The sequence below is a fragment of the Clostridioides sp. ES-S-0001-03 genome (genome assembly GCF_020676075.1).
Lineage (GTDB): Bacteria > Bacillota > Clostridia > Peptostreptococcales > Peptostreptococcaceae > Clostridioides.
The window spans coordinates 1-230,686 of the sequence record NZ_JACVWJ010000004.1; the positions used below are offsets into that span (position 1 = coordinate 1).

The window sequence follows — 230,686 nt, forward strand, 5'->3', positions numbered from 1 at the left end:
TTATATCGTTGTGATTTCAATACTTTTAGCTTTATAACAACTCTAATCCATATAATATATTAATTATAAATCTAACTGATTCAACTTAATTATACCTTAATTGGATATATTTATCTATTTTATTTGTCTTGTATTAGTATTTCATTATAATTGTCTAATATTCTAAAATAAATAACTTACTAATCTTAATTATAATAAAATACTAATACAAAATTTTATTTAATCTTAACTAATAAATACTATCTATTGTAAATTTAGATTGTTACATATAACATATTTTGCTATAATTAAGTTATAAACAAAGTATTCCGAGTATCTAAGAAAAGAAGAGGAATACTTATTTTTATGTTTTATTTTTAATGGAGGCTTATATGAACTTAGAAAATTTAAAAAAATTCTTTGGATTCCCTCTAGATAAAAAATACAAAGAAAATGTTGAACGAGAACTTTGCAATTATCTTTATCATACAGGCAAAATTATTTGTATCATAATAATAATATCTCAACTAATTATGATGATATCAATATCAGCTAGAGATGGTGGTCCTTTTGCCACCCCAAGACGTCAATGGTATTTTTGTATGTATATAATACTATTTTGTATCTCTTTAATTTTTATGATTGTTTTTTCTTATCTTTGGAATAAAAAAAAGGAACATTGTACTTATTATATAAACTTGTGGGTGATTTATGTAACATTTTTCTGCTTATGGGGTTGTGTAATTACTTTGCTTGACCAGTTAGGCGGAAATGATTTGAGTGTATTCAGTTATATAATGTTAACAGCTGCTGCTTTTTCAGTATTAAAACTAGGTCAATCAATAATAGTTTTTGGAGGATGTTTTTTATTTCTTAATCTACTCTTACCAGGAATTCAAACTGTATCAGGTAATGAGTTCAGTAATATTGTAAACACATTTTTTATAACATCACTTGCTATTTTTATTTCTACAATGTTATATAGAAGTCGTGTATTTACTTATTATGATAAAATGCTAATCCATCAACAATATGAAGAAATCTCCTATATGAACAATTTATTAAATCTTAAGGTTATGACTGATGACCTAACTAAAATGAATAATCGTAGGTATTTAGAAGATGTTCTTCAAAAAAAATTAAAGACCCATACAAAGCAAGAACCTATAACAGGAATGATGATAGATATAGATTATTTTAAACAGTTTAATGACACTTACGGACATCAAAAGGGTGACTACTGTTTACAGAATATTGCTAAAGTAATTTTAGATTTTACAAATTCTGAAAATTCACATGCTATCCGTTATGGTGGTGAAGAATTTTTTATATGTCTTTTCAATTGTGATGAGGCGAATGCTAAACTTAAATCCGAATGTTTACGTAAGATTATAGAGTATTGTAATTTTGAACGTGATGACGTTCCTTCAAAATGTGTGACTGTTAGCATCGGAGTTCATACAAAGAAAGTTGAAGAATTAATAACTTTAAATGAATTTATAAGTTATTGTGATAAAGCTTTATATATTGCAAAAGAACAAGGTCGTAATCGTGTTGAGTTTTATTAGTAGTATAGAAACAAAGTATTAATCCTTATATTTATATTTTCTTAATAATAAATTTATTTTGTTCAAAATATTTGTATAATATTATGTAAACCTATAAATTAGCTTTTAGATTCATAATTATTAAATCTATAAATTATACTTAAGTCTAACTTATAGATTTAATAATTTTATATATAATTAATTCATGTTTAAAATTAATTCACATTTCAATTTTAATGTTTATAGACTATCTTATACTACATTTAGACATGTATTTTAAAATTTCTTATAACTTAGTTTTCCATTTCCTTAATCAATGATACATTTTGTTTCTCTACAGAATTTAAAACATCTGTATCCGCTCCTATACTATAATCTGGCTGATACCATGACTTATTGCTAAAATAGCTTTTATAAGGTTCTTCTTTAAATACATATCCATATCTTGCAAATATTTCATTTCTTATATATGCTAACTCCTCTTTACTATAAAGTTCAAGTTCATCTTTAGTTAATACTCTAGAATCACTATCATATATAATATAATCATCATCATAACTTACTTCTTTATTTTTCAAATTAGAACTTGAACCTGAATCACTTTTAGTACTCTTTTTATCAGTATTTTCACTATTTTCCTTGTTATTTATACTCTTGACAAATTTCTCCGCTTCTTCTTTGGAAATTTTATTAAGTGTACCACTTACATTATTAGCTTGTAATGAAATTTCATTACTATTAAACTTAGTTATAGTAAATTTTTCCTTTGATAAAGTATCTTTTCCTTTTAATACTATGCTATTACTATCTGAACTTTCTACTTCATATTTAACTGTATAATTGCTTTCTTCTTCACTTTTACTATAAAGTTTTATCTTATTTGGCTCTTCAAATTCAAATATATTATATTCATCAGCTTTCCAAAAACCATTTAAGTCTTTTGGTTCTAAATTTTTAGAGTAAATCAATTTATTTCCAAGATAAATCTCTAAATATTTTCCTACATTGTTTATTTCTATATTGTCTTTCTTAGTTTTTAAATTATAAAAATGTATTTCCTTATTTTTAGTGGAATATGCTATATTCTCTGAATTAAATGAATAGCCAACAACATCACTTGCTATCCTGTCTTTATCTAAAAATAACTCACCACTTGATTTAATATAAAGTAATTTCTCATCATTAATAATAGATACATTAGAATTTTCTTTCATATCATTGCCTATTTTTTCTTCTTCTTTATTATTTTTCTTAATATATACATCTCCATCAGAATTTGTAAATACAATTCCATCTTTAATAAAACTTACATAATTAATGTCTGATTTTATTTTATTAGACACCTCTTTACCTATTTCTTTCTCATATAATTCATCATCACTATTTATAAAATAAAATTTACTATCTCTATATTTATAAGACCTAACATCCGATGCTATTTTTTCACTAGCATTAGTTTTGTACAAATATAATTCACCTTTCAAATCCTTATAATTATACTCACTTATATACATAATTTCTTCATCATTAGATTTTACCCCCCATAAATTTGATACATCTGAACTAATTTTGACCTTATCATTTTTATCTGTACTTTTTAAATATAGATTATCATCATTATTTATAAATATTACATCACCTTTATTATTTACAATATCAAAACTCTGTATATCAGTAGATATTTTTTCTTTATTTCCATCTTCTTTATATAGATATAACTCTTCATCTGTATTCATATAATATATGAATTTTCCATCTGTAGACATCCTATACAATACAACATCATTGGCTATTTTTTCTTTATCTTTTCCATCGTATTTTACATACAAGGATTTTTCTGATGATATATATGCTATAGTATTTGAAGAAGGCATAAATTCATATGAATTAATTTCGTCAGAAGATAAATCTGATACTATTTTTTCCTTTTCTTTTTTTAGATTATACTTATATAAATTATTTTCTTTATCTTGGATTAATATTGATTGTTCTCCATTTATATAATCTTTTTTAGTATATGTAGGTACATCTGATGCTATTTTTTCTTCATCCTTACCTTCTGTCTTTATGTATACATCTGTCATATCACCTGAGTTATTCTCATCATTTTTTAATAGTATAAGAGAATTATCTTTGTTTGCTTGCTTACCTTTAGAATCATTTTGTGAACTGCAACCTGTACATATAAGTGCCAAACTTAAAACTATAAACAACCCTTTCTTTAACATTATTACTCCCCCTCATGATAATGATAAAACTTTTTGTGTAATAAATATACTATTCAATAATTTTTTAGATTTAAATCACCTTACATATTTTTATACTATTTACATAAAGATAATGCTTAAATATAATTTATATTTAAACTTCCAAAAAATTACTCTACTAGTTATAGTATAGCACAATAAACGTTATCCAAGCACACCCACTATCGTCACTCCAAAAGCTTTTAGTGCCTCTTGAAGCACTTCATTTCCACCATAAGGATATCCAATAGGGTTAAAATAAAGTTTAGCAGTTTGTTCACCAATCATTTCGCAACCTTCTATTGTATAATCGCCAAGTCCAATTTCAGAAAACGCAGTCTCAAAATCCCATGAAACAGACTTTATGTATTCCTGTCGATTCTCTTCATCCAGTAGTTTATAGTTCTCCCAAAACATTTTATTTTCTGCTTCTGTTGGCCACCAAAAATAATCCAATTCTTCTTTATTATAAAATTCATCTACTTTTTCTAAAATATAATATTCTAAATCCTCAATTTGTATACAATCATTTTTTATATCTGCTATATATGAAAATAAATTTTTTATTCGATTAAATATTTTTACATCATTCACATTAAATTTAATAAAACAAAAACTACACATTATTTATCCTCCTAGTATAAGTAACTTATAATTACATTGTATAATAAAATATGAACAAACAAACTACATATATTTGTAAACACAATAAAAATAACTTGTATGTATCTAAATCAGATAGCACACAAGCTATTTTATTATATCGAAAAATTATATAATCATATTATAGGTTATAATTATTAGAATTCAGCATTTTTAGGAGTTCTTGGGAAAGGTATAACGTCTCTTATGTTAGACATACCTGTCATATACATAATTATTCTTTCAAATCCAAGACCAAATCCAGAGTGAGTAGCAGTACCAAATTTTCTAAGTTCTAAATACCACCAGTAATCTTCTTCATTTAATCCCATTTCATGAATTCTATCTAATAGTACGTCTTCTCTTTCTTCTCTTTGAGAACCTCCAACTATCTCTCCAACACCAGGAACTAATAAATCCATTGCTCTAACAGTTTTCCCATCTTCATTCATTCTCATATAGAAAGCTTTTATATCTTTTGGATAATCTGTAACAAATACTGGAGAATTGTATATTTGTTCTGTTATATATCTTTCATGTTCAGTTTGAAGATCGCATCCCCATTCTACTGGATACTCAAACTCATGTCCTGATTCAAGTAATAGCTCTACTGCTTTAGTATATGTTATTCTAATAAATTCAGAGTTTACTATTTTATTTAGTCTTTCTAGCAATCCTTTATCTATAAAACTATTAAAGAATTCCATTTCTTCAGGAGCGTTTTCTAAAACATAGTTTATAACATATTTTATCATATCTTCTGCAAGTTCCATATTATCTTCAAGGTCTGCAAAAACTATTTCTGGCTCTATCATCCAAAATTCTGAAGCATGTCTTCCTGTATAAGAGTTTTCAGCTCTAAATGTAGGTCCAAAAGTATAGACATTTCTAAAAGAAAGTGCCATTATTTCGGCATTTAATTGCCCACTAACTGTCAAATTAGCTTCTTTCCCAAAGAAATCTTGTGTATAGTCTATTTTACCATCTTCTGTTTTTGGAATATCATTTAAATCCATAGTTGTTATTCTAAACATTTCTCCTGCACCTTCACAGTCACTACCTGTTATGATTGGAGAATGTGCATATACAAAGTTTCTTTCTTGAAAGAATTTGTGTATTGCATATGCAGCTATTGATCTTACTCTAAACACAGCTGAAAAAGTATTACTTCTTGGTCTTAAATGTGCGATTGTTCTTAAATACTCAAGTGTATGTCTTTTCTTTTGTAGTGGGTATGAACTATCTGATTCACCTTCTACAACTATATTTTTTGCATGTATTTCTACTGGTTGTTTAGCTCCTTCTGTAGATACCAACTCACCTTCTACAAGTATAGATGAACTTATTGCCAATTTACCTATCTCTTTAAAATTTTCAACTTTTTCATCAAATACTATTTGCATATTTTTAAAGAAACTTCCATCATTTAATTCTATAAATCCAAAGTTTTTAGATACTCTAGATGTTCTTATCCATCCAGCTACTTTTACAGTTTTTCCTATGTACTGTTCTTTATCTCTGTACAATTCTTTTACTGTTATAAATTCCTTTTGCATTTTAAAGCCTCCTAGTTTAATTTTTAGTAATTTTTTCTAAATATAATTCCATAAAAAAAGCCCTTCATCCCTGTATAAAGGGACGAAAGACTATTACTTTCGCGGTACCACCCTAGTTGTCATAAATGACCTCTTAGTTAAGCAATGCTTAAAGCCTATAACGGTGCCTTCCGTCTAAGTCTACTTACTAAATAAGCTTTCGATTAGAAACTCCAAGATGTTCTTCAATATAAAACTTGTATTGAGCTTTCACCATCCTCAACTCGCTAAAACTGCATTTTATATCTACTCTTCTCTTCACAGTATTTATCTTCTATTATTTCCGCTAATTAACAAAATTATACCAATTTATAAATTTTTAGTCAATAAATTTATACAATTGATATTTACTAGTCTTATATAATCTATAAATATTTATATGCAAAAATTTATATTTTCCTTTCAAATATTTGTAAATTACATTTTCCCTTCTGACACCTATAAAAAAAGTAAAGCAGTATACTGTTTATTAGCTTAAGTTTAACTTTAAGCTTTTTAAACTAATACCACTTTACTTAAATACAGTAAATTATTTATTTTTGTTATCAAGTATAGAAGTCTTACAGTTTACTTCCATTGTCAACCCAATCTTTTGCTTCTTCAACACTATTAAGTGAAGGTATTGAAACTTTACTATGAGGTTTTAATTTTTCAACATCTGCCCAAGCTGCTGTTGATTCATTTCCAACTAGAAGCGGACTTCTAAGTCTTTTGTTATCATTACCTTTTAATGCTCTTGCTTTTTTACTTTCCAAAACTATCACCTCTATATATTTATTTTGTAATAGTTTTAGCAATTTTTCAAATTAAATTCATGAGTAAAATTTATAACAGATAAAATACCATTATTTACATATTTTTTTATTTATAAAGTATTTGCCATCTGTTGAATTGTATTTTTTAAATTTAAAATACCATATCCCTGTGAAACATTTGGATACGTATATATATCGAGCTTCGTAGCTCCCAATATTAAATATGTTTTTAAAACTTGTGTAAACAACGATAACCTTGGGATATTATCTTGTTTTTCCAAATATTCCATTAATAAGGCTAAGACTCCACAAACTATTGAACTACTAACTCCTGTACCTGTTGCTGTATTGTAGGTTCCATTTTTATATGTAGATATTATATCTACTCCTGGCGCTACTATATCTGGCTTAATTCCCCTTCCTCTAATTGGCCCTTTTGATGAACCAATCCACATACTATCAGTCTTATTATTAAATGTACCAACTGTGATTACATCATCACCAGCAGCATACATAGTTATTGTAGCCACTGAGTCTGGGTCTAAAAATCTTGTATCTGGTGCTATCAAGTTTTTATTTGGTAAATATATATCATACTCTCCCCCTATTATAAGTTCTGGAGTTAGCCTCAAAGTCCACACACCAGGTTTTATATCTCTGAGTCTTATCTCTAGGCTTTCATTCCCAGAAGTAATATATGGATAGATGAATCTCATTGAATAAGTAGTATTTTCCAGATTAAACTTTCCTCTATATACATAAAAGTCTGGAGAATATCTTATATCATGACTAACCTCACCTGAAGGAGATATTATTTGTGCCCCTATCTTATCTGGACCATTTGTATTGAGTGTTATATCAAGTGCGTAATCGTCACCATCTTGTATTATTACATCTTGGACTTCATTTAAACTACTAAATCTTCCAGCATAATGAATATCTGTATTACCTTGATTACCTGCACCACTTACTACTACAACACCAGCACTACTTAATATATTAAATGTATCTAATATGGAAGTAGTTGCTACAGCACCTGACTTAACTCCAATAGTAAGATTTATTATTATAGGCTTATTTTCTGTTTTTGCTATATTAGTAACATATGTTATAGCTGCTAAAAAATCTGAAACACTATAATTTATCTTTCCAGCATAATAAGTATCTGTATATGATTTTAATTTAACCACTATCAAATCTGACTCTGTAGTTATACCTCTATATTGTGAATTTACTCTTCCATTTCCCACTAATATACCAGAAGCCAAAGTTCCAGTACCTATATTATCTTGACTTAAACTTCCATCATTTCTACTTATAGCTAGACTTAATTCACTTCTTGTAAATTCACTCCCAAAAATAAATCCTTCTGGTGGTGGATTTGTATTTTCTTCCTGATCCCATAATCGTAAAACCTTACTCGTTCCATCCGCATTTATAAAGTCAGGGTGTAAATAATCTATACCAGAATCTATAACTGCTAATAAAATCCCTCTTCCTGTTATATCATTATATGGATTCTCATAAATATACTCTGCTTCAGTAGCTGTTGTAATAGTTTCTCCATTATTCATATTATTAGTTATTTCAATTAAACTGCTCATTGGAGCAGATTCTTCCCACCAAGCAACCTGTAATATATTGTTTAAAATAGTTTCATCAAAATCCATAGGTACATATATTACTGCAAGCTGACTATTTAAAACCATATATTTATTTATTCCGTTTTCTTGAAGTGCAGTTTCTATATCACCTTGGTAAATTATACAATAAGATTTTTCCATAAATCCCTCCTATCTTAACACATCAAACATACCTCTAACATCCAAAGTTCCATATCCAGTACTCATATTTGGATACTCTGTAGTTTGGTTTTTTCTAGCTCCAGCCTGCATAAAAGTTTTTATTTTTTGAACATATGCTTGATTTGGATATCTTCTATCAACAAAAGTATATTGAAAATACATCGCAGCGGCTCCTGCAGCATGTGCACTAGCTGCTGCTGTCCCAGTTATAGTCGCATATGTATTTCCAGGATATGCAGCTATTATATTAACTCCTGGTGCTACTAAGTCTGGCTTTAATCTATCCTCAATAGTCGGCCCTCTTGATGAACTTTGCCACAAACTATTATTAATAGTATTATAAGCTCCTACAGTTATTAAATCATCTTGAACAGCTGGATAATTTATTGTATAAAAAGGGTCAACCTCTCTAAATCTAGTTCCACTTTTTAAAAGAGCCCTATTTGGAAGATACAAGTTATATATTCCATTTACAATATAAACTCCTACTAATCTAATCTTCCACACTCCTCTTTTAGCATTTTTCAGAGTAACATTGGTAAACTGCTGTCCTGAAAAAGTAGTTGGATATACATATGTTATAGAATACTCCGTTCCTTCTAAATCAAATAAACCTGTTATCCTATTATAACTTGATATTCCAACACTTTTACTTTCTTCCCCAGTGGGAGACACTATTATTACATCTGCCTTATCTGGTTTATTCAGCCAAAGTTCAACTGATAATTCTTCTTCTTCTTCATTTAATTCCAACTCGACTTCAACGGAACTTCCTACATTTGGTATTCTTCCAGATGTGTGTGTCTGAGTATTTCCCTCATTTCCAGCTCCTGCTGTTATACACAGCCCTCTAGTAAAAAATGCTTTTTCACTATTACTTCTATTGGTCAATCCAACTAAACTATTGCTACCCAAAGATATATTTATTACTAATGGTTTCCCAAGTTCTAAAGATTTTTTATATGCATACTGAGATGCAGCAAATAACATTGCACTATTATAAAATCCTTCTATCTTAGCAATTTTTATTATTATTAATTCAGCATCTTCAGCTATTCCTGCATATTCCTTATTTACATTACCAAGACCTGCACATATGCCACTTATCATAGTCCCTTGCCCAACTTCATCTTGAGATAGACTAGCATCATTTTCTGCAATTGCTCTATTAATATCTTCTCGTGTATATTCTGTCCCAATATAAAAACCTTCAGGTGGAGTTCCATTCTTTGTTTGGTCCCATAAAAAAGCTATTTTTGAGGTTCCATCTGCATATATAAAGTCTTTATGTAAATAGTCTATTCCTGTGTCAGCAATCGCTATAAGAGTACCTCTTCCTGTTATTGTTATATTGGGATTATTTTTAAAAAAATTTACACCTATTTCTTCGGTTGCAACTACACCACCAAAAGTACCTTGATTAATCTCTCCAAGCAGTGTCATCTTTATAGTTGATTCTGTCCTTATAACTGATGGAAGTTCCAAAACTCGTTGTATGCTATTATAGTCTGTAGTGTTTATAGATAATACACCAAATGAGTCACTTAGCTTAAGAAATTCTTGACTCATACCCAATGAAGCTAACTCATCTTCAAATTCAGGAGTATGAATTACATTTATTCCTGCCAATGTTCCTGATTGTCTATCCATATTTTCACTTATAAAATCCTCCAACTTTAAATCATCGTTTCTCTGAGAATTATAATTTTCTATAACTCTATAATTATTTTCTTCATCTTTAAACGACTTATTAGTGCTTCTATATCCAATGTCTTCTGTTTCTAAGTCTTGATTTATACTAGATAAAGTATATAAATCTATGTCTGATAAACTTAAAAAACCAAATCCCGATGAATTATTTGGATATGACTGATTGCTTGTTCTTCTTGCTCCCCTAAGAAGCAATGCTCTTAACTTTTGCGAATATAAAAACAAATCATTTCCATTTACAATTCCCCATTCCATAAACAACGAACAAACTCCTGTAACATGAGGAGTGGCCATGCTCGTTCCAGTTAATGCTCCACTGGTACCTCCTGGTAAAAAAGATATTATATCTTCGCCTGGAGCTAATAAATCTGGTTTAAATACACCCAATTGTGTATCTCCCTCGCCAGAAAATATAGATACTATATCTGTTCTTGAATTGAAACTTCCTACAGTTATAACTCTACTTGCTGTTCCAGGAACTGTAACAGTAAGTTCTTGAGTAGGAATCAAAAACCTCGTGTTTCTATTTAATCCCTCAGAAGTTGGTAGATATATGTTTACATTACCAGTTACAATATCTATAGGTTCAAATACAATTCTCCATAGACCAGGATTTATCTGTGTATTTGAACTTAATTGCAATGTAACTCTTCTAGTAAGAGAATATGGTGCTATAGGATAAAAATAACCAGTAATTCTTGTATCTCCTAGAGTATTTCTTATTTCACCTGAAGTTAGAGAAATTGATTGTGTCTGACTATTCGATGGACTTACTAAATGTACACTAAAGTCATCAATAAAATCTGGCCATATGTTTATATTTAATATACGCTCTCCTTCTCCAATTACAAACTCAACTTCTTCTGTAGTATTATTTTGAAGCCTAATCCTTTTATGTCCCCCCTTATCTGCATTATTACCAGCTGCTACCACTATATTATTTTTCCAAAATAAACACATATCATCTATATACTGCTCAAATAAAGAAGTCCCTCTATGTGAGCCTTCATTACTTCCATAACTTATATTTAATGTAACAGGCATTCTTAATTCTAATGCCCTATCTAAAATAAATTTAATCGCCCTCATAAACTCTGTACTTCTTGAAAAAACATCTGTCTGTATATTTCCAACCCTTACTACGATTATCCTAGCATCGCTTGCAATGGTTGAACAAATACCTGCAACATGTGTACCATGTAGACTAGTCGTTGAGATAGGTATATATGTATTACCAGCTATTGCATTATTTATATCTTCATTATTATATAATGTTCCTTCTTTAAAACCTGCTGGAGGATTTCCTTGTATAGACTGGTCCCAATAGTATAATATTTTGGACTTTCCTTCACTATCTCTAAATACAGGCAAAGTATAATCTATACCTGAATCAATTATACCAATTATAGTTCCTTTTCCAGTTAATCCTGTTCTATTTTTAAAACCTGTTATCCCTGTGCTTGAAAAACTTTGTATGTCTTGAGTTTGTAATATAAAAGGTTTTTCTATAAACTCTATTTCTGGATAAGTCAGTAATCTATTTATATCTTCTTCATCACTTGATGTTATTATCGCATAGGAAGCATTAAGTATTTCTACTGAAACACCTAATTCTTGCTCTAATCTTAATATATCTCCATTGTATTTTACGATTAATTCATAATTTATTATAATCACCTCAATTTCTAAAATTATTATTAATGTATATGTTTTTTGTAAGTCTAAAATGTATTAGACTACATAATTTTTAAATTTCAATTATACAATTTATAATATAAAAAATGATGGTACATTTTTTATATAATTTGTACCATCATTTTTTATATTATTTCGCGACCATTAAATTTTTCAATGATTTTTCCAATCCTTTTACAGTTAATGGATACATATTAAACTCACTTTGTATTAACCTTTGAGTCTGATACCAATAACTGATTGAATCCCACCCATCTCTCAGTTCCGGATTTAGCCACACAATTTTACTATACTTTCTTTTGAATCTTTTAAGCCACTCTATTCCAGGTGTATCGTTATATGGACCTCGATAATTACCACCAATATGAAGTAACTCAGAAGGTGCCATAGACGCATCACCCACGATTATAACTTTATAGTTTTTATCTATGTTTTGTAATATCCATTCAGTATCAATAGACTTACTTAACCAACATTCTGGTGTAGTAAATAATCTATCATAAAAACAGTTATGAAAATAGTATACTTTTACATCTTTAAAGTGATTTGATTTACTTACAGACTGAAATAATGTATTACATAAAGTACTATATCCTCTCATTGAACCCCCTGAATCTATAAGCAACAAAAGCTTCACTGTATTTTTTCTTGGTTTTTCGAAAAACAGTTTTAAATATCCTGCATTATTACAAGTCTCTTCAATGGTTTTATCTAAATCAAGTTCTGTTTTTGGAGCATCTATTCTAGTAGAAAATTGACGAAGCCTTTTTAATGCAACTTGAAATTGACGCATATTTAAAACTTCATCATCTCTAAAATCCCTATACTTTCTTTCTCCTGCAACTTCGAGAACAGCTCTTCCATAGGTGGAAGTTCCGCCTATGCGTATACCAGTTTGACCTTTGCCTGAATGACCTAATTCAGAAGTACCCCCTGTTCCTATCCAGTAATTCCCTCCATTATGTGGAGAATCTTGTTCTTTTATACGTTCCTCTAATTTAGCTCTCAATTCATCAAGGTTTATGTTGGGATTTTGCTCTAATCTTTCAAATCCTTCTAAATCTACATTTGGATTTTTAAGCCAGTTCATAATCTCTTCTGGAATTTCCTCTTTGTGTTCTATACCTTTAAAGTACTCCAAAAACACTGCATCAAATTTATCAAAATTACTTTCACTTTTTATTAAAATCATCCTACAAAGATAGTAAAAATTCGAAAAATTTGAATGACAAAGCCCTTTGTCTAGTGCTTCAATTAGAGTCATCCACTCATTTAAAGATATATCTAGGCCTCTTGCTCTCAATAAATAAAAAAATTTAATAAACATAATTATTCAGCTCCTATTGACTACAAACGTTTTTGCATAGATTCAATATCCTCGTTATTTTTAAGCAGTATCCCTGCAAAAGGAACTTCTTTTTCTATTTTTTCAATTGGAATTCCACTCAAAGTCAATGCTTGTATCCAGTCTATTAACTCTGATGTACTAGGCTTCTTTTGTATCTCTCTTAAACTTCTAATCCAATAAAAAGTAGTCATTACTTGTTCCAATAAATGTTCTTCAACTTTATCAAAATGTACTTTTACTATCTCCTCCATCATATCTCTATCAGGAAATTCTATATAATGAAATATACATCTTCTTAAAAAAGCATCTGGAAGCTCTTTTTCTGCATTCGAAGTTATAATCACTATAGGTCTTTGTTTTGCTGTTACAGTTTCTTTTGTTTCATTTATATAAAACTCCATTTTATCTAATTCCCAAAGTAAGTCGTTTGGAAACTCTAAGTCTGCCTTGTCTATTTCATCTATCAAAAGAATTACTTGTTGTTCTGAACTAAATGCTTCTCCTAATTTACCATATTTTATGTACTTACCAATATCATCTACTCCTTCACCTCCAAATTGGCTATCATAAAGTCTTTGAACAGTATCATATACATAAAGACCATCCTGTGCTTTTGTAGTTGATTTTATGTTCCAAATTACTAAATCTTTTTGCAGTTGATTTGAAATTGCTTGTGCAAGCATAGTTTTTCCTGTTCCAGGTTCTCCTTTAATTAAAAGTGGTTTTTCAAGTGCTATAGCAACATTAACTGATGCCATTAATTCTGGTGATACTACATAATCACTGCTTCCTTTAAAATTACCCATTTCTTTTTTTATCATAGGTTCTACTCCTTTTAAACAATAAATTTTCTAAATGTATATGACTATTATATTACTATTTTTGATATAAAGTGGTAATATAACACATTTGTATATCATTACTCTAAAATTCTATATCTAAATAAAATTACCTCTAAAATATTTAAATTTTATCTTTATTTGTCATAATTAAATGAAATATATATTTTTTAATAAGTACAAGATATATTATCTTATAAAAATATCAGTCATAAAAAGCGATGATTTAATTAAATCACCGCTTTTCATAAATTTGAGTTATAGCTAAATATAGAACAATTAACTTTTATATTTGGGGTATCAATATAAAGTTCTGTATATATTTACTATTTCTTCTTTATTAAGTTTAATATAACTTTGATTTAGCAACCTTTGTTGACTATCTAGTACACTGTCTGCAAAACTATTTATCTCATACTCTTTCATTCCATATTCTCTTAAACTTTTTCTTGTAATAATTTTATTAAGTAGTTCTTCCATTTTTTCATATACCTCTGATACTTTACAATTCATTATTTCACTCAAAAGCATATTTATTTTTGCTAATTTACCATCTGGTGATAATCTATTATATGCTTTAAATACTTCTATAAAAAATTGATAATTAGCTTCACCATGAGTAACATGATAAACTCCACTTAATGGGTATGAAAGTGCATGTACTGCTCCTGTACCAGCATTTCCAAAAGCAATACCAGCTAAATCACTTGCAATCAAAAAATCTTCTATAATATCAAATCTATAATCTTTTCCATTTAGTACAATTTGCTGAAATCCATTTAAAATCATCTCTATAGCTTTGGTACTAAAAATTTCTGTATAAATACTCGCCTTTGGAGATACAAAAGATTCTATAGCATGTATTAAAGCGTCGATTGCACTTGTAGCAAAAAATGAATATGGAAGCTCTAATAATAACTCTGGAATTAAAACCGCATAATCTGGAAATAATTCATCTACAGCTAATCCAAACTTCGTATTCATCTCTGTTATTTCTGCAATTGAAATATTTGACACCTCTGAACCTGCTCCACAAGTTGTAGGAACAGCTATTAATTCTCTTATTTTTTCTAAAGGAACCTTTTTTTGAAATAAATCACTTGATTTCTTTCCATCTTTCAGTACTAACAACTTTGCCATATCAATAACTGCTCCCCCACCAATAGCAATAATTCTTGTACAATTAGTTTTTGAAAAATCATCCAATAATTTATCCATCATTATATCATTAGGTTCACCAGTTCCATACTTACTTTTATATTCTACATGTGCATCCAAACCAAGGCTTTTAAAATATGTATCATATGCACTTTTACTTGTCAATATAAAATCTGATTTACAAATTTTGAATTCTTCTATAAATTCCTTTGAATTTTTAAATTTATGAACTTGTGTTTTTTGCTGAAATAACTTCATGACATCCTCTTTTCTTCAACTTATGACTTGATGTTTTATTTTATATAATCTGTAATATAATTATAAAATTTTTATTTTTTATATGCAAGTTTTACCATAAGTAATTTATATTTTAAAATATCTCAATATAGGTCCAATATTATATAAAATAAAATTAATTCATTATAAAAATAATCTAATTTTAAAATAATTGAACAAAATTAAAATCTAAAGTATAATAAAATAAAAATTTCACTAATCTTACTGAAAAATACTGTACAATTAACCTGTATTTCCTCAATAAGAAAAATGTTTGGAGGTAATTTTATTAATTATATAATTATGTCAAATAATCATATTTCTTCGTTTACAAATTCTATTCAATCAAATAAGCATAAACATTGGATGTTACAATTGTTTATAGGAATTGAAGACAGTTTAAATATAACTATAGATGGCAATGATATAGAAGGTAAATGTATTATTGTAGATAGTAATATAGAACATTGTTTTTCAACAGGAGAAAAAATATGTTTTACTATGTTAATTGAGCCAACATCATCACTTGCATTAAGCTTTAAGTCAAAATATATTGACAAAATTAAAGGTTATGGAATTATAGATATTCATAATAATAAACATACACAAAAAGAATATATTAATTTTTTCAAAAATCATGATGAAAAAAGTTATTTAAATTTTACAAATTCTATGTTCGAATATCTTAATGTTACTCAAGACAATTACACAGTAGTTGATAAAAGAATTCATAAAATAATGCAAAGACTTAATGAGTGTGACTGTCATGACCATTCTATAAAAAAGATTTCTAATATGGTCTTTCTTTCGCCAAGTAGAGTGTCCCATATATTCAAAGAACAAACAGGAATACCATTAAAAAGTTATATTCTCCTACATAAAATTCAAAAAGCATATTTTTTACTTTTATCTGGTAAATACTCTATAACCGATGCTGCTATGATGTCAGGTTTTGACAGCGCTTCACATCTAGCATATACCAATAAATGTATGACTGGTATGAATATTTCTGGTATATTAAAAAACAGCAAGTTTTTGAAAGTTTCAAATTACTCTAAGATATAAAATATAATTACACTAAATAAAGGAGATTTATATTTTATGAAAAGACATTTATCAGAAAGTACATTATTAGACTTTAATTCAAAAAATGTTCAAGAGCTTATTATCGAAAAAAAATGGAATCAATTAGATAATTTTAATAAAATCAAACAAATTTATAATTTTGTTAGAGATGACATCAAGTTTGGTTTTAATGAAAGTGACAATATATCTGCAAGTAAAATACTAAAAGATGGATATGGACAATGCAATACAAAGACTATACTTGCTATGGCACTTTTAAGAGGCGTTGGCATTCCATGTAGAATTCATGGTTTTACTCTAGATAAAAGAGTTCAATTAGAGTTCTTAGGAGTTCTTTACAAGATTACTCCTACAGAAATCATTCACACATGGATAGAAGTATACTATGAAAAACAATGGTATCAATTAGAAGGTCTTATTTTAGATAAAAATTATCTTACAAGTATTCAGCAAAAATACAATGACTGTCAAGGCTTATTTTTGGGATGGGGCATTGCCACTAAAGATTTGCAAAATCCTCAAATATCTTGGAATCTAAATAATACATTTATTCAAAAAGAGGGAATAATTGATGATTTGGGAACCTTTGATACTCCAGATGATTTTTTCAATCAATATAACCAAAAAATAGGATGGTGTAAAAATCTTTTATACAAATATATTGGAAGGCACTATATAAATAGAAATGTACAGAGAATTAGAAACAAATTATAACTGTTTCTATTTGCAATATGCAAATTTGAGAAGATAAAAACACTATTTAGAGAAAACTTGCAAAATATTGTACACTTGTCAAATTTAATATTAATCACACTATATTAATACTACTTTTTATTGTATAATAAGCTATAAATATTAACTTGATTTTAAATTTAAGTAAATATAAACTTAATAAATATAAGAAAGGTTGTGTTGTTTTGCAAGATAAAAAAATTCATTTAAATATTATACTTACTGTAGTTATTTCATATATTTTGATTAAAGTTATTGATAATTACAAATATTTTTTTGGAGTAATAAGTTTACTGATGTCACTACTAACTCCATTTATAATAGCCTTTGTATTAGCATATGTATTTAATCCATTAGTAAAGTTTTTAGAAAATAAACTTAATTTTAAAAGGATATATTCTTTGCTTCTTACTTATGGTGTATTAATAGTTATATTAATATCTTTTATACTATTTACAGTTCCATCCATAGTAAATAGTTTGGCTGATTTGGTAACTCAAGTTCCTATGTATATAGACAAGACAGAACAATTTTTATTTGATTTAGGAAAAAGCTTACAATCAGTAGACCCTAATACATTAAAAGAATATGGTGATAAAATTATGAGCGTAATGCCCAAGTTTAGTAACTTGCTTATTGGTTCACTTGGAGGAATCTTTAGTACTACCTTCTCTGTTGGAAAATTTATAGTACAACTTGTTTTAGGTTTTATAATTTGTTTCTATATATTATTAGAAAAAGAAAGATTCTTAGAATTTACAAAGAAAATTGTTTATATTTCTTTAGGTAAAAAATATGGAGACTTTATAATAGAATTGTGTCAAAGCTTAAATTTAAATATTGGTAAATACTTTACAGGCAAAATTTTAGATTCATTTGTAGTTGGAGTACTTTCTGGAATTGGTCTATACTTTTTAAAGTCTGAATATGCCCTATTGTTTGGTACATTAATGGGTATTATGAATATGGTTCCATATTTTGGCCCAGTAATAGGTATGGCACCAGTTGTAGTAATCAACTTATTCTACAATCCGACAACTGCATTAACTTGTTTAATTTACTTAATAATAATTCAACAAGTAGAAGTTGCATTTATAGAACCAAAAATTGTAGGTGGACAGCTAGGGCTTAGCCCATTCTTTACAATACTAGCAGTTACTGTTGGTGGAGGATTTTTTGGTATACCTGGTATGATTCTATCTGCTCCTGTTATGGGTGTAATAAAAATATACTTTTGTGAATTTGTTAATCGTAGACATGATAAAATACAAATGGAATAAAAATACAATTTAATTACGATTTTGTAATCAAAGGTTACAGCTGTGTAACTGTAATATTATCCTCTTTAATGGTAATATTTAATTATAGAAAACATATAATATTATTAAGAAATGAATCTTATATAATTAATTACGAAAGAGGGTTTTAGTATGAAAAAAGCACTTATATCTTTATTAGTTTTATCTTGTTTATTATTAACTGCACCAGTAAATGAATCTTCTTATGCTGATTCTCAAAAGAATGTTCCTGTAAGTCAAAGTACTAAATTGACTCAAGAGCAAGCCAAAGAACTTTTAGTAAAATACAACAATAAAGTTGATTACATATATCAAGGAAATGCTAGCGATTTTGAAGCATTAAAAGCTAAAAATCTTAATGGATATGTATTTTTACCAGATGCAGATGGTGACATTGGTTATTTTGTAAATGAAAATACTTCTGAGATATATTACTTCCATCCAAGTGGATACCTTGAATTGGTTAATCAACAACAAAATAATAAATAAAATAATTAACTAATATAAAAATGGATGCAAATTGATATAAATTTAGCATCCATTTTATTTTTATTTTAAAGTTGTTTCTTTTTATATATTTAAATATTTTATTAATCCTGTGCTTGCTCTTTTATAAGTTTCTTTATATCTACAGCTGGTTCATCTTCCATTTTTATAACTTTGCCTTCCCATGTTCTAAGCATAACATAATCTGTTCCTTTTGATACAAGGTATTGTGGAAGTAATGGAGTCTTACCGCCTCCTTTTGGAGCATTAACTATATATGTTGGTATTGCCATTCCTGATGTATATCCTCTTAGATATTCCATTATTTCAAGACCATCATCTACTGATGTATTAAAATGTTTTGTTCCTTTTACATGTTTGCTTTGGAATATATAGTATGGTTTTACTCTTATTTTAAGTAATTCTTGATTTAAACATCTCATTACAAATTTATCATTATTTATACCATTTAATAACACGGCTTGATTTCCTAATGGTATACCTGCATTTGCTAATTTTTCACAAGCCTCTTTAGATTCTTTAGTTATTTCCATCGGATGATTAAAATGTGTATTTATATATATAGGATGATATTTTTTTAGCATATTACAAAAATCATCTGTAACTCTTTGTGGCATGGTAACAAGAGTTCTAGTTCCTAATCTAACATAATCAACATGTGGTATTTCTTTAAGTTGGCTAAGAATCCATTCCAAATAATCATCTTTTAATGTAAGAGCATCTCCACCAGTTACTAATACATCTCTTATTTCTTCATTTTCTCTAATATAGTCTATAGATTCTTGTATAACAGCTTTCGACTTATGAGAATCTTGTTGACCAATATTTCTTCTTCTTTGGCAATGTCTACAATACATAGCACATTCATTTGTTACATTTATTATTAATCTATCTGGATATCTTCTAGTTATACATCCTGCTGGATTTGTATACTCTTCTCCCATTGGGTCTAAATCATCTTGTTCATCTTCCAATTCTATATGTGTCGGTATAGAAAGTAATTTTATAGGGTCACATATATCATTTGGGTCTATCAAGCTCAAATAATATGGAGATATTGCCCATCTAAATTGAGTACCAACTTCTTTTATATATTCTTTTTCTTTTTTAGTTAGATTGATAATCTTTGATAAAATATCTACATCTGTGATTCTATTTGATAATTGCCATTTGTAATTATTCCAGTCTTCTTCTGTTCCATTTAATATGCTTAATATGTTTTGTTTTCGTTTATTTATCTCTTCTTCTTTTTCAAGACCTCTGTTAATTGTTTTCCTAGCCTGAATATAATCATCAATTTTTGATTTTAGTTCAGCAGCTCTCTCTAAGGATATTCTAGTTTGTTCATTCATAATTTTTAGCTACCAAAATTAATTAATTTCCATTATTGATAGCATCCTCCTTTCTGATGTGTTTATATCATTCTGATAGGCAAATTTAATTTTGCCATATAGATTTTATAACATATGAAATTGATTTTATTTTTGCATTTTTTCTGTTATTTTATACATTTGTGAATATTTTCCCACTATAGTCAATAAATTACAATTTATTATGCATTTTTTTTAACAAATGATTAATTATTTCTATTTTTAAGAATTATTTTACCATAAAACGATTATATTTTCAAGATGATTAAAGTTAAAATTTTAATAGAAAGTAAAGTATTTCATTAAATAATAAAAGCGGAGGTTTATTATAATAAATTTCTCCGCATTTTTATTTATTTAATTAAATTATACTCAGATAAAATCTTATTAGTAGCTTCATTTCTTTTTATAATCTCATCTTTTCTTTCTTCAATAATTATGATATTATACTTTTTTGCTATCTCTGCTATTTTCTTACATGATAAGTTAGACATAGAATGCGTTGTTGGATTATGATAATCTGGTATGATATATATGCCTTTTATGTTTTCATTTTTACAATAATTTTCACACTAAAAATTTAACACCAGTATGTTTCAATAAAATAGAAAGGATAGTATGATTACTCCCATACTATCCTCTTCTTATAATGATTTGATTTATTAATAAATCATAAATCTAACACTTCTAAATTTTTGTATAAATTTATCTTACATTTATAACATCACTATTTTTAGAATTTTGTCCATTGTAATTTGCCACTACATATATATCTAAATTTAAATCTCCTTCAGGGATACTTATAGTATGTTCATTCCCTTTTATATCACTTTGATACAAAGTAAACTCACCATCTCCATTAGTATTATTTTTTATATATATACTATAGGTACATTCTTTATGAGATACACTGCTCCAGTTAACTCTAATAACATTGTTATCTCTGTCAACATTAGCGGATATATTTTCAACCTTCATGTTTTGTATGTTATCATTATTATCTGAGTTGCCATTACCATTCATATTAGTAATGTTTATTATATTACTTGGCTTGGTTGTATCTGAGTCTTTCTTACCTAGAACATAAATATCATAATCTATACTCTGATTATCTTTTACATCAATTTCTATAGTAGCATATACTTTTTGTGATTTTCCTAAATCACTTTCATTTACAGTTATAGATTTGATTTTCTTAAATGATTCTTCTGACAACTTGTCTTTAAGATATATATCATAGTCAAAAACATCTTTCATATAATCCCATTCAAGTTTAATAATAACTTTGTTATTTACTATTTTATGTGAACCTACTAAATTCTGTATATAATCATTAGTTATAGTTTCTTTGACTACTGTTACAGTTATTATTTTAGACTTATCTCCACAAGTTATCCTTACTCTTTCTTTACCTTCTCTAAGACCTACTACACTTCCATCACCGCTTAGACTTATAGCTCTTTCCACAGGTAATTTTGAATCGGCCAACTCATAGTGTATTTTTGGTGGTTCTAAACCTGGTGGAGAAGTTATTATATCTGGTTTTAATTTCTCATTTTGGTCAACTTCTATTTTTACATCATTCATATTTATTTCGGCAACTCTAGCTTGAATTCTAAAGGTTCTCTCTACTTCTTTATTTCCACACTTAGCATATATTGTGGCTTTTCCAACTCCAACTGCACTTACTGTATTTCCTTTAATTTTTAGCACATCATCATTACTACTCTTATAGATAGGTTTATATGACTTTTTAAATTTGTCATAATCAACCTCTATTGTACTTTCTATAGTAGCACTATCACCAACATGTTTTAAATCCCCATTAATCTCCATATCTAGTGATTCTACTTCTGGGTCTACTACCTTTATAGTAGCCTTTTTCAACACTCTTGAATTCTTCATAATACCCACAGAAGAATACCCAACCTTTAATGCTGTCATCTTATTTCCATCTATTTTTAAAGTCCCTGAATTATCCAACACATTAAACCAAATATTTGGGTCTTTAGCATATGAAGGAACCTTGATATATTCGCCAGTAGACAAAGTAACTGTTTCATTTAGTTTTACTACATATTTATCTAAATCTTTAACATATTCCCCATCTACAATTTCGATTTCCACTCCCTTTACCATTGGTCTAAGTATTCCAAATTTAAAAAGGTAGTACTGCGCAACAAGCAATATAGGAATAGATATAATTATGGCAATTTTTCTGTATTTCTTATTTTCTACAAATCTCATCTATCCACTTCCTTTAGCCTAATATATAATCATTTGTTTTGTAAGCAATCTACCTAAGTTAAATATTGGGATAAACTGGAAAAGTATTATATTTCAGAATATCCCTATACTAATTATAAACCATAAATTTAAAATTTAAAACTAAAATTAGTGTTAATTTCTTACTATTACAATAGTCTAATTTTAGTGAAATAACATTTGTCTTGTCAGCTAAAAAGTTATATAATTAATTCAAAAGAAATTATATTTGTATTATATGAGGAGGATTTTAAATTGGAAATCAATTGCAAAAAAAGAAATTTTAAATCGTTTGCTAAGAGCAAAAACATTGAAATTTCTGTTCAAAGGTATCTTATTGATGCATTAAGTTATATGGCACTAGGCCTTTTTTCTTCCCTTTTAATTGGAACAATTTTTAACACATTAGGAGACAACTTCAATATTTCTCTTTTTACTGAAGTTATAAGCCCACTTGCTAAGCAAGTTACAGGCCCAGCTATAGCAGTGGCTATTGCGTATGGACTTCAAGCGCCTCCACTTGTGCTATTTTCTTGTGCACTTGTTGGAGCTTGTGGTAATGAACTAGGGGGTCCTGTTGGGGCATTTGTCGCTACACTTTTTGCAGTAGAAATTGGAAAATTAGTTTCAAAGGAAACAAAGGTAGACATATTAGTTACACCTGCTGTAACAATACTAATAGGAGTACTTGTGGCAGAACTTATTGGACCAGCTGTTTCTGCATTTATGACTTCATTTGGAAACATAATAATGCAAGCTACAACTATGCAACCCATCATAATGGGAGCTCTAGTCTCTGCACTGGTTGGAATAGCTCTTACATTACCTATAAGTAGTGCAGCTATTTGTATGATGTTAAGTTTGGGAGGGCTTGCTGGTGGAGCAGCAACTGTTGGTTGTTGTTGCCAAATGATAGGTTTTGCTGTTATGAGTTTTAGAGAAAATGGAGTAGGAGGTCTTGTAGCTCAAGGACTTGGTACATCCATGCTCCAAGTTCCCAATATAATAAAAAACTGGAAAATTTGGATACCACCTACAATAGCTTCAATAATACTTGGCCCATTATCTACAACAATATTTAAAATGGAAAATATACCTATTGGCTCTGGTATGGGAACTTGTGGATTAGTTGGACAATTTGGAACAGTAACTGCCATGCAAAGTGCTGGAAAAGGTGGAATAACTATGTGGATTGGTATACTTTTACTTAACTTTGTACTTCCTGCTATTGTAACTCTAATAATATCAGAATTTATGAGAAAAAAAGGTATGATAAAACCAGGAGATTTAAAATTAGATGTATAAATAAAAAAACTACTCCTTACTTTTTTATAAGTAATAAGGAGTAGTTTTTTTTATGAAAATTCCAACATTTTTTTCAGTAACCAATCCATAGAACCTTTAACTTCATTCCAAAGTACTATATTTTCATCATAGTAATAGACAGCTTCTCCCTTTTCTTCCGCTGTAACAAACTCTCTACCAAAGGCATTTCGCCAATCTATTAAATATAATCCAATATATTTATTTTTATTTTTAGCACTTTTAATAGCATCACTTGCTAAAAACATATTTTTATTTTTAAAATAATAAAGAGCTTTGCTATACATCCATGTAGCAGACTTTTCTTCTTTATACATTTCAAATAAATTATTTATTGCTATTCTATCATTTAACCTAATTAATACATTGAGTAATTTATACCTTATTCCTTGCTCATCATCAGGATTGATTTCTATTAAATACTCTAATACCTTTCTAGCTTCCTTTAAATTATCAATACTCTCTAACTTCCTAGCAAGAGACTCAAGTGCTACCATATAAGCTCTAGTAGATACACCTTTCCAAAATCCAAGTTGTCTATCTTCCTTAGTAATCATGCTTTTTCCAATGTTTACAGCTTCTTCCATATACCTAATTGACTCAATATGATTTTTAGCTTCTTGTGATAGTTTAATATATCTTTTATAAAGTATTTTTTTCTTTTCTAACTCTAAATCTATGGCTTTGGATTTAGAGTTACTCTCTCTTACCCAAAACTCAATATTAGAGATAGCAATAGTATCTTGATTTAAGAAATCAATATTACAAACGTCTTTTATCAATGATGATTTATTGTTTATAGTGTTTAAAGAAACACCTATTTTTTTTGAAAATTCCTTTTTGGTTATATGTAATGGATGCTTCTTATTATATAAGAGATTTTGCTCCAAAACTATGTTTAGTATAGCTGAAGACCATATATCAGCTCTAGAAGAATGAATTATCTCTTTATTATTATCTAAAATGTCTTGCAAGATTTTAAAACTTATATCTTTATATTCTTGATTTAGATTGGAGTTGCAAAATCTATTTATCTTGTCTTTAATTTCTTCTATCTTGCTTGTCATGACTCCTCCTCCATATTTTACACATATAAGACTACTGCTACAAATTCAAGTTCTTCTTCTCCTATATTCTCTATAGAATGTTCTTCACCATCAGCAGTGTATATTACATCACCCTCATTTACTTCTACAAATTCCCCATTATCAAAAACTTTACCTTTTCCCTTTAATATATAATATACCTCAAAGTCAGTTGTATGGTCATGCACACCAATTGAACTTCCTACTGGTAAAGTTATTCTTTTAAATAATCTTCCTTTTCCTTTAAGCTCATCAATTTGTAATATATTTTCAAGCTTAACTTTTCCAACCCCACCAGTTAAATTTTCTTTTACTTCTACTTGTAATTCAGATTTCTTTCTTATCATAGCTCATCCCACCTGCCAAACAATCAATCTAACTACTAAATTGGCATATCCTTTCCATAATATGTTGTATTTTAATATAATAATAACATATATTCTTGTAAAAAAATATTACTGAATCTATAAAATAATACTATTTTTATAGATTATTAACACTTTGTTTTCTTATGCCATAAGTTGACGTCTTTATAAAAAAAACATATACTCATATAGTGTGGAAAATTTTTGTTAAATTATTGGTCTGGAGGTTCTCGACATATGTCAATTTTAAAAACTCAAGAAAAGCTTAAACAGCCTAAGGATTTATATTTTTGTTGTTCAATATTTACATTTGTAGGACTTGCATACTATGGTATGAAATTAGTGCTATTGTTATTTCTAGCTGAGCAAGTATCTAAAGGTGGTTTGGGATTAACACCAGCAGAATCTGCATCAATGCTTGCATCTTTTTTAGCATGGACTTATTTTTCTCCAGTTATTGGTGGATGGGTTAGTGATAGATTTTTAGGTCCGAAAAATTGTATTATGCTTGGAATGATAATGGTTTCAATTGGCTACTTTTTAGGATATCTGGCAAATAGCAAAATGGATGTAAACATCATGATATTCTTGTCTGGATTAGGAATAGGTTTTTATAAGGGAAACTTGCATACCTTAGTTGGAAACTTATATACTAATGATGACCCAAGAAAGGATGGCGCTTTTTCTATTACATATATGGCTACTAATCTGGGAACATTATTTGGTCCTTTAATCTGTGGTTTAGTCGCTAATGAATGGTTCGCTATGAAAAATGGTACTTCTATAAATATGTATGGTTACAGATATGTATTTTTATTTGCTTCAATTACTGTTTTAATAGGCTTATTATTCTTTATATTTGGTCACAAAAGATTTTATAAATCTTCAAGTAATGAATTTAGTAGTCAAAAAGAAACTATAAAGAAATCATTAGAATATAAAAAATTACTTGCTTCAAAACCATTAACTTCAGTTGAGAAAAAAAGAATAATAGTAATATTAATATTAGCTTTTTTTACAGTATTTTTTTGGATAGCGTATAATCAAGCTTCTATGTCTATAGCTTTGTATACAAAAGAACACATAAATCTGACTGTTGGTAATTTTCAAATACCAACCTCATGGATAGATTCATATAATGGTCTTCTATGTGTCATCCTTGGCCCTATATCTGCTCTAGTCTGGGTAAAATTATCTCAGACTAAAAAAGGCGATTTAAGTGTACCTTCAAAAATGAGTCTAGGGTTTATACTATTAGCTATAGCATTTTTATTCATGATAGTCGCAGTTATACAAACAGGAACTAACCCTAATTCAATTCAGAAAGCAAGTGTATTTTGGGTAATTGGATTTTTAACATTCCAAAGTATAGGAGAGATTTGTTTTTCTCCAGTTGGATATGGTATGGTAAATAAACTTTCACCAGAAAAATATATTTCATTCTTAATGGGTGTTTGGTTCTTAGGTAAATTTGCAGCAAATAAATTATCTGGTTATACACAGGCTATTATAGACCACCTTGGTATGTTACAAGTATTTATAGTAATCCCTTCATTTTTATTGATATTTGGAATTATATTACTTATAATGAATAAAAAACTTGTAGAATTATCAAAGTAAAAACTATGTTTAAGTTTAATAGATAATATATCAAAAATCGAGGCATTAAAATGCCTCGATTTATTTATAGTATTCAATTACAAAACTATATAGCTCTAGTATAAACTTTTAACCATTCTCTTTCTTCACCAGTTAGGAAAGGAGATATCTTATCATAAACTAATTTATGATACCAGTTTAAATAATCTTTTTCATCTTGATTCATTAATTCTGGAACTATACCATCTAAATCAATAGGAGCTAATGTAACAACTTCAAATTCCATAAATTGACCATAAAAATTCTTTTCAGCTTTTCTAACTACTATTTCATTTTCTGTTCTTATACCATGAGAACCTTCTATATATATACCTGGTTCATTAGTAGTTACCATTCCTTCTTCAAGAACTGCACTATCAAATCTTTCAGGAACTACTCTCCATCTAAATCCATTTGGAGCTTCATGAACATTTAATACAAATCCTATACCATGTCCAGTTCCACATTGATAATCTATTCCCATATTCCACATACAACTTCTAGATAATATATCTAGGTTGTATCCTCTACAACCATGTAAGAATTTAACCTTAGAAAGATTTATCATACCTCTTGCTACAGAAGTGAAATGTAATTTTAATTCATCACTTATAGGTCCTAATACTGTAGTTCTAGTTATATCAGTAGTTCCATCATAATATTGTCCACCTGAATCTACTAAGAATAAACCTTCAGCTTCCAACTTATAGTTTGATTCTGGAGTTGCACTATAGTGCATCATAGCAGCATGCTCTTTATATGCAGCAATTGTATTGAAACTTGGTTCAAAGAATCCTTCTTGTTCTCTTCTTAGTCCCTCTAATTTTTCAGTAGCACTTATTTCAGTTATTTCTATCTTACCTACATTATTCTTTAACCAGTACATAAATTTAGTGAAAGCTACACCATCTTTAACATGTGAATTTCTTATGTTCTCTAATTCTACCTCATTTTTTTGGGCCTTAAAGAACATTACTGGATTAAACTCATCAACTTTTTCAACTCCACAAGGTATATTATTGTAAATTGCATAGTTAATCTTAGTTCCATCAACTAAAACTTTTTCATCTTTATCTATATGTTTTACAAAATCATATACATCATTATATGGTTTTATTTTTACATTTTCTTTAGCCAATTCATTTAATATCTCTTCATTTAATTTACTTTCATCAACAAATAAATAAACTTCTTTTAAAGTTATCACTGCATAAGAAAGTACAACTGGATTGTATTTAACATCTCCACCTCTTATATTAAATAACCATGCTATGTCATCAAGAGTTGTTATTACATGAGTAGAAGTACCTTTTTCACTCATTTTTTCTCTCAATCTAGCTAACTTTGAACTAAAACTTTCTCCACAGTATTTAACATCTAATAAAAATGCTTTACTATCTGATAAAGCTGGTCTATCTGACCATATGCTATCTATTAAATCATATTGGTATTCTACTTTTATACCTTTTTTAGATAATTTTTCAGCTAATGTAGCTCCTTCTTTAGCACATATAACTTTACCATCAAAACCTAAAGTTCCACCTTCTGGAATATTTGTATATAAATATTCATCAGTAGTTGGGCAACCTTCTTGTCCCATTTTAAATAATTTTATTGTACTTCCTTCCAATTGAGATTCTGCTTGTATAAAGTATCTTCCATCTGTCCATAATCCAGCTTCATCTTTAGTCACAATAACTGTTCCAGCTGAACCATTGAATCCTGATATAAATTCTCTTGATTTGAAGTAATCTCCTACATATTCACTTTGATGATTGTCAGAAGACGGAATCATATAAGCATCAATATTTTTTTCTTCCATAAGTCTTCTTAATTCATTTACTCTGTCTTTTATATTCACAACAAGACCTCCTCAAAATAATAGTTTGAATAACTAAATATATAAGTATGTAAAGTTTATTACATAAATTTTCCTTTTATATAATTTATATAAATCTTATACACTCTAATTATCACAATTATAATTTTAATTACAATATCTATCTATGTAAAGCTTTTTTTCATAATTAAAGAGGAAATTACGTTTGATTTTATATTCAAATGTAATTTCCTTTATTTTCACTAATTAAGTGTGGATTATTTTGTTTCTGTTAACAAATCCATTGCCATTAATTTTGTCAATATATTTCTTAATCCAAGTAATATTAAACCAAAGATTATTAAGACTCCTGCTATTCCTCCAAAGATTTGCAAAAAACCTAATGTAGCTGTAAATCCAGCAATTTTTCCTGATAACAAACTAGCAAAAAAACTTGTCAGATACCATGCACCCATAGATAATGTAGCATATTTAGCTGGAGCTAATTTATTAAACATTGCAAGACCTATAGGAGACAAAAATAACTCCCCTACAGTTGTAAATATATAGGTTACTACTATAAAAAGTATGCTAGCCTTTATTGTCCCATCTGAACCATTGGCTAATGTGGCCAATACCATAACTATAAAACCAAGACCCATTATTATGATTCCTAATCCCATTTTAACTGGAATAGAAAAGTCGCCTCTTTTAGTGTTAGATAATTTAACCCACAAAGCAGCTAATACAGGGCATAACGCTACACATAATATAGCATTTAATGATGTAAGCCATGCCACTGGCATTTCAAATCCAAATAGAGTTCTATTTACATTGTCTCTTACATAAATCATAAATGAACTTTGTGTTTGATAGTATGCTGTCCAAAATAAAACTACAAATAAGAATAATACAACCATTGCTATGATTCTATTTTTCTCTAATTTAGTAAGTGGTCCATACTCAATTTTTTCACCTTTATTTCCCTTAGTAACTGGATGTTTTCCAACTTCTTTTAATAGTTTTGGCGCAAGAAGTGTAAATATAATCATACCAAGCATCATACCTATACCACAAACTAAGAATGACATCTTATATCCATAAGACACTATATCTCCGTTTACTCCTCTTACTGCAAATACATTATCAGAAAGCAGTCCACATATGATTGGAGCTATGAATGCACCTACATTTACTGCCATATAGAATAAACTATATGCTGCGTCTTTTCTTGATACCTCGGTTTTAGGATATATATCACCAACTATATTGGAACAACTTGATTTAAAAAAACCATTTCCTAAAATGATTATTGATAGACCTACCCAAACCATATTAATAGATGTAGATGATGCAAACAAAACAAAGTCACCTATTGCTATTAAAAGTGCACCTATAGATATACATTTTTGTTGACCTAAAACTTTATCTGCCAACCAGCCACCAATTAATGGTGTAAGATATATAAGACCTGTAAACAAACCAAACATTGAAGTTGCTTCTTGAGTAGAAAGTCCTAGTCCACCTTGAGTTACACTCGCTGTAAAAAATAATACCAACAAAGCTGTTAATCCATAATAACTAAATCTTTCCCATAAAATTGTCATACAAACAAGCCAAAAACTCTTCGGATGACTAGCTTTTTTAGATACGCTTTCAGTATTTGACATAAAAAAACGCCCCCTTATTATTTTTATAGTTAAATTCAGTACTAAGATTAGCTTAATCATTTTAACACATACTTATAATAGCATTTTTTTTTATATTACTCAATAGATTATTGTTAATATTTTCATTTTTTTATTATTATTTTTAAAATTATGAAAAATATTCTTTTTTAAGTATTTTTAAAGAATAACTTTAGTATATATATTTGAATAGTATTTTTTTAGCTTTTAAATTTTTTTATTTATTTTTTATATAGATTTTCAATGAAATAATTTAAATTCAAAATACGTTTTCATTGTTAATTTATGCATGTTATTTTTTTATAATTTCATTTTTAGGCGAATTAATTTTATGATAAAATAATAAAAGCTGTTTAAGTTCTCTATTTAAGAACAAAAACAGCTTTTAGATATATATATTAATATTTTCTTCTTTTAATAAATTGATTTAATCTATTGCTTTGCTTTCATTTGATATTTATCTGTAATTTTTACATTGTATTTTTCCTTTAAATCATTTATAAGTAAGTTTTGCTTTTCTGATGTTAAAGTACTTACTAAATCTGATTTTACTTCTTCAAATGGTTGATATTTTTCATCTGTTTTCTTAATTATATGGTATCCATAATCACTTTCTACAAGCTTACTAGATATTTCTCCTTTTTTCAAAGCAAATGCAGCTTTTTCAAAAGATTCTACCATTTGACCTTTTCCAAAAAATCCTAAATCTCCACCTGATTCTGCACTACTATCTTCAGAATACTTTTTAGCTAGAGTAGCAAAATCTTCTCCAGCTTCAGCTTTTTTAAGTATTTCTTCTGCTTGTTTTTTAAGTTCAGCTTTTTTACTATCACTGACTTGTTTACCTTTATCATCAACAGTTTTTATTAAAATATGTGAAGCTCTAACTTGTAAATAATTGCTCTTGTTTTTGTCATAATAACTTTGTGCATCTTTATCTGTTACTTTTGATGCTTCATTTAAGTATTTTGATGCTATTAGTTCTTTTTTCATATCGTCTTTTATATATTTCTCAGTCAAGTCAAATTGCTTTAGAAACTCTTCTTTTGTCATTCCCATCGCAGATTCTATGCTAGACATTAGATTATCATATTGAGAATTTAATTCGTCATTAGTTATGCTTATCTTTTCTTTTGCTGCTTCTGAAGATAATATATCTGATGTAATCATAGTCTCAATCATATTTGATTCATATGAACGTATTTCATCATCACTCATAGTATTTTTTGCATTTAAATAAAATAATGGCTCCATTCTTTTTCTTAACATTTCCCCTGTAATTTTTTTATCCCCAATAGTAGCTACTACTTCATTACTATTATAACGCTTTGAAGTGGCTGGTAATTTTCTTCCAGCTTCTTTTCCAGAGACATAGCCTCCACCCAAGCAAATTGCCCCTACTGCTACAATTGCTACAATTGCTTTAAGCTTTTTACTACTTAATTTTATTTCTCTTTTTTTGATTTTGTTATCAGTATTTTTTTCACCTGACACATCATCTTGTTTAGAACTTACATTTTCTGAATTTTTAATTTCATTCAATGTATTATCTTTTGAATTTTTTTCTTCAGACATTAATATCCTCCTTAAATTTAATTGTACAATACTTCACTTTTATTATTTTACATTAAAATAATATTAAATGTGTGAATCATAAATGAAACTCTCATGAATTTAAAATGAAATTAAATATTTCTTAAACTATATCTTATGAAATTTCTTCCTATTTTTGTATCTCCATACTTTAACATTTGTATAACTTCATTTTTTTCTTTTTGCAAATAAATAGAACATTCTTCTAAAGACTTAAATATCTCTAATACTTCGCCTTTTTTATTTACTAATTCAATCTTTTTCTTTCCACCTCTTTTGATTATAGACTTATATTTTTTAAAATATTCATCATATTCTTCATCAATACACTCAAACTTATAATTCATTTTTATTGTTTCAATCTTATCATTAGTTAAAATTTCATTTCTCTTTTTATCAGAAAGTCTTGTACTAAATATTTTGTCATTAAGAATATTAAATATCTCAGATGGAGATTTACTATTTTCTAGATAGCTCCACTCATTTTTACAGTATTCTTCTACATTTAACACTTTACTTAAATAATTTATAGCTTCTCCAAAGTAATCCATATATCCATATTTTAAATTTTCTCTTATGTAGCCAAGTGGTACCTTAAGATTTTTGCTACATTGAATATGAGTATCAAAAGTCTTCTCTTCTTTGGTATATAAGTTTATTGCTTTTATACTTCTTCCTCGTTTTATTTTTATTTCTTTTATGTAATTTAAATCTTCTTCTGTTAAATATTCATTTATACCAATTACTTGTTTTTCTTCAACTTCAGTAGTGTTTGTTACTAAAATATTATTTTCACTTCGGTCAATTTCTTCAAATTTTTTAGAATCTGTTTTTTTACTTTCAAGTGGTATTTCTTCTTTATTTAAGTTGATAGATTCATCAGCAATAAATACTTCTTTTTTATCTAATTCTATAGTATTTTTATTAATTAGTGTTTCTTCGCTATTTATACTTTTTTCTATTATTTCTATATCATCAATTATTAATTCTACTTTATTTAAAGTTGTATCATCATTATTAACTATTAATTCTTCTTTATCATTGTTGATTATCAATTCTTCTTCATATAAGACTTTATTTTTTTTATCACATACCACTTCTTCTTTGCGTAACACTTTATCTTCTTTATTAGACAAATATTCTTCTTGGTTTAAAGACTCATTTTCTTCACTTACAACTTCCTCTTTACAACATAATACCTTTTTTTCTTTATCAATTAAATTTTCTTCATACAAAATTTTTTCATTTTTTAATATTATTTCACCTTCTTCTTTTGCTGCCTCAACTTTTTGTCTCTTTTTCATAATACCAAACCACTTTTTTAACACTCAATGTTCCTCCTAATACTTTATCTACTCTTTATATTATCACATAAAATATTACTATTTTTAGCAATTCCTTAATTTTTAATTACTTGTCAAAAATTCATCAACATCTGTAACCATAAAACTTTTTTAAAACTTTCTTATCAGCCAAAAACATAGCCTTTATTTCATAGTAATTATATCATGTTTTTATAAAATATTATCTTTTTAAATTTTTTACTTTTTAATACTATTTAAGATACAATTTATAATATATTTTACCAAATAACAACAATACACTAACACAAGTGTGATAATACTAGATGTTGTAAACTATGGCCAGTAAAATAAGATACAATACTTTCTATTTATGGAGTAAAATTTATAAAAAATGTGAAACGTAAGCTTTACATACAATAAAGAATGGATTTAATTTATCACATAAGTTCTTAAAACTTCATATGACTAATTAAATCCATTGCAATCAACTTTAAACTATGCATTTGATTTTTTTATTATAAAAGGAATGGTTATAATTGTACCTACTAAAGCATCTACCATATCAATCATAGTATCTTCTAGTCCTCCAGCTTGTGTAGTAGTCCCAATAAAAGTATCCGTTAGAAATTCACCTATTTCCCACAAACTAGCCACTCCCATACTAAACATAAATACAAATATAACTAAAAATATTTTACTCATCTTACTTATATCTTTTTGTATATAAAAATATTTAATTGTAGAAAATGCTACAATACATGATATTATACCCGACCATAAATGTAAAAAATCATCATAATAATTTATGCCATAAAAATTAAAACAAGTACCTAATAATGATGCAAACATTATAAATAATACAAGCACAATATATAATTCATTGCTCAAAAGTCTTTTATTTTGCCTATTTAAAATACTTAATATAAAAGTACCAATTAAACTGATTGCTACTAAACCTACATTTCCAAAAGCTCTATTTGTAGCAAAAAATATGGCACATAAAACATATACTATATAAAGTAAAATGGTTATTGGCTTTAAAAGTTTATTCATAAATAATTTACCTTTCCAAAACATTCTATATTCTATAATAACTTAGGATTAACATCATTATCACCATAACCATAAAGTTTTAATGGCTTAAGTGCTGGGCCTTCAAGTATGTTTCCTTTATAGTCAAATCTTGAACCATGGCATGGACAATCCCATGTTTTTTCTTCACTATTAAAATTAAGTTCACATCCTAAATGAGTACATGTAGTATCTACAATATAAAAATCTCCTCTATCATCTTTATAAACACCATATCTTTTTCCATCTATATTAACAATCTTTCCTTCACCACTACTTTTAGGCATATCTCCACTACCTATTTTTAATTTTCCAGTTACATAATTCATCGCTACATTTGCATTTTCCTTTATAAAATCCATTGAAAAATAACTACCTAATCTCGATGGATTGAAAGTGTCCTTATAGTCAGAAGTTTTATTTATTATTAAATCTTTTATTATTATTCCTGCAGCAGTTCCATTAGTCATTCCCCATTTAGAAAATCCTGTAGCTACATAAATATTATTCTCCCTTTTATTGATATAACCTATATAAGGAACATTGTCAAAACTCATATTGTCTTGAGCAGACCATTTACATTTAAAGTCTTTTATCTTAAATACTTCTTTACCATAATGCTCTAAATCATCAAATATTTCTTCTTCAGTTCCACCTTGACCAACTTTGTGGTCTCCTCCTCCAAAGATTAATAGGTTATTATTTTCATCATTACATTGTCTAAAAGTTATTGATGGGTCATCTATACTTATAAATATACCCTCTGGCAATTCATTTTGTAGGACTGCAACCATTAAATAGGCACGTTCAGCATATTCCTTTGCAAAATAAAAATTCAACCCATCATACCATGGACTGTGAGATGAGATTATAACATTTTCAGCTTCTATTATATTATTATCTCCAGTCTTAACTCTACATATAGCTCCTTTTTCTAGGTCTACTATCGGCGTGTTTTCATATATTTTTAGCCCTAAATTTACTGCTACTTCTGCCAAACCATCAACATATTGTTTTGGATTAAATTGACCTTGATTAGAAAAATGAATAGCTCCTTTTACATCTAATGGAATATCATTTATAGTTTCATAATATTCGCAATCTATGCCTATTTTTTTACATGTACGGTATTCATCTTTAATATCCTTTATAGATTCTTCCTTTTCTGTAAAGACAAAAGATGGAATCCTTTGAAAATCACATTTTATATTATTTTCACTGATTATTTTCTCAATCAATTTTAAAGCTTCATTATTTGCATTATAATATGATTTAGCTTTATCTAATCCATATTTTTTCTCTATTTTAGAATATACTATATCATGTTGACAAGTTACTTTACCAGTATTTCTGCCTGAAGTTCCATATCCTACTTTATCAGCTTCAACAAGTGCTACTTTTTTACCTTCTTTTGCTAATAGATATGCAGTTGTTAAACCAGTTATTCCTCCTCCTACGACTAGACATTCTACTTTTATATTCTCGCCTAATTTTTCATATTCTTTGGGACTTGAATTTAAAATCCAATACGATTCATTCATTTTAAATACTCCTTTACATGTTAAATAAGAATAGTTTTTCCATCATAGGGTTTATTTATTATAAATAATATAAAAAAATAAATGCAAGACTATATATTATTTGTTTATCATTTTCTCAAAGATACTATAGTTAACCAATCTTATAGCATGCTTTAAAATTCTTTTGAGATTACTTTTAATTGATTTTTATTTAATGAACTTTATTTTTATCTCTATCAATTTATATGTCTATGAAATATATAGTTGATTTTTGTATAGTAATATATTACTATTGATATTACAGAGGGATTATGTAGTTAATGACACTAAAACAAATATTCAGAAAAAGTAAAATGGAGGTTTTATGAAAAACAAAATAATTATAGGCATTACTTGTTTATTTATATTGCTAATGTCTGGGTGTACTTCAAAACATACAACAGAAATAAATGTACTAGCCACTACCGATTTACATGGTAACATCCCTTATGAGTTAACTTCTTATGTAAGGGAACAAAGAGAAAAAGATAAAAATATAACTTTAGTAGATGCTGGAGACTTCTTTGACCGTGGAGTAGCTTTAGGAAGTAGTATGGATGATTATTCTAATGCTATGCTTAAAGATAACAACAACAAAACTGAAAGCTATATTGAAACTCCTATTTCAAAGGACATGAAAGAAGTCGGTTATGATGCTGTAGTTCTTGGTAATCATGAATTTATATCTCTTAATAAATTTCATTTAGACAATATGATATCTGATTTTGAAAAACAAAAAATAGATGTATTATCAGCTAATACTTATAAGAAAAATGGGGATAGCTATACAAAACCATACATAATAAAAAATATTGATACACCAGAAGGAAATGTAAAACTAGGAATTCTAGGACTTACTATAAAAGAAGTTGGTGAAGGAAAACAACTAAATGAAAATGGAGAACTTGTAGATTCTAAATCTTTAGAACTAAAAGACCAAGAAGGTTATAGTGGTGAACTATATATGAATGATTTAGTAGAAGATGCTAAAAAATGGGTAAAAATCATGGAAAAAGAAAGTCCAGATATAATAGTAGCTGTTGCGCACACAGGTGAAAGACCTAAAAATCCTAAAAATCCAGGCAATAGAATACAAGATTTAGCTCAACAAGTTGATGGTATTGATGCGATAGTTGCAGGGCATAATCATGTTCAAATTGAACAACACGATTATAAAAACACATTGGGAGAAAAGGTTATAGTTACTGAACCAGGAAAGCATGGAGAATGTATTTCTAAAATTAACTTTAAATTAGAAAAAAATAACGATAAATGGAGTGTAGTTGACAAATCCAGTGAGTTAGTTAAATTTGAGAAAAATAAAGAAGATGAGAAATTTGGACAATTTGTTTCTTCACTTATGAAAGCTAGTGAAAACAATAATGAAATAAGACTGGCAAAAGTAATGCCGCCTGAATGGGATAAAATATTTATCTTTAAGTCTAGAACATCAGCAAACGATATATATAAAGCTGTAGGATATAAATGGAGAAATATATCTTCTCCAAAAGATAGAGATATGCTACAAATTGTCGTTATGAAGAATAATAAACCTGTTACTTATCTATATGGAGAATCAGAGCTTATGCCATTTAATATAAAATGTGATGAATCAGAGTACAAAAACAATGTTGTGACTATTTATCCTAATAAAAATGATAAATTCAAAGTTATAAAAGGTGAAAGAAAATACAATATTAATTTAGAACATATAGAGTAGAGTTTTATTTATACAGTTTCTTAAATATTATAATCTCATAATAAACATATTTTTTAATTTTTTCTTATAATAATTACTATTTTTTTAACATCAATTGAATTGTAAAACATAATAGTTGAAAGTATTATACTATTAATGTAAAATTTATAAAACATGATGTATAACTAAGAAAAAGGAGCTTTTAATTATGGTTCTAAAAATAAGCTTTGGTGGAAATTATCATTTTGATTATATATATGTTCCCAGTGAAATTAATTTAAAAAAAGATAAAATTAGAGATGGTTTTTACAATTGGATTGACAATACAGAAGATGAGCACCCTTTTTGGGAGTACGAAAAAGGTGTAAGAATTGGATTAAACTATAGAGGGGATGCTATTGTATATTGGCTTAACAACTATATCCTAAAAGACACAAAATATAAGTCAAGGCTAATTGAAAGTTTTTCAAGTAAAAAGCTATACTATGACTTAGTTATAAAGCTATAAAGCATTACAAATAACTATAAAATAGATATTCTCATCTGATTTAAAAATTTGACAATGAAATACCCTATAGTTTAAGTAAATTTTTTTAAATAATAAAAACTGACTGTCAGTTAAATGTCAGTCAGTTATTTTATAATAATTTCATTTAAATATATCTAAAATTATCCCTTTTAATACTACTCTATCTATCATTTCCAGATAAAATAGTTCATTTAAATTAATTTTAATACACCCTACTAAGTCTATCTTCAAGATTAGTTTGAACAAGTCCTAATATAAGATTTACAATCCAATATACAACTATTACACAAGTAAAAGCTTCCAAATACTTATAACTTGCTGCTTCTGAAACTTTATGTTAGCAATTTGCTTAAAGGTTTTCATTTCTATAAATTTCCAAACAATACATTTATTAAAAAAAAGTGAGTAAACTCTGTATATTAGACTTAACTCACTTTTTTGTATAAACCCTTATCTTAGGATAATTCAGTAATCTATTAAATTTTATAAAACGACCTATTTTTAGCTATTAAATACTCTTTGGTTATTATGCGCTTTGATTTAGTGGTTTTTTAAGTAGTGCTAAAAGCATCATTCCAACTACAGCACCTACAATTATAGCCACTATATATCCAAGTGGATGAGTAACTACTGGTATAACAAATACTCCTCCATGAGGTGCACGAAGAGCTGCATTAAATAGCATACTAAGTGCTCCTGCTACTGCTGAACCTCCAATACAAGCTGGTATAACATGAAGTGGGTCTCCAGCTGCAAAAGGTATTGCTCCCTCTGTTACAAATGATAACCCCATTACATAGTTAACTTTACCAGACTCTCTTTCTTCTTTTGTAAATCTATTTTTGAAGAATGTAGTTGCAAGAGCTATAGCAAGTGGAGGAACCATACCACCAGCCATTACTGCTGCCATTATTTCAAATTGCCCTGATTCAAGAGATGCTACACCAAATACATAAGCTGCTTTATTCACAGGTCCACCCATATCTACAGCCATCATTCCACCCAACACTAATCCTAAAACTATTTTTGAAGTTCCACCTAAACTATTTAGGAATCCAACCATAGCATTATTAATTGCTGTAACTGGAGGTATTACTAGAAATGTCATTATAACGCCCATCAAAAGAGTTCCAAATAAAGGATATAATAATACTGGTTTTATTCCTTCTAATGAAGTTGGTAATTCATTAAATATTTTCTTAAGTCCTTCTACCAAATATCCTGCTATAAAACCTGCAAGTAATGCTCCTAGAAAACCTGAACCACCATCTCCTGCAAGAGCTCCTCCCACAAAACCAACAACAAATGCAGGTCTATCAGATATAGAATATGCTATATAACCTGCAAGTACAGGTAACATAAATCCAAATGCTTTATCTCCAATTCCCTTAAAAAATGCTGCTATTGGTGTATTTGAACCGAAATGTGAAGGGTCAATAGAGTAATCATCAAGTAAGAATGCCAAAGCTATAAGTATACCTCCACCAATAACAAATGGCAACATATTAGACACACCATTCATTAAATGCTTGTAGACTTTTCTAAATCCACTTTCGTTTTCTTCACTTGATTCGTTGTGACTTCCTTCTTCTCCATGATAAATTGGAGCATCTCCATTTACAGCTTTATCTATAAGTTCTTCCGCTTTGTGTATACCATCAGCAACCTTAGTTTTTATAACTTTTTTGCCATTAAATCTGGCCATTTCAACATTTTTATCTGCTGCTACTATTATACATGTAGCATTTTCTATCTCTTCTTTTGTAAGTCTATTCTTAACACCTGCTGAACCATTAGTTTCTACTTTTATAGAGATACCTTTACTTTCAGCCATTTTATTTAAACTTTCAGCTGCCATAAATGTATGTGCTATTCCTGTTGGACACGCTGTTACTGCTAAAACTTGAGGATACTTACTAATATTTTTATCTTTATTATTTAAAACATCCTCTTTACTAATTTCTTCATCCTGATATTCTTCACTGAATTTTTCTCTTTCTTTTTTATCTATTATTTCTTTGAATTCTCTTGCTGAATTTGAATTTATAAGTTTATTTCTAAAATCTTCATCCATAAGTATTGTAGATAATCTAGATAATACTTCAAGATGTGTATTATTAGCTCCATCTGGTGCAGCTATCATAAAAAATAAATTTGACAAACTTCCATCAAAAGATTCATAATCTATACCTTCCTTTGATACAGCTGCTGCTATACAAGCTTTAGTAACTGCTGTAGTCTTAGCATGAGGAATAGCTACACCTTCTCCAATTCCTGTTGTACTCATCTCTTCACGGGCTAAAATTGCTTTCTTATAATTTTCTTTATCATTTAAATTACCACTATTTTCAACTAAATCAACTAGTTCTTCTATTACTTCTGGTTTATTTTTTGACTTTAAATTTAATTTAATTGATTTTTCATCTAATAAATCTATAATTTTCATAAGTTCTCATTTCCTCTCTATATATTTTTTAGGTTATTTTTAAAATCTTTTAACAGATATTTCGTTTACTAATTTATCAATATATTTTCTTTCAGCTAAATCATATGAAAAAGCAGTTGCACTTCCTGAAGCTGCACCTAATTTAAGAGCATAATCATATTCACCAGTACTTAGATATCCAGATATAAACCCTGCTACCATAGAATCTCCTGCTCCTGCAGAATTTTTTACAGTTCCTTTTGGTACATCACTTATAAATACTTCATTATCTTCTGTAATCAGTAATGCACCATCTTTACCCATTGACACTAAAACATTTACAGCTCCCATTTCTTTTAACTTTTTAGCATACTTTACTATATCTTCATTTGAATTTAATTTAACACCAAACATTTCCTCTAGCTCATCATTATTAGGTTTAATTAGGAAAGGCTTATATTTTAATACATTAAGAAGAAGATTTTTTGTTGCATCTACAACAATTTTTATATTCTTTTCTTCTAGTCTAGACATTATATTTTCATATAATTTTTCATCTAAAGTAGATGGTATACTACCTGCCAATATTAAAATATCATCTTGATTTAATTTATCAAGTTTTTTATATAATAGGTTGATGTATTCATCACTTATATTGGGTCCTTGTCCATTAATTTCGGTTTCCTCTGACACTTTTATTTTTACATTTATTCTTGAAAAACCGTTTTTCAATTTTATAAAGTCTGTTTTTAATTTTTTTTCCTCCAATGTTTTTACTATATATTCACCAGTAAAACCACTTATAAAACCTAATGATGTATTGTCATGTCCAAGTTCTTTAAGTATACAAGACACATTTATACCTTTTCCTCCTGGATAAACGTATTCTTCATTTACACGATTTGTATTTCCTGTATTTAATTCATCTAATTTAACTATATAATCTATTGATGGATTTAATGTTACTGTATAAATCATTTTGCCACCTCTTTTTATTTATTTATCTTATGTTTATATCTTAACTCCATATTAATATCCCTGAAAGTCAAAAAATTTCTCTTAATTAAAAGAGAAATTTATCGTTTTTATCTTATTTAGTTTTATATTATCCAAATTTGCATGTGTATATACAACACTATGTTCTATATATATCTATTTAAACATGTTTACAAATTTTTCAAAATTGCTATTTTCACATATACTTATAACTTTCGCTATGGAGTCTACTCTTTTGTATATGTTTGAAAATATAACTTCATAATCTAATATTTTATCTTTATCAAGTGCCAACATTATTATTAAGCGCACATCTGATATTTCCCAAGCAATTGGTTTTTTTAGTATTCCAATTGCTATTTTATTATCATAAACCTTTCCAATAGCTCCATGTGGTATAGATACCATGTTGCCTATTTCTGTTGTTGCTATTTTTTCTCTCTCAAAGTAAGAGTTTTTCATGTCATCATCTATATAACCTTTTTGTACAAGTTCACTTGCCATAAAATCAATAACTTCTTCTTTATATTTAAAATCTAAGTCAGTAAAAAACAACGCACTATCAAATAAGTTTTTTATATCTAAATCCAAATATACATTTCCTGTTTCTATATATTTTTCAATTAATTTAATTTCCTTTTCACTCAACATTGGAGAGATGTTTATTACTGGTATATCACCTATTTCAATAGGTACAGTAGATATTACAAAATCAACATCTATAACCTTTACATATTCAACTAGATATGAAGGAATAACCTTTAATATTTCTAGCTTTTCTCTAAATATATTCTCTAATTTAGCTTTTATTAACATTGAGGTACCTATACCTGATGTACAAACTATTATCGCTTTGAAAACCTTATCTTTATTATTATAGGATGCCCTCTCAATAGCACCTCCTATATGTAGAGCTATATTTGCAACTTCATCTTCGTTGATTTCTATTTTTAAATCTTGTTCTATTGTTTTTTTAGCTATATTAGCTAACTCAAAGGCAAAAGGATACTTTATTTTAATATCTTGTGCTATTATAGGCGATTGATTCATGCCTAACTTTATTTTCTTACACAAGCTACTAATATGCTTATATAAATATTCTTCAAATATATCATCATGGCTTATATCTATTGACGTAGCTAGCTTTAAATTTTTACAAAACGTTCTTATCGAATTTATTATAATCTCTTTGTTCTGTTCATTTTCCAATATTGAACTTCTTTTGTTGCTATAAGTTTCTACATAGTCCTTTATAAACTCTCTTTCATCATACTTATGCCTGCTCAAAATAACTAATATATTATTTAATACATTCTTAAATTCTATATCAGTTAGTACTAATCCATTTTCATTTAATGCGTCTAATAGTATTTTTTTTATTATTAACTTTTTTTCTTTTATATCGTCATTTAAAAAATCATTTAGACTGAGTTGGTTGTCTCTCTTATTACTTAAATCAATTATACAATTTAATATCTTATCTTCATTTTCAGAGATACATATACCTTGTTTATGCTTAGATTTAACAGAAATTGAATACTTATCAAATATCCTCTTGACTTCTTTTAAGTCATTTTTTACTGTTGAAACACTTACATACATAGAATCTGCTAAATCTTCAAGCCTTATAGTATTTTTTTCTTCATTGCTTAAAGTTAGTATTTTTCTGATTATATATTCTACCCTATCTACATCATCATAAAGGTTACTATTTAAATTCACTTCATCAAAGCTTCCCTCTAACTTATAACCAACACCTCTTATTGATAAAATTTTACCATTTTTAAGCTGTTTGTTAATATCCTTTATTTCATTTTGTATAGTCTTTGAAGAACACCCTATTTCTTGGCTTAAGGCAAGTCCACTCATTGTATCTTTTGAATTTAACAGTATCTTTATTATATTTATCTGTCTAGCTGTTATATTTAAACTCATAAAATCACCTTTTACTCTAGATATTGATTTCTCAATTTTTTTATCTCTTCTTTATTTAAATTAAATTCTCCATATAGATACTCTTCTACACTATTGTATTCCTCATCAATTCTTCTAAAGGCTGTATTCATATATTCTTCATTTACACCAAATATATAATTTAATCTTTCTTTTGGAATATCTTTAAATTTAGGCTTACATTCTATAAACCTTTCTATTTCCTTATCTGCAAACTCATTGCTTTTTAGATAATCTTTCATTATATTTTCTCTTGATACACCCAAAATCATAAGAATTATAGCACTTCCTACACCAGTTCTATCCTTACCAGCTGTACAATGATTTAGTACTGGCAAATTAGAGTAATCTTTTATAAGTTCTACTAGCTTTTTATATGAAGGATTATTTACAGGTAGATTATAGTAGCTATTATTTAGCATATTAAACGCACCATCTTTTTCAAATAAACTCTCAATCATATCTTCGATAGAGCCAAAACGACCTCCTGATTCTTCTAATTCTCTCATTGCTGGAATTCTTATATTTTTTATATTTGATATTATTGTTGATGGATGTTTACGTGCCTCTTCATCACTCCTATAATCAAATACATATTTGATATTTAAGTCTTTTAAAATCTTTATATCATTCCTACTCAAATTTGACAACTTTGCAGACCTATAAAATAAACCATACTTTACAGTTCTACCATCCTCTGTTTTATTTCCACCTAAATCTCTAAAGTTTTTCATCTTACCACCTCTTAAAAATTCTCTATCATATGATAAGTTATCTACTATATTTAGCTCAAACATTATAAATTAATTTTATCACAATTTTATGCTATTTATTTAAAATATTTTTTCGTATTTGCTTAATAATTTTAAAATACAAAAGTATATCTTTATACAAAATTAACCTAAATTTTACATAATTTATTTACTACATAGAAGCTTTATAGTTTATAATCAATATACAGTAGTATATTTTATACAAATAAGACCATATTTAGAATAATATCAAATACATTGGAGGTTTTATATTATGGACATTCAAAAGCAAAAGAGCTTTATAATTAAATTTACATATGTAGTTTTAATAGCAAGTATTATATATGTTGTCTTAAAATTCTTATTTCCATTATTAATGCCTTTTGTGATTAGTTTTATCATTGCCTTTATTTTAAGACCTATTATAAAACTTATTACAGATAATACAAACTTAAACCGTACATTTATTTCTGCGGTAGTACTTTTAGCCTTTTATGGATTAGGAATATTTTTATTAGTTAGTTTTGGTGCAAAAATATTTGCAAGTATAAGCGACATATTTTTTAGACTTCCTGATATATATAAATCAGGTATACAGCCAACATTAAACACCTTATTTTCTAAGATAGATGCTAGTACACCTAATGTTAATCTAGCATTGATACTTGGTTGGGATAATATCAGTCAATCTATGATGTCTTTAGTTGCCTCTATTTCAACAAATGCACTTAATGCTATTGCAAGTATTGCAAGTAAAACACCTGCATTTATGTTGAAACTTATTATAACTTTAATTGCTTCTTTCTTCTTTACATTTGACTATCAAAAAATAGTGAACTTTATTTTAAGACAGTTTCCAGAAAAAAGTCAGACAATGATAATCAATATAAAAAATAGTAGTATCAATGCTATTTTAAAATTGTTAAAAGCATATGCCATACTACTATCAGTAACATTTGTAGAACTTCTTATTGGTCTTAATATCCTACAAGTTGAAAATGCATTTACTATATCTGTCATAGTTGCGCTTGTCGATATTTTACCAGTATTAGGCACAGGAAGTATCTTAACTCCTTGGATGATTATTTCATTAATCAATGGAAATATACATTTGGCAATAGGGCTTTTAATACTATACATCATCATAACTGTTGTTAGACAAATATTAGAACCAAAAGTAGTAGGACAACAAATTGGTCTGTATCCTTTAATAACACTAATGTGTATGTTTGTTGGTGCTCAACTATTTGGAATAGCTGGATTATTTGGCTTTCCTATTGCAGCTACAATCATTAAAAATCTACATGATAATGGGATTATTACTGCATTTAAATAACTTAAAATAGTGAGATATGTATTATACATCTCACTATTTTTCTACTTTGCACATATAGTATCAATCATTTCTTTATATTCATTTTCATTATTTAAAAAATCAATATTTTTAAATTTTTTTCGCATCTTTTCTTTAATTTCCAATGAATAAGATATCGTATATGGAAGAAATCTCTCTATTTTTTTTATATATTCTATAGAAAAAAATTCAGCATTATAAGCTATAGAAAACAAAATCAACATTAAACAATCATTTTTTATCATGTCTGTTATAGCTTCATTTCTACTGTTAATTTTAAAGTTTTCTATTAATTCAATAGTAAAGTTTATTAACTTATTTGCAATTTCATCCAATAAACCCTTTTTTGACATCTCTGTCATAATAGTCTTATGATTACACTTTAAATCTTCTTTTATATCCTGTAAATCATCAGATATTTGTAATAAAAATCCATAACCAATACAAAACTTTACCTCTTCATTTGTCATAAGCCCATTTATTAAATATCCATCTACTAAAACAGATGAACCTCCCTTTTCAATAGAAATAGATAATATTTCGTCTTTATGCAAATAAGTCTCCTTATCCTGCTGTTTTAAACTCTTTACTTGGCTTTCAAATATTAATAACAATGACTCATATATTTCTTTAAAATCTTCTCTAGGATAAACCTCTTCAATATAATCTATCATCTGAGATACTTTACTTTCATGACAGTTATTAGGTTTAATTTTTTCTCCTAAGAGTCTTTTTTCTAACCAACGATTGAATAAGGCTTTATCCATTTCATTTGTCTTTGTATTATCTAAATAATTGTCTGTATATGGATATAACATACTATATGCAAAACTTGCTTTTGAATAATAGACATCTTTTCCAAATAATAATTGCAGTGCATTTAAAATCCATACATTTCTCATGGCCTGCATAATATCTTCTATAGGTAAATCATCATCAAATCCTCTAGCATCTCTGATAAATTGTTTTGTTATTTCTAAGAATTTTTTTCTATCTTCTACATTCATTTTCTCTAATTTAAAAATATTCTCTTTTTCTAGTGTTTTTTGCAAAAAAGCTTCACCTTTTTTTATCCACATTTTTCTTAGAACAACATCACTTGGACACTTTTCTAAGTGAACTGATACTTTATCTATCAATTTATCTAATTCGCCTTCACACTTTTTTTGTGAATCTTCACTATATGTTTCTATTTCTTTACATAATTCGATACTTGAATTATTCCATAGATCTTTACATTTGTCACAATAGCATTTAAATATATAATTTAATCTCATTTGACATCCCTACTTTCATGTCTAAACTATACCCTATATTATATCAGTACATATAACTAATATATAGTTAAAGTTATGATTGTGTATAATATTGCCATGAAAACTATTTATTTTTTCAACTTAGCTAAGGCTTCTGCAAATGGATTATTAAATACTTCTTGATTTTTATTTTGATTTTTTAGATATTGATTAACATCTTTCTTTGATGCTTTCTTTTTTTCCTCTTGTTTTCTTTTATTAAAAGAGGATAATTTTTCCCTGTACCCACAACTACAAGTAAATATTCTTCCTTCACCTTCACCACGAAGTTCTAATTTTTTATGACAATTAGGGCATCTTGAATTAGTTGTTTGTGATATGGTTTTTCTAGTATTACACTCTCTATCTTCACAAATTAACATTTTACCTTTCTTACCATTTACCTCTAGCATAAATTTACCACATTCTGGGCATCTATTTTTAGTTAAATTATCATGTTTAAATTTGCTATCACTACTTTTTACTTCTAATACAATAGCTTTTGAATAATCCTTCATATCATTTATAAATGTATTTTTATTAAGCTTCCCTTTTGAAATATCTAATAATTTCTTTTCCCACGATGCTGTAAGTTCTGGTGTCTTTAAGTCCACAGGAACTAAATCTAACAGTTGTTTTCCTTTTGATGTTATATATATATCTTTATTTTTCTTTTCCATCAAAAATGAATTGAATAATTTTTCTATTATATCTGCTCTAGTAGCAACTGTACCAAGTCCACTTTTCTCCATAGATGTTAAAAGTGTAGCCTCATTTAAGTATGGTGGTGGATTTGTCCTTCCTGAAGTCATCTTCAAGCTTTTAACTTTAAGAATATCTTTTTCCAACACATTTGGAATGCTTTCATATTCATCTTCATCATCCATATCTTTATAGCTTTCTTTCCAACCTAGATTTATTACTTTATTGCCTTTGGCTTTAAATGTCTCGCCCTCTATAGTTGCACTTATAGTTGTCTGTTCATATTCAAAGGGAGGACTTAATACTGCCAAAAACCTTTTTACGACAAGATTATATATTTTTCTTTCTTTATCTGTAAAATCACTCATAAACACTTTTTGCTCTGTTGGTATTATGGCATGATGGTCTGTTACTTTTGAATTATCAACAAAAGACTTATTAGATACAATATTACTTTTTAATAACTTATTACAAACCTTCGAATAATCACTAACATTTACAGCTTTTATTCTATCTTTTAATGTCCCAACAATATCCGAAGTTAGATACCTAGAATCAGTTCTAGGATAAGTAAGTACCTTATGGTGTTCATATAGTTTTTGCATTATAGATAATGTTTCTTTTGCTGAAAATCCAAACATTTTATTTGCATCTCTTTGTAATTCTGTTAAATCATAAAGCGCAGGTGAATATTTTTTCTTATATGATTTATTTACTTCAGATATTTTAACATCTAAATCTTTTACTTTTTTTGATACACCTTCCATCTTTTCTTTACTAAAAGTTGAGGAATTATTATTTTTATCATTCCAAATAAACTTTATATCTGAGTTGCCCTTTGTTGCAATTATCTCCAATCCATAATATTCTTTAGGTTTAAAATTTCTTATTTCTTCTTCTCTTTTCAATATCATAGCAAGAGTAGGAGTCTGCACTCTTCCACAAGAAAGCTGTGCGTTATACTTTGTTGTTAAAGCTCTAGTTGCATTTATTCCAATAATCCAATCGGCTTCTGCTCGTGCTATTGCTGAATAGTACAAATTTTCATATTCTTTACCACTTTTTAGTTTTGCAAAACCTTCTTTTATTGCTTTATCTGTACTTGAAGAAATCCAAAGACGTTTTAAAGGTTTTTTTACTTGAGATTTCTCTATTATCCATCTTGCTACAAGTTCTCCTTCTCTCCCTGCATCTGTTGCTATAACTATTTCATCTATATCATTTCTGTTCATTTGAGCCTTCACTGTATTAAACTGCTTTCCACTTTTTTTTATTACAACAGTCTTTAGATACTTAGGAAGTATTGGTAAATCTTCTAAACTCCATGATTTGTATCTTTCTCCATAACTTTCAGGGTCAGCAAGTGTAACCAAATGACCTAGTGCCCAGGTAACAATATACTTTGGTCCCTCTATATATCCATTTTTTTCATTTTTTGAACCCAAAACTTTTGCTATATCTCTTCCCACAGAAGGTTTTTCTGCTAGTACTAATATTTTTCCCATTTTAAAATACTTCCTTTCTCTTTCTCCAATCTTACACTACACTTAAAAGCTAAATAAATATACTTTTTCTTAACATTGTAACTATAATATTACCATAATTAAATCAATTCTAATTAATTATTTAATATTTTCTTCTTTTTTTATCACAAACCTATATTTAATTTGATTTACACACCTACTATCCTATTTATTTTTACGTATATTATTTAAATTTGTAAGTTTATAATTCGTAATTAGACTTATATTTTTATATTTTTTTCCTGTTTTTAAATTTTTTAGTTGACAAAACACAAAACCTTATATTAATATTATTAATACAATAAGCTATGACAAATCAATATCCGGTTAAGATTTTATAGAAGAGTTGCCATATGGCACACCGAAGGAGTAACACTCTCAGGTACTTTTTTAAAGTAGGACTGTAAAATTTACGGAACTCTGGAGAGACCCATTATGGGCGCCGAAGGGGCAAGGCATTTGTGCTCAATCTCTCAGGCAAAAGGACAGGGATTATCTACCAAAACTAGTATTATTAATACTTTTATTTTGGTTGCTAATTAGTGTATATCCAGAGCTGAATCTATTTTAGATTTAGCTTTTTTTATTACACTAGAAATTATTAATAAATTATACTAATTTCCTGTCAATTACTTCATTAAAAATTCTATTGATTGTGTAAAGCAAAAAAATGAGGGAGTGTTTTTATGAATCTAATTGATATTTTAAACAAAGTTGATGCTTTTATTTGGGGACCGCCCCTGTTGGTACTACTAGTTGGTACTGGTATATTACTTACTGTTAAACTTGGCGTTGTGCAAATAACAAAACTTCCACGTGCTCTTAAGCTAATATTTGCTGCTGAAAATAAAGGTAGTGGTGATGTTTCAAGTTTTGCAGCTTTATGTACTGCATTGGCTGCTACAGTTGGTACTGGTAATATCGTTGGGGTTGCCACAGCAATTAAAGCTGGTGGACCTGGTGCACTTTTTTGGATGTGGATAGCTGCATTCTTTGGGATGGCTACTAAATACTCAGAAGGTGTCCTTGCAATAAAATACAGAACTAAAGATAAAAATGGTCAAGTATCTGGTGGACCTATGTACTACATAGTAAATGGTATGGGAGAAAAATGGAGACCTCTTGCAATATTCTTTGCTATAAGTGGTATATTAGTTGCACTTTTAGGAATAGGTACTTTTACTCAAGTAAATTCAATAACAGACGCTATCAATAGTAGCTTTGGAGTGGACCCTAGAATTACAGGTGTTGTACTAGCAGTATTTGTAGCTTTAGTTGTATTTGGAGGTCTTAAAAGTATATCTAATGTTGCTACTAAGATAGTACCTTTTATGGCAGTTATCTATATTGTAATCTGTGGAGTCATTTTAATATCTTATTGGAATAAAATACCTGAAACTTTTGTATTGATAATTAAAAGTGCATTTACACCTACTGCTGCAACTGGTGGTTTTCTAGGTGCAACTATGTCACTAGCAATTAGAAATGGTATCGCCCGTGGTGTATTTTCAAATGAATCTGGTTTAGGTAGTGCTCCAATAGCAGCTGCTGCTGCTAAAACTGAGTGGCCAGCAGAGCAAGGACTTATCTCTATGACAGGAACTTTTATAGATACTATTATAATCTGTACACTTACTGGATTTTCTCTTGTTATATCAGGTGTTTGGTGTTCAGACTTAAATGGTGCTGTTATGACTCAAGCAGCTTTTAATGGTGCTATTCCTACATTTGGACCAATATTACTTACAGTTAGCTTAACATTATTTGCATTCACTACAATTTTGGGGTGGAGTTATTATGGAGAAAGATGTTTTGAATTCCTATTTGGTGTAAAAGGTATGAATGGATATAGAACTGTATTTGTAGCTATGGTATTATTAGGTGCATTCTTAAAGTTAGAAGTAGTTTGGATAATTGCTGATATTGTAAATGGACTTATGGCAATACCTAACTTAATAGCTTTGCTTGCACTATCACCTATAATAGTATCTGAAACTAAAAAATACTTTGAATATATAAATTCTCCAGAAAATCAACTAAAAAGAAATGCATAAGTAGAAATATATAAATAAAAAATATAAAACCCTAAACCAATATAAGAATCGATTTAGGGTTTTATATTATTTTTGTTTTAAATGAATATATCAGATTAAATATATTTACTTAGGAAGTACTACACTATATAAAGAAGCTAATATCTATTATAGTTCATCTATTTAATTTAAATCATCCTAATTAAAATTTTATTTCATCTGGATATTTCCATGCTTTAAATTCATTAATATCTACTGCCTTAGGTTCTTTAAATTGATTTAATACTAAAGACCTATAGTATATTTCTGCTACTTCTTCTACATATCTCGATTTTAACAAAGCATCTTCAAGGTCATTACTTACAGTTGTCAATCCATGCCTTTCTAATAAACATGCATCCGTATCTAATAATAACTTTGAAACACTTTTGGCTAGTTCCAAAGTCCCTGGTCTTTCATATGGAGCTATGTCTACATAACCACCATAATTAACTGACTCATATACAATTGGTATAATTGGTTTATTTGCCACTGAAAATGCTGTTGCATAGAGAGAATGTGTATGCGATATAGCATTTACATTTGCTCTCACTTTGTATATTTCAATATGCATTAGTACCTCACTACTAGGTTTAATACCTTTCTCAGCTTCTATTACATTCCCATCCAAGTCTAATACACAAATGTGTTCTGTCTTCAATTCTTCTCTTCCTATACCTGAAGGTGTTATAAGTATATATCCAGTATCCTTATCTCTAATGCTAAAATTACCAGCTTTTTCCTTACACAAGCCATAATTCTCTGCTTTAATTGCTACTTCTACAATTTTAACTTTTAAAGATTCTAGCATAATTTACCTCCAGATAGTTATTTTTGACCATAGTATGCATTTTTACCATGTTTTCTTGAAAAATGCTTGTTCATAAGTAATCTATCCATAGTATTCTCAGGACTCATTAATTCTGTATAATATGCCATCTTTGCAACTTCTTCTAAAACCACTGCATTATGAACAGCCTCTTTTGCATTTTTACCCCAAGTAAAAGGACCATGGTCATTTACAATTACTCCTGGACAGTGTATTGGGTTTTTCCCCATAAATTCTTCAACAATTACATTACCAGTTTCTCTTTCATACTCACTACTTATTTCTTCTCGAGTCATTTTTCTAGTACATGGTATACTTCCATAAAAATAGTCTGCATGAGTAGTCCCACATGCTGGTATAGATTTACCTATTTGAGCCCAAGTTGTAGCCCAACTTGAATGTGTATGTACTATACCTCCTAATTCCTCAAACTCTTTATATAAAACTAGATGAGTTGGAGTGTCTGAAGAAGGTCTTAATCTACCATCTACTATATTCCCATCTAAATCAACTACTACCATATCTTCTACAGTCATCTTATCATACTCAACACCACTTGGTTTTATTACTACTAACCCTTTTTCTCTATCTATTCCACTTACATTTCCCCATGTATAAGTGATTAATCCTCTTTTAGGTAATTCCAAATTTGCTTTTAATACTTCTTCTTTTAGAGTCTCTAACATTCTGATTCCTCCTATATTTTTTTGATAAAATTTATTTTTAGTTTACTTTTATTATTGATTATATTTATTTAGAATGATTTTGCAGTACTAACTATATTTTCTACAGTCAATCCATAATAGTTTAATAGAGATTCTGGATTTCCTGATTGACCAAATTCATCATTTATACCTATCCTCTTTACTACAACAGGGTATTTCTCGCTTAAAACTTCTGTAACAGCAGAACCTAATCCACCTATTACACTGTGTTCCTCTACAGTTACCACCTTACCAGTATTTTTAGCTACCTCTACTATAAGTTCACTATCAATTGGTTTTATAGTTGATATATTAACTACCATAGCTTCAAGTCCCTCTTTACTTAATAATTCAGCAGATTTAATAGCTTTTGAAACCATTATTCCAGTTGCAATTATAGCTACATCTGAACCTTGTCTAAGAATCTCGCCCTTTCCAATTTTGAAATTATAATCATCATTATGTATATCTTCAGTAGTTGCTCTTCCAAGTCTTAGATATACAGGACCATTGTAATCTACAGCAGAAAATATAGCTTTCTTTGCTTCTATTCCATCAGCAGGATTTAATACAACCATATTTGGTATACCTCTCATTAAAGATATATCTTCTATAGCTTGATGGCTTCCTCCATCTTCTCCTACTGTTACTCCTGCATGAGTAGCTGCTATTTTAACATTTAAGTTTGGATATGCCACAGAGTTTCTTATTTGTTCATAAGCCCTTCCTGCTGCAAATATTGCAAAGGTACTTGCAAAAGGTATTTTTCCACAAGTAGCAAGACCTGCTGCTGTACCAATCATGTCACCTTCTGCTATCCCCATATCAAAAAATCTATCTGGAGCAACTTCTTTAAATGATATACTTTTTGTAGCTTTTCCTAAGTCTGCATCCAATACTACTATATCTTTATTTTCTGCAAGTTCTTTTAACACTTGTCCGTAAGCTTCTCTAGTTGCTATTCCCATTCCTATAGACCTCCTTCTAAATCTTTCAATGCTTGTTCTGCTTGTTCTGCATTTGGAGCTGTTCCATGCCATGCAGCATTATTTTCCATAAATGAAACACCCTTACCTTTTACAGTTTTAGCTATTATTACTGTTGGTTTTCCTGTAACTTTTTTAGCTTCATCTATTGCATTTCCTATTTCATCAAAACAATGTCCATTTATTAGTATTACATTCCATCCAAAAGATTTAAATTTGCCATCTACTGGACTAACATTCATTACTTCTTCATTAGAACCATCTATTTGTAATCCATTTAAGTCAACAAATGCAATTAAGTTGTCTAATTTATAATGTGATGCTGTCATTGCAGCTTCCCATATTTGTCCTTCTTGAATCTCGCCATCTCCTAAAATAGTGTATACTTTATAGCTTTTATTATCTAATTTACCAGCTAATGCCATACCATTTGCAGCAGATAAACCTTGTCCAAGAGAACCAGTAGACATATCTACTCCTGCTAACTTTTTCATGTCTGGATGTCCTTGTAACTTAGAAGTAAATTTTCTTAAACTTATTAAATCCTTTTTTTCAAAATAACCTCTTTCTGCCAAAGTTGCATATAATGCTGGTGCAGAATGCCCTTTTGATAATACAAATCTATCTCTATCTTCATCATTAAATTTTATAGGGTCTATATTCATTTTTTCAAAATACAATACAGTTAATATATCTACTATTGACAGCGAACCTCCTGGGTGTCCAGACTTAGCTTCTGTTATACTTTTTATAATACTTATTCTTATGTTTTTAGCTATTTGTTTTAGTTTTTTATTCATTTTTATACCTCTTAAATTTTTATATTTCTACTAGGATTTTATTAAAATTTATTTCTCTGTTTGCCATTTTACGCAGAAATTCTCCTACCTCATTAAGACCTATTTTATGTGAAATCATTGGTGTAAAAATAATATCTCCTTTTCCCATAAAATCTAATGTTGCGGTCCATGCTCTTCCAGGATAAGGACTTGTATATGAATTCCAAGAACCTTTCAAAGTAAGTTCTCCACGTAATATGCTCTCCGTAGCTTTTGCACTAAGTGGTAATTCTGTATGCGAAATACCTACAAATACTATAGTTCCTCTTTTTTTTGCTATAAGTAGAGATTGCTCTTGAGTAAACCTACTACCAGCAGTCTCTATGACAATATCAGCACCACCATTAGTTATTTTTTTTATTTCTTCAATTGCATCTACTTCTTTTGAATTTACTGTATAGTTCGCTCCTAGACCTTTAGAAAGTTCTAGCTTTTCATTGAAAATATCAACAGCTATAATTTTAGATGCTCCAAAAACCTTTGCCCATTGTAAAGCAAACTGACCTATTGGACCACACCCTAGTACAACTACACTATCTCCTACCTTAATATCTGCTTTTGCAATCCCATGATATGCTATAGTTGCTGGTTCAATTCCAGCAGCAGTTTCATAATCTAATGTATCTGGTAATTTTAAAACATGCTCTTCAGGAACTTTCACATACTCTGCTAAAGCTCCATTTACTCTTGTCCCAATTATATTGTAGTCATTACATAATCCGAAATTCCCCTCTTTACAATAACCACATTCTCCACAAGGAACTAATGGGGCAACAGCTACTCTATCTCCTACTTCAATACTCTTTACTTTTGACCCTACTTTAGCAACTTCACCAGAAAACTCATGTCCTAAGATTAATGGATATGCTGTACATCCACTCAATCCACTAACCATAGACCTAGGTAAATCCGAGCCACATATTCCAACATATTTAACATTTACAAGTACTTCTCCATCTGTTATTTCTGGTATATCAACCATTTCATATCTAACATCACCTATATCGTATAGTACTGATGCTCTCATCTTATTTGCCATATAAACCTCTCCCTTCATGCTATACACTTATATATAGCAATATTTATGCCATACAAAAAACAAATAATTCATATCTACAAATACCTTACATACAAAGCATTTTGACAGTGTATAATACATTTTATAAAATCAAATTACATTATTGTATAAATATAAAAAAATATGTTTTAAATAACAAAATAAAATTCATAAAATTAATAGTTGAGTACAATAAAACAGAATCCTAATATTTATCAAAATAAAAAGAAATCTACATTTCATTTATAGATTTTCAGATAATCTCTGATACTCCTATAAAATCAATTATAGATTTCTTGATTCATTGTATTCTTATATTTAATAAACTTAAGCTATGCTACTACAGGTTCTTCTGCAACATTTTTAAGTGCTTGTTTTTCTAAATATTCAAGTATACTTGTTTTATTCTTTCTAAATAATGCCCATAAGACAAAGTAAATTACAACTGCTAATCCTATATAAATTGGATTTGCACTTAAGAATGCAAAGAACACTAACCCCATCAAAGGTTTTCCTAGTATATTGAAACTTGTTATAAGCATAGCTCCAGCTGGTATAGCAACACCTACACTTGTAGCCATATCTGTAAATAATGGAGCTGTAGATGTACATATATATAATCCTAATCCAAACCATATTATACCTGAAACTATTACTTTTGGTATATTACCATTATGTACTGCAACTAAACCTTGTACCATATATGGAATTGCAAGTAAGTCTACAACTGGTAATACCTGATTACCTGGAAGTATCATAGCTACTACAAGCATTATTGGAATTAAGATAAGACCTGATATTAAAGTTGCAGGTTCACCATATCCCACAGCATCATTTACTGCTATATACCACTCGCGATTTCCAGCTTTTTGCATAATCTTTCTAGCAGCTTCTGTTATAGGTGCAAATGCTTGAGCAAACATACTTGCTACTTTTGGGAATATTGCCATAACAGCACTTGTAGATATACCAACTTTCATTATTTCTCCCCAAGCTTCCATAGTAGTTATTCTAGTCATATTACCTAGTATACCAATAAACATACCCAAGAAAAGACCTAGAGTAATCGGCTCACCTAAAAATCCTAATTTCTTTTCTAATTCTTTAGGGTTTAACTTTATTTTATTTAGTCCAAGTTTGTTATATATAGGGTCTGCAAATACTGCAAAGACAGAAGCTTCAACATTGTGCATAGCTATTATTGTACAATTAGGATATCTATAATAACTAGACCATCTCTTCGCAACTAATTCTGATATTAATAAACTGTATAAGTTTAACAAGACCATACACCCTATACCTAAAGGGAAATTGCCTGTCACTCCTATTACCATTGCTCCCCAAACCATATAAGAATAATTATTCCATAAATCTGATGGTTGGAATACATCTGTCCACTTTACTAAAAATAAAATAGTTTGCAATAATATTCCAAGACCTAAGTATATCATACCTGCACTTGTTGAAAATGCAACTAATGATGTAGCTTGCCAACCAACATCAAACACAGGTAAATTTACTCCTGTACTATCTACCATTCTATTAATTACTGGTGTTATTATTGGTGTAAATGAATTTAATATTAACGTAAAACCTTGCAAAGCAACACCTGCATATACAGCTGAAAGAAACGATTTCTTAGTAGTCACTTTAAATATTTTTGCTATTATGAATATTATAATTGGAACTATAATTGCAGAACCAAATGTATCGATTATAGATTTCATAAATGTTAACATCTTTTACCCTCCTATTTCTAAACATTTATCAAATTAATTAAATATGTCTAAATAAATATCTTTTTGTTGTCATTTTTATTCTAATAAATTCTTAAATGATGCCACTTTAATTAAATTTATTTTGATAGTAGTTATTTGAATAATAGTTTATTATAGTATCTAAATTATTAATTTAAATACTATAAACACTATTTATTTAAACTATCAATAACCTTTAAAACTTCTTCAAAGAATGCATCTTCTCCTATACCAGTAAGACAAGCAAATGCATTTATAGTTGGTATTCCGTAATCACCTGATTGAAGTGGGCTTGTAAATGTTATAAAATCAAATCTTCCTGATTGTGCCAAATTTAATGCTTCTGTTGGTCTAGCCTCTGTTGTTGTAATAGATATACCCTTATCTCCTAATACTTCTTTTAATTTACCTGCCACCATTGATGATGTAACTGTTCCTGAACCACATACTGATAATACGTTAAATTGTTTCATAATAATTTCCTCCTAATATTATATTTAAGTTTTATTTTATATAAATTAAATTGCTCAAAAGTTAATACTGCTTTTAAGTTTCTAATTTTCTATTATTTACTTCTAAAACATCTTTTCATTATATTTCTATAAAATTTAATAATTCAGCTACTTCTTCTTTTGTTGATGCATTTTTTATATCTCTCAACAGCTTTATATTCTGAAAAACTGACATTAAATCTTTTAATAATTTTACTTGAGAGTCTGGATTCTTTACTGCTAGTAAAAATACAAGCTCCACATCTAATTTATCTGTTGGGTCTATCATTGAATTAAATTTTACTGGATTTTTCAATATTCCTACAGCTACATTAGATTCATTTACATGTTGTGAGTCTGTATGTGGAATCGCAACACACATTTCTCCAATATTAAGCCCTGTAGGTAATGTTTTTTCTCTTTTCAAAACGGCATTTATATATGTATTTTTTACATATTTTTTTTGATACATTTTATTTCCTAATTCTCTGATAATACTTTCATAATCATTAGCTTCTAAGTCTAATGATATTAAATCTACATTCATTACTCTAACTCCTCTCAAATTGTTGCTATATCTATATATTTTTAAATTTATCAAATATAATCTTCTTAAAATCTTCTTTATCAAAACACTGTTTAGCACTATTCATAAACTTTTCATCTTTTAAAATTTCAAGAACATTCTTAACAATATCTTTATCATTAGTCTTAAAAACTGGCATAAATACAAAATTCACATTGCCTACACCCCAGTCAATAGGGTTTTTTAATTTAATAAAAACAAATCTTGTACTATTTACTGTAGAAGAATCTCCATGAGGTACACCTGTAGCCCCTTTAGAATAGGTTGGAAGCATTTCTTCTCTATGTAGAACTGAATCCAAATAATCTTTTTCTACATATCCTTTATTGATAAGAATTGAACATACATATTCTAGTAAATCCTTTTTAAAATATATATCTGGCTCAAATATTACTAAATCCTCATCAAGCATTCTTCCATATCCTTTAATTTGACTATCATCTTGCTTTTTTGAAAGATAGATATCTAGGTTTTTAAAAACATCTTTATTATATGGAATAAAATTTATACCTGGTATTTTGGGATTTATTGTACCAACAATGGCTAATATATTATTTTTTTCTCTTAATTTTTCAATTTTATAGGGAAGATTCTCATCCAAAGCACTCATTTGATAACATTTAGTATTGTTGTACTTTTCTTCTAATGTTTTGCTTATGTACTTAGCGGTTCCCTCTCCAGTAAGACATAGGGCTACAATTGCATTGGTTTTATCTATGTGCTTTTCCAGTTCATAATTATATCCCATCCTATCTTTTACAAGAGAAAAAAACATTTCATCAAGTTCTTCATCTCCCATAGAAACTTTCCTAGCTGCTTCTAATGCCATTAAAAGATCTACTCTATCAATAGTTTTAGTATTTATGTTAGTTCTCTTATTTACTATTTGTCCTATATTTGTAAGTGACCCAATATCAACTAAAAATAATATTCCTTTCCCTTGGTCTATTATTTTTGACAACTCCACCGCCTTGTTATATATATTCATTGGTTTTTCATCTAAAGGCATGTCTATGGCCACAGGAAATTTTACTCCCAAAAGCTCTTTAACAACATTTACAGTTTCTGTAGCTATACGACCATGAGAGATTATTATCAATCCAACTTTATCTTTTTTTACTTCATTCTTTAAGGCTGATTTTATATAAAGTGTTATAAATCCAATCTCATCTTCTGGAATCTTAATTTCATTTGTATCTTCAATTTTTATTGCAAAACGTTTTGCTATTTCATATTCTTTTGAAAAATCTATTTTTATTTTTTCTAAGTTTACATTTATTATCTTTTGATTTAGTTTAATCCTTTTTATTGCTTCTTCTAAATGTATTGCTAGATATTTAAATGCATTTTTATTTACTTCTAAATTAGTATTTTTTTCAATTATATTATTCATTAGCTCTTTTACCAGTTTTACTAGACTATCACTTACAAAGCTATTTAAATCACTCATTGAGAAGATTTCTTCATCGTTTTCTAGATTGAACTTTATGTCAGCAAATCTATTTAAAACAAAAGTCCATAAAATGTTTTCTATGTCAATATCTTCAATATCTAGAGACTTTAAATCATAATACTTCTTTTCAATTGTTTTATATATATCCTCTGGTAATATGTACTCATCATTCACAATATTTTCTTTTATTGAGGATTCCTCTACATTAAATGGTATAAATATAGCATTTTTTAAATACTTTCTTATTTCTGTGTATTCAACCTCTTGAAAAGCAGCATCTTTGAAAGAATCCTTAAGCTTTAAAACTTCATTTATATCTACTACTACTATTGATTCACAATCTTCATCTTTAGAATTTATAAACTTCATAAAAGCTCTTGCACAAAGAACCTGAATCATATTTTGTAATTGCCCTATATTTCCACTAAATTTTTTTAATGCAAGTATTTCAATCACATTTTTATCTACAAATATTTTTGCATTTATTCTGTTACACTCTTGTTGAAAGATATTGTATATAAGGTCTATTTTTTCTTTTAACAGTCTATCATGTAATGATGGTAATGTTATTAGCATTGGTATTCTTCTTCTAAATGTCAACAATAAATTAGTCTCTACGTTTTCAGTAGTTGCTCCAATCAGTATCATGCTTACCTTTCTTTCAGCATTAGTTTCACCTAATCTTCTAAATTTGCCTCTGTCTAAAATAGAAAATAGTATTTCTTGACCTTTTGGAGGTAATCTATGAATTTCATCTAAAAATAAAACTCCTCCATCAGCTTCTTCTACAAGACCTGGTGTATCATATTCAGCTCCTGTAAATGCACCTTTTTTATATCCAAATAATAAAGATAACAATAATTGTGGATTATCACTGTAATCAGCACAGTTAAATACAACAAAATTAGAATTTTCTTTTATTACCTTTTTTTTCTTTGCAAACTCATACATATGTTTAGAAAATAAACTCTTACCAACTCCACTTTCTCCTACAATTAAAGTGGGAAGACCTTTTGGAGGATACAATATAGCAGACTTTGCTTGTTCTACAGCATTTCTAAGACTTCCCTTATTTCCAATCAAAGTTTCAAACGGGTCGCTTGATTTTTCTTCAATTACCTCTACGATTTCCATTTCTAAACTTTCTTTAGGTAAAATTTCCTCTACAACTCTTCTTGATATATTGAATCCTTCTGTCATCAACTCTCTGGTAATTTCTGAAATAGAAATATCCTTGCTGTTTTGCAATATTGCTGAAATCGCTGACTTTAAATAAGGATATCTTCTTTGTCTCGAATTACTTATATTGAGTTCTTTCCTTAGATTAGTTATATTTTCTCTAGTTGTATTTAAAAACTTTGCTATTTGAACATCTGTTAGTGGGTCTTTTTTATTTTCTGTATTTATGATGTTTACAAGTTTATCTCTCAACTCCATGCTTGATAACTCCTTTCTTGATAAATATATAAGCAACTATCGTGCCATACTTATTTCAATACTTTTTTTCTTTGCAACGCTTGTAAATGACTACTTTTTCATAAGCATTCATACATTTTGATAAACATTTGCTTTTTGTACATTTAGTAATTTACTAAATGTATTAACTGTTTTTGATTGCTGATATTATAATTCATAATATAGATTATCATATAAATTAGTTATAAAATTAGGATTGAAAAGTTTATTTAATTAGATATAATATTATATATCTACTCAACAAAGAATTTATGAACCCTTATGCTTTTAACACTTTCTGTTTTTAAATTTTAATTCGATATAATAGTATTTTATTAAATGCTCATATACACAGTAATTTAATCATATCTCTAACTGAGGCATGACTTTATATGACATATTATACTATTTTATTTATAAAAATAATTTACAAGTATTAAAATTACACACAGAGAGGAAAATAATATGAAAACATTTAAATCTGAAGCTTTATTGAAATACTCTGCAAAAGATATATTTAATATATTTATAAAATCTGCAAGACTAAATTTCCCTAATTTTAGCGAGAAGAGGGCGGTAGGTACATTTGTACAACAAAAAAATAATAAAAGATTTAAGGTTGAAATAACTAATTTTGAGAAGAATAGAATATATGAGATAAAAACAAGCAATAACAGAGAAAGTTTTATTACTAGATATGAACTTATACATATTGATTTAGAAAATACAAAACTTATTTTCACTGAAAGTGAAAGTGATAGAAATATATTTGGAAAAATTAATTCACTTATTGTAAGAATCTTATTTGGAAAAAGACAACCAGATGAATTTAATAATTTTATAAAAAAATTAGAACTAGAACTAGCAAATAAAAAGATTAATTCATAAATATAAATTAAATACTATTGTACTTAAAAACAATTAAATATATTTATTATAGAAATTAAATAGTTAAATAATTTATACTATAAGATAAATAAGGAGTACTTTTAATTATCTTTATTCTATGCGATTACCTAATAATAAAAGCTGTAGATTTTACCTACAGCTTTTTTAGATACTACTTATTTACATTGTTAAGACCTTTTGAATCTTATTGAAATACTTTATTCGCCTTAATACTCATAGTAGATTACATCTTTATACTCATCAAAAATCTTCTTATTTAACTCATCTCCACCGTCTATATTTGCACTATAAAAAATTGGTGGATTCTTTAACCCTCTATTAACTAACTCTTGAGTAACTTGAGCTATAATAGAATTCATAACAGTGGTTGCAATTACAGTAGACGTTGGACTAACTTTTTGATTTAGTCCATCTATGTCTACACAGGCATCTCCCTTTTGACCATGATTATCTATTACTAAATCACACACCTCATAAAGATTTTTTCTTGAAGAATGTCTTGAAGATACGCTCTTTGAATAACTTAAATTAGTTATACATATTACTGTTGCCATCTTTTTTTTAGCTTCTATAGCAAACTCTATACTTACTGGATTTCTACCAGATACTGAGTGAACTATAACTACATCTCCTTCTTTAATTGGAGTCTTATCAGCTAGAGCTGCACCATATCCTTCTAGCCTTTCCATCTTACTAGTGTGAGTTATCGGTGCTGTATCTAGCATTAGAGATTTTGCAAATACTGGATTTATAAGAACACATCCACCTGCCCTGTAGAATAATTCTTCTGTTAGTATTCCTGCATGTGAAGCCCCAAAGGAAAATATAGCACTTTTGTTTTCTATTGCCTCAACAAGGATTTGTACTGCTTTTTCCATATTGACTTTTTCTTCATTTTCTATTATGTCAATTAATCTTTTTATCTCATCTATGTATTTAAATTTCATACTTATAAGACTCCTCCAAATAATGAACCTATAAACTTACTGATTATACCAAATAGTGAAAGGTCGTTACCACCAAATATTAGTATCCAGTTTTTAATAGTTCCTGAGTAAATTACAGCAGATATTCCTACTAAAGCTACCATAAGTATTGCAGCTACAGCTGTACCTATTATAGCTCCACGTATACCACCTTGCGATTCTCCTATTACTGCTGCTGCTCCGCACTCAAAGAATGAAGTTATAACAAGTGGTATAATTAACATGTTAAATATATTGAAGTAGTTACATATTAAAATCATAGCTGTAGATGTTAACATAGCAACTAAAAATCCTATTAATACAGCATTTGGCTTATAGTTAAATAGTATTGGACAGTCAAAAGCTGGTAGTGCGTTTGGTACAACTTTTTCTGATATACCTTGGAATGCTGGCATTATTTGATTTATTAACATTCTTACCCCATGAAGCATGATTATAAGACCTGCCCCAAAAGAAAGACCTTGCTTTATTGCATATGTTCCAATAAACTCATTAGCATCCTTAAACGCCTCTGGTATTACTATTCCAACAACTATAAACATTAAAAATACTGCCATTCCACCACTTATAGATATTTCTCTAAAGAATGATAAACTTTGAGGTATGTTTATATCTTCTGTAGACTTTTCTTTATTTCCTACTAACTTAGCTACAAACCCTGATACAAGTGCTAAACAACCTGCTGGATGCCCTAGTGTAAAAGATTCATCTCCAATAACGTCAAATACATACTTTCTTAATAACCATGGCATTATTGACCAGTAAAGTGCTGATAGTACTGCTGCAAAAGCTATTAATACTCCACCACCTAATCCAGCTTCAACTCCTGATGCTACAAATATAAACGGAAACCAGTAAAGCATGTGACCTGTTAAGAAGATTGTCTTAATAGGTGTAAATCTTGCTATCATTAAATGAAGAGCTAGACCTACAAACATAGCTAAACCTATAACTCCTCCATAACTTGCAGTAAAAGTAACATCACTTAAACCTTCTGTTACCGCACCACCACTTATACTTTGGAAAGCTCCATTAATTGGTGCTATCGAACTGACTAACATACCTGTTCCAGTTTCCATAATTATGATTCCAAAAGCTGCAAGTAATGCCCCCTTTATAACATCTGATGCTTTCTTTTTCTGTAATATAAGACCAAATGCTGCTATTAATCCAATTAGCATAGACGGATTACGTAAAATATTATTTGAAATAAAATCAAGCATTATATTTTTTTAGTGATAGGTTAACTATTTAAGTTTTCTACCACTAAAATCCCCCTCTCTTGCTTACTATTTTTAATTTCAGTAAGCTTTTATTTTATGTCGATTAACTTAAATTTACTTTTAAATTTACTTTTTTAAATTTATACTATTTCTTATCATTTAAAAAGGTTTGAATAACTTCTGTAACTTCTGCTAAGTCCATATACTTCTTAACTGGATATACTGGTACATTGCAAGTTCCTTTTAATTCATTTAATAATTCTTGGCTTGTAAATATACAGTCACAATCAGCTCCTCTAGCTGAGTTTATATCTGTATTTTCTACTTCACCTTCTATACTTAACTGCTTTAAAACCTTTTGTATCGTCATTTTTAATACCATTGATGAACCTACACCAAATCCACATACTGCTAATATTTTCATTTTAAATTCCTCCTAATTTTGTTTATTTATAAGTTCTAGTATTGAGGTTTTGTCTCCATTAATTATTAAATTTATATTTTCTTCTTCATACATCATTTCTGAAAGTGATGCTAATGCTCTGATGTGAGTAGTGTTATCTATAGCAGCTAGTACCATAAATATATTCACTGGCTTTCCTAATAAATCAACCTCATCTTTTACTATAAGTAAAGACATGGCAAGTTTGTTTACCCCTTCTTTAGAACTTGCATGTGGTAGAGCAAATCTATCAGCTAAAACAATATAAGGTCCATACTTTTCAACTGACTTTATCATATTTTCTATATACAAGTCTTCTATAGAGTTGTCTTCTAACAATGGTTTTGAGGCTATTTTTATTGCTTCTTTCCAATCTTTAACATTTTTTATTATATTGACCCTATCTTCATTAATTAATTCCTTTAACATTGGTTGATACATCTCTCCTTCATCTATCTTATGTGTTATGTTTAATAAGTCAGCTTTTAGTGATTCTTCGTTATTAATAACTCCATTTTTTCTTATCGCCTGTATTATCAGTTCAAGATTGAAATACTTCTCATTTTCTTTTACACTTATGAGTTTGTTCATCAGTAATTGAATGTCTGATGTTGTTAAAAGAGGATTCACAACTATTACATTACTTACATTTTGTATGTCTATGGTTGTAATTATGTAATCATAGTATATATTTACTTCTTTTAGTTGCTTAATAGATACTATACCTACTATTTCTATAGTTGGTATGTATTTGTATAGCTGTATTTCCAAACTCTTTGATACCATAAGACCATTAGGACAAACTAGTAAAACTTTATTCTTTCTTAGACCATTATCTCTAGAACCTCTTAAGTATCCTCCAAAATATGCTGCTATAAATCCTATTTCTTCTTCTCTTATACCTTCAAATACAGGAAACTCTTCTTCATTTTCTATAATTGACTTTATAATCTTATAAAGTGACTTATGTTTATACTTCGTTTCGTCTAGCATAGGGTTGCTAATAGGAAACTTAAATCTTATTCTGTTGTAAGAAGAATGCAAGTGCCTTAAAATATTTTTTTTAAACTCATGTTTACTTTCTAATTTTATTGCTGTATTTACTTCAAACTTGTCTATAAGTTTATCTACATATTCTTCAACAACATCTTCCTTAACTTCACTATTTAAACTAGGAAGTGAACTTACATAAGCACATACATAGGCTTGTTCATTTTCATTAGCTTCTTCACACAAAAGTTCTTTACAATTATTAAAGTAACTAATTTTTTTAGCTTCATTTAGATATTTATAAGAATACAAGGTTTTCCCATCTCTTATTCTTTTATTTAGAAACTTTGTAAACTTAGTTAAATTTAATAAAGAGTAATCTGTAAGGTTTATGCATCCCTTTGTATCAAAGTCAGTTACTTCCTTACTTATAGAATTAATTTCTAATACATTTTCTTGTGTAAGTAGCAAGAAAAGTTCTCTAATAACATATTCATCACCTATTACTTTGTACTTTCCCTTGTACTCTAATTTTAGTCCCATTGTTTGAAGGTGCTTTTTTATATCAGTTATTGTTTGTACTACTGTGTTTTTTGAAAGTAACATTTCATTTGTTAGTTTTTCTATTGATATTTTTTCATCATGTAATATCTTGTTTAATATAAAAGTTTTTCTATATTCACTATCTAGAAATTTATCTTCTTCAGCTGAAATTATTTTTCTTACATTACCTAAGTTACCTTCAAATATAAATTTGTGCTTTATATTTTTTATATTACCTCTTTTTCCTAGTTCTTCATTTATAGATAGGATATCGTAATAAACAGTTCTTTTTGATACATTAAACTTTTCTTGTAGCTCTTGTGATGTTACATTGTTATTTTTAATAATAAAATCTAATATTTTTTTAGCCCTTTCCTTCATACTGCCTCCTTAATTTTATTATCTATATTTTACATACATAGTGCCATACCAAATAATTGCACATGATTTTACCTTATTCTATAATTTTGCACAGTTTAACCCTAATCTAAAAGATAAATGATACTAAAAAGTATTTTTTAAAAAATATGGGAATGGCATAGATTATTTTTTCAAAAAAACAATCTATACTGAGTAAAAAATCCCTAAGTTGTGTCTACTTAAATAAATAGTACTGTAATGATTTAATACAATCAAATACAATTATTACCATACAGATTGAAATAAGTATCTTTGCTAAAATCAGAAAAACACAGAATTTAGTATGAAGGTATGATACGATATATTTAACAAATAAATTGAAAGATAACAAATCAACCATCAAATAAAATAATGTCTATTATATTTATTATCAAGAAATTTTTGAAAGTAAGGAGAATTCGTATGGAACTGTTTAGCAAAAATAAAAAAGAAACAAAAGTCGAAAAATCAGAAGTAAAGCAGTATATTACTGGGGCAGGTAGCTGTATTGTCAGCAAATCGATTCTCAATGGAACATCAAAACTGAGGTGGCTTTTTAGAGAGCATAGTGAGTTTGGAAATGGATGGATTGCTTTTGGTGATACAGATACACAAGAGTATGTAGACAATCCCAAGAATATGGCAATTGTAGATTTTAATACACTTATTAACGTTGAACCAACTACTTTGAATATTTTTTATATGCCCATAGGAACTGATTTAGAATTTCACTCTAATAAAAGTGGAAAATATTTTATTGATACAAATACAGGAAAAGAAATTAGAGAACAAGTTAAACATCCTGCTCAAATAGCATTTGAAAAAAACCTAAAATTTCTAAATCATGAAAACTATTCAATAGAATTCTTTCAAAGCTTGTTTCAAAGAAGTGAGAAACTTGAACCATTCATTATAGGAGAAACAGATTTCCCAAGTGGAGAAGTTGTCCTTGCAGACCCTCTTGCGTATTTAGGTAGTGAATATATGACTTATTTAGAAAGAAAAATACCTGTTGGAAGTTATTCGGTAGAAATTTCTATCTGCCATTCTAAAATTGCAGGACTTAGAATTGCAGCATCAAGATTGATTATCAATGACAAAAAACCTATCAAGTATGAAATTGCAATGCCAAAGGGAAAGAAATGCGAAGATTTTGGAAAGTCAGGAGCATGGACTTTCTTTGGTGTGGATACAGGATTAGCCTGTTTTTCAGACGCAAAAGTTGCAAAGGAGTATAGTAATTTTATAACAAAATGGCAAAATGAAAATCCAGGTAAAAACAAATATAATGATTATTTTGCAACACTTTTTCAAAAAAGTCATGAAATGCATCCAAATTTACAGAATAAAAATGGCAATTTCTTACTTTTAAAATTACCACAAACATCCTACAGATTAATTATGTTCACAAGCGGTATAGGTGATGGTATTTACAGCGGATATTGGGGGCTTGATGCAGATGGAGAGGTCGCAGAACTTGTAATCCCATTTATGAATCCAACATATTTTTAAGATATTAGGTTGATTATCAGTTTAAATTTATCATTAATATTAGTATTATACACAATATATGTTTGCCTCTATAAGAAAATATTTTGAAAAATACAATTTTCTTATAGAGTTTTTTTATAATTACTTTTTAATTACCTTTTTTCATTAGAAAGATATCATCTTTAGACATATTTTTGAATATAAATACTACAAACATTATTTCTTTTTATTTTTTGTTCTTGAAGCATGCTTAATAATCCATTGACATTCTTTTGTTATATTTTCTGTTTGCCAACTAGAAATAATTAATTCAAATTTATCTTGCTCTTCTTTGTATAAATCATTTAGATTATTTGCTACACTCTTTTGAATTGTTTTATCTGTATCATTTTTTAGATTAGACAATAATTCAAAATAAGTATCAAAGTATTCTAAGGCAACATACATTTTTTTTGCCCATGGCAACCGTATTCTGAGGCATTCACTGGCTAATCGACGAACTCTTTTATTACTATCTTTACTCCATTTTAAAAGCAATTCCATAGACTGTTCAGGAAAATTATTTATTATAGTACGCATACAATATTCACTAGTAAATCTTTTTGTCAACTCCTTACTGAAAGTTGTACTTACTTCAAAATTTTCTCCACCAAACTTCTCTACATACTTTCCAATGGGCCATAACCAATAACCCTCTGTAAACATGCCTAAACTGCCTTCTAACTCTGGACCTAATATATTCTCAAAAACATTAATAGTATCTGAATAGTTTAAATTGATAGACTTTTTTAAAGCATTTGCTAATAACTCTTGCCTTTCATTGAATTCTAACAATTCAATAGTTGGTTTTGTTAGTGAAAAAAACTCATTAATAATAAATTCTGGATATACTGATTTTATTTTTTCAGCTAAGAAGTTTACATATTCAATGTCATAGTAGTCTTTCACTTTCTTAGCCATCTTTTCTAAACCCTGTCAATAAATGAGAAATCGCTTTATAAACTTGATTTTTATCTAAAATATTGCTTTCTGCAAGAAAAATAGATAAATCATTTAATGCACCAGAAATCATATGTGAAATCATATGAATATCAAACTCTATTAATTTCCCATTTTTTTGTGCAACTAAGAGTTGTTCTTCCAAAAGTAAAACAGAATTCTCATTATCCATTTTTTTCCACTCTGTCCATTCTATAATATTGGGTGCTTCGATTAATAATATTCTTTTGTTAGATTCTAAAGTAGCTGATTGTACAAATCCAACACAACCTAAAATTAACTGTTCCCATATATCTTCGGATTTCATAGCTTCTTTTTCTACATTTAATCCAACTTCATACTGAACAAGATTTAAAACTGCTTTAAATAGATTTTTTTTATTTTTAAAATGGTGATATACTGCACCTCTAGTCATATTAGCTTCTTCTGCGATAGCTTCTAATGATGTCTTCTCATAGCCATAAGTAGAAAAATGATTACGTGCAATAGCAATCAAATTTTTTGTAGTATTTATAGATGCTAATTCTTTTTTATTTTTGTTCATTTTCTTTACCCGATTTCTTATAATTTTTAAGATACTCATTTGATGGCGGAATTATTTGAATAATATCAACCAAAATTTTACTTGGAGTTTCAATAATAAAATGTCTTTGTCCAAATTCTTCATTTTTTATATCTAATAAAAGTGATGATTTTTTTCTACTAATTACTTCTGAATATACAGTGTTTACGTCATTAACTTCAATATTAAGAATAAGGCCTTCACACTGTTTTCTATAAAGTTTAGGTATTGAATCATGTGAACTATCAATCAATGCCAACTCAAATTCATCATTGTCTTTTAAGCTAATATACCAATCATTATTAAAGGTTTCCTTGAAATCAAATAATTCTATAAAAAAATCTGCTTCTTTTCTTATATCATTGCACATTAGTACAGGATAAAAACTATTTTTCATAAAAATAATTTCCTTTATATTTGGTATCATCAATATAACATACGTACAGTATGTATGTCAAATATTTTTGAATAAAGGAGATTGAGAATTTATTTTAAAAGAAATATCTAAATTATCTTATAATCTTCCAGTTACTATCGTTTTTGAACAACAAGAGTGGGGCGAAACAATACATTTCAACTGATTTAATTTTTATTTCAAAATCTATTTTAGATTTTCATGACATAAAAATATACTCCCTTCATAGCATCAGTTGTTATTATTTCAACTGTATACTTATAAAGGGAGCATATCAAAATTTCCAGTAATATTGAATAAGAAAAATATATTTACACAAATCTATCTATATTCTCATAAAATTAATTAAAAGTATTCCTTTCTTTAAAAGTACCTATATAATTGTTTTGTAAGAAATCTTTCAATATCTTAATTTTTCTGTAAAAATTATATTATATCTTGAAATTTTATTTTAATCTATCTTTATTTCTTCTTCATATTTTTGAAATTCTAAATTTGCTTTAAACAAATCTCCATCTATCTCTATATAGAATTTTCCACCTTGTAAGTTTACTAAATCTCTTGCAATAGCAAGTCCTAACCCACTACCTTCAGTATTTCTTGATTCGTCAGCTCTTTTAAATCTTTCCATAATTTCACTTGGGTCAAAATTTAACTCATATGAAGATATGTTTTTCATAACCACCTTTACATTTTCACCATTTTCATAAACATCTATATAAACTCTAGTACTTTCTAAAGAATATTTAGCTATATTTGATAATAGATTTTCAAAAACTCTATACATTCTTCTTCCATCTGCCCATATATACACTTTTTCATTTGGAACATTTAGTCTTATACTTAAATTATTTGTAGATAACTTTTCTTCTAGTTCACCTATACTTTGCCTTAAGAGTTGCACCAAATCAATTTTACTAATTTGTAACTCTATATTTCCACTACTTACTCTACTTGCTTCAAATAAATCCTCTATCAATAATTTTAACCTCTTTGACTTTGATTCTAGTACATTTATATAATCGTTTATATATTCTGGTTGTATAGAATCTTCTTTTTTAATTAAATCTACATAATTTATTATAGAAGTAAGTGGAGTTTTTAAATCATGAGATACATTAGTTATAAGGTCAGATTTCATCCTTTCACTTTTTACCTGTTCTTCTATTGCTTTATCCAGACCTTCTCCAATATTATTTATATTTTCTGCTAAAGATGTAAAATTATCATTTCCACTAATTTTTATCTTATAGTCTAATTCACCATCTTTTATTTTTTCGGTACCTTCTATAACATAACTCAAATAAGAAAGCCTTTTGGTTATATAAAGTGCAAAACCCAAAAATATACATATAGAAAATAACAATCCTAGGCTCACACTTTGAACACTAATTACAATTGTTAAAACCAAAGATATTATTACTATACCAATAACTTTTCTTGCTAAAGATACTTTTTTTATAGCGTTAATGACCTCCCTTACAGTTTTTATTAACCATAAAATCACCCTTACTATAATACTTGACTTAAATATACATATTTTATTTTCTAAATGACTTAACTGAACAGTTATAAAAAATATATTATTTGAAATTAGTAATGATGCTATAGAAATTAGTAATATAATATAAATATCATAGGATGTATCAATAACATACAGAAATAGAAGTATTATTGAGGTAACTATTATTACTGCATTAAATTCCATAGGTATTTTATTGTATATTAATAAAAATACATTGTCTTTCTTTAATGCCTTGTATTTAATTCGTTTACATAATATAATGGACAATAAACATATAATAGCTAAAATTAAACTAGCTACAAAAAATAATTTCACTTTTTCTGTAGCTTGCTTAAACGTTTCAAAGTTATTGTATACAATTCCATCTTCAATACTTAACTCTTTAGGAAAAGATACATAGGCTTCAAAAGCTTTATCCATACCATTTAGTTTTAAATCGATATTATTTAATTCAGATTTTTTTCCATTTAGTTTTTTAGTATAGGAACTTTTTTCTACTCCTTCTATTATTTCTACATCACAATAACCCTTTATGTTTTGCTTAAATTCATCTAAATCATTATATATTGTGTTCGTATAATACTCTCCTGTATATGTATTTCTAATATACATTTTTACATTTTTTAAAGAGTCTAAGTATTCTATAGATGATAGTTTATCATTTACAAAGTTATCATAATCATTATTTAAAGCAACATTTTTTCCGTTTCCTTCTGATTTTGAATCCTCATAATTTAATTTAAGTTTTTCTTCTTTGGTGTATCCACTACTTACAGATAGTTTCAAATTATATAATAAATCTTGAATTGTACTTTCATCAAATATATTGCTGTCATAAAAATCATCAGATATTCGAAAAATTCCACTATTTGTAGAAGTTTTTTGTATATTGTGTTTAGGTTCAGCAAGTCCTATTGATGCAAATAGTATAGCTAATGGAAACGAAATAGATACTATTATTAATGCTACTAACTTTAATGCTCTATATTTTTCCAAGTTGTTCACCTCATCTACATCGTCAATATCTTATATAAAATAAAATTCAATACAAGCATAATTCCCATAGAGTACACTAAGCTACTTGAGAAGAAGTTAAAACATATAAGAATTCCTAATATTTGTGTAAAAGTAAAAACGACTAAAATCAAAATGCAATTAAATATTAAACTCTTTTCTTTCATAAGTTTTCCGCTAAAATTTTTCAATCTTATAACCAACTCCCCACACCACCTTTAAAAATCTTGGTTCTTTTGGATTTATTTCAATCTTTTCTCTTATTCGTCTAATGTGTACTGCTACTGTATTTTCTGAATTAAAACTTTCTTCATTCCATACTTTTTCGTATATCTCATCTATCGAGAAGACTCGTCCTTTATTTTCTAAAAGAAGTTCAATTATTTTATATTCAATTGGTGTCATTTTTATATTTTCGCCATCAATCTTAACTTCTTTTGTCAATGTATTTAGCTCTAGAGCCCCACTTTTTAAAATTTCTTTACATGTATCTTCATAGTTACCTAAGGTTACATATCGCCTTAAGTTTGATTTTACTCTAGCTACAAGTTCTAATAGATTAAATGGTTTTGTTATATAATCGTCAGCTCCAATGTTTAATCCCATTATTTTATCTGTATCTTCACTTTTTGCTGAGATTAAAATTATTGGTATATTTCTTTCTTCACGTATTTTTACAGTTGCCTTGATTCCATCTAATTTAGGCATCATTATGTCCATTAAGATTAGATGGATATCATTTTTTGTTATTACTTCTAATGCTTTCATTCCATCATATGCTTTATGTATTTTAAATCCTTCTGATTTAAGATATATCTCTATTGAATCAACAATCTCTTTATCATCATCTACTACTAATATATTGTACATATTTTCACTTCCTCTATTGTATAATAATCCTTATATTTATTATACAATATCTTTCACTCCCTTTCTCAATAATGACTAAATTGTTATATTGTATTATCTTACATTTTTATAATTTTTCTTTATATCTATATAATAGAATATAAATCTTAAGAAAATATTATCCTAAATCTTAAATATTTCTTAAGATTTAAGATAAATTGAGGTTTATTTGAATTAATTAATTTGAATTATGTTGTTTTCAGATTACTTTCATTTAAGTATTTTGATTGGATTCAGCTGAATTAATGTATATAAATTCTTATTGAGTAGTTTTTATTTTCTAGGAGAAAGAATGGTGGAAGAATCATATTTTACTAATTTTCTTCCACCATTCTTCCTCCCGAATATAATTAGAAGCATTTATTTCACTGCAATAATAGCTACTTATTTAAATTCAATTCTTATACATCCTATCTACTATATACTATACATATCCTATTAAAATTTATATAAACAGAAGATAAACTTATTTCATTTTTTTAACATGTTCAGAATAATAAACAAAATGAAGGTAGAAAAAGTTATAATTTCATACCTTCATTTTGTTTATTATGTATCTATTTGTCATTTTTTTATTTCAAATTCTTAAAATATTCTTCGAGTTCAATTAATTTATCTTCATCCACTATCACTAAAGTTTTTCAAATAAGAGAATTTAGCTGAATATATCCATCTAATTTTTACCATATAACCTATATGAATTGCATATACCTTAGTTGTATTTTTTATATAATCTAGTTATTTCAATATAATTACTAAATATGTTACTAATAAATTTATTTATTTTATTGGCATTTATTATATTGTTTATTAGAATGAATTTAATAAAATTTTTAAATAAAAGGATATTGATAAAATGAGAGTAGCTGAGTATTTGTCACATAAACCTATAGTAGCAGTAGATAATCATGATAGAATTGATGGAAAGTATGCAAACAATTCTGATGCAAAAGCTTTGTCTTTAGAAAAACCCCAAAACAAATTGAGCATTTCCAATACTTACACATATACAACTCTCTTAAATTTGCAGTGAGTGGCTAATAGTGCAATTGATAACACTTATCAAAGTCTCTCAACACCTTATATTCCAACTGTTAAACTATACTTTAGTAGAAAAATCGCACACTACAAAACTTCTATATTTTTATTATATCATAATAATATTATTTTTGAATATGTGTACCAATTTGTGGTATAATAAAAGCAAGAAGAACTACAATCTATTTAGACGTAGAGTGAAGTTCAAATACTAATGTTTATTCTTTTTGAACTTGATTTTTAGTTCAAAACTAAAGTCACTCCTGCCAGAGTGGCTTTTTACTTTTTTAAATAACTTACTAATATAAGTAAACTATTAAACTGGCAACTAAACTGGCTAGTATGCCCTGTAAAAAATTATCCATACATATTCACCTCCCTTCTATACCTTGGGAGGATAATCTTTTGTATGAACTCCACTCTATAAATTGTAGATTACATCTTCTTGCTAAAAAGATTATAACATATAACTTTTACATATTTTACCTATTATATATTTAACTAAGCAAATTTGAACAAAGCAAAAGCGCCTACCATTTAAGTAGGTGCTTCTTTATTCTTATATATCTTTACTCTAATCTCTATTAGTATTAATTACACCAAAAATATAATCACTAAGAATATTTTTTACTCTTTTAATCTTTTCTAACACTTTTATCAAACAGTATTCCTATTCCTCCTAGTAAAGCCAATATAGAACCAAAATTTCTATATTGTGAAATAGATTGTTCTAAATATACATTGTATTGGTTGGTATCCATTGTTCCACCATTTTGTCACATAATACAATCTATATTAAATTGCCCTAAGGCTATACAGCAAAATAACACTATTATTCCAATTACAAAAGCAAATATACATATTGTAAGTTTAATATCATTATTTTCTATAAATATACCTCTCATAATTTAGATTTCTTTGTTATTTTTTAATTAATGATATATTATCTACATTTTTTATCTTTAAAATATGTTCAGAATAATAAATAAAATAAAGGTACAAAAACTTATACTTTCATACCTTCATTGTTTTTATTATTTAATTATCTATCATTTTCATTTTTTAAATTATTGATTTATATATATATAAATTCTATCTCAATAAAGTTTTCTAAACAAGAGAATTTATATAAATATTTTTGCAATTTATTCCAAGTCATTCTTCAAAATTCCTATAATACTCTTCTAAATAATATAGTTTTTCTTTACTTATGGACTTATGTGTAGTCGTAAGAGAACGTATAATTTTTCTGTTTTTAGTAGATTTTAATACTTTTTTCTTGAAAGTATCATACTCTTCACTAGTTATTATTATTTTATAATGCGATTGAAATCTTATAATATCTCTAGCTAAAAAATCCTTACAAATTAATCCTTTTAATATTATTTTTATTGTACTCTTATGCCATCCATATATCTGCTTTATGTCTCTTATTATTTCTTTTTTAGATATCAAAGAATCTTTTTCCCATAGATAGCACATTACCACAAATTCTGCTCTTACTAACTGTTCTATTAATATTTCTTCTTCCACATTTTGTCACTCCCTCAAATTCTGTCTAGTTCAAATTAATAATAGAAGCTTCTAATCATAATTGATACAGGTAATTTTTACCATAAAATCTATATATTTAGTATGTTTTTTTTAAGTAAAATGACGTTCATATTTATAAATTTATCCAATTTTCAAACAATCATGTTGAATAATAACTAATTCTGTTGTATTATTGTAGTTGTAGAATAAAACTAAATCGGCAAAACTAGAGAAATTTAGTGACGCAAAGCTATAGGGACTAAGACTTGTAAAGTATATTATAAGTTATGTCAGCCAGTTGCCAAAAAGATATTTTTCTTTTTGTTTTTATGAAAGTTTTTTAGGGGGATAATAATATATGTTTAGAGATAAAATGGATAGATGTACACATATGTTAACTGCTTATATTGGTAGTTCATATGATTATTGTGATTTTATAGATACACAGTTAGATGATTTTGTACTAGAATACGGAGAAAATATAGTAGAATCTTGTTTGCATCAAGTGATGGTATTGGTAAGTAAGTATAATTAAATAGACCTTATTTTCTAGAAAACCCTTTTTAGTTTTATCTACTTTTAAATACTATTCTGTTAAAAAATTAATTAAAATATATTTCTATCATTCACAGTTTTATTTTTTATTAAAACATGATATAATTTTGAGATTTTATTTAAGTACGAAATCAAAGAACACATGGACTGCTGTTTGCCTTCATTTCGTACATAACTTTGTTTCTATTCAAGTCTGAAATAAGTTAGACTTTTAATATATTTATATTTGTATTTACCCTAATTTCTTTATTTTTAGAATCTAATACTTCTATAATATTAGTTAATGCCTTCTATGCATCATTTTCATTTACAACAAAATTATTATTTATCACCATTACAATTTATAAATTTATCTATATCTAAGGGATGCTTAAATTTAGTTATTATACCTCTATTGCATAAAAGTTCTTTCACATGTTTATTCATATATTTACACAAAATATAAAAAAATTATATAATTCAATTGGAAATAGCATTTTTATATATATTAATGTAAAATTTTGTTTTTATTTGTATCATAAAGGTACTCAAGTCATATATATATATTAGGATATTGAATTTATCCTAATATATATATAGGAGTGGTAAAGAGTGGATAATACAAAGAGTTTAGAATATTATAAAAATAATTTAGAATCATATTCTAGTGATTTAATGAAATTAGTAATTGGATTAACAGAGGAGAAATATTTAGATGCAAATACAAGAGTTTATTTAACACCTTGTCAAATATGGAGAATAATAAAATATTTTTTAGTTGGCGAAAGTTATGATTTATATGATGCAAAAGTTAAATTAGATTTTCAGAAAGATTTAAGTTTCAATTTAGATAATGGCATATTAAATGAACTTTCCGAAGAATTAGAATCTCTAATAGATTCTAATTATGTAAAAAACTGCAAACTTAGAGAAGAATTAAAAAGAGCTTTTAGATTGTCTGAGTGTTTAGCTGAAGCTATAAGACAAATAAGTTGTAATGATAACTGTGAATTTTTAGTAGGAAAATTATTTTGCTTATTGGTACAAATTATACTTTTAATAATATCTATTATAGCTAAAATAATTATACTGTTAATATTCTGTAGTGATTGCATTTCATGCAATGATGAAAAAGATGTAAGATCTTCTTTCTGCGATTGTCTAATTTGTGATTTAGAAAAAGAATTGGATGAAATAGAAGAGTTAATTGATGAACTAATTAAATTAGCCATTGCATTTATAAAATGTGGTTCAAAAAAATGTAAACATGATGAACATCACGGCTGTGACTATTGTAATATTTATCATGAAAACTCATCTTATATAAACAATTATGAAGATGATATACAAGAATGCTTTGATAAGTACAAAAAACAATGCTATACAAAAAAATGTAAATGTAATAGAAACTACTAAAAATCTTATTTTTATACAAAATAAAATCTTTCAAAAGCTCTATTAACTATAATAGAACTTGTTATTTTTATCTAATATATTTTGATAGCTAAATATATAGAATAATACAAATAATATGACTTTTTAGCTATTTGAAATATTTTATAATAATATACAAACTATAATACAGAAGAAGTTACTTCAATAGGTTTAAAAATCTAAAAGAGATAGCTTCTTTTGTATAAGTAAAAATCTATAATATTTTTACTTTTTTGAAATCTATAAAAAGACCTTATTTTTATATGTAATTGAGGTCTTTTTTTATTATCTTAAATTTACTGATATATAATTTTTTCCAATATTTTAACTCAAATATTAACAATTATAAGTTTAATAATACTATATTATATTAATTTATTATATATCTATTTATAGTAATTGTTAAATTTTCTCTTATATAAACTGACTTTAATTTAATAAAAAGACAATAAATATATGTAAATATACCTATTGCCTCTTATTTAAATATTTATTTGTATCTAATTTTACTATTATATTTATCACTAAGACTATATTTACATTGTGTAACATTATTACAACTATCTGAACAGTCATCATTATCATAATAGCATAAATTTGGATTGTGCATACAATAACTTCTACAGCATTTACAATTATTACAATTACGAAGTTGTGGACAAATTATAAATAATAGTGATAAATCAATCATTCTACAATCAAAGTGTTTTACACAAATATTCTCTATTCCAACAAAAATAGTTTCTATAATATTATCACACTTATCATACCTCAAATCTTTTAGCAAGATAAATTGACAAAATGGTATACTCCAATGTGCAGAATGAAGAGACTGCTGACAATTATCTCCTGTATATATAATCTTAATATTTTTAAATCCTTTTATAACTAATTTTGGCCCTAGTATAGTGTTAATAATCTCCTTATCTTCTATGCATATCTTTACACTTACTTCATTAATACATTCTATATCTGGTTTTTGTGTTGGAACACATAGTATATCATCTTCTATAAATTCTTTATAGTATTTCATACATTTGTTATCTGGATAGTCTTCTAAGGGCGTAATTCCAGTTTTTAAAATACTTTCATTCATATAAATATCTCCTTAATTTTATAATTATATAGAGATTAAAGTTTCTATATACATTTTATATATGATATAAAATCATATATTGTTATAAAAAAGCTAAAAAAATAAAAAATCTTAAAAACATGTAACAAAAAGTCGAAATTTAAATAAATTATATTGAGAGGTAAAAACTTTCAATAAATTATATAAGGAGAGATAAATATGAATAGTAATGCATGTGCTTGTAATATGGATTTAATTGATGTAAGCGGTTTATGTGACATAGACGATGTTACACAGGTTATAAGTCAATATCCTTATTGGTTTCAGATGTATATACCAGAAACATTAAGTATCCCAATACAAAAACCAGATATTGAACAGATAAATTCAGTTAATGTATCAGTGAATATATTGAGAACAAAAGTAGTAAAGACACCTGTATCACCTTTAGATGCTAATTGTGATTTTATACCAAACTTAGAAGGAAAAATCTCTACAGGAAGAAAAATTATTGTTGAGGGTGAATTGTGTCAAAAAATATCTTATACAGCTGATGAAAGATCTCAATCAGTTCATTCTGCACATTTTTATGTACCATTTTCAAGCTATATAGTTATACCACAGAAAATTACTTTTAATAAGGGCACAAAATCAATGAAATTAGACTCACTTGATGTAGACTATCAAGTAAATGCGTGTATAGAAGATTTGTCTGTAAGCCTATTAGATGCAAGAACTATCTCGAAATATACAACATTATTATTATATGCAATACCAAGAAATACATTATAAAATTATAAAAATAAGGAGTAGAGGAAATGTTAAATTCTAATTATACAAATGGCACATCTTATCAATTCCATGATAAATGCTGTTGCGATGATAAGATATTAAATATTGTTGGTGTCTATCCAGAATCAAAAATAGAAAAAGTTTTGCAATGCCCCTGTCCTGAAGATAAAAACAAATGGACAGAGTTTTTTGTATCAGAAACAGTAGATATACCATCACAAAAGCCAAATATAGAAGATATAGTTGAAGTACATTCTTGTGTAGATATAATATCTCAAAGAGTAATAAAAACACCTTTAGTAAACGGATACAGCTCATGTAATGGATACTATATCCCAGGAGAAACTATACCAAATGGAGAATGTACAAATTTGACAGGAAAAAAACTAATAATAGAGGGACTACTAAGACAAAAAATAATCTATACAGCAGCACTAGGTGAACAATCAGTTCATTCTGCAGATTTTAATATACCATTTTCAGTATTTATAATAATAGAGAAAAATACACCACTATACCAACAATTTAAAATAACAGCATATATAGAGGACATATATGCATGTGTATTATCAGAAAGAAGTGTCTTTAAAAATACAACTATTTTTATAAAGGCATCAAAAATATGTTAAGTAATTTAAATAAAATGAGGAGGAATAAAAATGGGATGTAATAAAAAAACTTGTGAATGTGACTTTAATATCAAAACTTTAGGTATATGTGATGTATCAAAATTAAATATGAATGGATGTAAAAAAGAAAACTTAAATTGGACAGAGATTTCAATTCCTGAGATACTTCCCATCCCAAGATTAAAACCTGATATAGAAAATATAGATCAAGTTTATGCAAGTGCAACAATTACTTCAGTAAAACTTATAGAAACTCCATTTGCATATAAATCATATAATTTATATATTAGCTTGGATATATTGAATAAAATAGAAGCTATATTAGATGCATTTCTAGCAACAAATATACAGACAACAATTAATACATTGATTGGTGGAATAAATGATTTAATATCAACAATTAAGGATGCTATACCTTTAATACCTGGATTAGGTGAGATTATAAATCCTTTATTAGCTAAGTTACAAAGATTACTAGATTTAGTTCAAGCATCTGTGAATTCTATTTTATTTGATATTGATAATTTGTTAAATACAATTCAAACTGATATAGCAAGAATAGTATGCGAATCTCTTAATTCTATAATATGCAGAACAGACGATTTAATAAGATTACTAAAATCTATACAAATTGTTATCAATGATATATTTGAAACAGTTAGTACACTTGAAGGACCATTAATAGAAATATTAATAACAACTTTACAAACAATAATTAATAATATCATTACACCTTCATTTGAGATATTAATTGGAGAAAATGGTATATTAATTATACTTGTTGAAAGTTTAAGTAGAATACCAATCGATTGTGACAAGACTAGTGCATTTGCAATACTACAAAATGCTGAAGGAACATGCTTAAATGGAAGAAAACTAATAGTAAATGGTTTATTAAAACAGAAAATAGTATATACTGCTCTAGTAGATGAACAATCAGTTCATTCTGCACATTATGAAGTACCATTTTTAGCATATATAATTCCATATGCCAAATTTGAATGCTTGACATATGAAGAAGGAATAGTTATTTCACCACCTGGAAGACCAGTAGTTACAATAAATGGTTACAGATATAATCCTAAGTTAGACATAGAAGTGGATTTATGTGAGGAATTTATTGTAGATTCATGTATTGAAGATATATATGTAAATGATCTTGATGAAAGAACTATATTTAAAAATATAACATTATTCTTAAAAGCACAATTAAAATCGTTGTGTAATTAAGGTTAATACTATTTTACTAGTATACTATATAAAGTAATATAAACAAACCAAATTAATAACAGTATCTAAATTTTCAAAGGCGTTAATAATACCAAATTTACGCCTTTGAATTTAGTTTAAATACTTAATACCTCACTAAATGAAAGCAATGAAAAAATAGTCTTTGTGCCACGTACGCTTAGATTCAATAATTCATAAAACGTCAAGTAGATATTTAGCTTATTTATAAGTTTATTCCAATAAACCACCCCTTCTTTTTTCTTACTTCTATATAAATTTTTTTAATTTTTAGTTTAGTTAACAAAAAATTTTATTCCATTAATCTACTCTATATTTTTTGATTTTTAAGAAATAATTTTTAATACTTTGATTGATAATATAAGTAAGACAGCTTTTCAGGAGATGATTAAATGACTCTTAAAAACAAGAAGTTTACTATAAATAAGTATGGAATTTTATCTATCATTTTAGTTTTATGCTTGATTTTAACAGGTTTTAATAGCTATGTTAATTATAGTAATAGAAAGTTTAAAGATTATGTTGTTTTCTATGTTCAACATCAAGATGATGAGGTATTGTGGGCTGGTAGTGCTATTGTAAATGCTGTAAAAGAAAGAGGACAAAATAATGTATTTGTGGTTTTAGTATCTACTGGATGTGGTATATCTGTTTTTGATAGATATAAAAAATATGAAACTCTTACAGATAGCCAAAAATCAGAATACAGAAATAGAGAGTTCTTAGCTTCTCTTAATAATCTAGGAGTAAAAAGAGAAAACATAATAATCTTACCAGAAAAAAATGTAAATGGTACTACTAATTTTAACTCTATGGAAGAAATTGCAATTACTTTTGAAAAAAAATTTAAAAGTGTAACCCATATAGCACATACTTACAAGTTAGATGACCATTTACAACACATAAAAAATGGCTCTGTTATTCAAGGTCTATATAACTCTGGTCAAATCAAAGATGCCAAATACTTTGTAAAACCTAAGTTTGCTCATGAAATAAGTTTTAACAACAAGATAGTTTATAAAGCTCATTCTATTGAGGACTATGAAAAAGTTAAAAATGCATGTGAACAATATAAACTTATTGATGAATCAGAATGTAGAGAGGGTATTGGTTATAAATCTGACCACAAATCTTTTGATAAATTATTAAGTGATAAAAATGTTCCTGCTATACTCCACACTCCTAATTTATAACAAATATTTATTTTAAAATAAATATTTGTTATAAATTCTTAATAATTATGAAATTCCTTTGTTATTTATATTTGTTAATATATTTTTAGAGCTAGTCAATTTATATACTTACTGTTTTCTGAAACCAATTTTTAGTATAAAATAAAAATTGATTAAAAATAAAATTTCGAGGGGGATTAATGAAGTGAATCAAAATATATTGGTTGTAGATGATGATAGGGAAATAGTAGATGCTATAGAATTCTATTTAAAACCTGATAATCTTAACGTTTTAAAAGCATATGATGGGTTAGAAGCTTTGGACATATTAATTGAAAATGATATTAAATTAATAATAATGGATGTAATGATGCCCAATTTAGATGGTCTTAAGACTACTCTCAAGATAAGAGAAAAAAAGAATATTCCTATAATACTTTTATCTGCAAAATCACAGGATATGGACAAAATTATAGGCCTTAATATGGGTGCTGATGATTACATAACTAAACCATTTAATCCACTCGAACTTACTGCACGAGTAAAATCTCAGCTTAGAAGATATATAAACTTAGGAGATTTTAGTAATACAAACAATTCAAATGATACTAATTATATTTTAAAAAGTGGAGGTCTTGAGCTAAATACAGATACAAAAATAGTTTCTTTAGATGGTGAAGAAGTTAAAATGACACCTCTTGAGTATAAAATACTTGTTCTTCTCCTATCACGAAAAGGAAAAATATTCTCTTCTCATGAGATTTATGAAAAAGTTTGGAACGAAGATGCTTATAGCTGCGAAAGAACTGTTGCTGTTCATATTAGAAGAATTAGAGAAAAGATTGAAGTAAATTCAAAAGAACCAAAATATTTAAAGGTGGTGTGGGGTATTGGTTACAAAATTGAAAAACTTAATTATTAATGATTCAAGAGCAAAATTTATTTTATTATTACTATTATTTCTATCGCTTTCTATATTATTTGAGACAATATACGATTTAAATAATAACTTTATTGATATTAATGAATTTAAATATTTATACAATGAGGTAGCTATACCTTGCTTTTACTACTTTGGGCCTCCTTTGTATTTATCAAAAACAAATTTGAAATTTATTTGTGAAGGTATTGCATTATTAAGTTGTATATTGGCTATATTATTTTTTATATTCTATAAAAAAAATAACCAAAATAAAGTTAAATTCTTAGAAAACATTATCACTTTCTTTTCCAATGTAAAGATTGAGTTTACACTTATATTAATTTTAATACTTTTAGCATTACGATTTTACATATTTACAAACACTAAAATGTTCTACAATACAAATTTAATTGTATTTAATTTTATTATTCTATCTGTAATTTATATAATATATGAAAACATAAAGCATGGTGGCTACAATCCAAAAGATATGTCTATAACATGTAGATTCTTTTCAGATCTTGTTAGCAGATATAATAGAAAAACTATAAATAAGAAACTAGCTATAGCATTTTTAATCTCTATAGTTATACAAGCAGTTATTCAGTACATAGCTTTAGTATTATTTATGCGTATATATTACGCTAATGCTATAGTTATAGAGGTTTTATTTACACTTGTAAGTATAATTGCTTGTTCTTATATATACAACTTTTTATCTACTAAGTTTAATTACATAAATAATATCTCAAAAAATATAAAAAACATTGAAAATGGAAATCTAAAATATAAGTTGGAAGTGATAGGAGATGATGAAATATCTGCTTTATCTAAAAGCATAAATAATATAACAGATGGTCTTGAAGCTGCTGTAGATGCTAATATAAAAAGTGAAAGAATGAAAACTGAGCTTATAACAAATGTATCTCATGACTTAAAGACTCCACTTACATCTATACTAAGTTATGTAGATATGTTAAAAAATAACGACCTTGATAAAGAAACTATAAACGACTATATAAATATTTTAGATAAAAAATCACAAAGATTAAAATTATTGATAGAAGATATATTCGAAGCTTCTAAACTTAGTAGTGGTGATGTTGAATTTAATATAACAAAGACTGATATAAAAGAACTCTTAATTCAAAGTATAGTAGAACTTGAAGATAAAATTCAAAACAGTAATTTAGATTTTATAATAGAAACACCAGAAGACTCTGTATTTACTATGATAGATGGAAAAAAGACTTGGAGGGTCTTTGAAAACCTAATTGGTAATATACTAAAATATTCTATGAAAAATACTAGAGTTTACATAGATATGTTTATAAAAGATGAAAATATAATAGTAACCTTTAAAAATATTTCAAATGATAAATTAAATCTAAAACCAGAAGAATTAATAGAAAGATTTAGAAGAGGTGATATATCCAGAAATACAGATGGCTCTGGTCTGGGCTTATCAATTTCTCAAAATATAATTGAATTACAAAATGCAACTATGGAAATAATTATAGATGCTGATTTATTTAAGGTAACCCTTGCTTTTAAAAAAATTAATTAATATTAAATATATAAGGTTGTAAATTGCAAAATAATTTTTATTTTAAATTACATGCTATAAATAGTTAACTTGTAATTTACAACCTTATTAAAATCATAAAACTATTTTTAATATACATATATACTTATTTTTATATACTTGCTCTAATATATAGTCTTATTTTTTCCTGATTTTTTAGCTTTATATAATTTTTTATCTGCCTCGCTTAAAAATGCTTCAAAGGAATCAAAGTCTATCCATTCAGAAATTCCAATGCTTACAGTTATTTTATATTGAAGTTCTTTAAAATTATATTTAAGTAGACTATTATGAACTTTAGATTCAATATGAATTGCTTTTTCTATATTTTCTGTCAAAACAATAAATTCATCTCCACCATATCTACCAGCAAATAGATAGTAATCTTTAAATGATTGAATGATGTAAGCCATCACTCTTATAACCTCATCTCCCACTAGATGCCCATAATTATCATTTACATGTTTAAAATTATCTATGTCGATTATCATTATTGCATAATTTTTAGAATTATCTTTAACAGTATATTTTATATTTCCCATAATGGCTCTTTGATTTAATAAACCAGTTAATTCATCCGTAATAGCCAGTTGCTGAAGTTTTCTGTTTGCCTCTAACAACATAACTCTTTGCTCTTCTATTTCTTTTGTTTTTTCATTAATAATGGCCTCTAGTCTATTATTTTCAGCTTCCATTAAACTTATCGGAAAATACTCACCTATTTTTTGTAAATCATTTGCGACAGAATTATGAACACTACTTATTAATATTTCTCCCTCACATTCAACACATAAGTATGTTATTCTTATTTCTACTTGAAAATTATAGCCTTTTTTAGTTTTCTTACAAACTAGATACTCTCCAAATACAGTATGTGAATTTTTTGAATATTCTTTACTATCTAGCCATAACTTTTCTAAAATAAAACTATCTGGTGATTGTTTTACATACTCTTCTAATAAATACTCTACCTCTTCAATACTATTCCCTACTTCAAACTTTCCAGTACCAATCCAACATATATTTTTGTGAAAAAAAGACATACATTTTTTCACATCCCTCTCTACAAAATATGCATTTATAAACTGCTCAACACGTTCAACATATTTGTTCTTAAACATAATATTATTATCCCCTTATCGTTCTAATAAAGTTATTATATCATGACATTGTGTATTTGTTTAAAGAAAAAAATTTATATCTATACATAATATATTTTTTATGCTTTTTTAGAAGTAAACAAGAAAAAAACCTCCTTGGAGGTCTCTTTCTAAATGTTGGGGTTTATATTTACATATTTATTTGATTATACCTTTTAGTGCGATATTAATACATTTTAAATTATATTTCTCTATAAATCATCATGTATTTCATCTCTCTGTATTTATAATATCACATAGAGTTTCCATAATCAGTTACATCTCTGTTACCTAAGATTACAATTTTGTAATATTTGTAATCTTAGGTATAAATTTACATCCATTCTTTAATATAGTATATGTTTTTTATTAACACTAAAGACCTTTTAAGTCATATTTTTCTAGGAAAAGTTTTAATTCAGAGTAAATTTCTTCTGCTCCACCAACTTTATTTGATTCAATATTTAAAGCTAACAATGGCTCATGTAATGATATTCTAAGTAAAAACCAACCATCTCCATTTGCTTCATTACAATTGACTCTTATACCTTCAAAGTTATTTGGTGCAACAGACCATCCATCAACATTATTAACATGAGAATCTAATTCTTTTAGTATACCTTCTGCATATGGTCTAAAATCTTCTTTATTGATTCCTATTCTAACTTCTTTTTCTTCCTTTGCTTCTTCAAGGTTTTCTATCAATTCTTCTATAGTCTTTCCCTCTAAAGACAGTTTTGCAACTTTTATTAAAATTTTAGCTATTAAATATGCTCCATCGTCTAAAAAATAATTTTCTTTTAGAGCAGCATGTCCAGATGTCTCTATAGCTAAATGGCACTCTTCACCTTCACTATTTAATCTTATAGCTTCATTTATTACATTTTTATATCCTCTTTTAAATCTATGATGTCTTCCTCCTAATTCGCTTATGAATTTAGCAAGACCTTCTGAGGTAATAGAATCAGTTACTATGGCTGTATTTGGATGTTCTTCTAATATTATTGATGATATAACAGCTATAAGAGAATTTTTATTTATTGGTTTCCCATTTTTACCTACAATAGCAGCTCTATCTACATCTGTATCAAATATTATTCCTAAATCACTCTTATTATCTAATACCGCTTTACAGATGCTTTCCATTGCTTCTTTATTCTCAGGATTTGGTATATGATTTGGAAACATACCGTCTGGGTTCAAAAACTGACTACCTGTTGTATCTGCTCCCAGTATGTGTAAAACTTTTTCAGCAAAGAACCCTCCAGCTCCATTTCCTGCATCAACTAGTATTTTAAGTCCAGAAAAAGGCTTTTCATAGTTTTTACTTGAGTTTACACCTATTCTAATTTTATCTATCAATAAATTAGAATAATCCTCTATTAAATTTTTTACTACAGCTGTTCCTTTTTTGTCTACTCCTTCAAACTGTACACTATCATTTTTAACAGCTATATCTAACATTTCTTTTATATCTGTTTTTTCTAGACCACCATTTTCTGTAAAAAACTTTAACCCATTATAGTAATAAGGTAAATGGCTAGCTGTAATCATAATTGAACCATCAGAGTGGTATCCATCCATGATAGTTGTCATAAACATTGCTGGTGTTGTAGCAATCTCACAATCAATTACATCACAATTATCATTAATCAAGGTTTCAATAACAGTATTTCTAAATTGACTCCCTGTTATTCTAGAATCAGTTCCTATTGCAACAGTTACTTTATCTTTTTTAGTTTTTTCTTTTAACCAAATATGAAATGCTTTAGCTATTTTTTTTACTTCTTCTACAGTTAAATTAACTTCCTTAGAATCATTTTTATATGCTATTCCTCTAATATCTGTTCCATTTTGCAGCTTGTATATATCACCCATAAACATTCTCCTTACTCAATTAAAATTTTTATTAAAGATTATAAAATTCCTAACTTATTTAAAATTTACATTATTTAAATATGCATATTTTATAATTTTATTATTAACTATTTTATACTTTCTTTTAATTCTTTTATCTTCTCTTTATATGAAATTGGAGGCTTGTCATTAAATAAAGCTGAAGTACCTACAACATATATATCGACTTTTTTGCCACTCATAAGTCTAATGGTCTCTTTATTTATATTTCCATCAACTTCTATAAATGGAGGATTATCATAATCTTTTAATATCTCCGTAAGCTTATCTAACTTATCCAAAACAGATAGATTAAATTTTTGACCTGCAAATCCTGGATTTACTGTCATTACTAAGATACCCTCAACTAAACCTATATATTCTTCTATTTTATCTACACTAGTTTGAGGACTTATCGCTAATACTGGCCCTATTCCATATTCTCTCAACTTTTGTATATCAGCTTTTACATCTGTGCTTGATTCCACATGAAAAGAAATATACTTTGGTTTTATATAAGACATCATATCAATATACTTATTTGGAGTTTCTGTAGCTAAATGAATATCTAAAGGGATAGTTGTATTTTCACTTATTGATTTTAATAGTTCTGGTCCCATAGCTAAGTTTTTGACAAATATTCCATCCATAACATCACAGTGAAGCAATTTTACATCAGCTTCTTCAAGAGCTTCTAGTTCTTTTTTTAAATTCATTTGGTCTGCACACATTATTGAAGCACAAATAATAGACATAATTCTCCTCCTTAGATATAAATTTTCATTATTTATAAGTTTTCATTTTCTATATCATCAATCATTTGTAATCTTCTTGCATGTCTTTCTCCATTATAACTTGAATTTAACCATTCTTCAACAATTCTCATTGCTAATCCTTTTCCAATAACTCTTTCCCCTAAACAAAGTACATTTGTATTATTGTGTTCTCTCGTGGCTTTAGCTGAAAAACAATCTGACACAACTGCTGCTCTAATTCCTTTAAATTTATTTGCAGCAATAGACATGCCTATTCCTGTACCACAACAAAGTATACCTAAATCTGATTTTTTACTTTGAACATTTTGACTTACTTTTTTTGCATATATTGGAAAATCTACACTTTCTTTTGAAGTTGTTCCTACATCTTCAACTTCTATACCTTTATTTATTAAGTTTTCTTTTATAAATTCCTTTAACTCGTAACCACCATGGTCACATCCAATAGATATTTTCATTAAAAAGCACCCCTCTTTATATAAAATTTTATAATTATCGTAAAAATAAAGCTGTCCCATTGTAGAAATTTCTTTCTATTTTTAAGACAGCTTTAATTGATTTATATCAAACCAATTTATTATTCAATGATATTTACATCTATAATAATTCTTTTATATTTTTTACTATATCTTCAGTAGTTAATCCATAATGTTTTAATAAGTCTGCTGGTGTACCTGATTGACCAAATACATCCTTAACACCAATTCTTCTAACTACTACATCTTTAGTTTCTGCTAAAGCTTCACATACAGCTGAACCTAAACCACCAATTATACTATGCTCTTCTGCTGTAACTACTTTTCCAGTTTTCTTAGCACTTTCTTTTATTAATGTTTCATCTAAAGGTTTTATTGTAGATATATTAACAACTTCTACATTTATACCTTCTTTAGCAAGTTCTTCTGCTGCTTCTAATGCTTTTGCTACCATTATTCCTGTAGCTATCACTGTTATATCAGAACCTTCTCTTAAAACAGTTCCTTTTCCTATTTCAAATTTATAGTTTTCACTGTTTACATCTGGAGTTGCAGCTCTACCTAATCTTATATATACAGGTCCATTATAATCAATAGATGCAAATATTGCTTGTCTTGCTTCTAAAGCATCTGCTGGATTTAACACAACCATATTTGGTATACCTCTCATTAAAGATATATCTTCTATAGCTTGATGGCTTCCTCCATCTTCTCCTACTGTTACTCCTGCATGAGTAGCTGCTATTTTAACATTTAAGTTTGGATATGCTACAGAGTTTCTTATTTGCTCATAGCCTCTACCTGCTGCAAATATTGCAAAAGTACTTGCAAAAGGTATTTTTCCACAAGTAGCAAGACCTGCTGCTGTACCAATCATGTCACCTTCTGCTATCCCCATATCAAAAAATCTATCTGGAGCAACTTCTTTAAATGATATACTTTTTGTAGCTTTTCCTAAGTCTGCATCCAATACTACTATATCTTTATTTTCTGCAAGTTCTTTTAACACTTGTCCGTAAGCTTCTCTAGTTGCTATTCCCATTCCTATAGACCTCCTTCTAAATCTTTCAATGCTTGTTCTGCTTGTTCTGCATTTGGAGCTGTTCCATGCCATGCAGCATTATTTTCCATAAATGAAACACCTTTACCTTTTACAGTTTTAGCTATTATTACTGTTGGTTTTCCTGTAACTTTTTTAGCTTCATCTATTGCATTTCCTATTTCATCAAAACAATGTCCATTTATTACTATTACATTCCATCCAAAAGATTTAAATTTGTCATCTACTGGACTAACATTCATTACCTCTTCATTAGAACCATCTATTTGTAATCCATTTAAGTCAACAAATGCAATTAAGTTGTCTAATTTATAATGTGATGCTGTCATTGCAGCTTCCCATATTTGACCTTCTTGGATTTCTCCATCACCTAATATAGTATACACTGTATAGTCTTTATTATCTAATTTACCAGCTAGTGCCATACCATTTGCAGCAGATAAACCTTGTCCAAGAGAACCAGTAGACATATCTACTCCTGCTACTTTTTTCATGTCTGGATGTCCTTGTAACTTAGAACCAAACTTTCTAAGTGTCAATAATTCTTCTTCTGGGAAAAATCCTTTTTCTGCTAATGTAGCATATAAAGCTGGTGCTGCATGACCTTTTGATAGAACAAATCTATCTCTATCATCCATTTTTGGATTTTCTACACATATGTTCATTTTATCAAAATATAACACTGTTAACATGTCAGCTATTGATAATGAACCACCTGGATGCCCGCTTTTAGCTTCTGCAACCATTTTTATTATGTTTTTTCTAATATTATTAGAATGATCTCTAAGAGTGCTCATACTTTTTTCCTCCTGTTATTTTTTAAGACCTTACATTTTCTTATCCTACAGTAGATTTTACAATTTTTTTTAAAATAATACAAATGTTTTTTTAAGATTTTACTGCAACTTTTATTTCTTCTCCGTTCATTAAAGCTGTAATACCCTCTTTAAATTCGTCTAAACCAACAGTTCTTGTAACTAATGCTTCTGTATTTACTTTTCCACTAGCCATTAAATCTAATGCTATAATCCAAGAACTTGGTTTTTGTGATCTACTTCCAATATATTGTAACTCTCTTTGAATTATTGCTTCTTGATCCATTTCATTTAGTTTTTTGGCAAATATCCCAACTTGTACGAAAGTTCCTTTCTTTCTAAGTAATCTTAAAGCTTCATTAACTGCTGGCATAAATCCAGAACAATCAAATCCTTTATTTACTCCATTTCCATCAGTCATTTCATTTACTACATCTGCTAGACTTTCTTCCATTACGTTTACAGTTCTATCTACTCCAAGATTTTTAGCTATTTCTAATCTTTCTTTATCTTTTGTAACACCAGACATTATAACTGTAGCACCTTGAGATTTAACAACTTGAGCTAATAGTAATCCTATTGGTCCTGGTCCTATTATTAATACTGTATCATCACTTTCTATAGTAGTTTTTTCAAGAGCTGCATGAACACAACAAGCTAGTGGCTCTGTAAGAGCTGCTGATAATAAAGATACATTTTCAGGAAGTACATGTATGCTTTCCTCTCTTGATAATACATATTCAGCAAAACTTCCATCTGCTTGAGTACCAATACCTTTTCTAGTTGGGCATAAATTGTAGTCTTTAGTTGCACAATATATACATTTTTCACAAGTTGCAAAAGTAGTTTCTGATGTAACTCTATCTCCTACTTTTATATTTTTAACATCTTCACCAATTTCTACAACAATTCCAGAAAATTCATGACCTAAAGTTACTGGAGCTTTTATATTTGCATATTCCCCTTTAAATGAATGTATATCTGAACCACATATACCACTGTACTCTACTTTTATTTTAACTTTATCTCCTGTAGCTTTTGGCTCTTCTACCTCTAATACTTCTACATTATCATAACCTGGTTTAGTTTTAACTACTGCCTTCATTTATTTTTCAACCCCTTGTGGTAAAATTAATATCTTATTAAATTCTTCTTTTCTATCTCTTATCATTTCAAATGCTTTATAAGTATCTTCAAGTGAAAATCTATGAGATACCATTTCTTTTAATTTTATTTTTCCTTCATTAACTAGAGTGATTCCTTTAGTCCACTCTTGTCCTGGGAATGGTGCAGAATAAGAATTCCAGAAACCTTTTAACTCTAGTTCTTTTCTAAATATATTTTCAAATGCTTCTTCAGATAAAGTTATATCTGAATATGCTATTCCTAAAAATCCTATTTTACTTTTCTTTTTAGTTATAAGTAAACATTGTTCTTGAGTTATTTTAGAGCCTGCACATTCAAGTGCTATATCAACACCTTTTCCACCAGTAAGTTCTTTTATTTTTTCTACTGGGTTTACATCTTTAGCATTAATTATTATATCAGCACCTAATTCTTTTGATTCTCTTAATTTATTATCAGATATATCAACTGCTATAATTGTTCCAGCTCCTGCTATCTTAAGTCCTTGTATTACTAGTTGACCCATTGTTCCACTACCCATTACAGCTACAGTATCTCCAACTTGGATACCTATATTAAGTACTCCATGCATAGCAACTGCAAGTGGTTCTATCATAGCGGCATCTTCAAAATCCATGTCTCCTATTGGTAAAACATTTGTAGCTTTTATGTTTGCATATTCTGCAAAAGCTCCAAAAGTTTTAGCTCCTAACATACCATGGTCATCACATAATGAAAATAACCCTCTCTTACAATATTCACACTCATTGCAAGGTATAAAAGGAATCGCAACTACTCTATCTCCAACTTTTACATTTTTTACATCCTTACCAACTTCTGCAATTACTCCAGAAAATTCATGTCCTGGTATAGCTGGAACTGGATATTTCCAATGTTTTAATACTCTTGGAGGATCTGACCCACATATTCCTGCTGCCATAACTTTTATTTTTACTTCATCACTTTCACATGGTTTTATTTCTATATCTTCAAATCTCATATCATTTGTGCCATGTAATACTGCTGCTTTCACGATAAATCTCCTCCTTTTGTATTTTGTATTTTTTAAAAATTTATAAAAAATATTACTCTTTTCTAGTAGCTGCTAAATGTTAAATTTTCGCATACTTTACTAAAAAAGAGTAATCTCTATTAACTAAATATTAGAATATTCCAAGTGAAGAAACTAATTGAGATAATTTCAATATTCCCCATTTTAGTAAGTTACCACCTGTATCTATACTTGTAACCATTGTTGTTCCTTCTGGCATCATATTTGCTTGTTGTAATAATTGCGTATGAACATCTGCAAAATTTGTAGCCATATAAAGTGATATAGCTATTACTATAGTTCCTGTTATAACTGATTGAACTATATTACCTTTTCTAAAACATACTATAAATGCCATATAGAATGGTATTGTTGCTAAGTCACCAAATGGTAAAACTTTATTTCCTGGTAATATAACTGCTAAGAATAGAGTTATAGGAACAAGTATAAGAGCTGTTGATATAACTGCTGGATGTCCAGTTGCTACTGCTGCATCTAGGCCTATATAAAGTTCTCTATCTCCATATTTTGCTTGTAAGAAATCTCTTATTGATTCTGAAATTGGAATTAAACCTTCCATTAATATTCTAACCATTCTAGGCATAAGTAACATTACTGCACCCATTGATATACCTACATTGAATATTCCTGCTACATCATATCCAGCAAGAGCTCCAAGTATTATCCCTAGTATAATACCCATCATCATTGGTTCACCAAATATACCGAATTTTTTTTGTATAGAATCTGGGTCTGCTTGTATTTTATTTATTCCTGGTATTTTTTCAACAAATTTACCTACTAAATATCCAAGTGGAGCAAATGAAGCTGTTGAACCAGTTGGTAATGCTATACCTTCTAAATCATAAAACTCCTGAACATTCTTGGCTGTTTTTTCTGCAATAAATAGTACTAATAATTCCATTAATATTGCACAGAATATAGCCCAGATATAACTTCCTGTTACTATATATCCAACTGCACCTGCTACTATAAAGTGCCAATAATTCCATATATCAACGTTTAATATCTTTGTTTTATTGAAGTATAATAATAGCAAGTTTACTAATAAACAAACTGGTATTAATATTGGTGCAACTGGTGAAGCCCATGTTGCTGATGCTGTTGTTGGCCAACCAACATCTATTACTGTTAAATTAAGTCCAAATCTCTCAACCATTCCTTGAGCTGCTGGCCCTAGTGTTGAAGTTAATAGGTTTACAACTAAGTTTATACCCACAAACCCTATACCAATTGTAAGACCTGATTTTAAAGCTTTTGTAAATTTAATTCTAAATATCATTCCTAAGACTACAATTGTTATTGGTAGTATTACTGTTGGTCCCATGTTTAAAATGTACTGTACTACTGCTAATAATTTATCCATTTATAAATCCTCCTTTTTCTGTTTTTTTAATATGATTTCAATTTATTCATGATAGGATTATTTTAAAGCATCTAATATTTTTTTATCTAATGCTGCTGTATTAACTCCAGTTATATATGCTGTTGCTTTTATTGCTGGTATATTATAAGTTGTTGGTAATATAGTTGTTGATACTATTAAATCTGCTCCATCTTGCTTTGTTGCACATTCAGCTATTTTGCATTGTATAACTTCTGCTTGTATATTATTTTCTTTAACTAATCTTTCTACCTTATCACAAACTACTGTTGATGTTGCTATTCCTGCTCCACATGCTACTAATATTTTTTTCATTTTTATTTCCTCCTAATAATTTTTATTTTCTTATTTTTATTGTTAGTATCTTTTATTTTTTATAAAGACTTTATTGTCTTTAAAACTTCTTCTTTGTCAGTAGAATCCATTAGCTTCTCAACTAATTCTTTATTTTGCATAATCCCCATCAATTCTGTTAATACAGACAATTGACTGTGTGGTTGATTAAGCCCCAAAACGAAAGCTAAATTTACAGGTACTTTTTCATTTTGGTCTTCCATAGAACTAAATACTACTGGTTCATTAAAAGTACAGACTGCTATAAATTGTTCTTTAATATATTCTGCATCTGTATGTGGTATAGCTACTCCATAATCACCTAAGTTTAAACCTGTTGGAAATACATTTTCTCTCCCTAGTATTTTTTCTCCAAATTCTTCTTTTACAAAGCCTAATTCAAAAACTTTATTATGTATTTCCTTAAAGAAATCTTCTTTTGTTTTACAATCCATTTTAAGGTTTATAACTTTATCACTTACAAAATTTATAAACTCCATATTTGCACCTCCTAATTGCTCTTATCTCATATCTTGTTTTTCTTGTCTTTATATAAAGCATATGCCGTGCCAAAAAGTGGCTTTTTTTGTGAAATAAAAGAAAATGTTTTCCTTGAAATAATGTTCAATCGCAGGATTTTAGCCGACTTTCATAGATAAATTTTTTTTAATTTTTATTTTAATTTTCACTTGTTAAGCACTTAACTATCCATATATTTTTATATTTTCGTGGTTTTTTTTGTTATAGAAATGGTTTTTTTATTTTTTATGGGTGGTTTTTTCTGTTTCTTAGCTATTTTATAAAATTATTCAATCTAAACAACATTAATTTTCGTATTTATTGTTTAATTATTTCAGTGTGAATGAATTTTCATATAATTGTCTATCAAAATTCACGTTACGCATAATTAAATTCATAGTATGTTTTTATTTATATAATAAAATCAATATGAAAATATATAAAACTTAATATGAAAAGGAGATAAGAATGAAAATAAAAAATTTATTAAAGATAGTATTTTTATGTAGTATTTTATTTGTTTCTGGTGTTTTCGCAAAGCAAGTCTTTGCATCTCAAAGTAAGTCGAAAAAAACACTTACTATAACTGTAAATGGTTATGATGTAACACTATCTAAAGAGGGAATTTTTAATAGTCAAAACGTAAAGCAACTTAATTCAACAAATCAAAATAGTATAACAATAAAAAACTCTAAAAGTGTAAACAGTGTCAAAATAGATGATAAAGAAATTAATGTAAATGATAAATCAACTTTTAAATTGAAAGAAATCAGTAGCTCTTCTAAAATAAAAATATCTGTAATGTATAGTGGTGAGAATTCATATAGAAATTATTACATAAATTCTCTTTCAAAAGATTTTCCAAAGTATACTGTTACTGCAAATAGCCCTTATGATGGTGATTATTATCTTACTACACACAATGAAGAATATAATTTTGTATTTAAATTAAATAACAAAGGAAATATAGTTTTTTACAAGGAAGTCGAATCAAATCCTTTTGATTTTAAAAAAATCACTACAGATGATGGTAAAGTTAGATATGGATATTTACTTCAAGATAAAGACTCAACAAAACGAATAAGTTCTGTTGGATACTCACCAACATATCTTGTTATATTAGATGAAAATTATAATGAAATAAATAAAATTACTATGGAAAAAAATAAAAACATAGAATCTGGTACTGAGTTAGAAAACCATGACTTTATATACATAAATGATAATCACTATATTGTTTCTAGTTATCAAAAATCTAAGGCAACAAACATTCCTTCAAACTTGAATAAAGGAAATTCATCTTATGTGGTAAATAGTGTACTACAAGAAATAAAAGATGGTAAAGTTGTATGGCAGTGGGAAAGTATTGACCATGAAAAACTATATAAAGAAAGTGTTGAACAAAATAATTTTAGCGAAAAAAGTGATACATCTTTAGACTATGTACATTTTAATTCTATGACTATTGACCCCAAGGACGGAAATCTAATCTGCTCATTTAGAAATTTAGATGAAGTTATTAAATTAGATAGAAAAACAGGAGAAATTATTTGGACCCTAGGAGGATTGGGTGATGAGTTCAATTTAACAGATAATCAAAAATTCTCAAGACAGCATAATGCTAGAATTACAGATGATGGATATATAACCTTATATGATAATGGTGTAAAAAATAAATCTACAAGAGTTATTAAAATAAAATTGGATGAAGAAAATAAAAAAGTTACTGAATATCGCTCATATGACATAAATGACTATTACAAATATATGGGTTCAGTTCAAGAAATAGATAGTGAAAAAGATGTATTCTTAGTTGGAACTGGTGGAAAGGCTGGAGAAAAGCAAGATTTAGTAGCTATGGAAAAAGATTTCTCTAATGATAAAGTTTATTTCAGATTCTCCTTTAAGAGTGGTGAAAGTATGTATAGATGCTATAAAATTCAATAAAAAACTTACCTTAAAATAAAATATCAATTTTAATTAATACAAATCTTGCAAGGAAAATAAATCTATTATTTTTACTTGCAGGGTTATTATTTTCCTTAATTTTAATATAAAAAGCAGGTGCCAACTTTTATGCTTCTATAACACCTGCTTTGATATTAGAAAATCCTATAACACCAACATATTTGATATTTTCCTGACTACTGTTTTTAATTTCTTATATTCTACTAGATATTTCTATTTATTTGGTATATGTATAAATTATTATAATACATATTCCATCTTTTATTACTGCTCTTTCTTAGTATCTGCATATACAAATCTTTATGATTCTAAAATTTCATAAATTAATATAAAAAAAGCCCTGTATTTTAGCAATATATTTGCTTTTTAATAATTTATAACAAGTCTATAAAAAATAAAATCATTAATTATTATTATTTTGTATGTTTGCTATCTACAAATAAAAAAGGCTAATACTATAAAATTAAATAAATCAATCTTATGGTATTAACCTTATATTAAACAATTAACTATCTATCAATTGAACTTACCTTAAAACTTGTGCTAAAATAAATTTTTCTATTTAATTTTTTATATTATTTTTCATGTTGAAAATTAACTTAATATCTTTTTTATTTCATTTTTATCTTCAGTATTTAATAAAATTTCCAAAGTATGCTGGTCATTAATCTTTGAAAATAAGCTTCGTATTTCTTTTTTATTATTCTCTTTAAGTGCTAATAAAACCACTAAATCTACCATAAATTTATTATCCCACACTATGGGCTTATTTAATCTTGCTATAGCTATTGCTGGTTTTATAACATTTTCTGGAAGCCCATGTGGTACAGCAACTTTTGAAGCCATTACAACACTTCCCATAGCTTCCCTTTTATACACACTTAATATATATTTTGAATCTACATACCCACCTTCTTCAAGCTTTGATACAAGAGTGTCGATTATATACTCCTTTGAGATTCCTTCAAAATCATATAAAATCAAATCTTCATGTATTAAATTATCCAATTGATTATCGCTACTCAAAGATGGTTGTTTATTATTTAAATGTTCTAATACCTTGTTAATTCCATTTTTTCCAAGTACCTCATTATAAGAAATAAAAGGTACATTTTTATAATCTATATCAATTGTGCCACAAATAGCAATAATATTATATTCAGCTTCAATGTCATTTAATTCATCTTCTAAATTATTATTTAAAAAAGCAATTGGCTTTACTTCAATTGAAGCATCATATTCCTCAATTTGCTTTTCTATATGTTCCTTTAAGTTTAAAGCTGTACCTACCCCACTTAAACATAATGTAATAATTACATTTTTCTTTCCATATTCATTTTTTCTATAACTAAATTTATTCGTATTTACCATAGCATAATTTTTATTTTTCTTTAAATCTGCTATTATACCATCTAAACTTTTTCCTTCAATTGTCGCCAATTTTCCTGCTTCCATTGCTAATAATGTATCCACCCTGTTTACAGTCTTACATCTAATACCAAGTCTTTTTTCAACCTCATCACCAAGGATTACTAGAGAACCCATATCAATTAGAACCAAAATTCCTTTCTGTGCTTCTATCTTTTTAAGTTCATCCAATACATGTTCTATTCCTTCTGCTGGTGAATCTGTAAGTGCTATCTCTATACCCAGTGTACATTCTATACCAAGAATGTGATTTACAACATTAGACATTTCAATTCCAACTTTACCATGCGTAACTATAACTACTTTTACTTTATCTTTTATACTTTCTTCATTGTAACAAAATTTATTTATATAATATGCTAAATATCCAAGTTCATCCTCTGGGAATGTAACTTGTGTTAAATCTTCCACTATTCCCATTACATATCTGGATAATTCATATTCCATTGGCATTGATGCTTTTATCTTATCCAAACTTGGATTTATTATAGTTTTTCCATCTCTTATTCTATCTATAGCATGCTCAATATGAATTGCTAAAGCTAAATACAGCCCCTGATTTACATGCTTAAACTGCTCTTTAATAAATACAATTACTTTGTCCATTATCTCTAGTGTGGATTCTTTTAACTGTCCACCCCAGTCTATTCGACTTCTTCTATCAGACAAGTTTTTATTGTTTTTAATAGCATTAAATTTATTGTCTAACTTTTCTATAAATGCATTTTTTAACTCTTCTTCTGAAAAACACTTACTTTCTAGAACTTTTAATTCTTTTTCTGCATAATTGTATATTTCACTTATCTCATTATCAGACAAAATTCTATTTTTCCCACTTACTAATTCACTAATATCTATATATATATCTTCAACTGAAAACTCAGAATACTTTTCATCTTCACAATTACAATCATAATATCCACTTTTTATATAATCTCTCAAGCTATCTAAATCTATAATTACCTTGTCACTAGAAAATATTGCCTTACTAAAAGCTCTAGCACAAGTTACTTGTATATCACTCTTTAACTGTCCTATATTCCCAGTACATTTATAATTCATAAGTGCACACATCACTTCTTTAGTTATTATAAAGTTTTTATTTACTCTTTTTGCTTCTCTTTCAAAGAATTTTATTATTATTTCATATCTTTCAGATTTTGGTCTTTCACTCATATTTGGTAAGTTTATTACCATTGGTATACGTCTTCTAAATGTTTGAAGTAAATTAGAATCTGGATTTTCTGTTGTAGCACTTATTATGAGAACATTTGCCTTTCTATTAGAACTACTCTCTCCTAACCTCCTAAATTCACCTCTATCTATTAAAGAAAATAATATTTCTTGACCAGCAGCAGGTAATCTATGAATTTCATCCAAAAACAAAATTCCATTATTGGCTTGCTCTACAAGACCCTCTCTATTTGCATCTGCACCTGTGTATGCACCTTTTACTACTCCAAATAGCTGAGCTATCAATAGATTAGGATTTTCTGCATAATCTGCACAGTTAAATACTATGAATGGACTATTTTCTTCTTTGATATTATTTTTCACAGCATATTTGTACATACATGTAGCTAACTCACTCTTACCTACACCTGTTTCTCCATATATTATAGTATGAAGACCATTAGGAGGATACATTATTGCTGATTTAGCTAGGTTTACTTTTTCTTTCAAACTGCCTTTTATACCTATTAATTCTTCAAACCCATCTTCTTCTACAGCTTTACTAACTTTTACATGTTTTCCAGATGATACTAGTTCTTTATCTTTTATTTCAGCTTTCGATTGACTTAAGTTTTCTTCTTTTAGTAATTTTGATACTGCACTTCTTGATATATTATAGCCATTTTCGGTTAAAATTTCAGTTATTTTTCTTTCAGACATTTGAGGATTCTCATTTACAATCTTAGATATATCCTTTATTAATATTTGTTTTCTTCTTTCTCTTGAATCTAAAATATTATGCTTTTTTCTAACCGCTATTACTTCAGACCTAGCTACATTTAATATTTCAGCAAGTTCTTGGTCAGTGTATGGATTTTTCTTGTCTTCTCTTTGTATCTCTCTTAATATTTTATCCATATTTCGCCTCCTTACTTTAAATTTTAGTTTATTTCAATATATTATACACCAAAATAAGACTAGGCAAAATAGCCTAGCCTTATTACTTAGAATTTCCATAAGAACTTCTATTAAAATTATAACCATAACTATATGATTATAATTTTAAAGAAGCACCTTCCCAATCCTTCATAAAGCTATCTATTCCTTTGTCTGTCAAAGGATGCTTAATCATTTGGTTTATAACTTTAAGAGGAACTGTTGCTATATCAGCTCCCATTCTAGCAGCTTGTAAAACATGTATTGGATTTCTAACACTAGCAACTATTATTTGAGACTCAATACTATTTACACTGAAGATGTCAACAATTTCTTCAATTAAATCAAGACCATTTTGTGATATATCGTCTAATCTTCCAACAAAAGGACTTACATATGTAGCTCCAGCTCTAGCAGCTAAAAGAGCTTGCCCAGCAGAGAATATAAGTGTAACATTAGTTTTTATACCTTTACTAGATAATACTTTTACTGCCTTTAAACCTTCTGCTGTCATAGGTATTTTTATAACTATATTTTTATGTATCTTAGATAATTTTTCTGCTTCTTCTATCATACCCTTGTGCTCTAAACTTATTACTTCTGCACTTATTGGTCCATCTACTATCTCACTGATTTCCTTAACTACTTCTATAAAATCTCTACCTTCTTTAGCTATTAGAGATGGATTTGTAGTAACTCCACATATTACACCTAAATCATTTGCTTCCTTTATTTCTTCAATATTAGCTGTGTCTATAAAAAATCTCATTTAAAAAATCCTCCATAATTAGAATATGTGCTAAACACAAGTATATAATATCATAAATTATCTAAATTTTACAGTTCCATTATCTATAGATTCAACTACTGCTAAAGATTCTAATCTTACATCATTGGCCTTTAAAAGTGCTCCTCCAGCTTGGAATCCTTTTTCAATAACAATCCCTACTCCAACTAAGTTTGCATTTGCTTGTTCAATTAAATCTTTAAGACCAAGAGCGGCTCTTCCATTAGCTAAAAAATCATCTACTACCAATATGTTTTCACCTTCGTTTATATACTTTTTAGAAACTTTTACTGCATATTCTTTTGCCTTAGTAAATGAATATACATTAGTTTCATACACATCAGTATCTAAGTTTTTAGATTCTGATTTTTTCGCAAAAACTACAGGTGCATTGTCAAAGTATTGTGAAACAATTGATGCTATAGCTATTCCTGAAGCCTCTATTGTAAATATTTTATCTACCTTTTCTCCACTAAATCTCTCTTTAAATTCTTTTCCTATTTCATTTAAAAAAGCTACATCAATTTGATGATTTAAAAAACTATCGACTTTTAGTATATCATTTCCTGAAACACTACCTTCTCTTAATATCTTTTCCTCTAAAGCCTTCATTGTACTCCCACCTAAACCTTTCTAAATTATATTAATCTTAATAAAAAAAATTATATTCTCTTTAATTTTACTCTCTACATTGCTTGTATTTTATCTTAGAATACTAAAAAAGCTCCTGTCTATATCATAGACAGGAGCTTAAAATTCAAAGTAACCAACTTAATATATAATTTAAAATAAGTATAAACTATATCATCTTCACTCCTGTAGTTAAGCTATTATTGGTAGCTTAGTAGAAACATTTGAACCATATTATCAAAAGTATACAGGTAAACATATTAATTTATTCTTTTTAATTATATATTATAATTCTCTATTATTCAACAAATAATTCAAACTGTGTAGAATAAAACATTCACTAGTTACTTGACAAAATTCAACCTTTTTAAGTAAACTTATAGATTTTCCATAAAGATATAACTTTTTTCTATATTATCTAGAAGTACTTCATCCTTGTTTATATTAGCTATTTTAGCAATAGCTTTTTTTACTCCATTAGACTTTATTAGTTCTTGTAATTCTACACTTTGAGCATCTTCACTATTGTTATAATGAAGTGCTGCACCTATTCCAAGAATTAAGTTATCAACTGTTAAGCCATATGATTTTGCAGTCATTAGAGGTTTAATCAATCTATCTTTATCACTTAATTTTCTAAGTGGCTCTCTTCCAACTCTGACTACATCATCATTAAGATATGGATTTTTAAATCTATTTAAAATCTTATCAATATATTTATAATGTGCTTCTGAATCAAAATTATATTTTTTAATTAATCCTTCTCCACTTTCTGTCATTGCATTTTTCACTATATTGCAAATATATTCATCATTTATACTTTCTTCTATTGTTTTGTATCCCTTTAAGTACCCTATATAAGCAGTTATAGCATGGCCTGTATTTAGTGTAAATAACTTACGTTCTATATAAGCCATAAGGTTATCAGCTAAATTCATTCCAACTATATTAGGTATTTCTCCTTTAAATCCTTGCTTTTCAACATTCCACTCATAAAAATTTTCAACAGTTACATCAAGAGGATTCTCATTTTTACCAGGAGGAACTATTCTGTCAACTGAACAGTTAGGGAAACCAATATAGTTCTCTAAATAGTCTTCTTCTTCTTTATTTAGACACTTAAGTATTTCCTCTTTTAAAGAAGAACTTGCATATATTGCATTTTCACAAGCTATTATATTTAAATTATTTGTTAATCCTTTTTCTTTTCTAGTTTTTATACCTCTAGCAATTGTAGGGGCTATTTTAGTTAAAACCAAAGGGCCAACTGCTGTAGTTATTATTTCAGCTTCTACAATCTCATCTATTATTTCTTCTTTTATAGATGAAACTGCACTTATATTGTCAATTATCTCATCTACACATTCTACATCTCTTATGTGTATAGTATATTTTTTATCTTTATTTATTGAATTTAATATTTCTTCATTAACATCAGCAAATACAACATGATAACCTGACTTAACTAACAAACCTCCAATAAATCCTCTTCCAATATTTCCTGCTCCAAATTGGATTGCCTTTTTCATTTTAAGTTCCTCCTAAGATTAGTTGGCAAAAGCTTCCATAAAAGCTTGTTTGTCATTTGAATTTTTTAGTCTCTCTGTTAAATCATCATCTAAAACTATTGCTATATTAGATAGTATCTCTAAATGCTCATCTCCAACACCAGCTATTCCTATTAATAAATATGCCTTTTCTCCATCAAAATCTATACCATTAGGGAATTGTAGTATAACTATTCCAGAAGATAATATTTCTTTTTTCGCTTCATTTACACCATGTGGAATAGCAACACCCATGCCCATGTATGTAGTCATTACCTTTTCTCTTTCCAACATTGCTGGTATATATTCTTCTTTTACATATCCATTTTCAAATAGTTTTCTTCCTGCTAAAGTTATAGCTTCTTCCTTTGAAACACTATCTAATCCTAAAAATATATTATTCTCATTTAATACTTTACTCATAATATCAACCTTCCTTTTTTTAATGTAAATTTTATTTATCTATTAATGTTTTTAATTTATTTGTATAAAAATTAAAAACTATATCTTTTATTTCTAATGTCATCTCTTGTATAGAAAATTTGTTTATTTTATTAGTAAAAACAAAATTATCTATTAATGAGCCACTTACTTCACTCATTATTTGTCTTTGATAATTTGGTGAATCTTTAGGAAGTAACATAAAAACCACATTCTCAATTTCTTCCTTAGAATTTAGCTTTATGTTATTTTCTAATCTTATTATTGCTAACTTCATAATATCTATTCTTTCACTCATACAGTGTAATAATAAAATCCTTGATTCTTCTATATATGGAATTGATATTTTTAATCTTTCTTCTAATGATTCTTTTATAGATATTACATCTTCACTAGATTTTACAAATATTTTTGATGAATCCATAATAAGTTCATCTAAGTTTTTACTTTTAAATTTTTTAAATTGAATTTCATCTAAAAACTGAAGAATATCTCTTCCTATGTTCATACTTTCTGTTATCTGTTCATATACTTTATTTTTATTTTTAGTATCATCTTTTACTTTTAAATCCATTAATTTGTTTTGAGCTATAGACTTTATTTTTTCTTTGATTATCAGCTCATCATCTGAACTCATAAATGGACCTACACATATATAATCTAAGTTTGTATTTAATTCTACTGTAGATACAATTAAATCGACTTCTTTTTCTTTTAAATATTCCTCATCTATGTTTATAGCTGAAATAGTTTCAAGTATATTTAGATTTGGAAATTTATTTTCAATTTTAGTCGATAAAAACCTTGAAGTTCCTATTCCAGTAGGACATGCTACAACAATATTTATATTAGCATGCATCATTAGATTTTTTTCTATGGCTGATGCAAAATGCATTGCAATATATCCTATTTCAGATTCAGGTATTGAATTTATATTTAGCTTATCTTTTATGACTTTAGAAACCTTTTCGACTCCATTATAAGCATATGAATACTTAGTTTTTATTTCATCTAAAAGGGGATTTCTTATTTCTAGTCCCATATTCAATCTGTTTATGGAAGGTCCCAGATGGTTTGCTAGGTCTTTAAATAATCTTTCATCATTTTTAAGACTTATCTTAAATTCATCTTCTGCCAAATCTATCATTTTATTTGTAATGTCCATTACTTCTATGTCATCTAAGTTTAACTCTTTATGACTTGAAGATGACCTTTGCTTTGCACCTCTAATGTGCATAGTTATATATCCAACTTCATCTAATGGTATATCCATACTAAAATCAACTGCCATACCTTTTACGATTTCCTGAGCTAATTTAAACTCTTCGGTTAAAGATAATTCCTTTAGAAAATCTTTCTCCATAGTTATATTTTCACCATTTTTTATCCTCTGTAAAGCTAATGAAATATGAACTACAAGCCCTATATATGCACTATCAGCTAAATTTACATCTAACTCTGAAAGCTTCTTTGTTAATGTACTTTCAACTTTTCTTATTATGCACTTGTCCATTAAATTTAAAAGTCTATTTTCACTTAAAATCTCTATTGCTTTATCAGTTTGTATATTCTCACTTATATTTCTGACCATATCCAATATTTCTTTTTCATTAAATGAGTCATATATAAGGTTTACATATGCTTCTCTAAAGTTTTTTTCCTGACCTTTGAGATACACACCAAGCCCTGGTTTTCTAATAAGCTCAATATCAAATCTTTCTAACCATTCACTTGCTAGTGCAAAATCATTATTTAGTACTCCTTCAGATACCTTTAATATTTTTGCAAAGTAGTAAGATTTTACTGGCTCATTAGAAACTAGTAGCTTTGATAATATAATTAAGTTTCTTTCTTCTTTGTTATATTCTTTTTCTATTTTTTCCTCTTCTAACAACTCAATTATAAAATTTTGATTTTCTGTATTCTCTTCTAAAATCAAACCTACACCTGGTTTTTTTACAAAATTAAAATCATTTTCATCAAACCATTTTTCAATTCCTGACATATCTCTAAGTACAGTTCTTGAACTTAACTCTAACTCTCCTGCAATTTCAGAAACAGTTATTGGAATATTTTTTTTAGAATTTTCTACTATCATGAGTATTATCTTTTTTTGTCTAGATGTAATCTTCTTTTTTTTCAAATTATCCACTCCTAATCAGTGGTACTTTTTATTTTTTATTTAGATTCTAATCTTTTAAACAGTATATCTAAATTGGGGTCATTTAAAAAGTTATTTATTGATACTATCTCAACATTTGAATTGTTTTTGGCAACTCTTTCAACTAATGTGTTGTGAGTTACTACTATTTGTGTATCATCTGGAAGATTATCAACAGATGAATTTGTAATTTCTATATCTAAATTCAAGTTTTTTATTCTATTTTTAAATCTAGAAGCTCCCATTGCACTAGAACCCATTCCTGCATCACATGCAAATACAATCTTCTTAATTTCATTTAATTCAAGTTGCTTTTCTTTAACTTTTTGTTCTGAACTTTTGCTTGCAGATTTCATATCACTCATCTTTGCTTTAGCTTCTTCTAAAGTACCATCTTCTTCACTTTGGTTTGCTGAAGCTCTCTTAACAAATGGTGCTGCCACTAAGAATGATACAACTGTCGCAACTGCAACCCCTGCTAATACTGGAAGTAATCCTCCTTTTGGTGCTAGTGCCATAAGTGCAAATATACTTCCTGGTGATGGTGCTGCTACAAGTCCAGCTCCTAATATTGAAAAAGTTAATATTCCTGCTGCTCCACCTGCCATTGTAGCTAATATTAAAACTGGATTCATTAATATATATGGGAAGTAAATTTCATGGATACCACCAAGGAAATGTATTATTACTGCTCCTGGTGCTGATTGTTTTACACTTCCTCTACTAAACATCCAATATGCTAATAGAACACCTAAACCTGGTCCAGGGTTACTTTCTAATAAGAACATTATAGATTTACCTGCTTCTTTTGCTTCAGCTATACCTATAGGACCTAATATACCATGATTTATTGCATTGTTTAAGAACAGTACCTTTCCAGGCTCTATAAATACCGAAACTAAAGGTAATAAACTTTTGCTAACTATAAATTGCACTCCTGATTCTATAAGAGCTGTACCTGCTACTATAGCTGGTCCAATTGCATAAAAACCTAATATTGCAAGAAGCATACCTATTATACCTATTGAAAAGTTATTTACTAACATCTCAAATCCTGTTGGTATTTTACCATCTACAAGTTTATCAAACTTCTTGATTACCCATCCTGCAAATGGTCCCATTATCATTGCTCCAATAAACATTGGTATATCAGCTCCAACGATTACTCCCATCGCTGCTGCTGCACCTATTACTCCGCCTCTTTGTCCTGCTATAGCTTTACCACCAGTATATGCTATCAATAGTGGTAAAAGATATTTTATCATCGGATCGCCTATAGTGCTTAATTTTTCATTTGGCATCCACCCTGTTGGTATAAATAATGCTGTTATAAGACCCCATGCTATAAAAGCTCCTATATTTGGCATTACCATCCCACTTAAAAACTTTCCTACTCGCTGTATAGATGTCTTTATTGTCGATTGATTAGAACTGCTCATAATTTTACCTCCATTTGAATTATATTCTATATCGATATGATTCCCTTTTGTTATACTTTTATTATAGAGTTTATATTTTATAGTAACAACTTTAAGAAATCGTTTCTATGTCACTTAAGATAATGACATTTGTCACTTTAGTTTTTGTTTAATTTTATTTATGTAGTATTTTAAATTAAGAATTTAATGAAATAAATTTTTTAGGGACACTTTTGGACATACTAATATAGATTTAATTGACTTATACTTTCAATAAAAAATACTATATACACAATATTAACAACAGGAGTATATAGACATAATGTAAGATCTTATATAATAAGAATTAACTTCAAATTAGCTACCACCTTAAATAAAACATTATTTAATATACAGTTTGATTGTATAAAGCAACATATATTAAACAGATTCAGTTAAAATAGTTTAAATTTTTCAAAAATCTCAATATCTGACAAAATACTTTAATAAAATTAAAGAATAAGTTATAATTAATACTATCAATTATAATAAAGTATAAAAATATAAGGAGTGATTAAAAAATGGCGTTTTATTTTGATACACCATCACATACTTTCAGTGAATACCTACTTGTACCAGGTTTCTCTTCTACTGACTGTATACCTGCTAATGTAAGTTTAAAAACACCTGTTACTAAATTTAAAAAGGGCGAGGAAGCAGATATTCATATGAATATACCTTTAACTTCTGCTATTATGCAATCTGTTTCTGATGACAAGATGGCTATTGCACTTGCTAAAGAAGGTGGCATCTCATTTATATATGGTTCTCAATCTATTGAAAGTGAAGCTGCTATGGTAGCACGTGTTAAATCTCATAAAGCTGGATTTGTTGTGAGTGATTCAAATATTAAACCTGACAATACATTAAAAGACATACTTGAACTAAAAGAGAGAACTGGTCATTCTACGGTTGCAGTTACTGAAGATGGTACTTCAACTGGTAAATTATTAGGTATTGTTGCAAGTCGTGATTATCGTATAAGTCGTATGGACTTAGACACTAAAGTTAGTGAGTTTATGACTCCTATGTCATCCATAGTTTATGCTAACAAAGATGTTACTTTAAAAGAAGCAAACAATATTATATGGGACCATAAGCTTAATTCTCTTCCTGTACTTGATGACAATGGTAATCTTGTATATATGGTATTCCGTAAAGATTACTCTTCTCATAAAGAAAATCCACTTGAACTTTTAGATTCTTCTAAAAGATATGTAGTTGGAGCTGGTATCAATACTAGAGACTTTGCTGAGCGTGTTCCTGCTTTAGTTGAAGCTGGTGCTGATGTTTTATGTATAGACTCTTCAGAAGGTTTTTCTGAGTGGCAAAAAATAACTCTTGATTTTATTCGTGAAAAATACGGTGATACAGTTAAGGTTGGAGCTGGGAATGTAGTTGACCGTGAAGGATTCCTTTACCTTGCTGAAGCTGGTGCTGACTTCGTTAAAGTTGGTATTGGTGGTGGTTCTATATGTATCACTCGTGAACAAAAAGGTATAGGACGTGGACAAGCTACTTCTATAATTGAAGTTGCTCAAGCTAGAGATGAATACTTTGAAAAAACAGGTATTTACATTCCAATTTGTTCTGATGGTGGTATTGTTTATGACCATCATATAACTTTAGCCTTAGCTATGGGTGCTGATTTTATAATGCTTGGTAGATATTTCTCTCGTTTTGATGAGAGTCCAACTAATAAGGTTAATATAAATGGTAGTTACATGAAAGAGTATTGGGGAGAAGGTTCTGCACGTGCTAGAAACTGGCAAAGATATGACCTTGGTGGAGATAGGAAACTTTCTTTTGAAGAAGGTGTTGACTCTTATGTTCCTTATGCTGGTTCTTTAAAAGACAATGTGACACTTTCTCTAAGTAAGGTTCGTTCTACTATGTGCAACTGTGGTGCTCTTAGTATTCCTGAACTTCAAAAAAATGCTAAGCTAACACTTGTATCTTCTACTAGTATCGTTGAAGGTGGAGCTCATGATGTTATACTAAAAGATAACAGAAACTTATAATATAAATAAAAGTGTAGTTAATTGTAAAATCAACTACACTTTTTATTTTAATATAAGCTATTATTTATGAGTTATTATTTAACTGTAAATTCAAGAAGCTTACTTTTAAGTTCATTTTCTATTTTTGATAATTCAACTTCTGCTTCCTGTCTCTTTATTCTACCATCATTCTGTATCTTAACTACTTCATCAATAGTTGATATTAAAGATTGATTAGTTTTCTTAATTGTATCTATATCTACAATTCCTCTTTCTGATTCTTTGGCTGTTTCTATTGTTCCCATTTTCAATGTCTCTGCATTCTTTAGTAGAAGTTCATTTGTCATATTACTAACTTCACGCTGTGCTTTCATAGCTTGATTCAAATGAGATATTCCAAGAGCAAGTACTATTTGATTTTTCCACAATGGAATAGTATTTACTATAGTAGATTGAATTTTTTCTGCCATTAGATTATTGCTATTTTGAACCAATCTTATCTGTGGAGCCATTTGAAGTGATACCATTCTAGTTAATTCTAAGTCATGAATCTTCTTTTCAAATCTGTCACAAAGTGAAACCATATCGTTTACAGATTGAGCATCTTCTGTTGAACCAGACAAACTTGCTCTTTCTCTTAATTTTGGCATCTCAAGCTCTTTCATATCTTTTAGCTTTTGTTTCCCTGCTATAATATACATTGTAAGCTCTTTTGAATAAGCTAAGTTTAATTCATACATTTTATCAAGCATTGCTATATCTTTCAATATTTTAACTTGATGCTTTTGAAGTTCTTTACTTACTTTGTCTACATTTACTTCTGCGCTATCATACTTAGTTTTTAAATTTGAAATTTTATTATTTGCCTTTTTAAAAATTCCTAAAAAACCACCTTGTTCTTTTTCGTCAGCTGAGAATGATTTTAAATCAGTAACTAGATTTGTAAGCATATCACCAACTTCGCCTAAATCTCTAGTTTTAACACTCTTTAAAGCGGTTTCCGAAAATCCCGCTACCTTTTTTTGAGCCCCAGCTCCATATTGCAAAATCATATTTGTATTTGTAATATCTATTTTTTCTGCAAACTCTTTTACCATTTTACGCTCAGCTTCTGATAGTTTTTCTTCTTCTGGGTCTTTTTCATTCTTTTTCATTAATAGGTCAGAATTATTTATATCATTTGTTTTTGTTTCTTCACCAAATGGGTCAAGTGTTAGTGTTGGCATAACTGGTATATCATCTAAATTATTCATTCTATAGTTCTCTCCTCTTCCTTCATAAAGTACTAATTATATACTTATATCTTACATATTTTTATCCTTCATAACTACTTAACTGTTCAAAAATAACAGAATATTTTTTATATTACAGTTAAAACTTTCCACCTGTTAATCCCTCTTGAACTAACATATTTTCTAAAACAGTAATATCTGTAGATATGTCAATAGCTTCATCCTCAAATAGAGAATCCAGTTGGTTTTCAAAAGCCACTACAATTGTACTCATTGTACTTTCAATGCTTTCCATAGTTGTTGTTATATTTTCTCTGTCTATTCCTTGTTCTTCCAATATATGATATGAATTTAAAAGCTTTAAAGTAGTTGGAATATAATAATCCATAAATTTTTGTATCTGAATAAGTTTTGATGGGTCATGTTTTACAACATCAAATATTTTACTTGTAACATCTTCTACTTGTATAATTTTCTTGCACATTGATTCTGATTTAATATTTTCATTAGCCTCTTTTATTTGTCTCAAATAGTCCATTCCCTTTTTAATAATCATATCAGCTTCATTGCTATTCTCAACTTCATCTTCTTCAACTTCATATACTACATCTTCATATGTTGGTGGAACTCCATCTTCATTTGTCAATACAATTTGATTATTTCTTTTATCAATATAAGTATTTATAAAGTAATTTTTATCTATCATCTTTTGCACATCTTTTATTATAAATTTTAGTGATTTAGATGTACTTTCTGCAATAAGTTCTACTGGAATAATATTTTTATTACTTATGATTGTACAGTATTTTTTATAACGAGAAATTTGGTCTCCTAATCTTTTACCTTTAAAAATACAAACTCCACCTATTATTAAGAATAAAGCACATACTTGAATAGGAAGTATAACTGCCCATCCAATTATAATTGAAATAGTTGACAATACTAAGGCTGATAGTGTAAATAAGCCTACTAGACCCCATCCAACGATCTTCAAAAACTTACTTAAAAACGAATTTATTAATACAGATTTTTTAGAAAAATTCTCTGGTTTATACATGATTTATATCCTTTCATTTTTACTAATATTATTATTATATTTCAGTTTGATTATACAATTACTTACTTATTACTGTCAAGGAATTTGAAATTCTACAAATTATTTCAAATAAAGTAATAGACTTAAATGTAAGTACATTTTCTAACTAAAAATGTACTTACATTTAATGCTATACAAAAATAAGAGAACTTAATTTTAAGTAAATTTAAGCCCTCTCATTTTTTATATTTATATAATTATCATTATTTATCTCATCTATACTTAATCCAAATAAAAAATTATATTAATAAAGATTTGCAAATATCTCTCTTATTTCTTCTCTACTAAGTTCTACATAATTATTGGCAAGTAATCTCTGTTGATTGGCTATCGTACTATCAGTAAATTCATCTATCTGACTTTCTACCATTCCATACTCTCTTAGAGCTTTCTTAGTTATTAATTTGTTTAAGAATTTCTCTAATTCTCCATAAACGTCACAATTAGAGTCACATTCAAGAGCATCTGCTAAAATTTTTGTACATTGCGTAATCTTTCCATTAGGATTTTTTCTAGAGTACATCTTAAATACTTCAGTAAAGAACTGATAATTTGCTTCCCCATGTGCAACATGGAAAGCTGCACCTATCGAATAAGATAAAGCATGCACTGCTGCACAACCAGCATTTCCAAAAGCAATTCCTGCATAGTTTGATGCAAGTACAAAGTCCTTAAGATGATTGAATCTCTCTTCTTCTCCTTTATCCACAATCTTTTTATATCCATCCATAATCATTTTTATAGCCTGTAAAGAATATATTTCTGTAAATGGACTTGCTTTTGGAGATAGATAAGACTCAATAGCATGTATAAGAGCGTCCACTGAACTTGTTACAAAAAATTTATAAGGCAATCCTTTTACTGACTCTGGAATTAATACTGCATAATCTGCATAAGTTTCTTCTACTGCAAGACCCTTTTTAGTATGCTTAGATTTTAACTCTGCAATGGCTACATTTGTTACTTCACTTCCTGTACCACATGTTGTAGGAACTACCACCAATTCTTTTACTTTTTTAGGTGCTACTTCTCCTTCAAATAAGTCAATAGACTTCTCTGGAACATCAAGTGCTAATATCTTGCATATATCAACTATTGTACCTCCTCCAAAAGCGATAATTCTATTGAAATTGTATTTCTTCATTTCTTTTGTCATAGAATCTATCATTTCATCAGATGGTTCACCTGTTCCAAATTTTTCTTGGAAAATTAAATTGGTATCTATTCCAAGAGGTTTCATATATGGTTCATATATAAATTCATTTGTAATTACTAAATCATTTTTTCCTATTTTAAATTCTTCATTGAATTCTTTAAATGTATCAAAATAAAATATTTTTGGAACTACTCTAAGTGCTTCCATACTTAACACCCCTCTACTATTAATATTTCTCCTTAAATCGTTTTTCAAACTCTAATGCTAGATTTTCTCTTACACTTGGATGAGCAATATTGATTAAATTTCTTGCCCTTTCTCTAAGAGATTTCCCTTTTAGTTCTGCTATACCATACTCAGTTACAACATAGTCAATATCATTTCTAGATGTTGTTATAGGAGCACCTTCATCCACAATAGAGACAATTTTTGAAATTACTGTCCCATCTTTTTTTGTAGTTATTGAAGGCATTGCTATAATTGCCTTTCCATCTTCTCCCATAGATACTCCACGTATGAAGTCAACTTGACCTCCAACTCCACTAAATTGTCTAAGACCCATTGCCTCTGCAACTACCTGTCCCATCAAATCAACTTGTATAGCAGAATTTATAGACACCATTTTATGTTGTTTCATTATAACTGCTGGATGATTTACATAGTCTACAGGTTTCACTTCAACTACTGGGTTATTATTAGCAAAATCATATAATTTTTTAGTTCCCATTAAAAATGTAACTGTCATTTTTTCTTTATCAAAATTTTTATATTTACCATTTATAACACCTTTTTCATAGAGAGCTAGGGTTCCATCTGAAATCATTTCTGAATGAATTCCTAAATCTTTTTTATCTGTTAAAAATAACATAACTGCATCTGGAATTCCACCAATTCCAAGTTGTAAAGTAGAACCATCTTCAATTAGAGAAGCACAGTTTTTACCTATTGCTTCTTCTACTTCTCCAATCTTAGCAGGTTGCAGTTCATATAAAGGTTGTGACTTTTCAACTATATAATCAAACTCTGATACATGAACTACTTCACCATAAGTTCTAGGAAATTGGTCATTTACTTGAACAATTACTGTTTTAGCAGTTTTAATAGCCTCATAAGTATAATCAACTGATGTTCCTAGGCTACAATACCCATGTTCATCTGGTGGAGTTACCTGAGCTAAAACAACATCACATTTTAATCTTTTCTCTCTAATTAATTTTGGTACTTCATGAAAGAATGCAGGAGTAAAATCTCCATCTCCATTTTCAATTGCCTTTCTTACATTTCCACTTACAAACATTGGATTTACTCTAAAGTGAGTTTCCATTCCCTCACCAGTATATCCACCACTGCCTAGACTTACCATATGCTTAATCTCAACATTTTTATACTGTTTTGCATTTTCAATCATTGCCTCTACTAGTGCAGGAGGCTCACCTACACAATGTGCAAATACTACTGTATCCCCATCTTTAATATGCTTTACAGCCTCTATAGCAGTACATAACTTACTTTGATACAATTCTCGCCAATTCAATGAAATCACCCCATCTAACTCTTATTTAAGCCTCACAAATCGCTGATTCTATTATATTTATAGCTCTTTCTATATGACTAAAATCCCAAATTTTAATATATGATTTCTTAACTTTATATTGTTGGTAGGATGCACATAAAGTTGTGCATCCTCCAATTATAAGTAATAAATCATATTCTACATCTTCTTCTGCTACGCTAAAATCTACTCTACCATTAAAGTGCTCTTTGATTATTGCTAGAGCCTTCCCTCTTTCGTATCTAGGGTTACAGCCCCCACAAAATCTAACTCCACAGGTCATGTGTAAATTCTCCTTCTAAAATCTCTTTTTATAACTCAAACTACTACTTTATAATCATTCTTATACGATATATTTTTTCATTAATTAGTATAAGTCAATATATTTTCCCATTTATATATCAACTTTTTTATATATTAACTTTTTATAAATTTAGAGCTTTTTCTTTTTTTATTCCTGCAATTGTCTTAGCTAATTCTTTCTTCTGATTTATATTTCCTTGTCTTGAAATCATTATTCTTTGTGCCTGTGGTGAACCTGCTCCATGCATTGACTCAGTTCTATAACCAACAGCAGATGAGCCAAGACATATATTTTCTAAGAATCTTAATATTCTCATTCTTTCTTCTGTTGAAGCTACTGAAGAAGCTTTAAAATATTTATTACATACTTCACCTATTGTCATTCCACTTGTTCCAACTTTTAAATCTGACTTGAAGTCTTTTTCTGAAGGCATAGTAACCATAAGCCCACCAGCTATATCTTCTGCAAGTCTCACTATTTCATAAGGGAATCTAGTTACATTTTGTTTACATACATTTGCAAGAAGTAAATCTATTTGATAGTTTCCAGCCTCTGTCTTATGTCCTTCTGATGAACATGCTATACCACAACAATATAAGCTTTCATTAAGGTGAGTCATTTCTATTAATTTATCTTTTATATGAGAAGCTTTGTTTGCTCCATTGTAATCAGCTGCTAAAGCTGCTGCTCCTATTATTACATCCCCTACTCCAACTTTACATCCACCATAACTTTGTCTATGATATCCAGCAAATCTTTCTACCAACATACCAGAGAAATCCCACTCTCCGCATAAGAAGATTCTATCATTTGGAACAAATACATTATCAAATACTACTAGAGCTTCTTGACCTCCAAACTCTTTATTTCCTAAGTCAACATCTGCTCCCTCTTCTAATTTTCTAGTATCACAAGATTGTCTTCCATAAATCATAAACACACCTTCAGCATCTGAAGGAACTGCAAATGATACAGCATAGTCTTTATCTGCTTCAGTCATGCTTATAGTAGGCATTATAAGATGTTCATGTGAATTTATTGAACCAGTTTGATGAGCTTTTGCTCCTCTTACCACTATTCCATCTTCTCTTCTTTCAACTATGTGAAGGAACATATCTGGGTCAGGTTGAGCACTAGGTGATAATGCTCTATCTCCCTTAGGGTCAGTCATAGCTCCATCAACTACTAAATCGTTTTCTTGTATATAAGTTAAGTATTTTACAAAATTATCATGATAATTAGTTCCATGCGCTTTGTCGCACTCAAATGTTGTTGAATATACCGCATTAAAAGCATCCATACCTACACATCTTTGGAAACAAGAAGCTGTTTTTTGACCACATAGTCTTTGCATTTTAACTTTTTTTATCAAATCATCAGTACTTTGATGAAGATGACCAAATCTATTTATTTTTTCTCCTGTAATATTTGAAGTAACTGTCATTAAATCTGCATATTCTGGGTCATGTGCCAAATCATAAGTAGCTGCTACACAATTTATAGATGGTCTAATCATTGGATGGTCAACCCAATTTTTAACCTCTTCACCAAACATATAAACTTTAGTATTTAATTTTCTCAAACTTTCAATATATTGAGCTCCTGTCATTAATGCCATAATAAAACCACTCCTTCTCTTTTATAATAATTTTTATTTATGTTAATTTATAATACTTCCTTCTTTTGTTCGTCTTTCAATCTTCTAAATTTACTTCAATATTTTAAATTAAATTCATTTTTAGTTTAGATTCATTCTAAATTAAAATATATTTCTATTTTAATTTAGAATGAATACTTTTTTATATTTGAATTTTATCCCCAAAGTTCTTCATCTGTAGGCACTTCATTTTCTGGCATATAATAAGCAATTCTAGAAATATTAATTAAATGTTTGTAGTCAAGATTTTCAGAAATACTATTATTTCCCCAAGAACCACAACCTAAGGTATTTGTAGGTGCAAGACCATTAAAGAAGCTTCCTCCAGCACTTGTAGCACAACATTGATTAATTACAAATCTTGATACTTCTATATTTTCTCCTGCATATTCTATGTTCTTAATTGTATTTGAATGTATAGATACACTATGTCCTTTTCCTTCTACATTTAGATTTGCTTTTGCAATAGCTACTCCTTCTTCAAAGTCTTTATACTTATATGCAGATATAACTGGACACATTTTTTCTTTTGCAAGTATGTCTTCTTCACCTGGTCCATCTGCTTCTATTACTATTATTTTTGTATCTTTTGGTATTTCAACTCCTGCAATGTTTGCGATTGCATGAACTGATTGTCCTACTGCATCTTTATTCATAGATTTATTCACAAACATGGCATTTCTAAAAGCTTCTTTTTGTGCATTATCTCTAACTATAAATCCTTTGTTACTTTCAAATTCATCCATTACTTTATCAAACATTTCTTCTGCCACTATCACTGATTGCTCACCTGAGCAAATTATACCATTATCAAATATTCTTCCAGCTATGATTTTAGGTACTGCTTCTTTAATATCTACATCTCTGTCTATAATACATTGGACATTTCCTGCTCCTACACCAAGAGCTGGTTTTCCACTTGAATATGCAGCTCTTACCATTCCCATTCCACCAGTAGCAATTACTACATCTGCTGATGAAATTAAATTTCTCGTATTTTCTCTTGATTGTTGGTCAAGTATTTGTATTAGATTTTCTGGTGCTCCTATTTTTTCTAATTCTTCATTAATCATATCAACAGTCTTAGTACTACATCCAATTGCTTTATGATGTGGTGTTATAATAATTGCATTTCTTCCCTTTAATGCAAACATAGCATTACTCATAGGTGTAACTATTGGATTTGTACAAGGAGTTATTGCTGCTACAACTCCAATTGGTTTAGCTACTTTTGTTATTCCTGTTTCTCTATCTATATCAATTATACCAACTGATTTCTTATCTTTTAAATTATTATATATAACTTTCGCTTTACTTTTATTTTTAGCTACTTTATCTTCATATACACCCATTCCAGTTTCTTCTACTGCAAGTTTAGCTAAATATTCGGCGTTATAGTATACTACCTTTCCAACTATCTTCACTATTTTATCCACTTGTTCTTGAGTATAACATTCAAACTCCCTTTGAGCTTTTCTAGCCCTCTCAATGTATCCATTAATATATTCTTTGCTTAAATCTTCAAAGTTTTCTACTGCTTTTTCCATTTTTAATATTCCTCCAATTTATTAAATATTTTTATAATGCACTTTCAAAAGTTTCTGACTTCTTCATTGTACCTGTACTCATAAATTTACTATGCCATGATAAAGCTTCGTCTAATATATGAGGAGTTTGTTTTGCTCCATTTTGACATGCTCTATTTAGGTAATCCATAAGTTGATCTTTATAATCTGGATGAACACAATTTTCTATTATCTTAATAGCTCTTTCTCTAGGTGCAAGACCTCTTAAATCAGCATATCCTTGTTCTGTTACAATTACCATTACATCATGTTCAGTGTGGTCTACATGAGATACCATAGGTACTATTGATGATATATCACCATTTTTTGCAATTGATTCAGTACTAAATATAGTTATGGCTCCATTTCTAGCAAAATCACCAGAACCACCGATTCCATTCATCATCTTTGAACCCATGATATGAGTTGAGTTTACATTTCCATAAATATCAACCTCAATTGCAGTATTCATTGCAATTACACCAATTCTTCTAGCTATTTCTGGGTTGTTACTAATCTCTTGAGGTCTCAATATAATCTTATCTTTAAAGAAATCTATATCATTTTCAAATTTTATTAATCCTTCTGGTGATGGGCTTACAGATGTAGTTGATGCCATTGTAACTTTACCCATTCTTATTAAGTCCAACATAGAGTCCTGCACAACCTCTGTATAACAAGTTAAATTCTCAAATTCAGATTCACATAGTCCATATAAAACTGCATTTGCTACACTTCCTACACCAGATTGAAGAGGAAGTAAATTTTTTGACAATCTACCTGATTTTACTTCTTCTCTAAGAAATGCAATAATATTATTTGATATTTTTTTTGAAGCTTCATCTACAACACCCAATGGACGTGTTTTATCTTGCATATTAGTGATTACTATTCCTGCAATCTTATCTAAACCACAAGGTATATATGTCGTTCCGATTCTATCTTTAGGATGATTTATTTCTATTGGTTTCCTGTTTGGCGGATTTTCTGTAATATATATATCTGCCATACCTTCCATCTCCATTGGTTTTGCCAGATTTATTTCAACAATTACTTTGTCTGCACTTTTTACAAAAGATGGTGAATTTCCTATCCCACTAGTTGGTACAATATCTCCATTTTCAGTTATGGCAAGTGCTTCTATTATCGCTACATCCACTTTAGGTATAGTTTTATAGTTTAAAAATTGAGTAGAATGACTTAGATGCATATCTATATAATTAACATCACCTTTATTAATACTGTTTCTAAGTATTGAATTAGTTTGATAAGGAAGTCTTCTTTCAATTATTCCTGCTTCTGCCCATGCTCCATCTACTTCTGGTCCTAAAGATGCTCCTGAATATACAGTCAATTTTATCTTCTCTCCACTTTTTACCCTTTCTGAAACCGCTAATGGTACTGCTTTTGGGTAACCTGAAGGTGTGAATCCACTAAGTCCAACAACCATCCCATTATTTATAAGTTTAGCAGCTTCATCTGCATTCATAATTAAATCACATAACTTTTTATTTCTTAATCTTTCGCTTAATTCTTCAAATACTCCTTCATTATTCATAAATATCCCCCCATATAAAATCTTATTTACATTGGAAGTTTGTGTAAAACTATAACCAATATAACTTTAGTTAACAGTGCAAATGGATAGGTAGCACCATACCCCGCTGCTGGGTCATCACTATCAAGAGCATCAACAGCAGCTCCAAGACCTGGTGTTGATGTCATACCACCACAGACAGCTCCAGATAACAAAATCCAATTTAGTTTGAATACATACTTACCAACTAAAAATCCAATCATCATAGCTGTAATTCCTACTACTATAGCTACTAAAGCTAGATGCATCCCAGATGTCATAATTGAATCAACAACTTTACCACCATATCTTAATCCAACTATTGCTAAGAAAAATACTAGACCTATTTGTTTTAGAATATTTAATACTTTTTCTTCCATTCTGAAATTTACTATACCTATCTTACCTATATATCCAAGTATTAGAGATACAATTAAAGAACCACCAGTTGCCCCTAATGTAAAGTATCCTAATGGTCCCATGAACACGTGTATTCCTCCAACTAAATATCCAGCAAGACATGTTAAGAAAAATGTTATTATATTAAATGGAACTTCTGGTATCGTTTTACCACCAACACTATCTCTAGCTTCTTTCATTTCTTTTTCATATTTTCTTCTTTCTTCTCTAAGGTCCATTCTAAATATTTTAGGAAGGAAATTTACTCCTAAAATCACTATTAATACTCCAAAAGGATAGGCAACTGCATGCCCTATACCAACACCTGCTTCAGCATATGCGATATACTTATCTATTTGCTCTTGAGTTAGTGATGTAGTTGTAGCTACATCCAATTTTCCCTCTGGATCAACTACTTTTAATATTTCTTTTTTATCTTTTATTGATGCTTTCTCAAACTCTTTTGATACATCTTCTGCATGTTTACCAGCTGTTTCTAGAGCAGCAGCTAGACCAGGAGAACTTGTTAGTGCTCCTGTATAAACACCAGAAACCTCATATGCACTACTTCCTTTATTACTTGATAGCAAAGTCATTGCATAAGTCATAGAGCCTCCTATAAAAGTTATAAGCACTCCTAAAACTACAAATCTAGCTCCATACTTCTTAAGTACAGCTTTCATATCCTTAGCAGCCAATAAACCAACTGCTGCAACAAATATAATTAGAAAAAAATCAAAGAAATCAGAAGAAATAATTCCATTGCCCATCATGATAGTTGCTGCCTTATACCCTGCTGCTGTCTCTCCTTTTGCTATTACTGAATTTCCTAAGCTATACACAAGCCATCCAATAAATAATCCTGTAAATAACGCTCCTGACACTCCAAAATTAAACTTCCCAAATTTAATTTTTCCAAATAATATTCCTGTAATTACAGCAGCGAACATAAGGACAAAAGGGTTCATTAAAAAATCCATTAACTCAAATTTCACCAAACCACTCCCTTTCATATTTTGTTATTAAATTAACGATATTTATTAAAAAATATATCTCTCCCCTCTTTGCAAACTTTGCAAAATTATATTTTGTTATTAAATTAACATTTCTAATTAAAAAAATTTCATCCCTCTAACATTAGTTTTTTATGTTACAATTTAGTTAACAGTTAAATTACATAAATACTAATTATTTTTAGATAGTTAAATTTTTAATATTCATTGATATAACTAGGTTTTAAATAGTTGTTACCTAAATTATGTCAGCTATTATCTTTTGTTAATTTAATAATAGCACTATTCTTAATAGATTGAAAATATCAAAAACTTATGATATGATAGTTTAAAACTATTCTATTTTTCTACAATAATATACAAAACTTATATTGTTGTTAATTATATACTTGTCACTAATTACATAAATGAAAGGAACTATTAACCAATGAACATAAATTATCTATATTATTTCCAAACTGTTTGTAAATATAAAAACATGACTAAAGCAGCAGAAAGTATTCATATTTCTCAACCATCTATAACCTTAGCTATTAAAGAATTAGAAAAGGAACTCGGTTTTGAACTTTTTTTTAGAATAGGTAATAAAATAGATTTAACTCCTGAAGGTAAGATTTTCTTAGATAAGGCAATAAATTTCACGAGACAATTTGAGGATTTTCAAAGTGATGCACTAGATTTAGGAAAAAAAAGAAAAGCATCTCTAAAAATAGGAATTCCTACAGTTTTAGGTACTTTTTTACTTTCAAAAATACTACCTAGATTTAATGTAATTTATCCAGATATTGAGCTTAAAATTTTTGAAGTCCCAACCTTTGTGGGTGCCAAAATGATTGAAGAATCTACACTTGATTTTTGCATTGGTATAATTGATAGTGATATTTATGATGATATAGATTCAAAAACAATATATAAAACAGAATTATATTTAGTTACAAATCCTAAAAATGAATTAGCAAAACAGTCCATTATTTCAAACTATATGTTGAAAAATATTCCTTTTGTCATACTATCTGAAGGTTCTTATCACTACAAAATTATTACAAAAAGACTTGAGAAGGTTAAACCAAATATAATTTTACACTCAAATCAACTTTCTACTATTCGTTATTTATTAGAAAATGATTTAGCTTCAACGATACTATATAAAGAAATATTCCAGAATACCGAAAATCTCTGTTCAATTCCTTTAGAACGTGCAATTACTGCCAATATTGGTGTTCTTTGGAGAAAACATCAATATATATCTCATAGTATGAAACTTTTTATTGAATATATGGCTTCTATTCATATAAATTAATATTTCTACATATTATGTAAATACAGCATTATATATATTTTGATAAATATTATAAATATTTTTGAGTATCAGTATAACAATAAAATATATTATCTCAAAAGAATTACAATGATATACATTCATAACTTAAATATTATTATACTGATACCTTTAATATTAATTTTACCTATTTTAATACTCATATTTTTAATTGGGTTTACTTGGACAACCTAGCAAGAAACCCACGCATCCAGAGACAAAATCTCTCATCTGTGAAATAGTTCCTAGAGATGCTGTTGCTGGTGTTGTAAAATTTCTTACAATAAAAAGTACTATTAATGCTACTATACAAATCACAGTAGCTATAACAATTTGCAATTCACTAGTTTCTCCTTTTTCAATCTCTTCATCATTATTAACAGTCACTTTTTTATCATTATTTTGATAATTGTCACTTTCTAACTCAAATCCAATAGTATTTTTCACATTCATTATATTATTTTGACTTGGTACTTGACCGTTATTAGAAGAATTATCATCTATAAAAATATTTGAATATGCATCAGTATTTGTAACTTTTCTTGAAGTTCTACTTATAAAATTAGCACTTAAAAAGTATCCAAATATTGCTGCTGAAGTAGTTCTTATCACTACATCAATAGTAGTAGTATCTTGTGAGTTAACTTCATTGACAAACAATGTGTATATAGATTCAAACATGAGTATTGCCATAACAATTATAAGACATCTATCTATCAATTTAATTTTGTACCAGGCTTTTTTTATGTTTTTCATAAACTTATGTTTTTTATTCATGGATATTATCACCTCACATAATAAAATTAAGCCCTCTTTACTAAGATATGTAGAGAGAGCTTAATGGTGAGATTACAATATTATTTTGTGTAAAAAATTATATAAAAATTAAATTATTTGTCTAAAATCATCAAATCTTTAGGGAATTTAGTTAATCTTTCAGGTCCATTTTTTGTAATTAAAACAGTATCTTCTATTCTAACTCCTCCCCATCCTGGGAAATAAATACCTGGTTCCATTGTTATTATACATCCTTCTTCTATTGTTTTATCACCATAATTACCAATAAAAGGTTCTTCATGAACATCTCTTCCAACCCCATGTCCTATCCCTTGATAATAGTAATCTTCATATTTCTTAACAACTTTTCTTATTTCTGCATCTGGAATTGTAGCATGTACACCAGCCTTCATGTTTTCAACTCCAACATCTTGTGCTTCTTTAACTAAATTATAAATCTCTAATTGTTTTTCAGATGCTTCTCCAACTATAAAAGTTCTAGTTGTATCAGAAATATATCCATTGTACATAGCTCCATAATCTACAAGTACAAAGTCACCATTTTCTATAACCTTGTCACTTGGTTTACCATGAAGCAATGAAGTTTTTGCTCCTGATATCAATATAGTTTCAAATCCTATATTTTGAGCTCCATTCATTTTCATAAAATATTCTAGTTTTGTAGCTAATTCTATTTCAGTAACTCCAGCTTTTATATGTGGAACTAACTCTTCTAATGCTTTATCAGCTATTTCACAAGCTTTTCTTGTATTTTTAATTTCTTCTTCATCCTTTACATATCTAAGAGTCTCTACAATATTTTCTGTAGGTATCAATTCCCCTCCATCTTGTTCAACTAAATTTTTAAGTTCTTCATATTTATCAAATATTATATTTGTGCTTTCAAATCCAAGCTTTTTTATACATACTTTATCACACACACTTTTTACAGCTTTTGCCACACTTCTATCAAAATTATGCCAGTTTATAATTTCAAAACCTTTACAAACATTTTCAGCAAGCTCCATATATCTACTATCAGTAACTAAAAAATTTCCATCTTTACAAATAACTGCATATGCTTCTTCATCAGGAAAGCCACTTATGTAATTTACATTTGTTTTTTTTGTTAAGTATAATGCATCAAGTCCTTTAGCTTCTAACAATTCTACTACTTTTTCTACTTTACTCATGATTTTGCCTCCAAAAAATAATTTTTGCTTTAGTTATATTATATCACTAATAATGTTATTTTTTATCTTATAGATGCTTTATTTCTAAAATTTTTTCATATGTTATTAATATTGTTTATACATTTCTACTAATTTTTTACTTAGTATAAGTAACAACAAATAAGTAAAAAAATATTACTATGATAAAAACCCTTCCTATTTCTGTTTTATCAGTTATAAATATTTAATTATCTTTATATACTTACTTTGATAATAAAAATAATATAAGTTGAGTAACAAAAATAACATATAGTTATAGCGTAGAAGGCTATAACTATATGTTATTCATTTACATGTATAATTTATATTTATTTTGCAGTGTATCCAGCCTTGATTAAAGTTTCAACAGCTAAATCACCTTTAGCATCATTTACAAGAACTATTGGCCCTGTACAACCCATACCACTTTCAGCATAGATTCCATTTTTCCATAATTCAGATACTGCATCTTCTAAGTCCATTATATCAACACCAGCTATTTGACGAGTAACAACCTCTTTATCTGGCATTTTAACTTCTACTTTTTCAGCTTTAACTTCTTTTTTAGTAAGAGAAGCTATAATATCATCAAATTTTGCACTTTTAACTTTTGTAAATTCACTTCTTGCAATATTATTTATTTCTCCTTTTACAACATCATAAGCATATTTTAATGCATTAGCTACTACTGGAGAACCTGATGCTCTTGATACTATGAGTACTCTTCTATCATAGTCTTCTCCTACTCCAGGACCATACCCAAAGCCTTGAGCTTCATAGTCTCCACCTGTAGTATATGAAGAAAATACTTTCATAAATATATTTCCAGATAATGTATCAGTAACCATAACATCAGGTGCACCTACAAGTAAATCATTACCTCTCATAACACATCCACCATCTGCTCTAATTGAATCTGCAAATTCTATATCATATCCATTATCTTTTAACTCTTTTAAACATTTTTCAACTTGTCTAGCTCCATCAACATTAAGTATTCCAACTTTTGGATGTTTATTTCCCATTGATTTAGCTGTAGCAATACCATAAATAGCATTTCTTACCATTGCTTCTATTCTATTAGTAGCACTTGTTCCTGTTGTTGTTGCAAGTATCATTTCTTTTCCTTTTGCTGGAGTTATTACTCTACCTACTGTAGATACTCCTATTGGAAAATTATAATGCATAGTAACACAAGCATCTATATATCCTGAATCTAATAATTCTTCCATTTTTCCATGCATTTCTTTTTCATCATTAACTTCAACTACTTCAAGGTCAGTTTCCACTTTTGGACCAATAAGTACTATATCAAATAAATTAGATTTTGCTAAGTGTGCACCATTAACTATGTTCTCTACACCATGTTCACTTCCAAGTGTAGTCACACCAATTCTTATTTTTTTGCCAAATTCGCCGCTTTCTATTGCATTAGCTACTTCTAAGAATACATCTGCGATTACTTTTTTTGACATATCCTCACCCCTATTCTTCTAACATATCTAATGCTAGTTTTTTCATAGATTCAGCTATTATCTTCTTAATTTCATCTTTAGATATTCCTGAAGTCTCTTCAGTAACACCTGTATTTCTTTCAGCTATAAAAGATACTCCATCAAATAAATTAGTCATTCTTCCTAAGAATAAACTACCTTTTCCAACTATCATAGCTCTATTTCTATCTCCTGTAGTTAAATCATCTATTAAAAATCCTATATAAGGAGCTCCTGATGGTATATGTCCTTGAGTTGGTGCCCATCCTGGTAATCCTTTATTAGTCACAAAATCTTTTAATTCTTTCTTCTCTAAGTCTCCACGCTTAACAGCAAGTGCACCTATCATTTTGTAGTTTGCTTCTGGAACATCTCCTGCTCCTGCTGGCTTAGTTATATCTGGATTTTGCATTTCAACTGAATATACATCAACATCTGTTATTTTTAAATTAGCTCTATCAAGACCTGAAGTTATAAGTGCTGTCATAACTGCTTGAGGTGAAGAACCAGTTCCCACTGTATGCTTACCTGTTAAATCAGTTCTTATAACTGGGTTTACACCATCATTTTCAGATACAAGTACTGCAAATCCTCCAACAACATCTTCAAGTACAGGAAGGCCTTTTTTAACATGGTCTTTAGCATTCATTCCAAGTTTAGCACTTGCTCCACCTGCTACTACCATTACATTTTTGTGTATCCCAGATTTTACTAAAGCTGCAGCTTGAATTAATGCATGTGTTGGTGCTGCACAAAATCCTCTTGTATCAGAACCAGTTGCGTTTTGAAGTCCAGCTATTTCAGCTATTGATTTAGCAAAGTTTCCTCCACCTCTTTGGTTTATATCTCCACAAGCTTCTTCTGAACACTCAATAACATAATCTATTTCAGCAGGGTCTATTTTACTATGTCTTAGCATTTGAATAGCAGATAAAACTCCAGATGCTTTTACTACTAAATTTTCAAACATTGTATGAGCATTTAAGTTAACATCTACGTCATGTGCTCTTTTTACATAGCCAACGAATTTTCCATCATGGTATAATCCTTCTGCTATGTGTGTTGCTACTAATTCCTTACCTTCTTCTATATCATCACCCTTTAATTTTCCTACAAATGGTGCAATTTCAGGGTAGTTATTTTCGATTTTTGGTTTTACTTCATCAATAAATTCTTGCGATAACTTTACTAAGTCAAATGCATCACTTATTTGCATTAAAGCTATAAACTCATCTTGAGGCATTATTTCACCAAATTTACCATTTCTAGTTCCCTCAACTTTTTGTTCACACCATGGCATTGGCAAATCTCTTAATTCTTCTGGTCTTCTGTTTCCTATGTAAACTTGATTTGGCATGTAGTTAACTACATCCTCATAACTTCTTATATGATTACCTACTTCTTGTAAAAATTCTGAATCTGGATTTGTTGCTCTTTCAACTGTACAAGTACTTCCATTTTGCACTATCATATCTGGAGTATGAATAAGTACATAGCCTGCCCCTTTTAAAACTGGATAAGTCATTTTGTGCACCTCCATAAATTTTATGAACACCTAATTTTAATTTCATTAAAGACTTCAATTATTATATTTTTATTTTATTGTATATTTTATTCTTTTTTTATGTATTTTGGTATTTTTTAAGATTTCATGAATGAATAACTCACATTTACCCATTCATGAAATCTATATTATTTTTTTGTGTATAGTTATTTTTTATTTTTAGTGTGTGTTTATATTTTTATCTATATAATATATGTGTGTGTTATTTTTATTTTTCAAATACTGTTTGACCATCTACTTCTGTAGTTAAAGCGTTTAATGCTTTTTCTACAAGGCCTCTTCTTAGGGCTTTTTCTTCTGTAGGGTCAAGTGCTGGATTTCCAAGTGGATGAGGTATTGCTATAGTTGGAACTATTCTGTTAGCCCCTACTGTTAACGAAATAGGTACTACTGTACACATATGAACTACTGGAAGTCCAGTTTTTTCTATTTCTTTTACCATCGTTGCACCGCAACGAGTACAAGTACCTCATGTAGAAGTTAAGATTACTGCATCTACACCATCAGCTACCAACGCTGCTCCAATTTCAGAAGCATATTTTTTAGAGTTTGCAACAGATGTACCATTACCTACAGTTGTGTAGAAAGTTTCATGTAATTTTCCTATTACACCTTCTTTTTCTAAGTCTCTAAGAACATCAACAGGTAATACTCTATCTGCATCTAAATTTGCATATACTGGGTCATATCCACCATGTGCAGTTTCATAAGTTTCTTCTGTTAAATCCATAACTCCTGCTATAGAATAAGTTCCATATTTAGAAGCTGAAGAAGATTCTATTCTATCTGGATTTCCTTTAGGAACTATACCACCAGAAGTAACTAAAGCTATTTTGCATTTTGATAAGTCTTTTACAGGATTACTTGGGTCAACTCTATCAAAATTTGGCATTGGATATTCAGTTTCAAATGACTCGCCTTTTATTTTCTTAATTAACATGTCAACAGCTCTCTTAGAACCTCTGTCTTCATGGAAGTAGTTAACTCTTATTCCTCTAGCTATGTATCCTTCTTCTTTAGGAGTTCCAATTTCTTCACCTTTAGCAAGTTTTATTGCAAGTTTAGCTATCTTAGGAAGTGCTTTTCTCATACCTGCTGCAGAATCAGAAGTTTCTACTACATAAACATCCTTTTTGAACATATCTGCACCTGGATTTTCAATGTACATACCTGTCAAAGCTGGTATACTTAAAGCATCTTTTACAACTTTAGTTATTGTTCCAGCAGCAACCCCATATCTACCAGCATTAAAGGCAGGCCCAGCTATAAAAAGTTGTGGTTCAAAACCTTTTATCATCGCTAAAACTTCTTCACTTGCGCTATCTATATTTTCATTGAAATAACTGTCTCCGCACACTACTGTACCAACTACTTCAATATCTTCACCTAATAATTTATCAAGTTGTAAACTTATTGGAGGTAAAGTTTCTGCCACATGTGGCTTAGTATCAGCTTTTTCTTCTCCACCTATACCAGCAAAGAACTGATTAATATAATGTACTACTCTTAGTTTTCCCATCTCTTAGTTTCACCCCTTTTGCTTTTAGGCATTAAAATTTGCAAAATTCTTCTCTTATACCAGACATTTCTTCTGCTATTTCTTCAACTTCTAAAACCATTTCCATCATACTTATTTGATCTTCATATACAGTTTCATCAAATAATTCTTTCATTTGTTCCTCTACAACATGGTAAACACTTAATCCTAAAGCAACTCCAGCAAGTGGTCCAGCGAAAGTTGGATCCCCCGCAGTTACTGTTTCGGCTGCAAGACCTGCAGCTTCGGCTTCAGCAGCACCTAGTAAAATCACAACATTTTCAGCTCCGAATTTATCAGCAGCTTCTTTAACTCTGTTTTGATTTTCTAAGTCCATAGCCCCAGCAGCTGTTCAGACAAAGCATTCTGTAGATGAGAAAACAACCTCTGCTCCTTCTACTGTTTTTACACATTCTTCTATTGCAGGTCCTGGTATACCATCACGGTCACCTATTATAAGAACCTTTTTATTACTAAGTAAACTCATAATAATCCTCCTCATTATATTTCTAATTATTTATATATCCATAACATTCATTATGTTTTGATAGATTTATTTACAATCTTTTTAATTGATATTACTCAATCATGATATTACTAAATCGTTTAATGAAATAACTCTTAATATCCTTTAGCAGTTAAATGACCAAATCCTGTTTCATTAGTTGCACCTGTTATAGCTTGTATTTCAACTTCAATAGTTCCATCAGCTTTTAAACTTCCATCAGAACCACCAGCTATTACATCTACTACTTCTAAGTGTCCAATTACCTTATCTAACTTAGGAAGTACTACAACTTGGTTAGCATTTCCACCTGTTACAACAGCATCTGCTCTTACATCTGCATCTGCAAGTGATTGAGAACCTCCATCACGTCCAGCATATTCATCTGTAACTATAACTGTTTTTACACCTTGCATTTCTATTTTTTTGCAGTTCATTATAAGGTCAGTATCTGGATTTCCAAAACCTTCTTGTGAAACTATAACTGCGTCTAATCCTAAGTATTTACATAACTTAGAAGTCCAGTTTGAAGATCTTTCTTTATCTGCTAGGTAAACATTTTCATTAGTTATAATTACACCTACAAAATTTATATCTTTACCATGTCTTGCATATAAGTCTTCAACAACTCCATTGTTTATATGAACATAACTTGGATTTTTATCACATGCAGAAACACAGTTACCACTTACAATTGCTCCGTCCATTAATTCTGTTGGATATAATAAAGTTGGTACTATTTGTTTTGCATCTACACCATATACATAAGTGTCATGTAATAATCCTTGAGTTTGAAGCATGTAAACATATCCTACTTTTGGAAGTTCTGGATACTCTTTTATTGACTCAAGAAGAGGTTTAGTTTCATACACTGAAACTTCGTCTGGAGTAAGATTTCTTGCTGCTTCTCCTAAATACATTGCTGCTTTGAATCCTATCATTCTAACAGCTTTCTCATGAGCGTATTGTTTTAAACCATCAATAGGTTCAGCTACTACTACTACATTATTTAATTTAGAAAATGGAGTGTATTTAGCCCCTTCTCCAGTCATATCTACTATACCTTCTTGGAAACCTACTATCTTTCCAGTAGTTACAACAGCTACACCTTTTAAAGCATGAGTTTTTCCTTCTCCTACAGTGTCAACCTTAGACATGATACCTGGGAATATTCCCCCATTACCTTCAACTTTTACTCTTGGCTCAATAACATCTTTTACAGGTGTTATTCTTATGCTTTCACCTGGACGAGCTAATTCTATATCTATAGACTTAATATGCTCATCTCCACCAATTTCTTGTAGCATCTCTTGCTTATTGATGAATAATACTCCATCTTTCACTTCTGTTACATCACCAAATTGAATATCTTTTATAAAGATTTTCCCTAATTCAAGACGCATACTTGCACCTCCTGTTATTTAATTTTGTATATATGCATTTGAGTTTTTCTCAAAGTTATATCAATATTTTCTAACTTATTTTAAAGATGTTTTCATATTGTGTTTTTATGTCTTGATATTTGTTTTATTACTAAAAATTCTTTATCGTAAAAAAAATATTTTATCCAAAATTATTTTTTTAACAAACTAAGACATAAAAATCCTTTTTATTTTACTTCTAGACTTAAATCGATTTTTTCTTTGTTTTTGTTAATATTGTATCAATATATTAAAGATATTTTTTAATCATATCTTCTATATTAGTAATTGTAGCATCATCCTTAGTAACTTCGTCTACTTTTTCTCCATCTTTGTATATAGCCATAGTTGGAAGTCCTAATACTTTTTGTTTTATCGCTAATCTTCTAGCTTTTGTTGTATCCATTTTACAGAATTTTATTTTATCCCCATAAGTTTCAGCTAATTTATGAACATCTGGCATTAAAGCTTTACAAGGTTCACAACCTTCACTCCAGAAATCAACAAATACAAAACCTTCTGCGTTTAAAACTTCTTCATCAAAAGTACTTTTATCTAAATCTAACATTTTCATGTTCCCCCTTGAAATTTTTATTTTATTTTAATATTTTAAATATTATTCATTAACTTTACTTTATAACTTTTTAGTTTTCAAACTTTTCATCAATATATTTTTCAGCTACTATAGATGCAATTGCTCCATCGTTAGTTGCAGTTACAACCTGTCTTAGAGTCTTAGATCTGCAATCACCTGCTGCAAATACACCTGGTATATTAGTTCTCATGTCTTCATCAGTTATTATGTAACCTTTTTCATCCATATCAACTTTGCCTTTGAATAAATCAGTTTGAGCATCTAATCCAACGAAAACAAATACTCCCATTGTTCCATCCTCTTCATCTGCAAAGTATTCATGAGTTTCTCCAGTAACTTTATTTTTAAATACAACTGATTCTAATATTCCATCACCTTTTATTTCTTCTATTACTGTATCTAGTAAAAACTCTATCTTTGGATTAGCCTTTGCTTTTTCTTCAACACTTTTAGCGCATCTAAATCCTTGTCTTCTATGTACAATTGTTACTTTTCTAGCAAACTTAGTTAAATACATTGCTTCCTCTAATGCACTGTCTCCTCCACCTACAACAAAGACTTCAAAGTCTTCAAAGAAATCTGCATCACAAGTTGCACAATATGAAACCCCTTTACCAGTAAGTTCTTTTTCTCCTGGGCAACCAATTTTTCTTGGTGTTGCTCCTGTTCCTATTATTACTGCTTTTGCTCTATATTCTGCCTTTTGTCCTTTTAAAACTTTTATATCTCCATCTAGTTCAGTATCTACAATGTTGTCTCTTAACATTTCTGCTCCGAACTCTTTACATTGCTCAACCATTCTAGCTATTAGACTTGGTCCTGTTGCATTTGGAACTGACCCTGGATAATTTGCAATTTCATGTGTTATTACAATTTGCCCACCAGTCTTATCTTTTTCTAGGATTAGAGTTTTCAACTTTGCTCTTGCTCCATAAAGACCTGCTGCAAGCCCTGCTGGTCCTGAACCAATTATTACTAAGTCATACACATTTTCCATTTTGACTTATCCTCCCCAATTAAATTTCTTAATTTTTATTTAATATTAAATCAGATTTAATATTTATGCTATTTTAATAACTTTTTAACAAATTCATTTATTCATACTGCATTCTTTGTATTGTATTATAAAATATGTCATAATCGATTACTCTAAAGTCATCTTGAACGCTTTCTGTCCATGCTGGAGTCTTTTTATTATTCTGAAATTTACTTGCAGTTATGATTGCTTCTTCAATTAAGGTTAAAGAGTTTATATCCAAACGATTTCCTTGTTTTAGTATAACTGTTCTATAAGGTGTCTCATTTGGTTTTACACTCCCATATAGTGGATGAGATAAAAGTTCATATCCTTCATGTATCAAATCTCTACTTGTTTCTAAGATTCCAATATAAGTTGTATCTTTAAATAAAACTTCTCTGTCTTGAACTTCTTCTTTTACTTTTGGATTATTTGTGATTATTATCATTTTTTTACTCTCTTTCAAATTTTTATTTATTGCTCGATAAATAAAAAACAGGAAAAACAAATCTCCCAATTTGTCTTCCCTGTTAAAATCATTTTCAGAGACCCGTCCAAGTACAGTCATCTTTACCTGAGAATTTCATTTAATCTTCTGGGTATGTAAGATTAAATTTGTCCCTTCGGTCGCTTTTTATAAAGCAGTCTCCCATACTCTTCCCCCGGATTATTATATTTTCAGAAAATTGAAAAGTTAGCAATTTATCTTTTTATTTTTATAAATAGCTTTTTTCTATCTCTGTTGACTTAAGTATATAAACATTCTATAAAATTTGCAATAGTTTTTTTATATGTATTTTGTATACATTTTTACTTTTTTTTCCAAATGTTGATATTACATATTTCCTGTATTTTCTTTTTTTTTTAAGTACAAATCTTTTTTGGTTTATTATTTCATATTGATTAAAAACATAATCATTTTTGTAAGAAAGATATATTTTTTTAATTCTTAATCTGGGAGAACAAATTTCTCATAATTTTTTACAAATTGATGTCATTTATTTCATCAAACCATGATTTCACATCACCTATAACAGATTTTATACAATCATTGTCAAATGGAGAATATAGATTTCCTATACTTACAATATCTAAAAATGACTTTGTTCCACCTACTTTACAGATGTTTATATAGTCATTCCATCCAGAGTCTTTGTCTTTAATCATTTTTTTCCAAAATTGTAATGCGCAAATTTGAGCTAATGCATAATCTATATAGTAAAAAGGATTTTTAAATATGTGACCTTGTTTAAACCACCAGCAACCTCGTTCTAAAAAAGAATTATCATCATACTTTCTATGTGGTAAGTATTTTTTCTCTAAAAACCTCCATATTTCTTTTCTTTTTGATTTGTCAATATTAGGATTTTTATAAATATAATGCTGAAATTCATCAACAACTACTCCATAAGGTATAAATTTAATTGCAGATGATAAATGAGTAAACTTGTATTTATCTGTGTCTTCCTTAAAAAATAACTCCATCCATGGCCATGTTATAAATTCCATACTCATTGAATGAATTTCGCAACTATCCAGTGTAGGAAAATTAATCTCTGGCATTTCAATCCATCTGGACATATACAATTGAAATGCATGACCTGCCTCATGTGTCAATACATCTATATCATCAGATGTTTGATTAAAGTTAGAAAAAATAAATGGCGACTTGTAGTCTGGTATATAAGTACAATACCCACCAGCCCCTTTTCCTTTCTTTGTTTCTAAATCCATAAGTTCGTTTTCTAACATAAAATAAAAAAATTCACCAGTTTCTTTAGATAATTCAGCATACATTCTTTTTCCATTTTCAATTATGTATTCTGCATTGCCCTTTAACGTTGGATTTCCTGTTAAAAATTCTAAGCCTTCATCTATGTAACTCAAAGATTCTAGACCTGTTCTCTTAGCTTGCTTTTCATAAAGTTCATCAGCCAGTGGTACAATATATTTTAATACTTGTTTTCTAAAATTTTCAATCCTATCTTCTCTGTAATTACTTCTCATCATTCTAATATATCCAAGCTCTACAAAGTTTTTAAAACCTAGTTTTTTTGCTATTTTATCTCTCAGTTTAACTAATTTATCAAATATATCATCAAATTTAGGTTCATTTTCTTCAAAGAAATTATAATATGCCTTATTCGCTAATTCCCTTGTTTTTCTAGACTTAGAACACATAAACATTCCCATTCCAGATAAATTTCTCTCTTCTCCTTCAAACATTATCTGTGCAGATGCTAAAAGTTTAGTATACTCTGAACACAATTTATTTTCTTCTTGTAATTCCTTTATTATCTCTTTAGAAAAACTTTTTAAAGAATAATCCACTATTGTAAAAAATTGTTCTCCAAATTCTTTTTTTAAATTAGATTTAAATTTAGAATTTACTATAACATTATAAAAATATGAATTTAATTCTTCATATAAAGGCATGTATTCGTCCCAATATTTTTTTTCCTCTTGATAGAGTTTATTAAGAGTATTTATACTGTATCTTATAGATGCTATGTTTGACAACGTTTCTATTTTATTTCTCAAAAAATTAATTTTATGTATATTTTCTTGTTGTTCATCATAACAACAAGAATTATCTATTTCCTCTACACACTTTAAAAACTCTTTTTTTATACTATCATAATTTGGTCTTTCATACTTAAACTCTGAAAACTTCATTTAAAACTCTCCTTTATAAATTTGTTCTTTATTTATAAATATAGTTTTATATGCATTACATGCTATTATTTACATATATTACATACTACTATGACTTTATAAATTATTATTTTGAGTAATATTTACATTATAATCATGTTGAATAATAACATATGATTATTGTAATTACAATATTTTATAGAATAAAACTAATTACTATACAAACTTTAATAAAGCTTTCATATAAAACTATTAACCTTTATAGTATAAGCTTATCTCTACATCAAAATGCAAACGATGCCATTTTTTATAGTTAACTTTTATACACTCATAAAAGATACAATTTTACATAAGTATGTTATATAAGTAATAATTTTATCAAAAAATTAATACTATTAAACTTTCTAAATTGCTTATCTCTTGGTATAATAATATACACATTAAATTTTCTACTGAAATTTTGTTCAACACTAGTTGTGTCAACGTTTTTATTAGGAAATTGAGGATATAAATTACTGGAGGTTGATATGTACAAATTAATCGCACTAGATATTGATGGAACAATATTAAATACAAAAAGAAAAGTTACTCCTGAAGTATTTGAATCTATTCAAGAAGCAAAGAAAGCTGGAGCTAAAGTAGTTATAACAACAGGTAGACCCCTTCCTGGTGTCAAAGGACTTTTAAATCAATTAAATCTAACAGATGAAGGTGATTATGTTATATGCTTCAATGGAGCTATGATTCAAGAGGTTAAAAATGAAAAAATAATACATAATGTAGAGATGACTTTAGACGACTTTGATTTTATATACAACAATGTTTGCAAAAAATATAATACCAAAATACACATAAATACCATGACAAATTTAGTTACTCCAAACGAAATTCCTGGTAAGTACACACTTCATGAAGCTAAATTGAATGATATAGAAGTTAAATATATACATAAAGATAAAATTGATAAATCTATTAAAATCTGTAAGGTTATGATAGTTGATGAACCAGAAAGATTAGAAGAAATTATAAAACAACTTCCTAAGAATTTATTCAATAGATATACTATAGTAAGGTCTGCTCCCTTTTATTTAGAATTTTTAGGTAAAACTACTAATAAGGGTACTGCACTTCAAACATTATGTAATAATCTAAATATACCTATAGAAAATGCTATTGCTGTTGGTGATGAAGAAAATGACCAACATATGATAAAATATGCAGGACTTGGTGTGGCTATGGGAAATGCACGTAGTAGCATAAAAGAAATTGCTGATTATGTTACTGATACCAACAATGAAAATGGAGTTGCAAAGGTTATAAACAAATATATACTTAATAAAGCTATCTAAATATCTATAAAAACTAAAAATATCCCTTTAGATTTAAATCCATCTCATATATATGTTAAATACTAATAGTGTATATTGTATGGATATTTTGTCTAAAGGATATTTTTAGTTTTTGATAGGTACATTTCTATACTAATACTTTTTGTTCAAGTTTAAATATTTTATACGACTCTACTATTGCTTCATTAATGTCCAAGCAATATATATCTTCATCATCTGATAATCCAGCTTCTTTTGTCCATGCATCAAAATCATTCTTCGTCCAGAAGAAATTCATTACATTTCAGCAACTTGCTGCCCAATTTGAATGCTTATCAAGGTTTATATGAAGCACTCTTAAATCTGGATTGTTTACATATTCAATTTTTTCATCTTTTATAAATATTTCTATTTCTTTACTTGTGGCACTACAAATAGAATTTATTCTTACATCTTGATTAAATGTGCAAGAAGTTCCTATTGCATCTATAGCACACATTGCACTGAAGCTTCTATTATCACTTAATGTAACTTTATGATTAGTAGGTAATGCTGATACTGGATATATAAAATTTATGCTATCTCCATCAACAACCATTATATTTTTATCAATAAAATGGTTTAGTGTAGTTTCTAGATATTCTTTTTCTAAGCTTAAATTTATACTTATATGTTCAATTACTTCTTTAAGTGTAACACTAGAACAATTATCTATTATCATATCCATAATAGATATTCTTATCTTTCGTTGTGTGTCATTTAAACTATTGTATTTTTCTATTTGACTCATTTCTACTCCTCTTTAAACATCATAACATTTTGACAAAATGTCAGTTAATTTATTCTTATATTCTTCATATTCTTGGCTCCCTCTAGCCCTAGGTCTTGGAATGTCTATATTTATATCGTCAAGAATTCTTCCCTTATCCCTTGACATTACTATAACTCTATCACTCATATATACAGCTTCATCAACATCATGAGTTACCATTAATGCAGTTATTTTCTTTTTTGTCCATATTCTTTCAAGTTCTTCTTGTAAGTTTTGTCTCATTTGAAAATCAACTGCTCCTAGTGGTTCATCCATTAATAATACTTCAGGATTACATGCTAAAGCTCTTATCATAGCAACTCTTTGTTTCATTCCTCCAGACAATTGATGAGGAAACAGATTTTCTTTCCCTTTTAAATCAGACATAACCAAAAGCTCTTCCAACATTTCTTCTCTCTTTTCTTTTGGTATTTTCTGCTGTTTCATAGGAAATAAAACATTGCCCCTTATAGTCTTCCAAGGAAATAGAGCGTAGTTTTGAAATATGAAAGCTCTATCTATACCTGGTTTTTTAACTATTTTATCATTTATAAAGACATCTCCACTTTCTGCCTTTTGAAATCCACCTATTATAGTAAGTAAAGTTGTTTTTCCACATCCTGATGGTCCTAAAAGACAAACAAATTGACCATTTTCTATATCTATACTTATATCTTCCAAAACCTTTGTATGTATTTTGCTATTTACAAATGTTTTATTTATATCTCTCACACTTAATTTCATTAATCTGCAAACCTCCATCTACAAAGGATTTTATTTATAAATTTTAGTACTCTATCTATTATAAATCCTATTAAAGCTGCAAATATCATAAACCCAATTAATACATCTGTATGCATCAATGTCTGAGCTTGTACCATGGAGTAACCGAGACCGGCACTCGTAGCTATGAACTCGGCTCAGATAACAGACATCCATCCTGTACTTATGGCAATTCTTGAACCAGTCAATATATCTGGAAGAGATGCTGGTACTATTACATTTGCAAATATTACAATTGGCGATGCCCCCATACTTCTAGCTGCATTATAATAATCCTTTGATATTGCTCTTACACCTTGAATAGTATTTAAAATTATAGGAAAAACTCCTGAAAAAGCTATTAAAAATATTGTTGGACCATCCCCTATGCCAAACCATACTATTGTAAGAGGAACCCACGCCATTATAGGAACTTGTCTTACAGAATCTACTACTGGAGATAAAAGCTTTTCAAAAGTCTTAGAAAATCCCATAATAAATCCTATTGGAAGTCCAAACAATAATGCATACATAAATCCTTTAAGCACTCTTTGCAATGTTATAAACAGATTAGTCACTGTCTCTACATCTGTCACACAGTAAAAGAAACCTTTTATTACATCTACTGGCATTGGGAGCAATAAAGAACTCCCTATATCTTTTGCTGCAAAATGCCAGACTAAAAATATACTAACTAAAAGTATTATTTTATATAAAATGTCCATACTACTTTTAGATTTTTTCTTAGCTATTGTATCTCCTCTATCTTTAGAAATTTTAATTTCCAACTTCTTATTTCCTCCATATCTATATTTCTTATATTCTTATACTCTTTTAATGCTTTTTTAAATATAGTTTCTTTCCTTAAATTATCAACACTTTTATTGTATAGTTTTATAAAATCACTATACGACTTGCTTTTCTCAAACTCCTTATTCACAACTAATACATAGGTATCATAGTCACCTAATTTAGCTGTAGATTTTTTTTCGCCTTCTAATCCAATTGCTTTTATACAGTCTATTACAACACCATCTACTAAATTACTTTCTAGCCCATATGCTAGTGCTGTCCCTAATAATGGAGAAACTTTTATATTTTCATAGTATTTTTTTACTAATTCAGATTGATAATTTCTATTTTGAATTATTCCTATTTTTTGAGGATTGTTCTTCTTTAATAAAAATATATCTGAATTTTGAACTACTGTACCAACAATTTCAAACTCACTAGTTGCATTTATATACTGTTTTGCTGCGTCTTTACATATGATTGCTATATCTATTTCCTCTGAACTCAGAGCCCATTGCATTGTACTTGCTCAGCAATCATTAATTGTAAAAGTCTCCATTACATCACTTACTTTTATGCTTTCAAAGTAATCTTTGTTTATCATATAATTTATTACAAAACCAGAGGTATCATCAGATACCCCTATTCTTAATTTTCCTTTTATTTCTTCTTTATCTTCAAAATTAAAAAATATTATAAATATACTTCCTAAAATAATGACAAAAAGTATTATTATATTTTTTATTCTCTCCATTTATTTATAATACCTTTGCTTTCCAATCTTCATAACTCATACCTTCTGGAAATTCGGGATTAACTTTTTCTTTTATAAACTTATCAAAGTCGTCTGCCCCACAAGAATCTAATAAGCTTGTATCAATTGTATCTTCATATTTAGGTATCTCATCTAATGCCTTTAAATCTTTATACATTTGTAAATTGTTTTTGTATTCTTCTCCTGTAACTTTCCAAGTAAGCGTTCTACCTTCTCCAACTGTCTTTTTATAAATAGTTCTAAGTGCAACTTCTTCTTCTACATTATAATATTTTGCAAATATTTTAGCTGCTTCTGCTGGATTTGTATATATATATTCTATTGCTTTAGTATGAGCTAAAACCAATTTTTTTGCTAAGTCTGGGTGCTCTTTTATAAAGTTTTTATTTAATGAGAATGAACAACAGTTATATTCTTTATTATTAGCTTTTTCTTTATATTGAGTTGATGCTATTATTTTTCCTACTCCATCATTTTCAGCTACAGAACCCCAAGGGTCACAAGATGTAAATGCTTGTATCTTTCCAGTTTTAAGAGCTAAATATTTATCTTTATCTGAATCCATATTTACAACTTCATATTTTGATGGGTCAGTTGGTAAACCTGTTTCTGGACCATAATCACTTATCCATAAGAAATCACTCATATCTGTTGCAATTTTTTTGCCCACTAAATCCTTAGGTTCTTTTATATCATTTGAAACTATTAAATATTCAGACCCACCAGTGTGATTATTTGCTGCTATTGTTATTGGTGAACCTTTAGGTATAGCTCCTACTAGACCCTTTGTTCCTATATAACCAGCATCCATCTTACCTGCTGCCATGGCTTCAGGAACTTTACCATTCCCAACAGTTTTTACATTAAGACCTAAATCTTTATATATTCCTGCTGCTTCTGCTACTGGTCCAGCTGTCATATGGTCACAATTATAATACCCTACTGTTATCGCATAATCATCTTTTCCAGCTTTTTTCCCCTCTTCCTTTGGTTTACTGCTACATCCAGTTAATATAAATGCCCCCACTGCACTAACTAAGATTAATGCTTGAATCTTTTTAGATACTTTCATTTCAATTTCCCCTCTTTTATGTATTATTTTTATTTTTAGCAACACTTGTCCATATCTTCTCCAAATAAATCGACAAGTTTTTTACCCTCTACTCTATAAATAGCGTATCCTACATTGCCATTTTTAGAACCTGACACTATTACTTCTATTGGTGGCTTCTCATCAATATTTTTAAAAGTTATAGTTTGATTCTCTATAGGTGCTGGTATTGGTTTTGTTATATAATGGCTCTCCTCATCAGAAACTACCACTGCCATTTCATTTGAATTATTACCTTTTTTATATATAACTACTAAATCTTTTTTTCCATCATTATTTAAGTCTTCTTCAGCACAGGTTATTATATCTTCCTTATGATTTTTCTTGAAATATGTTAATGTTTCTTGATTTACATTTGGAATAGAGTCATTTTGTTTAAGGTTATCATCTACTACCCTTGATAAGACTATTAATGCAATTACTACACATGATATTATAACTACCTTTTTAAGCATGATTTCCTATGACCTCTTTCATCTTTGGTATTACTGCTTTAAGTGCAAATAAAATAATCAAAATAGTGCATATATATTCAAAACTATCTGGTATATTTAACATTAGTTTATTTGCTAATTGTATTGAAGAATTTGTTGTCTCTAAATTCACAGTATTGTTGTTTGCCAAAAGTAAATTGGTTATATAACCTATTATTATTGAACAGAGTGTTAGTGTAACTGAGTATATAACAACTGTTCTTTTTCCAATAAGTTTACACATACTTATAAGTTCTGGTAAGTTTGTCGCTGCACCAGCTATCAAAAATGTTATCGCTATCCCAGGAGATGCTCCACTTGCAACAAGGGCTGCTATAAATGGAATATGTCCTACAGCACATACATACATAACACATGCAAGTATTGATATACTTCCAAGAGATAGTAAACCTGGATTTCCTAAGTATTTTTGAATTATACTATTTGGAAAAATTGTTGTTATAAATCCCGCAAAAAGCATTCCCATTATTACATATTTACTAATAGTAAGTGCTAACTCTCCAAAGGACCATTTAAGCCCATCAACCATATTTTCTATAAAGCTTCTCTTTTCTTCTTCTAATTCTATAGCTTCTTCATCTGAGTCATTTTGCAAAAATAATTCTTCTTTTCCAAAGGTATTCCCCAAAACTCCTACTAAAAATGGTACTAAAAATCCAGATATAAGATAAATGATTGTAATTTTAGGTCCCAAAAGACCTAAACAAAGAACTACAGCTATTGGATTTATTATTGGAGTTGATGTCATAAAGGCAAGTACTGGCCCTAAGTATGCTCCGGAATAGTACATACTTATGCCCAATGGTATTACGCCACAACTACAAATTGGTAAAAACATTCCTGAAATAGTGCTTTTAATCAGAGAAGAAAACTTCTTATTTCCAAGTTGCTTTTGAAACCTTTTTGGCGTTAAAACATTGTGAAGAACTCCTGCCAATATAAAACTTATCATAAGCCATCCTGATGCTCCATTTAGTGTAACTATAGAAGCTACCACAGTGTTTTTCACTCCACTTAAAACAATTTCTAATATATTCATTTTTACTGCTCCTAATTTTTAAACTTTTAACTATTATTTATAGCTTCTACTATTGCCTTTTCAATGGTATCTTTGTTTAATCTATCATACTTCTTTTTTTGGTTTATTATTAAGGTTCCTTTTGTTATGATTCCATACTTCTTGACATATGAGAAATCTTTACCTGCTTGGTAAAGTTTTACTTCTAACTTGTCAGTATACTTCTCAGAAATTTTTTTTATAAACACTCCATGCTCATCACAAGATGGTCAAGTATTTATGAATTCAACTAAAATTTTAGACATTTGTTCATCCCCTACTCTAAACAATTTATCTTTTACTTAAAATAATCCACAGAAAAATTTTTTCTATGGATTGTATTCCGCAAGATTTTATAATGTTATAACTTGGTCTACACCTGCACCACCTAAACAAGCATATAAATTTGGGAAACATCCAATTGTAGCTCCATCGACCAAATTATCCTCTATCCCTCTTTCTATAGCACACTGGTCACAAGCCATTATTATCATATCTGTCTTTTCATGTAATTTACTTAATCTTTCTCCCACTAGGTTACCTTTAGACAAAAATAAGGTATTATCCATAAAGAAAAACATACCTAGGACATCTACTCCATGAGTTCCTTGTTCTAATTGTGGTATTATCATTTTGTCTAGAATTTTATGTGCGTTAGTACTACTAAAAATATAAGCTACTTTCATTTTTATTCCCCCTATACTTTTTTATCTAAATTTTATACAAAATTTTACATATGTAATTATATTATAAGTTTATTCGTATTTATCTGTAAAATAGATAATAACAATATTATCCAATAGAAATATAGTGTTTTTCTATATTTATTCAATTATTTTTTGATTATTTCATCATTTTGGTTAACTTTAATAAATAAAAAATAGATTACTTAAATTTATCTAGCTTATTTAAGTAATCTATTTTAATTATTTATCACATTATTAAATTAAATCTGTTCAATACTTTTTTATTAAATTTATTTTAGTCCTGTCTTATATATTTCTTAAGTTTTTCATACTTATATCAAGTGCTTTCACTGAGTGTGTAAGCGCTCCCACAGAGACAACATCAACACCAATTTTTCCTATAGATTCTATTGTATCTAAATTTACATTTCCAGAAAACTCTACAACTGCTCTCCCATTTATCATTTCTATAGCCTTTTTTGCTGTCTCCAAATTCATATTATCTAACATTATTATATCTGCTTTAGCTTCTATAGCTTCTTTTACCATTTCTAGAGTTTCCACTTCTACCTCTATTTTTCTGACAAAAGATGTGTTTTTTCTAGCTAATTCAACTGCATTTTTAACACCACCTGCAGCTCCAATATGATTATCTTTAAGTAATATTCCATCAGATAAATTAAATCTATGATTGCATCCTCCACCTACTTTTACAGAATATTTGTCTAAAATTCTAAGATTAGGTATTGTTTTTCTACTATCCAATAGTTTAGTATTTGTACCTTCAAGTTTTTCCACAAACATACTTGTAGCAGTAGCTATTCCGCTCATTCTTTGTAAATAATTTAACGCTACACGTTCTCCCACAAGTAAGTTTCTAGTATTTCCAGTTAATACAGCTATCTTTTCTGCATTATTTACCCTATCGCCATCATTTTTATACAACTCTACCTCTACATCTCCAAGTATTTCAAAAACTCTTTTAAACACACCTAAACCCGATATTATACCATCTTGTTTACAAATTAAATCTACAGTAGACTTAGAATTTTCATCTACAATAGAATTAGTTGTTATATCCTCACTTGGAACATCTTCTATTAAAGCATCTTGTATCATTTTATCAATAATCAAATAATTCATCGCCAAAATCCTCACTTGTTCTTTCTATTTCTTTTATAACTAATATTTTATTCTCTTCCTTTATTTTTTCTACATCCACCTCTATATTTGGTACTTCTATAAACTTCACTTCTATACTACCTATAACTGAGTTTATATTTTTAGCTGCTCTTTTTGAAAATACAAGACCTTCAAGTAGTGAATTACTTGCTAGTCGATTAGCTCCATGAACACCTGTACAACTAATTTCACCCACTGCATATAGGTTCTCCATAGATGTTTTTGAATCTAAATCAACATGTATCCCTCCCATAAAATAATGTTGTGCAGGAGATACTTTTATATATTCTTTGGTTATATCTGTTCCTCTATTTAAACATTCATTGTATATAAAAGAAAATCTATTGATTAAATATTCACTATCTAAGTGTGTTGCATCTAAATATACATAAGGCAAATCATCTTTTTCCATTTGTTCAAAAATAGCTTTTGAAACTACATCTCTTGGAAGAAGTTCATCTACAAATCTTTTTTTGTTTTTGTTTAAAAGTTTAGCCCCTTCTCCTCTCAAAGATTCAGATATAAGCATCCTTCTACCTTCACTATTTTCTTCATAGAAAGCTGTTGGGTGTATTTGAATATATTCTAAATTTTCTATTTTAATATTATTTCTTAATGCTATAGCAATTCCATCTCCTGTAAGGTGTCTTTGATTCGTAGAATTTTTAAAAAGTCCACCAATTCCACCTGTAGCTAAAACTACTACCTTTGAAAAGATATGAATTTCTTTTTGAGACTTAAAAATTCTAGCTCCTATACACTTATTACCATCTTTTAATATATCTAAAAGATAAGCATCTTCTATAAGAGTTATATTTTCCCTAGTTTTAGCTTCTTTTAATAGAGTCTTAAAAACAACTTCTCCTGTATTATCTTTGCTATGAACTATTCTATTTACGCTATGAGCTCCCTCTCTTGTATAGTCTATCTCTCCATTTTCTTTGTCTAAAGGCATACCATAGTCTACTATTTGACCTACATTTTCTATAGATTCATCTGCAAGAACTTTGACTGCTTCAACCCTATTTTTATACTGACCAGCCTTCATTGTATCTTCTACAAAAGATTCTATATCATCAATATTTCTAGCAGTTGAAATTCCTCCTTGTGCAAGATATGTATTGTTGTTTTCAATTGTAGATTTTGATACTACTAACACATTTAAATTTTTATCCAAATTTAATGCACAATATAGTCCCGAAACACCACTTCCAATTATTAAAACATCCTGTTCTAAATTCATAAGTCTATCCCTCTATCCTTCTGCTAATCTGTGCATATTAAGCAGTGAATTTAAAGCCTTTTCCATAATTTCATCTTCTACAATAACTTCGTTTTCCATATTTTTAAGAGTACTATACAAATTCTCTAATGTTGTTTTTTTCATATCTGTACATAGTATTCTTCCACCAGGAATATAAAAATTTTTATTAGGGTTGTTTTTCTTTAATTCATGTAAGATACCCTCTTCAGTTGCTATTATAAAATCTGTATTTTTGCTGTCAGTAGCATATTTTATTATTCCTGATGTACTACCTACATAATCACCTAGGTCTCTTATTTCTTTTTTACATTCTGGATGTACCAATACTTCTGCATCTTTATACTTTTCTTTTAATTCAATTATTTCTGCAACTTTTATATTGTTGTGATATTTACAATATCCATCCCAAAATATAAATTCTTTATTAGGGAATTTTTCTGCAATATATCCTCCTAGGTTCCTGTCTGGGAGGAATATAATTTCTTTATTATCTATGTTTTCTAATATTTTAATTGCACTAGATGATGTAACTGAAACATCACAATGTGCTTTAACTTTAGCTGTAGAGTTTATATAACATACAACCAAAGCATTTGGATACTGTTGTTTTAGTTTTATCACGCCTTCTTCATCTACCATATCTGCCATAGCACATCCAGCGTTACTTACTGGCATCAATACAGTTTTTTCAGGTGATAATATCTTAGCACTTTCTCCCATAAATCTCACACCACAAAATACAACCACTTCTTCTTTACAATCTCTAGCAATTTCACTTAAGTAATACGAATCTCCAACTGCATCTGCTAATTCTTGTATTTCTGGTGGTTGATAAAAATGAGCAAGTATTATTGCATTTTTTTCTTTCTTTAGCTCTTTGATTTGATATGTTAAATCTTTATCCATAATTGCACCGCTTTCTATATGTACTAGTGTATATACACCTGTAAATTCATTATATCACTTGACTATTTTTTCTTCAAGAATTTTAGACCTCTTAATATTGTTAAGATATAGACACTTACACTATCAATTAATTTATCATTTTTTTACCTCTATTTAAATTATTTTTTTTGTATTTTTTAATTTTTTGTAGAATATTATCAGAATATTTTTTATATTCTTTCTTGTTATAATATTGAATTTTTTTCCAAATACCTGTATACTAAGTGCATGATTATGTATATGTATTTATTTCTGAAATTATATTAGTTTTAATACTTTATAGAATTTGTAAGTGTTTTAAGTATAAAATCTTATAAAAACTTACACATTCAGACAATATGTATACAGAATCCAAAAAATTTTATAAATGGGGTGATGTTATGACAACATTCTTAATTGGTTTGGCTATTTTACTAATAGGAGGTGCTTTATACGGCGCTTATTGTGAAAAAGTATTTGGCCCAGATGACAGAAAAACACCTGCACTTGCTCAGAGTGATGGAGTAGACTATGTTCCAATGAAAAAATGGAAAAATAGTCTTATTGAGTTGCTTAATATAGCTGGTACAGGACCGATTTTAGGACCTATACAAGGTATTTTATTTGGTCCAATTGCGTTTATACTAATTCCTATTGGTTGTGTATTAGGAGGAGCTTTACATGACTATATGAGTGGAATGATTAGTATAAGAGAAAAAGGAGCACAGATGCCTTCTCTTATCAGCAGATTTTTAGGTAATAAGGTCTTTCAAGTTTATAATATCTTCCTTTGCTTATTAATGCTTTTGGTTGGTGCAGTTTTTATTTATACACCTGGAGATTTGGTAGTTACTCAAATTCTAAATATGAAATCAACTATCAATAATCCAGTCGTTTGGATAGTTTATGGAATCATCTTTGTATATTATTTATGTGCAACACTATTTCCAATTGATAAAATAATAGGAAAAATATATCCAATATTTGGAGCCATTCTACTTTTATCTGCTGCTGGTGTTGGAATTGGAATATTTACACAGGGTTATGACTTAGCCAATTTAAGCCTAGCAAATTGGAAAGGTATCCATCCTAATGGAATTCCTCTTATCCCTACATTCTTTGTTACAGTTGCTTGTGGTATTGTTTCTGGATTCCACTCAACTCAAGCTACTCTTATAGCAAGATCAGTTTCAAATGAAAAAGAAGGTAGAAGCACTTTTTATAATATGATGATTTTGGAAGGTTTAATTGCCATGATTTGGGCGGCAGCTGCTATGGGTATTTACAATAAAGGAATACCTAGTGAATTAATAGGTTCTCCTGATGTAATAGGTTTAGTTGCTAGAGACTTACTTGGTTCTGTTGGTGGTATTATAGCTATAATAGGTGTTATTGTTTTACCAATAACTTCTGGAGATACAGCTTTAAGATCTTTAAGATTAATGCTTGCAGATTATTTCCATTATGACCAAAAAGAAAAGAAACATCGTGTTATATTATCAATCTGTATATTTATTCCTGTTATAGCCATCCTTATATTTGCAAAACTTAGCACTTCTGGATTTAATATATTATGGAGATATTTCTCTTGGAGTAACCAAACTATTGCTATATTCGCCTTTGCTATGATTACAGTTTATCTTATAATAAAAGAAAAAAATTATATCATAAGCTTAATCCCAGGTATGTTTTATTCTTTTGTAATTTCTAGTTATATATTCAATGCTCAAATTGGATTTAACTTAAGTATAAATATATCATATATTTTAGCTACCATTTTTACTGTTTTGTATGCTGTTTTAACTGTATACTATGGCAGAAAACTAAAAAGCAAAACGGATACAAATCTAGCTAGCTAGCTAAATATAAATATTATTAGATTTTTATTAAAACTTTTAATTTTAAATAACTCAATAAAAAGAGGCTGTCTCAAAATAGAGATTAGCCTCTTTCTTATTAAATACATTAATAAATAAACAGCCACCTTTTATTGGAATATTTATCCTATATATTTAATATAAATAAATAAAAGATTTAAAATAATCTACATTGTTTATATACTCAAAATAATTTTTTGGAGGAATACTTATGAATAATAAATTACATGAACTAGAAAAAAATTTACCAGAAACATCTTGTTCTTTTTGTACACACCTTTCATTGAAGGGGCCTAGCCTAGATTACAGATATGATATTAAATGTGTTATTTCAGATACCAAACCTGATTTTAGAGGATGTTGTGAATATTTTGAGCCAGAATATACAGACTTAAATACAGGAGATTTAGACAATCTATACATAAACTTTCTTGAGACATGCCTTAAGGTAAACTATAATGATTATATTAATTCTATGTACTGGAAGTTGTTTAAAGAAAGAACTTTACTAGAGAACAACTTTAAATGTTCTATATGTGGTTCAACTGAAAATATTGATGTGTATCATATTAATAAAAATTTAGGAAGAGAAACTTCTGAAGATATAATTGTTAAATGTAAGAAATGTAATTGTAAATAAGTGTATAAAATTCAAATAACTTCACATAATAAGTTTAAATAAAAAACTTAGGAGGTTATTTATGAAAAATAATAATTTAAATTGTGATGCTACTAACTGTGCTTATAATACTAGTGGATATTGTTATGCTGGTAGCATAAAAGTAGATGGAATGCAAGCAACTACTACAGGAAATACTTACTGTGCTTCTTTTGAAGACAAATATACATCTGGTATAACTAGTCGTTCTAATGACACTAACCAAGTTGATACAGATAATATTCATTGTGAAGCTGTAAAATGTAAATACAACAAGAATGAACTTTGCAAAGCTGAAAAAGTTCATATAAACTCAGGAAATGCAAGCTGTGAAACTTTTGAAATGAAATAATTTCATTGATACTTAACTATTTAGTATTTATAAAAAATAAAATGGAACCTATAAAACAGATACCTTTTAAAAGATATCTATTATAGGTTCTTTTTTACAATTAAAGCATTATGTATTAGGAAGTAAATGTAATTATAAGTTATCATCTTGAACTAAATTTTACACCAAATATATCCATAAGAAACATAAATATTGGAACTCCAATTAATAATCCCCATACACCTAAATAATGCTCTCCTACAAGTAAAATAATGAAAACAAAACAAACTGGAAGTTTTGTTCTATTTGACATCAACTTAGGATTTAATATATATGTTTCCACTGCATGCACTATACAAATCATGGCCAAAACGCCAAATACTTTTGCTATTCCTCCTATATTAAGAGCTATTACTGTTAATGGAATTAGAGACACTATAACTCCAGCTACTGGAATAAGACCCAAAACAAAAATCATAAGTCCTAAAGCCCATATTTGAGGAAAACCCATAAATCCTAAAAAAATCATAGAAACAATAGAATTTATAAATGCAATCATTACTTGTACTTTCATTACATCACCAAAATTTTTCACAAAACTTTTTCCAAAAAATACAAGAGAATTATAGATGAAAGAAATTTTACTTTCTGCAAGTTTATTTCCAAATTTTTTAATATCATTTTTTTCAAGTAAAAGCAGTAAACTAAGTAAAAAAGCTAGTAATATATTTATCCCAAAACTTCCAACTTTAGTTGCTGCTGATGCTATTAACAATCCTGCCTGTGAAATATATTTATTAAAATCCAACTTTGAAACAATAGGATAAATCTTTGGCCCTAAAGATTGAGCAAATTGATTTACATCAAAATTACTTAAAATCCTGCTTAACTCTGTAAGTTGAACTATAATTATTGGCACAACTGCATAACTAATTAGTACTAATAATATAGCAAATAACGAATATAATACTATAATTATTAATGAATCAGGAACATAGAAAGAAAATAATTTCCTAATTCTTTTTCTTATGGAAACTAATAAATTATAAAAAACAAAAGTCATTATAAATGTTAAAAGCACCATATTTAACATATACCAAAATGTAATTAAAATAATCACTACCACAGATATAGAAACAATCTTATATTTTGAACTATCGGGTGTCAATTCTTTATTATTTTCCACAGCGTAATCCTCCCCAGATTTTTACTACTTAACAATCAAACTTATTACTCTAATTCTAAAATCTAATTAGGAGAACATTAAAAATAATGCATTAATTCTTCCTAATACAACATTAAATTTTAGAGAAGATAATTTTAGATAATACATACTTATATCTAATTCTGCCTACATTATATATTTAAATCATTATTATCTATATCAGATAGTAAATCATATATCTCTGGATATTCAAAAAATAAGCCCTTTTTTAATAATTGTCTTATTTCACCTGTACTTACCCATTTTATATCACTTACTTCTTCTTTTTGTAAAATTGCATTTGATACATCATACTCTTTTTTAACTAAATATACATCCCATAAAGTATCTCCATGAATCATACTTCTAAAAATCTTTATCTCATCTTTGGATATATCAATTCCTATTTCTTCCTTAGCCTCACGAATTGCACCATCTAAACTTTCTTCTCCAGAAACAATACATCCAGTTGTCATCCCCCATATATTTGGCAGTGTCTTTTTATTTTCAGACCTTTTCTGAATTAAAACCTGAAAATTACTATTTACAATCCACACTTCAACTGCTAAATGATAATATCCTTCTTCAATAGAATTATCTCGCTCTATAACATTTCCTGTTTTAATTCCATCAGCATTATACAAATCCCATAATTCCACTTTCAAATCTCCTTACTTTCCTTATAAAGTTAACTAAAATATAGATACATTTTAGTATAATTAATTTTGTTCATTTTTTATTACAATGCTTGATTTACATTTATGTTCATCATTTTTCTTTTCTTTCCACGCTTTTATATCATCTATAATGAATCTATGTTTAAGAGATTTTGTATCAAATTTAAACATTCTAAACACTATTTGTAATACATACCCTAAACCTAAAGCACTTACAAGTGTACCAATTCCTACAGAACCACCTAATAACCAACCAGCAACGAGTGCTAATATTTCAAGAACTGTTCTAACAAGACGTACAGACCTATTAGTTTTTTTCTGAAGAGCAATCATAAGACCATCTCTTGGCCCACTTCCAAGGCAAACTCCTAAATACAAAAAACTAGCTATAGCAGCTAAGATGATTCCTATAACAACCATGAATACTCCTATATAAGTATTACTTGCATGAGGTATCACACCTGAAAATATTACTAAATCAATGAAAATTCCTATAAATGTCATATTTAGCAATGTACCCCATCCTATATTTTCACCAAAAACTGCATCCAATATAACGATTATAACACCTACCAATATGGACGCCTGACCTATAGTTATACCTAATTTTATAGATAAACCTTGATGAAGCACATCCCAAGGCATAAGACCAACATGTGCATTAACCATAAGCACAGAAGAAATTGCAAATATAAAAAAACCTGAAAACAACCTTATCATACTTTTTAAATTAATTTTTCCCATTAAAAATCACTCCTCATAATAATAATAACAATAAATACCAATAAAATATATATATAAGTACAAAGTTTTACAAAATTTTTCATCATTTTAATATAGAATTTCAATCATAAAAAAAGTGGCAATCCATATTTTACACGTCTTCACCTATATTCTAAGCTTTAGTGTAAAAATAGATATACCACTTTTCTAATATTTAAACATTTTTAGTTAATTTAATTAATTTTCACTATAAATTCTAGCTTCTTCTTCTCCATTTAGCACTCTAAGAGTTCCAAAAGCAAGTGATTCTAACTCATTTTCTCCTGCCATAATTTCTACTGGAGCTATAAATTCAACTCTCTTTTTAACCATTGAAGTAAACATTTCAGAATATGCAATTCCACCTGTTATAATTATAGCATCAACTTTTCCATCTACTACAGTTGCTAATTCTCCAATTCCTTTTGCCAATTGATATGCCATTGCCTCATAAATAATTTTGGCTTCTTCATTTCCTTCTGCTATCATCTTTTCAACTTCTCTAGCATCTACAGTATTTAAATATGAAACTATACCACCTTTACCTCTTATCTTTTTAGTCATTTCTCTTTCTGAGCATTGACCTGAATAACAAGCAGCTACTAATTTTGTAGCAGGAACTCTTCCTGATCTTTCTGGTGAAAATGGCCCTTCATCATCAGATAACATATCAACCATTCTTCCTTTTTCATGAAGATAAATACTTACTCCTCCACCAATATGAGCTACTATTAAGTTTAAACTCTTGTAATCTTTACCTCTATCTTTAGCATATTTTAAAGCCATTGCTCTAGTATTTAATGCATGCCCTGCACTTGCTCTATCAATTCCACAAAGCCCAGATACTCTTGCTATATCTATAAGTTCGTCTACTGCAACAGAATCATAGATATATGAATTTATTCCAAGTGGTTCTGATATTGCATGTGCAACAACTGCTCCTAAATTTGAAGCATGCTCAAGTACTGGTCTATGTTTAAGTACATCAATCATTTCTTCATTTACTAAATATGCCCCTGATTTTACTGGTGGTAAAACTCCACCTCTTCCAACTATTGCACTAAGAGATTTTAAATCTATATTGTTTTCTTCAAGAATACTTAAAACTGCCTCTTTACGCATTTCAAATTGGTCTTGAATTGTATTATATTTTGCAATCTCCTCTGCTGGGTGGTCTATCGTCTTCACAAGAATTTGTTCTTCTCCATCATATACTCCTATTTTTGTAGAAGTAGAACCTGGATTTATGGCTAATATTCTATAAGTCATACTTTTCTTCCTTTCGCATTAATTTCTATAGTTTATCTTATATATATTATAAACTATTTGCCAACCATTTCCATACCTTCATGGAAAGCTTTTATATTTAACTCGACAAATTTTGGTTTAACATTTTCACTTATAATTTTTTCCCAGTCAATAGACTCTAGTTCCATAGATTTAACTAGACATCCTAATAAAATAACATTCATTATCTTTGCATTTCCTAATTCTTCAGCTTTATCTGCTGCATTTATCACTTTTGCATTTAATCTATTTAATTCTGCATCTATATCATTTTCTTGATATTCAGCTCCTCCGATTAAAACAGTCATAGAGTCTATTCTATGATTATTTACTAAAGCTTTTCCTTCTGGCTTTAGATAATTAAACCATCTTAAAGCCTCCATCTTTTCAAAAGATACTAAAATGTCTGCTCCTCCAATTTCTATAACTGGAGAATGAACACAATCTCCATATCTAACTTGTGAAGAAACTGAACCTCCTCTTTGGCTCATACCATGTATCTCACTCATTTTTACATCATATCCAGCTTCCATCAATCCCATAGTTAATAATTTACTAGCAAGTATAGTTCCTTGACCTCCTACACCTACCAAAAGTATACTCTTAGTCATATTATTTTTCCTCCTTAACTATTGCTTGTTTTGGACAAACTTGTGAACATACTCCACATCCTACACACTGATTTCTATCTATATTTGATAATTTATTTTCTTTATCAAATGATAGTGCTGGACATCCAGTTTTTAAGCATAATTTACATCCTATACACTTATCATGGTCAACCTTACACTTAGTTTTAAATGGATTATTAAACTCTTCTATATCTTCTTTAGAGAATTTTTTAAGTACACATGGCCATCTTGTGATTATTACAGATGGTTCATCTTCTATAGCCAAAGCCCAATCTAATGCTTCATTTACTTCTTTTAGATTATTAGGGTCTATAACTCTTACATGTTCTATTCCACAAGCTTTGACTAATCCTTCTATGTCAACATCTTTAGTTTTATCACCTTGTAAAGTATATCCTGAACCTGGATTTTCTTGATGTCCTGTCATTCCAGTTATTCTATTGTCTAATATTACTGATATAGAATTACCTCTATTGTAAACTACATCTAAAAGACCATTTATTCCTGTATGGAAGAAAGTTGAATCTCCAAGTACACCTACTAATCTCTTTTCATTTCCTTCTTTCATGTTAAGAACTTTTTGAGCACCATGTGCAGTTCCAAAGGCAGAACCCATACAAACAACATAATCTATTCCATTATATGGAGGAGCAAATCCAAGAGTATAACATCCTATATCTCCACCAACTATTAAATTTTTTCTCTTTCCAAGTTCATAGAAGAATCCTCTATGTGGACATCCTGCACAGAAACTTGGTGGTCTTGGTGTTACTAATTCAGTTTTATATTCTATAGTGTCATTTGTTTTTCCAAATATAGCTTTTCTTAAAACATCTGGTGTCATTTCTCCATATGGAGGTATTACATCTTTTCCAATACAATCTATTCCATACGCTTTTATTTGTTCTTCTATAAATGGGTCGTTTTCTTCTATTACATATATTTTATCTACTTTGTCTGCAAATTCTTTTATTTTTTCATAAGGTAATGGATTTGTAAATCCTAACTTCATATATGATGCATTTTTTTCAAATACTTCTTTAGCAAAATTACAACACATACCTGAAGCTATAACACCTATTTTTGTATCATTTATTTCATAGTAGTTTAATTCAGTTTCATTTGAGAATTTTTTAAGAGTTTCCATTCTCTCTTCAACAACGCCTCTTCTTATTTGAGCATTTGCTGGAACAGTAACCATTTTTTTAGCATTTTTCACATACTCTTTAATTTCAACTTCTTCTCTATCATAACACTCTACTAAACCTTTTGAGTGACAGAGTCTTGTTGTAACTCTATATAAAACTGGTGTATCATATTTTTCACTTACTTCAAAAGCTTCTTTTATCATATCTTTAGCTTCTTGGCTAGTTGATGGTTCAAATAAAGGTATCTTTGCAAACTTTGCATACATTCTATTGTCTTGTTCATTTTGAGATGAATGCATTCCCGGTTCATCTGCAGTAATAAGTACCATACCACCATTTACGCCTGTATATGCATAAGTAAATATTGGATCCGCTGCAACATTTACACCAACATGTTTCATAGAAGCCATAGTTCTTGCTCCTGCAATTGAACCCCCTATAGCAGCCTCAAGTGCTACCTTTTCGTTTGGAGCCCATTCTGCAACTATTGCATCTTTATATGTTGCTAAATTTTCTAGTATTTCTGTACTTGGAGTACCTGGATATGCAGATGCATATTTAACACCAGCCTCATAGGCTCCACGTGCAATTGCCTCATTACCTGTCATCAATTGTTTCATATAAAATTCCCTCCATCTACAATTATTAAATTCATAGTCCACCCAATTTGTTCAATGAAATTAATTATTTATTTTTACTTCTAAACTTTCAAGTGCTTCTTTTATAATACTTGGTGCTTTCTTACATTTTTCTTCTGAAACTGCACAAACTGCAAATCTTAATCCCATCTTCAATGGAATTGCAAATACATTGTGTTTAGTTAATTCTTCACATACTTCTCTTGGATTATCACATGGTATACTTACAAAGAAACCTGCTATATATGGAAGAATTTCTAATCCTACTCTTTCAGCTTCTTTTACAAATACATCTGCTCTTCTAGTCAGCATTTTTTTGTATACTTCTTTTTCCTCCTCATATTCTTTGAATTTTTTAGGGTCATTTACAATATTAGATAGAACTGCCATAGCACTTCTATTGCAATTTGACCAGTTTGCTCTACATGAATGAACACATGAATAATGGAACTCTTCTGCTACATCTTCACTTGAAGATATACAAATTATAGCTCCCATTCTCATTCCATAAGCTGTAAATCCTTTTGACATACTAAAACCAACTAATATAAGAACGTTTTCAGGCAAGTTGGAAAATTTCTTAAAGAATTTTCTACATACATCATCATCACCTGCAAAGTCAATATATGCTGAATCTACGAAAAATATTATCTTTTTGTCTTTATCTTGTGCAACTTCTTTTGATAAGTCTAATATTTTATCCCACTCATCATCTGCAACACTATATCCTGTTGGATTGTGAGCTGGTGTATTTATAATTGTAAAAACTCTTCCTTGTTTTTCTGCTATATTCACAAAATTTTCTTTGAATGAATCAAAATTAAATTTTCTATTTTCATCAAACAATTGGTAGTTTACTACTTTTCTATTAGCTTCTTCAGCTATACTAACATATGGACTCCAAAACCAATCAGATGTTAAAACTTCGTCACCTTCATTTGTATAATTCCATACAGCTAGTTTTATTGCACCACTTCCTCCCGGTGAAGCTAATACTCTTATATGTCCTTCTGGTAAGTAATCTCTAAAAAATACTTTTTTAACTGCTTCTAAGTAGTCTGGCTGACCTTCAAGGGCTGCATATGCACCTATATCACAGTTATCTAATGCTTTATATTCATCATATACAGTTTTCATTGTTATTAATTTTCCTGAGTCATCCATTAGAGCGCCTATTGTTGCATTTATTACATTATCCATACCTAAAGCTTTTTCTGCTGCTTGAGCTCTTCCAGATAAGCTAAATATAACATCATTTTCTTTTGGCCACATTGCATGCTTACCAACCATACTTTGACTCATACCATCACCCCTAAAATTGTATTTACTCTCACATTTATATTAAGCAATTAGCATGCCAACAAATTTAACTTTATGTAAAACTACTTTTGTTTAGAATTCTGATTTTTTTCACTACTAAAATTAAGTGTTTAAGTTATTTTTCTTACAAATCTATGTGCTTGTCTGAAAAAATAAAATTCTACAAAAAAATAATGTTAATTTTTCTTAACATTCGTTTTGAAAAATTAACATCACCTCAAAATAATTTATATGTAATTATGTCAAATATTTTTATTATACTTTTTCCATAGAGATGTTCTACTTATTCCAAGAACTTGTGCAACTTCATTTTTGGAAAGCCCCTGAGCAAAAAGCATGCTTATTATTTTTTCTTCAACATACTTATTTACTTCTTTTATATCTATACTTACCTTACCATCATTTATCTTACTTATATCTATGACTTTATCTGTAGTTTCCATACTTGCTGTTGTTTCAACATTAAATTCTTCTACACTGGAACTAGGTACTGCTTCTTTAGCCTTAAAGTTTTGCTCTTTTCTTAATTTAATTTTCCCTGTCACAACATACTTTTGAGCTATTGTTTTTAGCTCTCTAACATTTCCAGGCCAACTATAATTATATAGCGCATTTATCTCATCCTTAGTTAGAGCAAAATTTTCATCTATACTGTTTATTCCATGTAAACCATCATCCTTTAAAACTTCATTTACAAAATTATTAAACAATGGTATTATATCTTCTCTTCTATCTCTTAAAGGAGGGATATTTATCTCTAAACTACTTAATCTATAAAATAAGTCAGCTCTAAATGTACCCATAACTATTTTTTCTGTTAAAGATTCATTGGTAGCTGCTATGATTCTAATATCCAAAGGTATTATGTAGTCAGAGCCAATTCTCATTATTTGTCGCTCCTCTATTACTCTTAATAGTTTTGTCTGAATATTAAATGAGACACTGTTTATTTCATCAAGAAAAAGAGTTCCTCCATGAGCAAGTTCAAATAACCCTCTTTTTCCACCTTTCCTAGCACCTGTAAATGCACCTTCTTCATATCCAAAAAGCTCACTTTCAAGTAAATTTTCTGCTATAGTAGCACAGTTTATAGCCACAAAAGGCCTGTCTTTTCTTTTGCTTATATTATGTATACTATGGGCTATAATTTCTTTACCAGACCCACTTTCTCCATAAAGTAGTGTTGTGTAATCACTTTTCCCAATTTTTTTAGCTTCTTCAATAAATTCCTTTGTTAATTTATCTTTAAATAAAAAATCATCAAAAGTATATCTAGCATATAGACCTTTTTGATTTAAATCAAACCTTATTTTTCTTTCTAAATTTTGTAGCTTAGTTATATCTTGTATTATTCCTAAAACTCCATAAGTGCTATCATCTACTTTTATTAATGTTGTTCTAGTATTAACAATCAAGTTGTTTATATTTCTTATCTTCCTATCTTCTACATCATCTTTCTCATGTAGACAATCTAATAGCCATCCCATTTTTGGAAATATATCTAGAATATATTTATTAAGCGCGCATTTTCTTTCTACTTTAAGCATGTTTTTTGCACTTTCATTGTACAAAATTATACTTCCATTACTATCTATAGCAATTACTCCATCTTTTATGCCATCTAATATATTTCTTAATACTTCATTATTAAATTTTTCCTCGCCTAATGTATCTAATAATTTCTTACAATACTCAACAGCTTCTCTTATAGATTCGTCACTGGCAGTTGCAAATACACTATCAATACCATATTGTCTCGCAAAAGAACACGCTAGACCTCCACCAACTATTACAACTTCATCTTTTTGGTCTATATACTTTACAACCTTACTTCTTATTTCGTATTTAGATTCAAACCATTCTTCAGTTATTTCAGTACTTATGACATTTCTCCAACCAACATAATCAAAAGAAACTTCATTATCTCCAAGTATTAATACTACTTTTTTAGAATATCGCTTTGCCATTTCTATTGCTCTTAGAAGGTCGGTTGATTTCATATTCATGGGTATTACAGGTACACTTACTGTGTCTATTACTAAACTATAACCTCCTCCTCTACCGATTATAGCTTGAGCACCTTTCTCAACAAGTATACGTCCTTGATTTTCCATTAAATCAAGATTAAGTATGTCGATTATTATAGTTCCATTTTCTACATCTTCTCTATATAATTCTTCTATTCTTTCTTTTAATTCAATATCAGAGGCTATAATTCCTATCTTCTTTTGCAATAAAATCACCTCAATTTTAAATTATAGTATATACTGATTTCTACCTGCTTTTTTTGATTTATATAGGTTTTTGTCTGCATCTTCAATTAATATCTCGACATCTTTTCTACTACGACATCTTTTTATACTTACTCCAGCACTTATAGTCACATAGTTTTCTACTTTAGAGTATATATGTTCAATTCCTTCAAATTCAAGAAGTTTAAAAATTCTTTTAATATATATTTCTATCTTATCAATCTCTTCAACATTTATTGATTTTATAGAATCTACTAGTATTAAGATTTCCTCTCCTCCATATCTAATTATGTGTTCAGTAATATCTATAAATACATTTTTTATAATGTCAGTTACTTTAATTATAACTTTATCTCCTGCTGGATGACCATAGTTATCATTATAGCTTTTAAAATAATCTATATCAATCAATATTGCCATCATATTTTTATCTCTATCTTCATTGAATAAATTCAATTGTTGTTCTAAGTATCTTCTATTATATAGTCGAGTTAGTCCATCAGTTAGAATATCATTTTCCAATTTCTTATTATTATCTACAAGTAATCTTAAACTTTCTTGTTTTTGTCTTAATTCATATTGTTTATGAATACCTTGTGATGTTTTATAAGAATTGTTTTTTTCCCACTTATCTGAATACCAATCCATACTTTTATAATATTCAATTGCTAGTTTGAACTCTTTTTTCAATTCATATCCTTTTGCTATTAGGCCATAAAATATCGACAGTTTTTTAGGATTTAATGAACTTTTTTTAACTAAGTTTAAACCTTTCAAATAATATCTTATTCCTTCATCTACATTGTTAAATTTTATATATAAATCTCCATATAACTTATAAATATAATCTAATTTAGAATTATATATAAAAACATCTCCAAAACTTTTATATATGTTTTTTGATAAAATCAAATATGCATTTACTCTTTCAAAATTACAAGTATCTTTCTTTAACTCTATTTCGGCTGAATATAAAAATATGAATGAGTACAAATAATCTTTATATACGCCTTCAACAACATCCATCAGTTCTATAGTTTTTTCTAAAACAACTTCTGCTTCTTTATTCATATCTTCTTTTAAATATGCCCATATAAGGTCTATTTTTATTGCTACTCTTTCAGTTGAACATACTGAATTATTATTATGTGCAACATCTAGTGCATTTTTTATATACTTTATGGCTTCTCTGTTATTCCCACTTTCTAAATAACAAAGGCTTATTATACATTTGCAAAAAGCTTCTATAGAATATAGATTATTTTCCTGGGCTAATCTTAGACATTCAATCAAATACTCCATACTTTTTATAAAGTTGTTAAATAAGTATAGATATACCCTACCAAATATATAATTTGCTCTACTTACAAGAACTTTATTTTTTAATTTTTTAAAAAAGGATACTTCCTCTACTAATAGTACTACTTCAGATTTAGTTTTATATAGTGCACTTATTTCTACACATAAACTCATATTAAACAAAACCAATAATTCATTCAAACGTTGTTGTTTTATAATTTTTTTGGCTAAAAAATAAAAATGATTTGCTTTATCGTATTTTTTTATAGAAATAGCAGATAGAGTAAGATAAATATAAATCTTAGATATTATATCTGCATCATCTTTTAGTGATAATTGTTTAATATCTTTTAGTGAAACTATCAAATAATTATACGATGCTTCTCTATCTTTTTTTACATAGTTTATTAGACTAATTAAATATAAAATATAGACTCTATCTTTAGCATCTATTTTTGTATTTAAAAGGTCTTTGTGATAATCCAAGATGTAGTTTAAATCGGTCAAATTCAGATAGAACTTAGTCAACATATCATATTCTATCTTTTTTATATTTCTCTTTAAATCTTCTATTAAACTCCCTTTCAAGTAAATCACCAATCCTATTTCAAGAGTTAAAAATTCTTAAAATCATAATAATGCAAACATCTATTTCTTCCAGTTTGTTTTGCTTTGTATAAGGCTTTATCCGCATTTTCAATTATTTCACTTATATCTATACTACTATTTTTACAAGTATCAATACCAATACTAATCGTCAAATCATCATTTAAGAATTTTTTTACAACCTTACATAACTTTTTTCCAAATACTTTGCTTTTTCTATAATCTTTGCATATAGACAATATTAAAAATTCCTCTCCTCCATACCTTATAACAGACATGTCCTCTTTTAAATATTTTTTTATTATCATAGTTATATTTTTAAGAGCAATATCTCCATTATAATGACCATGAGTGTCATTGTATTCCTTAAAATAATCTACATCTATCATAAATGCAGAACTGTACTCACTAATCTCTTGTTTTTCTAAGAAATTATTTAAATATGCTCTATTATAAGCATTTGTCAAAGGGTCGATGTATTTTTTCTTATCTAAATCGAGTTTTATTTTTTTCATATTATTTATTTCTTTTTCGATATGTTCATGTCTATAATTTAAGGAGTCTATATAATTTCTATTCCTAGCTTTCATATACATCTGTTTTAACTCATAGTACATTTTAAAGTATCTCATACTCATTTCATAATCTTGTATCTTCTCAAAACACATGTGTATAGTTTTATATGCTTCTTTCACATAATTATAATTTTTAGCTTCTTTAGCCTTTTCAAGAAGTTTTTTGCTTGTAATCAAGGACTTTTCATAATCTTCAAATATATAATATATATTAATCTGATGATAAATCACTTCTAAATCATATATTATATACTCTTCTACATTATTTATGTTATTTAATAAACTTTTAGCCCGATTTAAATAACAAGTTGATTTCTCAAATGATTTTTCATTACTTTCTGCATAGTACATAGCTAGATTTATACATAAGTCTAATTTTTCTACTTCTTTTAAATCTTGATTCTTAAATTTTTCCAAATATACTTCAGATTTTGCTAAATTATTTATAGCACCTGAATAGTCTTTAGTTTTTATTAATAATTTAGTTATGTTATTTGATGCTCTATACTTTTGAATTATATTTACGTTTGTATATTTCTTATTCTTTATTACTTCATTAAAGTATCCTCTTGCTCCTTCATAATTTTCAAATGAACATTCACATTCCCCTAGCTTTATATCGCATAGTGAGCATACTTCTATATCTTTTGATAACTCTGCATATTTTCTTGCTTTTAAGAAATTCATTTTAGCAATTAATGCATCATCTAAAAACAAAAAATATATCTTACCAATTATAAAAAAATATATTTTTTTACAATTAAAATCATTAGTTTCTTTTACTTTTATATATAAGTCTTCTATTTCCTTAATTATTATAGAAGAATCAATACATTTACTTGCTTTAATATAAATCAATTGAGATTCAAAGATAATTTCTTCCACTAAAAAATTGCTCCCCTTACAAATAAGATTAAATTTATCTATATATAGATCTGCTCTATTTACATCTTCATTCTTTAAACTTAAAATGGCTATTTGTGAATAAAATCGTGCTAAAAACACATAATCTTTAGGTAAGTATTGTTCAATATATTTACAGGAAATCAAAATATACTTTTTCATTTTTTCACTAAATCCTTGAATACCATACAGTAAAGCTAGCAAAAAATTTAATTTTAATAACATTAAACTACTTTGTTCAGTTTTGTAGGAATTAATTGAATTGTTAATTTCATCAATTCTTTTTTCAAAAAAGTTATCATTATTTAATAGTTTTTCATTCAAGGTCAGCTTAAACATTGAATCTAAAATTATACTATCTATATCTTCCAAATATTTATTATATATTGTAACCCACCTCCGACTTTCATTATCTCATAAATTTAGTAATTTTCCATACTATTTTTAAAAAAAGTCGGTGTCTTAATTTAGAAATTTCTCCTAAATTAAGACATAAATTACACTAAACTATACAATTTTCTATTTGAATTATATAATCTTGACAATTTTCGCAAATTATCACACTTACAATGTAACTATTATCAACTTTATTTGCTCTTGATAATTTATTAAAAGACATCCCTTTATAATCACTAGATATATTACTTATTACATATTTTCCATCCTTACTAAAAATATAAAAATGATATTCTAAAAACGGAAAGAATTTTTTCTTTTCTTTTACACCCTCCAAGCATAATGGGCATGCTTCTTGATAGTATTCTATATCAAAATCAACATCTTCTGATTCATTAAGTATCTCAATTATTTTTGGAATGCTTATTTCTTGAATTGGACTTTCTTCATCATTTATTAAAGCACTGCAATTATCTTCTTTTAATAAATATTCCTTGTCTTCATATATAAACTTGTACAAACTCATATTATATCCTCCTAATAATTATTAATCTCCCAAGTTATTCTACCACTTAAACATTCTTAATAAAAGTAATTGTTATATAATTTTATAATATTTCTTATTAAGTAAGTTATATACATATATTGTATACATATAATTTACTTAATTATCTTAAAACCCAACTTTACGTTTTGAACATCCAGTTTTTCAAAACCTATTGTCAAAATTCACTTTACCTATTAATATAAGTATATGAATACAGAGATTGGATATAGATGTAACACACTTAACTATTTTATAAGATACAATTTAGTATCAAATTTTATATATTGTATAGGGGGAGATACAGATGTATAAAGATAAAAGTGATGAATGTATACACTTAATGACTGCATATATTGATAGCATAAGTGGATATTATTCATTTATAGACACACAATTAGATGACTTTATGGTGAAGTATGGTGAAAACATTGTTGATTCAAATTTACATAGCATAATGATGTTGCTTTGTAAATGGGGATTAGCCTAACATTTCGAGCAACTTTTTTGTATATTGTATTCTATATTATTTATTCATTGATAAAAAAGAAATTGACATAAATTTAAAGGCTATATATAGATTAAAAAAATCTATATATGGCCTTTTTGAATTTTAATAAATATCCTATATATATACTATATCAACAAAAACAATTTAAGTTTATTTATCTAATATGCTATAATTTACTTACCTACAATAATAAAAATATCTAATATGTATTATTCAGTTTAACTAATCACAATATCATCTCTTCATTTACAATTAAGATATTTTCAATATAGTAATACTCAATTTTAATATAATGAAAAGGAGAATTTGATATGAACTATAATGAATTATTAGAATCTGCTAGAGATAACTTTAATGGAAAATGTAAAGTCTGTAAGATTTGTAATGGATTAGCTTGTGCTGGAAATGTTCCTGGCATGGGAGGAAAAGGAAGTGGCTCTTCTTTTATAGAAAATAGAAGAAGCTTGGAAAGAGTAAAAATAAATATGAGAGTAATACATAATGTTTCAAATCCAGATACTACTATCGAGTTATTTGGTAAAAAAATGAGTGCTCCTATATTTGCTGCACCTGTATCAGGTACTATGTTAAATATGGGTGGTAAGATTTCTGAAAAAGAATACATAGAACCTGTTGTTAGAGGTTGCTCTAACTCTGGAATCTATGCCATGGTTGGAGATACCAATGTAGATACTTTTTTATTGGATAATTTAGACGTTTTAAAAGATAATGCTGGAGATGGAATTGTATTTATAAAGCCTTGGAAAAATTCAAAGATAATAGAAAAAATTAGATTATCTGAAGAGGCTGGTGCTTTTGCAGTTGGTGTAGACCTTGATGCTTGTGGATTAATTAATAATCAGCTTCAAGAAAATCCTTTTTCACCTAAGACAGTTGAAGAGATTAGAGAGTTGGTTGAAGCGACTAAATTGCCTTTTATAATAAAAGGGATTATGACTGTGGATGATGCTTTGATGGCTGTAGAGTCTGGAGCTAGTGCTATTGTTGTTTCAAATCATGGTGGAAGAGTGCTTGATTACACGCCTGGTACTTGTGAGGTGCTTCCAGATATAGCTAAGGTTGTAAAAGGAAAGATAACTATACTTGCTGATGGTGGTGTTAGAACTGGTGTTGATGTGGTTAAGATGTTAGGTTTGGGTGCTGATGCTGTTTTGATGGGAAGACCTTTTGTTACTGCTTCTTTTGGTGGAGGTCTTGATGGTGTTGAGTTTTTTATAGATAAGGTTAGGAATGAGTTATGTGAGACTATGATTTTGACTGGTTGTCAAGAGGTTAAGGATATTGATGGTAGGGTTATATGGAAGTGATTGTAAAATAGTTTTATAGCATATATATTTAAATAGTATATTATTTCACATGTAAAAATAGTGTCTCATTTAAATTAAAAAATTACATTGAGACACTATTTAATATGTTTTTTAGATTTTAATCCTATGAAAGAGTAGGGTCAGTTAGTCTACCCAACTTATCCCAAGTAGCTGGTCCAACTACTCCATCTGCAGATAAACCGTATTTTTTTTGGAAACGTACAATTGTATTATATGTATCGCTTCCAAAAACACTATCTATACTTAAACCATAACCAAGTAAAGATAACATAATTTGTGCAGCTTTAACTTCTTTTCCACTATCATCTTTACGTATAACTTTTGTTGTACTTATAGTCAGATATTCATTACCCATAATTGTTATAGTTTTAGCATCTATGTTATAAGAAACAGTATAACGTGCATAAACACCTTTACTATTATCATCATTCATTAGATTAGCCGATTCTGGAACAAATATCTCATCATCTGGCTTAGGTTCTATATTTGCATCTTCACAATTCTGTTTATGTTCATCTCTTATTTCTTGTGGCGCATTTTCATATGTATATATGTATCCAGAAAGAGTAAAAGAATCTATATTTTTCTCTGAAACAACTTCCTTACTTCCTCCTTTACCTGTGTCAGCAAATGCTACACTTGTAAAAGTAAGCATTAAACAACACATAATCGCTAATGTTTTTTTTGATTTTTTTAACATAAAATCCTCCTTGTAATTATTTTATTAATTGATTGTAATCTTTTATATTCATTTCTATTATGTCATAGTCTCTAGGTATTTTACCTTGTAATTTGCATTTATCTTCATAAAATTTTCTAATTTTACTTGGCGCATCTTTATAATAAATATCTATAATTTTATCAGTCTTCTTATTCAATAAAAATTCATTAATCTTGTTATTCATTCCATTATTACTCTCATCAATTTTAATCTGAGCATCAACTTCAATAAAAGATGTTATCGAAGTCATAAATACCAAAATAGCAATTAGTATTCCACTTCTACCTTTCTTCTTAACAATACTATTTAGTCTTTTTTCTAAATTTGTCTTACTAAACTCTGTTGTCAAAATTCCACTCTGATAATTTTTACTTAACTTAATTGACTTTATAAGTGCTAATGCATATTCTTTCTTCTCTTTTAAAGAACAGTCATTCAAAACACTTTCATCACAACATAATTCACAATCGATATTTACTCTATTGCTCATTATATAAACAAGTGGATTAAACCAATATATTATTTTCACAAATAACACTGCAAACTTTATTAAAAGATCTTTGTTTTTAAAGTGCATCAATTCATGTCTTAAAATCCAATTTAACTCATCCTTACTATAAGGATAATCTGGTAAAAATATGTACGATTTAAATAATCCCATACCTGCTGGACTTATCAGTTCATCAGAACCTCTTAATTCAATTTTCTTTCTTATTTTTAATTCTTTCAGTAAATCCTTATACATACAGTTAACATCATCATCTTCTATATCATAAGATACATCAACAACAAGATTTTTAAATTTTGTATATTTTACAAAAGTATATACTGCAATAACTATAGCGACAAATATCCATAAACAAGCTAAATACAACATAAAATTATTATCTGTAGGAACAGTGATTTCTGTAATATTATTTCCTACTACATTATTACTTTTTGATTCTTTTACTTCATACACTATTGTATAATTAAAAAGAAAAAGCAACATTCTAAAGACTATTACTAACCAAATATAATAATTGAACTTTTTACTAAAATTCTTAAATAAATATCTTTTCAAAAATAATAATAGACAAATACCAAGACTACATACAATAGTTGTCTGTATAAGATTTTCAAAAACTTGTATCATATAACTATTCATCCTTTAAATTATCAAAGTAATTTTCTAGAAAATCCAGCTTATTTTTATCTATAGCTTCATCCTCATGTAAAGCTGAAATTAAACTTACCAAAGAATCATTATGTATATTACTTAGGAAATCCTTTGTCTCAAAGTTTAAGTATTCCTGTTGCTTAACCACTATTGTGTAATGTGTATATCTATCTATTTTTTGAGCATATAAGAATTCTTTTTTTACTAGTCTTGATAAAAGTGTCAGTGTTGTGGTTTGTTTCCATCCATATTCTTGCTCCATTGCTTCAATAACATCTTTTGATGTCACTGTAGCATCTACTCTCCAAATAAATTTCATTACTTTTAGTTCTGCTTGTGGTATTTTTTTTATCATGATTTACACCTCCCCCAAAACTCTTTCTAACATAATTCTACAACAAGAGAATTTTTTAGTCAAATACTTTATGAAAAAATTGTGAATTTTTACATTTTATGTTAATTTTCTAATCTTTTTTAAAATATTATAAGTTAGATTTAATAATACAATTCATTAAATTTTTTATTATATTATTAATAACGACAATATATTAATATTTTTTATCTTGAGTAGTACCTAATTATGAATATTCTTTTTTACATGCAAAGAACATTATAATACTTTTTGGGGAAATAAACTAGACTAATCTTTAAATCGCTTTTGATATTAAATTTTTATGTATATTTTTTAAAAAGCTTTTGTTTCAAAGCTAAAATACTTTCTTTGTTTTATTACCACACTATAGTGTAAGTCAATTTATGCATAAATAAATTCTATCTCAATAGAGTCTTATATGCAAGAGAATTAAAGCAAACCTTTTCATCCAATTTTTACCATATAAGTTTTTTAAAATTCTTCTTTTTTCATATCCTATCGTTTCCTAAAGCTTTTTCTAGCCTAAGTCAATAATAGGCACCTTTTAACAAACAACCACATAGAAGTATTTCCATATAATTTATGCATTCGTTTTATTTTTTTAAGCAAAATTTATTTCATAATTTAAAATCTTTTTTATTTTCTCATAATAATATTGAATAATGGATTATATTCTAGTATTATATAGTTGTAGAATAAAACTAAATCGGCAAAACTAGAGAAATTTAGTGACGCAAAGCTATAGGGACTAAGACTTATAAAGTATCTTATGAGTTATGTCAGCCAGTTGCCAAAAAGATATTTTCTTTTTGTTTTTATGAAAGTTTTTTAGGGGGATGTAAAATGTTTATAGAGAAAATAGATACGTGTACACATGTATTAACTGCTTATATTAGTAGTTCACATGATTATTGTAATTTTATAGATACACAGCTAGATGATTTTATGCTAGAGTACGGAGAAAATGTAGTAGAATCATATTTATATCAAGTGATGGTCTTGGTAAATAAGTATAATTAGATAGATTTTATTTTCTAGAAAATCCTTTTTAGTTTTATCTACTTTTAAATAATCTTATAATAAATGATACGAATTTAATTCAAATATATTTCTTTTTTGTATTATAATCGTTATGGTTTTATTTTTTATAAAATCCAATAGGATAAAAATACAAAATAATATCAAAAACAAAAAAAGAAACTACAATCTATTGCTCTAGAGTGAATTTTCATAATCAATCATAGTAAGTTATTTTTTATAACACTCAATTTTTATATCAAGCTAAAAATCGCTCTTTCACAGAGTGACTTTTTACTTTTTGAGAAATAATATATATTTCTTAAGAAAGAATAAATGTATATAAATCTAGCTCTTAAAATAACACTCTAAATAAAAATTCCCTCATTTCTCCAGTTCATTTCTTATTAATAGATTGACTGTAGAATATAAAACTATAAATATTTTCAAGAATATATAAAATAATTTGCCACCAAATTACAACTTACTAGTAGCAATATGGTGACAAATCAAACTTTTGTTATATTCTATATATTGGAAACACTAGTTTTTTTATTTTTTAATCAATTTCTGACTTAAATGGAGTGTCATCAGCTTTTGCTATTCTGTATTCTTTATCAGTTATATAACCAAGTTCATGCATTTTGTACAACACAGTCAACTGTCTCTTTTTAGCCTCTCCATGGTCAATATACCTCGCAGGATTATTGGTCATCCCCGCAAGCATAGCACACTCAGCTAGGTTTAACTCTCCAACTTTTTTACCAAAATACACTTCAGCTCCTTTTGCAGCTCCATATGCATTTTTTCCTAGGTACATATTATTTAGATACGCTTCAAGGATTTCATCTTTACTCATAATCTTATTCATCTGCTTTGCATTATACATATCCCTTATTTTTCTCTTCATAGTTTTATCATCACTTGTAAGCAGATTTTTTGAAACTTGCATATCTATAGTACTTCCACCTTGTGTTGTGTCTGTAAACACATTATTAAGTACTGACCTAGCTAAGGAAATAACATCTACTCCTTTATGCTTATAAAATCTCTCATCTTCTATTGAAACTATAGCCTGTTTTAAGTCCTTTGGCATTTGTTTTATACTGACAACCTCACTACTTATATATTTAGACTTAATTAATTTTTTAGTGACTTCAGGTGAACCTTTTATAGCTGAAACTGTAAAAATTGCACCTGCCACTGAAAATATAATAAGTGCCACTAACATAACAGATAATAATGCTCTAGCTATTTTAATTCTCTTTTGCTTTCTTCTTTTTTTGCTTTTTAATTTTCTATCTCTTTGCTTGTACTCAACTCTTCGTCTATCTCTCTGACTATAATCTGTATTTAAAGGTCTTACATTATCTCTTGTAAAACTATCTCTTTTTATAATATTTTGTGAATCTACCTTTTCACTCATTCTTTTACTAGAGGCTGTCTGAGAATTTTTACTTTTTTTACTTGTTGAAGTATAAGAATGTTTAGATTTTTTATTACTATCTTTATTATTACTAACTTTTTTACGTCTTATTTTATTATTATCATCATCATTGTAATAACCCATTTTAGTCTCCCTTCTTTATATAAGGTACATTATACATTGTTCCACAAAATAAATCAAAGAACAAAATTGTAAGTTTAAGGGTCAATTTTATAAAGGATATTTTCACTAATTTTCTCTATATTTGCGATTAATATTCATCTTTTATTTTTAAAAATAGCTTTGCAGTTGCTAAAGTGTCACTATCAGCTCTATGAGCATTTATATTCTCTATATTATAATAAGCACAAGCTGTTTCAAGCTTCTTATTTTTTCCTTTATAACTTTTACATTTTTTTAATAATTCTAGTGTACATATATAATTATTTATTGGCTCTAAATCCAACTTTCTAAGATAGTAATTTAAAAACTTTAAATCAAATTTTGCATTATGTGCAATTATAGTTCTATCACCTATGTATTTTCTAAATCTAGGTAAAACCAACTCTAAAGACTCCTCTTTTTCTACCATTTCATTACTTATGTGTGTCAATTCCGTTATAAATGAAGAGATTATACCCTTAGGTTTTATTAACCTTGAATAGTTTTTTACAATTTCGTCATTTTTTATTTCTGTTACACCTATCTCTATTATTTCACAACCTTTATATGGATCTAATCCTGTAGTTTCTAAATCTACAACTACATATTCTCTCATGTCTCTTCTCCTTATTATCAAATGGATATATTTATATTCTATATTTATGCAATATACTAATCAATACTTAATTTTATATGATATATGAAATTTTTACAAATTTTACTAAATATACAGCAGATATTCCATTATAAATAAAGATTATTTTACTATAATAATTAAATTTTTATCTTATTATCATTTAATCTATTTTGATAAACATCATTATTTAATTTTTTATTGCTTAATTCTTTAAAATCTAAACTTTTACATTGTTCATCATTTTCCCATATTCCTGCCTGCTTATTTCCATCACTTTTATATAATACACCTTTGCCATTTTTCTTATTATCTAAGAAATAACCTTTATATATATCATTATTTGGATAAGTTAATTTTCCTAGACCATTTTTAAAACCATCTTTAAATTCCCCTGTATATATTGAACCATCTTTATAAGTATATTTACCTATTCCATGCATCTTATCATCTTTCCATAACCCTTCATACCTTTCCTTACTTGAAAAAATATATGTTCCAAATCCATTTTTCTTCCCATCAATAAACTCTCCTTTATATAAGTCTCCATTATCATATTTGAATACTTTTTCTCCCTTTAATTTCTTATCAATATTCTTATTTTTATCGCTATTTCTATCTTGTGTATATGTTTTTTCTCTCCTTGTCTCAATTAAATCTCTATCATAACGAAAACCTTTTTTTGACTTATTTTTTATACTAGTTTTTTTCTTATTAATAAAAACTCTAGCTAATTGAATAAATATAAATGCAGATGATAAACATATAAACACACATACTATTGTTCTAAAATAACTAGTTATATTTTCCATAAAAATCACCCTTTTACTATAAAAATTTATTTAAAATACCTAATATAATATATATTTTTATTAGTTGGCATTTATACTTTTAAGACTATATATTAAGTAAATCTCACTTTAAAAGAATCTCTCTTAAAATAAACTAAGTACAATAAACACAGATAATTAATAGATACGTATGAAATATCCTTGAATACTTCATATAAATATTTCTATACAAAGAAATAAAAAAGATGAACCCCAAAAAACAGAGTTCATCTTTTAATAAAAAAATATCTATTTAATAGTAATTAAAAGAAAATACCTATTTACTATTAAAAATATTTTTTAATTTATTTTATCTATTCTTTTATAAGAACTTTTACAACTTCTGATATATACATAGTATGATAATCTTTCTTTGGATACCACTTTTCATCATTTTCTTTAGCATCAAAGTTTTCTGGTGGCATTGTATCATGATATAATTTTTTACAAACCATAATCATATTAGCTTCTTCAAAGGCTACTGTATCATCTATAAAATATGGTGTAAGTCCTGCTTTTTCTACTTTATTTGTATCTCTACCAGAAATAGTACCACAAATATTTAAAGCTTCTCTGTATTTTTCATCAAAAAATGCAATTGTAAATGTGTCATTATTATCTACAAACTCTTTTGTATATCTCTGTGGTCTTATGTAAGTTGTTACAACATTTTTACTCCAATACACTCCAACACCACCCCAGCTTGCAGTCATTGTGTTAAATTTAGCTGAGTTTCCTGCTGTTATAAGTAACCACTCTTTACCAATTTTAGTGAATGGATTAAACTGTAGTTCTTCAATTTTTACTTCTTTAAATCCCATAACATCATCCTACCCTTCATCTTTTAATAAATAAGTCATTTGTTAAAAATTTAAATATATGCACTTTTATAATACAGCTTTCAAGATTATTTTCCATATTCATGTAAATTATAATACAACAAATCAATTACTTTCGCAAGAAGTAGTTTTTATATTTTTTAATCATAAAATGTCAATAAAATATATTAATTATAAAATATATAATACATTTATTAAATTTAGAATACTATAATATTAAAAATGTAGAAAGTATATACACTTTCTACACTTATTACTATTTTATATATTTTTATAGTAGTTTAGTTCCATTTAAATCTAGTTTTGTTCAAAAACTATCATAATCACCAAATTTTGTTCTATTAATTGTAACTTTTTATACTTTATTAATAACATTTAAGTTATTATTCTTATCAATATATATTTTCTCACTATCTAAATCTTCATCAAACATCTTTATTATATTTTCTATTTCGTTTTTGTATTCATCTTCATGTACTCTATAAAGCATTAAATCTTCTAATAAATCTTTTATATCAAAATACACATCTTCTAATAAATAAAAATATCCATCTTCTATATTCTTTAATTTATCTATAGTATCCAATTTTTTATCTATATCTTTTATAACTTCTATGTTTTGTATGTTTATATTTATAATTGTCAATAAGTACATTCTCACAGTTTTTATTATCTCAATAGAAAAATCTACAATATCATAATTTCCTTCTTTTTTATAAAGTGATTCTTTAAATTTATCAAAACAATCATTTAAATCTGGATTTATGTTATTAAATGGAGGTCTTATTATATCTAGCATTATTAAAAGATTTTGTATATCTACATTATTTGTAATTGCCTCATCCAAAATAAATAAATTATATGCATCATTTAATGGGTCATGTGCATCTCCACTAAACTCTAAGTTAGCAAATTCAAGTAAATTTTTTAGTGATATATAGTTCATACATTTTATACCACACTCTATATATTTCTCTTTTATATCCACAAATAACTCTCTAATGTTGTTTACGAACCTTGGATGATTGTTTTTTTTAGAACTTCTCATATCAGTGTTATTGAAACATGTTAAATCTAAATTACCAAAAGTATATATTCCTTCAATCTCAGAAAATATGCCTAACCACTTTTTAAACTTTCTCATGACCTCTTCATAGCTTGGTGCATACTTTAATTCTTCTGAAGATATATGAGTCAACTCTTGTATATGAGGATACAACTGGGCATTACTTACTGGCTTTATTAAAGATTTAAACTTATCAATATTTTTTGTCTTTTCATCATACATAACTGCTCCAATTGCAATTATATCTGAATTTAATATATCTCTCTTTGATTTAGAATTTGGCATATTCATCTCAAAATCTATATATACTCTCTTCAATATAAACACCCTTTCCAATTGTTTATAGTGATTCTTTTAATTACTTTTATTCATAATTTTCTAAGAAAGAATGTTTCTCCCCATCTTTTTGCCACCCTAGTACCGAATCAAGATTTACGTTTTCTGCTGCTTTAAATATGGATTTTTCTACATTTTTAAAATTTGGCTCTAAACTTTTTATTAAATCTTTTATTTCATATCTTTTATTTCCAGTTTTTTTAGCAGCAACCATGCACGCACAATTTAAAGGCCATATACCACTATTTTGGATAAATCTTATAATGTGTTCTTCTCTTATATAGTAAAGTGGTCTTATAATTTTTATTCCTTCAAAATTAGTAGAATTAAGCTTAGGAAGCATAGTTTTAAAATTTCCTGCACACAACAAATTAAGCATAGTTGTTTCTATTACATCATCATAATGATGACCTAATGCAAGTTTATTACACCCCAATTCTTCTGCTTTTGAATATAATGCTCCTCTTCTCATTCTTGCACACATATAACATGGATAATCTTTTGCAATTTCATCAGCTATTTCAAATATTCTTGAATAAAATAAATGTATTGGAATATTTAAATACTCACAATTATCTATAAGTAATTGCCTTATATTTGCATGATATCCAGGGTCCATAGCAATAAATTCAACATCAAAATTAACTTGTCCATGTCTCTTTAATTCTTGAAACATTTTAGCCATAAGAATACTATCTTTTCCTCCAGATATTGCTACAGCTATTTTATCCCCTTCTTCAACTAGTTTATAATCTCTTATTGCCTTTATAAACTTAGACCATAAATGTTTTCTATATTTTTTTATAATACTTTTTTCTATATCCCTTAGTGAAAGTCTTTCCTCAAAAGGAACTATAATTTCACAGCCTTTTCCTGATAGCTCACTCATTTAATCACCTCGTATATTTATGTTAATAATATTTTACAAAAAAGTCTACCTACTTCTATAAAATACTATAGTTTTACTTTAATTTTAATAAATACTTTATAGTTTACAATAACACATAAACTTATAATAACATAAATAAAGCCTTTCTTTTATTATCTTTTTTATTTTTCTCATTTAATATTTTATTATGAGTAACGATTTTTAAATGTATGAATATTATACACTAGATAGACTTACCTATCTATTTACAACAAGGAGGTTTTCATCTTGGAAAATAAAACTAGAGATATTAAAAAAAATTGTGGTTCATCTTTGGCTAGACCATATATTAATAATCAAATTTTCACAGAAATGTACTGCCTTTCTGATGCATTAAAATTTGGAACTATATTTCCAGAACTAAATTTATTAGAATCTGAAATGTACAACAAAGAATTATATGCTAAGCCAAAAAAATTAAGAGGAGGTAGAAGATAATGAAAGATTCATCTAGAGCTGAACTTATGAGAAAAATTCAGGAAACATCTTTTGCATGTGTTGATATGAACTTATATTTAGACACTCATCCTGATGATAAAAATGCTATCAACACTTACAATTCATTATGTAACCAATTTGCACAGGCTAGATACGCTTACGAAAATAAATATGGTCCTTTAACTAACTTTGGGTATGCTCCAAGTAGATGCCCTTGGCAATGGGCTGAGCAACCTTGGCCTTGGGACAGAGAATTTAATTATTAGACATCAAGTATTGGAGGATTGAAAATTCATGTGGATATATCAAAAAACTTTACAACACCCAGTTAATATAAAAACTTGTGACCCAAGAATGGCTAAGTTTCTTATAACTCAATTTGGAGGACCAAATGGAGAGCTTGCTGCATCTTTAAGATATTTAAGTCAAAGATATACAATGCCTACTGGTAATATGCGTGCACTTTTAACAGATATTGGTACAGAAGAACTAGCTCACGTTGAGCTTATATGTACTATGGTTTATCAGTTAACTTCTGATGTAAGCCCAGAAGAATTAAAAGCTGCTGGTCTTGGCTCAAACTATGCACAAAATGGATATGGAATTTATCCAACAGATTCAAATGGGGTTCCATTTGATGTAAGACCTATCGCAGTTATGTCAAATCCTGTAACTGATTTACATGAAGATATGGCTGCTGAACAAAAAGCACTTGCAACATATTATCAACTTATAAACTTAACAGATGATGTTGATGTTATAAACGTACTAAAATTCTTAGGTCAAAGAGAAATAATTCACTATCAAAGATTTGGTGAAGCTTTAATGGATGCTTATGAATTAGAGGAATGTCAAAAAATATTCTAAAATTCTTCTTTATATATAAAACTACAATTATTTACTAATTTACTAACTTACTTTTTCGCTTAAATTAGCTTAAAAATATAAAAAACTATAAAGAACTGTCCATTTTCTATACGCAGATAGAACAAATAAACAACAAAAAGCAGGTACTGAATCAACAGTAATAATAGATAGTAATCTACAATACTATTGACACCATACCTGCTTTTATTTTATAAGCAATAAAGAAATATCTATTTATAAAGTTTTATCATTAAATTTAAATGATTATAAAACTCTTCTTGCATTTACATATCTACTTGAATAGTAACTACTATTTATATTAGATATTGTTACCTTTTTTGATGAACCTGAAGATGCGTGTATCATCTCTCCATTTCCCATATATATTCCAACATGACTTACAGAGCCATTATTTGAACCTTGTGTATCAAAGAATATTAAATCTCCGCTTCTAAGGTCTCCTCTATTTACATATGCTCCATACTTACTTTGGTCTCTAGATACTCTTGGTATACTAACTCCAGCAGATTTTTTCATAACGTATTGTGTGAATCCAGAACAGTCAAAACTATTTGGACCTTCTGCTCCCCATACATATGGTTTTCCAAGTAGTGTCTTTGCAAAGCCTATTACACTATCAGCTCCCTGACTTGGAGAATTAGTTGAATCGGATGGAGTTGAAGTATCAACAGAACCTTTCTCTGCAAGATATTGACTTGATACATATCCTGTTTGGTCATCATGATTTACTTTTGTCCATCCACCATCTTCTGAGATACTTCCAACTTCAGTACCATAACTTAACGTAGCCACTTTAGAGTGTCCTGTTCCTGGTCCTGTTCTAAGGTTTAATGATTTTGCTGTTACAACTTTTGTATCCTTTACAATATCACTTGAACTGCTTCCATCATTTCCATTTGCAGAATCACTTAAGTTAGTTCCTAAGTATTTACTTGAAACGTAACCGACTCTACCATTAGAACTTATTTTTGACCATCCATTTGACTCAGATATGTATCCAACTTCAGTACCATATCCCAAAGTAGATATTTTAGAACTTCCTGTACTTGGACCTGTTCTAAAATTTAATCCCTTTGCTGTAACAACTTTTGTTGATTTTACTGAAGCATCATTACTTTCATTACTATTTCCTAGGCTATTTATTGATAAATATTTTTCATGCACATAACCTGTATTCCCATTATATTTAACTTTTACCCAAGAACCATCTTTTCCTATGTACTCAACTTTATCACCTTTGTAGAACTTTCCTATAGATGCATTATTTGTACCTGGTCCTTTTCTAAAATTTACTGCATTCCCTGTTATTGTTCTACTTTCTACAGTTGAACTTTCTATTTCAGACTCATTAGCATATGCTAAATTCCCCATTGTAGGCATTATTATCGCTGTGGCCATTATACTGGCTGCTACTCTCTTTTGATTAAAATTCATAACTTTCCACTCATCTCCTCTTTTCTAGTAGATTTATTTTTTATTTCTAACATAAAAGAAATAATTGACACTATTTTTAAATATCAATTATTTCTTTTATATTAATATTATTACAAATTTGTAACTATTTGTCTATAGTAATAATTCTATACCATAAATTACCATAAATATTTTTTAATCGTAGAGAGGTTAAAACTCAGTTATATAGCCAAACTATATCTTATTAAACAATTTTATATTTTTTAACTTTTTTGTAACTTTTATAACCCTGTTGAACCAAATCCACCTTTTCCTCTTTCGGAATCACTTAATTCTTTAACTTCTTCTATATTAATCTCATATATAGGTTTTACTACCATTTGAGCAATCTTCATATGTTTTTCAACTTTAAAATCATTTTTTCCATGATTTATTAATATGATTTTAAGCTCTCCTCTATATCCCTCATCAATAGTTCCTGGTGTATTTAACACAGTAATTGAATGTTTTAAAGCAAGTCCACTTCTAGGTCTTACTTGCGCTTCTGTCATAACAGGAAGTTCTATACATATTCCAGTTTTAATAAGTTTAGTCTCTCCAGAAGGTATTACAACCTCCTCTATAGAATACAAATCCATACCAGCATCACCTTTGTGAGCAAAATTAGGTATTATAGCGTCGTCATTTAATTTTTTTACTTTTAAATTGTACATTTTTTATCTCCTTTCAATTTCCTATAAATATTATAACTTAAATTTCAGCCTCTTGAAGTTTTTTATTTTTTTGTGGTAATATAATTATTAGTGTTTTAAAGGAGGATTTTTTATGAAACTTGTACTTGCTGAGAAACCATCTGTTGCAAAAACTATAGCATCGTTTTTAGGTGCAAAGACTAGACAAGATGGTTACTTTGAAGGAAATGACTATATAATTACTTATGCAGTTGGACACTTAGTATCATTATATGATATGAAAGATTATGATAAAGATAAGTATTCTGGCTCTTGGAAAATGAATAACTTTCCATTTGTGCCTGAAAATAAGTTTAAATTCAAAATTGATAGTTCTAAAACCAAACAATTCAATACTGTAAAAAAACTTTTAAACAGAAAAGATGTGGAATATGTAATAAATGCCACTGATAATGACAGAGAGGGAGAACTTATAGCATTTTTAATATTTTTACTTGCAAAAAATAAGAAACCAGTAAAAAGAATTTTGGTAAATGAATGGACTCCAGAAGACATTACGAGAGGTATAAAAAACTTAAAAGATGAAGATGAAATGAGAAATCTTCAAGCTGCTGGATATACAAGACTTATTACTGATTGGTTAATTGGAATAAACTTCACTTCCGTTGCTACATTAAAATATGGAAATGGAAAATTATTAAATATAGGTAGAGTAATTCTTCCAACAGTCAAATTAGTCTATGATAGGGATATGGAAATACTGAATTTTGTTCCCAAAACTTATTATGAAGTAGAAGGTCATTTTAAAGCTGAAAATGGTGAATATAAAGGTAAATATATTAAAGGTAAAGAAAGTAAATTTGACACACTTGAAGATGCAAATAAAATCATAGCTTCAATTACATCTCAAACTGGTAAAATACTAGATAAAAAAGTTACTATGTCAAAAGAGTATGCACCAAAACTTTTTAGTTTAACATCACTTCAAGGATATATAACTTCTAAGTACTCTAATTTTACCTCTGATAAAGTTTTAAATGTATGTCAATCTCTTTATGAGGGTAATGGTAAAGGTGGGTATATAACTTATCCAAGAACCGATTCTATTTTTTTAGAAGAAAGTTTAACTTCAAAGGCTTCTCAAACTTTAGAAAAATTAAAAGTCGGTCTTGAATATGAAAATAAAATTAAATTCTCCAAAACAAAAAGGGTCTTTGATTCATCCAAAGTAGATTCACATAGTGCTATAATTCCTACTTACATAATACCAAAAAATTTATCTAAAGATGAACAATTGGTTTATGATGCTATAAAAGATAGATTTGTAGCAAATTTTATGCCTCCTGCTGAATATGAGAATACAGAAATTAAGACTAAAGTAGATGATTGCACTTTTTTAACAAAAGGAAAAGTACTTAAATCAAAGGGATACCTTGAGGTGTATAATAAGGAAGAAAAAAACGATTTACTTCCATTTGTAAACAAGGATGATATTGTTGATGTCTTAGAGATAAAGCCATTAACCAAACAAACAACACCACCTAAATCATATACTGAAGATACACTTTTAAAAGCTATGAAAAATTGTGGTAAAAATGTACCTGAAGAAGACACAACTGTACTTTCAGGGTATTCAATAGGAACATCAGCCACACGTGCTGATGTACTAAAAAAAATAAGTCAAGTGGGCTATGTAAAGAAAAAAGGCAAATCTTACTTTATAACAGACCTTGGAAAAAATTTAGTTGAAATTTTTCCTGTTAAGGACTTATTTGATGTAGATTACACTGGTAAACTTGAAAAAAGTTTAAGTGATATTCAAAAAGGTAAATACACTAGAAAAGAATATCTTACTCATATTATTAGTTTTATATATCAAAATGTTAATATTATAAAACAGGATGCTTCAAAAAATATAAATACAGAGGCTTATACTTTTGATTCAAAAACTAAAAAATTTACTAAGGTAAAAGCAAAGGATTCAAAAAATAGTTCCAAAAAAAGTTTAACTGATTCTGAAAAGGAAATTGCTGTATCAAAAGATACAGATATTAAAAAAGAAAATAAAACCAATAATGAAAATACGTCTCTTGGTAAATGTCCTATTTGTCAAGGTGATGTTCTTGAGTTTGATAAAGGATTTGCTTGTAAAAATCATAAAGAGTGTAAGTTCGTTATTTGGAAAAATGACAAATACTTAAGCCTCTACAAAAAGAAAGTTAATAAAACTATGGTCAAAAATATTTTAAAAAAAGGTGAGACAAAAGTAAAATCTTTAACTTCTAAAAATGGAAACAAGTTTGATGCTACATTAAAATATAATAAAAATCCAGATACTGGCTACTTCAACTGGAAAATAGAATTTGAGAATTAAATAATATTCATAAAAGCAGAAATAGCAGTAGTATAATATTAAATATATTATACTACTGCTATTTCTGCTTTGTGTAAAAATTTAACTTTATATAATAACTTCTCATATGTACATTTAAACTAATTTTTTTACTATTTCTGATAGTTTAAGTGTATGTTCATCTAATAAAGTTAGTTCCTCATCAGAAAGATTTGATAGTTTCTTTACTATAGACTCTTTAAGAATAGATTGTACAATATCAAATAATTCAAATGCTTTATCTGTCAATTCAACTCTAAGAACTCTTCTGTCTTTTGGGTCAGGAAATTTATTTACTAAATTATGCTCTACTAATCTATCAATAATTGGTGTCATATTTGATTTTAGTATTCCTAAATTAGAAGCTATTTGAGAAATTGATGATGAGTTTGATGTCATAAGATAAAGAATTACCTTTGCATGTGATGGAGCCATTGGACACTCTCCAAAATACTCTTTCATCATATCTGAGTTGTTTTGAAATTTTTTTAACAAATCGTTTTCTTTGAATATATTATTTTGAAGTACAAATAAAAAGTCTAAAAAAGAGTCTGCTATTTTAAGTATATTATCGTTATCCATATTTGTAACATCCCTTCAATAAATACTGTAATAAAATATTCATTACTTATTATAGTATAAATTATAAACTATTAATAAATTTAAAACAAGAAAAAGTTATTGACTCATAATAATTATAAATTTATAATCAAATTAGAGAATTATAAAATGCCAAAAAAGGGAAGTTTTTTAATTAGCCTAAAACTAAACTTAAATTATAAGACACTTTAAATTCTACAACAAGCTAGTGTAAAATATAATAGGAGGAGATATGAAAAGATATTTAGTAGTTTTTTTAATGTGTAGTTCACTGTTCTTAGTTGGATGTGGAAAAACAGATGAACCTGAACCAGAAAAACCTATAGCAGTCTCTGTTCAAAAGGCAGTAGGTGGAGAAATAGAAAATACAAATGCTTTCTCAGGAACTACAAAAGTTAAAGATGAGACATCAGTTACTGCTCAAACTGCTGGCACAGTTCAAGAAGTTTATGTGAAACTTGGCCAAAATGTAAGAAAAGGTGATGATTTATTGAGTATAACTAGTGAAGATTTAGAAAACAGTGTAAAACAGTCTAAAGCATCACTAGATTTAGCAAAAGCAAGTTATGCAAGTGCTACTGGGGGTGCATTAGAAGCTCAAGTGAATCAAGCAAAAACAGCTCTTGATAGCGCAAAACTTCAATATGATGAATCCCAAAGAAATTATGACAATAACAAGGTTCTTTATGAGCAGGAAGTAATTAGTTTAGACCAATTTAAAAAAATAGAAGTTGCTTTAGAACAATCAAAACAACAACTAGATTCTGCACAAAGAGCATACAATACAGCAACTTCAAAAAGTATACCTCAAGCTAAATCACTTGCTAAAAAACAACTTGACCAAGCTCAAGTATCATATAACTTAGCAATGAGTAACTTAGATAAGCTGACATTAAAAGCTCCAGTGGATGGAACAATCACAGCCAAAAACTTTGACTCAAAAGAGATGATAACACAATCACAACCAGCTTTTGTGATTTCTAATCCTAATATATTAGAAGTAGGCTTAAATGTAGCAGAAGCAGATATAGCTAAATTTAAAAAGGATGGTAATGTAGATGTTGTTATTGAAGACCAAAGAGTTTTAGGAAAGATAGATTATGTTCCTTCAGTAGTTGACCCTCAGACATCTTTATATCCTGTTAAAATACTTGTTACTAATACTAACAACAAATTTAAAGCAGGAATGTCTGCACAAGTAAACTTAAGCGTTGAAAAAGAAAATGGAGCTGTTACAGTACCTAAAAAAGCAATATTTGAAGAAAATGGAAAAAAATATGTATACATAGCAACTAAAGATAACATAGCAAAGAAAACATTAGTTCAAACTGGAATTGTAACAGAGGATAAAATAGCAATCAAAAGTGGTGTAAGTGAAAAAGATACAGTGGTTATTGGGGGGATAAGTCTTATTTCTGATGGAACTAAGATATTTCCTGTAGAAAAGGAGAAATAGTATTATGAATTTAACACATACTTCCGTTAAGCGTCCTCTCACAATCATAATGGTCTTCTTAGTATTAATAGTTTTTGGTGGTATTGGATATAAAAAAATGTCAATAAATCTAATGCCTGATATAGAAATACCTGTTGTAATGGTTATGACTACTTGGACAGGTGCAGGTCCTCAAGACGTTGACGAACAAGTTAGCCAAAAAGTTGATGAAAGTTTATCATCTGTTTCAAATGTAAGCTCAACTATATCAAGTTCACAAGAAAGTGTTTCTATGGTCGTAGCTCAATTTGAATTTGGAACCAACCTAGATGAAATAATGAACGATGTTAGATCTAAAGTAGATGCATTACAAACTAGTTTACCAGATGATGCAGCTAAGCCAACAGTACTAAAATTAGATATGAATGCACAAGCTATAGGTCAGCTTGTTATATCTGGTGGAAATAATAATGCACAAGCACTAAGAAAATACGCTGAAGATGTAATTCAGCCTAAAATAGAATCTATAGATGGTACTACATCAGCAGACATTAAAGGTGGAGAAAAAGCTCAAGTTAATGTAATAGCTGACCCATCAGTTCTTTCAAATTATGGAGTTAGTTTATCAACTATAAAAGGTATTTTATCATCTAGTAATAAAACATTCCCTTATGGTTCAATTACTCAAGGTGAAGATAAGATAGTCTTAAGATCAATTGATAAATTAGAATCTTTAGATGATATAAAACAGATTCAAATTCCTGTAAAAGGAGGAAACACTGTTAACTTAGATACTCTTTGTAGTGTAGATTATGGATTTGCAGACAAAGATAGTATTTATAGATACAATGGAAAAAGCAGTTTAGTAATAGATATTTCTAAGCAACAAGATGCAAATACTGTAAAAGTTATGCAAGATGCATATAAATATGTAGATGAATTGAATAAAGAAAATCCACAATTTAAAATTAAAATTGCCAATGATACAAGTGCTTACATAAGCGAATCAATAAACAGTGTAATGAGCAATTTACTTATAAGTGCAGTTATTGCATTTGTAGTAATATTTGCTTTCTTAAAAAGTGTAAGAGCTTCATTAGTTGTTGCAGTGGCAATACCAATTTCTATAATAGGAGCAATAGCTGTTCTCTATTTTACAGGCGAAAGTTTAAACCTTATCACTGCAAGTTCATTGGTAATTTCAGTTGGTATGGTCGTTGATAATGCTACAGTTGTAATTGAAAACATATTTAAATACAGGAAAAGTGGTCGTTTGAGCATTGATGATTGTGCTATTGAAGGTACACGAACTGTCACCAATGCAATACTAGCATCAACATTGACTACTATAGCTATATTCTTACCTATTATGTTTACAGAAGGTATAGCCAAAATAACATTTGGGGCTTTAGGTAAAACACTTATAGCTTCTCTAGCCTTCTCTTTTATAGGCGCAATTACTCTTGTTCCTAGTGTATTTGCAAAACTAAGTAGAGGTAAAAGTAGTGAAAAAATGAAGGAAAAAGATAGCCCTATATTTGATAAGGTAAGTGAAGGATATAAAAGATTACTAAGTGTATGCTTGAGACATCAGAAATTAGTAGTAATATCAAGTTTACTTATATTTGTAGCTTCTCTATTCGGAATGAGCTTTATAGGTATGGACTTTATGCCTGCAGCAGATAAAGGAGAATTGGCTATTTCTATAGAACTTCCAAAGGGGCTTAGCTTAGAAGCTAATGATTATTATGTTTCTATGACAGAGAAAAAAGTTTCAGATATTCCAGAAATCAAGACATTGATAACAAGTTTGACATCAGACTCAAATAATAATAGTGCAAGTATAGCAATTGAATTGGAATCTCAAAAAAATAGAAAAAGAACTACTGATGAAATAGAGAAAGAAATAATTGATAGAGTTGCTACTGTTCCGGATTGTAAAATAAATGTAAGTCAAAATAGTAGTGTTATGGGTGGAACTTCAGGAGCAGACTTCACATTAGAGATGAAGGGCCCTGATTTGGATGTATTAAAGATATTAGGAAAAGAAGTTGAAAAAGAATTCAGTTCTATAAAAGGATTTAGAAATGTAGAGACTTCCCTTACAGATACAACACAAGAAGCTCAATTTACAATAGACAAACATAGAGCTCAAGAATACGGTGTAAATACAGCAGAAATTGCAGGATTATTGCGTACTGCAATAAATGGTGATTCAGTTACTACTGCTACTATTGATGACTACAAAGTCGATGTAAATCTAAAGTTTAAAGCAGATAGTATCGATAATCTAGAAGATATAAAACAGTTAAAAGTAAATTCTACAACTGGAAATGAAGTACCTCTTGGAGCTTTCTCGGACATAAAAATGGTAGATGGTTTACAGTCCATATCAAGAACTGATGGTGATTTTTCTGTAAATATAACTGCAACACTTGATAATTTAGATGCTGGTACAGCTACAAAATTAGCATTAGAAAAAACTAATAAGATGCTAATCCCTAAAGACTACTCTATTGGTGTTGGTGGAGAAACAGAAATGATGAATGAATCTATGGCCAGTCTTGGATTCTCAATGGTTATAGCCATAGCACTTGTTTATATGGTAATGGTAGCTCAATTTGAATCATTTAGTAAACCATTTATAATAATGTTCTGTGTGCCATTTGCATTTGTTGGAGTTGTACTTTCTCTTTTGGTAACTGGTCAAAGTTTAAGTACTGTAGGTATGTTAGGTATAATCTTACTTATTGGTATCGTTGTTAACAATGGTATAGTTCTTATTGACTACATAGAACAACTTAGAAAAGCAAATAGTAGTAATGATTTAATTGGATTGGTTTCAATTGGTTGTGCTGCGAGACTAAGACCCGTTTTAATGACAACTGCAACAACAATTCTAGGTATGTTACCAACAGCATTATCTCTTGGTGAAGGTGGAGAAACAATGCAACCACTAGCCGTAGTTATAATGGGTGGTCTTACTGTATCTACACTAATAACACTAGTACTTATCCCTACTATATATTTAATATTTGATAAGTGGGAAAATAAGTTTTCAGATAGGATGCCTAAAATATTTGGTAAAATAACAGATAAAATAGGAGATATAAAAGGAAAAATATTTAAGAAACCAAAATTAAAAGCTAAAATTTAAATATAAATGGAGGGCGATTGTATTGAAGAAAAAAGTTAGTAAAATAATTGCAATTGGATGTGGCGTTGGTATAATAACAGCTAATTTAATGCCAGCCTATGCAAATGATAATACTTCTTCTATAAATAAAGTTGATAATGCTACCTTAAGTGACTCGACTAAAAGAACAGCTGAAAAAGAATTTTTAACTGCTAGAGATGCTGTCAGTGCAGCAATTAAAAATAGTGAAAAATTAAAAATGAAATCAGAAGAAATAAAAATGTTAAAAGAAAAACTAGAAGTACAGGATGAATTTGATAGTTTTACTGGAAGTGACAACTCATTTCCATATGACCAAATTGGACTTCTTAAAAATCAAAGCGAACAGGCAAAATATTTTATGGAAGACCAAATAGCAAATGATATTACTAATAAGTACAATGATTTAGTATCAAGAGAAAATGAGTTAGATAAAATAAAACATAATCTTGAGATAAAAACTAAAGAAATTAAAGATATGAAGCTAAAAAAGGATTTAGGTCTAGTGACATCATTGGAAACTGAGTCAGCTGAGCTTGAACTTCAGACGCTACAAAATACTCAAAAATCTAAACTTCAAGAACTAAAAAATAATCAAGATTATTTTAAGTTGTTGACTAATATAAATTTAGACAACTATCAATTAGATAAAGAATACCGTTTTGAGTCTTTTAGAGTAGGTGGTTCAGTTGATTCATACATGGAAGGTAAGGTTAATGAATACTTAAAGTATGACCAATTGATTTTAGAACGTACAGAAGAAAGTTTTAATGATGATGATGAAAATAAGGCAGATTTACCAGATAGACCTAATCTTACAAGACCAGTTGCTCCTACAAAACCAGAACAAGGTAGTTTAACTGATGCTGAATATGAAGTTCTTAAGAAGAAATATGATAAAGATTATGAGCAATATGAAAAAGCAGTTGAAGCATACAATCTTGAAAGACAGACTTATGCATCTGGACTTACTACATATGCAAATTATCTTCAACAAAAATATAATACTGAAAATGGCTTAGTTACACTAGAGGATAGTAAAAAAGCTCTAAAAAAAGGCTTGATTGATAGCTATGCACAATTACTTGCTTTAGAAGATACAATTGGAACAACTAAAAAACAGCTTGAATTATCGGAAAAACAATTAAAAAATACTAAGCTAAGATATGACTTAGGATTGATTACTCTAACTGACTATAAAAAACAAGTAGTAAGCAATGAAGATGCTAAAAATAGCTATGATACACTTATTGTAAACTATAATTCATTAAAAAATGGTATAGAAAAGCCATGGATACTTAGCGATGGAGGCAAAAAATAATACTGTTGTATAAAAGCATTTATTTACTAAAATAAATTTGCTCAATAAAATAGAAAAAGAGTTGGCTTATTATTAGTTCAACTCTTTTTCTATTTACTAAAATATTATTGATTCTAAGAACACATATATTCTTCACTACAAAATAAGGTCTAAAGCTTAATTTAATTACTTCTTATCAAATGTTTCATCTATTTTACATCTGACCATATTAACAAATTCTGAAATATTATATCCTTTCAGCTTACATCCACATTTAGGACAATAGTCCAACTTCCTAGATACTAATGCTCTACAGCTAGGTTCTGGGCATCTCATTTTAAGACTCTCTTCTACTACTTTAAATCCACATCGTGGGCATATACTACCTGGACGTGATGATACTTCTTTTCCACATTTAGGACACTTTGTCAACTTTATCCCCTCCAGTAAACTCAATTTAATTATTGGTTGAAATTTCTCTCTTACAATAATGTATGCAACATAATTAAATACGTTTCACCTACTATAATATAAATTAGTTTTTTTATAATAATATAAAATAAAAATCCCCTATACTCAATTTACAAATACTCTATTTGATACATTGATGTATAGGAGATATAAATATTTTAGTTTAATTATATATATTTATAATATATTATTATCTAGGGTTTTTTATAGATGCTTGAGCTGCTGCAAGTCTAGCAATTGGCACTCTAAATGGTGAACAAGATACATAGTTAAGTCCTACATTATAACAGAACTCTACTGAAGATGGTTCTCCACCATGTTCTCCACATATTCCTAGTTTTAATTCTGGTTTAACTTCTCTACCTAATTTAACTCCCATCTTAACTAACTTACCAACACCATTTTGGTCTAGCACTTGGAATGGGTCTTTTTCTAATATTTCTTCATCTACATATTGACCTAAGAATTTACCAGCATCATCTCTTGAATATCCAAATGCCATTTGAGTTAAGTCATTAGTACCAAAACTGAAGAAGTCTGCTTCTTGTGCTATTTCATCAGCTGTTAAACAAGCTCTAGGTATTTCTATCATAGTACCTACAGTATAAGGAACTTCTACTCCTTCTTCTTTGATTATAGCATCAACAGTTTCTACTATCATTTTTCTTATTATCTTTAACTCATTTACTTCTCCAATTAATGGAACCATTATTTCTGGAGAAACTTTAACACCTGCTCTTATTGCTTCTATAGCACCTTGTATTATTGCCTTAGATTGCATTACACATATTTCAGGATAAGTTATTGCAAGTCTACATCCTCTGTGCCCAAGCATTGGGTTAAATTCATCTAAATCAACTATTCTCTTCTTAATATCACTTACTTTTATTCCCATAGTTTTTGAAAGTTCTTCTATAGTTTCATCATCATGAGGTAAGAATTCATGTAGTGGTGGATCTAGTAATCTTATATTAACTGGCTTTCCATCCATAACTTTGAATAACTCTACAAAATCTTCTCTTTGCATTGGTAATATTTTTTCAAGAGCTTTTTCTCTTTGCTCTACTGTATTAGACAATATCATTTCTCTAACTGCTGGTAATCTGTCTTCATCAAAGAACATATGCTCAGTTCTACATAGACCTATACCTTCAGCACCAAATTCTATAGCTGCACGAGCATCTCTAGGATTATCTGCGTTAGTTCTAACCATCATACATTTATGCTTATCTACCCATTGCATTAATTTTTCAAAGTTTCCAGTTAAAGAAACTTCTGTTTTCTTAACATCTCCTAAATAAACATTTCCTGTAGAACCATCTATAGAAATGTACTCTCCTTCTTTTATAACTATATCATCAAGAGCTCTTACTTCTTTATTAAACTCATCAACTTTTATTTCTCCACATCCAGCAACACAACATTTACCCATACCTCTAGCAACAACTGCTGCATGTGATGTCATTCCACCTCTAGCTGTAAGAATTCCTTCAGCCTTAACCATACCTTCTATATCTTCTGGAGATGTTTCTAGTCTAACTAAAACTACTTTTTCTCCCTTTTCATTTGCTTTTACTACATCATCAGCATTGAAGTAAACTCTACCACTTGCTGCACCTGGTGATGCTGGTAAACCTTTTGCTATAACTTTAGCTTCTTTTAAAGCTTTATCTTCAAATTTTGGATGTAATAACTGGTCTAATTGATTAGGCTCAATTCTCATTATAGCTTCTTTTTCATCTATTATTCCAGCTTCAACTAAATCAACTACTACATTTATTGCTGCTGCTGCTGTTCTTTTACCATTTCTAGTTTGTAATATATATAATCTTTCATTTTCTATAGTAAACTCTATATCTTGCATATCTTTATAGTGACCTTCAAGTATATGAGTAATTTTTACGAATTCATCAAATACAGATGGCATTACTTCAGCAAGAGTTGATATATTTTGAGGAGTTCTTATACCTGCAACAACATCTTCACCTTGAGCATTCATTAAGAATTCACCAAATAATTTATTTTCTCCTGTAGCTGGATTTCTAGTAAATGCAACACCTGTACCACTAGTTTCTCCCATATTACCAAATACCATTGATTGAATGTTTACTGCTGTTCCTAAATTATGAGCTATATCATTTAATCTACGGTATATGATTGCACGAGGGTTATTCCATGATCTAAACACTGCCTCTATAGCAAGCATTAATTGCTCTTTTGGGTCTTGTGGAAAATCACTTTTTATTTCTTTTTTGTATATTGCTTTAAATTCTTTTACTATTTCTTTTAAGTCATCAGTTGTAAGTTCTGTATCAACTGTGTATCCTTTTGCTTCTTTTACTCTATCTAGTACATTTTCAAATTTGTATTTTGGCACTTCCATAGCAACATCAGAAAACATTTGTATGAATCTTCTGTAACTATCATATGCAAATCTTTCATTTTGTGTAGCTTCTGCTAGACCAATAACACTATTGTCATTAAGACCTAAGTTAAGTATTGTATCCATCATTCCTGGCATAGAGAATACTGCACCAGAACGAACTGATACTAGTAGTGGATTTTTATTGCATCCTAATGTTTTGTTTAAATCTTTTTCTAAAGTAGCTAGATGTGCTTCTATTTCTTTTATTATTTCTGCTCTTATACTTTCATTATTAACATAGTAGTCATTACATGCCTCTGTTGTTATAGTGAATCCAGGAGGGACAGGTAAGCCTATCTTAGTCATTTCTGCTAAATTGGCACCTTTACCTCCTAGTAAAGATTTCATGTCTTTGCTTCCTTCACCAAAACTATAAACATACTTAGTTTCCATTGTTAAATCCCCCATTAATCTTTTTTATTTTAATTTATATCATTTTTATTATTAAACATTTTATTAAATTTCTATTTCTTTATATATTTTTAGACCATTTTCCTTCATTATGTCTAAAATTATACCTGCAGTTTCTTCAATTGCTTTATTTGAAACATTTATTACTGGGCATCCAATTTTCTTCATTATTTCTTCTGAATAGTCTAATTCTTGAAGTATTCTTTCTAAGTTAGCATAATTAGCTTTACTAGATAGCCCTAAAGCTTTTAATCTTTGAGTTCTTATTTCATTCAACTTTTCAGGTGAATTAGTAAGACCTATTATCTTCTTAGTTTCTATTTCAAATACTTCTTTAGGAATTGGTATTTCTGGAACTAATGGTACATTAGCTACTTTTATATTTTTATTAGCTAAATACATACTTAAAGGAGTTTTAGATGTTCTTGATATTCCCACTAAAATTATGTCTGCTTGAAGAACTCCTCTAGGGTCCTTTCCATCATCATATTTTACTGCAAATTCTATAGCCTCAACTCTCTTAAAGTAAGATTCATCCAATTTTCTGATTATACCAGCTTCTCTTTTTGGTTTTCTTCCAGTTCTTTTACTTATTTCCCTTAATATATCTGTCATCAAATCTATACAACTAAGACCTTCTCTTTCGCAATATCTTTCAACAATACTGCATAGCTCTTCATCAACTAATGTATATACAATCAAAGCGTTTTCAGCTTTTGCATTTTCTAGTGTTTCAAGTAATACTCCCTTATTAATCATATATGGAAATCTTTTTATTTCATAAGTTTCATTTACATAAAATTGTGACATACATGCTTTTGCAACTTGTTGTGCAGTCTCTCCTACTGAGTCTGATACTGCATATATAATTAGGTTTTTCACCAGCATACCTCCTTAATTGTCAACTATTTCTAAAAATAGCTTAGTTATGTTGGTTTTTGATATTCTCCCAACAACTCTCATATGGTTTTTGTCTTCTTCTTTATATTCAACAATTGGAATCGAATCTACTTCATGTTCTATTATTTTTTTTGAAGCCAATAAAACACTTGCTCCCTTAGTCAAAGTAACTACATTTGGAGTTCTTGTCATTATCATACCTATTGGCATCTTATTTATATCAGAACCTCCTATAGTTGCTTTTAATAAGTCCTTTCTAGAAACAACTCCACATAATTCTTCATTTTCATCTATAATAACTATACTCCCTACATCAGATAAAAACATAGTGACTATTACATCATATATACTTTCGTCTTTCTTAGCTAGTACAGGCATGCTCATTATATCTTCTACTGTTTTTTCTTTTATACTTTTACCAATTAAATTAATTTCACTAACTCCTGAATAAAAATATCCAACTTTTGGTCTTGCGTCTAGTATTCCTGTCATTGTTAATATAGCTAAATCAGATCTAAGTGTAGCACGAGTCACATTCAAGCTGGAGGCAATACTTTCACTCGTTATTGGTTCATTTTCCTTAACTATATCTATTATTTTTAGTTGTCTTTCATTAAGCTGAATAATAATCACCTTCTTTCATTGTGCTATACTTTTTATCTTTTCGTATCTTATATAGTATATTATATAACTATATATACCATTCTGTAAACAGATTTTTTATTGAATACGATATATTTTTTACCAAGTTCTTTTGCTTAAAGATATTTATTGTATATTAATGGGGGATATTTCTTTAATTAATAGAACTATATTAGTATTACAGTTAATATTATAATACATAATTGGCTATTTTAATTCATTTTATATTAAAATTTTTAATTATATTATCTTAAATATGAATATAAAATTGCAGAATTAATTTAAATTAAACCTACTAGTAAGATTTTTAACTGTAAACAAACTATAAAATAAGATTTATCAAAACACTCTCTCAAAAAATATAAAAAAATTTAAAAGGGCTGATTTTAAAATAACCATCAACCCTCTTTTAAATAACATCTATATTATATTATTATACAATAAATTTTATCCAAATATTTTTTCTTGTAATTGTCTTAAATGATATAAAGTAGTATCTTTTTCTATCTCTACCATATCATATGTTATAACTTCACCCTTTTTAATATCTTTAATAACTTTAGTCTTTTTACTGATTAAACCAATAGGTACAGCATTCATTTCTTTTGCAACATCATATTTTTCTATAGTGCCATAGCATGTATATGCACCATATCCATCCATATACTCACCTTTTTTCAAGTCTTTCTTAGCTATAGTCATAACTTCTGCAACTAATCCAGCTTTAGGCACTATTGTAGCCTTATGCTCTAAAACTGCCATTGCTGCTGATAAAGGAGTTTCTAAACTGCATAAATGATATGGTCTATATAATATGTAATTAGGTCCATCACCCATACTTAAGTATTTTAATTCATCATTAACTGCTTTTAATTTATGAGCAACTACAACGAAAACACCAGGTGCTATACCATTTACAAAATCAACTACACCATAATTATCTAATACTCCACCCTCGCTTTTTAATGCATATTTCTTAGGTACTTCATTAACTGTAGCTTCAATACCATGCCCACCTCTTACATCAGGTACAAATCCAGTTGCATTACACATTAAAGCCATTTCTACCATTGTTTTAGTACCTTCTTTAAAAGAAGCTATCATATGAGGTGAAGCTCCTTTTCTTTCTGCTTCTTCTTTTACAGTATCAGGATTACAGTCTAAATCTAGTTTATTGTTTTTACCTTTACCTACTACTCTAACTTCAAATCCCATTGCATCTGCAAAATCAAATAGACCCATTACTGCCCCTGGTTCATCTCCTGCAGAACCTGTAAATATTACTCCTGCGTCATCTGCTAATTTTTTAAGTATTGGACCAACAACACAATCAGTTTCAGCGTTTAACATTACTATATGTTTTTTATTTAAAATAGCATTTAGTGCTATTTCTGCACCAATTGCAATACCTCCTGTTGCATCTATAACTACATCTATTGACTTTGTTTTGCAAGCCACAAGAAAGTCATTACATGTTAATACTTTTCCTTCTTGTAATTTTAATTCTGCATCTGTTTCATTTGTTACATTATCTATGATTTCTTCTTCTATACCTGCATCAGTAAATGCTTTACGAGCTAATTCTAGATTTATATCTACAACAATAGATGCTTCCATTCCTTTCATATTTGCCATTTGACTTACCATTCCATTACCCATATGACCAGCACCTATAAGAGCTACTTTTATTTTTTTACCTTCTTCTTCTAGCTTTGCAAGTTTTCTGTTTAAATCTAACATATCAATTCCTCCTGTTATAATAATTTTATTTTTCAAATTAATAAATAGTTATTAAATCTCCAATCTTTATATCTGGTTTTCCAATTTCTACATGTATTTCTCCAGGTAAATTTACTTTATCTTCTCCATCAAATTTAATTGTACAGTGACCAATTTCTCTAAGAGTATTTTGAGCAATATCACCAACTGAAACTATACAATAATCTCGATTTCCTATTGTAAGTGTATCCCCTATTTCAACATTACTTTTTAATGTTGATATTGAATGAATTACAGATATATCTTTCAAATCTTCATCATTAATAGTTTCATCGTATATAATAAGACAGTTGCTTTCATTTATTAATTCTTCAACTAAACTGCCTATCCCACTTATCTTAACTTCATACTTCATGATATCCCTCCTGATAATTTATATTAGATTAATTAAAAGAAACATTTATTTTTTCTTTTATAAATTTTATAGCTTGTACAATACTTTCTTCATCTTTAAATTTTTGCTCTGCACTATATATGTCCAATCCTTTTATATCTTCAATCTCTTTAAACTTAGCCATCACTGTGCGACCTTTTAAAATTTCTCCACACTTTATAAATCCCTCTGAATCTGAAGATATAATAGCTATACTTCCTTTAGAAAAATAACTTTTCTTTTTTCCTGTAGACACTATATCGCCCATTTTTTTAGCTTTATTTAAGGCTTTGAAATATAGTTTATTCTGATTCATTACAAACAAAGTATTTAAAACATAAACAACAAATAAAATTATAAGTAGTTTCATATTTACACACCTTTCATAAATTAATTTGTTTTTTTAGTCCTATACAAAACTTATATAATATTCTCGATCAATACTTTTTTAAATTCTACAAAGCTTCTACATTTACTTATCTTATTTGTTAATTTTACATTTTGTCCTATCTTTAAAACTTCTTCATAAATCTTTACCAATAAATCTGAATCCACCTTATCCTCACATGGAAACATTGTCATAAGTATTATTTTTATACTTCTATTTGCATAAAATATTGGCTCTTCTAAAACCCCAACTGCCATTAAAAATTTATCTGACTTTTCATTTACAGCATGAGGAAATAATAAACCTTTATCAAAAACTGTAGGAGATTTTTCTTCTCTTTTGATTATATTTTTTCTAAAATTATCATCAATACATCCCAAATCCATAAGATTGTCCATCATTTTTTCTAATGAATCAAGTATCGTTTTTTCATTTAATATCATAAATTTATTTTCATTTAACAAATTATTTATTAGTAAATTTGGAGAATCAGTAGTATCTATGTTGCCTTCTCTTAAACATAATACGGTCTTTAATTGTTCCCTCAATTTATTTTCATCAAATATTGTATTGATTTTTAATACTATTGTATTTATATTTGATGTATCTAAATCAATAGTTGTAAAAACTATATCGTATTCATCTAAATTAATGTTTCTCAAATTAAAACTTGAAAGAGTATCAATTTTAGGATTATTTCCTATCAATTTTTCAACTCTTATTTTTAATAGTTTTGCTGTTCCAAGACCTGTCCCACATATAATTGCTATTTTCTTAATTGAATAAAATCTACTACTATTTCTTTCTAAGTATCCACTAAAATGAATTGCTATATAACCAATTTCATCCTCAGAAACTTCTAGATTATATTTTTTCTCTATTACTTTTCCTGCTATTTGTGCCAGCTTAAATGGAAGTATATAGTTTTGTTTGATTTCTTCTAACAATACATTTTTTAATTTTATATTAAATAATAGCCTGTTCAGTGTAAAACTAAGATGATATCCAAGTCCTACCCTTAACTCATCCTCATTTATAAAAATACCCATATCAACATATATCTGATTGAATATGCTTTCCATTAAATCATCAATATTTTTATTTATTCTACTACTATTTAAAGCACATTCTGATGCTGGTGCATTTCCACTTACTAATGGTATAGTTAAATAAATAATTTCTTCATCATTTAAAATATATTCAAATTTTTCTGATAAAATATTCTTTATTTCCCCAGCAATAAGATACTCATCATATGACTTAAGTAAATCAAATTTTACATCATACTCTTTTACTATCTTCTGTTCTTTTACTCTATACATCAAAACTACTATGTAATTAAAAACTTCTCTGAGCATTTCATCTGTAACATAAAAATTATTATTTTTAAATAAAGTCAATAATTCTTCTTCTAAACTTGCAATTTCTTCTTTTTTGATACATTTAAAGTACTTAGAATTATTTAAATCTTTTCTTGAATCTTTATACAACTGATTTAATATAAGTAACCTAATATCAAGTTCACTACCATGCAATTTCATTCCTGTATTTTGCTTTTTTACTAAATTCAAATTATAAGAATTTAATACCTTTTCTACATATTGAAAGTCATTTACTAGCGTAGTTCTTCCTATACACATCTCATCTGCTAGACTATCCAGTGTAATAAATCCATCTAGTTCTATCAAATAATTTAGTATAAACTCTGCCCTCTCTTCCTTTGAATTTAATGAAAATACACTTTTTTTATTCACATCAATAATCTTATTGAGTATTTGCTTATCTTTTATCTCTAGTTTATAGCCTTGACCTTTTATATATTTTATTATTGCTATGTTACTTCCTAAATCTTTATTCAATTGCTTTATATATGTTCTGACACTTCTGGTTGTAACATTCAATTCGTCTGCTATTGAATCAATACTTACAAACTCTTTTTTACTACACATAATCAATATCTTGAATATTTTACGGTCAATAGAAGGAATTTTCTCAGTTACATTCATTTTGCATCTCCTCCTTGATTTCATTCTAGTACAAACTTGAAACCAAATTAATACATAAAATTTCACTTTGCTAGAGGAAAATTTAGTATTAATCCAAATCAATAATCACTCCTAATTAATACTACAAAAGCTAGTCTTTCATTAACTAAAATTTTGACTAGCTTAAGTTTACATTTACAATTTTATTAATTAAGTTTAAATCTCATAACAACATAAAATACTATCTTAATGCAAATATTGCAACGCCATACGCAATAATTACAGATATTGGCCCAGTTATTAAACGAGAGTAAAATAATGCTGGTACGCCATATTCCACGGTTTCTGGTTCTGCTTCTCCTAAACTTAATCCTACTGGGACAAAGTCACAGCCAGCTTGCCCATTTATTGCAAATAAAGCAGGAAGTGCTAAATATGCTGGTATTGCACCAAGACCAATTTGTGTTCCTACAAGAGTACCTACTACCTGTGCTATAACTGCTCCAGGGCCTAATATAGGTGATAAAAATGGAAGTGTACAAATTATTGATATAACTAACAAACCACCAATGTTTCCTGCAAGTGGCGATATTACCTTTGCAATCCAATCACCTAACCCAGATGCCAAAATAATTCCCATAAGCATACTTACAAATGCCATAAATGGTATTACATTATTCATTATCATTTGGATGGTATCTCTACCCGCATCATAAAACTTTGATACTACTTGTCCTGCTCCTTGCCCAATAGAAAGTATTATGTTTTTCTTCGCATATTCTTCTTGAGCTTTTGATTTTACTTCATTATAATTATCAGGCTTTCTAATAGAACTTTGACTTTCATTTTTATTTTCTTGAGATTTTTTTTGTGTTTCTTCACCATCTAAAATACTTATGCAATTAATATTAACATCTGATACATAGTATTCTTCAGTTATAAATTTTGCTAAAGGCCCTGTTTTTCCCACTGGATTTACATTAATTGTAGGTATTTTCTTCTTTGGATAAACCCCACACCTTGCTGTTCCACCACAATCAATAATAACTACTGCCACCTCTTCATCAGGAATCCCAGTTTTAAATCCATCTATAACCTCACAATCCAATAATTCTTTTATTTTTAATGTCACTTCATGAATACCACCAGCAGTCATTGACAATATTTTATTTCTAGTTGCTTCTTTTTTTATGTATAAAGGTCCTCCCCAACCAGAAGTTCCCTTTTCTATCTTTAATACTCTATTTGCATCCATTTTAAACCCCTCCTAAGCCTTATTTGTTGCTTTATTTTTTCTTGTTAAAAATGCGTACATTTTTTCTGTTACTACACCTCTTATAAAAATCACAATTAGACCAACTATAAAATACCATAATGCTAATGTAGTTGTTTCCTTACCTAATGTAGTTAAACCTGCTGATATACCTAGCCATACAAAAAGTTCTCCTGCATTTGCATGTGGGAAAAGTCCTGTAATTGGATGTACAAATGAAACAGCTGCATCATAAAATCCTGCTTTATGTTCCTCTTTTAGAAATCTACCAAATGTATAACACATAGGATTTCCTAAGAAAAATACTGACACTAATGGAAGCAAAGTATATCTTGTAAAAGCATTTCTTCCAAGTTTAGAAGCCCATTTATTTACTCTTTCTTCACCAACTATTTTAATCAATGAGTTAATAGCTACCATTAAAACGATTAATGTTGGAAGAGTCCCTGATATAAGACCTACAAATTGTTCTCCTCCCTTTTGAAATAAACCAATAAACCACTCTGCACCTTTACTTAGACCTGTAATAACGTTTTCCATAAGATTATAACCTCCCTATAATTTCTTTAAATTTTTAATTTTATTGACTAGCTTTAATTCTACAAATTGTATCCTTTTTCTGTAAGATATACTATTATTATAAATGTTTTTCTTTGATTAATATCATTTTAATATAATATTTTTGATAAATTAATACATCTTTTTTCAACTTTGCAAAGGAAAAAGTTGTACTAATTAGAATTTTCAGAAATATACAAATTTTATTATGACTATATTTTAAATTTTTCTTAGAAATTTAAGAACTTGTTTTTATTTATTTTATTATCGAAATTGTCGATAGCTACTATAAATAAAAAAATAGATGCTCTTTTCTGAGCATCTACTTTCTATTTCAGCTTATTTTTAGTTTTATCTACAGTTATTTTATAGGTATACAAATATCAATCTGTGAATCTACATTATCAGATCCTAAAAATCTTTCATCATATATCTCGAAATCATCTCTTATATCAATTTTTTCCTTTGTGCTTAAGAACCAAGTTCCCCATATATATTCATAAGTTTTATCTAGCTTGTCCAAGCTACCAGTATGAGTGAATACAGCGTATTTTCCTCCATCAATATTTTTTGAAACAAATAAACTTGGTATATTTTCATAGCTACTAACTTCAAGCCCTATTATTTCGTTAAATTCCATAGTTTCACTAAGTAGATGTATTTGTGGAGTTGCTTCACAAATTCCAAATGCTCTGTTTGATGGCAAAGTGTTTGGCACCATATTGTATACTTCTCTAAATTTTTCCCACAAACTAGGTAATGACTCATCTTCTAGTGTTACTTTTTCTTTTATACCAATTACTTTTATTGAATCTATCTCTTTTATAACTGGTTTGATTGTTACATTTTCAACTAAATGTTTCATAAAATCTAATTCTAGTTTTTTCTTCTTTCCAACAAATACATCTATTCTATTTTTTCTATATTCTATGGGACTGACCTTGTATATAGATTTAAATGCTCTACTAAATGCTTCTGAAGATTCAAAACCACTATCAATTGCTATATCTAGTACCTTTTTATCACTGTATAAAAGTTCTTTAGAACTATTAACTAATCTTCTTTTTTTTATATAACTTCCTACACTCTCACCAAACATAGATTTAAATAAACGTGTTAAATGATAATAAGAATATCCAGATTCTTTTGCTACATCATTTACACTTATATCTTCTTTTAAGTTATTTTCAATATATATTATAGCTTTTTCAAAATACTTTAAGTAATCCAAGGTTATACCCCTATTCTCTTTAATATTCTCAAGTATTATAATATTTTAAGTAACACTATTTTGTTTACTATACTAAAATATCATAAACAATGCAACATTATGTAGCACTTTCATTTTATTTTGTATATATAACTACATAGGATAATCAGAGTATTTCTTATTCAATTAATTTAAAAAAATCTGATGGTGATTTCTCTATATTTATATTTACAAGTTGTGTTGTATACTTAAAGTTATCATTTAAATAGTAACTATTCCAACCATTGTCTTCCAATCCACCCCATAAAATATTAAATTTTCCCATAGTTAGGTCCATAACTATACTTTTTAAAGTTCCAAAAAAATCATTATAATAATTACAAGATAGACCTTGTGGATATTTTGAAGTCAATAAATTAATTAAATCTTTCTCTCCAATCTTTTTAGAACTTTCTATATACTCTTTAATTAATTTATATCTATGAATAGAATTGCTCATTGATTGTGGTTCTAGTTTATGAAGTTCCTCAATATGGACATGATTTGTAGAATGCAAAAATGATTTCCTTTCACTTTCTGCCTTATTTATTCTATTTATGTCTTTTCTTCCATCTAAAGTTTCTACAAGTGCAATATTTCCAGACTTATCTGCAATCAATAAATTAATATTATATGCTATTGGCATGTCTTCTATATATACCAATGCTTCCTCTACATCCTTACAGTTTTCCAACAAATATCTAATAACAGCCCAAAATTGTAAACCTACAACAGCTGGCTTTCTCAGTCCCTCTGAATTACCTACAGGTAAACCACAAGATGACTGACTCACACCTAAACCACATTCATTCATTCCCTCAGTTCTACCAAACTGCATTACTGTAGTCCCAATATGTGCGTATTTACCAGCTACCTTAGTTTTGCATAATACAAAATCCTCCATCTTGTGTGAAAAGTCAAAATTACGTGCAAATAGTACATGACCATTTTCAGTTAATTCTGGTGCTAATGCAACTTGACTACAACCTGGTCTAAGATATGTCATAGTATAGTATAAAATTTGATTCTGATTTACATGAATAGCATCAGCAAAACCTTGTAATTCTTCATTAAGCCCTGGACAATATTTATCAAATAACTCCACCATATGATTTTCTTCTTCTTTAGTTAAAACATTAGATTTATTAATTTGTTCACCTATCAACTCTGGTATATTTACAATTGATTTTCCTAACTCATACCCTATTTCATAATTTGTACCACATAATTCGAAAGTTCTTACTTTTAAAGTCTCCATATTGTTTCCTCCTACATATATCTTGTATTTAATTTTATCATCAGAGCTATAACCTTTCATGATATTTTTTGCTATGATAAGTTAACAAATCTAAAAGGTCTAATAAGTACCAGATTTATATAGGATTATTTAAGTTTCTATATCATTTAAATCATATGATGTTTTTTTAATACTAGGCATAATACCTTTTTGTATTTCTTGTTGGGCTTGTTTTACTAGTGCATTATAATCATTCCCCTTCATTCTTTCTAAGTGTCATACATTTAGCAAATGTATTTCCTGTTTTTAAATATGTATATCCAGGCATTTCAAATAAAATTGGTTTTAATTTATCATAATCGATTTTGCTAAACTTACCATAATATGGTCATGTCCAATAATACCTAAATGTCCTACTAACATCCAGTTAGGTCTTTCATTAATTACTACTCCAACTACTACTAATGGTGTAGGATATAATCCTATTACAGAACCTAAATCTTTTTTCATATATAATTACCTCTTTTATTTTATTTTTTGTATTGTATTCCCTTAACTCAACTTAAGGTCAAGCATTATTTTTTATATTCATGCTTTTCTTTCCACTCCTTAACCATTTTTTGTGTTACAGGGTCACACAGGTTATAGTAATTTTCAATTTTATACTCAACAACATCTAAACATTCTTGAAGTTTACTAATCTGTGTAGTCAAATCTTCCTTTACTTCCACCAATATTTCTCTACGTACTTCCTTTGTATCATCATCAGAGCATGCAAGTCGTACATATTCAATAATAGCTTCTAAAGAAGCACCTGCTTTTTTAAACTTCATCACAAACTCAATCCAATGAATAGCGCGTTCATCATAATCACGAATTCCAGATTTATTTTTAGGAATAGGTGGAATCAAACCAATCCTTTCATAATAACGCAAATTATCGACTGATATTCCAGTACGTTTTGAGGCTTCTTTAATTGTCATAAGCATCACACTCCTTATAATTATCTTTTTTTAATATACAACCTTAAGTCAACTTCAGGTCAAGTCTTTTTAAAAACTTTTTTTATAAATTAAAAAAGTAAATCAAAAAGGTGAACTATATAAAGTTCACCTTTTATTTTAGAGACTATACTTAAATGTAATTTATTATATTATAAATTTTATAATTTAATATGTTCAATCCCAATATATTTTATTTTAAAATTATATAAATGTATTTTTTAACACTTTAAAAAGGACCTAAATTAATCTGTACTGCAATCATCAAAAATATAAATCCTAAAGCTAATTCCATAAGTATTATCTTTGATGCAAATTTAAACCATCTTGTATAAGGGATCTGAGCAATAGATATTCCAGCCATAAGAACGCCTAGCGTTGGTACTATTCCATTTGCAAATCCATCACCCATTTGGTAAGCTAAAACTGCAACTTGTCTAGGTATTCCAATAACATCTGCAAGTGGAGCCATAAGTGGCATAGTTACCATAGCTTGACCTGTACCTGAAGGTATAAAGAAATTGATTACAGATTGCATAATCATCATTGCTCCTCCACTAAAAATCCTAGGAACATAATTTAACACTAATGACAATCCATGAACTATTGAATCTAAAATTACTCCTTGTTCTAATATAACTACTATACTAGATGCAAATCCTATCAAAATAGCTGGATATACCATCTCTTGCATCCCTTTTACAAATCCAGAGGCAATTTTATTTGGATTCATACCATAGACTATTCCACATAAAATTCCTAGAGCAAAGAAATAAGCTGATAAATCCGACATTCCTAAAGAAAATTTTACAATCAGTATCATCAGAACCAGTATTCCTCCAAAGAATGTAACTAATACTCTAATATTTCCAGAAGATAACTTATCCCCGACAGAAGACTCATCAATTTGCCAGTGACTATAATCAATGTCTGACACCAAACTTTTACTTGGGTCTTTTTTTATCTTTTTACAATAAAAAATTATATATGTAGAAAGTAAAATCATTGTACAAATCCAAAATATCCATCTAAACCACATACCTGAAAAAAGTGGTAAACCTGAAATACCTTGTGCTAATCCTACTGTAAAAGGATTAATAGTAGCTGAACCATAACCTGATGCAAGCCCTAACAATAAAATTCCTGAAGCAACTAATGCATCATATCCCAAAGCAATACATAAGGTCATCAATATAGGTAAGAATGCAATACATTCTTCATACATTCCTACAACTCCACCAGCTAGTCCAAAAGTCAATACTAGACATGTAATTATAATCTCACCTTTTTTACTTCCTTTACTTTTGGAGATAACTCCACCAATTAGGGCATCTAGTGAGCCAGTAGAATTTACTATACCAAATGCACCTCCAATAATAAGTACAAAAAAAACTGTTACAGAATTTTTTCCAAGCCCGCTTGGTATAGCTCTGAATACATCCATTATACTGACAGGATGTTGTTCTCCATATGTAAAACTTCCAGCTTGCACAATCATATTTCCAGTATTTAAATCTTCAACTCTATTATATGTTCCAGAAGGAACAATGTAGGTCATTATGGCTGCAAATATAATTAAACCTATCATCAAAACATATGCATCCGGGAATGCTAATTTTTTCTTTTTGATTTTACTCTTATTAGTCATAGCCTAATCCCCTTTGTTAGAATTTACTCTTCTTTCATTTTTTTTAGTAATTCTGGTTCTTCAAATAAACGTAATCCTGTCAAAGCTAATACTTTTATTCCATCAATTACTCTATCTTTTGCATATGGCTTTATAGCTGCTTCTAAAAATTCTTTTGTATGTAGTTCTTCACCATTTTCAGAGAATTTTATCAAAGGATGTATACATGGCATAATTTGACTAAGATTTCCCATATCTGTCGAACCTAATAATACCTGCTCATCGTCATCATATATACCAAATTCCTCCATAATGTTTGTAAAGATACCTGTTAAAACCTTGTTTGCATTTAAGCCTTGGCAAGTTGGCTCAAAATGGTAAAATTCAAGTTCACAGCCAGTAGCTATTGCAGCTCCTCTAGCACAATTTTTTACTTTTTCAACCACCTCGTCAAAGTAGTCTTGCTCTTTTGCTCGTATTTCTAGTCTTACTTTCCCCATGTCAGGTATTACATTTGCAGCAGTTCCTGCTTCTAGTATGATACCATGTATTCTAGTTCCATCTACCAATTGTTGTCTCAATGCATTTACATTATTATATAATAACACTACTGCATCCAAAGCATTTATTCCATTATATGGCTTAGCTCCTGCGTGGGATGCTTTCCCAGTAAATATAAAATCTAATCCTCCTATTGCTATAATTTCTGGAGTTACACAAGTCTTTGAGTTTGGGTGTATCATCATTGCAGCATCATAACCATCAAATACACCATGTTCTATCAAGTAAGGTTTTCCATCCCCAGTTTCTTCAGCTGGTGTCCCAATTATACTTACCTCTCCTTTGTAAGTATCTAGTATACTTGCAAGAGTTATTCCAGCTCCAACTCCCATGGAAGCTATCAAATGATGGCCACATGCATGACCATTACCTGGAAGAGCATCGTATTCTGCTATAAATGCTATTCTTGGACCATCGCCATTTTTCTTTGTTGCTTTAAAAGCTGTTGCCATACCTGCCAAATTTTCCTCAACCTCAAAACCTTCTTCTATTAGAAATTTTGATATTTTTTTAGCAGATTTATACTCTTGTAGGGCAATTTCTGGTTCATCATACAAAGATTGACATAGCTCCAAAATTTTTTCTTTCTTTAAATCCGCAACTTGTATTATTTTTTCTTTCATATCAATCTTACCTCCCATTAAAATTAATTTATATATTTATTCATATAAGATAAAACAAACTTATATTTATTACATTAAAACTATTTCTACACTTATAGTAAAACCTAGTGACTTATTCAACAGTACAAATTTTTCTATCCATTATTTTATCTATTAAAATAAATAATCTTACTATATATACTAACCTTTAAAATAACAGTTTTGAATATAAATATGTATTTCTACATGTATAAACCAAATAACTAATAAGTAAAAATATAAACATATGCATTAAAAATTTATAATTTATTATATTGAGTTTACATAACTTTAATATCTATTTTGAAAGTCCAATTAAAACGTCTATATAAAATACTATAAAAATCATTAATTCAATTTAACTTCTGCTCGTTCTCTTTTAAGCATCTATTTTCCCAAAATTCAGCATTTTTTATATCCAATTCAACAGGATTAAAATTTCTATCAGCTCTTTTTATTCCTAATTTTTTCTGTCTTAGGTAATCATAATATGCTTTTATAGCTGGCCTTTGAAGTGTAAAGATAGCAATTAAGTTTATATATGTTAAAACGCCTATACATATATCACCTAATGCCCAACTTGTAAGTGGTTCTATAAAACAACACATTGCTGCACATATTATAAGCATAAATCTACAGACATTTATTATATGCTTTTCATGTTTTTGTGCTTTAATTCTAGTTACCAAATAAGATACATTGGTCTCCATCATATATGAGAATGCTAATAATGTTGTGAAGGTAAATAATAATAAAACTATTGCTATAAAAATATCACCTAGTTGAGGATGTAATGTATTTATTGCACTCTGCACATATTGTGGACCTGGCTCTACACCTGGTAATACAGTTAAAACTCCTGTAACATTGTATTTTCCTGTTATTATAATCATAATACCTGTAGCCATACATATTAATAATGTATCCACATAAACAGAGAAAGCTTGAACTAATCCTTGTTTAGCTGGATGACTTACTTCTGCTGCTGCTGCACCATAAGTTCCAGAACCTTCACCTGCTTCATTTGAATATATACCTCTTTTAACTCCCCAGGATATTGCTGCACCTAACATTCCTCCAAACATTGAACCAAATCCGAATGCAGATTTAAACATAGTTATAATAGCTCCTGGAACTAAATTTATATTTACTATGATTATCACTATTGTCATGATAAGATATGCTCCACCCATTATAGGTACTACCTTTTCAGCAAATAAACCAATTCTTTTAATTCCTCCAAAAATTATTATTCCTAATGCAATAGAAGATGTAACTGCAATTGTCATTCTTGAAAATCCAAATGCTTGATTCATTGCTAAGTATAGAGTATTTGATTGCGTCCCAGGCATGAAAAATGTATAACTTATGATTGCAACTACTGAAAATAAAATTGAACATCTTTTCCATCCAAGACCTTTTTCAAAGTAATACGGAGGACCACCTCTGTACTGACCATCATGTTCATCTTTGTATATTTGAGCTAGAGTAGATTCTACAAATGCAGTCGCCGAGCCTAAGGTAGCCATTATACACATCCATACTAATGCTCCTGGCCCTCCCATTGCTATTGCTACAGCCACACCAGCTATATTACCAGTTCCAATTCTTCCAGCCATTGATGTAGCAAATCCTTGAAATGATGATATACCAACCTGAGAACTATCTCCTTCAAGTAAAAGGGTAAACATTTCTTTTATGTCTTTTATTTGGAAAAATTTTAATTTCAATGAAAAATACAATCCTATGCATAAGCACATTGCAACTAATACAGGTGACCAAACAATTCCATTAATGGTGTTAACTAAATCGGTCACTCAACTCACCACCATTCATTTTAATTTATAGACAATAATTTAAACAGCTATGTACTAATATTTTGTATAAACTTTATTTAACTCAACATATCTTATAGACTCATTTTTTATTTTATTTACCTTATTTCTATCTTTTAATATGTAAACTCCAACAGTTATTACCAAAATTAAGAATATCAATTGATACATGAACATAAGTGTATAAATTTTTTAACGATATGTGCTTGACAGACAATCAAACAATATAAATTGAAATACATATAAGGAAAAGCCCAATACTACTACATAAATAGTACACTATTAATATGTAGCTAGATAATATATAGTTAGATTTCATAATTTTCTTATTCATCATTAGATATAAAATTGAGTGCAAATATCATCTATTACTAAAATCCATGTAAAATTTATATTAAACAAACTTATGTAAATATACAAATAGGTGATAATTGCTACTCAATCTTATACTTTTAGGGGTAACTTTATGCTAAAACTATACTAAAAACACTTGATAACATTTTAATTTTTTCACACTTTATTCATCAAATATAACTATAAGTTTTAATTTAGTATTACTTTTTATACAGTATTTATGTCAGTAGATTATACTGAAAAAAATACTCTCTTATTAAATGAAACTTTTAAGCTTTTAACTTCTCTAATCTTTTCTTTTTAACTTTTAATATATATAAACAAGATAATATTCCTATTACTAAAATAGCTATTTGGAATATAAATGTATATGTGTACCCTTTATTACCATAAGTATCTATCCAATGCCCTATTAATGCAAATTGGAATACATCTGGTGAAAAGCCTAAAGCTGCTGCTATACCTATAGTAGTAGCTGAATATTTAACTGGCACATTTACTTCCTCTTGAACTGCATAGTATATACCTTTTCCCATATAACCTAATATACCTACTACAAATGTTAATGCTATAAATAAAGTCATTGGCGTTGATGAAGGCAATACTAAGAATAAAACTATTACTACTATACCAAGTACATATATTGGTAAAAGCACTTTAGTAGGTGATTTTACTTTGTCTGCACAGTACCCTCCAAATGGAGCACCAAATAATTTTAATCCATGTTGTCTTATTATAGCCAATGCTCCAGATAGTGCAACTGAACCTCCAAGTACTGATGTTATATAAGGTGTAAAGTAAGACATTGTAACTGTAAATGAATATACACAGAATATACTTATACCTACTAACCAAGTATTTGGTGATTTTAAAACTACCATAAAGTCACTAGCAGCCATTTTTTCACTTTTACCTTCTTCTTTTTCTTCACTAATATCTACATCTTTAATTACAAACCATAATACTGGACACATTACTATAGATAATATTCCTAAAGATATCATTACCCATCTCATACCTAAAACAGGAGTTGAAAATAATGTATAAATATATAAGAATATAGCTCCCATTACTACTCCAGAAACTCCAACCATAGCTTCATTAAATCCATAAACTTTACCTTGATTTTCTTTTCCTATAACTCTAAGTATCTTTACCATAGAAGGGTAGTTCATAACTAATGATGTAATTGCACAACCTACCCAAGTTATGACAGCAAATGTATAGTTCATGTTAAATGCAAATAAAAATGATACTATTCCATTAAGAAATACAGAGCCTAAAATTATCTTTCTATAATCAAATCTATCTGCTAACCATCCTCCTATAGGAGCTCCAAATATATTACCTAATCCATAAATTGTAAGTAGAAAACCTAGTTGAGTATTTGAACACTGCAATGCTTTTAAAATTGGATCATACAATGTGTATTGGATAAATGGTATAATATAAACTAATTCCCAACATATAGCTATGATAACAAGTTGAATCATTAACTTTCCAAACTTTATCCCGTTCCTTTTTTCTCCCATAATTAAGCCCTCACTTTTAATATTTATTCACAAGCATAATTGAGTTCTTTTTTTATAACTTCTGCAAGTATTTTAATCCCTTCAACTATTTGCTCTTCTGACATTGTTGTATAATTAAGTCTCATAGTATTTTTTGGACCATTATTTGCAAAGAATGATTCTCCAGAAACATAGGCAACTCCAGCATCAATAGCTTTATCTAGTAAATTATCTACATTTATACTTTCAGGAAGTTCAACCCATATAAACATACCTCCATCTGGTTCTGTATATTTTGCTTCTTCTGGAAAATATTTTTTCATAGTTTCTAACATCAAGAAACATCTTTTTTTATACTCAGCTCTTATTTTTTCTACATGTTCATTTAAATTATACTTCTTTAAGTATTCTATTACCTGTACTTGAGAAAATTGATTTGATTGTAAATCGATACCTTGCTTTAAAAGTTCTGCTTTATCTATAATATCTATATTCCCACACATCCAAGCAACTCTAAATCCTGGACATAACACTTTTGAAAATGACCCTAGATATAGTACTTTATCTTTAGTATCAAGTGATTTAAGTGTAGGTAGTGGTTCTTGTGTAAATCTTATTTCTCCATAAGGATTATCTTCTATTACTATGACATCATACTTGTTTACAACTTCCATAAAATCTTTTCTTCTTTGTAAAGACCATGTTTTTCCTGTAGGATTTTGGAATGTTGGTATTACATATATCACCTTTATGTTTGAATTTTCAGATAATAATTTATCTAAATCTTCTGTTACCATTCCTTCTTCATCTGTATCTACTCCTAAAAAATCACATTCATAAGGTCTAAATGCATTTATTGCACCTAAGTAACTTGGATTTTCTGTAACTACTATATCTCCTTTTTCTAATAAAATCATAGCACTAAGAGCTATACCTTGTTGTGAACCAGTAGTTATTATAATATTTTCTGGTTTTGTTTCAATATTTTCTTCTTCTTTCATTCTCTTAGCTATTATTTCTAACAACTCATCTTCACCTTTAGTAGGTCCATAAGCTAAAGCAAATTTTCCTCTTTCATCAAGTACTTGCTTAGTTACTTCACTTATTTCTTTTATTGGAAATAAGTTTGGGTCAGGAAGTCCTGCTGCAAAAGATATAACAGTTCCACCACTTGCCACTTTTTGAGCTATCTTCTTTTGAGAGTCTCTTATAGCTGAAGCCTTTACCATATCCATTCTTTTTGCATATTTCATAATAATTCATCCCCTTTTAAATAATTTCTTATTGTGATGCTAAGCAGGCTAGTGCTATTGAATTTATTTTAATTTCGGCTGTATCAGAGCGTGAACCTAAAATTATTGGATTTGTTGCCCCCAAAACAATCCCTGCCCACTTAGCTTTATTGAATCTAAGCCATGACTTTCCTAATATGTTTCCTGCCTCTATATTTGGAAATACAAGTAAGTCAACATCGCCAGCAATATTACTTTCGATACCTTTATGCTTTGCTGCATATGCATCAAATGCAACATCAAAGGCTATTGGACCTTCTACTATACAATTTGGTATTTCTCCTAATTTTACCATCTCTACAAGTGAATTAGCATCTACTGTAGATTGTATTTTGGGGTCTACCATTTCATTTGCAGTAAGTATCGCAGTTTTAGGATTTTCCATACCTATACTCTTCATAGTAAGAAGTGAATTTATCAATATATCTTTTTTTTGATTTAAATTTGGAGATACATTTATACCACTATCTGTACAATAAAGAAGTTTGTGGTATTGAGGCAATTCATATACTGCAAGTAAACTTAAAAGTCTTCCTGTTCTAAGACCAAACTCTTTATTTAATATAGCTCTCATATAAACACTTGTATTTACTAACCCCTTCATAAGAACTTTAGCATCCTTATTTTTAACTACTTCTACAGCTTTTTTAACTGATTCATCAGGATTTTGACACCCTATTATTTCATATCCCTTTAGTCCAATCTCTTTTGATATATTTTCTATTTTATCTTTATTGCCTACGAGAATTGGTTTTATAAGATTTAAATCTGTTGCTGATTTTACAGCTTTTAACACTTCTTCATCTTCTGCAACAGCAACACTTACAATAACAGGTTTAAGCTTTTTAGCTTCTTCTAATAAATTATTAAAATCTTTTAACATATTTTTTCTCCTAAATATTAATAAGTTTTTGCCATTTCTTCTCCATTAAGTACTCTAAGAGCTCCAAGAGCAAGTGCTTCCATTTCCATCTCACCTGCCACTATCTCTACTGGTGCTAAATATGAAACTTTTTCCATTATTCCTTTAATCACCATTTCCGAATGCGATATTCCCCCTGTTAAAATAATTCTATCTATATCTCCAGAAAGTGATGCTCCATACATAGAAATTTCTTTAGCTGTTTGATAGATGAATGCATCCATTATAAGTTTAGCTTTTTCATCACCATCTTTAATTCTATTTTCAATTTCTATCATATCTTTTGTTCCTAAATAATCGTACATACCCCCAATTGAGCTTACTTTTGCAACCATTTCATCGTGAGTATATTTTCCTGAGTAGCATAATTCTATAAGAGGGTATGCAAGTAATCCTCCACTTCTTTCTGGCGAAAATGGACCATCAGACCTTCCACCACTTCCATCTATCATTTTTCCTTTTTTATGTGCTACAATTGATATTCCAGAACCTAGATGAGCTACAATAAAGTTATAATCTTCATATTTTCCACCTAGTTTTTGTGCTATTTTTCTTGATACAGCCTTATGATTTAGTGCATGCAGCCAGCTAGCTTTTTCTATATCTGATATACCTGTAATCCTTGATACATCATCAAATTCATCTACAGAAACTGGGTCTACTACAAATGATTGAACTCCTATTTCATCTGCTATAGTCTTAGCTAACAAGGCACCTAAGTTTGATGCATGTTCTCCATTTATTTCATTTCTCATGTCCTCAATCATTTCTTTACTTACAATATAGGTACCACCTTTTATAGCCTTCATAAGTCCACCACGACCCACTACTGCGTCAAAAGAATTTATATCATGATTTTCACTACTTAAAACATCCACTATTAATTGCTTTCTATAATCATATTCATCAAATACCTTGGAAAATTTTTTTAAATCTTCTCTTGTATGAGTTATATTTTTTTTCAAAACTTCATCTTTATCTTGAAATACAGAAATCTTTGTAGATGTACCACCAGGATTAATTACTAAAATTTTCACTTCAACGCCTCCTCGGTTTCATACTGTAGAACGTCGTTCTGTTAATTTTTTAAAATTTTTGTCGTCCTATCACTCAGAACGACGTTCTATATTTTATTAATTAAATACTAACACATAAAAATGAGTATTTCAATAATAATTTTAAATATTTAAAATATTCACTCATAGTCATATCCAGCTTCAAATGCTTCTACATTTTTGGCATTAAACTTTCCTTTACCTTGATTTTCAAAGTATTCACACATACCACTTTCAAATTCTTCTTTTGTGAATAAATCTAAATTCTTCACCATAGCACCTAACATACAAATATTAGCAGATTTTTCATTACCTAAATTTTGAGCTATTTCAGTAACAGGTACTTTTATAACATTAATATCTTCTCTATATTTTCTATCCTTATTTACTAGTGATTCATTGACAAACATATAACCATTTGCTTTCATTAAACTCTCATACTTATCTACTGATACACTATTCATTCCCAATAATATATCTGGATTTTTTACACAAGGATTTGCAATTTTTTCATCACTTACAACAACATTACAATTTGCACTTCCTCCTCTCATCTCATTTCCATAAGATGGGAACCATGTAATCTTCTTTTCTGCCTTATATGCAACATACATTATAATTTTTCCTGCTGTGAGAACTCCCTGTCCTCCAAAACCAGCACATATAATTTCATTTAACATATTATTTCCTCCCTAATCAATAAATTCTCCAAGTGGATACTTTGGAACAAGTTCGTTTTCTATTCTCTTCATAGCATCTACTGGCTTTAATCCCCAGTTTGTTGGACATGGTACAAGTATTTCTATTAAGCAAAAGCCCTTTTTATCTTTTTGTTTTTCAAGTGCTTTTTTGATATATCTTTTTGTTGTATTTATTTCTTTAGGGTTAGTTATTGTTCCTCTTGCCAAATATGCTATATCTAAATTTCCCATAACTTTTACAACATCAAATGTTGAGCCATGGTCTTCATATGTTCTACCTGCTGGAGTAGAAGCTGTATGTTGACCTTGTACAGTAGTTGGAGCCATTTGCCCACCTGTCATTGCAAACATATTATTATTCATAACTAAAAATATTACATTATCATTTCTAGTAGCAGCTGACATAGTTTCTCCAAGCCCTATTGCATAAGCTCCACCATCTCCAGCTATTGTAAATATATATTTATCTGGTCTAACTCTTTTCATAGCTGCCATAGCTGCACCCATTTTACCATGAGGAGGAACAACAACATCTACATTCATACTAAATTGAAACATATGATTACATCCTATATCTGAGCATATAATCGTATCTTGACATATATTCATTTCTGTTAATACTTCTCCAATAATTCTATCGACTATAGAGTGTCCACAGCCTCCACAGAACATATTTTCACACATCATTATTGCTGGTGCTTTTTTAGCCATAATTAAAATACCTCCTCTTGCTTAGCTTTTCCATCTATAATCTCTTGAGCAAAATCTATTAATTGATTTACTTCTGCCATATATTGAGCTGTTGCTACTGAATATACTGGGAATCTATTATTACATGCTATAATTACATCTTCCTTCATTTGTGCCATCATATTCATTTCAACTGTTACAAGCCCTTTTAATGAATCTTTTAATTTTTTAAAAGCTTTTCTTGGGTAAGGCCACAATGTTTTTGGTCTTATTAATCCAAGTTTTATACCTCTTGCTCTTGCATCTCTAACTGCGCCTTCTGCTATTCTTGAAGAAATTCCATATGCAACAAATACCACATCTGCATCTTCTATCTCTATTTCTTCCCATCTTTGTTCATTTTCTTGAACTTTTCTCATTTTTTCTATATAACCTTTTTGCCATGTATCTTGGTCCTCAAAATATGTTATATCAGTTATTACTTTATTTTTTTCTCCAACAGGAGTTCCTTTTGCTGCCCATGGAGCTTTATCCTTATCATATTCTTTCATTGGTGGTGCTATACAAGGTTCTACCATTTGACCTATTGTAGCATCAGAAAGTATAAGTACTGGATGCATATATTTTTCAGCTAATTCAAAAGACTCATATGCCATATCCATATTTTCTTGAACACTATTAGGTGCTAATACAATTAAATGATAATCTCCATTTCCTCCACCTTTTACAGCTTGCCAGTAATTATCTTGACCAGCTCCTATAAATCCATCTCCTATACCATATCTCTGTACACATGCTACAACTGCTGGTAAACCAGCTGATACCCAATATGCAATTCCTTCCTGTTTTAATGAAAATCCAGGTCCAGATGAAGATGTCATAGCTCTTGCTCCAAGTGCACTTGCCCCCATAACCATATTTACGCTGGCTATTTCAGATTCACCTTGAATAAATACTCCTCCAACCTCTTTTTGTCTCCAAGCCATCATTTCTAATATTTCTGATTGTGGTGTTATTGGATAACCTGCATAAAATCTACATCCACCACGTATAGCTCCTTCTGCTAAGGCTTCATTTCCCTTAATTAATAAACTTTGCATACGTTTTCTCCCTTCCAATAAAAAGTTATTTATAATATCTCAAATACTAAATCAGGACACATTGTATAACAAGCGCCACATTGAACACACTTTTCTTCATCGACTTTGACTGTTACAAAGCCTTTTTTATTTGTGTAATCAGAAAGACTTATTGCTTCTTTTTTGCAAGCTTCAATACAAAGATAACACCCCTTACATCTTTCAACACTCAACTTGACTTTTTCCATTTTTCAAATCTCCCCTCTTATGTAGTAATTTTTTTACCTAATTTTAAATATATAATATTCATGTGGGTTTATTATATATATTTTATTATTGTTCTATTCTTTAGAACACTGTTCTGTTTTGTATTGCTTAATTAAAAGATATCACATTCGCTTATATATTTCAATAATTTTTTCAATTTTAAAAATATTTAATTTTTATATTCAATAAAAAAGAGACCCTATCTAAACTGGTATTTACAAATAACAATTTAAATTTAGTCTCTTTTTATTATTCAAATTTATTTCTTAAAATTATCTAAAAAGTTCAGATATGCTCTTTGCAGTTTCTATAACCCTTTTAATTTTATATTCAAAGTCTCCTTCTCGCATCCTTATAGTAGGACCTGATAGACTTATTGCTGCTATAGCTTTATTGTTTTTATCCAAAATAGGTGCTCCAATACAAGTTAAACCATGTTCTAGTTCTTGGTCATCTAGAGCATATCCTTGCTCTTTTATTTTTGCCAAAAAAATCATCATATCATCCCAATTATCAATTGTATGTTCTGTATATTTGTGTATTGGAGTTTTTCTGTATTTTTCAAAATCTATAGAATCATTAAATGCCATAAGACATTTCCCAACCGCTGAACAATAACATTCGCTACTAGAACCAACTGACGGATTTACTGAGAGTAATTGATTTGAACCATATTCTTTATGTATTATGATACTTCTTGGAGAATCTTGAGCTCTTTCTTCTAGTATAGACACATTCACCACTTCGTTAAATTCTTGATTTAATTTTTTCGTATATGGTTTTACTATTTCAGTCAATGACATCTGTTCTCCCACAACCATACCTATTGCATATAAATTTATTCCCAACCAATACTTACCATTCTCAGTGTTTTGTATAACAAAACCTTTGTTTTCAAGAGTTACTAAAGTTCTATGTATAGTACTCTTATATACTCCCATAATCTTACTTATTTCAGTTATTCCCATTTCTCTCTTTTCATGATATAATAGCAAAATTATGTCTAGGGCTCTATCTAATGCATTTATTATTTCTCCCATATACAAGTACTCCTCCTGCGAATATTAAGCGTTTATTCAACACTATACTAAATATTATATATTAAAATTACAAAATTATCTATTTATCTTAATTATATTTTATAAAACAAAAATATTATACTTATTTAACAAAATAAAGAGTCATACTAAGTATATGTTCCTTATTTTGACTTTTAATAGTACTCTACTGTTATATTTTTACCAACTCTAGATAATAATATATATATAATTATACAGCATATTTATTTTTATACAAGTCTAATAATGAGGTGAAATAATGGATAATTTAAAAGAGACATTGTTAAATGAACTAGATAATTTTAAAGAATATTCTTTAAAATTATTAAATGGAGAAATAAATAAAATGCAATACAAAGGATTTTCTGGTGGATATGGAGTTTATGCTCAAAGAGACAAAAAATCATTTATGATAAGACTTCGAGTATCTGCTGGGGTATTGTCGAAATCTCAACTTAAAAAAATTTACCAAATGGCTACCAAACATAAGCTAGATAAGATACACTTAACAACTAGACAAGCTATACAATTACATGACTTGTCTATAGACTCTATAGTTGATATTATGGAAGAGGGAATAAAAAATGATATCTTCACTAGGGGCGGTGGTGGTAACTATCCTAGAAATGTAGGCTTATCTCCATTATCAGGAGTTGACCCTGACGAAGCTTTTGATGTTACCCCTTATGCAGTTGCTACTGATAAATATTTTATCAAAAATGCTACTACATATCACTTACCTAGGAAACTAAAAGTTTCCTATTCTAGTTGTTACACAGATTCTGCCCATTGTAGTATACAAGACTTAGGATTTGTAGCTACTCTAAAAAATGGCAAACCATATTTTAGAGTTTTCTTAGGTGGAGGTTTAGGTAAACAACCTAAAGTTGCTTTAGAACTTGATGAAGTTATAAAACCTAAAGATGCATTATATTGTGTAGAAGGAATGATTAAATTCTTTATGGCTTATGGTAATTATGAAAATAAAAACAAAGCTAGGGTTAGATATATGGTTGAAACGCTTGGAGAAAATATGTTTTTAGAAAAATTTAAAGAATACTATAAATTAGAAAAAGAAAAAGGTAATCTTGAACTTAATGTTGAACAAATTGACTATTCTAAACCTGGAATTAAGATAGATTTACATGACTCTAGATTAATCCATCAAAAACAATCTGGCTTATATACTGTATATATACATCCAATTGGAGGTCTATTATCTACTAAAGATTTAAAATTTTTACTTCAAGAGTTAGATAATATTAAAAATCCTATGATTAGATTAGGTATGACAGAAGGCTTGTACATTCTAAATTTAGATGGAAATGAGGCAAAAAGGATATTAGAAATAAGCAAGACTATTAGTTGTAACTCTCAATTAGAACAGAGTATCTCCTGCATAGGTGTTCCTATTTGTCAGATGGGTATACAAAATAGCCAAAAAATGTTACATGAGATAATAGATTATTTTAGATTACAAAACAATGAAGAAGTTTTAAGTAAAGCTCCTAAACTGTATATTTCAGGATGTCTAAATTCATGTGGTGTTCACCAAATTGGTAGCATAGGATTATGTGGTAAAAAGAAAAATGTCAATGGAATATCTACTGATGCATTTGAATTATTTGTTGGAGGTAGTTTTGAAATAGGTAAGACTAGACTAGGAAAATCTCTAGGAGATTTTAAGGCTAGTGACATTCCTAAAATGCTTTATGAAATAGCTGAGGTTTCATCAGAAAATTTTTATGAATGGATAAATTCAAATGATGATTTATTAAATAAAATAATTGATAAGTATAAAATATGACTTAACATAAATGATTATAAAAAATGAGATAGCTTATAACTATCTCATTTTTTACAATCGTTTATGTTTTTATACTATTTATAAACTATTTTAGATAAATCACAAATTTCTAACATAGTATCATATATTTGTTTAAGTAGACCAAGTCTGTTATTTTTAATTGCTTCATCATTATCCATAACCATAACTGAATCAAATAGGTTATCAACTACAGGTCTTAAAGATGCAAACTCATCTAAAGCAGTACCGTATTTCTTATCTTTTAATAATTCTTTTACTCTTACTTTTACTTGCTTAAATTCATTATAAAGCTTAATTTCAGCATCTTCTTTTAATAGACTTTCATCAACCTTATCACATTCTGCTTTCTGAGCCAAAGTAGAAACTCTATTAAAGGCAGTAAGCATTTCCACTAATTCATCTTTTTCTAGCCAATTATTAAGCTCTAAAGCTCTCATATGCATATCAGAAATATCATTTATATCAGAACTTAAAACAGCATCAACAACATCATATCTTATACCTAAATCTTTAAATAGATTTTTTACTCTTTCATTAAAGAAGTTCATTATTTGTTCAACAACATCTTCTTTATTAAAATCTAAGTTAGAATAATTATCTAAAGCATGTTCAATAAGTACTTTTAAGTCTACAGCTACTTTTCTATCCATAAGTATACTAAGTATACCTAAAGCTTGTCTTCTTAAAGCATATGGGTCTTGAGAACCTGTTGGTTGTATTCCTATAGCAAAAAATCCTGCTATTGAATCTAATTTATCAGCTATTGATAAAGCTACCCCTGCATTAGTTTTAGGAAGAATATCTCCTGCAAATCTTGGTAAATAATGTTCAAAAATAGCTTCACTTACAACATCATTTTCTCCTCCAACCTTCGCATATTCTTTTCCCATAAAACCTTGTAATTCATCAAATTCTCCTACCATTCCAGTAACTAAATCTGCTTTAGATAATTTAGCAGCTCTCATAGTGTCTGCCTTTTCATCTGCTAATCCTAAACTATCAAGTATATCAGCGCTTAGTTTTTCAAGTCTTAAAGTTTTGTCATAAATAGTACCCAATTTTACTTGGAAAACAACAGTTTTTAATTTTTCTATGTAGCTTTCTAAGTTTCTCTTAGTATCTTCTCTATAGAAAAATAAAGCATCAGCAAGTCTTGCTTCTAAAACTTTTTCATTTCCAGCTTTAACATTATCTATTCTGTAAGAATCTCCATTTCTAACAGCTATAAAGTTAGGTAACAGTTTTCCTTCTTTAAGAACTGGGAAATATCTTTGATGTTGTTTCATAGGAGTTATGACAACTTCTTTTGGTAGTTTTATATAATCTGTATTAAATTCGCCATAAAAAGCAGTTGGATATTCAACTAAGTAAGTTACTTCTTCAAGTAAATCTTCATCAAACTCAACTTCGCCACCTAAAGAATTGGCTACTTCTATACATTGTTTTCTTATAATTTCTTTTCTCTTATTTTGGTCTAAAACTATATGATTTTTCTCTAATTTTTCAAAATATTCTTCTATAGAATTAACTTCTATTGTACTTTCTCCTAAGAATCTATGCCCTTTTGTTACATTAGAAGATATTATTCCTTCTAAATCAAATTCTAATACCTTATCATTTAACAATGTAACTATCCATCTTATAGGTCTTGCAAATTTTAGGTTTTTTCCTCCCCAACGCATAGCTTTTGGAAATACTACAGATTTTATAGTTTCTGGTAATATCTCTTTTAACACTTCTGAAGTGTCTTTCCCAGCTTGCTTTATAGTAGCAAAAATATATTCATCTTTTCCAACTTGTTTAAAATATATATCAGATTCGCTTAATCCTTTACTTTTTATAAATCCTAAAGCTGGTTTTGTGAAATTATTGTCTTCATCAACAGCAATCTTCTTAGCTGGACCTTTTATTTCTTCTTCTAAATCACTTTGCTTATCACTTAAACCTTCAACTACTAAAGTCAATCTTCTTGGTGTTCCATAGGCATCTATTTTATTAAAAGATATTCTATTTTCCTCAAATAATTTATTAAGATTGTTTTTTAATTGTTCTAGTGTACTACCCATAAATCTTGATGGCATTTCTTCAACACCGATTTCAAATAAAAGATAATTTTTCATTATTTGTCACCGTCCTTTAAAAGAGGGAATCCCATTTCTTCTCTTTGTTTTACAAAAGTTTCTGCAACAGTTTTTGCCATATTTCTAACTCTACCTATAAATGAAGCTCTTTGACTAACACCTATTGCTCCTCTTGCATCCAATGTATTAAATGCATGAGAACATTTTAATACATAATCATATGAAGGTATTACAAGACCACTTTCCATAAGTCTTAATGCTTCTTTTTCATATATATCAAACAGATTAAACAACATATCTGCATCACATAATTCAAACGCATACACTGAATTTTCATACTCAGCTTTATTAAACACTTCGCCATAAGTTATTTTATCATTCCATTTTAAATCATAAACACTATCAACTTCTTGAATGTACATAGCTAATCTTTCTAACCCATATGTAATTTCTCCTGTCTCAAGCTCACATTCAATATTACCTACTTGTTGGAAGTATGTAAATTGAGTTATTTCCATACCGTCTAACCAAACTTCCCATCCAAGTCCCCAAGCACCAACTGTGGCAGCTTCCCAGTTGTCTTCAACAAATCTTATGTCATGTTCACTTGGGTCAATTCCAATTTCTTTTAAGCTCTCTAAATACAATTCTTGTATATTATCTGGAGATGGCTTTAGTATAACTTGGAATTGATGATGTTGATATAATCTGTTTGGGTTTTCACCATATCTTCCATCTGCTGGTCTTCTTGAAGGCTCTACATAGCATACTTGCCAAGGCTCAGGTCCTAATGATCTTAAAAAAGTATTAGGATTCATAGTTCCAGCACCTTTTTCAACATCGTAAGGTTGCATCATGATACAACCTTGCTTTGACCAGTATTTTTGCAATGCCAGTATCATTTCTTGAAAATTCATAAAAATCCCTCCTATAACAATAAAGCCTCTCGTCTACACGAAAGGCTATTTTAATAGTTCTTCTACAACTTTTAGAATATCAAATTCTATAAAATTTGTCAATGTTAGTGATAATTCTTATAATTATCTTCTTTTCATTTTTTAAAAGTCACTTTATATCTATTTATTTTCGTCTTCGTTTTCATTATTCTTTTCAGATTCTTCTTTCATTAGATCAGCAGTTACATCTTTATCATCTTCTTTTTTATCAACTACTACATCTTTTACATCTTTGGCTGCATTAGTTATCATATTCTTCAAAACATGAAGTTTTTCTTCATTTAATTCACCTAAGTCTACAACTTCACCATCTTCTTCATTTTGAACTTTTATACGATATTTACTTATAACAGCAGCTGATAAACCAACTAGAGTAGCTAATGGTACAAAAGCTAATCCAACAACTCCTACTGTTAAAGGAATATTCATCATAGTTTTTCCATCTTTTTCAACTATTACTCTTACAACACTACTTTTTTTAAGAAGTTCTTTTAATTGATATTTTATATTTTCTCCATCTTTACCAAATACTTCTTCCATAGTTTCTTTAGCAGATTTAGCTTTACAATTACAAGTATTCTTTTTATTTTCTAAATATATTACTGCCTCAATTACATCTCCATTACATTCCACTAATGCTTCTTTTGCTTCTGCATAAGTTGCTCCTGGAACTCTTTCAAAGACTGAATCAACCATTTCAATAGTTATATTACTACTCATTATTATCCACTCCCTTATTGTTTTTTACACTTTGCAATACGTGTAATGATTTTAGATTAATATTATCAACATAAACTTTCAAATATTTTTCTAGTATATTTTCGAGTTCATGTGTTATATATTTTGATACTTTAGCTTTGCTACATGTTAAAATATCATTCCTTAATACATATTCCATGAGACTAACAGTTGTTAAATCCAGTTTTATATTATTATCAAAAAGTGTATTACACTTACTACATAGTATACCACCTTCATAAACATTAAACATAGAATTTTGCAAAATTTTACTTCCGCAATTAATACATTTATTTACTATTGGTTTAAATCCTATATAGTCCAAGAACTTTAACTCAAATGCAGCTGTTACAAATCTATTATCTGTATTTTCTTGTGTATATAAATACAGCGTCTGTGCAAGTAATATAAATAACCTATTATTAGTCTGATTTTCAAGTATAGAATTTTCAACTAATTTTGTAATATATGTAGCATAAGAAAATGCCTCTATATCGTAGGATATATTATAAAAACTCTTTATGATTTCACTTTGAGTAACCTTGTACATATTTCCTTGTTTTTTTAAAGTAAAATTGCTATAAGAAAATAACTGTGATGATGAAAGTAAAGAGCTCTTATTTTTTTTAGCTCCTTTTGCTATTGCAGATACTTTTCCAAGCTTTCTCGTAAACAGAGTAAGTATTATATCACTTTCCTTGTACCTTATAGCTTTAAGTACTATCCCCTGGGTGTTCAGGATTATCATCGTCTTCTTTTTTCTCCCTTACTTCTTCGACTTCTTCACTTAGGTTTTTGCAATCACAGAAGTATAGATATGCATCTATACTGCCTGTTTTTTTAAAAACTTCCCAACTGATATTGTTCATTTTTAAAAAACCCCCTTCTTACATTTATACTTATATTTTTAGTAAGAAGAGGATAAATCATACATAAAGTTATTAAACAATTTTTGACAATAACGCTGTCGTTATTATAAAATAAACTGCTATACCAGTTATATCAAGAGCTGTAGATATAATTGGTGATGAAACTGTAGATGGATCTGCATCCATCTTTTTTAATAAAACAGGCATAAATGCACCTATTGTTGCACCCAAAACCATATTTATAAATAATGATATTGAAACAATTAATACAATGTCTAATTTTTTCATAACAAAGTAAATTACAATACCTGTTATTATACTACACAAAAGACCTGTAATAATTCCTACAATACCTTCTCTTACCACATTGCTAAAATTCAAATCTTTATTAGACAGTGTTATTACTGTAACAGAAGATGATTGTGTTCCAATATTACCACCCATACCTATTACTACAGGTATAAAAAATACCAGTGGAGCATATATAGGGTTCATTATATAATCTAAATTAGAAAGTATTAGAGAAGCCAATAGACCTCCAATTAATGTAATAATTAACCATGGCAGTCTACCTCTAAGAGCTGATATTGTCTGCTCTTTCAATGTAGGATTTTCCTTTTCAGCAACTTCTCTTTCATGCTCTGAACTTCCTGCAAATTTATACATATCTTCAGTTGCTTCTTCTTCCATGACATCTATTATATCATCTACTGTTATTATCCCTTTTAACTTTTCTTGTCTATCTACTACTGGAATTGCTATTAAATTGTATTTCGATACTAACCTAACCGCTTCTTCTCTATCTTCATCTACATAAACAGAAATTATATTTTCACTCATTAAATCTTCTACTATATTTGCATCTCTCGCTATTATTAGCTCTCTTAAAGATAATACTCCAACTAGCTTTTCTTCATCATCAACTACATATATATAATAAATAGTCTCAGCTTCATCAGCTTCTTCTCTCATATGTTCTATTGCCTCAAGAGCTGTCATATCTTTATTTATAGAAATATATCCAGTGGTCATTGTTCCACCTGCAGAGTCTTCATCATAGAATAATAATTCTTTTACATAGTCAGCGTTTTCTTGATTTAAAAGATTTATTATATGTTCTCTTTCTTCTTCTTCAAGTTCACTAAGTTTATCTGCCATGTCTCCAAGAGACATAAGTTCAAGTATGTTTTTTGCATGTTCTACATCTAACTTAGATAAAATACTAATAAAAAACTCTACACTACCTTCTTCTAATATAGAAGATGCCATATCTAGAGGAAGTACTTCAAACAGTTGAATTTTCATGTCTTCCTCTAAATTTTCCATTATATCGAATATATCAATTATATGATATTCCTCTATTAATTCTCTTAACTCCAATACTTTATTATTATCAATTAATGATTTTACTTCATATAATAAATCTTGGGAAGCATCCAGTTTCCTATCCATATAACCCACCTTTATTTATCATTATATCCAAAATTATTTATATAATTTTGTAAATTTCTCCAATTTTCTTTAACCTTAACCCATAACTGGAGATTTATTTGTGAACCTAAAAGTAATTCTATATCTTGTCTTGCTGATTTACCTATTCCTTTTAGTTTCCTACCATTCTTTCCTATTATTATTCCCTTATGTGAATCTCTTTCACAATATATTACAGCAGATACATCTACTATTTCTTTATCATTTCTTGCTTTCATTTTTTCAATTTCAACAGCTACACCATGAGGTATTTCATCATTAAGATAATGAAGAACTTTTTCTCTTATAAGTTCTGCTATTAATACTCTCTCTGGTTGATCTGTAATCATATAATCTGGAAAATACTTTGGTCCTTCTTCTAAGTAATTTTGTATAACTTTTATTAGAGTATCTGTATTTTTTCCTTTTAACGCTGATATTGGTACTATCTCTTTGAAAATACCTTCTCTATCATACATTTTTATTATATCAAATAATTCATCTTTTTGACCTAGTTGGTCTATTTTATTTACAACTAGAATTATTGGTGTCTTAACAGATTTTAAATCCTCTATTATTTTTCTGTCTCCAGGACCTATTTTTTTAGAATCATCAACTACAAATAATATTAAATCTACATTTTTAAAAGCTTCTGTTGCTGCCTTTACCATGAATTCACCTAATTTATTTTTAGGTTTGTGAATACCTGGTGTATCTAAAAATACTATTTGAGTTTCTTCATCTGTATAGACTGCTTGTATTGTATTTCTTGTAGTCTGAGGTTTATCACTCATTATAGCTATCTTTTCCCCTACTACATTATTCATTAAAGTAGATTTCCCTACATTTGGTCTACCTACTATACTGACAAATCCTGATTTGAACATTAACTGTCTCCTAACTTTTATCTTCTTGTATTTAATTGCTTTAAATTTATTTTAGTTTTTTAATTTATTTTAAATCATTTCCAGAGAAATAGTTTGGTAGCAAATCTTTTATATCATGCTCAAACACCTCTCCTTTAGTATATCCTGTTATTATTTTTATATCAGAACCAAACTCTATAATTACTTGTCTACATATTCCACAAGGATATGTTTGTTCATTATTTTCTGAGTTATCACTTGCTATCGCTATTTTATATATATCCTTATCACCTTCTGATATAGCTTTAAAAATAGCTGTTCTTTCTGCGCAATTTGTTCCACCTAATGATGCACATTCTATATTACATCCAGTATAAACTTTTCCACTCTTAGTCAAAAGAGCTGCACCCACTCTAAAACTTGAGTAAGGAGCATAAGAATGTTGTCTAGCATCTTCTGCCAACTTTAACAATTCTATGTTGTCCACAACATCTCCTCCTGTATACACTTATTAGAATTTATTTTTATTTAATACTCTACATTATATCATAAAAATTTAATTGTAACAGATTTGTTTCATTGTTAAATATTTTATGTACATTCATTTTAATTATAAAACATTCCAAGCTGAAATACTAATACTGCTATTAACACGCCTAACAAAGCTCCTGCTATGGTTTCCCAGAATGTATGTATTTTTCCCTCAATCCTACTTTGAGCAACCAATACAGCCATTATATATGCAAGAGTAGATGCAACTACTCTTTCTGTCATAAGTGTAATTGCAGTTGCTATAGCAAATGCTAGAGCAGCATGACCACTTGGCATACCTCCTTTTAAAGGTGTCCCTGTCGAAGTCAATGCTTTTACTACTACTACAGCTATAAGAACCAACAATATGCATATCAAGGTTATATGCAATTCTGATTCTCTTATCTTGTAAATTAACATTCCAGATATATCTGTCAATTTATCATAAAATAAAATATATCCAACTACTACTGAGTTTAATGCTGCTACTAGTACACCACCTGCTGCAACATCTTTTGCTATTTTAGCAAGTACATGATATTCATCAGTTACCAGGTCTACTGCTTTTTCTATAGCTGTATTAAACATCTCAGCAACTACAACTAAACATATAGACATCAGTAACATTATCATTTCCAATTTTGAAAAGTTAAAAAATAAACTTATTATAAGCACAGCAACTGAGCCTAAGTAATGTATTTTCATATTCCTTTCAAATTTAAATGTATATAATATTCCTTCTATAGCTGCATTAAAAGCTTTAATTATACCTTGACGAGTTTTTCCTGTTTTCATAAGAATTACTCCCTTGTTATGTTTAACTTATTTAATATGTATTCTTCTTTTTCTCTCATTTCTTTTGTATTTTCATCTGTATCATGGTCATACCCTAAAAGATGAAACATACTATGACATATTAAAAAACATACTTCTCTTTCAAAGCTATGATTATATTCTATGCTTTGCTCTAAAGCTCTTTCAAGAGATACTACTATATCTCCTAAAGATTCTTCTTCCAATTCAACATCTTCAAAATCATCACTTAAAAGAGGAAATGATAAAACATCAGTTGGTCTATCAACTCCTCTATATTCTCTATTTAATTCATGAATCTCTTTATTATCTACAAAAGAAAGACTCACTTCATAATTATCATCATATCCTTCATAATCCAAACACTCTAAAATTATATCTTTTATTTTTTCTATTAGTTCTTCATTTACTTCTAATTTATCTTGTCTATCATCTAATATCAAATCCATTAATTACACCTACTTTTTATTCATTAATAATGCTATACATCTATATTACTACACTTTTACTTTCTTTTGAAAGTCTTTTCCTGTATTTTCATTTTTTTGCGCTCTTCTTTTTTAAATTCTTCTTTTTTATCATGCTTCTCATAAGCTCTTATTATTCTCTGTACTAACTCATGTCTTACAACGTCTCTGTCTGTTAACATTATAGAGCCTATCCCTTGAACGCCCTTAAGAATCTCTGTAGCTTGTATAAGACCACTTTTTTTATTTTGTGGCAAATCTGTTTGTGTTATATCACCTGTAACTACAGCCTTAGAACCAAATCCTAATCTAGTTAAAAACATTTTCATTTGCTCAGAAGTTGTATTTTGAGCTTCATCTAATATTATAAAAGAATTATCAAGAGTTCTACCTCTCATAAATGCAAGTGGTGCAACTTCTATAGTACCTCTTTCTAAATATTTATTAAACTTATCAGCACCCAACATTTCAAATAACGCATCATATAATGGTCTTAAATATGGGTCTACTTTATCTTTTAAATCTCCTGGTAAAAATCCTAAACTTTCTCCAGCTTCCACTGCTGGTCTTGTAAGTATAATTCTACTAACTTCATCTCTTTTAAAAGCTTTCACTGCCATAGCCACAGCAAGATAAGTCTTTCCTGTTCCAGCAGGACCAACACCAAAAGTTATATCATTATTTTCTATAAGCTTTATATACTCTTTTTGCCCTAAAGTTTTAGGTTGAACAGCTTTACCTCTTTGAGTTATAACAATTGTACCTTCAAGTTCTTTTATCTTTTGCTCACTACCTTCAAGTAAAAGAGATAATGAATAAGAAATGCTTTGTTTATCTAAATGCTTACCATTTGATACAGTTTGATGCAATTCATTCATAAGTTTTAATGCAGAATCTACATTTTTTTCTTCTCCTATTAAAATTATATTGCCTTCTCTAAGTATTACATCTATATTTAAAGTTTTCTCTATCAATTTTACATTTTCATCAAAGTTGCCAAATAACTCTCTTTCAAAATTGCCATCTGCTATTGTAAATTTTTTTTGTATTATCAATTGAATTAATCCTCCTCAAGTTTTAGGTTAAATTTTATTAATTGTTGTTACTATTATTATTTTGACTATTGTTACTATTTTGATTACTATTATTTCCATCAGAATTATTTTGGTCGTTATTATCTTTATTATCCTCATTAAACTCATTTCTTATATCATTTATTGGTCTTTTTTGTGGATTAGAAGGAACTTCCTCTTCTCCCTCTTTTGGTTTACTATCTTCCTTTATAAATCTTTCTGCCTCTGCTTTACTAAGAGGATAAATTTTAGCGATATTTTCACTAGTTTGAACTGTTATTAAATATTCTAACATATTTTTATTAACCTTATAGCTATGTTTTACATCTATTATTCTAGCCGAAGCTGGTATTATGTATTCTAATTCTTTTAAAGCTTTTTCAGATAATTCTTTTTTCAACTCTTCTTTGTTCTTTTTCACTTCAACTTTTTTGGTTTCATAAAAAGTACTCGTCTTTATTTTTATAGGGAAAGTATAATCTCCCATTGAAAGTCTTTTTTCTTTATTTTCAACAACATAATTCTTATATTTTATATTTTTTCTAATTGTAAATTCTTTATCATAAAAACTTATTGTGTGTACCTTTTTCTTTTCTCCAGTTTTTTTATTTACAGTATCTACATAGCTTGCCTTTTTAGTAGATTCATAAAAAGTACTTGCCCATACTTCGGGTATTGATTTTGTATTAGCACCATTTAGTAAAACAGCGCCCTTTTGGACTATATCTCCAGATTTAACAACAGACTTACCACTTCTAGGGATTACCTTTTCTATTATACCATTTTTTAAAGCAATTACATTACAATAATTTGATTGGTCTGTAGATTTTAAGGATTCAGCCTTTTTTGTAACAGTAACAAATATATTGGTTCCTTTTACATTAATAGATAAATATGCGACATCATTAAATTTTGACATCATATGGTCCCTAACTTCTTTTCTGTCAATACTCTTTTTGTATACTCCTGGTCTTACTCCAACTTTATAAAGTTCACTTCTAAGAGTTTCTTTTTTTATACCTTCTGGAGATTGTATATATACATCCGTTACAAATTGTGATGTTGACATCAATAAAAGTAAAGAAACAATAGCACAAATCCACATACCTTTGTGCTTATAAATTCTTTTAATAATAAAAGGAACTCCTGTTTTTTGTTTTACCTTAATATCAAACTTACTTCCTCTATAAATATTCTTAAATTCTTTTATATCTTGTCTATTTATATTAAACTCGATTTTAGTATTTTTTATTCTAGTTACATTGTAAACATTTATTCCATTTCTTATAAGATGATTTAAAAATTGTTCAAGCCCTACTCCTTCCACAACTATAACATAGTATCCCCTTATAAAACTTATCAAGTGTATCTCCTCCTAATCAACATACTCCACATTGTATATAATTCCCTTTATACCTATCTCACTGTCAGTAATATACTTAAGCGAAAGTTTATCCCCAGATATTTTAATTGTTTTTACCTTAGTCTTTATTTTTATTAAATCAACTTCATATTCTAGTATTGATAGATAATTTTCTATACTCATAAAAGTATTACTTGTAACAGTAACAACTGGTTGATTTACTTGTAAATCAGTGGATATTTCTAACATAAGCATTACCCCCTTAATTAATTTTATGCTTAAAATAGGTATTTATGCACTTTATTGATACTATCATGGAGTAGTTTTAAATTTTTTTAGACAGTAAATACCTAATATTTAATATATTATTTAAACAAGAAAAAGGTAATCATATTGATAAAAATCAACATGATTACCTTTTTACTTTTTTGTATATAAAATATAAAAAGTATACAATTTTTTTATTAGTCTTGCTC

Annotated in this window: 200 protein-coding genes, 5 riboswitches and 1 other annotated feature (1 of these 206 cut by a window edge); of the genes, 40 read left to right on the plus strand and 160 right to left on the minus strand. The window is 28.4% G+C overall.

The genetic code is table 11. The features are described 5' to 3' along the window. Positions 1–371: 371 nt before the first annotated feature. Positions 372–1,547 carry a GGDEF domain-containing protein gene (locus IC174_RS09090; RefSeq protein ID WP_227482747.1) on the plus strand — a complete coding sequence of 392 codons (1,176 nt, stop codon included), beginning with the start codon at positions 372–374 and terminating at the stop codon, positions 1,545–1,547. Positions 1,548–1,819: 272 nt separating this feature from the next. On the opposite strand, the gene IC174_RS09095 is transcribed toward IC174_RS09090, so the two are convergent. From IC174_RS09095 to IC174_RS09135, 9 genes are all read right to left on the minus strand, one after another. Next, on the minus strand, positions 1,820–3,754 hold the full coding sequence (locus IC174_RS09095) for a YARHG domain-containing protein (protein ID WP_227482748.1): 1,935 nt from the start codon (positions 3,752–3,754) through the stop codon (positions 1,820–1,822). A 183-nt stretch (positions 3,755–3,937) separates the two neighbouring features. Continuing rightward, positions 3,938–4,396 (minus strand): hypothetical protein, encoded by a 459-nt coding sequence (locus IC174_RS09100; protein ID WP_227482749.1) that lies wholly within the window; start codon positions 4,394–4,396, stop codon positions 3,938–3,940. Positions 4,397–4,572: 176 nt separating this feature from the next. Beyond that, positions 4,573–5,970 carry an asparagine--tRNA ligase gene (gene asnS / locus IC174_RS09105; RefSeq protein WP_227482750.1) on the minus strand — a complete coding sequence of 466 codons (1,398 nt, stop codon included), beginning with the start codon at positions 5,968–5,970 and terminating at the stop codon, positions 4,573–4,575. 75 nt (positions 5,971–6,045) lie between these two features. Further along, positions 6,046–6,280 (minus strand) — a binding site (T-box leader). Positions 6,281–6,569: 289 nt separating this feature from the next. Continuing rightward, on the minus strand, positions 6,570–6,764 hold the full coding sequence (locus IC174_RS09110; protein ID WP_227437266.1) for a CDIF630_02480 family spore surface protein: 195 nt from the start codon (positions 6,762–6,764) through the stop codon (positions 6,570–6,572). A gap of 110 nt (positions 6,765–6,874) precedes the next feature. After that, the gene (gene cspC / locus IC174_RS09115) at positions 6,875–8,548 is read right to left on the minus strand and encodes a bile acid germinant receptor pseudoprotease CspC (RefSeq protein ID WP_227437268.1); all 1,674 of its coding nucleotides are present in this window, start codon (positions 8,546–8,548) and stop codon (positions 6,875–6,877) included. Positions 8,549–8,557: 9 nt separating this feature from the next. Then, a complete protein-coding gene (gene cspBA / locus IC174_RS09120; protein ID WP_227482751.1) occupies positions 8,558–11,956 on the minus strand; it encodes a bifunctional germination protease/germinant receptor pseudoprotease CspBA in 3,399 nt (1,132 codons plus the stop codon). A gap of 148 nt (positions 11,957–12,104) precedes the next feature. After that, the gene (locus tag IC174_RS09125; RefSeq protein ID WP_227437272.1) at positions 12,105–13,301 is read right to left on the minus strand and encodes a VWA domain-containing protein; all 1,197 of its coding nucleotides are present in this window, start codon (positions 13,299–13,301) and stop codon (positions 12,105–12,107) included. Between the two features lie 20 nt (positions 13,302–13,321). Then, positions 13,322–14,143: an AAA family ATPase gene (locus IC174_RS09130; RefSeq protein ID WP_227437274.1), complete on the minus strand. Its 822-nt coding sequence runs from the start codon at positions 14,141–14,143 to the stop codon at positions 13,322–13,324. A gap of 318 nt (positions 14,144–14,461) precedes the next feature. After that, a complete protein-coding gene (locus IC174_RS09135) occupies positions 14,462–15,577 on the minus strand; it encodes a 4-hydroxybutyrate dehydrogenase (RefSeq protein WP_227482752.1) in 1,116 nt (371 codons plus the stop codon). Between the two features lie 393 nt (positions 15,578–15,970). Here IC174_RS09135 and IC174_RS09140 point away from each other — a divergent pair, with 393 nt between their 5' ends. From IC174_RS09140 to IC174_RS09155, 4 genes are all read left to right on the plus strand, one after another. After that, positions 15,971–16,660 (plus strand): helix-turn-helix domain-containing protein, encoded by a 690-nt coding sequence (locus tag IC174_RS09140; RefSeq protein WP_227482753.1) that lies wholly within the window; start codon positions 15,971–15,973, stop codon positions 16,658–16,660. 36 nt (positions 16,661–16,696) lie between these two features. Continuing rightward, positions 16,697–17,395: a transglutaminase-like domain-containing protein gene (locus tag IC174_RS09145; RefSeq protein WP_227482754.1), complete on the plus strand. Its 699-nt coding sequence runs from the start codon at positions 16,697–16,699 to the stop codon at positions 17,393–17,395. A 203-nt stretch (positions 17,396–17,598) separates the two neighbouring features. Then, positions 17,599–18,693 (plus strand): AI-2E family transporter, encoded by a 1,095-nt coding sequence (locus IC174_RS09150; protein WP_227437282.1) that lies wholly within the window; start codon positions 17,599–17,601, stop codon positions 18,691–18,693. 150 nt (positions 18,694–18,843) lie between these two features. After that, a complete protein-coding gene (locus IC174_RS09155) occupies positions 18,844–19,200 on the plus strand; it encodes a hypothetical protein (protein WP_227437284.1) in 357 nt (118 codons plus the stop codon). A gap of 101 nt (positions 19,201–19,301) precedes the next feature. Here the strand turns inward: IC174_RS09155 and eam are convergent, their stop codons facing one another. The 3 genes from eam to IC174_RS09170 all read right to left on the minus strand — a co-directional run bounded on the left by eam (position 19,302) and on the right by IC174_RS09170 (position 22,835). Next, positions 19,302–20,570 carry a glutamate 2,3-aminomutase gene (gene eam / locus IC174_RS09160; protein WP_227482755.1) on the minus strand — a complete coding sequence of 423 codons (1,269 nt, stop codon included), beginning with the start codon at positions 20,568–20,570 and terminating at the stop codon, positions 19,302–19,304. Positions 20,571–20,941: 371 nt separating this feature from the next. Further along, the gene (locus IC174_RS09165; RefSeq protein ID WP_227482756.1) at positions 20,942–21,082 is read right to left on the minus strand and encodes a hypothetical protein; all 141 of its coding nucleotides are present in this window, start codon (positions 21,080–21,082) and stop codon (positions 20,942–20,944) included. 211 nt (positions 21,083–21,293) lie between these two features. Beyond that, positions 21,294–22,835: a hypothetical protein gene (locus IC174_RS09170; protein WP_227482757.1), complete on the minus strand. Its 1,542-nt coding sequence runs from the start codon at positions 22,833–22,835 to the stop codon at positions 21,294–21,296. Positions 22,836–23,108: 273 nt separating this feature from the next. Here IC174_RS09170 and IC174_RS09175 point away from each other — a divergent pair, with 273 nt between their 5' ends. Further along, positions 23,109–24,158, plus strand: coding sequence for a PTS transporter subunit IIC (locus IC174_RS09175; RefSeq protein WP_227437288.1), 1,050 nt, complete (start codon positions 23,109–23,111; stop codon positions 24,156–24,158). Between the two features lie 50 nt (positions 24,159–24,208). Here the strand turns inward: IC174_RS09175 and IC174_RS09180 are convergent, their stop codons facing one another. Next, entirely contained in the window at positions 24,209–25,243 is a 1,035-nt protein-coding gene (locus tag IC174_RS09180) for a DUF6398 domain-containing protein (protein WP_227437290.1), read from the minus strand. A 17-nt stretch (positions 25,244–25,260) separates the two neighbouring features. Then, the gene (locus tag IC174_RS09185; protein ID WP_227437292.1) at positions 25,261–25,608 is read right to left on the minus strand and encodes a cupin domain-containing protein; all 348 of its coding nucleotides are present in this window, start codon (positions 25,606–25,608) and stop codon (positions 25,261–25,263) included. Positions 25,609–25,863: 255 nt separating this feature from the next. Between IC174_RS09185 and IC174_RS09190 the strand changes: the two genes are divergently transcribed. Further along, on the plus strand, positions 25,864–27,246 hold the full coding sequence (locus IC174_RS09190) for a peptide MFS transporter (protein ID WP_227482758.1): 1,383 nt from the start codon (positions 25,864–25,866) through the stop codon (positions 27,244–27,246). Between the two features lie 85 nt (positions 27,247–27,331). On the opposite strand, the gene IC174_RS09195 is transcribed toward IC174_RS09190, so the two are convergent. From IC174_RS09195 to IC174_RS09220, 6 genes are all read right to left on the minus strand, one after another. Beyond that, positions 27,332–29,125: an aminopeptidase P family protein gene (locus IC174_RS09195; protein WP_227437295.1), complete on the minus strand. Its 1,794-nt coding sequence runs from the start codon at positions 29,123–29,125 to the stop codon at positions 27,332–27,334. Between the two features lie 236 nt (positions 29,126–29,361). After that, positions 29,362–30,753, minus strand: coding sequence for a peptide MFS transporter (locus IC174_RS09200; protein WP_227482759.1), 1,392 nt, complete (start codon positions 30,751–30,753; stop codon positions 29,362–29,364). A 450-nt stretch (positions 30,754–31,203) separates the two neighbouring features. Beyond that, a complete protein-coding gene (locus IC174_RS09205) occupies positions 31,204–32,346 on the minus strand; it encodes a peptidylprolyl isomerase (protein WP_227482760.1) in 1,143 nt (380 codons plus the stop codon). A gap of 110 nt (positions 32,347–32,456) precedes the next feature. Further along, positions 32,457–33,692: a hypothetical protein gene (locus tag IC174_RS09210; protein ID WP_227482761.1), complete on the minus strand. Its 1,236-nt coding sequence runs from the start codon at positions 33,690–33,692 to the stop codon at positions 32,457–32,459. Between the two features lie 471 nt (positions 33,693–34,163). Further along, positions 34,164–34,721: a hypothetical protein gene (locus tag IC174_RS09215; protein WP_227482762.1), complete on the minus strand. Its 558-nt coding sequence runs from the start codon at positions 34,719–34,721 to the stop codon at positions 34,164–34,166. A 32-nt stretch (positions 34,722–34,753) separates the two neighbouring features. Beyond that, complete coding sequence (locus IC174_RS09220; RefSeq protein WP_227437305.1) at positions 34,754–36,280, minus strand: FAD-dependent oxidoreductase; 1,527 nt, start codon at positions 36,278–36,280, stop codon at positions 34,754–34,756. Positions 36,281–36,623: 343 nt separating this feature from the next. Here IC174_RS09220 and IC174_RS09225 point away from each other — a divergent pair, with 343 nt between their 5' ends. Further along, entirely contained in the window at positions 36,624–38,018 is a 1,395-nt protein-coding gene (locus tag IC174_RS09225; RefSeq protein WP_227482763.1) for a metallophosphoesterase, read from the plus strand. A 187-nt stretch (positions 38,019–38,205) separates the two neighbouring features. Then, entirely contained in the window at positions 38,206–38,505 is a 300-nt protein-coding gene (locus IC174_RS09230) for a hypothetical protein (protein WP_227482764.1), read from the plus strand. A 547-nt stretch (positions 38,506–39,052) separates the two neighbouring features. Here IC174_RS09230 and IC174_RS09235 read toward each other — a convergent pair. From IC174_RS09235 to IC174_RS09250, 4 genes are all read right to left on the minus strand, one after another. Beyond that, positions 39,053–40,972 carry a PTS fructose transporter subunit IIABC gene (locus IC174_RS09235; protein WP_227482765.1) on the minus strand — a complete coding sequence of 640 codons (1,920 nt, stop codon included), beginning with the start codon at positions 40,970–40,972 and terminating at the stop codon, positions 39,053–39,055. Positions 40,973–41,011: 39 nt separating this feature from the next. After that, positions 41,012–41,929 carry a 1-phosphofructokinase gene (gene pfkB / locus IC174_RS09240; RefSeq protein WP_227482766.1) on the minus strand — a complete coding sequence of 306 codons (918 nt, stop codon included), beginning with the start codon at positions 41,927–41,929 and terminating at the stop codon, positions 41,012–41,014. Between the two features lie 174 nt (positions 41,930–42,103). Beyond that, positions 42,104–43,882 carry a BglG family transcription antiterminator gene (locus IC174_RS09245; protein WP_227482767.1) on the minus strand — a complete coding sequence of 593 codons (1,779 nt, stop codon included), beginning with the start codon at positions 43,880–43,882 and terminating at the stop codon, positions 42,104–42,106. An 11-nt stretch (positions 43,883–43,893) separates the two neighbouring features. Beyond that, on the minus strand, positions 43,894–44,634 hold the full coding sequence (locus IC174_RS09250) for a tyrosine-protein phosphatase (protein WP_227835379.1): 741 nt from the start codon (positions 44,632–44,634) through the stop codon (positions 43,894–43,896). Positions 44,635–44,926: 292 nt separating this feature from the next. On the opposite strand from IC174_RS09250, the gene ytvI reads away from it, so the two are divergent. After that, entirely contained in the window at positions 44,927–45,988 is a 1,062-nt protein-coding gene (gene ytvI, locus IC174_RS09255; protein ID WP_227437315.1) for a sporulation integral membrane protein YtvI, read from the plus strand. Positions 45,989–46,029: 41 nt separating this feature from the next. On the opposite strand, the gene IC174_RS09260 is transcribed toward ytvI, so the two are convergent. Together IC174_RS09260 and IC174_RS09265 are read right to left on the minus strand one after the other, a co-directional pair. Beyond that, positions 46,030–47,283 (minus strand): flagellar protein FliS, encoded by a 1,254-nt coding sequence (locus tag IC174_RS09260; protein WP_227482769.1) that lies wholly within the window; start codon positions 47,281–47,283, stop codon positions 46,030–46,032. A gap of 107 nt (positions 47,284–47,390) precedes the next feature. After that, positions 47,391–49,508 (minus strand): DNA topoisomerase III, encoded by a 2,118-nt coding sequence (locus tag IC174_RS09265; protein ID WP_227437319.1) that lies wholly within the window; start codon positions 49,506–49,508, stop codon positions 47,391–47,393. Between the two features lie 428 nt (positions 49,509–49,936). Then, positions 49,937–50,025, plus strand: a riboswitch (glycine riboswitch). Between the two features lie 187 nt (positions 50,026–50,212). Between IC174_RS09265 and IC174_RS09270 the strand changes: the two genes are divergently transcribed. Next, positions 50,213–51,580 carry an alanine/glycine:cation symporter family protein gene (locus IC174_RS09270; RefSeq protein ID WP_227437321.1) on the plus strand — a complete coding sequence of 456 codons (1,368 nt, stop codon included), beginning with the start codon at positions 50,213–50,215 and terminating at the stop codon, positions 51,578–51,580. 181 nt (positions 51,581–51,761) lie between these two features. Here the strand turns inward: IC174_RS09270 and IC174_RS09275 are convergent, their stop codons facing one another. From IC174_RS09275 to IC174_RS09315, 9 genes are all read right to left on the minus strand, one after another. Next, positions 51,762–52,409 carry a class II aldolase/adducin family protein gene (locus tag IC174_RS09275; protein WP_227437322.1) on the minus strand — a complete coding sequence of 216 codons (648 nt, stop codon included), beginning with the start codon at positions 52,407–52,409 and terminating at the stop codon, positions 51,762–51,764. A 17-nt stretch (positions 52,410–52,426) separates the two neighbouring features. Beyond that, positions 52,427–53,113 carry an L-ribulose-5-phosphate 4-epimerase gene (araD, locus tag IC174_RS09280; protein ID WP_227437324.1) on the minus strand — a complete coding sequence of 229 codons (687 nt, stop codon included), beginning with the start codon at positions 53,111–53,113 and terminating at the stop codon, positions 52,427–52,429. Between the two features lie 68 nt (positions 53,114–53,181). After that, complete coding sequence (locus IC174_RS09285) at positions 53,182–54,099, minus strand: transketolase family protein (protein WP_227482770.1); 918 nt, start codon at positions 54,097–54,099, stop codon at positions 53,182–53,184. 2 nt (positions 54,100–54,101) lie between these two features. Continuing rightward, complete coding sequence (locus tag IC174_RS09290; protein ID WP_413927188.1) at positions 54,102–54,923, minus strand: transketolase; 822 nt, start codon at positions 54,921–54,923, stop codon at positions 54,102–54,104. Positions 54,924–54,936: 13 nt separating this feature from the next. Further along, positions 54,937–55,995 (minus strand): galactitol-1-phosphate 5-dehydrogenase, encoded by a 1,059-nt coding sequence (locus IC174_RS09295; protein ID WP_227482772.1) that lies wholly within the window; start codon positions 55,993–55,995, stop codon positions 54,937–54,939. A 350-nt stretch (positions 55,996–56,345) separates the two neighbouring features. Next, positions 56,346–57,752 (minus strand): PTS galactitol transporter subunit IIC, encoded by a 1,407-nt coding sequence (locus IC174_RS09300; RefSeq protein ID WP_227432743.1) that lies wholly within the window; start codon positions 57,750–57,752, stop codon positions 56,346–56,348. Between the two features lie 188 nt (positions 57,753–57,940). Continuing rightward, a complete protein-coding gene (locus IC174_RS09305) occupies positions 57,941–58,243 on the minus strand; it encodes a PTS sugar transporter subunit IIB (protein ID WP_227432742.1) in 303 nt (100 codons plus the stop codon). Positions 58,244–58,361: 118 nt separating this feature from the next. Continuing rightward, entirely contained in the window at positions 58,362–58,808 is a 447-nt protein-coding gene (locus IC174_RS09310; protein ID WP_227432741.1) for a PTS sugar transporter subunit IIA, read from the minus strand. 31 nt (positions 58,809–58,839) lie between these two features. Then, complete coding sequence (locus IC174_RS09315) at positions 58,840–61,737, minus strand: sigma 54-interacting transcriptional regulator (RefSeq protein ID WP_227482773.1); 2,898 nt, start codon at positions 61,735–61,737, stop codon at positions 58,840–58,842. Positions 61,738–62,220: 483 nt separating this feature from the next. Here IC174_RS09315 and IC174_RS09320 point away from each other — a divergent pair, with 483 nt between their 5' ends. Continuing rightward, positions 62,221–62,643 (plus strand): DUF3284 domain-containing protein, encoded by a 423-nt coding sequence (locus IC174_RS09320; protein ID WP_227482774.1) that lies wholly within the window; start codon positions 62,221–62,223, stop codon positions 62,641–62,643. 227 nt (positions 62,644–62,870) lie between these two features. Here IC174_RS09320 and IC174_RS09325 read toward each other — a convergent pair whose 3' ends face one another. The 4 genes from IC174_RS09325 to IC174_RS09340 form a co-directional block, all read right to left on the minus strand. Continuing rightward, the gene (locus IC174_RS09325) at positions 62,871–63,611 is read right to left on the minus strand and encodes an SIS domain-containing protein (protein WP_227482775.1); all 741 of its coding nucleotides are present in this window, start codon (positions 63,609–63,611) and stop codon (positions 62,871–62,873) included. Positions 63,612–63,613: 2 nt separating this feature from the next. Continuing rightward, positions 63,614–64,873 (minus strand): PTS ascorbate transporter subunit IIC, encoded by a 1,260-nt coding sequence (locus IC174_RS09330; protein WP_227482776.1) that lies wholly within the window; start codon positions 64,871–64,873, stop codon positions 63,614–63,616. 145 nt (positions 64,874–65,018) lie between these two features. Beyond that, the gene (locus IC174_RS09335; RefSeq protein WP_227482777.1) at positions 65,019–65,297 is read right to left on the minus strand and encodes a PTS sugar transporter subunit IIB; all 279 of its coding nucleotides are present in this window, start codon (positions 65,295–65,297) and stop codon (positions 65,019–65,021) included. Positions 65,298–65,309: 12 nt separating this feature from the next. After that, positions 65,310–67,229 carry a BglG family transcription antiterminator gene (locus IC174_RS09340; protein WP_227482778.1) on the minus strand — a complete coding sequence of 640 codons (1,920 nt, stop codon included), beginning with the start codon at positions 67,227–67,229 and terminating at the stop codon, positions 65,310–65,312. Positions 67,230–67,670: 441 nt separating this feature from the next. Here IC174_RS09340 and IC174_RS09345 point away from each other — a divergent pair, with 441 nt between their 5' ends. Beyond that, positions 67,671–68,759, plus strand: coding sequence for a DUF2185 domain-containing protein (locus IC174_RS09345; protein WP_227482779.1), 1,089 nt, complete (start codon positions 67,671–67,673; stop codon positions 68,757–68,759). Between the two features lie 195 nt (positions 68,760–68,954). Here the strand turns inward: IC174_RS09345 and IC174_RS09350 are convergent, their stop codons facing one another. The 5 genes from IC174_RS09350 to IC174_RS09370 all read right to left on the minus strand — a co-directional run bounded on the left by IC174_RS09350 (position 68,955) and on the right by IC174_RS09370 (position 74,123). After that, positions 68,955–69,698 carry a DNA alkylation repair protein gene (locus IC174_RS09350; RefSeq protein ID WP_227482780.1) on the minus strand — a complete coding sequence of 248 codons (744 nt, stop codon included), beginning with the start codon at positions 69,696–69,698 and terminating at the stop codon, positions 68,955–68,957. Further along, on the minus strand, positions 69,691–70,281 hold the full coding sequence (locus IC174_RS09355) for a TetR/AcrR family transcriptional regulator (RefSeq protein ID WP_227432732.1): 591 nt from the start codon (positions 70,279–70,281) through the stop codon (positions 69,691–69,693). Before IC174_RS09355 ends, IC174_RS09350 begins: the two co-directional genes overlap by 8 nt. Beyond that, complete coding sequence (locus IC174_RS09360; RefSeq protein ID WP_227432731.1) at positions 70,268–70,696, minus strand: hypothetical protein; 429 nt, start codon at positions 70,694–70,696, stop codon at positions 70,268–70,270. Before IC174_RS09360 ends, IC174_RS09355 begins: the two co-directional genes overlap by 14 nt. 469 nt (positions 70,697–71,165) lie before the next feature. Continuing rightward, positions 71,166–73,235, minus strand: a complete 2,070-nt coding sequence (locus IC174_RS09365; protein WP_255625496.1) for a sensor histidine kinase — start codon at positions 73,233–73,235, stop codon at positions 71,166–71,168. A gap of 195 nt (positions 73,236–73,430) precedes the next feature. Then, on the minus strand, positions 73,431–74,123 hold the full coding sequence (locus IC174_RS09370; RefSeq protein ID WP_227432729.1) for a response regulator transcription factor: 693 nt from the start codon (positions 74,121–74,123) through the stop codon (positions 73,431–73,433). 895 nt (positions 74,124–75,018) lie between these two features. Here IC174_RS09370 and IC174_RS09375 point away from each other — a divergent pair. Beyond that, on the plus strand, positions 75,019–75,195 hold the full coding sequence (locus IC174_RS09375; RefSeq protein WP_227432728.1) for a DUF6530 family protein: 177 nt from the start codon (positions 75,019–75,021) through the stop codon (positions 75,193–75,195). 640 nt (positions 75,196–75,835) lie between these two features. Here the strand turns inward: IC174_RS09375 and IC174_RS21125 are convergent. Next, positions 75,836–75,961, minus strand: coding sequence for a hypothetical protein (locus tag IC174_RS21125; protein ID WP_255606499.1), 126 nt, complete (start codon positions 75,959–75,961; stop codon positions 75,836–75,838). Positions 75,962–76,355: 394 nt separating this feature from the next. Then, positions 76,356–76,733 carry a BlaI/MecI/CopY family transcriptional regulator gene (locus tag IC174_RS09380; protein ID WP_227432727.1) on the minus strand — a complete coding sequence of 126 codons (378 nt, stop codon included), beginning with the start codon at positions 76,731–76,733 and terminating at the stop codon, positions 76,356–76,358. Positions 76,734–76,942: 209 nt separating this feature from the next. Then, positions 76,943–77,039, plus strand: a riboswitch (cyclic di-GMP riboswitch). Between the two features lie 52 nt (positions 77,040–77,091). Between IC174_RS09380 and IC174_RS09385 the strand changes: the two genes are divergently transcribed. Then, a complete protein-coding gene (locus tag IC174_RS09385; protein ID WP_227482782.1) occupies positions 77,092–77,268 on the plus strand; it encodes a hypothetical protein in 177 nt (58 codons plus the stop codon). A 611-nt stretch (positions 77,269–77,879) separates the two neighbouring features. Continuing rightward, the gene (locus IC174_RS09390) at positions 77,880–78,683 is read left to right on the plus strand and encodes a hypothetical protein (RefSeq protein WP_227432725.1); all 804 of its coding nucleotides are present in this window, start codon (positions 77,880–77,882) and stop codon (positions 78,681–78,683) included. A gap of 508 nt (positions 78,684–79,191) precedes the next feature. Here IC174_RS09390 and IC174_RS09395 read toward each other — a convergent pair. Beyond that, a complete protein-coding gene (locus IC174_RS09395) occupies positions 79,192–79,797 on the minus strand; it encodes a DUF3794 domain-containing protein (protein WP_227482783.1) in 606 nt (201 codons plus the stop codon). 198 nt (positions 79,798–79,995) lie between these two features. Between IC174_RS09395 and IC174_RS09400 the strand changes: the two genes are divergently transcribed. From IC174_RS09400 to IC174_RS09425, 6 genes are all read left to right on the plus strand, one after another. Further along, complete coding sequence (locus tag IC174_RS09400; protein WP_227482784.1) at positions 79,996–80,568, plus strand: DUF3794 domain-containing protein; 573 nt, start codon at positions 79,996–79,998, stop codon at positions 80,566–80,568. Positions 80,569–80,594: 26 nt separating this feature from the next. After that, positions 80,595–81,197 carry a DUF3794 domain-containing protein gene (locus IC174_RS09405; RefSeq protein ID WP_227432722.1) on the plus strand — a complete coding sequence of 201 codons (603 nt, stop codon included), beginning with the start codon at positions 80,595–80,597 and terminating at the stop codon, positions 81,195–81,197. Between the two features lie 30 nt (positions 81,198–81,227). Continuing rightward, positions 81,228–82,427, plus strand: coding sequence for a hypothetical protein (locus tag IC174_RS09410; RefSeq protein ID WP_227482785.1), 1,200 nt, complete (start codon positions 81,228–81,230; stop codon positions 82,425–82,427). A gap of 410 nt (positions 82,428–82,837) precedes the next feature. Further along, the gene (locus tag IC174_RS09415) at positions 82,838–83,638 is read left to right on the plus strand and encodes a PIG-L family deacetylase (RefSeq protein WP_227432720.1); all 801 of its coding nucleotides are present in this window, start codon (positions 82,838–82,840) and stop codon (positions 83,636–83,638) included. 184 nt (positions 83,639–83,822) lie between these two features. Further along, entirely contained in the window at positions 83,823–84,539 is a 717-nt protein-coding gene (locus IC174_RS09420) for a response regulator transcription factor (protein WP_227432719.1), read from the plus strand. After that, positions 84,508–86,106 (plus strand): sensor histidine kinase, encoded by a 1,599-nt coding sequence (locus IC174_RS09425; RefSeq protein WP_227482786.1) that lies wholly within the window; start codon positions 84,508–84,510, stop codon positions 86,104–86,106. The genes IC174_RS09420 and IC174_RS09425 overlap by 32 nt, the downstream gene beginning before the upstream one ends. A gap of 143 nt (positions 86,107–86,249) precedes the next feature. Here IC174_RS09425 and IC174_RS09430 read toward each other — a convergent pair whose 3' ends face one another. The 11 genes from IC174_RS09430 to IC174_RS09480 all read right to left on the minus strand — a co-directional run bounded on the left by IC174_RS09430 (position 86,250) and on the right by IC174_RS09480 (position 96,700). Next, positions 86,250–87,245, minus strand: coding sequence for a GGDEF domain-containing protein (locus IC174_RS09430; RefSeq protein WP_227482787.1), 996 nt, complete (start codon positions 87,243–87,245; stop codon positions 86,250–86,252). A gap of 393 nt (positions 87,246–87,638) precedes the next feature. Then, the gene (locus IC174_RS09435; RefSeq protein WP_227482788.1) at positions 87,639–89,141 is read right to left on the minus strand and encodes a phosphomannomutase/phosphoglucomutase; all 1,503 of its coding nucleotides are present in this window, start codon (positions 89,139–89,141) and stop codon (positions 87,639–87,641) included. Between the two features lie 107 nt (positions 89,142–89,248). Further along, positions 89,249–89,914 carry a ribulose-phosphate 3-epimerase gene (locus IC174_RS09440; RefSeq protein WP_227482789.1) on the minus strand — a complete coding sequence of 222 codons (666 nt, stop codon included), beginning with the start codon at positions 89,912–89,914 and terminating at the stop codon, positions 89,249–89,251. A gap of 32 nt (positions 89,915–89,946) precedes the next feature. Further along, positions 89,947–90,393: a ribose 5-phosphate isomerase B gene (gene rpiB / locus IC174_RS09445; RefSeq protein WP_227432714.1), complete on the minus strand. Its 447-nt coding sequence runs from the start codon at positions 90,391–90,393 to the stop codon at positions 89,947–89,949. A 139-nt stretch (positions 90,394–90,532) separates the two neighbouring features. After that, on the minus strand, positions 90,533–91,453 hold the full coding sequence (locus IC174_RS09450; protein ID WP_227432713.1) for a transketolase family protein: 921 nt from the start codon (positions 91,451–91,453) through the stop codon (positions 90,533–90,535). A 2-nt stretch (positions 91,454–91,455) separates the two neighbouring features. Continuing rightward, positions 91,456–92,268 (minus strand): transketolase, encoded by an 813-nt coding sequence (locus IC174_RS09455; RefSeq protein WP_227432712.1) that lies wholly within the window; start codon positions 92,266–92,268, stop codon positions 91,456–91,458. Positions 92,269–92,359: 91 nt separating this feature from the next. Beyond that, positions 92,360–93,391 (minus strand): zinc-binding dehydrogenase, encoded by a 1,032-nt coding sequence (locus tag IC174_RS09460; RefSeq protein ID WP_227432711.1) that lies wholly within the window; start codon positions 93,389–93,391, stop codon positions 92,360–92,362. After that, positions 93,392–94,444 (minus strand): galactitol-1-phosphate 5-dehydrogenase, encoded by a 1,053-nt coding sequence (locus IC174_RS09465; RefSeq protein ID WP_227432710.1) that lies wholly within the window; start codon positions 94,442–94,444, stop codon positions 93,392–93,394. Between the two features lie 130 nt (positions 94,445–94,574). Then, positions 94,575–95,849, minus strand: coding sequence for a PTS galactitol transporter subunit IIC (locus tag IC174_RS09470; RefSeq protein WP_227482790.1), 1,275 nt, complete (start codon positions 95,847–95,849; stop codon positions 94,575–94,577). A 57-nt stretch (positions 95,850–95,906) separates the two neighbouring features. Next, positions 95,907–96,182 carry a PTS sugar transporter subunit IIB gene (locus IC174_RS09475; RefSeq protein ID WP_021385190.1) on the minus strand — a complete coding sequence of 92 codons (276 nt, stop codon included), beginning with the start codon at positions 96,180–96,182 and terminating at the stop codon, positions 95,907–95,909. A gap of 59 nt (positions 96,183–96,241) precedes the next feature. Next, positions 96,242–96,700 carry a PTS sugar transporter subunit IIA gene (locus IC174_RS09480; protein ID WP_227432708.1) on the minus strand — a complete coding sequence of 153 codons (459 nt, stop codon included), beginning with the start codon at positions 96,698–96,700 and terminating at the stop codon, positions 96,242–96,244. A gap of 487 nt (positions 96,701–97,187) precedes the next feature. On the opposite strand from IC174_RS09480, the gene IC174_RS09485 reads away from it, so the two are divergent. Continuing rightward, complete coding sequence (locus IC174_RS09485) at positions 97,188–98,666, plus strand: arylsulfotransferase family protein (RefSeq protein WP_227482791.1); 1,479 nt, start codon at positions 97,188–97,190, stop codon at positions 98,664–98,666. Between the two features lie 615 nt (positions 98,667–99,281). Here the strand turns inward: IC174_RS09485 and IC174_RS09490 are convergent. The 7 genes from IC174_RS09490 to IC174_RS09520 all read right to left on the minus strand — a co-directional run bounded on the left by IC174_RS09490 (position 99,282) and on the right by IC174_RS09520 (position 109,229). After that, positions 99,282–102,206: a sigma 54-interacting transcriptional regulator gene (locus IC174_RS09490; RefSeq protein WP_227482792.1), complete on the minus strand. Its 2,925-nt coding sequence runs from the start codon at positions 102,204–102,206 to the stop codon at positions 99,282–99,284. A 136-nt stretch (positions 102,207–102,342) separates the two neighbouring features. Continuing rightward, on the minus strand, positions 102,343–102,993 hold the full coding sequence (gene fsa / locus IC174_RS09495) for a fructose-6-phosphate aldolase (protein ID WP_227432705.1): 651 nt from the start codon (positions 102,991–102,993) through the stop codon (positions 102,343–102,345). A 57-nt stretch (positions 102,994–103,050) separates the two neighbouring features. Next, a complete protein-coding gene (locus IC174_RS09500; protein WP_227432704.1) occupies positions 103,051–103,623 on the minus strand; it encodes a xanthine phosphoribosyltransferase in 573 nt (190 codons plus the stop codon). Between the two features lie 187 nt (positions 103,624–103,810). Then, positions 103,811–103,912: riboswitch (purine riboswitch) on the minus strand. 106 nt (positions 103,913–104,018) lie between these two features. Beyond that, positions 104,019–105,170, minus strand: coding sequence for a mannitol-1-phosphate 5-dehydrogenase (locus IC174_RS09505; RefSeq protein ID WP_227432703.1), 1,152 nt, complete (start codon positions 105,168–105,170; stop codon positions 104,019–104,021). A gap of 18 nt (positions 105,171–105,188) precedes the next feature. Then, a complete protein-coding gene (locus tag IC174_RS09510) occupies positions 105,189–105,611 on the minus strand; it encodes a PTS sugar transporter subunit IIA (RefSeq protein ID WP_227432702.1) in 423 nt (140 codons plus the stop codon). A 31-nt stretch (positions 105,612–105,642) separates the two neighbouring features. Next, positions 105,643–107,781, minus strand: a complete 2,139-nt coding sequence (locus tag IC174_RS09515) for a BglG family transcription antiterminator (RefSeq protein ID WP_227432701.1) — start codon at positions 107,779–107,781, stop codon at positions 105,643–105,645. A gap of 26 nt (positions 107,782–107,807) precedes the next feature. Then, positions 107,808–109,229 carry a PTS mannitol transporter subunit IICB gene (locus IC174_RS09520; protein ID WP_227432700.1) on the minus strand — a complete coding sequence of 474 codons (1,422 nt, stop codon included), beginning with the start codon at positions 109,227–109,229 and terminating at the stop codon, positions 107,808–107,810. Positions 109,230–109,768: 539 nt separating this feature from the next. Here IC174_RS09520 and IC174_RS09525 point away from each other — a divergent pair. Then, complete coding sequence (locus IC174_RS09525) at positions 109,769–111,268, plus strand: IMP dehydrogenase (protein WP_227482793.1); 1,500 nt, start codon at positions 109,769–109,771, stop codon at positions 111,266–111,268. Positions 111,269–111,342: 74 nt separating this feature from the next. Here IC174_RS09525 and IC174_RS09530 read toward each other — a convergent pair whose 3' ends face one another. From IC174_RS09530 to IC174_RS09570, 9 genes are all read right to left on the minus strand, one after another. Continuing rightward, positions 111,343–112,500, minus strand: coding sequence for a toxic anion resistance protein (locus tag IC174_RS09530; protein WP_227482794.1), 1,158 nt, complete (start codon positions 112,498–112,500; stop codon positions 111,343–111,345). 118 nt (positions 112,501–112,618) lie between these two features. Then, complete coding sequence (locus IC174_RS09535) at positions 112,619–113,536, minus strand: 5-bromo-4-chloroindolyl phosphate hydrolysis family protein (RefSeq protein WP_227432697.1); 918 nt, start codon at positions 113,534–113,536, stop codon at positions 112,619–112,621. Positions 113,537–113,819: 283 nt separating this feature from the next. Beyond that, positions 113,820–114,938, minus strand: a complete 1,119-nt coding sequence (locus IC174_RS09540; protein WP_227482795.1) for a 4-hydroxybutyrate dehydrogenase — start codon at positions 114,936–114,938, stop codon at positions 113,820–113,822. A gap of 19 nt (positions 114,939–114,957) precedes the next feature. Continuing rightward, positions 114,958–116,265 (minus strand): acetyl-CoA hydrolase/transferase family protein, encoded by a 1,308-nt coding sequence (locus IC174_RS09545; protein WP_227432695.1) that lies wholly within the window; start codon positions 116,263–116,265, stop codon positions 114,958–114,960. Positions 116,266–116,290: 25 nt separating this feature from the next. Further along, positions 116,291–116,566 carry a hypothetical protein gene (locus IC174_RS09550; protein WP_227432694.1) on the minus strand — a complete coding sequence of 92 codons (276 nt, stop codon included), beginning with the start codon at positions 116,564–116,566 and terminating at the stop codon, positions 116,291–116,293. A gap of 142 nt (positions 116,567–116,708) precedes the next feature. Then, a complete protein-coding gene (gene abfD / locus IC174_RS09555) occupies positions 116,709–118,205 on the minus strand; it encodes a 4-hydroxyphenylacetate 3-hydroxylase family protein (protein WP_227432693.1) in 1,497 nt (498 codons plus the stop codon). A 194-nt stretch (positions 118,206–118,399) separates the two neighbouring features. Then, positions 118,400–119,791 carry an aldehyde dehydrogenase family protein gene (locus IC174_RS09560; protein ID WP_227482796.1) on the minus strand — a complete coding sequence of 464 codons (1,392 nt, stop codon included), beginning with the start codon at positions 119,789–119,791 and terminating at the stop codon, positions 118,400–118,402. Positions 119,792–119,822: 31 nt separating this feature from the next. Further along, positions 119,823–121,367 (minus strand): acetyl-CoA hydrolase/transferase family protein, encoded by a 1,545-nt coding sequence (locus tag IC174_RS09565; protein WP_227482797.1) that lies wholly within the window; start codon positions 121,365–121,367, stop codon positions 119,823–119,825. Between the two features lie 26 nt (positions 121,368–121,393). Continuing rightward, the gene (locus tag IC174_RS09570) at positions 121,394–122,797 is read right to left on the minus strand and encodes a hypothetical protein (protein WP_227482798.1); all 1,404 of its coding nucleotides are present in this window, start codon (positions 122,795–122,797) and stop codon (positions 121,394–121,396) included. Positions 122,798–123,224: 427 nt separating this feature from the next. On the opposite strand from IC174_RS09570, the gene IC174_RS09575 reads away from it, so the two are divergent. Next, positions 123,225–124,097 (plus strand): LysR family transcriptional regulator, encoded by an 873-nt coding sequence (locus IC174_RS09575; protein WP_227432689.1) that lies wholly within the window; start codon positions 123,225–123,227, stop codon positions 124,095–124,097. 186 nt (positions 124,098–124,283) lie between these two features. Here IC174_RS09575 and IC174_RS09580 read toward each other — a convergent pair whose 3' ends face one another. The 11 genes from IC174_RS09580 to IC174_RS09630 all read right to left on the minus strand — a co-directional run bounded on the left by IC174_RS09580 (position 124,284) and on the right by IC174_RS09630 (position 136,912). Continuing rightward, a complete protein-coding gene (locus IC174_RS09580) occupies positions 124,284–124,892 on the minus strand; it encodes a hypothetical protein (protein WP_227482799.1) in 609 nt (202 codons plus the stop codon). A gap of 113 nt (positions 124,893–125,005) precedes the next feature. Beyond that, positions 125,006–126,085, minus strand: coding sequence for a M24 family metallopeptidase (locus IC174_RS09585; protein WP_227482800.1), 1,080 nt, complete (start codon positions 126,083–126,085; stop codon positions 125,006–125,008). Positions 126,086–126,432: 347 nt separating this feature from the next. Then, entirely contained in the window at positions 126,433–127,578 is a 1,146-nt protein-coding gene (gene grdD, locus IC174_RS09590; protein ID WP_227482801.1) for a glycine/sarcosine/betaine reductase complex component C subunit alpha, read from the minus strand. Positions 127,579–127,588: 10 nt separating this feature from the next. Then, a complete protein-coding gene (gene grdC / locus IC174_RS09595) occupies positions 127,589–129,121 on the minus strand; it encodes a glycine/sarcosine/betaine reductase complex component C subunit beta (protein WP_227432685.1) in 1,533 nt (510 codons plus the stop codon). Positions 129,122–129,368: 247 nt separating this feature from the next. Then, positions 129,369–130,679, minus strand: a complete 1,311-nt coding sequence (grdB, locus tag IC174_RS09600) for a glycine reductase complex selenoprotein B (RefSeq protein ID WP_227432684.1) — start codon at positions 130,677–130,679, stop codon at positions 129,369–129,371. A gap of 31 nt (positions 130,680–130,710) precedes the next feature. After that, a complete protein-coding gene (grdA, locus tag IC174_RS09605) occupies positions 130,711–131,184 on the minus strand; it encodes a glycine/sarcosine/betaine reductase complex selenoprotein A (RefSeq protein WP_227432683.1) in 474 nt (157 codons plus the stop codon). Positions 131,185–131,318: 134 nt separating this feature from the next. Continuing rightward, entirely contained in the window at positions 131,319–132,605 is a 1,287-nt protein-coding gene (locus IC174_RS09610) for a glycine/sarcosine/betaine reductase component B subunit (RefSeq protein WP_227482802.1), read from the minus strand. A gap of 268 nt (positions 132,606–132,873) precedes the next feature. Then, positions 132,874–133,191, minus strand: a complete 318-nt coding sequence (gene trxA / locus IC174_RS09615) for a thioredoxin TrxA (protein WP_227432681.1) — start codon at positions 133,189–133,191, stop codon at positions 132,874–132,876. Positions 133,192–133,267: 76 nt separating this feature from the next. Further along, complete coding sequence (gene trxB / locus IC174_RS09620; RefSeq protein WP_227432680.1) at positions 133,268–134,215, minus strand: thioredoxin-disulfide reductase; 948 nt, start codon at positions 134,213–134,215, stop codon at positions 133,268–133,270. A gap of 97 nt (positions 134,216–134,312) precedes the next feature. After that, positions 134,313–134,684, minus strand: a complete 372-nt coding sequence (locus IC174_RS09625; RefSeq protein ID WP_227432679.1) for a GrdX family protein — start codon at positions 134,682–134,684, stop codon at positions 134,313–134,315. A gap of 103 nt (positions 134,685–134,787) precedes the next feature. Continuing rightward, a riboswitch (glycine riboswitch) is annotated at positions 134,788–134,898 on the minus strand. 319 nt (positions 134,899–135,217) lie between these two features. Continuing rightward, on the minus strand, positions 135,218–136,912 hold the full coding sequence (locus tag IC174_RS09630; protein WP_227482803.1) for a M3 family oligoendopeptidase: 1,695 nt from the start codon (positions 136,910–136,912) through the stop codon (positions 135,218–135,220). Positions 136,913–137,418: 506 nt separating this feature from the next. Between IC174_RS09630 and yidA the strand changes: the two genes are divergently transcribed. Next, positions 137,419–138,240 carry a sugar-phosphatase gene (gene yidA / locus IC174_RS09635; RefSeq protein ID WP_227482804.1) on the plus strand — a complete coding sequence of 274 codons (822 nt, stop codon included), beginning with the start codon at positions 137,419–137,421 and terminating at the stop codon, positions 138,238–138,240. A gap of 127 nt (positions 138,241–138,367) precedes the next feature. Here the strand turns inward: yidA and saoL are convergent, their stop codons facing one another. From saoL to nadA, 12 genes are all read right to left on the minus strand, one after another. Continuing rightward, entirely contained in the window at positions 138,368–139,009 is a 642-nt protein-coding gene (gene saoL, locus IC174_RS09645) for a MerB-like organometallic lyase SaoL (protein ID WP_255625497.1), read from the minus strand. 12 nt (positions 139,010–139,021) lie between these two features. Next, positions 139,022–139,774, minus strand: coding sequence for an ABC transporter ATP-binding protein SaoA (gene saoA / locus IC174_RS09650; RefSeq protein ID WP_227482806.1), 753 nt, complete (start codon positions 139,772–139,774; stop codon positions 139,022–139,024). Next, a complete protein-coding gene (gene saoP / locus IC174_RS09655) occupies positions 139,774–140,580 on the minus strand; it encodes an ABC transporter permease subunit SaoP (protein WP_255625498.1) in 807 nt (268 codons plus the stop codon). Before saoP ends, saoA begins: the two co-directional genes overlap by 1 nt. Continuing rightward, complete coding sequence (gene saoB, locus IC174_RS09660) at positions 140,541–141,338, minus strand: ABC transporter substrate-binding (seleno)protein SaoB (protein ID WP_255612854.1); 798 nt, start codon at positions 141,336–141,338, stop codon at positions 140,541–140,543. Before saoB ends, saoP begins: the two co-directional genes overlap by 40 nt. Positions 141,339–141,342: 4 nt before the next feature. Continuing rightward, positions 141,343–142,431 carry an ABC transporter substrate-binding subunit SaoX gene (gene saoX / locus IC174_RS09670; protein ID WP_227482808.1) on the minus strand — a complete coding sequence of 363 codons (1,089 nt, stop codon included), beginning with the start codon at positions 142,429–142,431 and terminating at the stop codon, positions 141,343–141,345. Between the two features lie 35 nt (positions 142,432–142,466). After that, a complete protein-coding gene (gene saoC, locus IC174_RS09675) occupies positions 142,467–142,925 on the minus strand; it encodes a Cys-Cys-COOH (seleno)protein SaoC (RefSeq protein WP_227482809.1) in 459 nt (152 codons plus the stop codon). Further along, positions 142,918–144,003: an efflux transporter SaoE gene (gene saoE / locus IC174_RS09680; protein WP_227482810.1), complete on the minus strand. Its 1,086-nt coding sequence runs from the start codon at positions 144,001–144,003 to the stop codon at positions 142,918–142,920. Before saoE ends, saoC begins: the two co-directional genes overlap by 8 nt. 26 nt (positions 144,004–144,029) lie before the next feature. Beyond that, entirely contained in the window at positions 144,030–144,287 is a 258-nt protein-coding gene (gene saoT / locus IC174_RS09685; RefSeq protein ID WP_255612853.1) for a thioredoxin-like (seleno)protein SaoT, read from the minus strand. 87 nt (positions 144,288–144,374) lie between these two features. Further along, complete coding sequence (saoD, locus tag IC174_RS09690) at positions 144,375–144,707, minus strand: DsrE-related protein SaoD (protein WP_227482812.1); 333 nt, start codon at positions 144,705–144,707, stop codon at positions 144,375–144,377. Positions 144,708–145,013: 306 nt separating this feature from the next. After that, positions 145,014–145,850, minus strand: a complete 837-nt coding sequence (nadC, locus tag IC174_RS09695; RefSeq protein ID WP_227482813.1) for a carboxylating nicotinate-nucleotide diphosphorylase — start codon at positions 145,848–145,850, stop codon at positions 145,014–145,016. Then, on the minus strand, positions 145,831–147,132 hold the full coding sequence (locus IC174_RS09700) for an L-aspartate oxidase (RefSeq protein WP_227482814.1): 1,302 nt from the start codon (positions 147,130–147,132) through the stop codon (positions 145,831–145,833). Before IC174_RS09700 ends, nadC begins: the two co-directional genes overlap by 20 nt. A 12-nt stretch (positions 147,133–147,144) precedes the next feature. Beyond that, positions 147,145–148,059 carry a quinolinate synthase NadA gene (gene nadA / locus IC174_RS09705; RefSeq protein ID WP_227482815.1) on the minus strand — a complete coding sequence of 305 codons (915 nt, stop codon included), beginning with the start codon at positions 148,057–148,059 and terminating at the stop codon, positions 147,145–147,147. Positions 148,060–148,478: 419 nt separating this feature from the next. On the opposite strand from nadA, the gene IC174_RS09710 reads away from it, so the two are divergent. From IC174_RS09710 to IC174_RS09720, 3 genes are all read left to right on the plus strand, one after another. Beyond that, the gene (locus IC174_RS09710; RefSeq protein ID WP_227432662.1) at positions 148,479–149,936 is read left to right on the plus strand and encodes a carbon starvation protein A; all 1,458 of its coding nucleotides are present in this window, start codon (positions 148,479–148,481) and stop codon (positions 149,934–149,936) included. Between the two features lie 229 nt (positions 149,937–150,165). Then, on the plus strand, positions 150,166–150,594 hold the full coding sequence (locus IC174_RS09715; protein ID WP_227482816.1) for a hypothetical protein: 429 nt from the start codon (positions 150,166–150,168) through the stop codon (positions 150,592–150,594). A gap of 61 nt (positions 150,595–150,655) precedes the next feature. After that, complete coding sequence (locus IC174_RS09720; RefSeq protein WP_021385244.1) at positions 150,656–150,964, plus strand: DUF1540 domain-containing protein; 309 nt, start codon at positions 150,656–150,658, stop codon at positions 150,962–150,964. Between the two features lie 142 nt (positions 150,965–151,106). On the opposite strand, the gene IC174_RS09725 is transcribed toward IC174_RS09720, so the two are convergent. From IC174_RS09725 to IC174_RS09775, 11 genes are all read right to left on the minus strand, one after another. Beyond that, a complete protein-coding gene (locus IC174_RS09725) occupies positions 151,107–152,129 on the minus strand; it encodes an AI-2E family transporter (protein ID WP_227432660.1) in 1,023 nt (340 codons plus the stop codon). A 170-nt stretch (positions 152,130–152,299) separates the two neighbouring features. Further along, the gene (locus IC174_RS09730) at positions 152,300–152,806 is read right to left on the minus strand and encodes an NUDIX hydrolase (protein WP_227432659.1); all 507 of its coding nucleotides are present in this window, start codon (positions 152,804–152,806) and stop codon (positions 152,300–152,302) included. A gap of 60 nt (positions 152,807–152,866) precedes the next feature. Further along, the gene (locus IC174_RS09735) at positions 152,867–153,568 is read right to left on the minus strand and encodes a hypothetical protein (protein WP_227482817.1); all 702 of its coding nucleotides are present in this window, start codon (positions 153,566–153,568) and stop codon (positions 152,867–152,869) included. Positions 153,569–153,784: 216 nt separating this feature from the next. Next, entirely contained in the window at positions 153,785–154,855 is a 1,071-nt protein-coding gene (gene buk / locus IC174_RS09740) for a butyrate kinase (RefSeq protein WP_227482818.1), read from the minus strand. Between the two features lie 53 nt (positions 154,856–154,908). Beyond that, positions 154,909–155,484, minus strand: a complete 576-nt coding sequence (locus IC174_RS09745) for an indolepyruvate oxidoreductase subunit beta (RefSeq protein WP_227432656.1) — start codon at positions 155,482–155,484, stop codon at positions 154,909–154,911. A 1-nt stretch (position 155,485) separates the two neighbouring features. Next, complete coding sequence (gene iorA, locus IC174_RS09750) at positions 155,486–157,273, minus strand: indolepyruvate ferredoxin oxidoreductase subunit alpha (RefSeq protein ID WP_227482819.1); 1,788 nt, start codon at positions 157,271–157,273, stop codon at positions 155,486–155,488. 60 nt (positions 157,274–157,333) lie between these two features. Continuing rightward, positions 157,334–158,593 (minus strand): pyridoxal phosphate-dependent aminotransferase, encoded by a 1,260-nt coding sequence (locus IC174_RS09755; protein ID WP_227482820.1) that lies wholly within the window; start codon positions 158,591–158,593, stop codon positions 157,334–157,336. Positions 158,594–158,853: 260 nt separating this feature from the next. Beyond that, positions 158,854–160,845: a sigma 54-interacting transcriptional regulator gene (locus IC174_RS09760; protein WP_255625499.1), complete on the minus strand. Its 1,992-nt coding sequence runs from the start codon at positions 160,843–160,845 to the stop codon at positions 158,854–158,856. 21 nt (positions 160,846–160,866) lie between these two features. After that, positions 160,867–162,693, minus strand: a complete 1,827-nt coding sequence (locus IC174_RS09765; RefSeq protein ID WP_413927128.1) for a diguanylate cyclase domain-containing protein — start codon at positions 162,691–162,693, stop codon at positions 160,867–160,869. Between the two features lie 83 nt (positions 162,694–162,776). Then, entirely contained in the window at positions 162,777–164,408 is a 1,632-nt protein-coding gene (locus IC174_RS09770) for a GGDEF domain-containing protein (RefSeq protein WP_227432651.1), read from the minus strand. A gap of 340 nt (positions 164,409–164,748) precedes the next feature. Then, positions 164,749–165,168 carry a DUF3785 domain-containing protein gene (locus IC174_RS09775; RefSeq protein WP_227432650.1) on the minus strand — a complete coding sequence of 140 codons (420 nt, stop codon included), beginning with the start codon at positions 165,166–165,168 and terminating at the stop codon, positions 164,749–164,751. A 325-nt stretch (positions 165,169–165,493) separates the two neighbouring features. Between IC174_RS09775 and IC174_RS09780 the strand changes: the two genes are divergently transcribed. Together IC174_RS09780 and IC174_RS09785 are read left to right on the plus strand one after the other, a co-directional pair. Further along, the gene (locus IC174_RS09780) at positions 165,494–165,676 is read left to right on the plus strand and encodes a hypothetical protein (RefSeq protein ID WP_227432649.1); all 183 of its coding nucleotides are present in this window, start codon (positions 165,494–165,496) and stop codon (positions 165,674–165,676) included. 332 nt (positions 165,677–166,008) lie between these two features. After that, entirely contained in the window at positions 166,009–167,025 is a 1,017-nt protein-coding gene (locus tag IC174_RS09785; protein WP_227432648.1) for an alpha-hydroxy-acid oxidizing protein, read from the plus strand. Positions 167,026–167,149: 124 nt separating this feature from the next. Here the strand turns inward: IC174_RS09785 and IC174_RS09790 are convergent, their stop codons facing one another. From IC174_RS09790 to IC174_RS09800, 3 genes are read right to left on the minus strand one after another with little or no spacing between them, the layout of a single operon-like run. Next, on the minus strand, positions 167,150–167,746 hold the full coding sequence (locus tag IC174_RS09790; protein WP_227432647.1) for a peptidoglycan-binding protein: 597 nt from the start codon (positions 167,744–167,746) through the stop codon (positions 167,150–167,152). A 16-nt stretch (positions 167,747–167,762) separates the two neighbouring features. Further along, the gene (locus IC174_RS09795; protein ID WP_227432646.1) at positions 167,763–168,914 is read right to left on the minus strand and encodes a M56 family metallopeptidase; all 1,152 of its coding nucleotides are present in this window, start codon (positions 168,912–168,914) and stop codon (positions 167,763–167,765) included. Further along, the gene (locus IC174_RS09800) at positions 168,907–169,281 is read right to left on the minus strand and encodes a BlaI/MecI/CopY family transcriptional regulator (RefSeq protein WP_255612849.1); all 375 of its coding nucleotides are present in this window, start codon (positions 169,279–169,281) and stop codon (positions 168,907–168,909) included. The genes IC174_RS09795 and IC174_RS09800 overlap by 8 nt, the downstream gene beginning before the upstream one ends. Positions 169,282–169,997: 716 nt before the next feature. Next, positions 169,998–170,094: riboswitch (cyclic di-GMP riboswitch) on the plus strand. A 48-nt stretch (positions 170,095–170,142) separates the two neighbouring features. On the opposite strand from IC174_RS09800, the gene IC174_RS09805 reads away from it, so the two are divergent. Then, entirely contained in the window at positions 170,143–170,319 is a 177-nt protein-coding gene (locus IC174_RS09805) for a hypothetical protein (RefSeq protein ID WP_227432645.1), read from the plus strand. Between the two features lie 556 nt (positions 170,320–170,875). Here IC174_RS09805 and IC174_RS09810 read toward each other — a convergent pair. From IC174_RS09810 to IC174_RS09835, 6 genes are all read right to left on the minus strand, one after another. Beyond that, positions 170,876–171,886 carry a biosynthetic peptidoglycan transglycosylase gene (locus IC174_RS09810; protein WP_227482822.1) on the minus strand — a complete coding sequence of 337 codons (1,011 nt, stop codon included), beginning with the start codon at positions 171,884–171,886 and terminating at the stop codon, positions 170,876–170,878. Between the two features lie 127 nt (positions 171,887–172,013). After that, the gene (locus IC174_RS09815; RefSeq protein ID WP_227432643.1) at positions 172,014–172,520 is read right to left on the minus strand and encodes a PolC-type DNA polymerase III; all 507 of its coding nucleotides are present in this window, start codon (positions 172,518–172,520) and stop codon (positions 172,014–172,016) included. Positions 172,521–172,678: 158 nt separating this feature from the next. Further along, the gene (locus tag IC174_RS09820) at positions 172,679–173,350 is read right to left on the minus strand and encodes a hypothetical protein (protein WP_227432642.1); all 672 of its coding nucleotides are present in this window, start codon (positions 173,348–173,350) and stop codon (positions 172,679–172,681) included. Between the two features lie 332 nt (positions 173,351–173,682). Next, positions 173,683–174,189, minus strand: coding sequence for a flavin reductase (locus IC174_RS09825; protein WP_227432641.1), 507 nt, complete (start codon positions 174,187–174,189; stop codon positions 173,683–173,685). 373 nt (positions 174,190–174,562) lie between these two features. Next, a complete protein-coding gene (locus IC174_RS09830; protein WP_255619340.1) occupies positions 174,563–175,591 on the minus strand; it encodes a 3'-5' exonuclease in 1,029 nt (342 codons plus the stop codon). 46 nt (positions 175,592–175,637) lie between these two features. Further along, complete coding sequence (locus tag IC174_RS09835; RefSeq protein WP_227482823.1) at positions 175,638–176,498, minus strand: ATP-binding protein; 861 nt, start codon at positions 176,496–176,498, stop codon at positions 175,638–175,640. 267 nt (positions 176,499–176,765) lie between these two features. On the opposite strand from IC174_RS09835, the gene IC174_RS09840 reads away from it, so the two are divergent. Genes IC174_RS09840 through IC174_RS09850 form a run of 3 tightly spaced genes read left to right on the plus strand, consistent with a single transcriptional unit; the run spans position 176,766 to position 177,842 of the window. After that, positions 176,766–176,975, plus strand: coding sequence for a spore coat associated protein CotJA (locus IC174_RS09840; protein ID WP_227432638.1), 210 nt, complete (start codon positions 176,766–176,768; stop codon positions 176,973–176,975). Further along, positions 176,975–177,241 carry a spore coat protein CotJB gene (locus tag IC174_RS09845; protein WP_021385274.1) on the plus strand — a complete coding sequence of 89 codons (267 nt, stop codon included), beginning with the start codon at positions 176,975–176,977 and terminating at the stop codon, positions 177,239–177,241. The genes IC174_RS09840 and IC174_RS09845 overlap by 1 nt, the downstream gene beginning before the upstream one ends. Positions 177,242–177,269: 28 nt before the next feature. Continuing rightward, positions 177,270–177,842 carry a manganese catalase family protein gene (locus tag IC174_RS09850; RefSeq protein WP_227432637.1) on the plus strand — a complete coding sequence of 191 codons (573 nt, stop codon included), beginning with the start codon at positions 177,270–177,272 and terminating at the stop codon, positions 177,840–177,842. Positions 177,843–178,106: 264 nt separating this feature from the next. On the opposite strand, the gene IC174_RS09855 is transcribed toward IC174_RS09850, so the two are convergent. Next, entirely contained in the window at positions 178,107–179,297 is a 1,191-nt protein-coding gene (locus IC174_RS09855) for a C40 family peptidase (protein WP_227482824.1), read from the minus strand. Between the two features lie 260 nt (positions 179,298–179,557). Next, a complete protein-coding gene (gene dut / locus IC174_RS09860) occupies positions 179,558–179,989 on the minus strand; it encodes a dUTP diphosphatase (protein ID WP_227432635.1) in 432 nt (143 codons plus the stop codon). Between the two features lie 112 nt (positions 179,990–180,101). On the opposite strand from dut, the gene IC174_RS09865 reads away from it, so the two are divergent. Further along, positions 180,102–182,342, plus strand: a complete 2,241-nt coding sequence (locus IC174_RS09865; protein WP_227432634.1) for a type IA DNA topoisomerase — start codon at positions 180,102–180,104, stop codon at positions 182,340–182,342. 114 nt (positions 182,343–182,456) lie between these two features. On the opposite strand, the gene IC174_RS09870 is transcribed toward IC174_RS09865, so the two are convergent. Beyond that, complete coding sequence (locus tag IC174_RS09870) at positions 182,457–182,942, minus strand: MarR family winged helix-turn-helix transcriptional regulator (protein ID WP_227432633.1); 486 nt, start codon at positions 182,940–182,942, stop codon at positions 182,457–182,459. 250 nt (positions 182,943–183,192) lie between these two features. On the opposite strand from IC174_RS09870, the gene IC174_RS09875 reads away from it, so the two are divergent. Genes IC174_RS09875 through IC174_RS09885 form a run of 3 tightly spaced genes read left to right on the plus strand, consistent with a single transcriptional unit; the run spans position 183,193 to position 188,891 of the window. Then, positions 183,193–184,416 (plus strand): efflux RND transporter periplasmic adaptor subunit, encoded by a 1,224-nt coding sequence (locus tag IC174_RS09875; protein ID WP_227432632.1) that lies wholly within the window; start codon positions 183,193–183,195, stop codon positions 184,414–184,416. Between the two features lie 4 nt (positions 184,417–184,420). Beyond that, the gene (locus tag IC174_RS09880) at positions 184,421–187,552 is read left to right on the plus strand and encodes an efflux RND transporter permease subunit (protein WP_227432631.1); all 3,132 of its coding nucleotides are present in this window, start codon (positions 184,421–184,423) and stop codon (positions 187,550–187,552) included. A gap of 22 nt (positions 187,553–187,574) precedes the next feature. Then, a complete protein-coding gene (locus tag IC174_RS09885; protein ID WP_227482825.1) occupies positions 187,575–188,891 on the plus strand; it encodes a TolC family protein in 1,317 nt (438 codons plus the stop codon). Positions 188,892–189,056: 165 nt separating this feature from the next. On the opposite strand, the gene IC174_RS09890 is transcribed toward IC174_RS09885, so the two are convergent. From IC174_RS09890 to IC174_RS10015, 26 genes are all read right to left on the minus strand, one after another. Next, on the minus strand, positions 189,057–189,302 hold the full coding sequence (locus tag IC174_RS09890; RefSeq protein ID WP_227432629.1) for a hypothetical protein: 246 nt from the start codon (positions 189,300–189,302) through the stop codon (positions 189,057–189,059). 229 nt (positions 189,303–189,531) lie between these two features. Then, positions 189,532–192,159 (minus strand): pyruvate, phosphate dikinase, encoded by a 2,628-nt coding sequence (ppdK, locus tag IC174_RS09895; RefSeq protein WP_227482826.1) that lies wholly within the window; start codon positions 192,157–192,159, stop codon positions 189,532–189,534. A gap of 63 nt (positions 192,160–192,222) precedes the next feature. Then, entirely contained in the window at positions 192,223–193,065 is an 843-nt protein-coding gene (locus IC174_RS09900) for a pyruvate, water dikinase regulatory protein (RefSeq protein WP_227432627.1), read from the minus strand. Between the two features lie 6 nt (positions 193,066–193,071). Then, a complete protein-coding gene (locus IC174_RS09905) occupies positions 193,072–193,710 on the minus strand; it encodes a helix-turn-helix transcriptional regulator (RefSeq protein WP_227432626.1) in 639 nt (212 codons plus the stop codon). Positions 193,711–194,166: 456 nt separating this feature from the next. Then, the gene (locus tag IC174_RS09910) at positions 194,167–195,459 is read right to left on the minus strand and encodes an NAD(P)H-dependent oxidoreductase (RefSeq protein ID WP_227432625.1); all 1,293 of its coding nucleotides are present in this window, start codon (positions 195,457–195,459) and stop codon (positions 194,167–194,169) included. Between the two features lie 37 nt (positions 195,460–195,496). Beyond that, positions 195,497–195,853, minus strand: coding sequence for a PTS glucitol/sorbitol transporter subunit IIA (locus IC174_RS09915; RefSeq protein WP_227432624.1), 357 nt, complete (start codon positions 195,851–195,853; stop codon positions 195,497–195,499). Between the two features lie 28 nt (positions 195,854–195,881). Continuing rightward, positions 195,882–196,241, minus strand: a complete 360-nt coding sequence (locus tag IC174_RS09920; RefSeq protein ID WP_227432623.1) for a transcriptional regulator GutM — start codon at positions 196,239–196,241, stop codon at positions 195,882–195,884. Between the two features lie 50 nt (positions 196,242–196,291). Further along, positions 196,292–198,265, minus strand: a complete 1,974-nt coding sequence (locus IC174_RS09925) for a BglG family transcription antiterminator (RefSeq protein WP_227482827.1) — start codon at positions 198,263–198,265, stop codon at positions 196,292–196,294. Positions 198,266–198,485: 220 nt separating this feature from the next. Then, a complete protein-coding gene (locus IC174_RS09930) occupies positions 198,486–199,499 on the minus strand; it encodes a PTS glucitol/sorbitol transporter subunit IIB (RefSeq protein WP_227482828.1) in 1,014 nt (337 codons plus the stop codon). A 12-nt stretch (positions 199,500–199,511) separates the two neighbouring features. Further along, on the minus strand, positions 199,512–200,057 hold the full coding sequence (locus IC174_RS09935) for a PTS glucitol/sorbitol transporter subunit IIC (RefSeq protein WP_227432620.1): 546 nt from the start codon (positions 200,055–200,057) through the stop codon (positions 199,512–199,514). A 379-nt stretch (positions 200,058–200,436) separates the two neighbouring features. Continuing rightward, positions 200,437–201,306: an AraC family transcriptional regulator gene (locus tag IC174_RS09940; RefSeq protein ID WP_227482829.1), complete on the minus strand. Its 870-nt coding sequence runs from the start codon at positions 201,304–201,306 to the stop codon at positions 200,437–200,439. A 157-nt stretch (positions 201,307–201,463) separates the two neighbouring features. Further along, positions 201,464–202,582 carry a C45 family peptidase gene (locus IC174_RS09945; protein ID WP_227482830.1) on the minus strand — a complete coding sequence of 373 codons (1,119 nt, stop codon included), beginning with the start codon at positions 202,580–202,582 and terminating at the stop codon, positions 201,464–201,466. Positions 202,583–202,906: 324 nt separating this feature from the next. Further along, positions 202,907–203,071 carry a hypothetical protein gene (locus tag IC174_RS09950; protein ID WP_227432617.1) on the minus strand — a complete coding sequence of 55 codons (165 nt, stop codon included), beginning with the start codon at positions 203,069–203,071 and terminating at the stop codon, positions 202,907–202,909. Between the two features lie 65 nt (positions 203,072–203,136). Next, positions 203,137–203,544, minus strand: a complete 408-nt coding sequence (locus IC174_RS09955; RefSeq protein ID WP_227432616.1) for a MerR family transcriptional regulator — start codon at positions 203,542–203,544, stop codon at positions 203,137–203,139. A gap of 247 nt (positions 203,545–203,791) precedes the next feature. Further along, complete coding sequence (locus IC174_RS09960) at positions 203,792–205,210, minus strand: TIGR00366 family protein (protein ID WP_227482831.1); 1,419 nt, start codon at positions 205,208–205,210, stop codon at positions 203,792–203,794. A gap of 23 nt (positions 205,211–205,233) precedes the next feature. Further along, a complete protein-coding gene (locus IC174_RS09965) occupies positions 205,234–206,373 on the minus strand; it encodes a M20 family metallopeptidase (protein WP_227482832.1) in 1,140 nt (379 codons plus the stop codon). Between the two features lie 371 nt (positions 206,374–206,744). Next, positions 206,745–208,208, minus strand: coding sequence for an alanine/glycine:cation symporter family protein (locus tag IC174_RS09970; protein WP_227432613.1), 1,464 nt, complete (start codon positions 208,206–208,208; stop codon positions 206,745–206,747). Between the two features lie 641 nt (positions 208,209–208,849). After that, on the minus strand, positions 208,850–210,112 hold the full coding sequence (locus tag IC174_RS09975; RefSeq protein WP_227482833.1) for an MFS transporter: 1,263 nt from the start codon (positions 210,110–210,112) through the stop codon (positions 208,850–208,852). A gap of 23 nt (positions 210,113–210,135) precedes the next feature. Further along, positions 210,136–211,344 (minus strand): PLP-dependent aminotransferase family protein, encoded by a 1,209-nt coding sequence (locus IC174_RS09980; protein WP_227432611.1) that lies wholly within the window; start codon positions 211,342–211,344, stop codon positions 210,136–210,138. A 28-nt stretch (positions 211,345–211,372) separates the two neighbouring features. Further along, positions 211,373–212,266 carry a bifunctional enoyl-CoA hydratase/phosphate acetyltransferase gene (locus IC174_RS09985; protein ID WP_227432610.1) on the minus strand — a complete coding sequence of 298 codons (894 nt, stop codon included), beginning with the start codon at positions 212,264–212,266 and terminating at the stop codon, positions 211,373–211,375. Positions 212,267–212,283: 17 nt separating this feature from the next. Further along, positions 212,284–213,342, minus strand: coding sequence for a butyrate kinase (buk, locus tag IC174_RS09990; RefSeq protein ID WP_227482834.1), 1,059 nt, complete (start codon positions 213,340–213,342; stop codon positions 212,284–212,286). A 158-nt stretch (positions 213,343–213,500) separates the two neighbouring features. Beyond that, on the minus strand, positions 213,501–214,040 hold the full coding sequence (locus IC174_RS09995; RefSeq protein WP_227432608.1) for a 2-oxoacid:acceptor oxidoreductase family protein: 540 nt from the start codon (positions 214,038–214,040) through the stop codon (positions 213,501–213,503). Positions 214,041–214,052: 12 nt separating this feature from the next. Next, a complete protein-coding gene (locus IC174_RS10000) occupies positions 214,053–214,772 on the minus strand; it encodes a thiamine pyrophosphate-dependent enzyme (protein WP_227432607.1) in 720 nt (239 codons plus the stop codon). A 2-nt stretch (positions 214,773–214,774) separates the two neighbouring features. After that, a complete protein-coding gene (gene vorB, locus IC174_RS10005; RefSeq protein WP_227432606.1) occupies positions 214,775–215,851 on the minus strand; it encodes a 3-methyl-2-oxobutanoate dehydrogenase subunit VorB in 1,077 nt (358 codons plus the stop codon). Positions 215,852–215,880: 29 nt separating this feature from the next. After that, positions 215,881–216,078: a 4Fe-4S dicluster domain-containing protein gene (locus IC174_RS10010; RefSeq protein ID WP_227432605.1), complete on the minus strand. Its 198-nt coding sequence runs from the start codon at positions 216,076–216,078 to the stop codon at positions 215,881–215,883. A 291-nt stretch (positions 216,079–216,369) separates the two neighbouring features. After that, entirely contained in the window at positions 216,370–217,137 is a 768-nt protein-coding gene (locus IC174_RS10015) for an IclR family transcriptional regulator (protein ID WP_227432604.1), read from the minus strand. Between the two features lie 277 nt (positions 217,138–217,414). Between IC174_RS10015 and IC174_RS10020 the strand changes: the two genes are divergently transcribed. After that, positions 217,415–218,962 carry a nitrite/sulfite reductase gene (locus IC174_RS10020; protein ID WP_227482835.1) on the plus strand — a complete coding sequence of 516 codons (1,548 nt, stop codon included), beginning with the start codon at positions 217,415–217,417 and terminating at the stop codon, positions 218,960–218,962. A 74-nt stretch (positions 218,963–219,036) separates the two neighbouring features. Here IC174_RS10020 and glyS read toward each other — a convergent pair whose 3' ends face one another. The 14 genes from glyS to hpf all read right to left on the minus strand — a co-directional run. Continuing rightward, a complete protein-coding gene (glyS, locus tag IC174_RS10025) occupies positions 219,037–221,103 on the minus strand; it encodes a glycine--tRNA ligase subunit beta (RefSeq protein ID WP_227482836.1) in 2,067 nt (688 codons plus the stop codon). Next, positions 221,103–221,981: a glycine--tRNA ligase subunit alpha gene (gene glyQ / locus IC174_RS10030; protein ID WP_227432601.1), complete on the minus strand. Its 879-nt coding sequence runs from the start codon at positions 221,979–221,981 to the stop codon at positions 221,103–221,105. The genes glyS and glyQ overlap by 1 nt, the downstream gene beginning before the upstream one ends. Positions 221,982–222,140: 159 nt before the next feature. Next, a complete protein-coding gene (locus IC174_RS10035) occupies positions 222,141–222,740 on the minus strand; it encodes a DUF4342 domain-containing protein (RefSeq protein WP_227432600.1) in 600 nt (199 codons plus the stop codon). Continuing rightward, a complete protein-coding gene (gene recO / locus IC174_RS10040) occupies positions 222,733–223,506 on the minus strand; it encodes a DNA repair protein RecO (protein WP_227432599.1) in 774 nt (257 codons plus the stop codon). The genes IC174_RS10035 and recO overlap by 8 nt, the downstream gene beginning before the upstream one ends. Beyond that, a complete protein-coding gene (locus tag IC174_RS10045) occupies positions 223,472–223,627 on the minus strand; it encodes a YqzL family protein (RefSeq protein ID WP_227432598.1) in 156 nt (51 codons plus the stop codon). The genes recO and IC174_RS10045 overlap by 35 nt, the downstream gene beginning before the upstream one ends. A gap of 72 nt (positions 223,628–223,699) precedes the next feature. After that, entirely contained in the window at positions 223,700–225,079 is a 1,380-nt protein-coding gene (gene mgtE, locus IC174_RS10050; protein WP_227432597.1) for a magnesium transporter, read from the minus strand. An 11-nt stretch (positions 225,080–225,090) separates the two neighbouring features. Beyond that, a complete protein-coding gene (gene era / locus IC174_RS10055) occupies positions 225,091–225,984 on the minus strand; it encodes a GTPase Era (protein ID WP_227432596.1) in 894 nt (297 codons plus the stop codon). Between the two features lie 64 nt (positions 225,985–226,048). Continuing rightward, positions 226,049–226,450, minus strand: coding sequence for a cytidine deaminase (locus tag IC174_RS10060; protein ID WP_227432595.1), 402 nt, complete (start codon positions 226,448–226,450; stop codon positions 226,049–226,051). A 119-nt stretch (positions 226,451–226,569) separates the two neighbouring features. Next, positions 226,570–227,289 (minus strand): diacylglycerol kinase, encoded by a 720-nt coding sequence (locus tag IC174_RS10065; protein ID WP_227432594.1) that lies wholly within the window; start codon positions 227,287–227,289, stop codon positions 226,570–226,572. A 5-nt stretch (positions 227,290–227,294) separates the two neighbouring features. Further along, a complete protein-coding gene (gene ybeY / locus IC174_RS10070; RefSeq protein WP_227432593.1) occupies positions 227,295–227,756 on the minus strand; it encodes an rRNA maturation RNase YbeY in 462 nt (153 codons plus the stop codon). 56 nt (positions 227,757–227,812) lie between these two features. Then, positions 227,813–228,829, minus strand: coding sequence for a PhoH family protein (locus IC174_RS10075; protein WP_227482837.1), 1,017 nt, complete (start codon positions 228,827–228,829; stop codon positions 227,813–227,815). Positions 228,830–228,866: 37 nt separating this feature from the next. After that, the gene (gene yqfD, locus IC174_RS10080) at positions 228,867–230,210 is read right to left on the minus strand and encodes a sporulation protein YqfD (protein WP_227432591.1); all 1,344 of its coding nucleotides are present in this window, start codon (positions 230,208–230,210) and stop codon (positions 228,867–228,869) included. A gap of 12 nt (positions 230,211–230,222) precedes the next feature. Further along, positions 230,223–230,459, minus strand: coding sequence for a YabP/YqfC family sporulation protein (locus tag IC174_RS10085; protein WP_227432590.1), 237 nt, complete (start codon positions 230,457–230,459; stop codon positions 230,223–230,225). Between the two features lie 215 nt (positions 230,460–230,674). Next, a protein-coding gene (gene hpf / locus IC174_RS10090; RefSeq protein WP_227432589.1) for a ribosome hibernation-promoting factor, HPF/YfiA family crosses the window boundary here: on the minus strand, positions 230,675–230,686 show its final stretch. The gene runs 552 nt beyond the window's last position; only the last 12 of its 564 coding nucleotides appear in the window; the start codon falls outside the window, past its right edge; its stop codon occupies positions 230,675–230,677.

Bases quoted from the DNA above. Each gene is read 5' to 3' on its own strand.
- IC174_RS09995 (WP_227432608.1), bottom strand. From the start codon at position 214,040: ATGTTAAATGAAATTATATGTGCTGGTTTTGGAGGACAGGGAGTTCTC.
- IC174_RS09820 (WP_227432642.1), bottom strand. From the start codon at position 173,350: ATGGAAAATATAACTAGTTATTTTAGAACAATAGTATGTGTGTTTATA.
- IC174_RS09770 (WP_227432651.1), bottom strand. From the start codon at position 164,408: ATGAAAAAGTATATTTTGATTTCCTGTAAATATATTGAACAATACTTA.
- IC174_RS09375 (WP_227432728.1), top strand. From the start codon at position 75,019: ATGAGAGTAGCTGAGTATTTGTCACATAAACCTATAGTAGCAGTAGAT.
- IC174_RS10045 (WP_227432598.1), bottom strand. From the start codon at position 223,627: ATGAACAATATCAGTTGGGAAGTTTTTAAAAAAACAGGCAGTATAGAT.
- IC174_RS09405 (WP_227432722.1), top strand. From the start codon at position 80,595: ATGTTAAATTCTAATTATACAAATGGCACATCTTATCAATTCCATGAT.
- IC174_RS09250 (WP_227835379.1), bottom strand. From the start codon at position 44,634: ATGAAAAACTTTAGAGATTTAGGTGGAAATAAAACAGAGGATGGTAGA.
- saoC (WP_227482809.1), bottom strand. From the start codon at position 142,925: ATGCTTAAAAAGGTAGTTATAATATCATGTGTAGTAATTGCATTAATA.
- IC174_RS09975 (WP_227482833.1), bottom strand. From the start codon at position 210,112: ATGGGAGAAAAAAGGAACGGGATAAAGTTTGGAAAGTTAATGATTCAA.
- IC174_RS09925 (WP_227482827.1), bottom strand. From the start codon at position 198,265: ATGAATGTAACTGAGAAAATTCCTTCTATTGACCGTAAAATATTCAAG.
- IC174_RS09235 (WP_227482765.1), bottom strand. From the start codon at position 40,972: ATGAAAATTATAGATTTATTAGATGAAAAATCAATTAAATTAAATTTA.
- yidA (WP_227482804.1), top strand. From the start codon at position 137,419: ATGTACAAATTAATCGCACTAGATATTGATGGAACAATATTAAATACA.
- IC174_RS09330 (WP_227482776.1), bottom strand. From the start codon at position 64,873: ATGCTTGATTTTATTTCAAATAATATTTTACGTAATCCGTCTATGCTA.
- IC174_RS09100 (WP_227482749.1), bottom strand. From the start codon at position 4,396: ATGTGTAGTTTTTGTTTTATTAAATTTAATGTGAATGATGTAAAAATA.
- saoE (WP_227482810.1), bottom strand. From the start codon at position 144,003: ATGAATATATTAGAAATTGTTTTAAGTGGAGTGAAAAACACTGTGGTA.
- grdC (WP_227432685.1), bottom strand. From the start codon at position 129,121: ATGACTTATCCAGTTTTAAAAGGGGCAGGCTATGTACTTATTCATACT.
- IC174_RS09710 (WP_227432662.1), top strand. From the start codon at position 148,479: ATGACAACATTCTTAATTGGTTTGGCTATTTTACTAATAGGAGGTGCT.
- IC174_RS09410 (WP_227482785.1), top strand. From the start codon at position 81,228: ATGGGATGTAATAAAAAAACTTGTGAATGTGACTTTAATATCAAAACT.
- saoD (WP_227482812.1), bottom strand. From the start codon at position 144,707: ATGAAAGTAGCTTATATTTTTAGTAGTACTAACGCACATAAAATTCTA.
- IC174_RS09200 (WP_227482759.1), bottom strand. From the start codon at position 30,753: ATGTCAAATACTGAAAGCGTATCTAAAAAAGCTAGTCATCCGAAGAGT.
- asnS (WP_227482750.1), bottom strand. From the start codon at position 5,970: ATGCAAAAGGAATTTATAACAGTAAAAGAATTGTACAGAGATAAAGAA.
- IC174_RS09475 (WP_021385190.1), bottom strand. From the start codon at position 96,182: ATGAAAAAAATATTAGTAGCATGTGGAGCAGGAATAGCAACATCAACA.
- pfkB (WP_227482766.1), bottom strand. From the start codon at position 41,929: ATGATTTATACAGTAACATTAAATCCATCAATAGATTATATAGTTAAA.
- IC174_RS09145 (WP_227482754.1), top strand. From the start codon at position 16,697: ATGAAAAGACATTTATCAGAAAGTACATTATTAGACTTTAATTCAAAA.
- IC174_RS09950 (WP_227432617.1), bottom strand. From the start codon at position 203,071: ATGAAAAAAGATTTAGGTTCTGTAATAGGATTATATCCTACACCATTA.
- IC174_RS09915 (WP_227432624.1), bottom strand. From the start codon at position 195,853: ATGAAGTATGAAGTTAAGATAAGTGGGATAGGCAGTTTAGTTGAAGAA.
- IC174_RS09790 (WP_227432647.1), bottom strand. From the start codon at position 167,746: ATGTTAAAAAAATCAAAAAAAACATTAGCGATTATGTGTTGTTTAATG.
- IC174_RS09795 (WP_227432646.1), bottom strand. From the start codon at position 168,914: ATGAATAGTTATATGATACAAGTTTTTGAAAATCTTATACAGACAACT.
- glyQ (WP_227432601.1), bottom strand. From the start codon at position 221,981: ATGAATTTTCAAGAAATGATACTGGCATTGCAAAAATACTGGTCAAAG.
- IC174_RS09980 (WP_227432611.1), bottom strand. From the start codon at position 211,344: ATGAAATATGCAAAAAGAATGGATATGGTAAAGGCTTCAGCTATAAGA.
- IC174_RS09505 (WP_227432703.1), bottom strand. From the start codon at position 105,170: ATGAAAAAGGCAATCCAATTTGGAGCAGGAAATATTGGAAGAGGATTT.
- IC174_RS09490 (WP_227482792.1), bottom strand. From the start codon at position 102,206: ATGGATAAAATATTAAGAGAGATACAAAGAGAAGACAAGAAAAATCCA.
- IC174_RS09400 (WP_227482784.1), top strand. From the start codon at position 79,996: ATGAATAGTAATGCATGTGCTTGTAATATGGATTTAATTGATGTAAGC.
- IC174_RS09585 (WP_227482800.1), bottom strand. From the start codon at position 126,085: ATGAGTAAAGTAGAAAAAGTAGTAGAATTGTTAGAAGCTAAAGGACTT.
- IC174_RS09510 (WP_227432702.1), bottom strand. From the start codon at position 105,611: ATGAGTAAAGTATTAAATGAGAATAATATATTTTTAGGATTAGATAGT.
- IC174_RS09525 (WP_227482793.1), top strand. From the start codon at position 109,769: ATGGCGTTTTATTTTGATACACCATCACATACTTTCAGTGAATACCTA.
- ppdK (WP_227482826.1), bottom strand. From the start codon at position 192,159: ATGGAAACTAAGTATGTTTATAGTTTTGGTGAAGGAAGCAAAGACATG.
- IC174_RS09930 (WP_227482828.1), bottom strand. From the start codon at position 199,499: ATGGATGCAAATAGAGTATTAAAGATAGAAAAGGGAACTTCTGGTTGG.
- nadA (WP_227482815.1), bottom strand. From the start codon at position 148,059: ATGGATAAAGATTTAACATATCAAATCAAAGAGCTAAAGAAAGAAAAA.
- IC174_RS09815 (WP_227432643.1), bottom strand. From the start codon at position 172,520: ATGAGAGAATATGTAGTTGTAGATTTAGAAACTACAGGATTAGATCCA.
- IC174_RS09485 (WP_227482791.1), top strand. From the start codon at position 97,188: ATGAAAATAAAAAATTTATTAAAGATAGTATTTTTATGTAGTATTTTA.
- IC174_RS09575 (WP_227432689.1), top strand. From the start codon at position 123,225: ATGAACATAAATTATCTATATTATTTCCAAACTGTTTGTAAATATAAA.
- IC174_RS09095 (WP_227482748.1), bottom strand. From the start codon at position 3,754: ATGTTAAAGAAAGGGTTGTTTATAGTTTTAAGTTTGGCACTTATATGT.
- IC174_RS09870 (WP_227432633.1), bottom strand. From the start codon at position 182,942: ATGGATAACGATAATATACTTAAAATAGCAGACTCTTTTTTAGACTTT.
- IC174_RS09245 (WP_227482767.1), bottom strand. From the start codon at position 43,882: ATGAGTTTAAATATAACAGCTAGACAGATAAATATAATAAAGATACTG.
- IC174_RS09470 (WP_227482790.1), bottom strand. From the start codon at position 95,849: ATGGATAAATTATTAGCAGTAGTACAGTACATTTTAAACATGGGACCA.
- IC174_RS09865 (WP_227432634.1), top strand. From the start codon at position 180,102: ATGAAACTTGTACTTGCTGAGAAACCATCTGTTGCAAAAACTATAGCA.
- IC174_RS09460 (WP_227432711.1), bottom strand. From the start codon at position 93,391: ATGAAGGCAGTAGTTAAAACTAAACCAGGTTATGATAATGTAGAAGTA.
- IC174_RS09215 (WP_227482762.1), bottom strand. From the start codon at position 34,721: ATGAATAAACTTTTAAAGCCAATAACCATTTTACTTTATATAGTATAT.
- IC174_RS09155 (WP_227437284.1), top strand. From the start codon at position 18,844: ATGAAAAAAGCACTTATATCTTTATTAGTTTTATCTTGTTTATTATTA.
- saoA (WP_227482806.1), bottom strand. From the start codon at position 139,774: ATGAAATTAAGTGTGAGAGATATAAATAAAACATTTGTAAATAGCAAA.
- IC174_RS09745 (WP_227432656.1), bottom strand. From the start codon at position 155,484: ATGACTAAGAGTATACTTTTGGTAGGTGTAGGAGGTCAAGGAACTATA.
- IC174_RS09345 (WP_227482779.1), top strand. From the start codon at position 67,671: ATGGAACTGTTTAGCAAAAATAAAAAAGAAACAAAAGTCGAAAAATCA.
- IC174_RS09225 (WP_227482763.1), top strand. From the start codon at position 36,624: ATGAAAAACAAAATAATTATAGGCATTACTTGTTTATTTATATTGCTA.
- IC174_RS09715 (WP_227482816.1), top strand. From the start codon at position 150,166: ATGAATAATAAATTACATGAACTAGAAAAAAATTTACCAGAAACATCT.
- IC174_RS09540 (WP_227482795.1), bottom strand. From the start codon at position 114,938: ATGGAAGCACTTAGAGTAGTTCCAAAAATATTTTATTTTGATACATTT.
- glyS (WP_227482836.1), bottom strand. From the start codon at position 221,103: ATGAAAAATTATCTTTTATTTGAAATCGGTGTTGAAGAAATGCCATCA.
- nadC (WP_227482813.1), bottom strand. From the start codon at position 145,850: ATGAATTATTTGATTATTGATAAAATGATACAAGATGCTTTAATAGAA.
- IC174_RS09935 (WP_227432620.1), bottom strand. From the start codon at position 200,057: ATGGAAAACGTTATTACAGGTCTAAGTAAAGGTGCAGAGTGGTTTATT.
- IC174_RS09945 (WP_227482830.1), bottom strand. From the start codon at position 202,582: ATGGAGACTTTAAAAGTAAGAACTTTCGAATTATGTGGTACAAATTAT.
- IC174_RS09610 (WP_227482802.1), bottom strand. From the start codon at position 132,605: ATGCGTCTTGAATTAGGGAAAATCTTTATAAAAGATATTCAATTTGGT.
- IC174_RS09810 (WP_227482822.1), bottom strand. From the start codon at position 171,886: ATGGGTTATTACAATGATGATGATAATAATAAAATAAGACGTAAAAAA.
- IC174_RS09800 (WP_255612849.1), bottom strand. From the start codon at position 169,281: ATGATAAAAAAAATACCACAAGCAGAACTAAAAGTAATGAAATTTATT.
- IC174_RS09845 (WP_021385274.1), top strand. From the start codon at position 176,975: ATGAAAGATTCATCTAGAGCTGAACTTATGAGAAAAATTCAGGAAACA.
- IC174_RS09625 (WP_227432679.1), bottom strand. From the start codon at position 134,684: ATGATAATAATCACAAATAATCCAAAAGTAAAAGAAGAAGTTCAAGAC.
- IC174_RS09500 (WP_227432704.1), bottom strand. From the start codon at position 103,623: ATGAAGGCTTTAGAGGAAAAGATATTAAGAGAAGGTAGTGTTTCAGGA.
- IC174_RS09220 (WP_227437305.1), bottom strand. From the start codon at position 36,280: ATGAATGAATCGTATTGGATTTTAAATTCAAGTCCCAAAGAATATGAA.
- IC174_RS09180 (WP_227437290.1), bottom strand. From the start codon at position 25,243: ATGACAAGCAAGATAGAAGAAATTAAAGACAAGATAAATAGATTTTGC.
- IC174_RS10035 (WP_227432600.1), bottom strand. From the start codon at position 222,740: ATGAGTAGTAATATAACTATTGAAATGGTTGATTCAGTCTTTGAAAGA.
- IC174_RS09360 (WP_227432731.1), bottom strand. From the start codon at position 70,696: ATGAAAAATAGTTTTTATCCTGTACTAATGTGCAATGATATAAGAAAA.
- IC174_RS09295 (WP_227482772.1), bottom strand. From the start codon at position 55,995: ATGGCAAATAAGATGAGAGCATCAGTACTATACGATATAGGTGATGTT.
- ytvI (WP_227437315.1), top strand. From the start codon at position 44,927: ATGGACATTCAAAAGCAAAAGAGCTTTATAATTAAATTTACATATGTA.
- IC174_RS09835 (WP_227482823.1), bottom strand. From the start codon at position 176,498: ATGAGTGAGCTATCAGGAAAAGGCTGTGAAATTATAGTTCCTTTTGAG.
- IC174_RS09960 (WP_227482831.1), bottom strand. From the start codon at position 205,210: ATGACTAATAAGAGTAAAATCAAAAAGAAAAAATTAGCATTCCCGGAT.
- abfD (WP_227432693.1), bottom strand. From the start codon at position 118,205: ATGGCATTAATGACAGGAGCTCAATATATTGAAAGTTTGAGAAAATTA.
- IC174_RS09765 (WP_413927128.1), bottom strand. From the start codon at position 162,693: ATGTTGACTAAGTTCTATCTGAATTTGACCGATTTAAACTACATCTTG.
- iorA (WP_227482819.1), bottom strand. From the start codon at position 157,273: ATGAAACAATTGATGACAGGTAATGAGGCAATTGCACGTGGAGCCTAT.
- IC174_RS09955 (WP_227432616.1), bottom strand. From the start codon at position 203,544: ATGACAATTAAAGAAGCCTCAAAACGTACTGGAATATCAGTCGATAAT.
- IC174_RS09920 (WP_227432623.1), bottom strand. From the start codon at position 196,241: ATGAAACTACTTATAATTTTATTTGTTGTTTATGTTTTAAATACTTTG.
- IC174_RS09355 (WP_227432732.1), bottom strand. From the start codon at position 70,281: ATGAACAAAAATAAAAAAGAATTAGCATCTATAAATACTACAAAAAAT.
- IC174_RS09985 (WP_227432610.1), bottom strand. From the start codon at position 212,266: ATGTTAAAAGATTTTAATAATTTATTAGAAGAAGCTAAAAAGCTTAAA.
- dut (WP_227432635.1), bottom strand. From the start codon at position 179,989: ATGTACAATTTAAAAGTAAAAAAATTAAATGACGACGCTATAATACCT.
- IC174_RS09125 (WP_227437272.1), bottom strand. From the start codon at position 13,301: ATGTTTATTAAATTTTTTTATTTATTGAGAGCAAGAGGCCTAGATATA.
- rpiB (WP_227432714.1), bottom strand. From the start codon at position 90,393: ATGAAAATATCTATTGGATGTGACCATGGTGGTTACGAGTTAAAGGAA.
- eam (WP_227482755.1), bottom strand. From the start codon at position 20,570: ATGAATGAACAAACTAGAATATCCTTAGAGAGAGCTGCTGAACTAAAA.
- IC174_RS09130 (WP_227437274.1), bottom strand. From the start codon at position 14,143: ATGATAAAAAAAGAAATGGGTAATTTTAAAGGAAGCAGTGATTATGTA.
- IC174_RS09700 (WP_227482814.1), bottom strand. From the start codon at position 147,132: ATGAATTTAGAACAGGATGTTTTAATAATTGGAAGTGGTGTTTCGGGA.
- IC174_RS09535 (WP_227432697.1), bottom strand. From the start codon at position 113,536: ATGTATAAACCAGAGAATTTTTCTAAAAAATCTGTATTAATAAATTCG.
- IC174_RS09455 (WP_227432712.1), bottom strand. From the start codon at position 92,268: ATGAGCACTCTTAGAGATCATTCTAATAATATTAGAAAAAACATAATA.
- IC174_RS09480 (WP_227432708.1), bottom strand. From the start codon at position 96,700: ATGGAGTTTATAAATTTTGTAAGTGATAAAGTTATAAACCTTAAAATG.
- IC174_RS09275 (WP_227437322.1), bottom strand. From the start codon at position 52,409: ATGCTAGAATCTTTAAAAGTTAAAATTGTAGAAGTAGCAATTAAAGCA.
- IC174_RS09430 (WP_227482787.1), bottom strand. From the start codon at position 87,245: ATGTTTAAGAACAAATATGTTGAACGTGTTGAGCAGTTTATAAATGCA.
- ybeY (WP_227432593.1), bottom strand. From the start codon at position 227,756: ATGGATTTGATATTAGATGATAGACAAGATAAATTAGAAGTAAATGAA.
- IC174_RS09395 (WP_227482783.1), bottom strand. From the start codon at position 79,797: ATGAATGAAAGTATTTTAAAAACTGGAATTACGCCCTTAGAAGACTAT.
- IC174_RS10065 (WP_227432594.1), bottom strand. From the start codon at position 227,289: ATGAAAACAGGAAAAACTCGTCAAGGTATAATTAAAGCTTTTAATGCA.
- grdD (WP_227482801.1), bottom strand. From the start codon at position 127,578: ATGTCAAAAAAAGTAATCGCAGATGTATTCTTAGAAGTAGCTAATGCA.
- IC174_RS09335 (WP_227482777.1), bottom strand. From the start codon at position 65,297: ATGAAAATATTAGCAGTATGTGGATTTGGTGTAGGTTCATCAATGGTA.
- IC174_RS09900 (WP_227432627.1), bottom strand. From the start codon at position 193,065: ATGCTGGTGAAAAACCTAATTATATATGCAGTATCAGACTCAGTAGGA.
- recO (WP_227432599.1), bottom strand. From the start codon at position 223,506: ATGATAATCCTGAACACCCAGGGGATAGTACTTAAAGCTATAAGGTAC.
- IC174_RS09340 (WP_227482778.1), bottom strand. From the start codon at position 67,229: ATGAAGGAAAGGGCTAAAAAAATATTAGATTTTATTATTAAAAATAAC.
- IC174_RS09385 (WP_227482782.1), top strand. From the start codon at position 77,092: ATGTTTAGAGATAAAATGGATAGATGTACACATATGTTAACTGCTTAT.
- IC174_RS09755 (WP_227482820.1), bottom strand. From the start codon at position 158,593: ATGAGTCAAAGTATGGTTGGTAAGCATGCAATGTGGCCAAAAGAAAAT.
- trxB (WP_227432680.1), bottom strand. From the start codon at position 134,215: ATGGAAAATGTGTATGACTTAGTAATAATTGGTTCAGGACCAGCAGGG.
- IC174_RS09735 (WP_227482817.1), bottom strand. From the start codon at position 153,568: ATGGGAAAAATTAATTTAAAAAGTATGATAAGGTTGTTTTCAGGTTTT.
- IC174_RS09090 (WP_227482747.1), top strand. From the start codon at position 372: ATGAACTTAGAAAATTTAAAAAAATTCTTTGGATTCCCTCTAGATAAA.
- era (WP_227432596.1), bottom strand. From the start codon at position 225,984: ATGTTCAAATCAGGATTTGTCAGTATAGTAGGTAGACCAAATGTAGGG.
- IC174_RS09320 (WP_227482774.1), top strand. From the start codon at position 62,221: ATGAAAACATTTAAATCTGAAGCTTTATTGAAATACTCTGCAAAAGAT.
- buk (WP_227482818.1), bottom strand. From the start codon at position 154,855: ATGACTTATAGAATATTAGCCATAAATCCAGGTTCTACTTCTACAAAA.
- IC174_RS09370 (WP_227432729.1), bottom strand. From the start codon at position 74,123: ATGTACAATATATTAGTAGTAGATGATGATAAAGAGATTGTTGATTCA.
- IC174_RS09580 (WP_227482799.1), bottom strand. From the start codon at position 124,892: ATGAATAAAAAACATAAGTTTATGAAAAACATAAAAAAAGCCTGGTAC.
- IC174_RS09785 (WP_227432648.1), top strand. From the start codon at position 166,009: ATGAACTATAATGAATTATTAGAATCTGCTAGAGATAACTTTAATGGA.
- IC174_RS09300 (WP_227432743.1), bottom strand. From the start codon at position 57,752: ATGTTAACATTTATGAAATCTATAATCGATACATTTGGTTCTGCAATT.
- IC174_RS09450 (WP_227432713.1), bottom strand. From the start codon at position 91,453: ATGGGAATAGCAACTAGAGAAGCTTACGGACAAGTGTTAAAAGAACTT.
- saoX (WP_227482808.1), bottom strand. From the start codon at position 142,431: ATGAAAGTATCTAAAAAGATTCAAGCATTAATCTTAGTTAGTGCAGTG.
- IC174_RS09520 (WP_227432700.1), bottom strand. From the start codon at position 109,229: ATGAGCAGTTCTAATCAATCGACAATAAAGACATCTATACAGCGAGTA.
- IC174_RS09325 (WP_227482775.1), bottom strand. From the start codon at position 63,611: ATGAAATTTAAATACATAGATGAGATAAAAAGATTAATTGACATAATA.
- IC174_RS09135 (WP_227482752.1), bottom strand. From the start codon at position 15,577: ATGAAGTTATTTCAGCAAAAAACACAAGTTCATAAATTTAAAAATTCA.
- IC174_RS09440 (WP_227482789.1), bottom strand. From the start codon at position 89,914: ATGTCTATTATTTGTGCTTCAATAATGTGTGCAGACCAAATGAATTTA.
- IC174_RS09565 (WP_227482797.1), bottom strand. From the start codon at position 121,367: ATGAATAATGAAGGAGTATTTGAAGAATTAAGCGAAAGATTAAGAAAT.
- IC174_RS09775 (WP_227432650.1), bottom strand. From the start codon at position 165,168: ATGAGTTTGTACAAGTTTATATATGAAGACAAGGAATATTTATTAAAA.
- IC174_RS09205 (WP_227482760.1), bottom strand. From the start codon at position 32,346: ATGTCTGAAGAAAAAAATTCAAAAGATAATACATTGAATGAAATTAAA.
- IC174_RS09190 (WP_227482758.1), top strand. From the start codon at position 25,864: ATGTCAATTTTAAAAACTCAAGAAAAGCTTAAACAGCCTAAGGATTTA.
- IC174_RS09530 (WP_227482794.1), bottom strand. From the start codon at position 112,500: ATGAATAATTTAGATGATATACCAGTTATGCCAACACTAACACTTGAC.
- IC174_RS10085 (WP_227432590.1), bottom strand. From the start codon at position 230,459: ATGTTAGAAATATCCACTGATTTACAAGTAAATCAACCAGTTGTTACT.
- IC174_RS09875 (WP_227432632.1), top strand. From the start codon at position 183,193: ATGAAAAGATATTTAGTAGTTTTTTTAATGTGTAGTTCACTGTTCTTA.
- IC174_RS09965 (WP_227482832.1), bottom strand. From the start codon at position 206,373: ATGAAAGAAAAAATAATACAAGTTGCGGATTTAAAGAAAGAAAAAATT.
- mgtE (WP_227432597.1), bottom strand. From the start codon at position 225,079: ATGGATAGGAAACTGGATGCTTCCCAAGATTTATTATATGAAGTAAAA.
- IC174_RS10015 (WP_227432604.1), bottom strand. From the start codon at position 217,137: ATGGGAGAAATAATAAATGCATTAGATAGAGCCCTAGACATAATTTTG.
- IC174_RS21125 (WP_255606499.1), bottom strand. From the start codon at position 75,961: ATGGATACCAACCAATACAATGTATATTTAGAACAATCTATTTCACAA.
- IC174_RS09560 (WP_227482796.1), bottom strand. From the start codon at position 119,791: ATGGAAAAAGCAGTAGAAAACTTTGAAGATTTAAGCAAAGAATATATT.
- IC174_RS10020 (WP_227482835.1), top strand. From the start codon at position 217,415: ATGGATAATTTAAAAGAGACATTGTTAAATGAACTAGATAATTTTAAA.
- IC174_RS09720 (WP_021385244.1), top strand. From the start codon at position 150,656: ATGAAAAATAATAATTTAAATTGTGATGCTACTAACTGTGCTTATAAT.
- IC174_RS09805 (WP_227432645.1), top strand. From the start codon at position 170,143: ATGTTTATAGAGAAAATAGATACGTGTACACATGTATTAACTGCTTAT.
- IC174_RS09315 (WP_227482773.1), bottom strand. From the start codon at position 61,737: ATGGAGTTGAGAGATAAACTTGTAAACATCATAAATACAGAAAATAAA.
- IC174_RS09310 (WP_227432741.1), bottom strand. From the start codon at position 58,808: ATGAATGTAGATTTAATATCATTAGACTTAGAAGCTAATGATTATGAA.
- IC174_RS09550 (WP_227432694.1), bottom strand. From the start codon at position 116,566: ATGACCTGTGGAGTTAGATTTTGTGGGGGCTGTAACCCTAGATACGAA.
- IC174_RS09780 (WP_227432649.1), top strand. From the start codon at position 165,494: ATGTATAAAGATAAAAGTGATGAATGTATACACTTAATGACTGCATAT.
- trxA (WP_227432681.1), bottom strand. From the start codon at position 133,191: ATGTTAGATTTAGATAAAAGTACTTTTGATGAAGAAGTTTTAAACGCA.
- vorB (WP_227432606.1), bottom strand. From the start codon at position 215,851: ATGCAAAGTTTATTAATTAAGGGAAATGAAGCCTTAGCAGAAGGAGCT.
- IC174_RS09260 (WP_227482769.1), bottom strand. From the start codon at position 47,283: ATGAGATTAAATTATATATTTAAATGCTATTGTGACAAATGTAAAGAT.
- IC174_RS09630 (WP_227482803.1), bottom strand. From the start codon at position 136,912: ATGAAGTTTTCAGAGTTTAAGTATGAAAGACCAAATTATGATAGTATA.
- IC174_RS09435 (WP_227482788.1), bottom strand. From the start codon at position 89,141: ATGGGTGATATATACAAGCTGCAAAATGGAACAGATATTAGAGGAATA.
- IC174_RS09265 (WP_227437319.1), bottom strand. From the start codon at position 49,508: ATGGGAAAAATATTAGTACTAGCAGAAAAACCTTCTGTGGGAAGAGAT.
- IC174_RS09850 (WP_227432637.1), top strand. From the start codon at position 177,270: ATGTGGATATATCAAAAAACTTTACAACACCCAGTTAATATAAAAACT.
- IC174_RS09285 (WP_227482770.1), bottom strand. From the start codon at position 54,099: ATGGGAATAGCAACTAGAGAAGCTTACGGACAAGTGTTAAAAGAACTT.
- IC174_RS09170 (WP_227482757.1), bottom strand. From the start codon at position 22,835: ATGAGATTTGTAGAAAATAAGAAATACAGAAAAATTGCCATAATTATA.
- IC174_RS09910 (WP_227432625.1), bottom strand. From the start codon at position 195,459: ATGTTAGATTTAAACAGAAAACTTGCAAAGCTAGAAGAAGAAGGTAAA.
- IC174_RS09825 (WP_227432641.1), bottom strand. From the start codon at position 174,189: ATGGGATTTAAAGAAGTAAAAATTGAAGAACTACAGTTTAATCCATTC.
- fsa (WP_227432705.1), bottom strand. From the start codon at position 102,993: ATGAGATTTTTTATAGACACAGCTAATATTGAAGAAATAAAGGAAGCA.
- IC174_RS09270 (WP_227437321.1), top strand. From the start codon at position 50,213: ATGAATCTAATTGATATTTTAAACAAAGTTGATGCTTTTATTTGGGGA.
- IC174_RS09880 (WP_227432631.1), top strand. From the start codon at position 184,421: ATGAATTTAACACATACTTCCGTTAAGCGTCCTCTCACAATCATAATG.
- IC174_RS09185 (WP_227437292.1), bottom strand. From the start codon at position 25,608: ATGATAAGAAAGAAATCTGAATTACAAGTAGAAGTAAAAGAAAATTTA.
- araD (WP_227437324.1), bottom strand. From the start codon at position 53,113: ATGTTAGAGACTCTAAAAGAAGAAGTATTAAAAGCAAATTTGGAATTA.
- IC174_RS09570 (WP_227482798.1), bottom strand. From the start codon at position 122,797: ATGAAAGGGAGTGGTTTGGTGAAATTTGAGTTAATGGATTTTTTAATG.
- IC174_RS09350 (WP_227482780.1), bottom strand. From the start codon at position 69,698: ATGGCTAAGAAAGTGAAAGACTACTATGACATTGAATATGTAAACTTC.
- IC174_RS09415 (WP_227432720.1), top strand. From the start codon at position 82,838: ATGACTCTTAAAAACAAGAAGTTTACTATAAATAAGTATGGAATTTTA.
- IC174_RS09230 (WP_227482764.1), top strand. From the start codon at position 38,206: ATGGTTCTAAAAATAAGCTTTGGTGGAAATTATCATTTTGATTATATA.
- cspC (WP_227437268.1), bottom strand. From the start codon at position 8,548: ATGGAAAAATCTTATTGTATAATTTACCAAGGTGATATAGAAACTGCA.
- IC174_RS09855 (WP_227482824.1), bottom strand. From the start codon at position 179,297: ATGAATTTTAATCAAAAGAGAGTAGCAGCCAGTATAATGGCCACAGCG.
- IC174_RS09165 (WP_227482756.1), bottom strand. From the start codon at position 21,082: ATGTCTAACTTATCATGTAAGAAAATAGCAGAGATAGCAAAAAAGTAT.
- IC174_RS10010 (WP_227432605.1), bottom strand. From the start codon at position 216,078: ATGGAAAAAGTCAAGTTGAGTGTTGAAAGATGTAAGGGGTGTTATCTT.
- IC174_RS09305 (WP_227432742.1), bottom strand. From the start codon at position 58,243: ATGAAACAATTTAACGTATTATCAGTATGTGGTTCAGGAACAGTTACA.
- IC174_RS10000 (WP_227432607.1), bottom strand. From the start codon at position 214,772: ATGGCTAAAAAAGCACCAGCAATAATGATGTGTGAAAATATGTTCTGT.